Raw genomic sequence first — 230686 nt, 5'->3', positions numbered from 1 at the left:
TGCACATGAAGGCTTCGCTTAGAGCCTGAAATAGAATTGAAAGAGCCAGCCATGTGTCTACTTACCGATTAGATATGTATTATTTAACTCGGACTATAGCACTGATTTATATCTTCACCAACACAGCATCAGAATAACGTGAGGTCACTACCAATAAAGGCTGGAGCAATATTTCACAAACCTGCTCATCTTTAGGTTTATAAAACCAATTCAACCTATTAATTCATACAAATAGTTCTCATTTACTATTTCAATGTATGCGTGAACTCACAAAACCATCCTTACTCTCACTATTTATGTCGGTAATAACCCGTTTTTAGATAAACACCCTTGAATATAGCAAGTGTTATTGTATGATTTATTGGCGTGAATAATCTACAATATAGGCGGCTCTGATGTTTAACGATTTAAAAGGCAAACGCATTCTAATTACTGGCTCTACTGCTGGTATGGGTTTAGCTACCGCACGTGTCTTTGCAAAATACGGCGCAAAAATCGGCATCAATAGTCGTGCTTTCAGCCCAAAAGTCGATGACGTTCTATCTGAACTTACCGCACTGGGTGGCGATGTTGCCTTTTTTCCTGCAAACCTAATGGACACATTAGAGTGCGAAAGGTTAGTCAAAGAGTTCACTGATCATTTTGGTGGCATGGACGTGTTGATTAACAACGCCGGTGGCCTTGGTGGTCGCGCCAATCTAGAAAATATCGATGATGAGTTTTATGAGCGCGTAATGAACCTTAATGTTCGCTCTGCGCTGATGACAACCAAGTTCTCTATCCCGCACTTACGCGCCTCTGCTGCTGAGTCCGGGCAAACATCTTGTGTGATTAGCACAGGATCTATCGCCGCTCGCGAAGGCGGTGGTGTTGGTGCAGGCATCTATGCCGCGTCTAAGGCTTGGTTACACGACATTCACCGCAATTGGGTGAAAGAGTTCGCGCAAGACAATATCCGTTTCAACATTGTTTCACCGGGCACTATCGACACCGCATTTCACGATGGCAAGAGCGACGATTTGAAAGCGACCATTGCTAACAACATTCCAATGGGACGCTTTGGCCATATTGATGAAGTTGCCCCTTCATTCGCTTTCTTTGCATCGCACGCTTGCAGCGGTTACATCACAGGTCAAATCCTAGATGTTAACGGCGGACAAATAACGCCCTAGTTAGCTGGTTTATATAAGCTCACTCAGCGATTTAAGTTCGCCACACTATATAAGGTTAACAGACCCAAGTAGATGAGGGAAAACCTCACACTAAATTCGACGTATACACTGACACTAAACACCAGATTCGTCTGGCTTTTAGTGTTTTCAAAGTTTCAATTTCAGGTGGTTTAAATGTCAATATTTACATTGGTGGAAGATTCAAGCCGCCGAATTCATGTTCAAGTGGCGAGACAAATTGCTCGCAAGATCTTGTCAGGCGAGTTAGAAGAAAATCAAAAGTTACCCAGCGAAATGGAGCTGTGCGAAATCTTTGGAGTGAGCAGAACTGCCCTTCGAGAATCAACTAAGCTACTTTCGGCAAAAGGTTTAATCGAGTCGAAGCCAAAAGTGGGCACTCGTATCAAACCGAGAACACAGTGGCACTTCTTGGACCCGCAATTGCTGTACTGGATCCAAGATTTAGAAGATACTAAACCCTTCTTGTCTCAATTTTTAGGCTTAAGAAAAGCGATTGACCCGGAAGCGTGTGCGCTCGCTGCAACCAATGCAACTGTAGAGCAACGCAAAGAGCTTTCGATTCTTTTCCAGAAAATGACCATCGCAGCAAATAGCTTCGATTATGAAGAGTGGACGACCAACGATCACCTGTTTCACCAAACGATTTTCTTATCGACAGGTAATCAATTTTACATTCCATTCGCGAACATTCTGTCGACTATCTTCAAGCAGTTTATCGACCACTCCGCTGAAGGCGGTCGCTTCTGTTTAGAAGAACACAAAGCGATTTACGACGCAATAATGTCTGGCGATGCCAAGCAAGCTCGAATTGCTTCTCAAGTCCTGCTAGACGATGAGAACCAAAAGCTCTCTAGGGTTGAATTAGCCATCGCATAACCGAGATTAACCAAACTGACTTGTTTTTCAAAGACACAAGTCAGTCTTGTTTTAGCACCCATTTTTTAACCATCAACTACCGTAGTGTTTTCTTCTTTAAACGCTCTACTCCGCCACCTCAGAGAAAGCTTACGGTTATACACATAAGGTGTTGTTTGTGTCTTCACAATCGTACGTAAGGAAAAATTTCTCTCTCGCCTGGCCCCTCGCCTTAAACGGTATCTTGATGCAGTCGATGTTGATGATCGACACACTGCTTGTCTCTCCTCTTGGTGAAATCCCTTTAGCTGCAATGGGGATTGCGACGACTATCGTTGCCTTTGTTCTGGGAATTCAAATGGCGCTGGCAAACGGTACTCAGTTAGTATTAAGCCGCGCAGTGGGCTCTGGCATCGCCGCATCATTATCTAAAGCATTTTGGGCAGGGTTATTTATCAACCTTGGCGTAGCAACACTATTTTGGCTTCTACTTACTTTTTTCGAACAACCCTTGATTCAAGCTTTAACAGATGACGCTTCCCTTCACTTAGAAATCAGCCGCTATCTAGACATCTCGAAATACATCGTTATTTTTACCGCGTTAACGCAGGTGATCATTGCTTTATTTAATGCGCTAGGCAGAACTAAAGTCCCATTCAAAGGTTACTTAATTGAACTGCCTATCAATGCTGTACTCTCATATGTGCTGATTCATGGTTTTTCTAATTTTGAAGGGATTGGAGTACAAGGCGCTGCATTAGGCAGCATTATTGCAATAACGATCCGCTTGCTGTATTTGGTTTTGTGCGTGCATTTAAGCTCAGCGATTTCACTCAAATTAGACGCTCAGCGCTCTGAATTCTTTACCAACGTTCGCCGTCACTTTATCGAAATATTCCCTGTAGCAGCGAACGTGACCATGCTTTTGATTGGCGCAACGATATATCAATTGTTGTATTCGCAACTTAACATCAACGCTTACGTAGCGATTACTTTGGTGATGCCTTGGATCAGGGCTGTCTCTCAATTTATTACCGCTTGGGCTCACTCTTCCGCGATTACTATCAGCCAAGCGATTGGCTCCAAAAAGATGGATGACCTAGTCAAAAACGTCGATACCAGTATCGATATTGCAGTCGTCATTTCTTTCGTTTGTGCACTCTTATTCGCAGGATTAAGTCTGGTCATTGGTGACATTTACCCGAACTTGGATGAATCTACCTATCAAGCATTGGCCGTTATCGCCCCACTCTACATATTCTTGCCAATTGTTCGTGGCTACAACACGGTTCATGGGAATGTACTAAGAGCACTAGGAAAAACGACCGCAGTCTTCAAAATCAACTTTACTGGTCAATGGGTAATTTCAATTCCATTGTGTGCATTGATCATCTTTGGTTTAGATGGCTCTATCTTTTGGGCCTTTGCTATCCAACCATTCGAAGAAGTCGTTAAAGCTTTCCCATTCCGTCACTTAGCTCGAAAGTCTCTAAAGGAGTTTGATGCCGACAAAGCTAAAGAGTTGATGTATGACTAAGTCCGGTATCGAGTCGCCGTCCTAAAATCTTTCTACGCTTTCTGATTACAACCTTGTCTTTTGACAAGGTTGTATTGTTTCAGCTGTACCGTTCATTGGTAAGCTTCATTGTACTCTCGCTGATACCCGGCTCATCTTAAATCTCATAGAAAACAAAAAGACCACTCAACATTCGGTTCAGTGGTCTTCGAAAACATTCCTTAAGGCCTGTTTCTAACTAGCCTTATGTACTATTTGCCGTTCAACTTTAGTGCCGAGAAAGTCACACTGTTATAGTCGCCATTCTTTTTATCGACAGCGAAATCGCCAGTACCGCCACAACCAGGTCCCCATACAGGGTGAGAATCGCTCACGCTACATTGGCCGTATGCGCCCGCTTTGTAGTAAAAATCATCTTCAGCATAACCCGTTGGTGAATCAAGTTCATCGATGCCCTTACTCAGGTCGATTTCATACTTAACGGTATCGTGACGCTCGGTTTCAAACGTTAGGTACATCATGGTGCCTTTCACTTCCACTTTGTAACTAAACTCTTCACCAAGAGCAATACCCGCTTCACCCGGCTCTGCAGGGTTTTCCCACGTGTTACCCCACACTGGATAAGCGATATCGGCACGGTTAGGATCTTTTTTCTCTAGGTTACGCTCATAGTTCCAAAATACTGAACCCATTTCTTGGCCAGGAAACTTCTTATAGAAGATCTTTAGTGGTTCATTACCATGCCCGTAACCAGTTCCAGCTTTGATTAACTCATTATGTTTTTTAGCGTGAATCTGACCAACAACCACCGAGTGAGCTGGGTACTTTTCTGGGTACTTAGCGTTAATCGCTACGTGATTCACTTTTAGGGTCGCTTCTAGCGTGCCGCCAACGGCACTGTACTCGCTTGCTGATGGATGGCTAGACAATGCCCATTGGTTTCCTTTGTCCGCCGTATCGATTGAGAAATCAGCACCGCGTGGCATCTGGCGTAACTCAGAGCGTGCGTTTTTCGAGTTCTTCGTGGTAATAGCTTGGTTTTGTACTTCAAAGACGAGATTACCGTCTTTATCAAGGTGGAAGAAATCGCTGTGTGAGTAGCTCATCATTGCCACCCCTTCGATTTCGTCAACACGACCATCTTCATTGATATCTGAAGGTATAGTTATTTTCCAATTGTGCATATCGAATTTATCGGCAGGTACGGGGTAAGAAACACCGTTATTTGCGAAAGTAACCATTGGTACAGTCGCTAATAGCGCCACTGCTAATATGTTTTTCTTAAACATGACTCATCCTTTATTGTTAACAGATACCGAGTACACACTCAGTACAGAAACCACTTTTGAACACGAATTAGTACTAAATATTTTCTCTTCGACTTAAATAAGCCAACCGATAAATAGAATTTACATTTAGCCATTTTGTAACTTTTATTAAACATCTGGCTATGGTTTATATTTATGCCTCTCAACATGCTCCCTATGTTTAAGCCACGATGGTTAAAATCATCATTATTAACATATAGAAACACTTAATATTTGTATTATTTTAACACATGCAAAAAAGTGAGTTTCTAAGGTTTGTGAATATGAGAAGTACGTCATGATTGATTTAATACACAAGCCCTAAATTGAGATATTCATAACATTTAGCTATATACTTGGGCCATTAGTCAGAACTTTTTGATAGATCTCACAGAAATCTGACTCAATAATAAATACCATATTTGTCATACATTAATTTAATACCATTTAAGGTATTGGTTTGTGAGCCACGGGTACATTGGATGTATCCAGAATTAAAAAATAATAGTGAGACAAAGGTATGAATTCTGTTACAAAAATTGCTGCAGCTGTTGCATGTACTCTTTTAGCGGGCACAGCTACTGGTGCATCTCTTGATTATCGTTACGAGTATCGTGCTGCGACGGATTATACAAAAACAAATGGCGACACGGCTCACGTAGACGCTCGCCATCAACACCGAGTGAAGCTAGGTGAAAGCTTTAAACTGTCAGATAAGTGGAAGCACTCAACGGGCCTTGAAGTTAAATTCCATACTGACGATTCTTACTACGACGCAGATTCTGGCGAAGTTAAATCAGCAAACAGTAGAAGCTTCTATGACGGCAATTGGTATATTTACGGTATGGAAGTAGAAAATACAGCAACTTACAAAGTCGATAACAACTGGTATCTACAAGTTGGTATGCCGATCGCTTGGGACTGGGATGAGCCGAACTACAACGGCGGTGACTGGAAGATGAAAAAAGTCACTTACAAACCTCAATTCCGTGTTGGTTATAATGCGGATATGGGATTAACGACTGCCATTCGTTACCGTCACGAGTATGCTGATTTCCGCAACCATACACAGTTTGGTGATAAGGATTCAGAAACTGGCGAACGTTTAGAATCAGCTCAAAAATCCAAAATAACGCTAACAGGTGCATATAAAATTGAGTCTCTACCGAAGCTTGGTCTTTCTTACGAAGCAAACTATGTAAAATCTTTGGATAACGTACTTCTTTATAATAGTGATGACTGGGAATGGGATGCTGGCTTAAAAGTAAACTACAAGTTCGGTTCTTGGAAACCTTTTGCTGAGATTTGGTCTTCTGATATCAGCTCATCTTCTAAAGATCGCGAAGCAAAATACCGTGTTGGTGTTGCTTACTCATTCTAATTAGAAATAGTCAATTTATAAAATACCCCTCTCCTCTTGTAAATTTTTGGGGCATATTTTAAGCACTTTATTTAAATAATAGGATGTTCTAATTAACGTTAGTTTCATCCTAATAAATATTTAACGACTATTCATTATCTATTTCTTATGTGATTTACATATGGATTTAATATCATAAAGAGAATATTTTATGCAGATTTCTAAAGTCGCTACAGCTGTCGCTCTTTCGACAGGTTTATTATTTGGTTGTAACAGTGACGGTTTACCTATCCCGACCGATGGTTCTACTGATCCAGGTAACCAACCTTCAGCATTAACTACGGGTTACTGGCAAATCAGTGATGGTAACTCCGCTTCAATATCCGCGTCATCAAACGCTGATCTACCAAATGTTTATGTTTTCCAAGAAGATGGCAATCATAAATACTATGACGATGATGATGACTTAGGTACTTACACGATTAAAGATGCAAGTGCTTCTACTAATAATTATGATGAAGAAGCCGGTACGGTCTCTTTCACATATTATGAAACAGGCACATCAACGATCGAAATTCTAGATGGTGTTTTTTCTTTCGATGACGCTGGTGCTCTGAATATTTCAGATAACACCACTGGCATAGACTACTCTGGTTCAGACCAAACTGCGACTGACGCCGTACAAGAAGCTATCAGTAAAGCCAATGAAGCAAATGGTATCAATGGCTACGTTCAAATCTTGGACACCAACAATGGTGGTGTAAAGAATGATGTGGGTGAACTACGTTTGAAATTGTCTGACAGCAGCACAGGGGCAACAGTAGACAGTATCGCATCAGGAAAGGTAACCGTTGACTTAATCTACCAAGTAGATGAAGACACCGAGCAAGAAGCGAATGGTTCAGGTAACAACGCTTATATTAGTCTCTACGCTTCTGGTACTTCTAACACTAATTTACACGGCGAAGTTATTTTTAATGCTGGAGAAATTTTCTACCGTTCCACGGTTACCGATAGTAGCGGTAAACCTCAAATTCCTGATGAGCCTGTAGGCACTTACACTTTAGGTGAAGATCTCGCGGTTGAAATCAGTTGGGCGAGCGGTTACTACACATTCAAAGTCAATGACACTGTATACGACAATAGCGGCAACGGTTTTGAGGCTTTCGACAAAGCTGCCGTTACTATCGTGTCATTGAAGCTTGGTGATACTTCTAACACAACACACTACGAGTTAAACGCTGACAACTTTAAAGTTTATTCGAATGACACAGCTTCTGATGAGCTAGTGTTTGAAGATAACTTTAACAATTACCCGAATGGCCAAGCGCTATCAGGTAATCCGTACAACAACAATACTGCGGAAGCGACAGTTGTTGTTGATGGCGGCAATACTGAGCCAGAACCTGAACCAGATCCAGATCCAGAGCCCGGCGAAGTAACAGACAACTTCGATTCTTATACTGTAGGTACGCAGATCGATGTGGCTAACCCTGCGTACCAGACAAAAGGTGTTGATGGGGTTTTAAATACAGCAGTGATCAGTAGTGACTTTGCCAAGTCGGGTTCTAACTCTTTACGAATTGAAGATGGTGCGGACTCAACCACTGATAATAACAAAGCTATCGTTGGCCGCGACTTTGCTAATGGCGCAGCAGAAACTGGCTCTGTTTCTACATCTGTATACATCCCTAGCGATGGCTATGTAAAAGCATCATACATTTTCTTAGGTTCTAATAACGATGCATCATCTAGTGGTCGCTTCACTGAAGTTGTATTTACATCTAGTATGATTAAATTCCGCAACGAATCAGGCAGCCAAGTTGACCTTGCTTCATACTCAAAAGACACATGGGTAGATGTGACCATTTCATGGGTAGATACAGACATTACCGTCAATGTTGATGGAATAGACTACACTGGGTTAAAAGCTGAAAGTGCAGGTGGTTCCCCGACCGCTATTGCGCTATACAATGGTGACAATGGTTCAAAAGGGACATACACCTACTTCGACAACCTAGATTCAGACCTATTCTAGTTCTCACTAGAAAGTCTGTTTGACTTGATTGCTAGATAAAACAAATCCCTATCAACGTAATTTGATAGGGATTTTTTATTGTTAGCTCAAGAATAAAAAGCAGACTGGCGATTCAGTTAAGCTCTCTGACTCAGCGGAACTTTGCTTCAGCGTTGAATAAGCACCGATGCTGCTAGTAACGAATGCCCCCTTGCCTCTCTAACTTATTTAACCCTCTCAAAAGCCCTGTATCTATCATAGATAAACAAAACCCCTCAGCTCTGCACTCAACCCACAAATTATTATTCAGCATCACCGTAGCATACAATCAAGGTATTTACGGCCTGCAAGCAACTAACCCTCAAGCGTATCCCCTTGAGCACTAGATGCGTTTGATCATCGACTTGAGCCCGCCTGAGTATTTCATTAAGCATTGGCGCTAATAAAGTGATGGCTAACCGCCCTTCTATTTATGCAAGAGTTAGAGCACGATTTATGGCTGTTGCTAAGAGTCTTGCTAAACAACCCAAAAGTGACGGTTTCAAGAACAAAACGGGAGTAATCAGCCGAGCTAACGCTTATTAGTAGACCAGGCAAAACAATACGTTCATGTGTAGACGTCGCATTAGTACATACCTTGAGAACGAAGTCGAAGTTTTCTAGCTATGGCGATTCCAAAATAATATTGGCATTGTTTAGCTTTGAATGAGAGCCAATATGACCTGTTATCAGCTGAGATTAATCATGACTGAGGTTAATGGTGATCGGCGATTGGGGAAAGGATAGTGACTGAAACTGATAATGACTAAAGTTAATACTGAATGAGCTTAATGATAATGTCTTAAACTCTGTGCAACTGATAACTACCCCTCTCCTACTCAATTAAATCATACGCTTAAGCCCAACCAACAGCAGGCACAAAAAAGCCTCCAAACCCTAAGGCTGGAGGCTATTGCGATAGCTTTAATATTAAGTGTTATTCGGTTAGATTACTTTTTGTATTGATCGTGCGATACGTCTAGTTGGTAGAAAGTCGCTTGTGAGTAATCGTCTAGGTCGCCGCTGATGTTTTGGTTGTAAACACCGGCTTTGAAGTACATGTACTTGCCGCCTACGTCGTAGCCGCTGTTGCTCATATCAACCACTTGTACAACGTCGTCTTTGCCTTCACGCATTAACGTTACAGTCATCGTGTTGCCTTTAACGTCAATACGGTAGCTGAACACTTCGCCAAGTGCGATACCATCGTCACCCACTTCAGCCGTCATGTCGCCCACTAGAGGGTAGAAGTCCTCTTTAGTTGCGTCTTGGCTTTCGTGTGCGAAGTAAACCGCACCCGTTGCTTGGTTTGGCAGTTTACGGTAGTACAAACGAATTGGTTCATCGTTTTGATCGTGAATCTGACCAATGATAAAGCGGCCTACTTCGTTCGCATTACCTGTTGTTGTTGCGTGATCGATTTTCAACGTTGCTTCTAAAACGCCATCAATACCAGCAGCAGCTTCTAAGTCAGACTCAGGTGCGCTTGAGAATACCCAGTTGTTCTTGTTAACACCTTTAGTGCTAATAGACTGGTCACCACGGCGCATCATTTCGCGAAGCTCTGTACGCGCATACTTAGTATTTTTAGAGGTACGAACACCTTTCACGTAAGACTTGAAGACTAGACCACCATCGTCAGCTGTGTAGAAGATCTCTGGGTGTTGGTAACCGTTTGCAAGGTTCCACTCAGAAACATCATCAGGCTTACCGTTTTTGTCATGGTCGAATGGTTGAGATAGGTACCAATGCGTCATGTCAAAGTTTTCGCTTGGCGCGTTACCTGCAACTGGTGTCGCTGGCAGGCCTGTCGGAACTGGCAGTGCACTGCGTGTGTCACATTCAACTGAGGTCTCACAAGGGTAAACCGCTGCTACACCAAAGTTACCTGAACGAAGATCTTTGCGCGCATCTTTACGTGCTTTTTCCACTGCTTTCATTTCAGCGATAATAACTGCTTCTGCTGCTACCACGTCTGAAGTGATGATATGGCTAGCAGGACATGCGTTAATGTTACAGTTAACCGCAGCTAACCCTGTCACACTGTTCCAACCATTTTTGGTGTTACCGTGACCAACGTATCTTACGTAGCGCGCTTGCACTGCTGGCTCGAATTGGAAACGCTCTAGGCCGATCGCTTTACCTGAGCTCAGTTGGTTTTCAAGTACGGTTGTCCAGGTTTCACCATCGACACTTACTTGAATATCAAATTTAGACTGGCGCTCGTTACCTTTGCTGAAAGATGCTTGAACCGCATCAAATTCTTGAACTGAACCATAATCTAGCATTGCCCACTCACCGTCACCCGCTGAAGACCAACGTGTAGTTAGGTCTTGGTCAATGAGACGATCAGGTCCGTTACCATCATGGCTACTAGCGGCAACAGCAACTGGCGTCAGAAGCGCTTCACCAGTTTCTTTGTTATTTGGGAAATCAACAGTCGGTGTGCTCGTGCTCGCACAACCAACTGCAAGTAAAATAGAAGAAGCGAGTAAGGTTTTTAGAGTAATTTGTTTCATATCTAATCCATTATTATAATACAAAGACAGCGTTCGTAAGTGAAAGATAAATTGGCAAACACGAGCTATAAGGCGTTTTCTCTCTCAGTATTTGCGATAACACAAAAATATTACGTAATCTTATAATACAAATAAAACACTTCGTTGAATAAATGAGACTGGGAACACTTTTCGCTTTTTCCATACTTTAACTGGATCACACTTCCTATTGATAAAAGACAACATATGAAAATTTAGAATGCGAAATGGGCTATCAAGGGCGAAAAATCCGAGCGGTAATGGTGAGAATGTGCATCACTCGAGCAGAGCATTTATCGTTCAGAACATCTCATTCACCAGTGTCGCAGCAGTTAAAAAAAGACCACATTGTTAGGAATCAATATGGTCTTTAAAGCAGTCATTGTTGTTACTCAAACGTTAGCTAATTCAATAATGTTCAGCTCTAAGAGAACTAAAACTCACATCAAACACTTCACCCGCATAGTCGCTGTCTGGCTTAAATTGTGGGTAGATACCCGCTTTGAAGTAGAAAGCGATGTCGTTAGAGGCCCAATCTTGAGTTAAAGAAACGGTTTTGCCATCTTTATCTTGGTAATCCTCTCCCCAACCGATTGAGTGCGAAACCGTGTTGGTGCCATCTAAATCGTGGGTCGCAAGGTAAATACCATCTTGGTCGGCACGAATCGTATAGCGCCACTCTTCACTTGCCGAATAAGTCCCTAACTCGACACTGAACGGGTCACAATGATTACAGTCTTGATTGTTGCGCTCAAAATCGTCATTCAGTATCACTCGTACCGGCTTACCCTCACCTTCCCAAAGCAATTTGACCAATGCTTGATTGATCTTCCAGCCATGGATCTGACCGAGCACTACTTTTGGGTCTTGGCCGTTAATGTTCGGGTAATCTTCAATTCGCAAGCTTGCCGTTAACTCGTGACTGGTTGTGTTGGTTCTGGTGTCGTCCAAATACCAACTGGTATCTTCATCACTGGTGCTGCAATCTGGCTGAACACTGCTTTGATACAACTCCCTGAGCTCAGAGCGAATATAGCTAGAGTTTTGGGTAGAGGTGCCGTATCCCATATCCGCTCTAAAGTGCATTCTTCCTTCATCAGTATTGAAGTAAGAAAGATCAATATCACTGTCGTACACATCGCTGTCATTTGAAAGAAGATCTTTACTCGATTCACAACGTTCTGGTTCTAACTCAGCAGCACTGTCACCACCGCTTCCATACCAATCATTCTTACTCGGTGGAATAGTCAGCTTCCAATCATTAATGTCCCAATCGTTTGATCCATCGATTTGAGTCGTGGTGTATCTCAACGCCTGATAGTAAGCAATCGCTTCACCATTCTCAAATTGGTTATAGATACCCGCTTTGAAGTAGCTCAATAAATGCTGCCAGTAAGCGATGTCTTGATTCACTTTTACTTCATCATTCACTTTGAGCGACAGTGTGTTCTCATAAACAGAAAGATCAAATTTGGTAAAACTGTCCAATTCCGCCTCACCTAAATCGTAGCGCTTGTATGACGTGGCATAACAATCCGAAGAGTCAGCAGCGCTGCTACAATCAATGGCATTGTTTTTCATGACTGCCCAGTAGTGACCTGTGAGGCCATCTCGTTCTTGCTCCCAAACCACACGCAATAGCGGATGAGGGATATAACCCGTACCACTCTCATCAGTCCCCTTATTGTGTATCTGCAGCAACGTCACTTCATCATGGTCGGCAGGTGAACTCGCCATTGCATGCTCGATATCAGGTAAGCTTATTTCCGCATACAAGCTTCGTCTTACACCCGTTTCATTGATATCGAAGTTTTCTCCCTCACGAACCTCAGAACGCATCTTGTAGTTCGTCATTTTGAAGATAAGATTTTCCGTCTCTTCATCAGCATAAAAATAATCACTGACATAACCATCGAAGTTACCATCTTTGACTTCAGAGGTTTTATTGCCCTCCTCTCCATTAGGATCAGAGACCTGAAGATCTGAGCTGGAAAGGATGTTTTGATACTTGGTAATATCATAGGGAGCAACAACACCAGCGGGCATTCCTGGGTTATTGGTATCGGAAGGATCACTGCTGTCACTGGAGCTGCTTCCACCGCAGCCATACGTAAGCGAAGCGAGTACTACGACGAAGATTGGCTTATTCACATTTATCTCACTTATCCATAAGAATAGAGTGACAATGTATATTTGTACTATTTTATGTCAATTATATATTTATCAGAATGTGAGATGCGGCAAATGAAGTGGGATGAATGAGTATTGCGTAGAGTTAGACTCAAGAAAAACGCAGAAAGGCCACTCTAAACTCGCAAGCTATTGAGTGGCTCTCAGATCAACAACTAAACTTAGTATGTTGATTTTTAAATATAAATATTAGAAAAGTTAAACCTTAAAGCTGCTCATCAAGTCACTAACGCTGCCGTTAAGTGTTTTGATTTCTGCTGATTCAATCAACTGATCTTGGCTTAGCTTATTAAGCTCCTCAACAAAGCTTTCAATCTTATGCATGTTCTTAGCAATGCTCTGAATAAGGGCGTTCTGCTCAACAGACGAACCCGAAATATCGTTATTAAAACGACTTACCGTTTCCATCTGTTCCGTTAGCTTGGCCAACATATTTACCGCTTGAACCACTTGGGCACGCGTCATTTCACAGTTACTTTTGGTCAACTCAATCGATTTAACCAAACCATCTGATTTAGACTGCAAGCCAGACAGCGCTTCATCAATTTCAGAAGTACTGATTTGAGTTCGGTTGGCTAACGCACGGACTTCATCAGCAACCACCGCGAAACCTCGGCCATGCTCACCCGCTCTCGCCGCTTCAATTGACGCATTCAATGCCAGCAAATTAGTTTGTTCCGCAATTCCTCCAATCACAGACACGATAGACTGGATGCTCTGCGTTTCATTCGCCATTGAGCGAATATCATCAGAGGTGGTGCAGACTTGCTTCTCAAGATCACTGATATAGGTTTCCGTCACGGTGTTAATTTGTTTCGTCTCATCACTGAACACAGCGGCCTCTCTTGCTGCTTCTGCCGCCGACTGAGAACTCTTCTCGACTTCGTTTGATGCTTCAGATAAGCCGTTAATTGCAGAGACCACTTGAACCGTTTCATCAGTGTGAACTTTCAGTACATCGCTGGTTTCTTTACAACCTTCACGAATACTCAGTACCTTAGTATCGAGATCCGAGTTCTTAAATTTGACGTCCTTAACCATCTCTTGCAGACCAATGATGAACAAGTTGATGTCTTTGGCGATATGCCCTAAGTCATCATTCCCCTTTTCAACAAGCCTTTGAGTCAGGTCTCCGTTACCTTGAGATAGATCGTGGACGATTTTTCTCAGTGACACGATTGGGCGGTAGAAGCGATTCAGCAGTAAAATCATCAATATCACCGAGCCAAGCACACATGCCACGATAAGGATACGCGCACTCGACATCACGCCATTCAACTGATTGAGCGCGAGTTCAGGGTCAATACTGGAGATCATGTACCATTCTTTCTGGCTGCCAATATCCACTTTCTTGGCCATCAAAATTCTCTGGTTGCCATCAATCACACCCTCAATGAATTGGTCAGGCTGTTCAATGGCACTATTGAGTCTCATCTGAGTATCTGCAGAAGATATATTGCTTTGCGGAAGTACGTTTTCGACTGTTGAAGCGACCACCATCCCTTTCTCGTCGATAATAATGCCTTTGGCTTCGTAGATACTGTCCAGCTGTTTAAGCTGAGTTTCCAAATCATCAAATCGAATGTCTGCCATGATGACGCGATCTTGATAGGTGTAAGTCACACCAATCATAGGTACTTGAGTACTCTTGGTGAAAAACAGATCACTAAAAGATAAACCTGATTTCAATTTCGCTTGTTGATACCAAGGACGAGTCGTTGGGTTGTATTTTTCTTTGATTCCAACACCGTTTGGGAAAGACTCTGAAGGACGAGAAGTATAAGAACGACCATCATCAAAACCCACTACAATCTTGTCAATACCACCGAGCTTAGCGGCAAAATGCATCAGCGCTTCGTTTGGTACTTGGTATGGGGATTTCATGAACTCTTGTGCAACGGAATTGACCGTATCGATGGTGCGCTGGACGGTGCTTTCAATCTGATTAATTTCTATCGTTAACGAGTGATCAATCTCGTTATAAATCGTTTGGTTTACTTGATCAGTCGCCAAGTTAAGCGTGAACCAGTTCGTAAATGCCAAGGCACTGGAACTGACGATCGCCACCATTAAAATCAATTTTCCTTTAAACCCTAGAGACAATTTTGAATTCATAAAACTCATAATCCATATCAACCTATGTCTATTATTTTTATCCGAATGAAATGGTCATTTTTTAGATATTCGAAGATACGGGAAGCAAAACTTGTTCATGCCGTTCCATCGTCACAACCATCAATTTAATTAATATTGTATGCTTAATTGACCGATCATTCTGTGAGCAATCTTGATATATTAAAACTGGCTAAAATAGCCCTGTGACATAGTTATCATTTATGCGTTTTGACTTTCATCTCATTGAATAAAATCACTATAAATTTGTAAAACGTCCAATTTCATAGTGAAAAGTCATATTTCTGTCGATAATTATCATCACCAGATTTTACTGCCCCACGCTACCTAATAGTATGCAAAAATGAGTCTTAACTCACACTTCTACCAACTAACCATTCACTAAAGGCATTCAATATTAAAATTTATTTGTAATACAATAAGCCTTAAGTTATGGTGTATTTGAATCATAACTTAAGTTCTTTCTGGATGCTTTTGTTCAATTCAAAGTGATAATTGAAGCAGCCGCTTTAAGGTCATTGAACGCGTTTAACGTAGAAACTGTCGGGGGATCTCGTTATTCGTTTTTTCACTTGCTATTGACCATTTGTTTTTCCAGACGGCTCGTCCGAACATGCCCATACAGTCACCAGCTGTGTGGGTTTTTTTTACTTTCTTTTCAGACCCGATATACGAGCGGTGTTAAGCCATCGCCAACAATCAGTTAAGTGCACTGGTTTAAGCTTGCGAGGAAAAGTGAGTGAGTTGGTGCTAGAAGGCTTTGAATTTACAAATAGATATAGATATAGATATAGATATAGAAACAAAAATAGGAATTGAGGCAGTAACAAAGTTGAACAGAGTTTTGAGTAGGTGTAGCTGAGGAAGTAGAAGTAGAAGAGTTTAACGAGGGAACAAAGGGTTGGGTATAGCAGATAAAAACGAACCTCGCTGAGGTATCGCCGCCTAAAAAGACAGGCAATACCCTAGCGAGGTCGTACGTCGATTACTTCTCTAGTTTAGCGAAGTAGTCGAAGATTACTGGTACGTCGTTGTTACCCATTCCTGCGTCAACAGCAGCTTGTAGGCTAGTTGCAGTACCTTGAGCAATTAGAGACTCAGTACCTAGCTCTTCACAAAGAGCAAGGAAGTAACCAAGATCTTTGTTAGCGTTAGCAACAGAGAAACCTAGCTTCTCTTCGCCGTCTACTGCGTAGAACTTACAGAATTGCATGAATGGTGAGTTAGATGGACCTGCAGACATGATGTCAAACAGTTGTTGGCCATCAACACCAGCGCGTTGAGCAACAGCGAAAGCTTGAGACATAGTCGCAACAGTCGTCATACCCATGAAGTTGTTTACAAGCTTAGTAACGTGACCAGAACCTAGAGCACCTAGGTGGAATACGTTTTCGCCTTGCTCTTCAAGAACAGGTTTAACTTTGTTGAAAGTTTCCATGTCGCCAGCAGCCATGATGTTCAGAAGACCATCTTTAGCGTGTGCCGGAGTACGGCCTAGAGGTGCGTCGATCATGCCCGCGCCTTTTTCAGCTAGAGCTGCGCCGATTTTCTTAGTAGAAGCAGGGATAGAAGTACCGAAGTCTACCAATACTGCGCCTTCTTTGATGCCAGCTAGAACGCCGTCTTCGCCGTAAACGATTTTTTCAACAACAGCAGAAGTTGTAAGACAAAACTGAACGATGTCACTTGCAGCAGCTAGTTCTTTAGCAGAAGTGAATGCAGTCGCATTGCCGCGATCTGTAACGCGAGCAACAGCTTCAGCGCTTAGATCCATTACGTTTACGTGGTAGCCGCGCTTTTGTAGGTTTTCAACCATGTTGCCGCCCATAAGACCTAGGCCAATGAAACCGATTACAGGTTTAGTCATGTTCAAACTCCAAATATAGTATTGTATGATTATATGGTCATTATAATAACGACGTCTTTTCCGTTACGCAATAGTTTTAGGGTAATCCTTCAATGCTTAGACGCAAGTTGTGACGGGGATTCACTTTACGAGAAAATATGGTCACGCTTTGTACTTACAAGAGCGATATCCCAATCAAAAAATAACCTATTGATGAAATAATGCACTCTAAATGTCATACGATTAATGAGAATAAGCCACTCCAATAACGATTATTAACCTGCAGTCCCTTTTTTCAGACAAGATTAAGGCTGCCCACTGTCAGTAGTTGACAAATTATTGGAAGACAGTCACTGCCCTAGCCTTAGTAAGGTTTACTGAACACGGGTTTTAAACCAAGTTTTGTCGCCACTTACTAAGCCTGGCACTCTTGCTACTTAGCCTCTAACTAACCAACGCAACCTCTTCCCACCTCGTAGGCTACTGCCTGTTCTGTGCAAACAAAAAAACTCCGAGCTTTCACTCGGAGTTTTTAGTATCTAGCTTCTGTTGCTTCAGCGAATTACAGTTCGATTGAAACCGTTTCACCGTCAACATTTAGCATTAGCGTGTTACCTTCAAGCTTGTGAGACACTTCAACTTGCTCGCCTTCGTTCTTATTAGGAACAAGAAGGGTCAGGATGTTGTGCTCTTTCGATGGCTTGAATTCCACTTCAACGTGACGGTGGATTTCAAGATCTTTGAACTCGTATGGGTCAACTTCGCCAAAACCTTCAACATTCTTAACTGACGTGATGTTATCAGCAGACTCGTTGATGAAGTTTACGTCTAGGTGCGCAACTTCGCCACGGATAGTGAAAGACTTGTCTGCCACGTCGTTTGCGAAAGTTGTATGCATTAGCCAAGTCATGTCTTTCTCTTCAGAAAGCGTTGCCTTGTCTTGCATTACGAATACTTTACCTTGAACAAACCAGACCTTACGCTTGTAAGATTCAATTTCAGGAACGAAGTACTTGTAAGACGCTGTCGCATCACCTTCAACCATCTTCACATCAGATTCAGTGTCGAAATCAGAGATGTTGCCGCCCGCTTCGATACAGAAGCGATCTTGATGGTTTTCGTAGCCTGTATTCTTGTTCTCGCCATACTGACCTTTACCGCCAAATAGTGGAAGGTTCTTAGAGAACGTTTGACGACGCCATTTCGTGTGCATATCAACACCGAAACCACCGTAGTAGCCAGTGATTGACGCTAGCGTTTCACCGAATGCATGCAACGTGAATGCGTTTTGGTCACCGTGAGAGTGGCTGATTGAGCCAAACGGAGAACATTTGAATACCATGTGAATATGGTTATCACGCTCAGTCATCTTGTTGTGGAATGCAGCCCAACCCGTGATTGGGAATACTTTCAACAGTGGGTCATTCGATGGTGCTTTCTCTTCAGGTGCATCCCAAAGGAAGTTAAAGCGAAGATCATCGTAACCGAAGTCCCACCAACCGAAGTTGTAGAATTTGGTGTGTGCTTCAGTATCACGGCCTTTCAGTTGGTTGTAGTACCAAACATACTCAGGCTTCTGGTTAACACCTGCGTAATGCTTGATGTTGTAAGCCAGTTTTAGACCTGGGAAATCACCGATTGAAGACTGGTCACAGAAGCTCGCGCGCTTAGAGTGAACAGGCATGCAGTAAAGCGGGAAATCACCTGTGTTTTCGTAGAATGTTTTGTTAAACATGTCTACGCCACAGTATGCTTTCAATAGATCGAATGCTTCGCCTAGGAATGCAGTTTGCGTGTTCCAGTAGTCAGGACCTTCAGCCCAACCGCCGTCTACACCGCCCCATGGTGGGTAGTGTACTGCGTAGTATTCTAGTGCGTATGCAATGTACTCGCCTGCTTTCGGGTGATCGTGGTAAAGCGCGATACACGTTGGGATGATAGCAGAAGAGATAGAACGAACACCGTGGCTGTTCAGTGGGTTGTTCAATAGATCAACCGTCACTTTCAGGTGGTGCATGATTTCGTCTAGACGCTCAATCAAAGCATCTTGAACTTGCTGACGTTCTTCATCTGTGAAGTAGCCGTGTAGCCAGTCGTAACCCCAAGCCATAGCCGCGATAACACGGAAAGCCGCTTCATCGTTATAGCCACGAGAAGTCACGCCTTCTGGATCGTACGTAGACAGTTTTAGAGTCCAAGCTTTTGCTTTAGCAATTAGCGCTTCGTCTTCTTTCACAACACCAGCAATTGCTAGGTTACGTGTCGCGTTTAGTGCCATTTGGCAATCAACGTACATTTGACGCCAGTAAGGACGCCATAGAGAAGCTTTGCCTACCGTGTCAGCTGGGTACGCTTGAGGCTCTTCGAAAGGAGCAGTCTCAACGAACTTAACTGTCGAGTTATTGTAGAAATCATCAAACATGCAGTGAGCTTCATCAGCTTTCACTTTCGCTTTGAATTCTTCTAACTGATCTGCTTGAACAAGAAGACGTGGACGTGCTTCGCTCAAGTTGTCTAGGAATGATAGGTCGAAGTCACGTTTCTGTACTTCGATAGGGAGTAGGTCTACAAGATTACCTGCTGAAGTATCATTCTCCAGCTTCATCTTCCTGATTGCATCAAGAGATTTTTGGTCGCTCATTCTAACTCACTTATTTTTCAAGTTGGTTGAAAGGAATTAGCAACAATATACGTCTTATTGTAGGACAATTGAATATATTTCGATTCGATTGAACCATTTTGTACAGTTTTCGTGATTTAGGTCAGATATCTTCCACCTGACAGTTTTTCCGTGTCGCAGAACAAAAAATGCGACGCCCTTTCGAGTCGTCGCATTCTATTATAATCGTTTTCTATGTATTAGCTTTCAGTTACTGCTTTCGCTTGCTTGCCGCCGTCATCGACCGCTTTAACCAATAGCACACCAACACCACCAACAATCACACCACAAAGGATGAAGACTAGACGTCCCCACATTGGGTTAGTGAGTAGAGCCATTAGCATGATACCGACACCCGCTACCGCAATCAGTTTACCAAGCATTTCACGCTGTTTGTTATCCAGTACTTTCTGTTCTGCTGACTCCGCAACTAATGGAGTAGACAGGTTACCGAAGAACTTATCAACGTCTGCTTGACGCTTCTCAGTTAATGGCTTGTAGAACAGAGTTGATAGGATGAAGAAACCACCTGTCAGCGTAATGTGAGCAATCAGACCGATAGCAACCTTAACATCAGACCATTCACGGCTTGTTAGCTCTTCTAGACCGAAGATTGAAGACACCATTTCAGCGTTAACAACGAAACCCACGTAGTAAGAAACAAAACCACCAACCACTAGCGTACCCCAACCAGCCCAGTCTGGAGTCTTCTTAATAAAGAAGCCAAGGAATGCAGGAATTGTCATTGGGAAGCCGATAAGTGCGCCTACATACATCATGGTATCGAACAGGCTCAAACCTTTAAGCGAGTTGATGAACTGTGCAATAAGGATGATAGCAATACCAAACACGGCAGAAGTAATCTTAGAAACCGTTACTAGTTCTTTTTCGCTAGCCGTACCTTTACGAACGATTGGTTCATAGAAGTTCTTAACAAAGATACCTGAGTTACGGTTTAGACCAGAATCCATTGACGACATTGTCGCTGCAAACATCGCCGCAACTAGAAGGCCGACCATACCTGCTGGCATGTATTCTTGTACAAAGTATAGGTAAGCAAAGTCACCCGCTTTCTTACCTGCTTCTGGGTAAGCTGCTGCTAGGTCGACACCTTGACCTGCAATGTACCAAGAAGGCATGAACCAGATGAATACACCACAAAGCATTAGCACACACGCTAGTAGCGCCGCTTTCTTCGCGTTCTTTGAGTCTTTAGCCGCTAGGTAACGGTAAGAGTTAAGCATGTTGTTAGTAATAGAGAACTGCTTCACGAAGATGAAGAATGCCCAAATGCTGAAGATGCTTAAGTAGTTAATGTTGTTACCAGAAAGGAAAGAACCGCCTTCCGCTACAGGGAAGTTATTCACGATTTCACCAACACCGCCACCTTGAACAACAGCAACAACTGCACATGTCACGGTTACTGCCATGATGATAACCATCTGCATAAAGTCAGATGCGATTACCGCCCATGAGCCGCCCGTTACAGACATTGCCAATACAACCAAACCGGTAATCCAGATAGTTGCTGTCATGTCGAAACCGAAGATACCAGAAGCGATGATTGCTAGTGCGTTTAACCATACACCGGCAGAAACAACACTGTTTGGCATTGAAGACCAAGTGAACACTTGTTCGTTAGTCGCACCGAAACGCATACGAATTGCTTCGATTACCGTTACTACACGTAGTTGACGGAACTTTGGAGCAAAGTATGCGAAGTTCATGAAGTAACCAAATGCGTTAGCTATGAAGATAACCGCTACTGCAAAACCATCGTTATACGCTTTACCTGCCGCACCGGTGAATGTCCATGCACTAAACTGGGTCATAAAGGCGGTTGCACCAACCATCCACCACAACATGTTACCGCCCCCGCGGAAGTAGTCACTGGTGGTACTTGTAAATGTTCTAAACATCCAACCTATCGCAATCAAGAATAGGAAATAAATGCCGACAATAATCGTGTTGAGTTCCATCGTGTATCCTTTGTCCGTTGTATTTTGTTACGAGGACTATAGGAAATCTCAAACTTTATTTGTAGTACAATAATCCAAATAAGTGATGGCGATCTTATTTTGATTGATTAAGTTAATTATATATATGACATAGGATGGAATATGGCCAATCCATTAAGGCAATTACTGGTGTTTGAGGTAAAAACTCAAAAAACCAAGGACAAAGAACACCACACCTATTAAAATCAAAGACTTAAAAAAAAGTGAGACTTTGCACACTTATTAACAAATACAACCAAACACATATAAATATAAAATCCTCAAAAATAATAAAAGCCAAATCAGAGCTAAATCACTCTCATTTATCACACAATAAACCAGTGTTTTTTATCTATTGAGAGTGGATAATTTCATTAGAATTCTACTTAAATTAATCAATATAGAAGAGGCATATCCAGTTCAAACGATGGTAGATTCAAAATATACAAAAATGAAAAATCATGGATGACGCATAATTATTTGGGGGTCGAGAGTGTCTAAAAACGAATATCGAGCGTAATATTATTTTTATTATGATGGTAAAGAGAACGACCGCTAGGCGTATACAAGAAGGAACTGGCTTAAGAAGGAGTTAAGCGAGGATGAACCAAAACAGTGCCACACATGGTGCAACACGCTTTCTAAAAACAAAAAAGCATGCACTTGGCATACCTTTTTGACTGGTTCAAATGAAGTTGAAAACCGTGTTTAGCTTGCAGTGGCTAAACGGTGGTTAGCATCTTGCAAGTGAGCCGCTGACATTGTACGAGCTTTTTCACTGTCGCCAGCCATAATCGCTTCATAGATTCTACGGTGTTCATTGATACATGTGCTGCCCTCTTCAGAAGAGTGCACGATGAAGTTAACGAACATGGTCGTCAGAATATTGCCGAATGGCAGGTAGAAATCGTTACCTGTTGCATTGAAGATCAAGCTGTGGAAACGAATGTCGATGTTTGTCCAACTTTCTTGGTCAAATACTTCAGCAGCATCCACTTCTACCATCTTCTGGAAGATCTCTGAAAGCTCGATACGTTGCTCAGCAGTCGCAAATTTTGCAGCTAATGCACACGCTTCTGGTTCAATCGCACGGCGAAGGCCTAAAAACTGAGAACAGAATTGGTCTATGTCGGTTAGACCATCCATCCATTCAATCAGTTGAGGATCAAGAAAGTTCCAGTATGCGCGATCCACTACACGAGTACCGATTTTCGGGCGGGACTCTAACAGGCCTTTAGAAGTCAGTAGTTTAACTGCTTCACGAAGTGCCGTACGACTGATACCAAACTGTTCACACAGCGCCATTTCACCAGGAATAATAGAACCTTGTGGCAGTTCACCAGACAAGATTCCACGAGCGATTTCACGCGCTACTTGCACGTGCAGGCTGCGCTTCGAGCCCGAGATTGAATTAAAAGTGCTAACCATAAGTTCACTTATTTTATATGTTATGTTTATGTATTATTTAAGGATTACTATAACAGGATTTCAACCTAGCGCCAATTGAGTAAATTAGCAACGAGTCGCGCTCTATTAATTTACTCAATTAATCAACCACTTATAAAGCATCTAACTCCATACAGCTAGAAACATTATGTTACACCATTCATAAATCCGTCATCAAAATGCATCGGTTCTGTCATCCTCGATTTCTATACTCCCTTCCCAAGAAATCACTCAATTGGACTGAAATAATGAAACCGACAAAAACAAACCTCACGCTTAAGAGCGCTATTACTGCTGCGCTGATTTTTTCTGGTTCTGCATTAGCAATGGATACACGATACGAAGATCGCTCTGGCAACTTGGTTGCTGATGTTCCTCAAGATGAATCGCAATGGGTTGACCCAAACACGCTAATTTTTGCTTATACGCCAGTTGAAGATCCTGCAGTATACGCTGATGTGTGGAGCGAGTTTTTGAGCCACCTTGAAAAAACAACGGAAAAGACGGTTCGTTTCTTCCCTGTTCAAAATAACGCAGCTCAAATTGAAGCAATGCGTTCAGGTCGCCTACATATCGCAGGTTTCAACACAGGTTCTACACCACTAGCGGTTAACTGTGCAGGCTTTGCCCCATTCACAATGATGGCTGCAGAAGATGGCTCTTTCGGTTACGAAATGGAAATCATCACTTACCCTGGTTCTGGCATTGAGAAAGTGGAAGACCTAAAAGATAAGAACCTAGCGTTCACATCACAAACGTCTAACTCTGGCTTCAAAGCACCTTCTGCTATTTTGGACGCTGAATACCAGCTTCAACCTGATCGAGATTTCAAACCAGCATTCTCTGGCGCACACGACAACTCTATTTTGGGTGTGGCGCACAAAGATTACGATGCTGCAGCAGTTGCTAACTCAGTATTGAACCGCATGCTTTCACGGGATGTTGTGAAAGAAGACCAAATCAAGAGCATCTACAAATCTCAAACCTTCCCGACGACCGCTTACGGCACAGCGCACAACCTGACGCCAGAGCTGCAAGAGAAGATTCAAAAAGCGTTCTTCACTTTCGATTGGGAAGGCACAAAGCTTCAAGAAGAATTTAAACGTAACGGCGAAGCGCAGTTCGTTCCTATTACTTACAAAGAGCACTGGGAAGTGATCCGCACTATCGATACGGCAAACAAAGTCTCTTATACGTGTAGCTAAGTTCAACCGAACTAAAAAGCCAATCACACACTGATAAAACTAACTGCAGGTGTAATCGCCTGCAGTTATTCACCACTCTTTCCGGTTTACTTTCCATGCCTGTCTCAGGCGAACTCTTAGTACACCGCTCTTATAGGAATTCTATGTCTACTCTTACCCTTAAAGGGCTTACCAAGCACTACTCCAGTTCTGATAAAGCCCTTACCAACGTTAGCTTGTCGGTCAATGCCGGTGAAGTGGTTGGTTTAATTGGTCCATCTGGTGCGGGTAAATCAACGCTTATCCGTTGTATTAATCGGCTCACCGAGCCCACCAGCGGCGAAGTGATCTTTTCCAATACCAATCTAGAAACGCTGTCTAAGCGACAACTGAGACAATCACGCCGTGAAATCGGGATGATTTTCCAAGAGTACGCGCTGATTGAGCGTTTAACGGTGATGGAAAACGTACTTTCAGGGCGTTTGGGTTACGTGAACTTCTGGCAGAGCTTTACTCGTCGTTTCCCTGAATCGGATATCCAAGCCGCTTATGCGCTACTCGACCGTGTTGGGTTGTTAGAACACGCCAATAAAAGGGCCGATGCTCTGTCGGGTGGTCAGCGTCAACGTGTTGGTATTGCACGTGCACTTGCTCAGAAACCGAAATTACTGTTGATTGATGAACCAACGGCCGCACTTGATCCACGTACAGCGCGCCAAATCATGCGACTGATCAGTGAGATTTGTTCAGAGCAACAGCTCCCTGCCATCATCAATATTCACGATGTTCAATTAGCAAAGCAGTTTGTTGACCGTGTTGTCGGCTTAAATGCAGGTTGTGTCGTATTTGATGACAAACCAAACCTGCTCACTGAATATGTTTTAACGCAAATCTACGGTGAAGAAGACTGGAGTCAACAAGCAGAAGAAGAGGCCGATGACCTCATCATCACAAGTCCTCGCCTGTCTGAGGCAACAATATGACTCAACCATATCCAAATCAAGTTCAGCAGCATTTAAAGTCAGGAAAACAGAATTCCAAACAATACCCGACACAGTGGACAAAGCCGCCACTGATTTCTAGCCCATGGTTACGCTGGAGCTTAATCATCATTGTCGCGGTTTACTTGTACCTTGCGACTCAATCGGTACACGTCAACTGGACTCGAATTTACGAAGGCAGCGAACGCGGCTGGCAGTTCATTTTGGCTTTCATGAACCCAGATTTTGGTGGCCGATGGAACAACATCTCACAAGGTTTGATTGAGAGTTTAACCATGACCCTGACATCAACCGTGGCGGGTGTCCTTCTTTCAATCCCATTCGGATTAGGCGCAGCCAAAAACCTTGCCCCTACTCCCGTTTATCTATTCTGCCGTGCGTTTATTTCGATCGCTCGTAGCTTACAAGAGATCATCGTTGCGATTCTGTGTGTGGCTCTGTTTGGCTTTGGTACGTTTGCGGGTTTTGTCACGCTGACCTTCGCAACCATCGGCTTTCTCGCGAAATTGTTTGCCGATGAAATTGAAGCCATCGACCCAGCACCACTCACCGCAATGCGCGCAACTGGCGCAAGTTGGTTACAACAAGTGAACTATGCGATTCAAGCGCAGGTAATGCCACGCTTTATCGGGCTTTCGATGTACCGACTCGACATCAACTTCCGAGAGTCAGCGGTAATTGGCATTGTTGGCGCAGGGGGTATCGGTGCTACATTGAACACCGCAATGGACCGTTACGAATACAGCGCAGCGGCCGCTATTCTATTGATTATTATTGTGATTGTGATGTTGTGTGAATACCTATCGACCATTATCCGCAAGCATGTGCAGTAAGGAACGACCAATGAGCACGCTAAATGACACCTCTACAAGCGCCATCAATCGTACCCAATGGCAGCGTTACGACAGTAAACAGAGCCTTATGCTTTGGCTTGGCTGGCTTTGCTTTGTTGCGCTAACGGTTTTTGCATGGCAAGTCATGAACAAGGACACGATTTGGTACTTTGTGACTGACTCACCGAATCAACTTGCTGATATCTCTTCACGTATGTGGCCACCAAGATGGAGCTACTTAGAATCTCTTTGGAGCCCGTTGTGGGACACCATTAACATCGCGACACTTGGCACACTGTTGGGGATCGTACTCGCGTTTCCAGTAGCGTTCTTAGCTGCACGTAATACAACGCCAAGCATGACGTTTATCAGACCTATCGCGCTGTTCATCATCGCGGCAAGTCGTTCAATTAACTCGTTAATTTGGGCATTGTTATTGGTAGCAATCATCGGCCCAGGCTTGTTGGCCGGTATCATTGCGATAGCGCTACGTTCAATTGGCTTCGTGGCGAAGTTAATGTATGAAGCGATTGAAGAAGTGAATGCAACACAGATGTCTGCAATCCAATCGACCGGAGCTTCTCCGCTGCAGGTATTGAACTACGGCATTCTTCCGCAAGTGATGCCAAGTTTCATCGGCACGAGCTTGTTCCGTTGGGATATCAATATTCGTGAGTCTACGGTTTTAGGCTTGGTCGGCGCTGGCGGTATCGGCTTGAAATTGCAAGAATCGATGGCGATGCTGGCATGGCCTCAAGTGACTGTGATTTTCTGTGCGATTCTAGTGACGGTCATCTTCTCCGAATGGGTGGCAGCCAAAGCAAGAAAAGCCCTTATCTAAATAATAAAAACAACGTCAAATAGACGGTTATTTAGGGCGTGTTGACCTTTCGAGCTGATTTTTGCAGCGAGTTGCTGGGTATTTATACAAGACAGAGGCTTCGATGTGTAGCTAGCCTACATGAGAAGCCGATAACGTAGTAGAAATGACCAGCAAACGCTGCCCGAAGGGTTCGGCTAAAAGCGTTTTACTCTTTGTTGAGGGGAATTTGCTTAGAATGACTAGGCTACTTCCCCCTCGCCTCGATTAAAACGCTTTTATCTCGAACAAAATTTAACCGCGAAAAGTCAACACGCCCTAGTCAATAAGATCAAAGCCTACTCACTGAGTAGGCTTTTTGTTTGTTGAAACGTTCTATTCTGTTTCTTACACACATAAAAAAACCGAGCAACTCGCAATGAGTTACTCGGTTTGACTTATTCCCGATGTTTCAGTCGTTGTTGGTATCAACGAACGATTTTTCAATCACGACTGAATTAAATATGATGCTTCGTTCCCGCAAAGCACCACATCAACACAAGCCATCGTTAAACGGCATGTATGTTAATCATTTACAGTTGAGCAAATGATCCTTCCCACGAGTATGTCTCACCTGCGAACTCAACAGTGTGAGTTGCTTGCTGCGTGTCTTCAGCTTGGTTTGAGATACCGTAGTGGTAAGTGTTGCCAGAAGTAGTCTGAATGCGAACAACAGTCCCGACACTGTTATGGCCCACAACAGATACTGATTTAACTAGACCACGAGCGCCTACAGAGGCTTCGATAGACTCGTTAAAGTAACCATGCGTTTCTAGTACAGAAGCAAACACGTGGTTTTGACCAGACTGACGTAAGATGAACGCAGGCTCACTCTTAAGGTTGAAGTCTGGATCGTTAGCACCAGTGCGAGCAAAAATCACTTCGCTGCCCGCATTCGCGCTGGTTACTAGGCTGTAGTAGCTGCTGTCATGTAGCCAGCTTACTAGAGAACCTTCTTCGTTCACTTTGCCTGAAGCAACGTTCCATAAATGTTGGTAACCGTTGTCTTCACCTAATGGCTTAAGCGTTGTTTCCATGTTGTAATCGAAGTCAGTGCGAATGATTTGACCCGAGTGGTGAACTGGTAAGTCGTACTGGTGCTCAGCGTCAGCTTCGATGCGGTACACATCAATTACTAGCGGTTTTTCGAACTCAGGTAGTTCAGCAAGAATCACGCTGCGTTGCATGTCTACGCCAGTGTAGTACTCAGAAATTGTGCCGCTCATACCTTGTAGCGACTGGTCGTCTGCTACGAAGAAGTGCTTCTGACCAAACTTAGACTCAGCCAATGCTGTGTTGAAGTTGTTCTGCGTTTTCTGATCAACCGTTACTGTGTTGTGAGCAACCGTCTGCTTACAGTAAGACTTGTTCTCCGGGATGTAACGACCGCCAAACTTAGGCTCAACGTTTACCCAACGACCGAAGCCGTAATCGTGCAGCACTTCGTGGCCACGGTTGAATACGCTTAGGTGCAAGCCATCGTAGTGACCATGGTCTAGCGCAGAATGGTACTGGTGGTCTGAACCGTGCTGACCAAACCAGATCAACGCCATTGTGTCGTCGTCTTGCACATCACGGTGACGAAGGATGCTTACGCCGCCTTTTTCGCCTTCAGGCCCGTCTGTTACAAACAGGCTACCCCAGTTGAATGGTTTGATGTCGTCTGCTGCATCAACCGCATCAGACAGTGTTTTACCAGAAGCATGAACCCAAACATTTTTTTGGTGATCAGCCATACCAAGCAGAGTTTCAGTCTGCTCGTAACGGTGGTAACACACAGACGTCGCCATGATAACCCCTTCATCGTTGATAGAGATTGTCTTCGATGAATCGTTCAGAGCTGGCAATGTACCGTCTGGGAATGCTGTTTTGAATACAGAGTACGACGTTGTCTTGATCACTGAGTCGTTGAATTCATAGATACCAACTTCAGGCTGACGACGTTCAATCGCTTCTGCGAACAGGTAGATTGGACGTAGCGAGAAACGGTGGTAGTAAGGACCTTCCATGTAGTAGCCGTCTGGCGAAAACAGTTGGTCAAGTTGTGCTAAGAAACCGCCGCTTACTTTGTCTAGTTTCAGGCCGTAAAGCGCTTTGTCTACAGACTCTTGATCGTTGATTGCGTAACCACAGATACCTACCGCTGCCACAGCCCATAAGCCGTGGTTGTGTACGATATCGAAGTCGTGTGCGTAAGTCACAACGAACATTTCGATCATTTGCTTAAGAAGATCGTCTTCGATCAGACGCTTTTGCTCTTCAGAGATCGTGTGGTAAATACAGCTGTACGCACAAGAAGCGTAAAGCATCCACATGTTCTCGTTCAACGTTTGGTGGAACAACTTACCCGGAGGGTTAGAGTCACGGCTTACGTTGCTTTCAAGCGTTGGGTATACCGTCGCGTACGCAGTTAACATATCAACGATGTAGTCACGGTATTTTGTTTCCTCAGTGATAAGGAACAAACGGCCGGCTAGATCCATGTGGATGTAGTTTTGCTTGTGACGGTTATGTTCGTAACCGCCGCCTTCACCGTGACCTGGAACTTCAATGCCAACTTCAACCATGTAAGCGTCAGTTTGTTTAATATCGCGAGTCAGTGCGTTACCTAAAAGGCTATCCTTGCCAAGTTCTTTACGAAGCTCTGCTGCTTCATCAAAGTTAAGTAAAAGTGGTTGATAGCTCATTATTATTTCCCCTGCTCTGCTGTGCTTGCTAATTCTGGGTTTAAAATTATTTCTACTGAGTAGAAGCCTGTCCAGCTGTATACTTTGCCGTTCAGTTCTACTTTGTGTTCAGTGCTGTCAGTCGCGCCAAGTTGGTTGCTGATCATCACTGTCACGTTTGATTTCTCTGTCGTAATTTCTACTACTGAACCGATATTGGTGTGAGCCACTACTTTGATGTCTTTCACAACACCACGTGCACTTACAGATTGCTCGAATTCTTCGTTGAAGTAACCGTGCGTTTCAACAACAGAAGCAAACAGTGTTGTTTCGCCTTTGCTGCGTAGAATGAATGCAGGCTCTGAACGTAGGTTGAAGCTTGGGTCGTTAGCGCCAGTGCGAGTAAAGATCACTTCAGCATTGTCGTTAGACGTTGCACCTAGCCAAGTGTAGTACGTGTTGTTTTGTAGCCAGCTTACAAGTGCTGTGCCCTTCACTTCACCGCTTGCCACGTTCCATAGGTGTTGGTAACCGAAATCGTCACCTAGAGTGTTTAGCTCTTTGTTTGCTTGGTATTCAAAGTTAGTGCGAACAATCTGACCTTGATATTGGTGTGAGTAGTCGTACTGATGCTCACCTTCACCGCCTTTCTCAGAATCTAAACGGTAAAGATCTAATAGTAGCGGAGATTCTAATTCTTCAAGGTTTAGCATGAACACGCTGCGTTGCATGTCAAAACCTTCGTAATGATCGTTAGCAAATGCGCTCATGCCATTGATTTGCTCGTCTTCTACTTTGAAGAAGTGCGGCAAGCCGTGTACTGCATCTGCACGTTCAACGTCAAAGTTGTTCTGACATTTTTCATCAATCGTTACTGCGTTATGTGCAATTGTTTGACGAGCGTAAGATTTGTTTTCGTCTAGGTAACGGCCGCCGAATTTAGGCTCAACGTTCACCCAACGACAGAAGCCGTATTCACGCAGTACTTCTTGACCACGGTTGAAGAAAGAAATACCCAGCGTATCAAAGTTACCGTGACCCATGCCGTGTTGGCCGTAGTTCATCACTAACTGAGAAACGTCGCCTTTCTTATCCTGCATACGGATAAAGCCTTGCGCGCCGTTGTGACCTTGAGGGCCTTCGTTCAATTCAACACTTGGCCAGAAAGGCATGCCGATTTCTTGCTCAGCAGACGCCGCTTCATAAGCTTTAGATAGCTCAAGACCACATGGGTGCATCCAAACTGCGTCTTGAATCTTCGCCATACCAAGAATGTTTTGGTCAACGCCGTTTTCAGATGAGTAATGTTTGCTGTAAACGCTCACTGCAACCTGAACACCCATGTCTGTAATACCCATTGTGCGAGATGCATCGTTCAGAGCTGGGAATTCGCCGTTCGGGTAAGCCGTCGCAAGCATCGCTTGTACTGTGTTACCAATCACGCCGCCTTTGTAGTTGTAGATATCCACTTCAGGCATATGACGGTGAATCACTTCAGCGAACACACACGTTGGACGAATCGCATAACGGTGGTAGTAAGGACCTTCCATGTAGTAGCCAGACGGTGCAAACAGCTGAGAAACTTGCGCTAGGAAGCCGCCAGTGTCGTTACGGTCAATGCCGTACACCGACATTTCAAGGTACTCACGCTTGCCAAGAGCAAGACCACAAATACCGACAGCCGCTACTGCCCAAATACCGTGATTGTGAATTCGGTCGAAGTCGTGTGCGTATTTAACCGTGAACATTTCTAACATTGGTTCAAAAATACGAGACTCAATATTGTCGCGTTGTTCTTGTGTCAGGGTTGAAGCAACACAAGAGTAAGCTAAGCTTGAGAACATTAACCAGCAGTGTTCGTTCAGGATTTGGTGGAACAAACGACCTGTAGGGTTAGTGTTTTTCTGTACGTGGTAATCAAACGTTAGGTATTTGTCTGCGTACTCTTCTAGTAATTCTGTAACAAAGTCAGCGTACTTTTGCTCTTTAGTGATCAAGAACATGCGACCAGCTAGATTCATGTACGTGTAATTTTGCTTATGGCGGTTATGTTCGTAACCACCAGCCTCACCATGACCTGGGACATCAATAGGTAAACGCATGAATGCTTCTAGATCTTTCGCGTTCGCTGCAATGGTTTTGCCCATTAAGCTAGAACGGCCCACTTCAAGATGAAGTTGCTCTATTTCTGCTTCAGTCAACAATACTGGTTTAGTCGTCATATTCTTTGTCACCCTCAATAAAGAGTTTATCTGCTTAAACTTTGATTAAATTTTCAAACTCCATATAAAGTAATACAATATGAACTTTAATTATACCTATTCGTCGCTAAATGATGAGTAGAGTCACATAATTAGCCATAAGTCATTGATGTAGCTGGCTAATGGTAAATATTAACCATTTATTAAGTTGTTGATTTATTTACGCTATATAAAGTATCGCTTGATCAATATCACACAAATTTAGATATATTGTATTACAATTAGGCTCATTCCCTTATGATGGATGCAAGTTAAGTAACACTTAAAAGATTTAAACAGATTAGGAGATACACAATGAACTCTTTCTTTATCCTAGATGAAAACCCATGGGAAGAACTTGGTGGCGGCATTAAGCGTAAAATCGTTGCTTACACTGACGATCTAATGGCAGTACACCTATGTTTTGATAAGGGCGCGATTGGCCACCCTCATACTCACGAAATCCATGACCAAATCGGTTACGTAGTTCGTGGTAGCTTCGAAGCTGAGATTGAAGGCGAAAAGAAAGTCCTTAAAGAAGGCGATGCTTACTTCGCTCGTAAACACATGATGCACGGTGCAGTTGCACTAGAGCAAGACAGCATCCTTCTTGATATCTTCAACCCTGCGCGTGAAGATTTCCTAAAATAATAAACAGCGCAACCTCAGTTGCTAAGGTAAGCATATGAAATCATTAAACATCGCGGTCATTGGCGAGTGCATGGTTGAGCTACAAAAGAAACAAGACGGGCTTAAGCAAAGTTTCGGTGGCGATACACTAAATACTGCACTTTACTTGTCTCGCTTAACAAAAGAGCAAGATATCAACACGAGCTACGTAACAGCGCTAGGCACTGACCCATTCAGTACCGACATGTTAGAAAAGTGGCAAGCGGAAGGTATCGACACTAGCTTAATTGCTCAGCTTGATCACAAACAACCAGGGCTTTACTACATCGAGACCGATGAAACTGGTGAACGCAGTTTCCACTACTGGCGTAATGATGCTGCAGCAAAGTTCATGTTTGACCAGGAAGACACGCCTGCCCTACTTGATAAGTTATTCTCTTTTGATGCGGTTTACCTAAGTGGTATTACGCTTGCTATCTTGACAGAGAATGGACGCACGCAGCTATTCAACTTCTTAGACAAATTTAAAGCGCAAGGCGGCCAAGTATTCTTCGACAATAACTTCCGTCCAAAACTTTGGGAAAGTCAACAAGAAGCGATTTCTTGGTACTTGAAGATGCTTAAGTACACTGACACGGCTCTACTGACGTTCGATGACGAGCAAGAGTTGTACGGCGACGAAAGCATTGAACAGTGTATTGCACGTACGTCTGAATCTGGTGTGAAAGAGATCATCATTAAACGTGGTGCTAAAGACTGCCTAGTAGTTGAAAGCCAAAGCGCTCAGTACGTTGCTCCAAATCCAGTAGACAACATTGTTGATACAACAGCGGCTGGCGATTCGTTCAGCGCGGGCTTCCTAGCTAAGCGCTTAAGCGGTGGCAATGCACGTGATGCAGCGTTAGCAGGTCACATTGTGGCAGGGACTGTGATTCAGCATCCAGGTGCTATCATTCCTCTAGAAGCGACGCCTGATCTGTCTCTATAATTACGCACTTTAACTATTAATCAAGGGTTTGCTTAGTTGAAAGCAAGCCCACATTTAACGTGAGAAAGAATTCATGACGACATTAAATGAACAACTAGCAAACCTAAAAGTAATTCCTGTAATCGCTATCAACCGTGCTGAAGACGCTATCCCTCTAGGTAAAGCACTTGTTGAAAACGGCATGCCATGTGCAGAAATCACGCTACGTACAGAATGTGCAATCGAAGCGATTCGCATCATGCGTAAAGAATTCCCAGACATGTTAATTGGTTCAGGTACTGTACTGACTAACGAGCAAGTTGACGCATCTATCGAAGCTGGCGTTGATTTCATCGTAAGCCCAGGTTTCAACCCGCGCACTGTTCAATACTGTATCGATAAAGGCGTTGCAATCGTACCGGGTGTTAACAACCCAAGCCTAGTGGAACAAGCAATGGAAATGGGCCTTCGCACGTTGAAGTTCTTCCCTGCTGAGCCTTCTGGCGGTACTGGCATGCTTAAAGCACTAACAGCGGTTTACCCTGTTAAATTTATGCCTACTGGTGGTGTAAGCTTGAAGAATGTAGATGAATACCTATCGATCCCTTCTGTACTTGCGTGTGGCGGTACTTGGATGGTTCCAACTAACCTTATCGACGAAGGTAAGTGGGAAGAACTAGGCAAGCTTGTTCGTGACGCAGTTGATCACGTTAACGCTTAATCTGTTTTAGATTGAGTGATGAAGCCTCACCTCGGTGGGGCTTTTTGTTATCGGTCATTTATTGCGCTGACTAACCGTAAACACGCTCAATCAACGTTCTGTTTCCCCTGTACCCTATCGCCTTTCTCCCTATGGGCTCGTAAAGATCCGTGACTAAGACAGGCAAGAACGAGTAATGTAAGGCTTTCAATCTACGTCAGTATGCATCTAGCGAAGCGTTACTGGTGCCCCCTATCGCCTATCCAGTTTCTTATCCAGCCCCTTACCCAGCAATGGTCCTTTTCGATACGTCATCAAGCATCTCTCATGGCATGCACTGAAGACCACAATAGACAAAGTGAGCCGCAAAATGTGTCCCGTCGTCCAGTTTAACGCCCACTCAGTGACAAAAATTTCAAATACGCACCTCTATGATGAATAAATAGCATAGAAAGGCTTCATGGCCGCAGATAAACAGAAAATAGCGAAGTGAAAACAATGAGCTACACTTGAAATCTCAATACAAAAATTTTCAGTATAGGGTTCCAAATTAACGTGAATGTCGTCGCACAACACACCAATTTGTAGCACATTTGTTACGGTTATAATTAAAATCTTATAGATACGGCAAAGTAAGCGCTTTTGTTTATATTGTAATACATATAAACATTTAACCCTCAATTTATTTTAGATCTCAAACAAAATACACTCACATTTAAATTCAATTAAAACAACTACTTATATAACCACGTGTTAGAGACCGAAAAATCAATGCGACCTAGATCATACTAAAGACATATTGTAGTACAAATAAACCTTGGGACGCGTTAATCTAAGCCCAGTTAATTATGATATTTAAAAGGCTGAAAAGATGACTATTGATACTTTTGTTGTTCTCGCCTACTTCTTCTTTTTAATCGCGATTGGTTGGATGTTCCGTAAGTTCACCACCTCTACAAGTGATTACTTCAGAGGGGGCGGCAAAATGTTGTGGTGGATGGTTGGTGCAACTGCCTTCATGACACAGTTTTCAGCATGGACGTTTACAGGTGCCGCAGGACGCGCGTTCAATGACGGTTTCGTTATTGTAATCCTATTCTTAGCCAATGCTTTTGGCTACTTCATGAACTATATGTACTTCGCTCCAAAGTTCCGCCAACTTCGTGTGGTAACGGCGATCGAAGCTATTCGTCAGCGCTTTGGTAAAACGTCTGAACAGTTCTTCACATGGGCAGGTATGCCGGACAGCCTTATCTCTGCAGGTATCTGGCTAAACGGTCTAGCTATCTTTGTAGCAGCGGTATTCAACATCCCAATGGAAGCTACCATTGTGGTAACGGGTATGGTTCTAGTATTGATGGCAGTAACCGGCGGCTCTTGGGCGGTTGTTGCTTCTGACTTCATGCAAATGCTTGTAATCATGGCCGTGACAATCACTTGTGCGGTAGCAGCTTACTTCCACGGTGGCGGCTTAACTAACATTGTTGCTAACTTCGACGGCGACTTCATGTTAGGTAACAACCTAAACTACATGAGCATCTTCATCCTTTGGGTTGTATTCATCTTCGTGAAGCAGTTCGGTGTAATGAACAACAGCATCAACGCATACCGTTACCTATGTGCAAAAGACAGTGAAAACGCACGTAAAGCGGCAGGCCTAGCATGTATCCTTATGGTTGTTGGTCCACTAATTTGGTTCCTACCACCTTGGTACGTTAGTGCATTCATGCCTGAGTTCGCTGAGCAATACACATCAATGGGCGATAAAGCCGGTGATGCTGCTTACCTAGCATTCGTACAAAACGTAATGCCAGCAGGTATGGTTGGTCTTCTTATGTCAGCAATGTTCGCTGCAACGATGTCTTCTATGGATTCAGGTTTGAACCGTAACGCTGGTATCTTTGTAATGAACTTCTACAGCCCGATTCTTCGTAAAAATGCGACTCAGAAAGAGCTGGTTATTGTAAGTAAGATAACGACTATCATGATGGGTATTTTCATCATTGCGATTGGTCTATTCATTAACTCTCTGCGTCACTTAAGCTTGTTCGATATCGTAATGAACGTAGGTGCGTTGATTGGCTTCCCAATGCTTATCCCTGTCCTACTAGGTATGTGGATTCGTAAGACACCTGACTGGGCTGGTTGGTCTACTCTAGTGGTTGGTGGTTTCGTTTCTTACATCTTCGGTATCTCTCTGCAAGCAGAAGACATCGAGAACCTATTTGGTCTAGAAACAGCGCTTACAGGCCGTGAATGGAGCGACTTGAAAGTAGGTCTTAGCTTAGCTGCTCACGTAGTGTTCACAGGTGGTTACTTCATCATGACTTCTCGCTTCTACAAAGGCCTATCGCCAGAGCGTGAGAAAGAAGTTGACCAACTATTCACTAACTGGAACACGCCGCTTGTAGCGGAAGGTGAAGAGCAACAAAACCTAGATACTAAACAGCGTTCAATGCTTGGTAAGCTTATCAGCACAGCAGGTTTCGGTATCCTAGCAATGGCTCTGATTCCAAACGAACCAACAGGACGCTTGTTGTTCCTACTATGTGGTTCAATGGTACTAACCGTTGGTATCCTATTGGTTAACGCATCTAAAGCTCCGGCTAAGATGAACAACGAGTCAGTTGCCAAATAGCTAAATAGCTAAATAAGCAGCTAACAAGTTAAACCAAAATGAAGCCCATGTTATTCGATAACATGGGCTTTTTGTTTGTCTTCGGTTTATCAAAACGGAATATGAAACGCACCTCGAACAATGCTCACAAACCATAGAAATACCTATCTCCTGCCCTCGTTTCATCTTCTTTTCCAACCTTTCCAATGGTTTGATCTCTTTCTCTGATTGTTTCTGTTACTTTGAATGACAACACAAACACAACAGACAATTACAATGAAAAAAACATCACTATTACTTGCTTCCATTGCTCTGGCACTTTCTGGTGTCGCACACGCTGACCAGCTAGAAGACATTCAAAAATCAGGTACTCTGCGTGTGGGCACCACAGGTGACTACAAGCCTTTCTCTTACTTCGATGGTAAAAGCTACTCTGGCTACGATATCGATGTTGCACAGCACATCGCGGAACAATTAGGCGTTGAATTGAAGATTGTTCGTACCACATGGAAAGATCTACTGACCGACCTAGACGACGATAAGTACGACATCGCGATGGGCGGCATTACGCGTAAAATGCAGCGTCAGTTAAACGCGGAACAAACTCAAGGCTACATGACCTTTGGTAAGTGTTTCTTGGTTGCGAAAGGCACCGCAGAACAGTACGACAGCATTGAGAAAGTGAACCACTCTTCTGTTCGTGTGGGCGTGAACATTGGCGGCACTAACGAGATCTTTGCCGACGCGAACTTGCAGAACGCAAGCTTCACACGCTACGAGAACAACCTCGACGTACCAAAAGCAGTAGCGGAAGGCAAAGTTGATGTGATGGTGACAGAAACCCCTGAAGGTCTGTTCTATCAGGTAACTGACGAACGTCTTGAAGCGGCCCGCTGCGAAACCCCGTTCACCAACAGTCAGTTCGGCTACCTGATTCCTAAAGGTGAACAACGTTTGTTGAACACGGTGAACTTCATTATGGATGAGATGAAATTGAAAGGTGTTGAAGAAGAGTTCCTGATCCACAACTCCCTTAAGTAACTCTTTTCAATTTATACCGTAACAAAAAAGAGGCCAGCAATGCTGGCCTCTTTCGTTATGGTTCAATGGTTCGCTTTAACCGTGAGTTATCACATTCTGCTGTACCAATGCATCCAGAATGTCCGAAGGCATGGTGCTACTTAAGGTTAGCTGTGGCGCAAGGTCTTCAACCACAATCACCTGTTCCGTAGTACCTAAGCCATCCGGGTTGATCGTAAGCTCAATATCATCCCCGTCCACTTTCGCGTCTATTTGTTGTAGCAACGCGGTCATGTCTGGAGATGTATTTTTAAGCTCCGGCAACACTTCTCTCAAGTCAATGCTGTCCCCTTCCGACAAATCAAAGTCGGTAATCGTATCTTCAACACCATCTTCGATGTTAAGCCATACGAACGAGTCCATACCATCACCACCAGTCAGAATGTCTGAGCCTCCGCCGCCAATCAGGGTGTCGTTACCGTCACCGCCAACAAGCGTATCGTCACCTGCGCCACCTTCAAGTCGATCATTCCCTGAACCACCCGTTAAGTCAGTCGCATTAGCACCAGCCAGTAACTGAACATCATCGGTTTCCGAAGCCAAGTTAATATCAACTGCGTTAGACACAATGTTCAAGTTAAGGTCAATCGATGCAGAGGTTGCTGTATCGTTGTTGTCAGTCTCTTCAGAAACCGCCTCGACTTTCAGTGTGTAGTTACCTGGAGTTTGAGAAAGCCCAACCGCTTGCAAGCTTTCAATTGCATCTGCCGTTGCTACCCAAACACCACCGCCAAGATCCGTCACAGAACCCGCAGCACTGGTGATTTGAGCGCCAGCAGGTACATCACTGATATGCAGCGTTAGCTCTTCTGTAATGTCCGTTAAGGCTGCGATAATCCCAACTAAAGGAATGCCACTCGCACTCACAGACTGACTCGCAGTAATGTTTCTCACGTAGTTAGTCGCACTATCGATAGACAGGGTTGGTGCATTCGCCACTGGCGTCACCGCGATGTTGTAAACCACAGGTGCTGTCTCTATCGCAATACCTGAAGGGTTGCCGCTGTCTTTGGCAACAACTTCTAATCCAATGCTATTGGTTGGAGACAGGCTCGCATCAAGGAAAACACCATTTGGACTGGTTGGCGTATCAATCAACGCATTCAGGTCACTCAATGTCCCCACTAAGATGACTGAACCCGTGTTGTTGCCGTTAACAACAACCGTCGTCACTGCTGGAAGTGATACATTCAATGTACCGTAATCCACCGTCAGCGTGACGGTCATCAGATCATCAGAAAATGTATCTACATAATCAGGGTCACTGACATTGATACCACTCAACAGTTGACCAGCATCCTCGTCAATAACCGTAGTGACACTGTCACCATTAACGACCGGTGTATCGTTCACTCCATCGACAATCGCGGTGATCTCCGCTGTATCCGTTAGGAAGTCATTAGCGCCGTTGGTTGTACCATCATCCTCTACGGTATAGGTAAACTTAACGTTGCCGTTGTATTCATCAGCTGCCGTAAATACCCAGTATGGGCCAGTGATCGTAGCATCATCAGCACCACCTACGTTCTCGAAGCGTTGTAGTTGACCTTGGCCTTCATCGAGCGCCAGATTAGTCACGGTAATCGTGTCGTTTTCCGGATCGCTCGTCGCAGCAATTAAATCGCCCTCTTTGATGATCAACTGACCTTCTTCAAGGATGGTGCCCAAGTCGATGTCCGTTGCCACTGGCTGATCATTCACTTCCGTTACCGCAACGCTTATTTCAGCGGTATCCGTTAAGAAATCATTTACGCCGTTAGTTGTACCATCGTCTTCTACGGTATAAGTGAACTTAACGTCACCGTTAAAGTCGTTGTCCGCTACAAATAGCCAGAATGGTCCGGTAATCGCCGCGTCATCGGCGCCACCTGCATTTTCAAAGCGGGTTAGTTGGCCTTGTCCCTGAGTCAGAGTTACACCAGTTACTGTTAAGTTGTGGTTTTCTGGGTCAGAGCTTGCTGCAATTAAGTCACCTTCAACGATAACAAGCTGGCCTTCCTCGGCAATCGAACCTAAATCAACATCTGTCGCGACAGGCGCATCGTTCACTTCCGTCACCTTAATGGTGAACGTAGTTTGATTAGTTTGAGCCGTATTCGGATCACCCGCGTCAATCAAGCCGTTATTACCACCATCATCGAGCGTTGCATTGATCGTGACTAAACCACTCTGGTTGAGGTAATTCTGGTCTGGATCGGGTTTGAACGTCACTGCTCCATTGGTCAATGCGGTATTGATGTCGGCTTCTTTACCGGTAATCACCAATGAGCCACCAGGTTGCAATACAAACGTCACGTCAGGTGAGCTCGTAAACTCAAACACACCTTGCGCTCCCGGAAGTGTTTGATCGACTTGCAACGTAAGAACATACGGAGCGTCTGGATTATCAAAGTTAGCATCAACGTCGTAGATACTAAAGTTGTCGATAGCAACACTAATGTCTTCCGATGTTTCAATATTCGTTACGTTCACAAAGATCGGTTGATCGTTAATAGGATCAATCACCAGATCAACATCGAAGCTGGTTGGCGTCCCCAAATATTCGGTGTTATCAGCGTCAGTATCCACAGAGCGAACGGTAATCTGCAGCGGGCCATTAATGCCTAATACATTACCCGTATCGCTATTGTGTTCACCTGAATTGAATACGATCTTATCGAGCGACTGTGCAGGAACATCAAGTGTCCAAAGCTGCGTAACTGGATCATAACTAGCCAAGGTTGTGCCGTCTGGATAATAGATAGAGGCATCTTGAGGAACGCCCGCAACTTCTACTCGAAGTGTCTCTGGTGCATTCTCGGTATAAGTGCCGTTGCCCGTTGCAGATAGCTCTTTATCCAAAATCGTCGCATTGATTTCGATATCAATGTTTTGACCTTCGTTACCTGTCACAGAATCTGTTGGATTAGTATCAACATCATCACCCACAGGTACCACATGCAGCTTAAAGCTTGGCAGATTTGATGCTGCAGTAGGCACACCCAACAAAGATTCTTGAGTAAATACGGCAACACCAAATTCAGCCGTACCACTGAAGTCCTTAGGCGGTAAAATCGAAATCTCACTCAAGTCGAACGATAACCCTGATGCTTGAGGTAGTTGAACACTCCACTCACCACCACCATTATTCTTCACCGTGTATGCCGAACCAGCATCTGCACGCATCTGGAAGCCATCAGGTACATCTGTAAACTTAATCGACACAAACTGTTCTGAGCCATCAAGGTCAGTCAGTGCAATCGATACAGGCCCAGTGCCCGACAAAGAAATCAACTGGTCCTCAGTACCCGTAATCTCGATAACATCAGGATCGCTACCCGGGCCAGTGACAGACACGTCATCCACCACAGGAACGACTTCAAAACTGACATTGGTAGAGAAAGTATCGGTATCAGTCGCGCTGCCAGTTGGCGAAGCTGCATCATTGTATGTAGCAGTATCGGTAATCGTCCCGCTGACATTCACTTGCACCTGATTTACGTCATTATCTGTTGGGTAATTTAACGCCGGTCGGAATAGTACATTATCCAACGCGCCTGCATTAATCTCAGCTTCATTAAAGGTCACCGATGTGCCAAGCGATACCCCTGCGCTGGTATAGAAAGCCCCAACACTCGTGTCATTTAACGTCAGTGTGATAGAGGTGAATTTTTCGTCACCACCTTCAACTCCGCTTACTTGGTCATCAATGGTCGAGCTGAAATCAAGTTGGATATAGGTATCTTCGTAGCCGACTGGATCTTGCCCTGCTTGACCGTCGGTATCGACAGGGTTAAACGAATCGTCAAGCGAACCAACGACAGTAACGTCAATATCTGGGTTACCTTCAACATCAGGAGCAACTTTAATGACTACTTCTGTCACTAGAGTTTTCTCATCCCCCGACAATACGTCTTTAGTTACTATCGTCAACGGCAACCTAAAGTCGCCGGAGTAGTCGGCTGGTAAGTTAAGCAGTAGTCCAGAGAGGTCGGTCGAGACCCCTTGATCGACGGTAGTCTGGAATACATATTTGCCATTAACAAAGTCTAGGTCGCTGCTTCCCGATAAACTAATTGGTAAGGTGACTTCGTTCACCGCTCCTGGATTAATGGTCACACTGTCATCAATAATGATGGTCACTTGATCAGTTGAGTCATCTTCGCCCGAGAAAGTAATTAAACCATTCAATGCCGTACCTAGATCTAACTGGGTGTCCTCAATCGCATCAACAACACTGTCTGGTGTTATATCAATATCGGCTGCAACCTTAGTACTCCCAGCCACCACTTGAGGGAATGACAGAGTGACTTCTCCGTCCCTACGAGCGGCCGTAGATGACTCAACCTCAGCACCATCACCTCGGTCTATTACCGTGCTAAAGATATCCATCTTGATGTCATTGAACCCTCCTGCCCCGCTGTTTCCTGAAGGAAGAACAAGGCCGTTCGGTGCACTGATGCTAAATATGTCTTCATTCGTTACAACCCAGCGCCCATTGCCTTCATAAGCAGCGCCAATAACGAGCAGTTGATTGAGTACAGCATCTGATAGCTCCGAACCGTCCACGTTTGTTAATTCAATAACTAACTGGTCAACTTCTTCGATAGCGGACGAAGCATCTGTTTCTTGATATCGAATGACGAACTCATCCGTAACCGATGTATTATCGCTGTTGGTTGTGAACTTAAGCACGCCAGTGTTTGCATCAGCAACTACGGTTGCTAGTGCTCCAGTACCCAGCACATCATCGACGATAAGCTTGTTGCTAGCGTCTTTCGGCTCAACGACTGGACGTACGATAACATCAATCGAGCCCGTGATTGTCGCGATAGCGATGCCCTGACCAGGATCAGTCGCATCAACATACTCATGATCTCGCTCTTCGATCATGACAACCGTATTAAGCGTAAAGTCGGTGCTCGAGTCTTGTTCAGGTGTGATCTGAATAAAATTATTGTTCAGTGCAATTTGAGTAAACTCTTCTGCCGTCTGTCCACTCTTCGGCGTAATGGTTAAAGTGCCTGCTGAAGCATCGTAAACCCAAGTTACATCGCCATTAACCACAACACTTTCAACATCTGTCGGAATGGCACTGATCACAATAGAAGTGAAATGCTCATCATCATCAATATAATCAGTACCCTCTGGGTGCCAATCAATACTGATCGCCGTATCTTCATCGCCATTAGTGACTGTGCTGTACGTCGCTGAGGTATCGATTCTAGGTTCGACTAACACTCGCACTTCTTGGTCAAACGTAAGCGTATGACCGTCATTCTCAGTCACGATCACTTTACCCTGAATGTGAATGTTCTCTGTTGAAGAATCGACAGGTCTGATGCGGATTCCTGAGGTTTTACCTGCGTCAGTGATGTTCGCTTCGTAGATAGGTTTAGACAGATCAGGGCTACCACCCGGACCGGTTTCGTAACCGACAAAGTTAAGGTCAATAATGGTACCGTCACCGTCTTCCAGAATAACGCCATCAGGAATACCCGAGAGGATAACGGTTATGGATTCTGAACCATCGTCAGGTAATGGGGTTTGATCTACTGCTGCAGGATCAGGTCTTCTCTCTCCCGACAACACGGTGAAATCAAGCTCGGCATAGTTGTCTCCATTCTGGCTCTCTTGGATCGTGGTTTGAACACCAGATGTTGTGCCATCGGTGATTGCTGTCCAAGCCGTACCGTTTGTACCGCCATAAGGAATATCTGCAACACCTTTAACCTCAACGTTAACCGTTTTAGTTCCTAGGATTTCTTCATCAACTTGCGCCCCTGTAGATAGGTTCGCGGTATCTTTAACCACACCGGTTACGTCAAAGGTAAAATCAACATTGCTGTGTTTAGTCGGAGTAACTTCAATTTTCGCTAAGTCAGCATAAGCAATCTCTTGGTAAACGATGCCATTGATAGTCACGGTGTTGATGGTTACATTGCTATCAGTACTACTAAGCACCGCGCCTTCAGTAATATTGTTAATACGAACGAAGAGTTCTTCAGATCCATCAGTATCAACGGATCCCGTCATGGTGATAACTTCGTCTAACGTGAATGCGTCCTTATTATCAAGAGGACCTAGATAATCAGGATCATCAATGTTGTCTTCGTTGATCCTAATGCGGCTCACACTGAGTTTTCCAGGGTCGGCGTCAGCAGTGACATCAATAATGATGTTTTGCTCTACAGAACGAGCTTGAGTTTTATCATTTGCTCCGCCATTGGCGGTATCTTCATAAGGGTTCAGTGTTTCCTTTGTAACCGCTATTGCTTTGAATTCAATCTGACCAGAGAAGTTATCGATCGGGTTAACTACGGTGCTGTTAATGTCTTCTGCCGCTATTTCATATACACCATCCGTCGTCAGCGTAAGCACATTGCCGTTCTTATCAAGCAGCTCGAACTTCCCATCACCTTGAACAGCCTCAAGTTCATAGGTAATCGTCTCAGTATTACTGTTATCTTGCGACTCTGCGTTCAGCTGCAAAGTAACGTTGTCTTCATCTTCGTTCACTTGATAATGATAAGTGCTGTTGGAATCATCCCAAGTCGCTATATCAGCCACCGCTTCAATCTCGATTCTGAAGTTTGAGTTGATGGTGTGATCCGTATTGCCATTTTTCTCAATTTCTAGCTCATAACGAACGCGCCCACCAGTTTCATCCGAACTAGCGTGTTGGTCCGGAACAAAGAACAAGTTGTCTATCGTCGCAATAGTTTGTCTTGGCTCATTCGGATTTGGAGCAAAGCTTTGTTCGAGTTGAGGAGGACCAAATATAATGCTCCCATTTGACTCAGGCACTAATTCAATGTAGTCAGCACCATCAAAGTAATAAAAAGTACCTTGATGACTATCACCTCCGTTCGGGCTTTTAATCGTCAACTGGCCAATAGATTCAGCGTTATCTTGGTCATACAGACTAACTTGCAGCGCAACTTGAGCTGGCGCATTAGGCAAACTATTTTGGTTATCTTGAATATTCTCAAGAGCCGGCTCATCGCCTGTTGCATAAGGTATGGTTGAGTCTCTACCCGCATCCTCGAAGGTCGTCACTTTCAGAGCGATTCTTGTAGAGTCCCTATCAGTAATCGTTATATCTAACGGTGTTTCAGAGGTATCTAAATCGCCATCCGTCGCAATCACATTAATCGAAAAATCGATGGTGTCTAGGCCGTCATGATCGAGATATCCGTTAGCTCTAAATTCAACCTCGCCATTTGAGTTGATACGCAAACGCCCTAGCTCACGGGTGTCCACGCCACCACTACCATCGTCGGTTTGTTCGTACACTCGTACTTGTTGACTACCGCTATTTAAATCGAAACTGCTGCTGTACGGCCCGCTGTTTCCTGTACGGAAAACAATATCTGCACCATTACTGGTAATGCCCTCAATTCGACTCAGTACCGCGCCATCCGCGCCGACATCCGTCGCATTAGCAAACATGTCAACTTTGGAATTACCATAGCCCTGGCCTTCAATTCGTGTGATCGATTGAGTTGTCACCAATGGAACATCATCAGTCACCGTGATTTTCAAATCGATCGCGTTTGATTGGTCTTGATCAAAATCTTCTGCAACAACAGAAAAGTTAAGGTCAATTGCGTTTTCATTCGCGCCATCAGGGTGCTTAAGTGGTTTAAACAATTCAAACTGATAGCTGTTATCCGAGGTATCGAAAATAATCTCAAACACAGCTTCATTACTCGTTGCTGTTTGAGCAACGTAAGTAAATGTTGTGCCGCTTTGTGAAACAGCAAGCCACTCTAAACTTTCTCCGTTGGAGGTTAAGCCAGTCAGAACCAAATCTTCATCAACCAGTTCATACTTCACAACACCATCCGCGCCTTCATCGACAGTGAACAGGCCATTAATAATGGTGTCTTCAGATTGATCGGAACCAATACCAGTAAGATCGTCTTCATCGACAACCGTTTCACCCGTCGGCGCACTCATTACTGGCGCATCGTCTAGCACCTCGATTGGCAATACATATTGGTTAGAATCATCGCCGTCACCATCAACCGCAACGACATCAAATGGAATCGTTAAGGTATTGGAATTCGGGCTTGTTGGATGGTTTAGAGGACCTAGCAACGTAAACGTATAAGAGCCGTCATTCGCTAGCGCGAGCGTGAAGATAGGAGTTCCACTTGTCGTCGTACCTTGATAGGTCGTTGTGTTGGCGGCACCTGTGACTTCTGTAATAGAAATCGCTTCAGTTCCAGAGGTCAATGTCGCTTCAAGCGCAGAGATATTACGCAGTTCGTAAACCTCTACTTGGTCTGCACCTTCTGTGGTAACAAATGCACCTGTTGCTTGAGAAATCGCAGAGCCGAGATCATCTTCATCAACCACAAATGTGCTGGTCGCTGTCGTATCGGTAATGACAGGCACATCATCGGTGATAGTAACGGTCAAAGGTTTCATCACAGAGTCGGTATTGTCTTGGTCGACCGCGATCACTGGCAGAGTGAATACTTGATCGTTGTTGCCTTGCACAGGCAGATGATCGAGCTCTTCCAACAAAGTGAAGGTGTATTCGCCTAGCACTACACTATTAAAAGTGATGGTAAAGATATCCGTTTGAACACCCCCACTCTCAACGAAACCAATATAGGTTCCGCTGTTGGCTGGATCTTCTTTAAGCTGAACCACTAGGCCATCCGATTTCAAATCACCAGACGTGTTGAACTGAGTGGTATCAATACGGAAATAGCTCACATCATCACTTCCCGCTGTGAAAGCAATGGTTTCAGTTTGGCTCACAGGTAAGCTCGGAGATGAACCATCCACGAGATTCGCTTCTTCCAATGCAACCGTTGGTACAGTATCAATTACCGGTGGAGCACCATCTGAAATCGTCAATGTCACGGTCGAAGTAACAATATCACCGTCTTTATCTTCTGATGTCACGGTAATCGTCTTAACGATATCACCACCAGAATGATTCAGGTTTCGATTAGGCTCAAAGCGCACATCACCTTCAAGCGTGATAAACAACGAACCTTCCGTAAATACAAACTCTTGCTCACCAGTGTTGGTTTGCACCAGAGACTCTTCAGGCTGACTACCATAAGTAAATTTGGTTATGGTGGCGCCATCAGCACTTTGCGCAGGCATCACATCAAATGTCGTTGTGGTAGGTGTGCCCGTGCTTGGTTCAGTGATGCTAAGCGCACCAGACTTCATTAACTGGACATCATCGGTGATGGTTACTGAAAGCGGTTTAGACGCTGAAATATCGCCATCGGTGTCTTGCGCGTAAACAGAAAGATCAAAACTCAGATCGTTGCTTCCTAAGCCATCAACGTGATCCAAACGCTCAAGCAGCGTAAAGGTATACTGGCTAGGATTAGTATCATCAAAATCTAGGGTGAATATGATTTTCTCACCACCCGAACCATCCGTCGTAAACGCAATGTAGTCGCCAGAACCCGCAGGCTCCTCACGTAAACTCAATTCAAGGCCATCAGACTTCAACACGCCGTTGGTATTGAACAGCCCAGCTTCAACGACTATTTTTCCAATGTCATCACTGCTCGCTAGCGAGGTGATAGTCTGAGTCACACTGACAGGCGTTCCGCTAGGTGTCGAACCATCCGCAAGTAAGCTTTCCGACAAGCTGACACTTGGCACAACGTTGATTGTTGGTCCATCGCCATCAACAATCGTAAGCGTGACTGTTGATGAAAAGGTATCTTTATCAAAGTCAGAAGACGTAAACACAATCGACTTAACAATGTCGCCCGCAGAATGATCTAGATTTCGGTTTGGTTCGAACCTTACATCACCGCTTAGCGTGACAAACAGTGAGCCTTCAGTGAAGGTAAACTCTTGCTCGCCATTGTTAGTTTGATCCAAGGTGATCGCTGAACCGCCACCAAAAGTAAACTGAGTAATGGTCGCCCCATCAGCACTTGGTGTAGGCATTACATCAACAGTAGCAGTGGTTGGTGTGCCAGTATTTGGCTCTGTGATGCTTAACGTGCCATCTTGCATCTGTTGAATGTCATCTTGTATCGTTACCATGACATCGCGTTTAACCGAATCATCACCATCGGTATCAACGGCGTAAACAGGCAGGTTGAAGTTGAGGCTGTTATTAAGATCACCATCAAGGTGATCTAACGCCTCAATCAAAGTGAAGGTGAACTGCCCTTTATTAACGCTATCAAAATCAATGGTGAATACATTAGTTACGTTACCGGCCCCGTCATCAGTAAACCCGATGTAGTCGCCAGGTGAAGCAGGATCTTCTTTTAACTGAACAACAAGACCATTTGATTTGAGTAGGTCGCCAGGATTGAACTCGTTGGTTGCAATTCTAAAGTGGCTTAAATCATCACTACCCACGGTATAAGTGATCGTTTGTGTCGAGCTAACCGCTGAACCACTCGGCATAGAGCCATCAGCAAGACCAACTTCCGATAGGTTAATATCTGGCACTACATCGATAACCGGATCAATTCCGTCTTTGATCGTCAACGTGACATCCGCGGTATCGGTATCGTTATCAAAATCACTGGTCGTCACGACTATCGTTCTCACGATATCGCCAGATGAATGGTCTAGATTTCTACTTGGTTCAAAGCGCACCTCACCTTCAATCGTGATGTACAGTAAGCCATCGGTTACGGTAAAAACTTGTTCTGTAGACACAGTTGGGTCTAACGTAACAGCCGTGCCACCATCGTAGATAAACTGAGTCACTTTCGCGCCATCAGCACTCTGTGTCGGCATAACGTCGATTGTTGGCGTGGTTGGCGTACCTGCTGCTATATCAGCAAGTGAAGGCTCAGTGATACTTAACGCCCCATCTTGAACGCCTTGTACATCATCGGTGATCACCACGGTCATTGGCGACATTGCAGAATCATCACCATCGGTATCAACCGCTAAAACAGGGACATCGAAACTTAGAGTATTGTTTTGTAATCCATCTGTATGGTCTAACGCTTCAAGCAGTGTGAACGTATATTGCCCTAGATTGGTTGTCGAGAAACTGATCGTGAAGACGTTGGTTTCGACGTTAGAACCGTCCTTGACGAAGCCAATGTAATTACCAGAATTCGCTGGCTGCTCTTTAATCTCAACCTCTAATCCATTCGACTTCAAAGCCCCCGAAGTATTGAACTGAGCAGGGTCAATTCTGAAATAACTAACATCGTCACTACCCTCTGAATAGGTAATAACTTGAGTCATCGCCACTGGATTGCCGGTTGGCGAAGAACCATCAGCGAGATCCACTTCTGAGAGCGTAATTCCAGGGACCAAATCGATCGTTGGAAGATCACCATCGGTAATCTTCAATGTCACGGTAGATGAGACGATATCACCATCAAGGTCAGTAGATGTAACAACAATCGTCTTAGTAATATCACCACTCGTGTGATCTTGATTTCGCACAGGCTCGAATCGTATCTCACCTTCTGTGGTAATAAATACAGAACCTTCAGTGAACACAAACTCTTGCTCGCCATTCACATTGAGATCAAGGCTTTCTGCACTGTTTCCATCAAACACAAATGAAGTGATTTTTGCTCCATCTGCGCTCTGATTTGGCATCACGTCCAGAGTATTCGATGTTTCGACGACTCCAGCAGGCTCACGACTGGTTATTGTGCCGCCTTGCATCAACTGCACATCATCACCAATAGTCACGCCAAGCTGAGAGACTAACGAATCGTCGCCGTCACTATCCACCGCATACACAGGCAGATCAAAACTCAGGTCGTTGTTGCCACGTGCATCTTGATGATCCAAGGCTTCGATTAAGGTAAAGGTGTATTCACCTAAGGTTGTCCCAGAAAAACTCAACGTAAATACTGTGGTTACCGCATTCGACGAGCTGGTTGTAAATCCGATGTAGTTGCCCGACCCTTGCGGATCTTCACGTAATTCAACAGCTAAACCATTCGATGTGAGTGCATCATTGGTATTGAACTCTGTTGGTTCAAGGCGGAAGCGGACCACATCATCACTTTGATTAGTGAAGGTGATGGTTTCGGTTTGACTTACCGCACTGCCACTTGGGGCTGAACCATCCGTCAGGTTCGTTTCAGATAAGCTAACCGTTGGAATAACATCAATGGTTGGAATATCACCATCGGTGATCGTTAACGTAACGGTTGACGTGACTGAGTCTTTGTCGAAATCGCTTGAGGTCACCACTATCGACTTAACAATATCGCCGGCCGTATGGTCAAGATCTCGATTAGGCTCAAAGCGAACTTCACCTTCGAGGGTAATGTACAGTTTGCCTTCTGCGAAGATAAACTGCTGTTCGCCTGCAATATTTTGATCGAGGGTGTTTACGACGCCATCATAAGTGAACTGAGTGATGGTCGCGCCGTCAGCACTTTGGTTTGGCATGACATCAAAAGTAGCCGTGGTCGGTGTACCTGCCGCTAAATCAGCGACGGTCGGCTCGGTAATATTGAGCGCACCACCTTGCATGATTTGAACATCATCATCAATCGTTACATTAAGCTGCGATACCAGTGAATCATCACCATCACTGTCTACCGCATAAACAGGCAGATCAAAGCTCAGATCATTGTTCGCTAGGCCAGCAACATGGTCTAGCGCTTCAAGTAGAGTGAAAGTGTATTCACCTAACGTGGCTGAAGAGAAGCTAATGGTAAACACGGGGACTTCAGCGCTCGAACCGTTGGTAATAAAGCCTATGTAAGTGCCCGGATTAGCAGAATCTTCTTTTATCTCGACCGCAAACCCATTCGATTTCAGTACACCACCGACATTAAACTCAGTTGGTTCAATGCGGAAACTCGTCACATCATCACTTTGGTTAGTGAAAGTAATCGTCTCGGTTTGACTTACTGCGCTACCGCTCGGGCTAGAGCCATCGCTAAGGTTAGTTTCAGATAGAGTAACGCTTGGCACGGCATCGATGGTTGGGATATCACCATCGGTAATCGTCAGCGTAACCGTTGCTGTCACGGGATCGTTATCGAAGTCACTTGAAGTCACCACAATCGACTTCACGATGTCTTCGCTCGTTGTGTGGTCTAAATTACGATTTGGCTCAAAACGCACTTCACCTTCAAGAGTGATAAACAACTCACCTTCTGTGAAGCTAAATTGCTGATCACCATTGTCAGTTTGATCCAATGTTCGAGTTTGACCATCATACGTAAATTGAGTGATCGTCGCGCCATCGGCACTTTGTTCTGGCATCACATCGATGGTATTGGTCGTTACAGTACCACCAGCCAAATCAGCAACATTCGGTTCAACGATATCTAATGTGCCGTTTTGCATGATTTGGACATCATCACCGATAGTCACATTGAGTTGAGACACCAGTGAATCATCACCATCTTTATCAACAGCGTAAACCGGCAGGTCAAAGCTTAGGTTGTTATTTCCTAGCCCATCAACGTGATCTAACGCTTCCAACAGTGTGAAGGTGTATTGACCGATATTGGTATCCGAAAAACTAATCGTGAACACGTTCGTTTCAACATTAGGCGCCGTCGTCACAAAGCCGATGTAGCCACCCGGCGTACTTGGGTCGACTTTCAACTCAACCGTCAGTCCATTCGATTTTAGAAGGCCGCCAATATTGAACTCAGTAGGTTCAATACGGAAACTCGTCACATCATCACTTTGGTTGGTGAAGGTAATCGTCTCAGTTTGACTGACCGCACTGCCGCTTGGAGTAGAGCCATCACTCAGGTTGGATTCAGATAGCGTAACACTTGGTACATTATCAATCGTTGGAATATCGCCATCGGTAATGGTCAGCGTCACTGTTGAGGTAAGAACGTCATCATCGCCATCGCTTGATGTCACAACGATATTTTTAACAATATCGCCTGCTGAGTGGTCTAAATCGCGGTTCGGCTCAAAGCGCACTTCCCCTTGAGTCGTAATAAACAGTGAGCCTTCGGTGAAGGTAAACTCTTGCTCGGTCGCATCATTCGGATCTAGAGAGTAAGCGGTGCCGTCATAGGTAAATTGAGTCACACTCGCGCCATCAGCACTTGCGGATGTTAATACATCGAAAACGGATGTCGTTGGCGTACCTGCAGCCAAGTCGGCGACAGTTGGCTCTTCAATATTCAGCGCCCCGCTCGCCATCACTTGTACATCGTCGGTAATGGTGACTGATAGCGGTGACATTAACGAATCGTCACCGTCGGTATCAACCGCGTAAACTGGTAGCTCAAACGTGAAGTCATTATTGCCACGACCATCCTCGTGGTCGATATTCTCCAACAGCGTAAAGGTATATTGCCCCAGAGTCGTAGCGCTAAAGCTTAATGTGAAAATCTGTGTTTCTACATTAGAGGCACTAGTTGTAAAACCAACATAGTTACCTGAGCCTGCAGGATCTTCTTTCAGATCAATTGGCAGACCATCGGATTTCAATGAATCATCACTGTTGAACTCACTTGGCTCTAGGCGGAACTTCTCTACATCGTCGCTTTGATTCGTGAATGAGATGGTTTCTGTTTGACTCACGGCCCCCATGATTGGTGACGAGCCATCCGCTAAATCTGCTTCAGCAAGCGCGATGCTTGGCACCGATTCAATCGTTGGGATATCACCATCAATAATCGTCAGTGTGACAGTGGCTGTTTCAACATCCACATCGCCATCGCTTGACGTGAAGACGAGAGATTTAACGATATCGCCACTCTCGTGGTCTAAATCACGGTTCGGTTCAAAGCGCACATTACCTTCGATGGTGACGAACACATCACCCTCAGTGAACGTAAATTTCTGCTCGCCTGTGATTGTTGGATCTAGAGTTTGAGCGGTACCACCGTCATAAGTGAACTGGGTAATCACAGCTCCATCGGCACTTTGCGCCGTCATTACATCAATCGTATTGGTCGTCACCGTACCGTCAGCTAAATTCGGCTCGGTAATATCCAGCGTACCGTTCGCCATGATTTGGACGTCATCACCAATGGTCACCGACAACGGCGACATTAATGAATCATCACCATCTGAGTCCACCGCATAAACTGGCAAATCGAAGGTCAGTTCGTTGTTATCTAAGCCATCGGCATGGTCTAACGCCTCAAGCAACGTGAAGGTGTATTCACCCAACGTGGTACCTGAGAAGCTTAAGCTGAAGACAGGAACGTCCGTTCCACCGTCATCAATAAAGCCGGTATAGATGCCTGAGTCTGCTGGGTCTTCTTTAAGCTCAACCGCAATGTTGTTCGACGTTAACGCACCACCCACATTGAACTCAGTTGGTTCGATTCGGAACTTCTCAACATCATCACTTTGGTTGGTAAACGAGATAGTCTCGGTTTGACTCACCGCACTGCCGCTTGGTGTCGAGCCATCGGCAAGCTGTGTTTCTGATAGCGTCACGCTTGGTACGGATTCGATGGTTGGAATATCACCATCAGTAATGGTCAGAACAACCGTCGCGGTCTCGACGTCCACATCGCCATCGCTGGATGTCACCACAATCGATTTCACAATGTCTTCGCTAACCGTGTGGTCTAGATTGCGGTTTGGTTCGAAGCGTACTTCACCTTCAAGTGTGATAAACAAAGAGCCTTCAGCAAACACAAACTCTTGCTCACCGGTATCAGCTTGGTCAAGCGTCAGTGGAGTCCCACCATCGTAAGTGAACTCAGTAATGGTAGCACCGTCAGCACTCTGCTCTGGCATCACATCAATGGTAGTTGTGGTCACCACCCCTGCGGCCAGATCGGCGACGGTCGGCTCTTCGATATTCAGGATGCCATTGCTCATGCCTTGAACATCATCACCGATGGTTACATTTAACTGAGAAACCAAAGAATCATCGCCATCGCTATCAACGGCGTAAACAGGCAGGTCAAAGCTCAGATCATTATTTGCAAGGCCATCAACATGGTCTAACGCTTCAAGTAAGGTGAAGGTGTATTGACCTAAGTTGGTATCCGAGAAGCTAATAGTGAAGACGTTGGTTTCAACATCCGATGCGTCTTTAACAAAACCGATGTAATCACCAGCACTGTTAGGATCTTCTTTTAGCTGAACCGCCAAGTTGTTTGACGTTAACGTACCTAGAGTATTGAACTCTGTTGGCTCGATACGGAACGACTCAACATCGTCACTCTCATGAGTAAACTGAATGACTTTGGTGTCGCTGACCGCAGAGTTAGATGGATCAGAGCCATCGGCTAGGTTCGTTTCAGATAGTGAGATTGGAGGAATGACATCAATGGTCGGAACATCACCATCGGTAATGGTCAGCATTACTGTTGAGGTAAGAATGTCATCATCGCCATCGCTTGACGTCACCACGATGCTCTTAACGATATCGCCAGCCGAGTGGTCTAAATCGCGGTTTGGCTCAAAGCGGACTTCCCCTTGAGTCGTGATAAACAGTGAGCCTTCGGTGAAGGTAAACTCTTGCTCGGTCGCATCATTCGGGTCTAGAGAGTAAGCGGTGCCGTCATAGGTAAATTGAGTCACACTCGCGCCATCGGCACTTGCGGATGTTAATACATCGAAAACGGATGTCGCTGGCGTACCTGCAGACAAGTCGGCAACAGTAGGCTCTTCGATACTAAGCGAACCACTCACCATCACTTGAACATCATCAGTAATCGTTACCGATAGCGGTGACATTAACGAGTCATCACCGTCGGTATCAACCGCGTAAACTGGTAGTTCGAACGTGAAGTCGTTATTGCCACGACCATCCTCGTGGTCGATATTCTCCAACAGCGTAAAAGTATATTGCCCCAGAGTCGCAGCGCTAAAGCTTAATGTGAAAATCTGTGTTTCTACATTAGAGGCACTAGTTGTAAAACCAACATAGTTACCTGAGCCTGCAGGATCTTCTTTCAGATCAATTGGCAGACCATCGGATTTCAATGAGTCATCACTATTAAACTCACTAGGCTCTAAACGGAATTTCTCAACATCATCGCTTTGATTCGTGAATGAGATGGTTTCCGTTTGGCTAACCGCACTACCACTTGGCAATGAGCCATCAGCGAGATCCGCTTCTTTAAGTGATACGCTCGGCACCGCATCAATAGTCGGATTGTCACCATCAGTAATGGTCAGCGTAATGGTTGAAGTCACCGGGTCGTTATCAAAATCGCTTGAAGTCACGACAATCGACTTCACGATATCTTCACTAACTGAGTGGTCTAGATCGCGATTAGGTTCAAAGCGCACTTCCCCTTCAAGGGTGATATAAAGCTCACCTTCAGTGAAGCTGAACAGCTGTTCACCAGTGTCATTCGGATCAAGTGTTCGTAGTTGACCGTCATAAGTGAACTGAGTGATCGTCGCGCCATCCGCACTCTGATTTGGCATCACATCAATAGTGTTGCTTGTGATCGTACCATCAGCCAGATTTGGCTCAGTGATATCTAACGTACCGTCTTGCATGATTTGAACATCATCACCGATGGTCACATTCAGTTGCGAAACCAATGAATCATCGCCGTCTGTGTCAACCGCATAAACAGGTAGATCGAAGCTCAGATCGTTATTATCTAAACCATCCGCATGGTCTAACGCTTCAAGTAAGGTAAAGGTGTATTCACCCAAAGTACTTGTAGAGAAAGCAATCGTAAACACTGGGATTTCAGCGCCCGAACCGTTGGTAATAAAGCCAATGTAAGTACCCGGATTAGCCGAATCTTCTTTTATCTCAACCGCAAATCCATTCGATTTCAGTGCACCGCCCACATTGAACTCGGTTGGCTCAATACGGAAACTCGCAACATCATCACTTTGATTGGTGAAGGTAATCGTCTCTGTTTGGCTTACTGCACTGCCGCTTGGTGAAGAACCATCTGCAAGATTCGTTTCAGAGAAAGTGACACTTGGCACCGCATCAATGGTTGGGATATCACCGTCAGTAATGGTAAGAGTGACCGTTGACGTCACCACATCGTTATCTAAATCGCTTGAGGTCACCACTATCGACTTGACGATATCTTCGCTAACCGTGTGGTCTAGATTGCGATTTGGTTCGAAGCGTACTTCACCTTCAAGAGTGATGAACAACTCACCCTCTGTGAAGCTAAATTGCTGCTCACCTGTGTCCGTTTGATCCAGTGTTCGAACTTGACCGTCATACGTAAACTGAGTGATCGTCGCACCATCGGCACTTTGTTCTGGCATCACATCGATGGTATTGGTTGTCACTGTGCCGTCTGCAAGATTTGGTTCAGTGATATCTAACGTACCACCTTGCATGATTTGAACATCATCACCAATGGTCACGTTAAGTTGAGACACCAACGAGTCATCGCCATCGCTATCGACCGCGTAAACCGGTAAGTCGAAACTCAAATTATTATTTGCGAGGCCATCTACATGGTCTAGTGCTTCAAGTAAGGTGAAGGTGTATTGACCTAAATTGGTATCCGAGAAACTAATCGTGAACACATTGGTTTCAACATTCGAACCATCAGTAACATAACCGATGTAGCCGCCCGGTGTGGTTGGGTCAGCTTTCAGCTCGACAGCTAATCCGTTTGATGTGAGAGTGCCGCCAAAATTGAACTCAGTCGGTTCAATACGGAAGCTGGTCACATCATCACTTTGAGTGGTGTAAGTAATAGTTTGAGTTGAGCTAACCGCGCTACCGCTTGGTGCAGAGCCATCACTCAGATTGGTTTCCGACAAGTTCACAGTTGGCACATTATCAATGGTCGGAATATCACCATCGGTAATGGTCAGCGTGACGGTTGAGGTAAGCACATCGTTATCGGAGTCACTAGATGTCACCACGATTGATTTCACAATGTCTTCGTTCAGCGTGTGGTCGAGATTGCGGTTGGGCTCAAAGCGCACTTCGCCTTGAAGCGTGATGAATAGTTCGCCTTCAGTAAAACTGAATTGCTGTTCACCATTGTCATTCTGATCAAGGGTTCGTAGTTGACCGTCATAAGTAAACTGAGTGATCGTCGCGCCATCAGCACTCTGATTTGGCATCACATCAATGGTGTTAGTTGTTACCGTACCATCTGCAAGATTGGGCTCGACGATATCTAACGTACTATCTTGCATGATTTGAACATCATCACCGATAGTGACGTTTAACGGAGACACCAATGAATCATCGCCATCACTATCTACCGCGTAAACAGGTAAATCAAAACTGAGGTCGTTGTTGCCACGGGCATCTTGGTGGTCCAACGCTTCGATGAGTGTGAACGTGTATTCACCTAATGATCCAGAATTAAAGCTTAATGTGAATACTGGAGTTTCTACGTTCGTCGCACTGGTCGTAAAACCAATGTAGTCACCCGACCCTGCCGGGTCTTCACGTAACTCAACAGCTAAACCGTTCGATTTAAGATCATCGTTAGTATTGAACTCCGTTGACTCAATACGGAAACGAACCACATCATCACTTTGATTGGTAAAAGTAATAGTTTGAGTCGAGCTTACCGCGCTGCCACTTGGAGCAGAGCCATCGCTCAGGTTAATTTCAGAAAGCGTAACACTTGGAATAACATCAATCGTCGGGTTATCACCATCAGTGATCGTCAGCGTAATGGTTGAAGTCACCGGATCGTTATCGAAGTCGCTTGAAGTCACCACAATCGACTTCACGATATCTTCACTCACTGAGTGGTCTAGATCGCGATTAGGCTCAAAGCGCACTTCACCTTCAAGGGTGATAAACAGTTCGCCTTCTGTGAAGCTGAACTGCTGTTCTCCTGAAATACTTTGATCCAGTGTGTTTACGACACCGTCATAAGTGAACCGAGTGATCGTCGCGCCATCAGCACTTTGATTTGGCATTACATCAATGGTGTTGGTTGTGATTGTACCGTCAGCAAGATTTGGCTCGGTGATATCTAACGTACCGTCTTGCATGATTTGAACATCATCACCGATAGTCACATTAAGCTGAGACACCAATGAATCGTCGCCGTCCGTATCAACCGCATAAATAGGCAGATCAAAGCTCAGATCGTTCTTATCTAAACCATCTACATGGTCTAACGCTTCACGCAGAGTAAAGGTGTATTCACCCAATGTGCTCGTAGAGAAAGCAATCGTGAATACAGGAACTTCAGCGTTCAAGCCATCAGTAATAAAGCCTATGTAAGTACCTGGATTAGCCGAATCTTCTTTAATCTCTACCGTAAACCCATTGGACGTCAGAGCACCACCGACATTGAACTCGGCTGGTTCAATACGGAAACTCGCCACATCATCACTGCCTGCAGTAAAGGTAACCGTCTCGGTAGCGCTGACCGCACTTCCGCTTGGAGAAGATCCATCAGCAAGGTTGGTTTCTGAGAGAGTAACAGGCGGGATCAAATCAATGATTGGATCTTGGCCGTCAGTGATACTTAGCTCAAGCGATGAAGTGTCAGTGTCTCCATCACCATCTTCAGCTAAAAACGAGAACTGTTTGACGAGAGTTTCACTGCTTGAGTGGTCGATATCATGAGCGACTTCAAAACTAAAATCGCCATTTAGTGAGATGGTTACAACACCCTCAGTAAAACTGAATGTTTGAACAGCATCTGGCAGCAAGCTCTGATCTAGTGAGTAATCAACACCATCATAGTTAAACGATTGAATTATCGAGCCATCAGCGCCTTCGAAGTTGAACAGATTATACGAAACAATGGTATCGCCCGCTAAAGTCGGTTCCGTGACTGACTCAACTTTATCAACTAGCTCAACAACATCATCTGTGACATTAACGAGAATCTCTGCGGCTTCTGGTGTACTCGAACCGCCAGATAGTGCAGAACGATCTCCATCCGCATCAACGGCATAAATTGGAAATGCAAAAGTTAGCAGCGCATCTTCAGCGCCTTGATGAGAAAGTTCTTCATAAAGATTAAACTCATAGTTCCCCAATGACGGGCTATCGACTTTAACGTCAAAGACCGTAATTCTCGAACCATTGACCTCAACATAACCTTCGTAAGTTCTTACACCGTTGGTTTCATCAACCAACTCGAGTAGCACCGCCTCGCCATTTGAAACTAAGCTGCCACCGGTATTAAATTCTGCCGGTTCAAGTTCATAATGGTCGATGATGTCACTTTCAAAAATATCCGCGGTAATACTGCCGCTGCCAGACACTGCCGCCGTGCCCTCTTGTGAGCCGCCAATGATGCCTGCTTCATCGACACTAATACTGTCAACATTGGTAATGACTGGGCTATTGCCATCAGAGATAACAATGTTGATGTTATTGGTTACAACATCTTGGTCGAAATCGGTAATGGTTATAGGTAAATCGAACGTCAGTGAATCGGTATCCACTTGTTCTATTGGATTAAACTGCTCGAATTTATAGGTGCCGTCGGTATCAAGGGAGATAGAGAGAACAACCTCACCTCGACCTTGGATGGACAGAGTAATCGTTGTTCCATCATCAGAAAGTCTCGCAAGCGTGTTTTGATTATCACTGAGCAACCCATCAAACTGGTCCAGTGCACTTGCATCAAATACGGCTGATTGAAGGTTATCACTACCAATATTTGAGAACGTCCCTTCGATTGCCGCGCTGCTAGTTTCAACGTTAGTGATATTGACACTTTCAACAGACGGATCTATCCCGTCAAACACTGAAACTTGTGCGTTAACGGGTGTTGCTAGCGGGTTCCCAGCGGTGTCTTCACCTTGAATATCAAAAGTGATGTTAATTTGATCGCCTGTATAGGAAACCTGACCGCCACCAACAGACGTTACGTGATCAATTGGTTGAGAAATCGTTGTGGTCAATGAAAGCTCAGCGTTGTTTCCAACACTAACAACATCGATGTCGATGCGTAATACTTCATCGGTGTCTTGAACACCAATGATAGAGTTCGTCGCCGCGTCATAGGTGAAGATAACGGGTTGACCACTTGAAGTAATATCACTGTTTAGCTCTGTGAGTAGCGAAGCGAGAGACAGTGCTTCTGGAACAAAAGAATCAGGGGAGAGCGCTAAACTACCAGCAATAATCGTTTCGGTAGTTGTAATAGATTGGGGGTAGGTATTGCCAGAAATTGAGCCTTCGGTGAGCACTTCACTGATTGATTGACCGCCCGATGAACGGGTTATTGTTCTGAACTCTTCTCGGTCTTCATCAACCGTTTGTTCTGCTAGACCTGCGGTCTCAAAAAATGTCGACGGATGAGTTTCGGTGTAGTTGTAATCAATAGTGACAAAGCCGGAGTTTGCAGAACCTTGTCCAGTACCAGCGGCCGTTGCTTCTAAGATTTGGGTCGGATCGGCACCACCTAAAATGGCTTCTTGAATTGCAGCAAGGTCGTCTTCGGTGAAGGTTTCTGCGTCCGCTTGCTGTAAGTCAAAATTAACCTCACCGGCTATTGGGGCGTCTACCCATGCAGCGTTGTCATCAACACAACCGACGCAATTCTCTGCAACCGGAATCGAATCATTCTGAACGCCTAATACAAGCTCTGACTTGTTGGCCGTAATCACGATCTCATTTTCACGGATGGTATCGCCAACTGAAACTTTTCTTGCGCTGCCGTCTGGCTTAACTACGACGACATCTCCACTCGTTGCTTCAACTACCGCAACCTGGCGCGAAACTTCAATATCCATACATCCCCCGTTGTCACAAAGCACTATTTTTAAGCGCTGTGAAAATTATTTGTAATAGCAATTTCAGGTTTTAATTGAACGCATACTTAGCTCTCATCAATGGCAATCCATTGTTATGCCCAATCGGCTTGAAAAGAGAGAAGTATTTCACCTGTTTTTTTATAGTTTACTTACCCTTAAGCCTAGTCTTCCCCATAAAAAATGCCATGTCTGTGCGAAGAGACATCTTTTCGCAAATCCAAGTATTCTTTCAAGGCTTAAAAACCCTAGTCAAAAGTTAGTAGGATGCTGATTAATATGCAAATGAGCGCGCAATATAAATACACATCTTCGTTTTATAAATATATACAGTAACAAAGTTGATAAATCATTAGCGAATACAGGGCATTAATAGCGGTAAGCTCTGCATCCTTAGTAAAGCAGAGGCAAGTCCCATCTTTGAGACACCTCTCAGAATCAATGTGATGATTTTTCGCTCACAAATCATGAGATAGACCGTAGAATACGAGCCTTTTAGCCTATTAGTTCACAGCCAAGAAAAGACTACTTACTGAGATGCGAGAATAGAATTTTTGTTGCTCGACAAAACAAAAAAACCCACTAAGTTGAACCTTAGTGGGCTTTAAAATCAGTATATAGCGTTATGCTGTTAGCAATGACACACAACTATTTAGCAAGGCGATTTGCAGTCCAGACGTAAAGCAGCTCGAGAGCAATCGTCGCACCAGCCAATGCCGTAATTTCGCTTTGGTCATAGGCAGGAGACACTTCTACAACGTCCATACCAACCATGTTGATACCCTGTAAGCCACGGATGATTTTGAGCACTTTATCTGAGTTCAAACCACCACATACTGGTGTGCCGGTACCCGGAGCAAAAGCAGGATCCAGACAATCGATATCAAACGTTAGGTAAACTGGCTTATCACCAACAATGCCTTTCACTTGAGCAATGATCTCGTCCACGCTCATGTCGTTCGCTTGCATCGCGTTAATAACGTTAAAGCCGTGTCCTTCCTGCTTGTACTCTGTACGAATACCAATTTGCACTGAATGTTCAGGCGAAATTAAACCTTCATTTGGCGCATGGTAGAACATGGTACCGTGATCGTAACGACTGCCCTGACTGTAAGTGTCAGTGTGCGCGTCGAAGTGAATCAGAGCCATCTCACCGTACTTCTTGCCATATGCTCTTAACAAAGGCAGTGTAATGAAGTGATCGCCACCTAAACCTAACAGAGTTTTACCACTGTTTAGAATCGCATCAGCAGCTGCTTCTAAACGTTGAGTTAGGTCTTCTGCATCACCGCAATCAAACACAAGGTCGCCAGCATCAATTACCGAGGTATGTTCAAATACATTGAAATCCCACGGGAATTTTTTGCCTTCCCACGCCAAGTTCACAGAAGCACGACGAATCGCATCAGGGCCCATACGAGCACCCGGACGACCGGACGTCGCCATATCTAGCGGCGCACCCAACACAACCACATCAGCATCGTTGTCGATTGGGTTCTGTGCCAAAGGACGACGCATAAACGTCATCGCATTGGAATACAGCGAGTAATCTGGTTTGGTAAATAGATCGTTCATTAAAAATCCTCAAGATAGGTGTAACCCATCAAGCCTTGCTCTAACTCTTCAAGTACGCTTTGCTGTTCTTGAGCTGGTACTTTCGCCGTGACCAATTCTTTGTAGTTCTGACGAATTAGGTCCATATCGATATGAACATAACGCATCATGTCTTCTACTGTGTCGCCTTCGTTGATGTAGTCGATATTCGCTTGACCACTTTCATCAACATTCACCACAACACTGTGCGTATCACCAAATAGGTTGTGCATATCGCCCAAGATCTCTTGGTATGCGCCTACTAAGAAAAAGCCCATCAGGTATGGTTCATCTGGGTTCCATGCAGGAACTGGCAGTGTTGTTTCAATACCTTGGCCATCAACATACTGGTCAATCGTACCGTCAGAATCACAGGTGATGTCCAATACAACAGCGCGTCGCTCGTCCGCATTATCCAAACCACTTAGAGGTAATACAGGGAATACCTGATCGATACCCCAAGCATCTGGCAACGATTGGAACAACGAGAAGTTAACAAAGAACTTGTCGGCTAAACGCTCGCTCAACTCATCCAAAATAGGACGGTGGTAACGGTTCTTAGTGCTCATACGAGAGCTAAGTTCGTAGTTAATACGCAAAGACATCTGCTCTGCCCAAGCACGGTGCTGAAGATTCAGCATGCCTGTTGCAAATTGGTTGTGTGCTTCTGCGATATCACTTTGCGTGTCGTTGTAGATCTCAATCAGCGCGCGGTCATCATTACCTGCATCTAATTCTAAGAAGTTCTTCCACATGTTGTTTAGCAACAGTGGTGCATCAGCTTCAGGCGCCGCCATGTCTTCCGGTGAATAGCTTTCTGTACCGATCACGTTAGTAACAAGCACAGCGTGATGCGCAGTCAACGAACGACCAGATTCAGAAATGATCACAGGTTGTGGCTGATTGTAGAGCTTACAGATATCCCCTACTGTCATCACAATATTGCGAGCGTACTCAAGCAAGCCGTAATTCATTGAGTTTGAAGACTGGCTACGTGTGCCGTCGTAATCCACAGCCAAACCACCACCAACATCTAAGTACTTCAATTGAGCACCGATATCGCGCAGTTCACAGTAGAAACGAGCCGCTTCGCTCACACCATTTCTTACATCACGAATATTGGCCATTTGTGAACCAAGATGGAAATGCACTAACTCTAGAACATCAAGCTGATCTTCTGCTTTCAAGCGTTCAATAACGGTAAGCACTTGTGATGCAGACAAACCGAACTTCGACTTCTCACCACCACTTGCTTGCCATTTACCTGCGCCTTGAGAAGCAAGACGAATACGCAAACCTAAACGAGGTTTCACGCCAAGCGCTTTCGCTTCAGAAAGAACAAGGTCAAGCTCTGATAGCTTCTCTAAAACGATGAATACTTTGTGGCCTAGCTTTTCGCCAATCAGCGCAAGACGGATGTATTCTCTGTCTTTGTAACCGTTACACACGATCACCGAGCTCGCTTTTTGAGCCAGTGCCAATACCGCTAATAGTTCAGGCTTGCTGCCCGCCTCTAAACCAAGCTGCTTCTGCTCTAATTGAGCTTGGCTCGCTAAGATCTCGTCAACCACTTCTTTCTGTTGGTTAACTTTAATCGGGTAAACAAGTAGGTAACGGTTATCGTACTGATATTCGTCGATCGCTTGGTTGAATGCGTTACAGATATTGTGCACACGTTGATGCACGATTTGAGGAAAACGCACAAGAGCAGGCAAACCAATATTTCGCTGCTCTAACTGTTTTACGATCTGACTAAGAGGAACTTGATGATCGGTTTCGCTCGGTGAAACATACACCTCACCGTTATCATCAATTCCATAAAAACCTTGGCTCCAGTGCTTTACATTATACTCAGCACGGATGCGTTCCAAATTAACCGAATTTTCCAATTCTAGAGACCTCACACTATAGGGCCATCGACAGAAGATACCTCATTGGAATAGCGAGGTATAACCCAACAAAAAACGTTCGAAAACGATTTGTTGGCTGCATTAACCGATATTATTAAGAGTGAGTCCAACCATTGATATTTGTGGTTACGATTACGTTTTTTTATCGTCGAACCGACTTAAAGTGACAGGTAAGGTATTACAAGGTTTTAGACCAAAAAACAGGCTGAAGCGCATGAGATTTAAAGCACTTTCTAACAAAAAATCAGGTGAATAAAATACCAAAGACACATAAAATTCTTGGCTAATCAGGTCAAGTTAAGTCAGGGTTTTGACAAATATGACCACTTCCCAATCTGAACTCTCGCTATCACAAACACTACTTGTATCCCACGATTCGAGGCCTATAAACACTTCGTTCTTCCTACTAAAACTCGCTCACTTCAATGTTGTAACCGCTCAATTTTTGAACTTTTCTCGCGCATATCTTGTATTCGGTTCGATCTTCTTGTAATTTCAGCTGACCAACCAATCGGTCAGCTTTCGAATTTAGGGGATACTATGAGCCATAATCTAGACCTTGAACCAACCACGTCGAACATCAACGACATGGATAAAATATTCAACCGACAAAAAGATCACTACCGCAGTAATGTTAATCCAACGCTTGAGCAGAGAAGAAAAAACCTCTCGGAATTAAAAGCGTTGCTAATACGCTACCAAGAGCAATTGATTGACGCAGTGTCTGAAGATTATGGTCATCGCGCAAAACACGACAGCTTGATTGCTGATATCACCCCTTCTCTTCACCAAATTAATTACAGTGATAAGAACCTTAAGAAGTGGTTGAAGCCATCACGCCGCAAAGCCGGTTTGATGCTGACGCCAGCAAAGATCACGGTTCATTATCAGCCTGTGGGCGTTGTAGGCATTATCGTTCCTTGGAACTTTCCTATAATGCTCTCTTTAGGTCCTCTCATCACTGCGTTAGCGGCGGGCAACACTGCAATGCTCAAGATGTCCGAGTTTACTCCTGCGACCAACCGAGTTTTAAAAGCCATGCTGGCCGAAGGCTTTAGTGAAGATCAAGTCGCGATTATCGAAGGTGAAGCGGATGTTTCCGCTAAATTTAGCCAGCTCCCGTTTGACCATATTCTATTTACTGGGTCGACCTCTGTGGGTAAGCACGTCATGAGAGCAGCAGCCGACAACTTAACGCCAGTAACTTTGGAGTTAGGCGGCAAGTCTCCAACGATTATTGCTCCCGACTTTGATGTGGCTCACGCCGTTGAACGCATCCTGTTTGCAAAAAGCTTAAACGCTGGCCAAATTTGTGTGGCGCCCGATTACATCTTATTGCCACGAGAAAAAATCGATGCGTTCATCACAGCTTATAAGCAATACTTCAAAAAGCTGTATAAAGCAGGCATTGAGAGTAAAGACTTAACTTCAGTGATCGATATGCGTCAATACAATCGTTTGAAGGGGGTGATTGCAGATGCTCAATCTAAAGGCGCAGTTGTTCACACCGTCACCGAACAAGCGCAAGACGATGTAAACCACAGAATGACGCCGCACCTTCTCACCGAAGTGAACGACGACATGGTCGCAATGCAAGAAGAGTTGTTTGGCCCCGTACTGCCTATCGTTCCTTATGATTCTATTGAAGAAGCGATCAGCTACATCACAACAAGAGAACGTCCGCTTGCTTTGTACCTGATGAGTCATGATAAGCAGACTCAAGATCTAATCTTATCGAGCACGCACTCTGGCGGCGTGTGTATTAATGATTCTTTGGTGCATGTGGCTGCAGAAGACGCGCCGTTCGGTGGCATAGGCCCTTCAGGCATGGGACACTACCATGGCATTGAAGGCTTTAAGACCTTTAGTCATGCTAAAACCGTTCTAAGTAGAGGTAAAATTAACTTCACCAAGTTAATGCACCCTCCTTACAACAATCCAGTTAAAAAGATTCTGTTCAAAGTACTCAATAGATGATCACTAAAAGACAAAAAATCCTAGATGCTGCACTCTTGCTCTTCTCTCAACAGGGGCTAGAGGGCACATCTACCGGACAAATAGCGAAAACAGCCGGCGTGGCAAAAGCGACGTTGTTTCACCACTTCGAGAACAAATCTCTATTGATTGATGAACTGTTTCGCGAGCTGAAATTGGAGCTATTCTCTACCCTTCAACAACACACTGATATTGCTGAGCAGGATCTCTATCAAGCCTTTAAGTTCATGTGGATCACTGGGATTGAATGGGCACTAGAAAATCCGGTTGCGATGAAGTTCTTCACCAATGTTCATTTCGACCCAACGACCCAAACTCGAGAAGTAATCGTCTCGCAGATGTTCGCGTCGCTAGACGAGATCATTTTGAAAGGACAAGAGGACGGTGAATTGATGGCATTAGACATTAACCTTGTAAGGCACTTCATCCACAGTCACTTTCTGATTTGTGCAAACTGGCTTATTGAGCAAAACGAATCTCCACCAGAGCAAACATCGAAGTACATCAATGATAGCTTTGATATGTGTTGGCGAGCCGTTGGTGGACAAACCAAGTAGCTTTAGCTCTAAGCTCCAAAATATAAGTTCTAGACTCAACTTATTTCCAATAATGATCACTAAAGCGCCACACAGGCGCTTTAATCATTTGAACACAATTTAATCACCTCAGTATATTGACTTTAAGCACCCTCTTTCAGTACCATCCCACCATCATTTCAAAAGAGAATAACGCCATAATGAAGTACTAACATCCTGACATCCGATTTATTTTTATAAAAATCATTTGGACACTCGGGGTTAGTGGGCGTTACTTCGTCATCTATTTTCGCGACAAATCAAGCTCTTAAAGATCCGTTTTTTGACAAGCTACATCTTTAAGATCAGTACCTTAAAGACAGAAATCAGATCAGCACTCTATTTCCTATCTTTGATTGGTACGCTACCTAAGTAACGTCTTTGGCGATCTATACATAGAATTCTGTGTAGGGTTCTATATAGAAAAAGCGCCTCACCCCTTTTACTCGTTTACACGTAAAGGGAGGTATTTTTATGCCTACTATATTAGCCAACAATCTCTCATTCCAACTCGATACTGGTGAGTGGTTATTCAAAGACATCACCTTTAATTTGAGCACTCGCCTCACCGGCCTAGTCGGAAGAAATGGGGCTGGAAAGTCACTACTTCTTTCGTTACTGATCGGGCAAAAACAGCCCACAACAGGCAGTATTTCGCGCCAAGGTTCGATCGGCTTTTACTCTCAGTTGCCATCAACGCTACTGGATTCCGCCACCACCATCGCTGACTTCTTAGGGCTCACCGAAAAGTTAGATGCATTAAAAGCGATAGAGCAAGGTAGCTGCGAAATTCAGCACTTCAATATCGTTGGTGACGATTGGGATTTACAAGAAAGCACTCAACAGCTTTTAGCTACATTGAAAATAACCAGTGAGTTAACGACACCGTGCAACACATTAAGTGGTGGCCAACTTGCCCTCTTGCAACTCCATCGCTTATTTACCTCGAACCACGACATTTTAATTCTCGATGAACCTTCCAACCATTTGGATAGCGACGGACGTAATTGGTTATTAGAACAGTGCCAGTTGTTTGAAGGCAAAATACTAATCGTCAGTCACGACCGAGGCTTATTGAGGAACATGGAGGGGATCTACCACCTCAATAGTTTGGGGTTACGTTTCTACAAAGGAAACTACGATGGTTACTTCAAACAAATGTCGAGCCAAAGTGAAGCATTGGATAAGCAGATTGCGCATCACCAATCTGAAAAGAAACGACTGGAACGCCAAGCTCAAGTCAATAAAGAAAAAGCGCAGCAACGTGAGTCTCAAGGTAATCGACTCAGAAAGTCGGGCAGTCAGCCCAAGATCTTAATGGATGCGATGAAAGACAAAGCCGGACGAACACAAGCAGCATCAGCCACTAGCCAAAATAACTTAAAGGAGCAAAATCAAGATAAGCTTCAATCTCTTAAAGAACAAAAAGAGCAACTGAAACCGCAGGCCTTGTATCTACAACAGAGCAATAGTAAGAAAAAGAACGCGCTATTAACTGTTGAAGATTGCCGACTTGAATATGGGTCTGGTAATCCTATCCACTTTTCTCTGTCACAAGGTGAACAATGTTATCTCAGCGGTGCAAACGGCTGTGGTAAATCGATACTGTTGAAAGCGATTCACAACGAGCACTCGAACTACACAGGCACCATCAAACGCTTAGGATCTACGGTGTACCTTGATCAACACTTTGGTTTGTTAGATACCCAGAACACCATGTTCGATAGCCTCATGACGCATAGTGATGGGCTAACAGAGAGTGATGCTCGGACATTGTTGGCAGGCATCGGCTTTAGGCGTAATTCCGTGTACCGCAAAGTCGCTCACCTAAGCGGTGGAGAGAAAATGAAACTGGCGATGTTGATCGTCAGCCATAAACAGGATTCGCCATTACTGCTGCTCGATGAACCAGACAATCACCTAGACATCGACTCAAAGCAAATATTGGCGTCGGCTTTGCGTGACTATCAGGGCGCGTTCATCCTAGTCAGTCATGATGCTGATTTTGTTGAGGAGGTCGGTGTAAACCAAAATCACATACAGCTTTAAGCTCTGTAAATTCGTTCACTGAGCTTAGTTAGGCGAGCATCGTTCCGGAGCTCGCCTTTCTCGATTGAGACAAGTACACTACGCGCCTCGAACATCTATTCATAAGGCTAAGGTTTGCATACTCTAGAACAACTAAAATCAGGGCAACTAAAAGGTATTAAGCGTTTAAAGCTGTCAGAAGGTCTCACCGAGTTTCCATTAGAGATCTTAGAGCTCGCCGATTCACTAGAGATTCTCGATCTTTCGGGGAATCAGCTATCAGACTTACCTGAAGAATTATCACAGCTTACTCACCTGCGTATTATCTTTGCGTCGAATAACCTGTTCACGCACCTTCCTGATGTTCTTGGTTCGCTTCCTAAGCTTGAAATGGTTGGGTTTAAGACCAACCAAATCAAAACCGTTAGCGAGCAATCTCTGCCGACTCAACTACGTTGGTTAATCCTGACCGACAATGAGATTGAGATTCTGCCTAGCTCACTAGGTGAAAGACCACGACTACAGAAACTGGCCTTGGCGGGTAACAAGATTCGCGTGTTACCAGAAAGCATGCAAAACCTATCAAGCCTTGAGCTAGTTCGCCTGTCTGCAAACCAGTTGACTGAATTCCCTGAGTTCCTTATTAAGCTACCAAAACTGGCTTGGCTAGCATTTGCGGGTAACCCGTTTTGCAAACACCCTAGCAGCTTAGATAGCGTGCCTGCGGTAAGCTCGCAATGCTACTCACTGAATCAAGTACTTGGTCAAGGTGCGTCTGGCGTAATTTCACATGCTAACTGGTTGAACAGCGATTTTGATTTCCCACAGGAAGTCGCTGTAAAAGTATTTAAAGGTGAGGTAACAAGCGACGGTTACCCACACGATGAACTCGAAGCGTGTCTGCAGGCTGGTCATCATAGCAACCTAGTGAAGTCTATCGCTCAAGTGGATGAACAAGACTATCTCGCATTGGTGATGGAACTTATCCCAAGCAGCTATTACAACCTAGGCTTACCTCCTACTCTTGAAAGCTGTACTCGCGATACCTTCAATGAAGGCTTTGAGCTTTCAATTGCTCAGATTAATAGCATTGCCGAACAGATGATTGATGTGTTTGAACACCTTCATGCCAATAAAGTCTGTCATGGTGATCTATACGCTCACAACACTTTAGTGAACGAACAAGATCAGATGATCTTTGGCGACTTTGGAGCGGCAACTATCTACGGCTACCTAACTGAAGCACAGCAACAAGGCATTCGTCGTATCGAAGCTCGCGCATTAAAGTACTTTATTGAAGACCTACTGACGATTTGTGCAAAGCAAGATCAAGACAGCGAGCTTTATAGTCAACTAGCGAACTTCAAAGCTTAATGGCTTAATAGCTTAATAGCTTAATAGCGCGTTGATTAGAAGTACTCGGTCGAATTGAAAACAACAAAGCCAACATCACTGTTGGCTTTGTTGTTCTTGGAATATCACTAATTTTAATGGACAAGCAAGGTTGGCTAAAAGGGATTAACGCTCAGCCTGCACCAATTTCAGATACGAGTGCAGCTCACCATTTTTATATTCCACTGCAGAGTGAATATTAAGATCAGCACGAGCCACAACAGCAAACTGGTAGCGGTTCTCACCCTTCAGAATCTCGACGTGTAACAAACCATCTTTTAGTTGCCACTGCCCTGTTGTTTCAAATCGGTCGAACAAACGATATTCAATCAAAGAACCGTCAGCATTGAAGTGCACTTCAGTGATGTAACCGCCGGGACAGCTCTTCACCCAAACTCGATTCTCGATATCACTGACAATGAAGTCACGCTTGGTATCACGCCACGCTAGAAAGCCTTCGCTATCATAAAGAGCAATGTTGAGATCAGTTCTAGAAATTAACGGCTGCTCAGTTTGCTCACGACAATAAAGTTGGAGCAAAATTTTCTGAACTGTTTCATTCTGTAATTCATTCATTGTGACTTCTCTTTCTCATTGCTCTGCGTTAGACGCGGTATTGATCAACCAATTCTATTTAAAGCGGGCTACACAAGCTCGTAAGAAACCACATACAGCTGAGAGATACCTGGATAGATATCTTGAATCACGTCTTTCAGTACTTGCAGCGTCATGTTCTCTTGCTGAGCATGGAACTCACCTAAGTCATCAAATAGGATTGGTTCAACGCTGATGATCTTAAGATTACAGAACACACGGTCTTGCTCTAGCGTCGATACCTCCACAACACTACCTGGCTGGTAGTCGCGCTCAGATTCATCGCGAATAGTAATCGTCTTCTTGCCAGAAAGGATGTCCGTTTCAAAACGTTCGAAGAACGTCATAGTAGTCGGTGCGGTCATTTATTTCGGTCGCTTAACATTTAAAGGTTAGGTAGATGTTTATATACCAGAATGCGTGTTCAAGCGAATAAAAATTAGGTGCGGGATGCGAGATGCGAGATGCGAGATGCGAGATGCGAGAGAGTATGGCAAAGCCAAATTACAGGCAATAAAAAAGGAGAACCGAAGTTCTCCTTTTCTTAAACCTTTAAGCTAACTCTAAATTATAGAGATGCTTTCGCTTTTTCAACTAGAACAGCAAATGCTGCTTTGTCGAATACTGCGATGTCAGCAAGAATCTTACGGTCGATCTCGATAGATGCTTTCTTTAGGCCATTGATGAAACGGCTGTAAGATAGACCATTTTGACGAGATGCCGCGTTGATACGTGCAATCCAAAGTTGACGGAATTGACGTTTCTTGTTGCGACGGTCACGGTAAGCGTATTGACCAGCTTTGGTAACTGCTTGGAAAGCTACGCGGTAAACACGTGAACGTGCTCCGTAGTAACCTTTAGCTTGTTTTAGAACTTTCTTATGACGTGCACGAGCTTGTACACCACGTTTTACGCGAGGCATTATGCTTCTCCTAAACTAAACGAATTTATAAACTAAAAAGAATTAAGCGTATGGCATCATACGTAGAACTTGAGCAACTTCACATTTAGGAAGGATCGAGTTCGGACGTAGCTGACGCTTGTTCTTAGTAGTACGCTTAGTCAGGATGTGACGTTTACCAGCGTGCTTAAACTTAATACCACCAGCAGTTTTCTGGAAACGCTTAGCAGCACCTTTGTTGGTTTTCATCTTAGGCATGATGAATAACTCCGCATTGTTGAGTTGTTAATAACATAGTAATTAGGGCGAATAAAACCCCGCAACCTGAGGCTGCAGGGTTCAATTACTTGCAAAGCCGTTAATTACTTCTTTTTAGGGGCCAACACCATGATCATCTGGCGACCTTCAATTCTCGTTGGGAAAGATTCGACTACTGCAAATTCTTCAGTATCCGCTTTCAAACGATTAAGAACGTCAACACCGATTTCTTGGTGAGCCATTTCGCGGCCACGGAAGCGAATTGTTACCTTCACTTTGTTGCCGTCTTCTAGGAAACCAGTCAGGTTGCGTAGTTTTACCTGATAGTCTCCAATATCAGTTCCAGGTCGGAATTTAATTTCCTTGATCTGAACCTGCTTTTGCTTCTTCTTCTGCTCTTTCGCAGCTTTGCTCTTCTCGAAGAGGAACTTACCGTAGTCCATCACACGACAAACTGGCGGCTCGGCGTTAGGGCTGATCTCTACAAGATCCATACCAGCTTCATTTGCAGCTTCCATCGCTTCAGCGATTGATACTACACCAACAGCTTCGCCGTCTGCGCCAGTTAGACGCACTTCACGAACGCCACGAATGTCACCGTTTAAACGGTGCTGGTTTTGTTTGGCCGGTTGTTGGCCACGTCTTCCGCCTTTAATAGCTATTCCTCCAGATTGAGCTTACGGCTTGAAACCTCGGCTTGGATGTATGAAATAAAGTCATCCACTTTAAATTTGCCAAGGTCCTTACCTTTACGTGTACGTACTGCAATTTCGCCGGCTTCCATTTCTTGGTCACCACACACAAGCATGAACGGTACACGTTTCAAAGTATGTTCGCGGATTTTAAAGCCAATCTTCTCATTTCTCAAGTCTGCTTTGACTCTAAATCCACTTTTTTGCAGTTTTTTCGTAATTTCTTGTACATATTCAGACTGTTTGTCTGTAATGCCCATTACAACTGCTTGTTCTGGCGCCAACCACGTTGGGAAGAAGCCAGCGTATTCTTCAATAAGAATACCAATGAAGCGTTCTAGTGAACCTAAAATCGCGCGGTGGATCATAACTGGCGTGTGACGCTCGTTATCTTCACCTACGTAAGTAGCACCTAAACGTTCTGGTAATGCAAAATCGAGCTGCACTGTACCACATTGCCAAGCGCGGTCCAAACAATCATGCAAAGTAAATTCAATCTTAGGTCCGTAGAACGCACCCTCGCCTTCTTGAATCTCGTATGCAATGTCCATTGCCTCTAGCGCTTGCTTAAGGTCAGCCTCTGCACGGTCCCACATTTCGTCTGAACCTACACGCTGTTCTGGACGAGTAGATAGCTTAACAACGATGCTTTCGAAGCCGAAAGTTGTGTAAGTATCGTAAACCATTTCAATACAAGCTTTAACTTCTTGTTGAACTTGGTCTTCAGTACAGAATACGTGAGCATCATCTTGAGTGAAGCCACGAACACGCATAATGCCGTGAAGTGCGCCAGACGGCTCGTTACGGTGACATGAGCCGAACTCAGCCATACGTAGCGGTAGATCACGGTAAGATTTCAAACCTTGGTTGAAGATTTGAACGTGACCAGGACAGTTCATTGGCTTGATAGCGTATTCACGGTTCTCTGAAGAAGTAGTGAACATCGCTTCAGCGTACTTATCCCAGTGACCAGAGCGTTCCCAAAGAACACGGTCCATCATTAATGGGCCTTTAACTTCTTGGTAATCGTACTCAGTCAGTTTTTGACGAATAAATACTTCTAGCTCACGGAAGATAGTCCAACCGTTGTGGTGCCAGAACACCATGCCTGGTGCTTCTTGCTGCATGTGGAATAGGTCAAGCGCTTTACCGATTTTACGGTGGTCACGTTTAGCCGCTTCTTCTAGGCGCACAAGGTGAGCTTTAAGTGCCTTCTTGTCGTGGAATGCAGTGCCGTAGATACGTTGAAGCATCTTGTTGTCACTGTTACCACGCCAGTATGCACCCGCTACGTTAAGTAGAGTGAAGTGCTGGCAGAAGCTCATGTTAGGCACGTGTGGACCACGACACATATCGATGTATTCTTCGTGATGGTACAGGCCTGGACGATCGTCTTTAGAAACGTTCTCGTCCAAGATTTCAATCTTGTAAGTCTCGCCGCGAGCTTCGAATGCGTCGCGCGCTTCCTGCCAGCTAACTTTCTTCTTAACAACCTGGTATTTGGTCTTCGCTAGCTCTTTCATGCGCTTTTCGATCTTTTCTAGATCGTCTTGCGTTAGAGAGTGCTCAAGATCGATATCGTAGTAGAAACCGTTATCGATAGTAGGACCGATCGCCATTTTCGCTTCTGGAAAAAGCTGCTTAACCGCGTGGCCTAAAAGGTGAGCACAAGAGTGACGAACGATCTCAAGGCCATCAACTTCATCTTTAGCTGTGATGATTTCTAGGCTTGCATCGTTTTCGATAAGATCACAAGCATCAACACGCTCGCCGTCTACACGACCAGCAATGGTAGCTTTCGCAAGACCAGGACCGATTGATAGGGCAACATCTAGAGTTGATACAGGGTTGTCAAATTGACGCTGACTACCGTCAGGAAGAGTAATAATTGGCATTATTTGTCCTTTACAGTGGTGTTGCACACCAAGCAACACATGAAAATGTTTAATATATGTCTTTCAATCAACGAGTACGCTGATTGGGGATATATGCATAATAAATATACCCACATAGAAGCAAATACAGATGCCCTATTTGTAGGTATCCGAGCATTGTAACGAAATAATATAAAATGACAATGATGCGCTGTGGGTATGGCGCCGAAGCCGCCCCTCTCCCCTGCAGTCAAATTCAGGCAATTCGCACGCCTATCGTGTTATAGACGCAATAAGTCTTCTTGCATAGGATTGATGAAGCGAAACAAAAGAGGTAAATGTAGGGTATTGATATTCTGAGCCTCAACCATTCTTTTTACTCTGAACAAAAATATAGACTCATAAGAGTAATTTTTGGGAGTATTTTCGTCAGTGGTTTGGCAAATGACTTATTGGCAGGGAACACTATTTGGGGCTGTAATACATCTAACCTAGAGATTAAATTTAGCCCCGATGCATTAAATCGCTTCTTCGCACAATTTTGCTGACTTTGATTTAGACAGACTAGTTTCTTTTTTTATCATAGCTGCACATTTTTCACCGATCATAATAGACGGTGCATTAGTATTTCCCGACACAATAATAGGCATGATAGATGCATCCGCTACTCTTAAGCTTTTTAGCCCATGAACTTTTAGCTCATTATCAACGACTGCCATTGCATCATTGCCCATCTTACAAGTACCAACGGGGTGATAGATGGATTGACTGTATTTTGTCGCAGCTTCCAACAATTGTTCATCCGTTTGATACTTTGAACCTGGTACAAACTCTTCAGAAATAACCGAAGATAAAGGACTCGCATCGGTGATTTCTCTCGCTACCTTTATCGCGTTTATTGCAACAGCTTTATCTTTAGGGTGCGAGAGATAGTTAGGTTGGATACTAGGGTGCACGGAGTAGTCTTTGCTGGTGATCTTCACACGACCTCGACTTTCAGGACGCAATTGACAAACCGAAGTAGTAAAGGCCGAAAATGGGTGCACTCCTTCTCCAGGTTTGTCCGCACTGAGTGGCTGCATATGAAACTGTATGTCAGGCCTTGTTAAGTCAGAGGAAGACTGAGTGAAAATACATACCTGACTAGCAGCCAACGTTAAAGGACCTTTGCGAAACAGAGCATATTTAACTCCCACTGTCAGTTTATGCAAAGGTGTTCTCAACTCATCGTTCAGTGTTGTACAACTAGTTTTGTAGACCAGACGAATTTGTAAATGGTCTTGAAGGTTTTCTCCAACTCCAGGTAAATGATGAACGCAATCAACACCTACTGCTTCTAACTCCGCTCTGTTGCCAACTCCAGACAACTGTAATATTTGCGGTGAGCCAATTGCACCAGCACTGACAATAATCTCTTTAGCTGCCGAAACATACATTGCTTTTCCATTGCAAAAAAATTCAACACCTTTTGCTGTCTTATCGACAATATCAAGCTTGGAGGTATGTGCATGAGTCAATATTGTTAAATTATGGCGCTTTCGAGCCGACGTTAAAAAAGCTTTTGCACTGCTGCACCTCAACCCATTAAATGCTGTCTGCTGAAAATAGCCTACTCCTTCTTGGTTCTCACCATTAAAATCATCATTCCAAGGAATACCTACCTCTTGAGCTGCCTCCACAAATCGTTCGGCAATATCCCGTTTCAGTCTAAGATCTGACACTTTCAACGGCCCATCCACGCCATGGTACTTATCTTTTCCTCGGCTTTGACATTCAGACATTTTAAAATAGGGAAGCACGTCGTCATAACTCCACCCCTCATTACCAAGTGACGCCCAGTCGTTATAATCTTCTTTTTGCCCACGTATATATAGCAACCCGTTCAAGGAGCTGCTCCCACCAAGTACTTTGCCTCTAGGCCATTGTAATTGTCGATTATCAATACCTTCATCACGATCGGTTAGATAACACCAATCAGTTGACGGGTTGTGCATGGTTTTAAAATAACCAACCGGGATATGAATCCAAGGATTCCAATCTCGACCACCAGCCTCAAGTAATAACACTGAAACATCTGGATCCTCACTTAAACGACTAGCAATTGCGCACCCAGCCGACCCCGCCCCTACAACAACATAATCAAAGACACCCACATCCTTATGTAACCTTCCCATAACAAAATCTCCTTTGTATTTTCATAAATCGAGACACAGCGTCCCAAAAAACATAAACCAATAACAATAATTAGTAAATATCGAGAGAATATGAATTGTTTTTTGTTGACTTATCGCACACTAATAACAACCCAACTTGGACATTTAACATTTTTTAAACAAGTGTAATTGGGCTATTTACATGAATCAGGATGGGTACATGAGAACTTCAAAAGACAAACCATATAGCCGACGCGACTTTTTTAATGTTGCAAAGCGTGCCGGGCTTACATCAGCTTTATTCGCTGCAGGGACATTAGGGACAGGGGCTACCTTAAGTAGCCTGGCAAATGCGTCGGAAAGCGTATCTCGAACTCGAGAAAAGAAAAAACCAATCGTAGTCTTAAAGTTTGGAGCCTCTGGCTTTAATGAACAAAACTTAGATATCCAAAAGTCGGGACAATTATTTTTCGCTAGAGATCTTGAAGAAAGAACAAATGGTGAAATACAAGTTGAATTCTTTGGCTCCAATCAACTATGTGGGCAATTGGATTGTATAAGAAAAACTCAGCAAGGAATCGTTGACATATATTCCGCATCTACACAAAACTCCGCTGCTGGTGCGCCATACATGAATGTTCTTGATTTTGCATACATGTTCCCTACGCGAGCTTCGCAATTTCATTTTTTTTATGACAAACGAAGCGAATCATTGTTTCGTGAACCATTACGTAAACGCCACAACATTCAATTCCTATTCACGCACTGTGACTTACGTGGACTCATGTTAGGCAACAAATGGAAAGACAAACCCTTGGTTACGTCGCTAGCCGATATTCAAGGCACCAAAAACCGAGTAACAGGAACCCAGTTAGGGCGTATCGCCATGGAGCAACTCAATCTCAACCCTGTACCAGTTGCCTGGGCTGAAACAATTGATGGGCTCCGACAAGGACTACTTGATGGTGCGGAAACTTGGATGAGCGCAGCGGCATATTCAGGAATGACATCAGTAATATCTCAAGCGATCGATTTACGCATGTTCTCTGGAAACGAGAGTACAGCTATGAATTACGACGTTTTTGAAAAGTTAAGCGATAAACATAAAGAAGCGGTCATGGAATCTGCATATTGTGCACAAATTTTTACTCACGGAATGAATGAAGGTGGGTTGTACGAAATTATTGGTGCACAAACTCACCCTAACGAGAATACGCAATTCCGACAAAATAATATCCGCTTTGCTGCACTTTCAGATGAAGAGAGATTTAAGGCTGAACAAATATGCTCACCGGAATATAACCCAGAACCATGGCAAAAATGGCGTAATCGTTTAAATGCTTGGGCAGGCGATATTGATATCTATAAAGAAATTCACGGGATTGCTAGAGAACTCCCTAAAGACGCAGCGGTAGTCAACGTCAAACCACAACGTTGGTGGTTAGGTTAATACTCTGACAACCCATTAAATAAAACTAAGGCATGACATCATGAATGAAATCATCAGCACTGCCGTCCACCCGGCAACCTCAGTCAAAAAGTGTTTGTATTGGCTAGATAACAACATAGAAAAATATCTCATTGTGAGCAGCTACTCTATAATGACTGTCATTATCTTCGTTGAAATAATCAGACGTTTTTTCTTTAGTATTCAGGCTCCGTGGAGCACTAGTATCCCTGTACTACTATTTTTATGGCTTACCTGGGTCGGCGCAGCTGTCAATGTCAAAAACCGTACTCACTTATCGCTCACCGAAATTAGATTACGCCTCCCTTATCAAGCGCAATTTGTATGCCTCATATTAGATGCCGTTCTCTGGCTAGTTTTTGCGGGCGTCGTTCTTTATTTTGCAACGGATCAGGTAAGGATCGCTTACGACAATTTTGCAATTGTTCAAGGAACTGACGATGTCATGCAGTGGTGGTTTTATATGGCAACACCAGTAGGCTGGACATTAATAATCTATCGAGTGATACAGAACTTCTTCCAAGATTGTAAACGGTACATAAATAATGAGCCATTGATAATCCAGACATCATTAGCGGAGAAAGAAGCATGAGTGAAGGTGATTTGATTAGCATTATTAGTGTCATCGTTTTGGTTCTATTTCTAGCAGGCATCCCTATATTTTTAATCATTGGGCTATGGGTTGTTGGGGTTAGTATCGTCATTGACTTTACCCTCGCTAACATCGGTGTAACGCTATTTGAGGGGTTAAACTTTTTCGGCTTACTAGCATTACCTCTTTTCATTCTAACCGGCGATCTAATTAATGCTGCAGGCATTGCAAAACGACTCTCTGATTTTGCGTACTCTATTTTGGGTTCCATTCGTGGTGGTATGGGTATGGCTGCGATTGGAGCTTGTGGGATGTTCGCAGCCATTTCCGGGTCTAATGCTGGGACAACAGCCACAATTGGCTCAATAATGGCTCCAGAAATGAAAAAGAATGGTTACGACGAAAGATTTTCTGCAGCCACAGCAGCATCAGGAGGAACTGTTGGAATTATTATTCCGCCGAGCGTGATATTCATTGTGTATGGCTTCATGATGAACCTTTCCATAACGGATCTGTTTATTGCAGGAATGCTGCCAGGTAGCCTCATGGTATTAGCGATGATGTTCGCATGCCATCTAGTTGCTCGAAAACAAGGATGGGGAACAGTTATTCCTTTTGTCGCAAAGACCAGTTTCAAATATGCAAGACGCGCTTACCTCGGCTTCATTACTATTGGTGTAGTCGTCTACGGCATTTACTCTGGAGCATTCTCACCAACAGAGGCCGCTGCATTCACCGTTGGGTTCACAATTATCGCAGGCTGTATTCTGACCAAAGAGTTACATTTCAAAAACATTCCTTCTGTGATGCTCAAATCAGGGCAGATTACAGGAATGCTAGCACCATTAATCGCGATTTCTGTCGTCATGCAACAATTACTTTCCATGATGGGAGTCGGTGAAATAATTGGTAACGCACTTAATGGATTCGGAAGCTATTACGCAGTCTTATTTATGTGTATGGGGATTATACTTTTAGCCGGGATGCTCTTAGAAAGCTTACCGGTTACCATTATTTTAGCTCCAATTCTCGCACCTATTGCCACAGGCATTGGCGTCGATCCGATTCATTTTTCAGTTATCTTCTTAGTCGGAGCTGCAATTGGTTTTGTCACACCACCGTTCGGCTTAAATTTATATGTCGCAAGTAGCGTAACCGGGATCCCTTATGGTAAGTTAGTTCGGTTTGTCATTCCTTACTTCACAGCGCTATTTATCTCGTGGGTTTTGATTGCTTTATTACCGAGCATTTCATTATTCTTGGTTCAATTTGGCGGCTAAAGTAGATTAACCGAATTTGCAAGCAATGACCCATTGCTTGCAAATTTATCAGAAAAAACAAAGGAGAAGCAGCATGAGCAATAACGAATCGTCAAGTAATTCAGCACTGTCACGTGCATTTAAGATTACTGAGTTCATCGCTAGTGAGACACGCCCCGTTACAGCGGTTGATATTGCTTTGTTCCTAAACCTTCCTAAGGCCAGCGTACACCGGATACTCAGTCAACTTGAAGAGGAGGATATTATTGCGAGAGATCTCCAAGGTCGCTTCTTGTCTATCGGTTCTCGATTTAAAAAAATGTCTCTAGACGTCCTGTCACATTTTGATGGGCGCGCACCTCGCCAGATGGTTTTAAAAGAATTAACAGACGAAATACAGGAAACCTGTAACTTATCCGTATTAGATGGATATGAATTGTTGTATTTTGAGCGTGTTGAGGCTAATTGGCCTATGATGGTCAACTTAAAATTAGGCTCGAGGTTACCTCTGCACTGTACTGCTAGTGGCAAGCTATTTTTGGCCTTAATGCCAAGAAATAAACGAAAGCAGATACTTTCGACCCTAACACTAGAACCACAAACAAAACATTCGATTACCAACGTCGACGACCTAAACAGAGAGCTCGACGAGATTGGGATTCGTGGTATTAGCATCGACAATGAAGAGCTCATTGAAGGTATGGTTGCCATTGCAGTCCCAGTTTGTGATCAAGACGGAAATATGATTGCAGGCATGGCAATACACGCACCTACATTGAGGTTGAGTGTTAGTGACTTACTCACTAAAGCCGGTAGGTTGAAGCTTGCAGCAAAAAAACTAGAAAGCCTAATGACATTTCAATCCCAGATTACCGATGAGGCGGTAGAGTAACGTGACACGAATAGATGTATCCCAATAGGCCTAAATACCGAGTTCACAAACGAGCACAAGTTAAAATAACAAAGTAACAGGTAGTATTACTTCAATGACTCTTCATTAATCTACAGTGCCTTTGAGCACCGTGGTCTTCATCTCTCTACTTTTAAAACTCACCTTTCGAACTAAGCTATATAGAAGCAACGGAATGCAGATGAGGTACATATGGAGAAACGGGCTACTTGTATATCGCTCATACGACCTTTACCGCTAGTAATAGCCGCCATGTTTTCTGCGCCAAACGCATGGGCCAACAAAGATTACGGCCCCTTAATCAGTTATACCCAAGCACCACTGCAGTCGGTTCGCCTCACCCCGTCGCTCCGTTCAGGCTTCCCTCTTGAAGAGAATAAGGTTGAAGTATTTACAGCCTTAACTGCTGCGAGTATCTGGGCTAACTCCCACGACTATCACTTAGACTATTATCAAAACCAACTTCAAACAGGCCTGCGATGGCAATTGACTACAGCGTGGCAAGTAGAGCTCAATTACCGCTGGTTATACGCCGCCAATAATCATCTCGACAAAATCACCATTAACTTTCACGACCTATTTAGCATCGACCAAGCAGGTCGAGATTAGAAAGAGAGACACCAATTCGACATCTATGCACCAGACCATGGCGTCAATAATCGAGACTTCTCCGGCGACACATTGACTAGCGCTTTCACGCTCTACACCCAATATCAGATCATAGATATAGAAAACCATGGCTTATCTTTTGGCGTCTCCCTTTATCATAACAAAGTCAGCCACGGTGCATTTAAGGGAAACAGCACCGAACAAAGCGCTCAACTCAATTATGCATACCAACTCGACATCAATACCTTCTATACAAGCTTAGGATTAGCGAATCAGTCCAGTAGAGAAGTGGAGAATAGCTTTTCACATAAAAAAACGACATGGTCATGGATGGGAGGATATCAACTCACGCTATTTGAAAATCATGAGTTACACCTAGAGTATCGTTGGTATGAAGGCGCAGAAGACGGTGAAACTGAGTTTTCAGAAGCCGCGAATGAAATGATGTTTGGCTATCGCTATCTCATGCAACGCTCGGCAATTGAGATATCCATAATCGAGAACATTTTCAATATGGACAACTCCACCGATGTTGCTTTTCAATTGGCCTATCGGCACCAGTGGTAAACCCATTTCAGGACGGGGCAGATAGTAGAATCAAAAAAGCCGAATGGTTAAGTTCGGCTTGAAAAGTTGTATTGTCTCTATTAATTAATAGACAGAGCGACTGCTAACAGAGAGGGAACTACGCACTCATGATTCTTGATACAGCGTTGCGAATGTCTGAGTCGGCCGCATTAGCAGGTAAGCTGAATGAGATGTATTGGTCGCCGCGGAAGCTCATTGAGCGGTCGATTTCTGCTAGGCAGTGAACCATTGAACCTTCAACGATGAATGACAGCTCGATCTCTTTATTATTCATGAAGCCGCCGCTGCGAAACTCAATCTCTTGGTAACAGCCCGAACGAGAAGCAAAGCTGTTGCCTTTTAAGAAGCCCTTCTCTACGTCTGCTTTCACCATTGCCATACCTGATGCTTCCACGCCTCGGATGATTTTAGCCACTGTTGGCAATGGGTGTACGGAGATAAAGTCACGGTCTTTAGGGTCAATCGCGAAGCCTATATCTAGGTTGGTTTCAACCCACACATGGCATTGGTTCATTTGTGCGTTCAACGCGGTGACTGGCGTTTCATCATTTAACTTAAGACGGAATGGAACCAGTTTGGTTTCGTCCGGTTGGATAACGAAAGGCTCTACGGCTTGAATACGACCCAGTGAAAAGGTTTCGTAGCTGGTGCTATCTTCCGTTTCTACTTTTACTTCTGTGTTGAGAACCAAGTTGATCAGGTCGATTTGTTGCTCAACGTCACCACCAACAATGTGAACATTGCCAGACAACTCTCCACCTTGGAAAACTTCAATATTATCTAAGACAGTATCAACCTTTGCTGCACCGATGCCCAACGAGGCCTTTAATTTCTTAAACATATTATTTCCCTTTCTAATTATCTGATTTACGAATAGTTATTGCGTGACAATTTGCGACACTTGCCTCACAGAATCAAGCAATTTGCCCCATCTATGTTGAATAAGGTCACATTGCCCGAGGAAATGTTGAAATCGTGAAAAATTCCGTTACTCTATTTGTATAGTCAAATAAGGTTTCATTATGTCGAAAGCACCGCTCTACCTTCAGATAAAACAGTTCATAGATGACAAGATCAGCAGTGGTCATTGGCCGGTGGGTTACCAAATCACCACAGAACTCGAACTTACCGAGCAGTTCAATGTGAGTCGAATGACGGTCAATAAAGCCATTCGAGATCTTGTGTCTGAAGGCAAGCTCATCAGGAAACCAAGACTGGGGACTTTTGTTTGTGAACCCGACGAAAAAGCGCAATCTCCGCTGCTTGATATCAACAACATCGCGCAAGAGATCAAAGACCGCGGCCAAACGTATACTAGTCAAGTTATCAAGCACGATAGCATCAAGGCTGATGAAAGCACGGCTACACGGTTAGGTGTGATGATTAACGCAGAGGTGTTCTATAGTGAAATCATACACTTTGCTGACAACACGCCGATACAATTGGAAGCGCGCTGGGTGAATTCTCAAGCCGCTCCAAAATACCTAGAGCAAGACTTTTCAACTTCCACACCTAATGAATACCTTTCAAAAAGCTGCCCGTTAAGTGCTATCGAGCACACAGTTGAAGCCATTATTCCAGACTCTCAAATCAGAACGTCACTAAAGCTATCTGAATCAGAGCCTTGCCTTCTTTTGAATAGAAGAACATGGAGCAAAGAACGCCTCATCAGCTTTGCATTGCTCTACCATCCTGGCTCTAAGTACAAATTAAGCTCCAAGATACTTCTAGATTAAAGAACATCATCCTGATCGCCGATCACATTTTTGCAACATCAACTTGATTCGGGTCAGCGTTTAGCCTATTTATTTGTATATACATTTAATGTTTAGCAAAGATCTAGGTGATTATGAATTTGATCCTCAAAAACGCACGAGTGGTCTCGATGAGCTCGGGAGCTGACGGTTATCAACCTTCTTCCCCGCAAGATATCGTTATCGAGAACGGTAAGATCGTATTCCTGTCACACTCAAGCGATGAGTCACTTCATTGTGAAACGGCGAGTGCTAGCCGCTCTGTTGATCACATCATCTACGACTGCAAAAACAAGCTCGTCACACCAGGACTGATTGATTGCCACACTCATCTGGTGTTTGCAGGTAATCGTGCCAATGAATTTGAACAACGGTTAAATGGTGTCTCCTACACCGACATCGCAAAACAAGGCGGTGGTATTTTAGCGACGGTAACGGCGACACGAGCCGCACAAGAAGCCGAACTGGTTGAGATGGCGCTGCCTAGATTAGACGGCCTGCTAAGAAGTGGTGTCACCAGCGTTGAAGTAAAGTCTGGCTATGGTTTAACACTTGATGACGAGCTTAAGATGTTACGTGCTGCTAAAGCCTTAGAAAACCACCGTCGTATTAAAATCACCACCACACTCCTTGCAGCACATGCTGTACCACCAGAATATAAAGAACAGCCAGATCGTTACGTTGATCTGGTATGCCAAGAGATCATCCCTAAAGCCGCAGAGCAAGGACTAGCTGACACGGTCGACGTATTCTGCGAATCGATCGGCTTCAACCTAGAACAAACCGATCGTGTATTTGCGGCTGCTAAAGAACATGGGCTAGCGATCAAAGGCCACACAGAGCAGCTTTCTAACATGGGCGGCAGTGCGCTCGCAGCTAAATACGGTGCACTCTCTGTCGACCATGTTGAATACCTTGATGAAACAGGAGTAAAAGCACTGGCTAAATCAGGAACAGTCGCCACATTATTACCAGGTGCTTTCTACTTTTTGAAAGAGACACAGCAGCCGCCCATTGCCCTACTTCGTGAGCACAACATCCCAATGGCAATCGCGACCGACTTAAACCCCGGCACTTCTCCTTTTGCTGATTTAACACTGATGATGAACATGAGCTGCACCCTATTTGGCACAACCCCAGAAGAAGCATTACGTGGGGTAACTTGCCATGCAGCCGCTGCCATTGGCGAGTCGCAAAACAGAGGCAAAATTGAAGTAGGTTACTCTGCTGATTTGGCTATCTGGAATATCGAGCACCCTGCCGACTTAAGCTATCAAGTTGGTGTTCCTCACCTGCATAAGCGCATTGTTAATGGCGAGGTCTGTCATGACTCAATCTAAATCCAGCTGCACTAATACAGTATCCACCACTCACAACTTTGTGTGGACGGGGCGTAATGACCTTGAAGATGGCGAGCTCGGTACTCGTGTTCATCACATTACCACGCAAGTACAAAGTAATGTTTTAAATGAAGGGCTTACTGACAACGCTGTTGCCTTGGTTGGCTTTGCCAGCGATGCCGGTGTTGCAAGAAATAAAGGACGTGTTGGCGCAAAACAAGCACCTAATTTGATTCGCCAAGCGTTAGCTAATATGGCTTGGCACTGTGATACACGCTTTGCTGATCTTGGCGATATCGAATGTAACGATGATCAATTAGAAGTGAGCCAGAAGCAGTGCGCTACTGTGATTGCCAATGCGCTATCAACCAACAAAGTGATTACCCTTGGCGGCGGTCACGAAGTCGCTTGGGCTTCTTTCCAAGGCCTAGCTGAGCATCTTCACAGAACTCAATCAGATCACAAACCTAAGATAGGTATCGTTAACTTTGATGCTCACTTTGATCTTCGTGAATTTGAAAGCGACATCGCTGACGTCAAACCAAGCTCAGGCACACCCTTTAATCAGATTAGCGAATACTGCCACACACATCAGTGGCCATTTCATTACGCGTGTCTCGGTGTAAGTGCCGCCAGCAATACCAAAGCACTTTTCAACAAAGCCGACCGACTTGGTGTGTGGTATGAACACGACCGCAACATGACCCAAGTGAACCAAGTCGCTCAACTGGTTAAGTTACAAAAATTCATCGCTGAGTGTGATTACCTCTATCTCACTATCGACCTTGACGTATTTCCAGCAGCGACAGCGCCGGGCGTCAGTGCACCAGCGGCAAGAGGCGTGAGCTATGAAGCACTCGCTCCTTTTCTAGAACAGATTTTCAAACACAGTGAAAAACTCATTATCGCGGACATTGCGGAATACAACCCAGACTACGACATCGATAGCCAAACTGCTCGATTGGCGGCACGTTTGTGTTGGGATATAGCCAGTGCAATGGCCAGCGACTAATCCAGCTATACCGATAACTACAACTACAACTACAACTACAACGATATAACGTGAAACAGAAGGAATTCCAAAATGACGGAACACCACAACAGTGACCCTCGTCTCGACACGACTCGCGAAATTCGCGCACCTCATGGCACCACTTTGCGCGCTAAATCTTGGTTAACAGAAGCACCACTGCGTATGCTGATGAACAACCTAGACCCTGATGTGGCAGAACACCCACATGCACTGGTTGTGTATGGCGGTATTGGTCGTGCAGCACGTGATTGGAAATGTTACGACAAGATTGTTGAAGTATTAGAGCGTTTAGAGGACGACCAAACGTTACTTGTTCAATCCGGTAAACCTGTGGGCGTGTTCCCGACTCATAAAAACGCACCTCGCGTACTGATCGCTAACTCGAACCTTGTTCCACACTGGGCGAACTGGGAACACTTCAACGAGCTCGATAAAGAAGGCTTGATGATGTACGGCCAAATGACCGCGGGCAGCTGGATCTACATTGGTTCACAAGGCATCGTTCAAGGTACTTACGAAACCTTTGTCGCTATCGCGAAGAAGCACTTCCAAGGTGAAGTAAACGGCAAGTGGGTTCTAACGGGCGGTCTTGGTGGAATGGGCGGCGCTCAACCTCTTGCTGCAACGATGGCTGGCTTCTCAATGATCGCAGTGGAGTGTGATGAATCACGAATCGACTACCGCTTGCGTACTGGCTATGTAGACAAAAAAGCCACCAGCTTAGATGAAGCGATGGCAATGATTAAAGAGTCAGACACGCCAATCTCTGTTGGCTTATTAGGTAACGCCGCAGACGTCTTCCCAGAGTTAGTTGAACGCAATATCACACCTGATGTGGTGACTGACCAAACCTCTGCCCACGATCCTCTTAACGGCTACTTGCCGCAAGGTTGGACGATGGAGAAAGCCGCACAAGAGCGCTCCATTGATGAAGCAAAAGTGGTGAAAGCCGCTAAGCAATCTATGGCGATTCAAGTACAAGCGATGTTAGACCTGCAATACCGCGGCGCAGCGACCGTGGATTACGGTAATAACATTCGCCAAATGGCACTGGAAGAAAGCGTAGAAAACGCGTTTGATTTCCCAGGTTTCGTTCCGGCTTATATTCGACCTTTATTCTGCGAAGGTATTGGTCCTTTCCGTTGGGCGGCACTATCTGGTGACCCAGAAGACATCTACAAAACAGACCAAAAAGTAAAAGAACTGATTCCAGACAACCCACATCTACATAACTGGCTAGATATGGCGCGTGAACGCATTCAGTTCCAAGGCCTGCCAGCGCGTATTTGTTGGGTTGGCTTGAAAGATCGTGAACGCTTAGGCCAAGCATTCAATGAAATGGTGAAAAATGGCGAACTGAAAGCACCAGTTGTTATCGGTCGTGACCACCTAGATTCAGGTTCAGTAGCAAGCCCGAACCGCGAAACAGAAGGCATGATGGATGGATCAGATGCCGTATCAGATTGGCCTCTATTGAATGCCCTTCTGAACACAGCGGGCGGCGCAACTTGGGTTTCTTTGCACCACGGTGGTGGCGTTGGTATGGGCTTCTCGCAACACTCAGGAATGGTGATTTGTTGTGACGGCAGTGAAGATGCATCACAGCGTATTGCTCGTGTACTTCACAACGACCCAGCAACAGGCGTTATGCGTCATGCTGATGCGGGTTACGATATTGCCAAGCAGTGTGCTAAAGAGCAGAAGCTTGATTTGCCTATGCTAAACGAAGAACTTCGTCGCCTTTAATGTCTGGAGAAAACATGTTGAATTTATTACTTAAACCAGGACTTCTTGGCCTACCTGAACTGCGTAAGATTAGCCGTAGCCCTGTAAACTTATCACTTGACCCTGCAGCGATTCCTGATATTGAAGCGAGCATGCACGTTGTCGAGCAAGTGATTGCTGAAGATCGCACCGTGTATGGCATCAATACAGGTTTTGGCTTATTAGCGAATACCAAAATAGCCCCTGAAGATTTAGAAGTACTACAGAAAAGTATCGTGCTTTCTCACGCAGCAGGCATCGGTAAATTCATGTCTGATGAGACTGTACGTTTGATGATGGTACTTAAGATTAACAGCTTGTCTCGTGGTTACTCGGGTATCCGACTCAAGGTCATCAATGCTCTTATCGATCTAGTGAACGCACAAGTTTACCCGTGTGTACCACAAAAAGGATCGGTGGGTGCTTCTGGAGACCTCGCTCCCCTCGCCCACATGAGTACGGTACTGCTTGGTGAAGGCCAAGCACGTCACAACGGCAAAATCATCACGGGCTTAGAAGCAATGCAGATCGCAGGCTTGGAGCCAATCACACTTGCTCCGAAAGAAGGCTTAGCTCTGTTGAACGGCACACAAGCATCGACAGCCTTTGCATTAGAAGGTCTGTTCGCAGCTGAAGACTTGTTTGCGTCTGCAACCGTGTGTGGCGCGATGTCTGTTGAAGCCGCGCTGGGTAGTCGTCGTCCGTTTGACCCTCGAATTCATCGCGTTCGTGGTCATCGTGGTCAAATGGATGCCGCGCTTGCTTATCGCCATATGCTTGATCAAAAGAGTGAGATTGGTGAATCACACACTTGCTGTGAAAAGGTTCAAGACCCTTACTCGTTGCGCTGTCAGCCTCAAGTGATGGGTGCCTGTTTACAGCAAATTCGTAATTCAGCAGAAACGTTAAACGTTGAAGCGAACTCGGTATCGGATAACCCACTGGTATTTGCTGAAGACGGCGACATTATTTCAGGTGGTAACTTCCACGCAGAACCTGTGGCAATGGCAGCGGATAACCTAGCACTTGCGATTGCAGAAATTGGTAGCCTTTCTGAACGAAGAATGGCACTGCTGATTGATAGCGCACTAAGCAAACTTCCACCTTTCTTAGTCGATAACGGCGGCGTTAACTCAGGCTTTATGATTGCTCAAGTAACGTCTGCTGCTCTGGCAAGCGAGAATAAAACACTGGCACACCCAGCTTCAGTAGACAGCCTTCCAACATCGGCAAACCAAGAAGATCATGTATCTATGGCAACCTTTGCGGGTCGTCGACTGCGTGACATGGCAGAAAACACCCGTGGCATCTTGGCTGTTGAATACTTAGCAGCAGCACAAGGCTTGGATTTTAGAGCACCAAATCTCTCTTCTCCTCGAGTAGAAGAAGCAAAACAGATACTGCGCGAGAAAGTCAGCTTCTACGACAAAGACCGTTACTTCTCACCTGATATCGAGCAAGCAAATCTACTGCTCAAATTATCAGTGCATAACCATCTAATGCCAGAAGGCCTACTGTGTAGCTTCTAAGGTTTGGCGAAATAGCACGTCATATAAACAGGGGCTATTGATTAGCCCTTGTTGCATTGAATCCAAGCCCCTATTCCCCTCAAAATCGTCACATACCATCCAACGTATTTATCTAATTGACTGATATATAAGCAAAGTTAACTGGATAGACCATTAGATCGAAGTTAGTTAGCTATAATCCACCCCAGATTTGATGACTAATAGCGATACTATGTTTCTGACACCTTACTTTTCTACTAAAGACAATCAATTTCAATTCACTCGTGAACAAGCTAGCCACTTTGCTAAAAAAGTAGCTGCTGACTTCAACCCAATTCACGATGAAGACAACAAGCGCTTCTGCGTGCCTGGCGATCTTTTGTTTGCAGTTCTTCTGCAGAAAGAAGGCATCAGCCAAAAAATGCGTTTTGATTTTTCAGGTATGGTTGGTAACGGTATTGCGTTAAGCGTTGACAACAAGTGTGAAAAAGAGAGCTCACTTATCGATGCAAATGGTAAAGAGTACCTACACATGTCTTGTGAAGGTGAGAAGAGCCATGATCAAGCATTCATCGAGCACGTAGTAACAAACTACGTTAAGTTCTCTGGCATGAACTTCCCACACATCATGGTTCCTCTTATGGAAGAACAACAAATGATGATCAACTGCCAACGTCCTCTAGTGATTTACGAGAGCATGGAAGTTGAATTTACTCGCCTAGACCTGTCTCACCCAGAAGTTGAATTCTCTGGCGCGACTTTTGATGTTGAAGGAAAACGTGGCATCGTGACCCTGAACTTCGATTTCAAAGAAGACGGCGAAGTAGTAGGTAAAGGCGTGAAGCGTATGGTAGCAAGTGGCCTTAAGCCATACGACCAAGCTTCTGTAGACGACCTAGTAAACCGCTTCAACGAACGCAAAGAGATGTTTCTAGCTCAGTTCACAGCAGCTGCTTAATCAGCTCTAGAACAAGATCAATAAAGCCCAGCTTGATAATCTCAAGCTGGGCTTTTTTATTTCGATTACTAAGCCAGCACTCAAATCATCACTAAATCCAGCGTCTAACCTTTTGTTTGTAATCAACATATTCTGCGCCGAATAATTGTTCTAGTGCTCGCTCTTCGGGTTTGATTTGGAAGTAATTCATGTAGATTACGAAGCCAAAGCTAAGTAGTACACTGAAGATATTCTGGAAGAAGTAGCCAAAGCAAAATAGCAGGATGAACAACCCTAAGTACATTGGGTTTCGCGTGTAGCCAAAAATTCCACTGTCCACGACGGCTGAAGCGGTTTCTACTTTGATCGGGTTAACGGTGGTTTTCTGTTTTCGAAATTCCAATATGCCGGATATTCCGATCACACCACTCAATGTGACTCCGATTCCTAACACAATCATTCCATAAGGCAATGCCAGTGTCCCTTGGCTCAACTGTTGAGCGCAGAAGTATGATGCTACGAATACAATAATGAACAGTGCAACTGGTGGTACTTTTAATTCTAGAAATTTCATACTTTTCCTTATTAACATTCCTTTGTTAGTTTAGAAAAAAGCCCAGCAATTGCTGGGCTAAATGTATTAGAGAATTTTTGCTAGCGCCTGTAATGGGTGAGCAAGCTTCTCACCTTCAAAACGCTTCACTTGGCTGCGGCAAGAATAGCCCGTCACCAAGCAACGATCTTTTGGTAAGTCCTGCATTTGAGGCTTCCAGCTTAAACCATATATGTCTTTCGACATTTGTAGCTTATCGACTTCGTGGCCGAAAGTTCCCGCCATACCACAACAGCCGACAGGAACGCTGGTTAACGCCGCCCCAAAGTGTTTGAAGATAGTACCCCACTCTTTTTCAGCGTTCGGCATTTTGGTTTTCTCAGCACAGTGAGCAAACAAGTACCACATATCTTCACTTGCTGAGCGTGCTTCGAACTCACCTAGCGATGGCATTAACCATTCATGCACAGTAAGTACATCAAAGTCGCCGCGCTTGTCACCTAAGATCTCGACGTATTCATCGCGGTAACAAAGCACAAGAGCAGGATCAACACCGACCAAAGGAATTCCGATATCCGCCACCATCGACAAGAAATCCGAAGTCGATTTCGCCTCACGTGCAAAACGATTTAAGAAGCCCTTGATGTGCAACGCTTTACCATTCGGTTTGAACGGCAGCAGTACCGGAGTTTTGCCAAGTTTTTGAGCCAGAGTGACGAAGTCTTCAATCACCTCGGCATCATAGAAGCTGGTAAACGGGTCTTGAACGATCAGCACATGCTGTTTCTTCTGTTCAGAAGACAAGCCTTCTAAATACTGTAAATCGAAGAGTTGCAGCTCTTTACTCGCTAGACGATTTTTGAGCGTAGGCACCGACATCAATGGTGCATCAACATAACCGACCGTTTTAGCTGTTGCCGTTTGGATCCACTTTTGACCCAATGCAGCGTTGACTACTTTTGGCGCTTTCGCCATCAGCGGCAGCATGGTTTCAATGTTGGCAACTAGATAATCTTTTGCAGGGCGCTGGTAACGCGAGTAGTAGATGTTCAAGAATCGAGAACGGAAACTTGGTACATCGACTTTGATCGGACATTGACTCGCACACGCTTTACACGCCAAACAACCGTTCATCGCCTCATGAACTTCATGCGAGAAATCGTACTCATGGCGTTTGTTCATCGTATTGCGAACACGCTCAATCATAGTCTTAACGGGTGTGTTGTCTTTCAACGCTTCTTGCTCAAGGTCGAGAATATCAACGCCTTGTTCAGTCAGTTGACGCAACCACTCTCTTACCAAGCCTGCGCGGCCTTTGGGTGAGTGACGTCGGTCAGCCGTAACTTTCATTGAAGGACACATTGGCGAGCTAGTATCGTAGTTGAAACACAAGCCGTTACCGTTACATTCCATTGCTTGCTTGAAGCTGTCACGAACTTGTACGTCGATCTGACGGTCGTAGAAACCACGCTTGGTATCGGTGACTTTCACCAATTCAGCGTCACTTTCTAAAGGCGTACAGATCTTGCCTGGGTTCATCTTGTTGTGCGGGTCGAATGCTGCTTTAATACGTCTTAATTCGGTAAACAGCTCTTCACCAAAGAAGTCTGGGCCATACTCAGAACGGAAACCTTTACCGTGCTCGCCCCACATTAAACCGCCGTATTTCGCCACCAGCTTAACCACTTCATCAGAGACTTCATGCATCAATGCTTCTTGCATCGGGTCACACAGATCCAATGCTGGACGAACGTGTAATACGCCCGCGTCAACGTGACCAAACATGCCGTAATTCAACTCTTTTGAATCGAGTAACACTCTAAATTCAGAGATGAAATCCGCGAGGTTTTCTGGTGGTACACAAGTATCTTCAGCAAAAGCGACTGGCTTAGCTCGGCCTTTCGCCGCACCTAACAGACCCACTGCTTTCTTACGCATGTTGTAGATTCGGCCAATGCTCGCCAAATCGCTACAAACTTGAAAACCAATCACGCCGGCTTCTTCGCTTTCAACCATGGTTTCAAGGCGTGCAGTCAGCGCTTGAACTTGCTGTTCAACTTCCGCTTCATCTTGGCCTGCAAACTCAACCATGTTGATGCCAAGCATCTCTTTGTTCGGAACATCAGTCAGCAAATCGCTCACGGTGTGCCAAACGATGTCTTGCTTCGCTAGGTTCAATACTCTTGAATCTACCGTTTCAACAGACAGTGCTTTCGCTTCCACCATGAACGGCGCATTACGCAGCGCAGAATCAAACGTGTTGTATTTCACGTTAACCAGTGTGCGCGCTTTTGGAATCTTGGTTAGGTTTAACTTTGCTTCCGTGATGAATGCTAAAGAACCTTCAGCGCCACATAGAACGCGAGTTAGGTCAAAGCTGTCATCTTGTTCGTTGATTGCATTCTTTAGGTCATAGCCTGTTAAGAAGCGATTCAGCGGAGGAAATTTATCTAAGATTTGAGCGCGTTTGTCTCGACAAACCGCCTCTGTCACCGCAAGTGCATGGTGAGCGAATTCACCCTCTACAGGTAAGCCGTGTGATAAATCAGACTCTAGACATGAACCATCTGCGAACACCGCTTGCAGCGACAATACATGGTCAGACGTTTTGCCGTACTTCAATGACCCTTGGCCCGAAGCATCGGTATTGATCATGCCACCCAAGGTTGCTCGGTTACTGGTAGAAAGGTCTGGAGAGAAAAAGTAACCATAAGGGCGAACAGCGTCGTTCAATTGATCTTTAACGACACCAGACTGAACTCTTACCCAGCCCTCTTTCTCGTTAATCTCAAGAACCTTATTCATGTATCGCGACAGGTCAACCACGACACCTTTTGTTAAAGATTGTCCGTTGGTTCCGGTACCGCCGCCACGAGGGGAAAAAGTCACGCGTTCGTAAGCGGATTTAGAAACCACTTTACCGATAAGCACAACGTCTTGCGTTGTTTTAGGAAGGATGACCGCCTGCGGCAATTGCTGATAGACACTATTATCAGTCGCCACAGCCAAACGGCTAGAATATTGAGATTCAATGTCGCCAGTAAAGCCCGCTGTTTTTAGTTCATCTAAAAAGCGTACGACAACTGGATCGACATCAGCATTGAGTTGAAGTCTTGGTAACATTTGCTTCCTGCCCCTACTTCGCTGATCCTATCAGCATTGGGTTATCTGAGATTTATAATAATTTTCTTTGAATTTCGTCACTTTACTACTATTAAGATCATATAAAAAGGTGATCAAATCAGAATCTCAGTGCAAGAATGGAGAAATAGTCACTTTCGTCTTAATTCAGTAACAATATACTGAATAACATTTTGTTTAAGACATCTCCACGAGCACATCACAATGAAAAAAAACAAAACAGTCACAACTGAAGATATCCTTCTTAAACTATGCCAATCAGTCTCAAGCGTACTGACTTCAGCGACGGCTTCTCAGGTGTCCTATTCAGCCATGGTTCAAAAGATCAACAAGACAAGCCTAAAGCCAGATTTTGGTTGCTTCGTTCTGTTTGACGGCGGCTTTTCTGGTCTCGTTGTTATTAATTTTACGTCCAAAGCAGCGCTAGAGATCTACACCAATTACATGCGCAATATGGGCATGCCTGAAAACGAGCTTGCTGTGCTTCATACTTCAGACGAAGTGGGTGATGTATTGGGTGAGTTGATGAACCAATTAGTTGGCGATTTCACCAATAAAATCCGCAAAGAGCTGCAAACCAACATCACACAAAACCAACCGAAAATGCTGGCTCTGAACAAGCAAGTTAACCTTTCTGTTGATACCAATCTCGACCGTCCACAAGCTCGTCGTGTGACCTTCTCTACCGCTAATAACAACATCTTCTACCTTGAGCTTGCGATGGATAAGACTGAGTTCATTCAATTAGAAGAATTTGAAATCGCAGAAGACGAATGTCCAGATAGCATTCTTGAGGCGACTCAGAAAAAAATGCAAGAAGCGAACAAGCCAGCTCAAAGCTCTGGCAATGATTCTGCGGCAGATCTACTCGATGAACTGGGTATCTAGTTTACGAATGCTCTAGACATATTGAAAAAACGTGTCACTAACGCCATCAATACGCTTGATGGCGTTTTTGTTTTTACCGCCAACTGGGCTCATGCAGTTCAATGTTCACCGCCTTCCTTGTTCATCAAACCAGTTTTGCCTTTCTGTTACCCGCGAAAACATGTAAAATGTTGGACTTTTAAAAATTTGCGGTACTGATTAAATTGTCGATGGATAAGAAAAAAGCCCTAAAGAAAATTGCCAAGTGTCTTGAGCTTGGAAATTCTGCGAACGTCAATGAAGCTGCCAATGCGATAAAAATGGCGCATAACTTGATGCTGAAATATGGTCTCGAAAAAGACGATATTGAATTTATCAAGATGGGGAAAACTCAGTCCAGTCACCTGTTACCTGCAAATATCAGTTCTACACTGCTGCGTGTTATTCGCGGTATCAACACCAAATTTGGCGTAGAAGCCGTATTGCTGAATCATAAAGGCCTCAAGCGTGTTGAGTTCATTGGTGAAGCCGACCGCGCGATCTTCGCAGCGTTCGCTTTCGATATCATTTATCGTGAACTGAATGAACACACCGGCCAATTCAGAAATAGCTTTGCTGGCTCTGGCACAGGGTCCTTAGAAGTGACACGCCGCGTGAACTCGTTTGTTTCAGGCTGGGTTGAAGGTGCGCTTGAAAAGCTACCAACCATTACTCCCGACGACGAATCAAACAACAAGATCAATAACTACATTGATAAAGAATTCAAAAATATCGACCGTGAAACGTTCAAGCAGCAACTGAGAGAAGCGATGAAAAACCTCACCGCCGATTATGAAGTTGGTTTGAAGAAAGGTCGTAAATTGTCTGTTAATCGACCAGTTGGCGGTACCCAGGCAGCTAAAAAGATAACTAAATCATAGAGCCGATGCACATTGGCTTAGGGTATTGATAGTGATTACTTTAGTCGTATCACTCGCCGAAGAAGATACGACTTAATTGACAACCACATATCGTATTAGACTTAACTATGAGGTCCCATTGTTTATCGTGTCCAATTTTCCCCCCTTATCATTTCTTAGAGCTCTATTTCTAGCCCTCATCTTTTCCACGATACCGTTGTCCACCACACATTTCGTGCACGCAGCAAGCAGTGATGAATTTTCACTAGAATCACAACCTCAAGATCCAGTTTCTCAATACCAATTGGCTCAAGCTTATGAATCGGGTGTCGACGTTCCTGTTAGCACCAGTGATGCATTGTATTGGTACACGCAGTCAGCAGAAAACGGCAACCCAAACGCGCAATTTAGACTGGGTGAATGGTACTTGGCAGGTACAGGTGTTGAACAAAGTAACAAGCTTGCTTTGGAATGGTTTATTAAAGCGGCGTTGCAAGGTAACCAGCGCGCACCTATCGAGGTAGCAAAACTCTACGAATCCTCGCTAGAACAAGACCTCCTTCAACCATTAGATAAAGCGCAGCTATGGTATGAAGCAGCCTTAAAAGATAATCCACAAGCAGAAGAGGGCTACAACCGCATTTTGGAAGCACAATTCAACCAGCAACGTGCAAAACAGATCTCTTCAATAGAACAGCTCGATGACAGCATCGACTCTGAAATAGACACCAGTCAGGGGGTATCTAAGCACGTTCAATCTAACCAAGCATCACGCTCTAACCTCTCCAGTTCTAACCTAACTAGCTCTGACTATATGATTGGTGCTGCGTTGGCCGTGTTGATTTCAATCATCAGCATTATTGCGACGCTCGTTATCTCAAGAAAAAGACAAGCTCTAAAGTCGGGTGATTCGCGACAGCAACAACAATCACTTGAAGCGCAGCTTAGCTCGAAGGACCTTACGATTAAGCAGCAAAAACGCCAGCTGCACACTATGTTCCACGAATTGAAGAAGCAGAAAAACAGCAAAGGTCTGAGTAATTTGCAGGTGGCCTGCGCGCTATTTGGCTACACACCTAGCTCAATCCCCGACCAGAAAAGCATCAAGATCCGATACAAACAGCTATCAAAGATCTACCATCCAGATGGTCACGGATGTGACGAAGAAATGAAACGTTTGAACAATGCGCTAAAAACCATTTTACAAAATGTTACAAAACCGTAAACAAACACACATCTTCATTTTCCTAGATCTCAAAGATATCGATTTTATTGGTGTTGCAATCGATCCCCCTCTCAAAAACGGGTAACAAACTATTAACTAATGGGTCTTACTTGTGTCATAATTTGCGCCGAAAATACACCTGACTTAAACAGGTGAGGAGAGAATATGTTCACAATAGAAGGCGTTTGTGATTGGTGCAAAAAGCCAAGCCTAGTTAAAAAGCACGACTACCTAGATGGTAAGTGTCATCATGCATGTAACGAGTGCAATGATATTGCAACCATTGATGTTCGCCAGTTCAATATTGGTGAAATGGAAATGAGAGCAAAACTCTCCCAAGCGACATTGAGATAAACAACACCGTGAAATATAAGAAAGCGCCTAAGGCGCTTTTTTTGTGCCTGTGGTTTTAGATCTTCTTTCTTCTTTCTTCTTTGTTCTCTCTTCTATACCGGTATATACAGTACTTTTCTGCAAAAACCAGTGTATACACCTGTATAAAGCTCACATTTATTCAACTTATGATACAAAACAGCAGATTCATTCAAATTTAATTTATCGAATACTTTCAATGATTTAATCATTTACCATCCATAACCTCAGACGAAATCGTCCAATAATCCCGCAAAAAACGCTTGATCTTATAAGCAACTAAAACTACTGTATACACATACAGCATGTATATAAGGACAGCAAAATGATTCAAGCACACGTTAAAGCACAACACTCTAGCCCGCTAGTTCACTGCGCATTTACATCAGTTTCTCGTAAAAGCAAAAATTCAAACGAGGAAGCGTTGTTTGCAAGAATGGCGTTGCTGTCCAATCAACATCAGTGGTTACTGTTTACGGCTCAAACACCAAGACCATCGGCTAAGCAGCTTAAGCAACATAATGTTTGCTGCGACCGCGTTATTCATATGAAAGCCTCTCATCAAATGACTGAGGTAGAGACTGTCGAGAAAGCAATCCGCTCTAAGAATGCGAGCGCGATTGTTGCAAGTGCATCGATTGATCAGTTCAGCCAACAGTACCTAAGAACATTAGGGTTACGCTTTCAATGTGAAGTCTTCTTTATGGATGCAAATTCAGAGCGTATTCACTAAGCCACCTTGCTTAATAACATGTTGGCTTAATAACATTTTGGCTCAAAAACATGGTCCACAAACATAGCTTAATCTTTTAGCTAACAAACTTAATTTAACTTAAGAAACAATTCGCCAAAACACAGTCCAAACATACTGCCTTCCCCTGCCCTACAATTCGCCCATTTTTTGGCGGATTGTTAGGCGGGGGTTTTTATTTAAACAACAGATTTAGCAATCGTTTGCTTTTTCTCTGGAAGCAAATAGTAGATTGGGTATAATGCCCGTCTAATCATGTGCACACCGCACTTCTCTGTATGACGTTTGATAAAAGATAGGAATGTCTAAATGAGCCTTGCTGATCAAGTTCTTGCCGTAAATGATGACCTACCAATCCGTACTGATAAACCTGTCCACAGTGGCAAGGTTCGTTCGGTCTACTGGTTAACTGAAGAAGATAGCCAACGACTAATTAAAGAGAAAGGCTATGATGTAGCACCAGATGCGCCTTTAGCAATCATGGTGATCAGTGACCGTATCTCTGCATTTGATTGTATCTGGCGTGGTGAAGGGAATCTTAAAGGTGTTCCAGGTAAGGGAGCGGCTCTGAATGCTATCTCTAACCACTGGTTCAAATTGTTTAAAGACAACGGACTTGCTGACAGTCATATTCTTGATATCCCTCACCCGTTCGTATGGATTGTACAAAAAGCTCGCCCAGTCATGATCGAAGCGATTTGTCGTCAATACATCACTGGTTCAATGTGGCGTGCATACGCAAACGGCGAACGTGAATTCTGTGGTATCGAGATGCCTGAAGGCCTTGAGAAAGACAAGAAGTTGCCTGAGCTACTGATCACGCCTTCAACAAAAGGGATTCTGAAAGGTATTCCTGGCGTTCCAGAAGCTGACGATGTGAACATCACACGCAACAACATCGAAGATAACTTCGCAGCATTCAACTTTACTCATGCAAGCGACATCGCGCATTACGAAAAACTTCTTAAAGAAGGCTTCAACGTAATCAGCCAAGCGCTAGCAAAAGTAGACCAAACCTTTGTTGATACCAAATTTGAGTTTGGCTACGTCAACGATGCTCAAGGCAAAGAAAAGCTTATCTACATGGACGAAGTCGGTACTCCAGATTCATCTCGCATTTGGGATACTCAGGAATATAACAACGGCAACATCGTTGAGAATTCAAAAGAAGGCTTCCGTCAGTTCTTGCTTAACTACTTCCCTGATGCCGACATTCTTTTGAATAAAGAGCGTATGCCAGAACGTGAAGCATTGGCTCGTGACAATGAACTTCCACTGGATTCACTAATGTCTCTGTCTCGCACTTACCTTGATATCGCAGCGAAAATCACAGGTGCGGAGATCGTACTGAGCGAAAATCCGAAGCAAGAGATCATCGATGTACTGCGCGCTGACTATGGTCTAATCGACTAGTCGCTTAATCTCAAAATAAAAAGCTCGAAAGCTGATAAGCTCGTAGACTCAAGTTTTAGATACTAAAAGGGCCTCAATATTTGAGGCCCTTTTTACGTGTACGTTTTTACTATTCCTCGAGAGAGATTATAGGCGAGCTGAAGTTACAGCTTAATCGTGAACTCTTCTCCAGAATTACCCGCAATCACTAAATGACTGCGCGATTCAATATACTCGATCTGCTCTTCTTCAAGTGAATATGGCATCACCACTTTGAGCTCATTGATCCCTTCCAGCTTAGCGAGCTTGAGTAAGGTAACAATGTTGGACTCATCACTTTTACGCGTCGACATTGATTTCAATGCCATCTGCCATAAACGATCCTCTGGGGTGCCCAACTCTTTAATGCTATCTCGCCAGACGGTACTGAACACTGGCGCAATTGTGGTGAGTGCTTCCAGAAAAGTCCATTTTTTACTGCATGAGGCGCCAAGAAATGTTGTGTAATCGAACTCTACACGCGTCTCTTCCTGTTTATCCATGATGTCCCCCGACACTTTGGCAACACAATATACTCAATATCTATCAACTCTTTCTTTATAGCAATAGGATATAGAAGAATAGTCTTTTATGACCTTTTGATTGGTTAAAAAGGCATATAAAAATCAAACTTGTAACAAAATAAGCACTGAAAAATCATATATGCATCTATTTGATTAATATTTTAGAGATAAAACTTATCCATCTATTTGATATCAATTATTCGACTCGCTTTTTTGTACTGAATACGCCAACCAGACCATGTCGGTAGCTCCCAACGTTTTGGCGATAACTTTCGGCTACCCGACTGATAATGGACGTAAATCAGCTTTCTTGCGGGCAAGTATTCAACATCGAGTTGCAAGTCGGCAAGGCTCAATGCAAACGGGTATTTTTCCGAAAATTCTGAGTAGAGCCAAGTTGGAATGCCATCGAACGGTATGTCTGCATGATCGAACATTTCCAATTCGCTGACATCAGTAACACCTAGTACTTCAAGCTGCTCTATAAACCATAGCTCAAAGTTAATGTTCTCAATTTCTGGTGTGTATTTAGTTTGTTCATCGAGACCAAGTTTCACATACAACTGCCAGTGTTTGATTTCTTGAGTGCGAGCCTTTGCAAAACCGGGAAGCTGCTCTCCATTTAACACAAGGTCGACGATAGGTTTTAACGATAGTTGCCCTTCAGCGGCGACGAGTTTGGTTGTAATCGTGCGGCCTGCGTACACCAATGCCATCTCGGTAAAAACACCATCATCATTCACAACGGTTTCGCCTTGCTCCCACTCTCCTAGTTCAGCATCAATGAGAAGCTCAAGAGGAATGGGTGTCGTGACCGTCGCTAAGGTCAGTGTTTGCTTAACGCCTCTTCCCGGCAAGCTGTGAGTATCCAACACCAACATCGCTTGTGCATTATCAGGGAAACGGTTCTGACGACCGAGCACCACTTCTAAAACACCATTGGCAAAGGCTTCTTTCCTTTTCAGTCGGCGCACAAACACCAGTTCAGGATGCAGATTCACAATGGTCTTGAGCAATTCAATGCGTTGGAAACGTGACGCGACTTCTAGCTGAGGAAGTTCAAATACCTCCCGCATTTGCTTCGCCAATCCTTGAGCTTCATTCAGAGCCTGTTGGTCGATGTCTAAATGCGGATATTCTCGACCGCGCACAATCTGAATCAACAGGCTTAAATCACACCCTTCCTTCTCTTGTTGCGCGAGCGCTTCAAGATGTTCTGCATTGTTTGGTAACTGATACAAGCGAGCAGGAACGGACAGCGCCGCAGTGAGATCAACCATCGCCTCTTTTAATGCTTTGGTTTTGATTCGAGTAACGATATCGGCATACAAAGCATCAATCGGCAACGGATACAGCTTTTTACCATGCTCGGTAACTTGATGGTCGGCGTTAATCGCTTCCATCGTCAGCAAGGTTTGAGTTGCACTGTTGAGTGATTTCTCTGGAATAGGGTCAAGGAAGGACAAGCTCTCAAGCGGAGATCCACAACATGCTGCGGCCAACATAGGTTCAGTCAGCTCTTCACGCTGCAATTCAGGCGGTGTGACTAACTCTAACGCCGCATGTTCACCATATAGACGCACGCAAACGCCATCCATTACCCTACCCGCGCGGCCAGCTCGCTGTTTGGCACTCGCTCGTGATATGGATTTAAGCATCAGTGTGGCTCTGCCATTACGCTGAACGGTGCGTCTCTCTAATCCTGAATCTATCACCACGCCAATGTCAGGAATGGTTAATGAGGTTTCTGCAACGTTGGTCGCAAGGATGACCTTTCTCAAACCATTACCTTCAGTATGGATATTCCGACCCGATAACGCTGAATCTCGCTCTTTATCACTGACCGACGCATGCAATTTAACAACTTGGATATCTGGATTTTTCGCTAAGGCTTGTTCGCATTGCACGATCTCTTTTTTACCCGGTAGAAAAACCAACATATCGCCAGAAGAAGCGATCAACTGATGATTAACTTCTTCCACGATGCGCTGCCCTAGATGTCGACTATCAGGCAGTGTTCTGGATTCATTCGCTCTGTGTTCAATCTCAACTTGATAAGTTCGCCCCTCGCAGCTAATTCGATTCGCATCCAAGTAATCAGCAAGACGCTCCCCTTCAATGGTTGCTGAAGTGATCACCAAGCGATGGCTCTCTTTTTGTTTCAGAATCGCCACCAGCAGATCAATGTCCCAGCGCCTCTCGTGAAACTCATCCACCACAATCACATCAAAACTGGCTAATCCGTCTTCTGATAACCAACGCAGCGCGATACCGGGAGTCACAAAAACAACGTTAGTTTGCTCGTTATACTCTGACTCAAGCTTAATCGCATAGCCAACCTTGCTACCAAGCTTCTCACCCGATTGCTGTGCGAGGTATTTAGCCAATGACGTACACGCGATACGTCTTGGTTCCACCACCAGCACTCGTCCATGCTGAGAAGCCCAAAGTGGCAGGCGCGTTGATTTACCTGATCCGGTTTCCGCCTCTACGACAAGGTGAGAATTAGCGATTTGTTCGTGGAATACGTTTTGATAAGCATCGATGGGAAGTAATGACATAAAATGGCGAGTAGCGAAAAAGTGTGAGCAAAGTATAACGAATTATCGTGTTGAAATTCGATAAGTGTGGGACAGAGGTAAGAATATCATTTTGTTTGCTCAGATCGCGGAGAAACTATTTACAATTGAATAACTAAACCGTTATCATTTTTTAGTTACCCTTTCTCCCATATTAGGCATCCAATGAACAACGATAAACGCCCTCTATATATCCCTTATGCTGGTCCTGCTCTACTAAGTACACCTCTTCTAAACAAAGGCAGCGCATTCTCTGCTGAAGAGCGCAGTTCTTTCAACCTTGAAGGTTTGTTACCGGAAACAACCGAAACAATCCAAGAGCAAGTAGGACGTGCATACAAACAATATTGTAACTTCGAAAGTGATATGGATAAGCATATCTACCTTCGTAACATCCAAGACACTAATGAAACGCTTTTTTATCGTTTAGTTCAAAACCACATCTCTGAAATGATGCCTATCATTTATACGCCAACAGTTGGCGCAGCATGTGAGAACTTCTCAAATATTTACCGTCGTGGCCGTGGTCTGTTTATCTCATACCCGAACCGCGATCGTATCGATGACCTACTGAATAATGCGACAAACCACAACGTTAAAGTTATCGTGGTTACGGATGGTGAGCGTATTCTTGGTTTGGGAGACCAAGGCATCGGTGGTATGGGTATTCCAATTGGTAAGCTAGCACTTTATACAGCTTGTGGCGGTATCAGCCCAGCTTACATGCTACCAATCGTGCTCGATGTGGGTACTAACAACCCTCAACGTCTTGCTGACCCAATGTACATGGGCTGGCGTCATCCTCGTATTACGGGTGCTGACTACGATGCATTCGTTGAAGAGTTCATCCAAGCGGTTCAACGCCGTTGGCCTGATGCATTAGTTCAGTTCGAAGATTTCGCACAAAAGAACGCAATGCCACTGCTTGAGCGCTACAAAGATCGCATCTGTTGTTTCAACGATGATATCCAAGGCACAGCAGCCGTAACGGTTGGTTCTCTACTTGCAGCATGTAAAGCAGCAAACAGCAAACTTTCAGATCAACGCATCACCTTCTTAGGTGCGGGTTCTGCAGGTTGTGGTATTGCTGAAGCTATCATTGCCCAAATGGTGTCTGAAGGTATCAGCGATGCACAAGCTCGCTCTCAAGTTTACATGGTTGACCGTTGGGGTCTGCTACAAGAAGGCATGCAAAACCTGCTTGATTTCCAACAGCGCCTAGTTCAAACCAACGAAAACACCAAAGACTGGGAAAGCGATGGCACTGGTTTCTCTCTACTAGACGTAGTTCGCCACGCGAAACCAACCGTATTGGTTGGTGTGTCTGGTGCTCCAGGTCTATTCAGCAAAGAAGTCATCAAAGAGATGAACCTACACAGTGAACGCCCTATCGTGTTCCCACTGTCGAACCCAACAAGCCGTGTTGAAGCGACGCCAAACGACATTATTCGTTGGACTGATGGCCAAGCACTTGTTGCGACAGGTAGCCCATTTGAGCCAGTCGTTCACAACGGCACAACTTACCCAATCGCTCAGTGTAACAACAGCTACATCTTCCCAGGTATTGGCCTTGGTGTATTGGCTGTGAATGCTTCACGCATCACTGACGAAATGCTAATGGAATCAAGCCGTGCACTTGCTACGTGTTCTCCACTAGCAATCAATGGCACAGGTGCTCTACTTCCACCATTGGAAGAGATCCACACGGTATCTAAGAAAATTGCTCTTGCGGTAGGTAAAAAGGCGATTGAACAGGGCGTTGCTCTAGAGATCACTGAAGAAGCACTGCAACAAGCGATTGACCAGCACTTCTGGCAGCCAGTTTACCGTCGCTACAAGCGCACGGCATTCTAATAAAGCGTACTGCGCTTGGAATAAAGAGCGTTAACGACTCTTATATGAGCCTCTGCAATTGCAGGGGCTTTTTTCTTTAAACTGTCTTGTCTTTTTAACTGATTTTTCTCATTTTTATTTGGTATTATCGAGCACTCAAAAATTAATGCTCAGTGAAAGGACCATACCGAGAGTGAAATTTGATTCTCACATTATCCGTAGCTACATAAAAAAAGCTTACAAAAAACTGCAAGGTTTTCTGTTTGGCGCTTTCCTCGTGTTCTTAGTAGGCAGCGCTGCGGTTATTGCGATCGATTATTGGGTTTCATGGCAAGCGGAAGATCGCATCATCTACGATATAGATGAAGTGCCCGAGCTTGAGGTCGCCGTTGTGCTTGGCACGAGCAAATATTTGGGTCGAACACTCAACGACTATTATAAGCACCGAATCGAAGCCGCGATTGAGCTGTTCGACCGTGAAAAAGTCGACCAGTTTCTGTTAAGTGGTGATAACGCTCATCGCTCTTACAATGAGCCGTGGACGATGAAACGCGACTTGCTGAAAGCGGGTGTACCCGATGAACGCATTAACCTCGATTATGCAGGCTTTAGAACCTTAGACTCGATTGTTCGCGCCAAAAAGATATTCGATACCGATAACTTTCTGATCATCACTCAAAAATTCCACTGTGAAAGAGCGTTATTCATCGCCAATTCTTACGATATTCACGCGCAGTGTTTAGCGGTTTCAGGCCCTACTCATCATTCAGGCACCTCTATCCGTTTGCGTGAAGTTTTTGCGCGTACCAAAGCCTTCTTAGATTTGTATATTATGGGGACAACGCCAAAGTTCCTTGGACCTAAAGAGCCCATTCAATCGAGTCCAAAACCGGAATCATTTCCGATTCCAAACCCTATCACCGACCCCTCTGTAAACCCTGTTGTAGATCCTACAACAAACCCTATTGCAGACCCAGCAGAGACAGATGTGTAGAAAACTACACATTTTGAATTTGTTGCCTCACATTTCCCCACTGTTACACAAAAACACACCAACACTCCTTTATTAACTTGAGTAACATTCTTCCAACAAAGTCTGACCCTACATCAAGCTATATACCTCGACAATAATAAGCATGACTCAATGAAGTCGTGCACCAATAAAACGAGGATAAACAAAAGGAGCGTCTTATGACGGCACTTGTTACTACACTGAAACACTGGTTGTTCACCCGCAACAGCATGATATTAATTGGTAATTTCACGCTATTCGCACTCTTGCTCAACACCCTTCCTTTCGAATCACAAGTCAATACTGGTTTGAGTATTCTCGTGTTCGTTGCGGTTCTATGGTTAACCGAAGCTATTCATGTCAGCATCACCGCTCTGCTCGTTCCACTCTTGGCTGTCTTGTTTGGTGTGTTCAATACGCCCGCTGCATTAGCGAACTTCTCGAACCCAATCATCTTCCTATTCATGGGTGGTTTTGCCCTTGCTGCTGCGCTCAACAAGCAAGAGCTCGATAAGGCGATTGCCGACAAAGTTCTGCTGATTGCAAAAGGCAGAATGTCGGTGGCGGTGTTCATGCTATTCGGTGTGAGTGCAGGCTTGTCGATGTGGATTTCGAACACAGCAACGACTGCAATGATGCTTCCCCTTGTTCTTGGCATCATGAACAAAGTTGACCAAAGTGAAGACCGCAACACGTACGTGTTCGTACTGCTGGGTATCGCTTACTGTGCATCGATTGGTGGTATCGCAACCTTAGTGGGTAGCCCACCGAACGCAATCGCCGCTGCAGAAGTTGGCTTGAGCTTTACTGAGTGGATGGCGCTAGGTCTTCCAATCTCAATGATCTTACTGCCAATCGCGATGATTATTCTTTACGTGATGACTAAGCCAAAGCTTGACCACAAATTCGAGCTAGACCACGCTCCCGTTGAGTGGACAAACAGCAAGAAAATCACACTGTCTATCTTCCTTTTAACCGTAACGCTTTGGATATTCGGTAAACCAATCAACGCAATGATTGGCGGATTCTCTAAATTTGATAGCTTAGTAGCGATTGGTGCGATTGTACTGCTTGGTGCTTCTAGAGCGGTGGAATGGAAAGACGTTGAGAAAACAACGGACTGGGGTGTACTTATCCTGTTCGGCGGCGGTATCTGTTTAAGTAACATTCTGAAAGCGACAGGAACCAGCGTATTCCTAGCACACTCACTAAGCGGATTTTTAGAAACAGCTGGCGTACTGCTTACGATTCTAGCCGTGGTAGCGTTCGTGGTATTCCTAACGGAATTTGCGAGTAACACAGCGAGTGCGGCATTGCTTGTCCCTGTATTCGCGACGATTGCTGAAGCGCTGGGTATGTCTCCGGTTATCTTGTCTGCACTGATTGCGGTTTCAGCATCTTGTGCCTTCATGCTACCAGTAGCGACACCACCTAACGCAATCGTGTTTGGCTCGGGTCACATCAAGCAGAAAGAGATGATGCGAATCGGTATGGTGTTGAACCTAGTTTGTATCCTAGTTCTGACTCTGTTCGCTTGGATCTTCTGGTAAGCACTAACGTCCTATAAGCGCATGCTTACAGGAATGCTCCCCTAAACTGGTTGAACTTCCCCCGGTTCAACCAAGACAAAAATGCCCGTTCAGCGTAAGCAAGCACTGAACGGACATATAAAAACAAGAAACGCTTTCCCTTTTGGTGGCCCCGCGCCACCTTTTTTGTTTTGGCTTTTGGGAGAAGAACCATAAAAACGCCACACGTCACATATGCACGTGTGGCTTATAAAATCATCAAAACAATTTTCAGATTAGTGACTCAAGATCACCTGATTTCGACCTGAATGCTTTGCTTGATATAAAGCTTCATCAGCGCGAGCAATAGTCTCTGTCACTCGCTCTTGTTTCATCTCGGCAACACCGATACTGCATGTCAGCGGATCGCCATGAACCCAAAGGTGCTGGCTGACTAAAAGTCGGATTTTCTCGGCCTTTCTTTGTGCTTCGCCAAGATCAGTCTCAGGGCAAAAAACAATGAACTCTTCACCACCCCATCTCACCAACTTGTCGGTAGCGCTGATCGAACTGCCCACCACCATGCTGAACTCACGTAGAATATGGTCACCCATTTGGTGTCCGTACTTGTCATTTACACTCTTGAAGTAGTCGATATCGAGATACAACATACCCAGCTTGCCATGTCCTTGCTTCACATGTTGTGACTGCATTTTCAACCAATCACGAATCGCGTGGCGGTTTAGTATTCCGGTTAACTCATCACGATGGGCCATCTCTGAAAATTCAAAATTCTGTTCTCTCAGTGCGCGATTGACGTTCTTTAAGTGGTGATGTCTTTTCTCTGCGATCACCATGCGTTTTCTTGAACGGTTTAACTCAGACAATAAGAATACGGTGCCCGTACCAACCCAAACAAACAGTAGAATCAAGAACAGACTTTCTGCGGATATATAAGAGCCTTCAAATTCAATACTACGGATGACTATTCTGTGGTGACCGAGTTTCGCTCCAGACGCAGTAGCAAACTCAACCATATTCACATTCGAATACTCAGGCGCTGAATGCTCTAGCGCAATCTCGTTATCCGCTAACCACCATGTCATTACTTGCAGGTTTTTGATCGGAATCTCAATCACACCACCATCGATTCCTGGAGAAAACTCCATCCCATTGTACTTGTGCGTGTACTCGTCATCAGGAACTGAATAAGCAGGGTTGTAGTTACGTAGATAGGTTCTCAAACGGCCACTAGAGTCAGCCTCCGCATGGTAATCAATGTTCACTCTAAAGGTGTGGTACTGAGAAAGGTCAAGGCCCGAGGTGATGTCAGGGTTGATACGAATCGACAGCCCACAGTAAGGCCACGGATACTCAGATTCTTTAAGTTCACAATCGAGAGTGTACTGTCCATTTTCATAGGATAACTGGGACGTACTGACTCCCCTATCAACTTGATCACTGGTCGCGATAAATTCATATTTATCAGGGGTAATTGCCGTTATCACACGATTTCCGCTCACACGGTAATACTGCACAATGGCAAGCGTTGCGATAACTAAAAAGATAACAATCTTATGGATCCACTTCACGTCTAAGCTTCCTGCTTAATATCCCTATAGTTGGGATTTCACGATAAAAAACAAGTTAGATAAATTAGTGATCTTAATACCAATAAATCACTAAAAAACGTTATATCACGCCCGAACAAAATGTCATACTATATTTTAATGCATGTATTTGCTGTTGATTATTCACGGCGAGAATCAAGTAATATTGCGTATAAAAACAGGCTCTATTTGTTATACTCATCGCATAATCATCGTTAACCGTACTGCCTGCTCACAGCGCAATCGAGTCGACGAAATAATAATCAAAATACAACGAGTAATGTCATGTCTTTATTAGCAAAAGGAACACTCAAGAAGATGAGTGCTTCCCTTGATGGTGCGGTTACTTACCGTTTACCTGTAGGTGAAGAGTTTGTAGAGCTAAACCCTCTGATTGGTAAAACCATCAACCTTACCCATACCGGCAATATTTTTTGTTGTTCGTGTGGTAAGAAAACCAAGAAAAGCTACTCTCAAGGCCACTGCTTTGTGTGCATGAAAAAGCTAGCAAGCTGCGACATGTGCATCATGAAACCAGAGACTTGTCACTACGATGAAGGCACATGTCGTGAGCCTCAATGGGGTGAAGAGAACTGCATGGTTGATCACTTCGTTTACCTATCAAACACATCAAGCCTAAAGGTGGGTATCACTCGTCATACTCAAATCCCTACCCGTTGGATTGACCAAGGCGCGACTCAAGGTTTGCCTATCTTGAAGGTAAAAACACGTCAGATCTCTGGCCTGATCGAAGTTGAGTTAGCGAAGCACATTGCTGACAAAACCAACTGGCGCACGCTGCTAAAAGGCGATGGCGACGATATGGAGTTGGTAGAAAAAGCCAAAGAACTATTGCCATTGGTTGAAGATAAGATCCAAGAGATCAGAGCGAAGTTTGGTGACGATGCAATCGAGATTCTGAGCGAAAACATCACTTCACTGAGCTACCCGGTTGAGCAGCACCCAGTGAAGATTGTATCGCACAACTTTGATAAGAATCCTGAAGTATCTGGTGTGCTGCAAGGTATTAAAGGCCAATACCTAATCTTAGATACGGGCGTGATTAACATCCGTAAATTTGGTTCTTACGAAGTGGAAGTGTCTGCATAACTTGTAGAACTTAAACGTTTCTTATAGTTAGAAGCGCTTAGTGAATAGCCAAAAAATAAAATGCCCTCAAGTGATGACTTGAGGGCATTTTTCGTTGTCGATCCTATTCGCTTTCGATGACGATTTTTGGCGTTAGAGCGCAACCACATCTCCGTCTACACAATTCTTGCCGTTGGCTTTCGCGCGATAGAGAGATTGATCGGTTAAATTCACGAGTGCATCAATCGTGACACCGTCTTCACAGGCTTGGCTATCACTGATTCCGATACTGACACTCGAATTAAATCGTAACTGTTCATCAATCTTAAATTCGGTTTGATTAAACTGCTCTCGGATCTGATCAGACACTTGACGCGAAATCTGAGGCGACGCATTAGGGATAAATACAATGAACTCTTCACCGCCCCATCGACCTGCGACACCGCCCACAGCCTCAACATTACGCTTAGTAATATCAGCCAATGCGCAAATTACCTCGTCACCCACCATGTGCCCGTAGGTATCATTGATCGATTTGAAGTCATCGATATCAAGCAGCATACACACTAAGTGAGTCTCAGAGACAAGGTGCTCTCTCAGCCACTCATAAATCGCCCTACGGTTAAGCAAATCCGTCATTTCATCGTAATTCGCTTGGTGTACCAACTGCTTTTCCAGCATCACCTTTTGAGTCACATCTTCGAGCACAACCTGAACGGCTGGCTGACCTTTCCAAGTAATCGCATTGTCGTAAATATTGAAGAACCGATGAACGCCGTCAAAGCCAATGTTTTCAACCACGGTACTAGTACCTGACAACTCCCCTGATACGATCGCGTGATAGTGCTTGCTGATGCCATCGGCATTCTGTTTTGGTACCAGTTCAAGGATAGAGTCCAGCTCTAATACTTGCTCGATGGAAGCCGCGCCTTGCATGTTGACCCAAGATTGATTAACCATCAGCGGCTTGAAATCTCGGTGAACCAAGATGCCCTGCCCAGATTGCATGATCATGTCGTGATACATCTTATCTTGCTCACGCACCGCATTTTGCAGCTGAATCGCAGGGGAAAGATCGATCACCGTGACTTGCAATGCAGGTCTTCCCTGCCACTCCGTCACATGGTCGATAGAAAACACAGTGAACTCTCTGCCATTACGATCAATATTGGTATAGGTGTGAACCTGAGGGTCGCGTTGACCACTGACCGTTTCAAGGTAATTTTGATAAGCTAAAACATGGTAATCTTCTGAGATTAAATCTAGAAAGCTATCGATATTAGAAAGTAGTTCTTCGGGCGATTGGTATCCATAGATGCGAGCATAGTTAGCGTCAACACTCACTACATTCATATCTTGAATAGTTATTACACCGTACGTGGATTCGAAATTTATTGAAGACATTGCCAACTCCGCACTCTAGCTACACTTCATAAACTGGAGCATAACAACACATCCTGCCAACGCTTCCACACAATCTATCACGCGCTAGGGACATTAATATGCCATATAGTATATCGCACTGTTGCGGCCTTCTCTACAACTCAATTGCTAACACGAGTTAGTAAAAGTAGACAAGCATCTCAATCCCATTATTCGCGTCAAAAAACAGAAATAGATAACCTATACCAATGTAACCATTATCTTTTTCTACTTTTGGCCTTGAACTGATGAAAGAATCCGCTCCCAACCACTTCAAATCCTGTTCGCTATTCTTTTAAACCTGCGCACTATTCTTTAAACCTACGAACTATTCATTCCAATCAGAGAAATATGAGACTAAGAAGTCGATAGCTAACCGTGCTCTCTGTGGAAGAAAACGACGGTTCTGATAAACAATCCAACTGCTTGTGCCCGCTCCCCAATACTCTTCTAACACAGGGACGAGTTTTCCATTGCTAAGACTGCCATTGAAACTGCTTTTAGGAAGATAAACGATGCCAAGCCCCTCTTCACATGCTTTCAGTACTGCGCTCGAATTGTTACTGCGCCAGCGTCCATGTACTCGTACTGCATTTAACGATTTTCCCTCTTTCTCAAATAACCACTGATCACTGTTAGCGATAATACAGCTATGCATTTTCAACTGCTCTGGATGAGTAGGCGAACCAAATTGCTCTATATAGTCTTTACTGGCTGCAGCCGCCATTGGACGATCGACCAACTTTCTTGCCACCAGCCCTGAATCGTCTAATCGACCATAACGAATGGCAAAGTCGATACCATCTTCGATGAAGTTCACCATCTTAGTATTGAAGTTCATTTCTATGGTGAGTTCAGGATGATCTTTGGCAAATTCCATTAGCGCTGTCGCAACATGATTTTCTGCAAATGCACCCGCAGCACTAACACGTAATGTACCGCTAAGCTGAGTTTGTTGAGACGTGACTTGTTCATTCGCTTGTTGCAGCCCAATGACCAAGTCTTTGCACTGCTGATAATAGGTATGACCCGATTCGGTCAGGCTCACCATCCGTGTTGAACGCGCAAGCAACGCCACTCCCACTCTCTCTTCCAACCTTGAAACCTGCCGACTCACATGGCTGGTACTGCAACCTAACTGTTTGGCGGCCGCTGAAAAGCCGTGGCACTCAGCAACTGCAACAAATTCGTTAATCCCTTCAAAGCTATCCATACTTAATCTACTCGTATTTTATCTTTGCTATATAGCAACAATGTTTTGCCTGTTTAGCATATTATCACCTAATTGGTTTAGAACTAGTATTAGAAACAACAAGACGGCGATAGCTAAGTAACAACGCGATACCAAGCTCTAAGCGCTAGCGCCTAACGAACAGCATCAGTGCTTAACGAAAAGCGTCAGCACCTAAATAAAAAAACAGCAGCTCAAAGGGACGAACCATGAAAAAAATACTAATTCCAGTGACTAACCACGCAACACTAGGCGATACAGATCAAGCGAATGGTACTTATGCGCCTGAACTGACTCATGCTCTCAAAGAGATCATTGCTGCGGGTTTTGAGTACGACATCGCTTCTATCAAGGGTGGTAAAGGCCCATTGTACGGAACCGATATTGAAGGGGATTCAGTAAACGCTGAGATCTTGGCTGATGATGACTTCCAAAACCGCATCAACAATACGATTCCTGTAAACCAAATTAATGCAGAAAGCTACGATGCTATCTTCTACCCAGGTGGTTTCGGTTTGCTTTCAGACCTAGCAACCAACGAGCAATTCGCTGCTATTGCGGCTAAGCATTACGAAGATGGTGGTGTGATTGCGGCAGTATGTCATGGCCCAGCAGCCCTGCTACCTATCGTACTGAGCAATGGCGAAACACTTCTGAGCTCTAAATCGGTGACGGGCTTTACACGTGAAGAAGAGATCGACTTTGGTACCATCAACGACATTCCATTCCTACTGGAAGAGTCGCTTGCTCGTGGCGCAGCGCGTTTCAACAAGGTTCAACCGTGGCAAGAACTTGTGATTGTTGATGAGCGAGTCATTACAGGCCAGAACCCGACTAGCGCACACGCAGTGGGTGTAGCCATTGTTGAGCAGCTTTCTTAATCGAATCGCTGTCTTGACTAGGTCACTGGCGCTAACTAAATAAGCACGGTGAAACGAAAAAGAGCATACTTCCTACTCAATATTCTTGAGAGAAGTATGCTCTTTTCTAATTCTGTAGCGATTATAGTGCTAGTGACTTCTTGCTAATTACTTCTGCTAATGGCTTCGCAAGATCCCTTCAAGCACATTGAACAGCAAGTCGATTTCTTCAATCGAGTTATAATGCATACAACCAATACGCACTACCCCCTGCTCTTCAATACCCAACTGCTTCACCAAACCTAATGCGTAGAAGTGTCCGTTCCACACACAGATATTATGCTCGCCCAGCTTCTTCGCGATGAACTCTGGGGAGTGGTTATCAAAGGTGATGGCGAATGTTGGCGTTCTTAGGTTCGAATCAAACTCTGTCTTACCGTAGAGTTTTACCCCTTCAAGATCGCCCAAACGTTTTAGGAAGTACTCGCTCAGCTGGCTTTCATGCTTGTTATAAAGCGCGTAGCTTTGCTCTAAGCGAGAACGTAATGAGTCGGTTGGCTCACCAAATTGTGCCAAGTAATCCACCGCAGCAATCACACCCGCGAGGCCTTCAAAGCTCTGTGTTCCTGTTTCAAAACGACCAGGCCCGATGTTAGTGGCAGGCTCAACCTTATATGGCTTTAACGTATGTAGCCATTGAGGCGCCACGTAAGCAATACCAACATGCGGGCCAAAGAACTTATAAGCCGAACACGCTAAGAAATCACAGTTCAGTTGTTGAACATCGATCAAGTGATGAGGAGCGTAGTGAACCGCGTCAACATAAACCTGAGCGCCGTGTTGGTGTGCAAGCTCGATGACTTTCTCCACATCAACAATTGAACCCGTGGTGTTTGAAGCAAACGTCACGGCAACCAGCTTGGTTTTTTCGCTCAGTAACGACTCAAAGCGTGCCATGTCTAGGCTGCAATCCGACTCGTCAACACGAACTTGACGAACAATCGCGCCCTTGTCGTCTGCTGCTTGTTGCCAGCTCGATACATTCGAGTAGTGGTCTAGCGCAGTAACAATCACCTCATCGCCAGCTTGCCAATCGCGGCTAATCGCTCGGCTAAGCTGAAATGTCAGCGAGGTCATGTTGGCACCAAACACAACATTGCCAGAAGATTCAGCATTCAGTAACGCTTGCACTGACTCTCGCGCTTGCTGCATCAAGCCTGTCGTCTTCTGGCTAGAAAAATAGTGACCGCCCAAATTGGAATTAAAGTGGCCAAGGTATTCTGTCATCGACGCAAGAACATTCTCAGGAACCTGAGAACCACCCGGCCCATCAAAAAAGGTGACTGGCTTACCGTCGTGGTATTGGCCTAACGCACTGAACTGCTGGCGTACATCGTTAAGAGTGAAGGACATTGCGCGCATCCTTAGCCGTTAGAACAAACACATCCATGTAGCCCATCTCATCGTGGTCTATGGTGCGAATTGGCTGTGCGTTGTGCCATAGCTTACTGTCTGCAAGCATTGCAACTTCGCCGTCTTCAAGCACTTTTCTAAAGAATGGTGCTTCATGAGAATCTTGGTACAGCATGATTTCGCCGCCAACAATATTGTGACGATTCACGCCAATTAACGCGATGTGGTCGAAGCCATCTTGGTGCACGCCTTCAGGCGCAACCTGTGTCTCTTCAAAAATGGCAGCGATACGAATTTGGTGGATTTCAATTTCTTGTCCGTCTTCAAGCCCGTTGGTTTCAATAAACAGTTCACACATCTCTTGCATGCCTTCGCTGCTTAGAATGGGTGCTTCAATTGGCTCGAATTGACGAACAACATCACCTTGAAAGTGATTGATGTCTTCAGACTGAACGAAGTTATGTTTGTCTAGCTCAACGACTTGTCCATTACTGAATTCAACCACAGAGTACCTTCTCAATCGGTACTGTCCGTCTGCGTGCTCTGTGCTAGGTAGCTTAGAGAAAGAAGGTGACAGCTCCTTAACCGCGTGGTTACTGAGATGGGTAATATGTAGGGTGTTTTCGTGAGCGTGTAACATCATCGACTCCTTAATGATTGTTAATTTATTTTCGACATTTAACGTTTTGTTTACATAAAAGGATACTTGAAGATCTTGCCAAATCAACAATAAACAATCATTTATCCCGTAAGAATTAATAATTCAGACTGTAAACCCAAGTTCAAAATAAAAAGCAGTGTATAACACCAGAATAAAAGATGACCAACTCTTAAAACTAGCACACTTCACTAGCTAGTTATAAACACCTATAAAATAAAATTTAACGATATTATTAACTAGCACGCTGTGTTTATTATTTTGTCAGCACATACCCACTAATACGCCAGCCGCGGCATCTAGGCTCATCCCCCTACTTCGGCATACTTTATTTGTATGTTTTTGCACATCGAAATACGACCAACCTATCAGCGTTCAAGCTATTGATTATTTACACAACAAACTGGAATTGGTTAATTTATGAGTACGCCAGAATCCACACGCCTTTGCTTGCGCGTCTGGAACAGGTCGAGTTCGGGGGGAACTCGGCCGCCCCAAATGGTTTGATTTATTTAAGGGAGCAAGTTGATATCTAGAAAGTGTTTGAAGTGGGATGTTACGAAGGAAATTTACTTAGTGTTTTTTGACTGCCAGAACATAGGTAACTGCTCACAAATATTAGAGGCCCTTCGCTAACACGTTTATGCCCAAAAGTTGCTTAGACATTTTACTCATTCGCATCTTGTTCATGAGCTTTTGCGCTACTAAAAGTTATCCACTCTTCTAATGCTGTTCGTTGTGAATCCTCGTTCTGTACCATGGGGTAAATTCGACCAACTAATCAATTACACCCAACTATCTCTAAACATTTTTGTACTTTCGAGCAAACTTTGCATTTGACTCACAAATAAAAACCCACCCTATGCATTCACACTTAGTGCAATCATATTTTCTTATGTTAATCAGATAAATAGTGATAATCTAGCCACAAAACCAGAATCTAATGTACTGGGAAATATCTAGTAAATTGCCGTACTTCCTAAATTATCTCGTGGAATAATAATGCAAACAAATGAATTATACGCACTAGCCAAGTGGTTCGAAAAACAAATTGAAATTAAGCCTGTCCTTAGTTACTACACTAAACTCCATACCAGTTTGAAAAACGCCACAGCAAACCCGACTCAGGCAAATTTAGATAACGCAGACAAAATTAAGCATGCTGTTTTTGATGAACTTTCTGAACGCTTGTCGTTAGTTGATGAGTCAACTCTAACTGATAACCAGCGTCAAGTTTTACGGGACCTTGATTTACAAAGTATACTTTTAGCACAATCGAAAGACTACCTTCATAACCTGTTGGTTTTACCACAAGACTACTCTTACATCCTGTCTACACTAAACACTGTTATCGAACGTTTAAGCCGTACAGTTACGTCTTTCAAGCAAATTCGAACTAACATGGAACTGACGTTAAGGGCTCTGTATTTAGAACCAATTTTCATTCCAGAAAATAAGTGCTTAACAAGACTTCACTTCCAGAATGACGCTTGCATTGATAACGTGGTCAACTTTAAAGATTGGGGTAAGTCATGGTTTACAATCGCTAGAGGGTTCTCAATGGCGGTGAATCAAGCTCCCGAAGACTTTGAGATAATTAGCGCTGACAAAGGCTCTGTGATTGTAGATTTGATGCTGAATATTGAAGTGGTCAAATTGATTACCGAAACCTTAACTGCAATGGCGGAACTAGCGACTCAACTAATTGCTTTCAAGATGTCAATATCAGCAGCTAAAGAGCTAAAAAGTAAAATTGATAAAGATACATATGAAAAAATGATCGCACAAGTAACAGAGAAAGCGGAAAAAGACGAAGAAACACTTATCGAATCGGTTGTAGATAGATTGGTCGAGAAAGGTTTAGTTCTCAACAAAACTAGTAGCAATGAGCTAACAAGTGCTATCAAAGAGCTTGCTAAGTACAACCAAAAAGGTGGCAACATTGACTGTATTTCGTCACCGGAAAACAAGGCTATTTCTGAATCTTTGAACGCTCAGTACAAACAGCTCCAAGATAAGTCAGAAGTTAAGTTTATCGAAGACAAACAAGATAAGAATTAGTTTGACGTTTAAGCGTAATTATAACAAGGCGCTGTATTTTAGCCCTTACTTAAGCGTAAAACTCGATAAGACTTTGAATAACTTAGCCTATCAAAGATCAGCAGGACATTTATAGTTAGATGAACAATCAAAAAGTTGACCCACAAAAGGTCACTAAACCGATTCAATTACTAGCAGCGTGGCTAGTGGGTTTAATCATGGTTAATGGAGGCTTCTTAGGAACAGCTGTTGCTTTAGGTAGTTCAGCTTGGGAGAGTTCAGTATTAATCATTGCCGCCGTTCTTAACGTACCACTTTTTCTAGGAGCTATCTTTCTATTGCAAACTCGCTTTAGGCCGGAATTGCAAGAGGATTCTTTTTATTCGCGTTACCTAGACAAAAAATCTAATCAAATTGTTACAGTCAAAAACGACGACCACCATGAGCTTAATACACTAAAAGCCGAATTCAAGAAACTAGAAGGCTTAATTCAGCACAGTCATTCTGAAGAACAAAATAGTTTCGGAAATTGGTCTATTGCACTTAACAAACTCCTTCCTGATTACTTTGAAATCAGAAAATCTCTCAGAAGTGAAGGCATTCGATTAAAGTCGATTTTTGGTGATACACTAGATTCAGAATTACCAAAGAACAAAGTTGTTGCATTGAGTCACGCCCTTGACCATCAGTCTGTTATCACGTTACTAAAATTGATGAGTCAATTTGATATCGATGGTTATGCGTACTTCGACCCAATTCCAGAGATAGATCCCGAAGATGTCTACATCGGCTCTTATGGTTATGACCAAGGCGAAGACTTAAGGGATGCGATACCTATCACGGATGAGCTTAGACAATTACTCGCTGATTCATGCAGTAAAGCCGATCTTAATGAGTATGAGCTGCTAACCCAAAAGTTGGATAAGTAAGCATAGAAGTTCAACCCGCATATAAAAAAGCCGAACCCTCTCGATACAGGTTCGGCTTTCTTCTCCTTGATATGACAAAAGGAGGGCTGACTAATTTGTACTAAACAGGGTGGAGCTTCGCGCCAGTGAGCCTGTAATTTAAATTGTGTATCTGCTTATATTTGTTGTGGTCTCACCACTTGGCCTGTAGGCAACTCCATAATGTCATTTGGCACTCTAACTCTCGAAAATGTAGTTCTTAGTCATTTCGCGACATTTCAAAGATAAGGCCAATAAATATCCAATTGTGATTTTAAGAACCAGCAACAAATCTCGCACACACTAAAACACGCCGGCTTCTTCAGGTAGATTTCGAATCAACGGGCAATAAGCATAGCTAGCCAAATGCAAGCCGACTTAATGCGAAGGCTTTCACTGTTCTTCTAGCCACGAAAACGTTTGTCTCCATTAAGTTCTAACGTATAACGATTAATTACACTTCAGCCCTTGTTTAACCTTTTATTGCCTCCATATTTTCCATACAATCCTAAGCGATTATAAATAAAAACAATTTCAATTTCGGAGTCCTCATGAGCGACGTAAAGCACTGTAATTTATTGATTCTTGGTTCTGGCCCTGCTGGCTATACAGCTGCAGTTTACGCTGCTCGTGCAAACCTAAACCCTGTACTTGTTACCGGTATGCAGCAAGGTGGTCAGCTTACAACCACAACAGAAGTGGAAAACTGGCCGGGTGATGCTGAAGGTTTAACGGGTCCAGCACTGATGGATCGCATGAAAGAGCACGCAGAGCGCTTTGAAACAGAGATCCTGTTCGACCACATTAACGAAGTCGACCTATCTAACCGCCCTTTCCGTCTTAAAGGCGATTCAGGCGAGTACACGTGCGATGCATTGATCATCTCTACGGGTGCATCGGCTAAGTACTTAGGTTTAGATTCTGAAGAAGCATTTAAAGGCCGTGGCGTTTCTGCTTGTGCAACGTGTGATGGTTTCTTCTACCGCAACCAGAAAGTGGCGGTAGTTGGTGGTGGTAACACGGCTGTTGAAGAAGCACTTTACCTGTCTAACATCGCATCTGAAGTTCACCTAGTTCACCGCCGTGACACGTTCCGCGCTGAAAAGATCCTAGTGAAACGTTTAATGGACAAAGTAGAGAACGGCAACATTGTTCTTCACACTGATCGCACGCTAGACGAAGTTCTGGGCGACGACATGGGCGTAACGGGCGTTCGTATTAAAGATACTCAGTCTGATAAGACAGAAGATATCGAAGTAATGGGCGCATTCATTGCTATCGGTCACCAACCAAACACTGAAATCTTCAAAGGCCAAGTCGACATGAAAGATGATTACATCATTGTTCAGTCTGGTCTTGAAGGTAACGCGACACAAACCAGCATCCCAGGCGTGTTCGCTGCAGGTGATGTAATGGACCACAACTACCGCCAAGCAATCACTTCTGCTGGTACAGGTTGTATGGCTGCACTGGATGCTGAACGCTTCCTAGATGGCCTTAACGATAAGTAAATCTGAGATTGCAGATTTGATTATCGGTGCTCTCGCCTCAGTAGATGCAGGGCGTCATCACATTTTGTTGTAAATCCCTAGAGCCCAGTGGTATATCCACTGGGCTTTCTTTTGTATACTAGCCGCCCTCAACAAATAATAATTATCATTAAGCCTTCATAATGGATAAGAAAAAACAACGCAGCTTGAACAAGTGGCTTAAGCAACAGAGTAAGTTAGCGAAACGCTGGCTTATGATTGCGATTAGCCTTGGCGTACTTTCAAGCGTGTTTTTAATTGCTCAAGCAGCTCTTCTCGCCTCTATTCTTCACCAGCTGATCATCGAAAATGTCGATAAGTCTGAACTGGTTGGTCATTTCGCAGGCTTGGCATTATCGGTCGTTGGCCGTGCTGGCTGTACATGGGGACGTGAGATCGCAGGTTATCGCTGTGGTGAACAGATCCGTGTCTACATCAGGCAACTGATCCTTGATAAGTTACGTGAGTTGGGCCCTGCTTATATCAAAGGCAAACCTGCGGGTACGTGGGCAACCCTGTTGCTAGAACAAGTCGAAGACATGCAAGACTTCTTCTCTCGTTACTTACCTCAGATGTCTTTGTCGGTAATGATTCCATTCATTATTTTGGTTGTGGTGTTCCCAGTAAACTGGGCAGCAGGACTGATCTTCTTGATTACTGCTCCACTGGTACCAATGTTCATGGCACTTGTGGGTATGAAAGCAGCCGATGCAAACCGTAAAAACTTCAAAGCACTGCAACGTCTTTCTGGTCACTTTTACGACCGTTTGCAGTCAATGACAACCATCCGTCTATTTGATCGCACCAACGCTGAAACAGAGGTATTGAAAGGTGCATCTGAAGTGTTCAGAACGCGTACCATGGATGTGTTGAAAATCGCTTTCTTGTCTTCTGCTGTACTTGAGTTTTTCACGTCGATCTCTATCGCGATGACGGCGGTTTACTTTGGTTTCACCTACATCGGTGAGCTGAACTTTGGTCACTACGGTGCAGGCATTACGCTATTCGCTGGTTTGTTTATCCTTATCTTAGCGCCAGAGTTTTACCAACCTCTACGTGACTTAGGTACTTTCTACCACGCGAAGCAACAAGCGGTTGGCGCAGCCGAAAGTATTGTCGAGTTCCTAGAAACAGACATCACTAAGGTTAAATCAGGCGACACTCAGCTCGACCCGGCTCAAGGCATCAATATTGAAGCTCAAGATCTCAAAGTGTTAAGCCCTGAAGGTGTTCAATTGGTTGGTCCTATTTCGTTCGCACTTAACACTCGACAGTCGACTGCGTTAGTTGGCCCAAGTGGTGCGGGTAAAACGAGTTTGATCAACGCTATTCTTGGTTTCATGCCTTATGAAGGAAGCTTGAAAATCAATGGCATTGAACTGCGTGACCTAGACTTAGCCTCTTGGCGTAAAACCATTAGCTGGGTTGGTCAAAACCCGTTGCTACTGCATGGCACAATTCGTGACAACGTCACCCTTGGTAAGCACGATATCACTGACCAAGTTGTCGCGAATGCACTTGAGCAGTCTTTTGCTAACGAATTCGTAAATGAGCACGGCTTGGATTATATGATCTCTGATCGCTCTGGCGGTCTGTCTGTGGGTCAGTCTCAGCGTTTAGCTCTGGCTCGCGCAATGATTCAAGACGGTCAGTTCTGGTTGCTCGATGAACCCACTGCCAGCTTAGATACTCGTAGCGAACAGTTGGTAATGAAAGGCATCAATAGCAATATCGAAAGCCGCACTGCCCTACTTGTGACGCATCAACTTGCCCCGCTTCAATCGGTCGATAACATTCTGGTTATGCGCGATGGTGGTCTGGTTGAACAAGGTCATTACTCTCAGCTTTCGACTGCGGGTGGTTTATTTGAAGAGATGCTTAACGCGAACTTAGCTCAACAAGATAATAAGGGTAATTTAGATGCGTGATTTACTGCCTTACCTGAAACTCTATAAAAAGCATTGGTTTGGCCTATCGCTAGGCATGCTATTGGCTTTTGCTACTCTGTCGGCTTCTATCGGCTTGTTAACGCTATCAGGCTGGTTCATTTCAGCTTCTGCGGTTGCAGGCCTTACGATTGCACGTGAAACCTTCAACTACATGCTACCAGGTGGTGGTGTACGTGGTTTAGCAATGAGCCGTACTGCGGGTCGTTGGGGTGAACGTGTTGTGAGCCACAATGCGACATTCAAACTGTTAACTGATCTGCGTATCTTCTTCTTCAAGAAGCTGGCTCCGCTGATCCCAGGTCGTATTTCAAACCTTCGTGATGCTGATCTTCTGAACCGCTTGGTTGCTGATGTCGACGCCATGGATCACGTGTACTTGCGCTTAGTAAGCCCTGTGACGGTGGGTGTGTTCGGGATTTTCTTCCTGACTCTGTTCTTAATGTGGTTCGATAGCTCACTAGGTTTAATCTTAGGTTCTATCCTTCTGATCATGCTGTTGGTTTGGCCAATCTTGTTCTACAAATTGGGTAAACGTAACGGTGGTGAGCTGACACAGAACAAAGCGGATCTTCGTGTGACAACGCTAGATTGGATTGAAGGCTACAGCGAGCTAACTCTGTTCGGTGCTGAAGAGCGTTACCGTAATGCGATTCTAGAAACGCAACGAAAGCTGATGGCGAATCAGTTTGTGAATGCTAACCTAACCGGTATGGCTTCAGCTGCGCTAATGCTGTTCAACGGTTTAACGTTGGTTCTTATGCTTTGGCTTGCGGCTGACGGTGTGGGTGGTAATGCACCAGACCCGTTCATCGCGCTAATGGCATTCGCAACCATGGCAAGTTTTGAACTGCTGATGCCTATCGCAGGCGCGTTCCAGCATTTAGGTCAAACTCTGTCTTCTGCTCGTCGCTTGAATGAAGTTATTCTGTCAGAGCCTGAAGTTCAGTTTGCTGAAGAGAAACTCGACATCAACAAGCCGCTTGATATTACGTTCTCAAACGTGACGTTCAACTACCCTGACTCTGAGCGCAGTGTTCTGAACGCTGTCGACCTAACGATCCCTGCCACGCACAAGGTTGCGATTGTTGGTCAAACGGGTTCTGGTAAATCGACTCTGATCCAGCTTCTGACTCGCTACTGGGATCCTAAAAAGGGCTACATCTCAATCGCGGGTATTGAACTGACGCAGTGGAATGAATCGCAGCTTCGTGAATCAATCAGTGTAGTAAGCCAACGTGTCGACATTCTAAATGGTACTTTGCGTGACAACTTGTTGATTGCAAGACCAGAAGCGACCGATGATCACTTAGCGAACATCCTAAAAGACGTTGGTCTAGAAAAGCTGCTTGAGAATAACGCACTTGATAGCTGGTTAGGTGACGGTGGTCGTCAACTGTCTGGTGGTGAGAAGCGCCGTATTGGTATCGCACGCGCGATTCTTCATGATGCTCCTATCCTGCTTCTAGATGAGCCAACAGAAGGCTTAGATAAGCAAACAGAACACAGCATCATGACGCTGTTCGAGAAGCATTTTGAAGGCAAGACGGTTATCTTCATTACTCACCGTTTGATTGGTCTGGAATCGATGGATTCGATCGTTCTGATTGAACAAGGCGAGATTGTTGAAAACGGCTCTCATGAGAAACTGTTAAACGAAGCAGGACGTTATTTCCAACTTCGTCAGGCAATCTAGCTTCCCCTTAAGCTATAAAGAAAACTATTCAAGGCCCGAGTTTATGCTCGGGCTTTTTTGTGTCTGTGATTCTAGTCTCGAGCAACCATTCCCCCCTAAACGGTTGTTCATGCGCTGATTAGTTTTGCCCTTTCCTACAAAAACTTACCATTTACAAAGCAACGAGTTGCACACAATTCAAGTCGTAGCACATTACTATGATCATCTTTCTAGGATAATACGTATCAATCAACCTCATGGAATAACCTCCCCCTAAAATAATGGAGAACAGTGTATGTCTTTACGATTAATCGCAACAACGATAGCGCTTGTAGGTGCTAGCTTTACCGCTCAAGCGAGCTCGGAATGTGAAGTATCGATTGATGCTAGTGATCAAATGAAATTTTCAACTGACACATTAAGCGTTCCAGCGAGCTGTAAAGAAGTGAAGCTGACGCTAAACCATACTGGTTCTATGCCAGCCCAATCAATGGGTCACAACGTCGTTATAACAGACACTGCGTCGCTACAAGCAGTAGGCATCGATGGTATGTCGGCAGGTATCGACAATAACTACGTAAAACCTGACGACAGCCGCGTTTACGCCTTCACTCGTGTTATCGGTGGTGGCGAGTCAACCTCAATCACTTTCAGCACAGAGAAAATGACAGCCGGTGGCGACTACTCTTTCCTATGTTCATTCCCGGGCCACTGGGCAATCATGAAGGGCAAGTTTGAGTTTAAATAACTCGTTAGTCTAGATTGTACAGATACATCAAAGCCCCAACCTAAGTCAGGGCTTTGTTATATTGGCTTCGATTACAGCTTGAAGCGGCTGATTTCGCTTTCTAGCTCGTGAGACAGTTCAGAAAGCTGCGCAGCTTGCTCTGCAGCTTGGTGTGCTTCGTCTGCTAGCTCGTTAGATACGTCACGGATTCCTTCAGTGTTACGAGTAATCTCAGACGTTACTGACGCTTGCTCTTCTGCAGCAGAAGCAATCTGTGTTGCCATGTCACTGATGCGTTCAACAGCAGCATGGATTTGCGTTAGGCTTGCAGCCGCTGAGTTCGCGTCATCAACACTGGTTTCAGCAAGAGTACGGCTATCGTTCATGATGTTAACCGCTTTGCCTGTTGTACCTTGCAGCAACTCAATCGTTTGTTGAATTTCTTGCGTTGAACCGTGTGTACGTTGGCTCAGAACTCGAACTTCATCCGCTACTACTGCGAAACCACGACCTTGCTCACCGGCACGTGCTGCTTCAATAGCGGCGTTAAGTGCAAGTAGGTTTGTTTGTTCTGCAATACCTTGAATGTTAGACAAGATAGCGTTGATGCTGTTGCCGTGCTCTTCAAGTTCTAGAATCACGTTGGTTGCGATTTGAACTTCTTGAGCCAGGTTTTGGATAGAGCTTTGAGTCTGTGTCACTTGACCAGTACCGTGCTCACACGCGCCAACCGCTTCAGATGAGTTCTGTGCAGTATGGTCTGCGTTACCTGCGATCTCTTGTGTTGCTGCAGCCATTTCGTTAACGGCTGTTGCTACCATGTTGATCTCGTCTTGTTGCATTTGGATACGAGCACTACGTTCTTCAGCTTGAGAAGCCGTTTGACGCGCTTGGTTGCCCAGCGCAGCAGATACTTCGCTTAGCTTGATCACCATGGTGTGCATGTTGCCCACAAAACGGTTGAAGTTTGCTGCAAGCTGACCAATTTCGTCGTCGCTCTTAGGCTCAAGGCGTTGAGTAAGATCGCCCTCACCTGAAGCAATTTCTTCAAGTGCTGCTGAAACGCGGTTTAGGTCGCGGAATAGGAAGCTTACTAACCAAGACACGAGTACGATTACGATGAGCGTAATAACGACAGCAGTGATGATCAGCTGAGTAAGTAGCGTTGAGTGGTTCGCTTCTTCTGTTGCTTTGTCCATCTGAACCGCGAAGATCCAGTTAGTGTTAGGCACCTTCGTGAAGTAAAGCAGCTTGTCTGCGCCGCGCTCTTTGATGATCTCGATGCTACCCGTACGCACTGCGTTTTCGATGATAGGCATAGAGATATCGTTTGAAAGCTGGCTTACCGGCTTCAAGCTTAGTGCTGAATCTGGGTGTGCTAGGAATGTGCCGTCAGAGGCATCAATTAGCATTGCGTAAGCGTTGTCACCAACATCAAGGCTGATTACATCGTTAACCAACTGGTCGATCAGTACGTCTGCACCAACAACACCAACAAGTTGGCCGTTGTGGCGAACAGGTTCTGCGATCGTTACTAGAAGTGCTTTGGTGATTGCATCTTGGTAAGCCGTAGTAATGATTTGCTTACCTGCAGCGTTTGCTTCTTGGTACCAAGGACGTTGACGAGGATCGTAATCTGCACGATTACGTTCAGGATGTGAACGGTACATTCCACCTTCTGGAGTACCTAAAAAGATATCGTCAAAGCCACCCGCTACACGAGCTTGTCTAAGGAAAGGAACAACATCATCCTCTCGTGAAAAGTCATTAAATGCTGATGCGATATCAGTACGGATATCAATCCAGTTTTTAATACCTTCAGATGCTGCTTCAGATACGCTTTCAGCTCGTAGGTATACGCCATTACGAGTCTGTTCAAATAATTGGTTTGCTGATAACCAAGTCAACGCTGTAGCCATAACGACAACAGCAGATAGGCTAGCACCTATCAACTTCTGCTTTAGTGTTAGTTTCATGTCAAAGTTTCACGAGTGGTGGGAAATCCCGCGCATACTACCCAATATCAGTATTAAATTCGAGCAATTTTATAATTTAATATCGGAATATAATTTTAAGCAAACCATAAGCTTACCTAATGTCAATTCCTTGGCTTGTCGCCAAATTTAAGGCGTCATTATCTCTACGGTTATTAGTATTTTTATCGCACTTCACATGTTAAAAAGAGACAAGAAAACACGGTAAAGAAGAAACAAAAAAGGCAGAAGAGTTTCCTCTTCTGCCTTCATATTATTTACCACTCTACTGCGTATAAATTGCAGTAGATTTCAGCTTAAAAGCCTAGCGCTTTTCTGTACGCATACCCATTAGCAAGCTCACACACATCAGTAATAGAATGATGGTAAATGGTAATGCCGTCGAGATTGCACCCGCTTGTAGAGCTTGTACTGCTTCAGTACCACCAACCCACAATAGAGCCACAGCAATCGCACCTTCAAGGAACGCCCAGAACACACGTTGAGGCACAGGCGTATCAACTTTACCACCCGCGGTGATGCTGTCGATTACTAGAGAGCCTGAGTCAGACGATGTAATGAAGAATACTAGAACCAATACAACCGCAATGATTGAAAGCAGAGTCCCGAACGGCAGTGCATCAAACATTTGGAACATTGCTAGTGATACATCTGTTAGGCCGTCTTGACCAAGAATACCAACGTTATTCACGATTTGGTCAATCGCCATGCCACCGAATACTGACATCCAAATGATAGTCACTGTAGTCGGTACAATCAGTACTGCTGTGATGAACTCACGAACGGTACGACCTTTAGAAACACGTGCGATAAACATACCTACGAATGGAGACCATGAGATCCACCAAGCCCAGTAGAATACAGTCCAACCGTGCATCCACGTTTCATCTTCACGACCGTGAGGGTTACTCAACGGAATGATGTTTTCAATGTATGCCATCAATGTCGTTGGGATAGAACCTAAAGTCACCGCGTAGCCGATTAGAGCCACTAAGATAAGCAGTAGGAAAGCCACCAACATGTTGATGTTACTGATAACTTTAACGCCACCATCAATACCACGAAGTACTGATACTACCGCCAATAAAGTCACCGCTGTAATCACAATAACTTGCAGACCTAAGCCCGCTTCAATGCCGAATACATGCTGAATACCACTTGCCGCTTGTTGTGCACCAAGACCTAACGATGTCGCCAGACCAAATAGCGTTGCAAGTACAGCAAGAATATCAACAATGTGACCTGCCCAGCCCCAAGCTCTATCACCTAAAATTGGGTAAAAGATAGAACGGATAGAAAGAGGCAATCCCTTGTTGTAAGAGAAAAACGCAAGTGACAGTGCTACTACGCCATAAATCGCCCAAGGGTGTAGACCCCAGTGATACATGGTTGCGCCCAATGCCAGTTTTGCAGCTTCTGGTGTGTTTGGTTCAACACCTAACGGAGTTTCAAACCAACCCGTGAAGTAAGCCGCTGGCTCTGCCACACTCCAGAACATCAAGCCGATACCCATACCTGCGGCAAACAGCATCGATAGCCAAGAGAAGAATGAGTAATCTGCCGTCGCATCAACACCACCAAGGCGGATTTTGCCGTACGGAGAAACAATCAAACCTAAGCAGAAAATTACGAAAATATTACCCGACCAGATGAAAAGCCAATCAAACGAATTGATAATCTGGCCTTTAACGCCATCTAGCGCAGCCTTTGCTGAAGCGGTATCTGTAATAAGAACACCGATCAGGAACAAAGCGATAAGTCCCGCACTAATACCAAATACTGGGTTATGAACATCAAAACCCCATTTTTGGACGTTATCTTGACCGACAGTGTAATCCGTACTGTCGATACTGTATTTATCTATACCTTTAGTCATTATCCCTCTCTACGGAATTCTATTAGGGTCTATTGACCTCGTATTCCTTACTTACCTGCGACTTAATTACAAACTCGAACCTACGATCCAAGTAGTACAAGCTGTTGTCACAATAATTCAAATACTTGGATGTCTGAAGTTTAGCAGGTTAACTTGTTGTTTTCAGTAAACTAGAATCAGCTCGATGGAATTTCAAACAATATTCACGTAATTACTCAAGTTTATGACGAAAAAAAGGTCGACCCTGTCGACCTTTTTATCAAAAATACTTTTAACTCAAAGCATTTTGGTGCTTAACCAATTGATTTTCAGTTCGTAAACCGAGTAATAAGCTTAGGCACATAAGCAATAATATGAAGGCAAATGGTAGCGCCATCGATACCGTTCCAGCTTGCAGTGCTTGAATAGATTCCGTACCACCAACCCATAGTAGAACCGCTGCAATCGCGCCGCCCATCAACGCCCAAAATACACGTTGTGGAACCGGTGCATCCACTTTACCGCCAGAGGTAATGCTATCGATAACCAATGAGCCTGAATCAGAAGAGGTGATAAAGAACACCATAATCAAACCAATCGATACCACTGAAAGCACAGAGCTCATTGGCAGAGCATCGTAAGTATGGAAAAGAGAAAGTGTAATATCTTGCAGACCATTCACACCAATCTCGCCCACCTTGTTCGCCACTTGATCAATCGCGATGCCACCGAAAATAGCCATCCAGATGATGATTACTGTCGTTGGGATGAACAATACAGCAACGATAAATTCACGAATCGTTCGACCTTTAGAGATACGAGCGATGAACATGCCTACGAATGGTGACCAAGACATCCACCATGCCCAGTAGAATACCGTCCAACCTTGCATCCACGTTTCGTCATCACGACCGTGAGGATTGCTTAAGGGAATGAAGTTTTCAATGTAGCCCATTAGCGCGGTTGGGATTGCTTTAATACCCGCCATGCCACCAGCGATGGTAACGAAGATAAGTAAGCCCAAAGCAACCAGCATGTTCACATTACTCAGAAGCTTTACACCACCGTTGATGCCACGAACCACGGACATTGTCGCTAAGAAAGTAACCACAGCGATAACAATCAGCTGCATGCCAATACCGCCATCGGTACCAAATACATGGTTAATACCACTTGTTGCTTGTTGAGCACCTAAGCCCAATGAAGTTGCAAGGCCAAATAGCGTTGCAAGCACAGCGACGATATCAACAATATGACCAAACCAACCCCAAGTTCTATCACCCAAGATAGGGTAGAAAATAGAGCGGATTGATAGAGGTAAACCTTTATTGAAGGTGAAGAAGGCAAGCGCTAGAGCAACAACCGCGTAAATCGCCCAACCGTGCAGACCCCAGTTGTAGATGGTTGCACCAAGAGCCAACTTCGCCGCTTCAGGAGAGTAAGCTTCAACACCTAGTGGTGTTTCATACCAGCCAGTGAAGTAAGCTACTGGCTCAGCAACACCCCAGAACATTAAGCCAATACCCATTCCTGCGGCGAATAACATCGACATCCAAGATAGGTTTGAGTGCTCTGCTTTGGCATCATTGCCACCAATACGTATCTTGCCATACGGGGAGACAATGAGGGCAAAACAGAAAATTACGAAGATGTTTGCTGCCCACATGAAGAAACCATCGAAGTTACCAATGACTTTCCATTTGATTCCATCAAGCGCCGCTTTTGCGGTTTCAGGGTCTGCGACTAGAAGTGCCAACAGGAAGATAATGATCGCCCCTGCACTGATTCCAAATACTGGGTTATGAACATCAAAACCCCATTTCTGAACGTTATCTTGTCCTACTGTATAATCGGTATTTTCAATACTATACCTATCTTTTACAGGCTCCATGCTTCCTCTCTAATTTGCAGCGCACAGTTTGCAACATTGCATTCGGCGCTTAAATTTCGAAAAGAGGAATATCAACCTGTCGCAAAAATACTAAAAAAACCTCCATAAAGGAGGCGTAAATTACACATTTAGTAATTAAATTACACATTTAACGTTATTTAGCGTAAGATCAGTCCACAAGCCCGGAGCTGACCGCATATTTAGCAAGCTCTGCCGTAGAGTGAATATCGAGCTTATGCTTAATATTTTGCCTATGGGTTTCTACCGTTCGATAGCTGATATTCAGCGCCTTTGCGACCTCTTTACTGCTCTCCCCTTTTGCGACTAATTTCAGCACAGCCTCTTCACGTCTGCTCAATGGATTCTTGACAGATGGCGTGGGAGTAATCGGCTGAGTAAACAAATTCTGCGTGACTTTTTCACAGAAATAGGTCGATCCTTGATTGACCGTTTTGATTGCCTGTACCATTTTTTCAGCCGAAATCTCTTTCAACATGTAACCGACAGCACCCGACTGCATCACCTTCATGATGTATTCACGGTTGTTATGCATGGTCAGCATCAGGACCTTGGCTTCTGGGTCTTCTTCTTTAATCAGATGGGTGGCATCAATGCCATTCATGATAGGCATGCTGATATCCATCAACACCACATCAGGGCGCAGAGACTTAACGACCTCTACCGCTTCTAGTCCATTGCTGGCGGTACCTATCACGCTAATATCTGGCTCGAGTTCCAATCTCGCCATAAAGCCATCCAGTACCACTTGGTGATCATCAGCAATCACAACTCGAATAACTTCACTCATTCATTAATCCCTCTAGTGTCAGTAACACTGTAATTTCCGTTCCGAGGCCAATCTCACTCATCAATTCAAAGTCACCACCGATGAACTCCACTCGCTCTCTCATGTTACGCAGCCCGATCCCTCGTTTTTCCATCGCTTTATAGGTGTTGAAACCGACACCGTTATCTTGAATCAGTAGTTGCAACACATTACCAATTTGCTGAGCGATAACCGTTACTTTGGTCGCTTGTGCATGTTTTTCTATATTATTCAGCGACTCTTGCACGACTCGATATAGGGTCGTCGCCGCCTCTGATTTTAACTTACCAGGTTGAGTAGCAAACATGGTCTCGACTTCTATGCCCGAGTGCGCCTGAAAATCTAACAGCAATGAAGACAATGCCGCTTCTAAGCCTATGTCATCCAATGAACTTGGACGAAGTTGATGCGAGATGTGCCTCACTTCTTCGATCGCTCGCATCAGTGAATGCTGCGACTTATTCAAATGTGCTTTAAGGTCTTCATTTTGTAGCTTATTACCGAGCAGTTCCAAATGGCAACGACTCGACACTAATAATTGGTTAATACCATCATGCAACTCACGCGCTAGATGCTTCTTCTCGTCTTCTTGGAACATCACCGTCTTATGCGCCAGCTCCTTTAAGTTGTTATCAGCAATCCGATGTTCATGCATGTTAATAGCCAAGGTCAGCACGATGATGACCGCGACCGTTACGCTCAAAATCACCACAATCGAAAAGAACGTGGTTTCAATATTCTTATTTATCGCAGCCTGCATCGAAGCCACTTCTTGGTGTACGTCTTCAATATACAAGCCGGTGCCAATCATCCAGTCCCAACGCTCTAACCAAGCGGCGTAGCTCAGCTTAGACACCACCTCACCCGTCGACGGTTTTTGCCACAAATACCGGTGAAACCCGCCTCCGGTTTGCGCTTCTCTTAACAGAGCCTCTATCAGAAAATCGCCATCTTCATCTTGCAGTTGGAGTAGGTTTTGGCCTATCAATTCTGGCTGAATTGGATGAACCAAGTTGGTCCCGAGGCGATCGTATGCGAAGAAGTACCCATCAGAGCCATATCTAAGTTTAGACAATATGGTTCGAACTTTTTTTTTGGCTTGGGCTTCTTGGATATTTGGATCGTTATAGACGTGTTCTATGGCGTCGAACGCGAGATCAACCGTGTCTTTGAGGGCGTTTTCACGCGACTTGATTAGGCTGTCTCTAAAGATCTCGACTTCTTTAGCGCCTAACGTCTTAGTCTGGTGCAGCGAGATCCAACTAATACTCGCCGTTACCAGCAGCAACGGGAGCAACGTCAGCAAAATCAGCTTGGCTTTTAGAGGCATTCCTTTCCCTCACAAAAAACGGCTTACTGAACATCAATAAGCCGTTTTACTTTAGCAATTTATAGATAGCCGTTGAAACATATCATTCACATTCTTGGCTTCACTCACATTCCATAGAAAGATGGGAAAGCGAGAAGTGATCCAAGTACGAGGATTTGAATCAGAATGAACGGCATCACACCTCGGTAGATGTCCTTAGTCGTCACGCCTTTAGGTGCTACGCCTTTTAAATAGAACAAACTAAAACCAAATGGCGGCGTTAAGAAGGAAGTTTGTAGGTTCATCGCAATAAGGATAGCGAACCATGTCATGTTGATGCCCATCAGTTCAGCAACTGGCGCAATGATCGGCACGATGATGAAACAGATCTCTACGAAGTCGATGAAGAAACCAAGAATCAAAATCACCAGCATGGTAATTATCAGGAAGCCCCATTTTTCACCTGGCAGTTGTAGCATCCACTCTTCAACCAGATAGTCGCCACCAGTGTAGGTAAACGCCATTGAGAATGCCGTTGCACCCAACAAGATAGCAAATACCATCGCCGTTACTTTCACCGTCTCTTTCGACGCCTCGTACACCATCGACCAACTAAATTGACCGTAAAGCAGTGCAAGTATCATCGCACCCGCGCCACCTAATGCGGCTGACTCTGTTGGCGTAGCAACACCTGCGAAGATAGAGCCCAGTACAACAATGATTAACGCTAGAGGCGGAAGAATCGCTTTCAGTGCATTAAACACTTCCTGCTTACGGCTGATGGAGTCATCACGTTCAATAGGTTGAGCCGCTTCAGGGTGTAGCTTTGCGTATATCAAGATATAAACGATGTACGCGCCGACCAGCATCACGCCCGGCCAAATCGCCGCTTGGAACAAGTCGCCTACAGGAACACCTAGAACATCACCCAATAGAATCAATACGATGGAGGGTGGAATGATCTGCCCTAGCGTACCAGACGCACAAATAGTGCCGCAGGCTAAGCCTTTGTCGTAATTGTACTTGAGCATTACAGGTAGGGAGATAAGTCCCATAGCAACAACAGAAGCACCAACCACGCCAGTAGAAGCCGCAAGTAGTGAACCTACTAATACGGTTGAAATCGCGATACCACCACGAACGCCGCCAAACAGTCGCCCCATAGACTCAAGCAACTGCTCAGCAAGCTTGGTCTTTTGTAGAACGAGCCCCATAAAAACAAACAATGGAACGGCCATCAGAACCGTGTTTTCCATAATGGATTGAATTCGATATGGCATGAAGGCAAACATTTCAATGCCCTCAGCCCAAACACCAAAGATTAACGCGATACCACCAAAGGTAAACGCCACTGGGAAGCCAAGTAAAAGCGCAAACAAGGCTACGAAAAACATTACTATTCCAATCATGTTCAGCCTCTACTTGTTTTTTGTATGAATATTGTTTGCATGGATAAGATGCGGATTAAAAATCTTATTCAGTGAATGCAGGATCAAACCTACGCCACTGAGTGCCATCAAAAAGAATGACAGCGGGATCATAGCTTTGATGATCCAGCGATACGGCAGGCCACCCGGGTCACCTGAGGTTTCACCCAGTTCATAACTCTCTTTGGCAACATCGATACCAAACCAAGCCACCAGCAGGCAAAACGGAAGTAGAAAGATAATCGTGCCAAGCAGGTCAATAATCGCTTGTGCTTTAAAGCTCAGTTGCTCATAGAACACGTCAACTCGAACATGGCCACCAGCCTTGATGGCATAAGGAACACCGAGTAGGAAAACGGCGGAGAAAAGGTGCCATTCCATCTCTTGGAAGGCGATAGAGACATCGTTGAAGGCATATCTCATGACAACGTCATACACGACGTTGGCGATAAGTAAAATAAACAACATACTGGAAAGCCATCCCAGTGCGTCACCGATACGATTAAACAGGCGTTCAATATAAATTAGACTTCGCATTCCCGACTCCATGGAATTTGAAAAGACATCGCGCAGCTGAGGTAACGAGCTGTAGGACGTAGAAAAGGTTCTTGAGCGTAATACAGGATTTATCCTGCTTAGTTATTATGTTTTAAATGAACCCTCGGCTTATTCACTCTTAAATACTCAATAAGAAAAGCTTCGGGTTCATTTAGATTCAGTTCAACAACTGTCGATTATTTCGCTTGGCTATTTAGATAAGCTCTATGTGAAATATCCGTCCATGAACGTACTTGCTCTAGGTAGCTTGCTTGTGAAGCTTGAATCTCTTTTGCTAGCTCATCTTTCTCAGCATGTGCAGCCAGTAGGCGATCGTTCGCTTCTTTCAGAGCAGACATAACCTCTGGTGGGAAATCTTTCACTTGTACATCTGGGTATTCTGTCTTCATTGAAACCCAGTTCTTACCACTTTCGTGCGTTGCTTGTGTGTACATGTCGTAAGCCGCAGTACGCATTGCAACACGTAAGATTTCTTGTAGGTCTTCAGGCAGCTTGTTCCATGTACGCTTGTTCACTAGGAATTGAAGCTCTGAACCCGGCTCGTGCCAACCTGTGTAGTAGTAAGGCGCGATTTTGTGGAAGCCCATTCGTAAATCCAGCGATGGACCTACCCACTCTAGTGCATCAATCGTGCGACGCTCTAGAGACGTGTAAAGTTCACCTGGGGCAATGTTCGTCGGTTTAGCACCTAGCTCAGCAAGAATCTCGCCTGCAAAGCCCGGGATTCGCATTTTCAGACCTTGTAGATCTTCAACGCTGTTGATCTCTTTTTGAAACCAACCCCCCATCTGGATATCCGTGTTACCACCAGGGAAAGACATCAAGTTATGTGGAGAGTAAACCTGCTCCATTAACTCCATACCACCACCGTGATAGAACCACGCGTATTGTTCTGCTGGCGTCATACCGAAAGGCATAGAAGTGAAGTAAAGAGTGTTTGGAACTTTACCTTTCCAGTAGTAAGAGCCTGAGTGACCCATGTCGTATTGACCAGACTTAACCATGTCAAAAACGCCAAGAGGTGCTTTGTGTTTGTTTGCTGAATCGATTCTGATTTGCAGTCGACCATTCGACATCTTCTCAGCCATCGCCGCCATGTTTTTGGTTGCATCACCGAAAACTGGGAAGTTTGGTCCCCAAGTTTCCGCAAGTTTTAAACGGTAAACCTTATCAGCGGCTGTAGCACCAGTAGCGACCAAAGCTAAACAAGCCGCAGCAGTTACTGCAACGTTTTTAAAAACTCGTGTGAGGGAGTTAGAAATGAGACTCATGTTCACGTCCTTTGTTGGGTTAACACTCTTTCTATGAGCATTTTTTATGATTCAACATAAGAGTGCACCGTGATGAGGCAACAAGATATCAGGGAGAGCACGCACGACGGGCGCACACAAACTGCGCATTAGACCAAAGGATTACGTAGAACTACGTAGGAGATGATTGAATAGTGTCGATTTCAAAGGAGTTTGGATATTCACCAAGGCACTGCGTATTGATAAATACCTAAGTATTAATAATTAAATACTCTTAACAATTGATTGCCATTTCGTGATGAAGCTCTATTCATTGCTGTATTTTAGGGAAAAAATCAAGGCTTTGCTCTCTTGATCTACCTAGCTAACGCCCTAATTTAGTGCTTGCTGATTCGAAGCTCTGACACGAGACAACACTAATCAGTTAAGCCGTATATCGAATTGGAATTGAGATTATAGAGCCTAGGTTTAGGCTTGGATTTGGGCTCGGACTTGGCATAATGTGCCAGATACAAAAAAGCCTCGAAAATCGAGGCTTAAAAACTTAACGAAGCGAATGTAATCCCACAGGATTAGATAGCTTTGTAGATAACCTTGTTACCTGCTAGCTGCTCTTTCGCTACTAGGTTTTCTTCAAGAAGTTTTTTCAATGCGCCTGTTGCCCATGAAGCTGCTTTCGCGTCTTCTTGACCAGCTTCTAGGCCGATACCTTTAGGGTTAATGCCTTCAGCATTGCTAACAACGATGTCTAGAACTTGTTGTTGCTTAGGAGTCAGTGCTACTGCAACTTCTTTAGTTGCTGCTACTGCTTTCTCTACCGCTGGTTTTGCTGCTACAGTTTTTTCTGCTACAACTTTCTCTGCGACAGGCTTCGCTTTTTTCGGCGTTGCCACTGCTTTAACTACAGCCGCTTTAGTGCGTTTCTGCAGTTTAGCCTGCACCTTACGCTTATGAGCAAGTCTCATTGAATATTTCTCCAGTTCACTGCTCTTTTCGCAGTGGTGAAAATTTGAAGCGCGATTTATACCAAAAAACAGGAGCTATTTGTAGAGTGAAGCGTCGAAAGTCGACGAAAAATACCGATATTGTCTACTAGCGTCTATTATTTAAACATCGACTTATCAATTCAGGGTCATATACACTGGTTATCCATCCAGACAAAAATATGAAAACTTGGTGTTACCTATGGACACTCGTCACCTTAGTAATTTCTCTTTGCCTTCATTCACTCGCTCGTACCGTATCCTCGCCATTATTTTAGGCTTCATTTGCTTGATCGTTTCGCTCTACAGTGACAATCCAAAGTTACTGATCGTGGGTGCTTTTTGCAGTATTGCGCTTCTGGGAACTGGCTACTATTTGATGCTGCGCAGCCGAGTGATGTTCACACTTACCCCGACTCATTTTCAGCAGCACTTTTACAAAGGGGGTTGGGTTTTAAAATGGAGTAACATCCAAAAAATTGGTCTTTGCACTTATGAACAAGATGGTTGGCATCAACCTCTGCCCTGGGTCGGAATTAAAGTAAAAGATTACTCGCCCTACCTCGATTCGATTTGCCCTAAAATAACTTGTGAATTATTGCTCAGCCAACGAGCACTTTTGTACTTAGGAGCCAAACAAGCAGGCAAAGAGTCCAACTTTGAGGATATGGTTCTCGACTCATCGCATTACCATGCGCGTTGTACTGAAAGTGGCTGTGTCGAACTAAGCCAATACAAAGAGTCGCAGAATACCGACAACGTAAATTTCAACGATAACCAATCACAGGACAACCTTGATTCACCGAATGAGACAAACAGTCCAAACGCGGTGATTAAAAACTATTCTGGATTGCAGGCGATGCTTGCCAACAGAATGAAATATCAAAGGGGCTTCCACGGTTATGACATTTTCATATCAACCCATGATTTGAATATGAGTGGAGAAGAGTTTGTTGGGCTGGCTCGACGCTACTTGGCTGCCGCTGAACGTCTTTCTGATTAAGGTTTACTAGTAAGTTCACACACAATAAAAAAGCTTAGCTTTCAGGACAAAAGCTAAGCTTCATTTTCAATCAATCGACACAAATAATCGGTTGGAAAATCAAAGATTTAATTAGTACAGAGGCATTTCATCTGCGACGAACGGGTTTGATGCACGCTCGCGACCGAATGTCGATTCAGGACCATGGCCCGGAACGAATGTTACGTCACTGCCTAGTGGCCAAAGCTTAGTCTTGATTGAAGCGATAAGCGTATTGAAGTCACCTTGTGGGAAGTCAGTACGGCCAATTGCGCCGTTAAACAACACATCACCCACAAACGCTAAACGAGCTTGCTCACTGAACAGTACAACGTGACCTGGCGTGTGGCCCGGCGTGTGAATCACATCAATCACTTGATTACCAAAAGTGACTTTGTCGCCCTCTTCTAACCAAGTGTTTGGTTCAAAAGCTTTACACAGTGGGAAACCAAACATCTGACTTTGATTCTCTAGACCTTGTAGCCAGAAGTTGTCTGCCTTATGCGGGCCCACAATTTCAACCTTCAAGATCTCAGCAAGTGGTACCGTACCGCCAACATGATCTAAGTGACCGTGCGTCAGTACCAAGTTCACAACCTTAACACCGAGTTCTTCAATGATAGCCGCGAGTTGTTGAACATCACCGCCCGGATCGACAACGATGCCTTCCATGGTTTCATCACACCACACAATCGAGCAGTTCTGAGAAAAAGAGGTAACAGGTACAACTTGATACTTAAGAGACATATACAAACCTTAAAGAGCGAATCTGGTGAACAACTCGAATATCGCTATGTTATTGGCAACAAACCCAACAATAACAAACTAAACAGCAACAAACTGAGCAGCAATAAACCGAATTATTAGAACAAACTGAAATTTGGGCAAACTATGACATTGGATGTCTACTTTGACAAGTGCCTACCGTATCACTCAATAACTCAGCTTAGCTCTACCAGCTGCGAACTGGACCAGTATCAATGTGGATGAAGTTACTACGAGCGTAATAACCAACACCACCTGCTTGCAGACTTTTAGCTACGTCTCTCAGTTCCTTTAAATCAACACCATCGATACGAAAATCGATCGCTTTACCAAGCATGTGATAGCTCTTTTTAGCGACACCACTCGACTTAGAGCGCAACGCTTCGTTGGTTGCTGGAGAGCGGTAGCCAGAGATGATTTGAACTTCTTTTTGAATACCCAGTACATTTTGAATCTGAGTGATCTGATCAAACAGGTTCTTATCCATTGGATGAATCTCATTGCGGCGGAAGTCACGGCACAGTTTGCTAAGGCGTGCCATCTCGTCACCAACATAGTTAGTGCCATCGAAATAACAAGTCTCTAATCGTTCACCAGTGTGAAGATTGTTCATGCTAATCGTTCTTGGTTGATCCGGGTATGAAGCGAAAGCGATAGAAGGAGTAAGAGAGGCGACTACAGCAGTACCACCAGCGTAAGTCAGAAACTGACGGCGTGAAAATAAACTTTGAGACATACAGCAAAAAAACCAATTAGATCGAACGAAAAATGCACGATACATAATGGAATTTGCTGCGTCAACGTACAAAAACCGTGCAAAACGTTAGTATTTGTAACCTTTGCACGGTTAGTTATTGATACTCATTATAATTTTATCAATAGAAGCTTGGTTGTCATTTTTCAGTCAAGATCACCTTTCTTGACCATATTTCAATCAACCGCCCTCTTTATCATATTGGTAGATATCACCGCGGTATTGTATGCCTCCTTCTTCAAACAACACGGTTTGATAAATGATATGCACTGGAATTCGCTTCTTGAGACGAACCTTAGTATTGGGCGCAAGTTCATCATCCTGATTCGGCACTTTCTTTACCTTAGTCGCAAATAACAACTCCGCGAGTTCCTCGGCATGCTCAACACGAATACAACCAGAGCTATAGGCGCGGAAGTCATCGTTAAACAAGCTTTTACTTGGGGTGTCATGGAGATAGATGGCTCGCTTGTTGGGCGTATTGAACTTATACAAACCCAATGCGTTACTAGAGCCTGCTTGCTGGCGCATTCGATAAGGAAAAGAGTTAAAGTTAATCGTTTGCCAATCTATCTCGGTAGTATCGACAGTTTCCATCGAACGCCAACCATCGATCACTTGAAAATTGTGTGTTTCAAGATAACTCTCGTCGGCTTTTACTTTAGGCAAGATGTCTTTGACCATGATTTTCCATGGCACATTCCAAGTCGGGTTTAGGATAACCGAATCAAGCTTTATCTCTAAGAGTGGTGTTTTTCTCGATTTTCTCCCAACCACAACTTTAGATTCAAAAACCTCTTCCCCATCTTCCCAATACTTCATATCAAAACTAGGTACATTCACCACAATCAGTGAGTCTCTATTTCTTGGCCATAAGCGGGCACGCTCGGCGTTCAATGCTAGGGAAGTAAGTCGATCATCAAAGCCCATATTGATCCATTTGATCGTGTCTGGCCCGATGATCCCATCATCCGTAAGACCGTGCATGCGTTGGAAAGATTTAATCGCCTTTTGCAGATCTCGATCGAACTTGGGAAAATCGACCGCGATCATCGAGGTATCAACACCAACCAAAGCAATGCGCTCAACAAGAACCGTCTTGTCTGAAAGCTCGTCACCCAAGCGCTTCAAACCTTTCTGTCTATATCGTTCAATATTGAGTTCAGAGGCGGTTTCTAACACCGAATAGGTTGCTTTGAATTGGTCAAAATCCCCAACAGGCGGCGCGTAAGACAACACCATCTCCAATAAGTAATCATTGGCAACGCTGCTTTTTAAGCTCATCAGAATATGCGGAGAAGGCGCAGGTAATTTGGAATGCAACTTGCCCGAGAAGTACCAATCTTTACCGGCAAGCTGCGCATTTTCAACGTAGCTCAGGTAGTAGATAAAAGTATCGGTGAGTAATATGTCCAACTCTTGCCATTGAGCATGGGATTGATAGTGACGAATTTGCTTGAGTTGTCGATCGAAGAGTGGTGCCATTTGAGCTTGTTCGAGAAGCGACAATTGAAATTCAAACGCCTTAACAAGTTCAGGTGAATCCCAAAGAATAGGCAGAGACGAGTCTTGATAAATACTCTGGGTAAGCTCTGGATAAATCAGCATAAAAGAGAGCTCCGAATCAGCCGGAATAAATCGGCTCTCGTCAGAACTCGTATAGCTCCATGCGTGCACAGAAACTAGAACTAATAATCCACAGAAGTATTTTGCGAACATGCTTAACTCCATCACCAACCATCTCATAAGTATGGCAAAGAAATCGGAGTAAGCATGTTATTTTTAAGAGGCTTTATAAATCAGATTGAACTCCAATGGTTATCCCACTGGACCGATGATTGTTGAGTTGATTTCTCATAAGGCTTGCTCTGGCTTACCACACTTCCCGCCCCAGAGCTTAATCGAAACTCACCATCAAGCAGCACAGCGCCAGAAGCGTCAGATAATGCAGACAGTTCTACTAATTCTTTGGTTTCTTTAGACCAAATACCGTAGCAGTTGCCTCTTGGCGAAGTCGCAATAATCCAATCGTCTGACGCCGCAATACTGGCGATATAGTGATTGAACCTTGCCCATTGCTCAGGCTCTGCGTTCAGTGATTCAAACTGGCCGCCTTTAGTATGCATCGCCAATAGCGAAGGATACTCATCTGGTTCACCACGATATTGCTGGCCACAAAGTACCGTTTCAGCACCATCATGGGCTAAATGTCGAATGCTCAGCTTCTTATCCAACAATTCAACCTGATCAAGTAACACACCTTCAGGAGAAACATAACTCAAGCTCGGCAGCATCGAATCGAGGTTTTTCGGTGTTCTACCATCAGTATGAACGCCACCAACGCCGATCGCGAGATTACCATCCGGCATGATGATCACTTCATGTGGGCCGATACCGAAACCAGTGAACTCTTCGACCTTACGATAGCCTTGCGCGACATCGTAAACGCCAATCACGCCTTGACTGGTGTCGGTTTTCCCTTCAGTGGCATACAATAGTGTGCCGTCTAATGAGTAAACGCCATGACCATAGAAGTGGCGGTTGTTACCTTTCACCACCATTTTGATCTGCTGACCGTTTTTATAGTCAAACACCATAAAATAGTCACCAGGACGACGGGCAAAAACCACCGCATGTGATGAGGTTGGGCAGATTGCGACGCCATGGCCACGCTCAGGGATAGGTAGCTGGCTCAGTGGCATGCCATACTCATCAGCCACAACCGCGGAATACTGGCCTCGACCATTAAGCGCACAACCAATCAACTGAGGTTTATTCGATGCGCTTTCACCTGAACGGCTAGCACATCCGAACGGCAGCACAGGCACAGCAGCACACCCAAGTGCTGCTTTCAGTAAGGTTCTTCGTGTAGTATCAGTCACCATCGGTAGCATTAAATCCTATTACCACGCCAAGCTCTATCGCCACTTCTTCATGAATCAGGTACTTCAAACGTTCTAGTTTGTTGTATTGAGTCAGCACCTCGCGGTAGCCCTCTTTGCTCTGCAATAACTCAAACAAGCTTGAGTCTGTAGGCCAAGTATCTAGCGTCAATGTGAACTGGTCAGCAACGCGATCAGCTAGGTCGTTTAAGCCCTTCTCTCTCAACAAGCCGTCTAGGCCATTGCCACCGGCAAGGTACAAATTCTGAAGTGCTGCTACATTGGCTTTTAGTTGAGTCATCGAGGTTTGTGCACGCCATGATTCTGAGAAGTAAGGACGCGGATGACCAATTTTCGCCATCGGGCGACTCAGCTTTTTCATGCTGTAATCAAGTTGGTTGGTCAATAAAGCGATGTATTCAGACTCCCAACGAGTCTCGTCTAGCGCTAACCAAGGGTTAACCTGCCATGCCTCAGCAATAGAGGCCGATTTCATTGCCAAGTTTTGTGCGATCGCTTGTGAAGATAGACAACCAGACGCTTTGTCTTGCAGTAATGGAGATTGCTCGTCGTACAGAGACCACTCCAACGCACCTAGCCCTTGAACCGTCACACTCTGCTGCGCGATTTCGTCTTGAGTCCAAGCTTTGTTCTGTTGAGTTAACTGACGCATCTTAAGACCCGTCGTGTTCTTTTTGTCTGGCCAGAATTGAACATTCCAGCTCTCTTCAAGCGCTGCTGTTGGACCTCTTTCTTGGCCTTGTAGTGCCATCCAGCTGTTCATTGTGATCTGCCATTGATCTTTCAAAGCGTCTAACTCAACGTTATCCGTTTCACAGTAACCTTGCATCAGAGCTTCTAATTCGCTCGATTGCTTCGCGAATAGCACCGCTGAATCAAACTCTTGTTGATAGACACTGCGACTGATGTGGTCGGTCGTGTCTGCTTGATAAGACACACCGTTAACCTCAGATGAAGCGGCTTGCTCACCCGATGATTGGCAGCCTGCCATAATTAATGCCGACAAAGGCATTAACAAAAATTTATGTGTCATGCTGTTACCTTACTTCCTAGTTTTTCTTTTAATTATATGAGTTCAATAAATATGAAACGACCGCTGGCCTCGTATCCCTACAAGTTCAGCGGTAGTCAGTCTTTTGTTAGCGGTTTTCTTAAGTAACTAAGCCGTTGGCTTAACTGAATTCAAGACAGCCTATAATGATTCCAAAAACGCTAGTAGTGCTTCGCGTTCACTGCTACTCAAAGCTAATACTTTTTGTTTTGCCATTTCTGCTTCACCACCATGCCAAAGTACCGCTTCCATAACGTTTCTTGCGCGACCGTCATGAAGTAAGAACGTATGACCGTTCACTTCTTTGGTATAACCTAATCCCCAAAGTGGTGTGGTACGCCACTCTTGACCATTGGCAAGATACTCAGGGCGATTGTCCGCTAAGCCTTCACCCATGTCGTGTAGCAACATGTCGGTATATGGGCTAATTAACTGATTAGATAATGCAGGCAAGCCTTCACGCTCTGCCGTGCGAATTTCAGCTTGGTGACAGCTTTGACAACCAATCTCTTTGAACAGATTTTTACCTTGAACAACCGCTGGGTTATCGACATTACGACGAACAGGTACCGCGAGATGCTGCGAATAGAACTCAACAAAATCTAAGATGTTGTCACTGACTTCTGGCTCGCCACCATTTGGAAAATCATCACAGGTTGATTGCGCTGATGTGCAGTTTTCATTCGGAAATAAGCTGCTTGTCAGGCCTAAGTCACCGTTAAATGCCGCCGCGTTTTGCTGCATTAAGTTTGGCTGCCCGGCTTTCCAACCGAAACGACCTAGCGCCATTTCATTGGTTTGAACATCAAGAACATAGTTGGCTTTACCCGACAGGCCCTGTTTGTCTGCCAATTGCTGCTCTGCAAATCCTAGAATCGTTTCTTGTGGGATACTTTCAAGCAGACCAAGACCAATCATTGGCGGCGCCACTCGAGCTGAAAACTCGGTCTTAGGATGCATCTCGCCGAAAGCAAGTTCAGTAATATTTAAAGTGGGTTTACGCAGAGTAACGACGGTGCCGTCTTTGAATTCAACAGGAACATCCGTGTAGCTAATGTTCACTTTGCCCTCTGGTTTTACACCTTGAAGCGCAAAATCTTGTAGCTGACCGCCGTACGTCGGCTCTGGAATTCCACCATCTCGAATGAAGGCTTGTCGCTGCTCAGGCGTTTCAGCCGGAATGCTTAAACGAACCAACATGGATACTGCGTTCTCATCTCCTTCTTCTGGCGCGTGACCACGACCATCTTTGATGTGGCAGTTTTGACAGCCGTTAGTATTAAATAGTGGTCCTAACCCATCACGAGCATCGGTTGATGACGGTGCAGGAACCCAAGGGTTTCTAAAGAAGCTATTACCTACGCTGAAATCCAAGCGCTTACTCATTGGTAGATTGGCTGCGGGAAGGGAAAAAGCGTTCGCTCCTTCTTTCTTCACGGTCGTTTTGCCGCCAGAGTAGGTTTCATGAGCGTGTAATGGAGATACGAAAAACAGTGCGGTTAATAGTGAGGCTGAGAGATACGACTTCATACATTGCCTTGCTGTGTTTTTGATTTTAGTTTTTATGTGGGTGTGGCTTTCTTGAGGATCAAACAATTAAGGGCTCAATCAGAGCCCTTACATTTGTGTCGGCTCGGGTTCTTAGAACTCGTGATCCGCTGTGTCTGGGTTTAGGCTATCAATGCCAATCACACCCGCAGCACGCTCAATAGCCGCTGTTTGAGACACTAGCGCAACAATTGTTTTGTTTACTAGTGCATTACCCGCAGCGTTGTCAGCAGCGATTAGCTGATCGAAGTGCTGGTTGTTTTTCTCTGCAGACGTTACTAATTCGCCTACTTGTGCACGTGCTAGGTCAAACTGCTTTTGAATCTCTTTCGCAGCTTGCTCATCTTTTTGCTCTACTAGGTCGAACAAGCTTGGGCCGGAAAGCAGAGTACCGTCTTCACGCTTGTATAGACCCGTGTAAACGTTGTAGATGCCTTGCTCGTTGTAGTAGTGAGAGTTGTGCGTGTTATCAGAGAAACAATCGTGCTCGTCTTCAGTAGAGTTTGCTTCTAGTGCAACCTTCATACGCTCACCCGCTAGCTCACCTAGAGACAGTGACCCCATGCCAAACAGCATTTTACGAAGACCATTCTCGCTAGATTCTGAAAGAAGCTCTTGACGGTAGTTGCCTTTCTCGCCTTCAGCCCACTGCTTTTCCATCCATTCTAGGTCTTGGATAAGTAGCTCAGCAGATGCTTTTAGGTATGCGCCACGACGGTCACAGTTGCCGTTAGTACACTCAGCGCCAACAACGAAATCAGTGTAAGCACGCTCACCTGCACCGCTGTTTGTACCGTTTAAATCTTGGCCCCAAAGTAGGAATTCAATTGCGTGGTAGCCAGACGCTACGTTCGCTTCAGAACCACCGATCTCGTTCAAGTCTGCGATTAGCTCAGGGGTGATGTTGGTTGCATCAACGGTAGTCTGACCAATTTGGAAAGTCTTGTTAGCCACGATGTTTGCGCTAGCGCCTTCGTTACCAAGTTCATATTGGTAATCAGTCGAAACATAATCAATCAGGCCTTCATCAAGTGGCCATGCGTTCAGTTGGCCTTCCCAATCATCAACAACAGCGTTGCCGAAGCGGAAAACTTCTGACTGTTGGTATGGTACGCGAGACTCAAGCCAAGCTTGTTTTACTTGTTCGAAGTTGCCAGCAGAAGGAGAAGCTAAGAAGGTATCAATAGAAGAGTTCAACGCTTTTGCTGTAATTACTGAATCTGCAAACACTGCATGCGCAATATCTGCGTAATGTTCTACAACTTGATCTTGAGTTACTGCTGCGAAAGAAGAAGCAGAGGCAAAAATGAGTGACGAAGTTACGGCTTTTGTCACTAAAGATTTAATGGTCATGAAGCATCCTTGTTGAGCTTTAAATTATTATCCGTAGTAATAGTGCAAACCATTATCATTTGCACTACGGATTGAAATAATACAAACTTACAATTTTATTGCAAGATAAATACAAAAAAACCTCACATATGTGAGGTCTTTAAACATTTTTATGTTAAGCGTAACAAAGAGGCTAATCAGATATCCAGATTATGCTTACCGTGTGAGACTTTTGCCTTCAGGTAGCTTTCATTACCCGATTTGATATGAGCAGAGGTATTCACCACTTCTTCAATCTCAATACCAAAAGATTTTAGCTCATTGATCTTCTTAGGGTTGTTGGTGACTAAGCGGATTTTTGTAGTACCTAAGGCGCGTAGCATTTCAGCAGCTTCAGTAAAATCGCGTAGGTCATCGCCAAAACCTAGGTGGTTGTTGGCTTCATAGGTGTTCATGCCTTCGCTTTGCAGACGGTACGCATCGATTTTGTTGTACAAGCCAATACCACGACCTTCTTGGCGTAAGTAAAGAATCACCCCACCCGTCTCACCCATAATTCTAATGGTTTCGTCTAACTGCTCGCCACAGTCACAGCGAGAAGAATGGAAAACATCACCAGTCAGGCACTCAGAGTGCATACGAACAAGAGGTATGTCTTGTGTCTTGTCTGCTGATTTAAATATCACAGCAACATGCTCTTTATCTGTTTTCAATCCATGAAAAGACAGAAGTTCAGCATCTATACTGCTTGTTACCCCTACTTTGAAATCTATTCTGGCACGCACTTCCGCCATAGCTATACTCACTTGAAAATTCGATGTATTTAACAACACTACATTATATGTCTAGGCAATATTTTGTAGCTAACTATCTAATGATAGACACTATGAGGCTGTTAACAATTTTTTTCAAGGTCGACCTCGTACAAATTGTTATAATATAACAATTATTTTTCACATAAGAAAAAACCCCACATTGGGATGACCAACATGGGGTTATAAATTAATCAGTTGCGGCTAAGACTACGATTTTTTACAGAACGATCAACTTACTTGAGTTTGCTTCCAGATGACAAGCTGAACCCAAGCGTTCTCTAATTCGGTTAACTCTTCTTGAGTAAGCGTAGAAATGCTCGACTTTGCACTGTATTTTTCTGCCCATTTATCAGATCGGACATGAGTATGGAACTCTTTCTTTAAATTTGAGATTACGTTATCCACAGATACATCCTTATATAGCAGTGCTTAGCCTTTATAATCGGTCAATGTTACAAAATACAGGTCAATTGGTAAACAGTAATACACAATTTTTATGAGCTCTTCCTAACACTTTTTACTGATAAATATATAAATAAGAGAAATAATAGGCTCGGTAGCAACCAAAGTAATAGATTTGAAACCTTCATCGCCGGCTTATACAGTACAAATTCACCATATCTTTCCGTCATATATCGAGTAATCTCATTATTACTCTTCCCTGCTTTCACCATATTGAACACAACAAAGCGTAAGTCTTTTGCTATTGGTGAGTTGGATTCAATCAGATTTTGGTTTTGACATTGTGGGCAGCGTAACGTTTTCGCCAAGCTAATAGCACGTTGCTGTTGTTCTGGGTTTTCAAACTCAAACAGTTCAACTTGAATACTCGTCTCTTTATTACTGGCAGTAAACAGATCTTCAGCCATGGTTGAAAGGCTAATCACTAAAAGAGCTGACAGCATAAACAAGGTTTGTACTAGAGACTTCATCATCCATTCACACCATCAAAATACATCGCAAGCTCATCTTTCCATACCATTTCATTAATCACGCCCAATAGCTTTTTAATGATCTGGCCATTGGCATCAACCAAATACGTTTCAGGTGTGCCGATTACGCCCAACTCTAATGCTAACTTGCCTTGAGGGTCACTGATCACGGTTGAGTACGGGTTGCCATCGTTCGATAACACGTTAATCGCAGCCCCAGAGTTATCTCGATAATTAAGCCCAACGATGGGAATGCCTTTATCGTGAAGTTGAAGCAAAAATGAATGTTCGGTTTTACATATCCCGCACCAAGATGCCCATACATTAACCAGTTGATAAGGGTGCTGCGTGACATCAGTAAGCGTAATTTTCTGCTGACCATTGACGCCTTCACTATTCACTAACGCAGTCGATGTAAATTCTGGAAATGCCCTTTGTTGTTCAGACACCATGGTCGACTGCTGCTTATTATCAAGCGCAAAGACAAATACCAGCACCACAATCAATGCTAAGGCAATTAGAGTAATTAGCTTGTTACGAACGCTGGTATGCATACTGTGACGCCTTAACGGTTTTCTTTTTACGATGAGTCAATGAGAGCAAAGCGCCGATAATGGAGAACAGCCCACCAAACCAGATCCAGCGCGCATACGCCTTATACTGAACACGAAATGCGTAAGCGGTGGAATCGACTTTCTCGCCCATGGTGATATAAACATCGCCATGCCAGAACCACTTCATTGCAGGCTCACTCATGTTCATAACACGAACTTGGTAGTGTCTTCTTTCTGGCGCGATGGAAAAGCTTTGCTCGCTAGCATCTAATTCGAGTATCGCTTTTTCTGCAGTAAAGTTGGAGGCGACATAGAGCTCGGTATCACGATGAGAGAGCGTCCAGCCCATAAACTCAACCTCTTCACCTGGGCTCAATTTGTAACTTCGCTCAAATGAATGGTAACTGTTCATCGCGGCACCTATCGCTAATACTGCGACACCCACATGCGCCAACGTCATCACCCATACTTTGCGTTGAAACTTAGAGTTGCGCGTTACCGCTAAGCCGTAAACATGAGTCAGGGCTACCCAAAACGCAAGTGACCATGTCATTAGCACCATCACTTGGATCGCTTCAACTTGCAAAACATAAGTTACAAAGCCAAGACAGAGAGACAATAAGGCAATAATTCCAATCACACCTTTCGACGCTTGAGGTTTGATACTGAGCAATGGCGCTAACCCTATCACTCCCATCGCAAGCAGAGCCAATGGCGCAATAAGAAGATTAAAGTAAGGTGCGCCCACAGAGATATTTCCAAGGCCAAGTAATTCAAAAACCATTGGGTAGAAGGTACCAAACACCACCACCGCCGTACCCAGTACAAATATAAGTACCGCCACTAAACTCAAAAAACTTTTACTCGCAAAGCTAGTGATTGGATTCGACTCGAAAGATTCACCACGAACAATAAGAAGAGAAAACGAACTCACTAACACCAAAACCAGTATCAGCAACAGCGCGATACCTTTGGTTGGGTCAACAGCAAAAGCATGAACGGAAGTGAGGACGCCAGATCGAACAATAAAAGTACCGAGGATACTTAAACAAAACGTAATGAAAGCAAGGCTAAGTGACCACTTCAGCAACTGTTGCTTGCCTTTAGCAACACCCAAACTGTGCAATAGAGCGGTTGATGTTAGCCAAGGTAATAGGCTGGCATTTTCTACCGGGTCCCAGAACCACCAACCACCCCACCCTAACTCGTAGTATGCCCACCAAGAACCAAGAATGATCCCTGCGGTTAAAAAGATCCAAGCGACCAAACAACAACTGCGACAATGAGCGACCCAATCGAACTCAATCGGATCCACCAGCAAAGCGGCCACAGCAAATGCCAAGACCACAGAGAAACCAACATAACCCAAATACAACAGAGGCGGATGGAATATCAAACCAACGTCTTGCAGCATTGGGTTAAGGTCACGCCCTTCAAGTGGCAAGGTCGAATTCAGTTCAAATGGGTTCGAAGCAAATAAGGTAAACCATGCAAATATCGCGAGTAACACATTCATCACCCACAATACGCGGCTCTGATACTCAGAAGAATATTGCTTTTGTAGGGCAATCACACCCGACCAACAGCTAATGGTTAAGACCCAAAATAGCAATGAGCCTTCATGTCCAGCCCACACAGCGGCCATTTTGAAGAAGGTGGGTAATTGAGTATTGGAGTGTTCTGCAACATAGAGGATGGAAAAGTCGTCACCTACAAAGGCATAGCCAAGTAAAACGATAGCGCCAATGGAAAACAAAGCGCTAGAGAGGGAGAAACTGCGAATTAAAGCCACATTTTGTGCTTGTTTAGTTAGCATTTGATACATCGAATACACAGCGATAATGCTGCTGAGAACAGCGACCAAAATTAAACTAAACAGCCCCAAAGAACCGACCATATCACCTCAATCAGGCTCTACCTAAGCAGAACCAAGTTAAACCATTATTGGCATTGATTGCTCAACTAGCTGATGTAACTCAACTAGCTATTGCTACTCAGCGAAAAGAAATTTAGTGAGCAGATGTTTAGTATCCAACATCCACTCACTTATAACCTTGAGCGAAATTAAGCTAACGTTAATTGTCCTGCATAAAGGACAAACGTTCTTAGCATTAATACGCCCATCAGACTCAATGAAGTAACAGAGAAAATATACACAGTACTATGGCGAACCGATGCTGGTGTCACGGCGTTAAGCAACAAGGGTAAAACCATACCCACACCAATTACGCCATACCAGAACCAACTTGCCCAGAAACCACCGCCAATCGCGTTCCATACTGCCTGCTCACTTTGACCACCAGCAAATATCAACCCAGTGAAGAAAGTAACAAGGACAAACAGTTCAAACATAACAACAGGACGTTCGAAGCCGTGGATCCAAGAAATACTCGCACTATGCGGAGACTCCTTAAAGACCAACACACCAAATAAAATACATGCCGCCGCTCCCGAGGATAAACTCGAGAATAAGAACAATATCGGCAACACTGGGTTATTCAGCATTGGGAAGGTATTTAGCGCAGAGAGTAAGAAGCCAGTGTAAGCCGCAAGTAATAGCGCAAGCACAGCTAAGAATATTTCCAAAGCATTCTCAAACACTTCTAATTTGCCAATCCAGTTACTGACGAAATCGAGTCGTCCTTTTAACCATGTTTGGTCATTTAAAAATACGACGATTTGATCTCTAAATATAATGCCGATCCAAAGAAATAAGATCACCATATACACTTGGAATAAGATCACACCCATCGACATCACAGACGTCGGATTATAGAAGATCATGATCTTCCAAAAAGATAACGGTTTTGTCAGGTGGAAAACCAAGATCAGTAGGCCTGAAATGATCCCAAATGGCGCAAGAAAAGCGGTCGCCTTTAACACACCATTATGAGCAGGATCGCCTTCAATGACCTTACGTTTTAGGTAAATGGAGATCATTACGGCACCCGCCGACATCCCCGCGAGAAATAGATAGATAGCTATAATCCAGTCCCATACCACGGTACCTGATTGAAACGCTGTATCCCATGCACTCATAATCAGATCTCCCCTTTTTGGTGTGGCACTTTATAGAGTTTTGGCTGAGTACCGAGATAAGCCTTATCTCTGTAAACCACCTCAGATTTAAGCACCTGATTTATCTCACTCTTAGGGTCATTTAGATCGCCAAATACTAACGCATTGGTCGGGCAAGATTCGACACAAGCCGGTAACTTCCCTTGTGCAAGATTGGTATCACGGCAGAAGTTACATTTATCTGCGGATTTGTTCTCTGGATGGAAAAAGCGCACTTGATACGGACAAGCTAATAAGCAATAACCACAACCAACACACTTCTCTTGATGAACATCGACAATGCCGGTTTTTTCATCTTTGTAGGCCGCCCCTGTTGGGCAAACCATCACGCAGGGCGCGTTATCACAATGTTGGCAAGAGTTACGAGTAAAACGGTAATCAACATTGGGATATTCGCCTTGGGGTTCGCTCTTAATAATCTCTAAGCGCGATACGCCTTCAGGCACTTTGTTCACTTCACGACAAGCTTCTGTACAAGCTGTGCAACCAATACACGCGGTTTCGTCATGAATCATTCCATAACGTTTAGCCCCATCCTCTTGAACATTGGCCAACGTTTTACGACTTGTCACCGCTGCGGTTCCCGCAACACCTGTAGTAAAAATAACGGCACCCGCGCCAGCTAAAAAGTTTCTTCTTGAGCAGCTCATAGATTACTCCCCTTCTTTCTTCTGGTTGAAGTCTGAATGGCAATCCACACACAGCTTGATGGTTTGCTTCTTATCTAAGCCCAACACCTTTGCTTCTGTCGCATGAACATCATGGCAGTTTGAACACGTTAAGTTTTGCGCATGAACGTCGTGGGTCCAGCTCGCTTCGCGCAGATCATCAGGCTTGTGACAATCGATACACTGGCTATTGGCATCTAAAATTAAGCTAGGATCTAGGTAAACCTTGTCGGTACCTGGTTGTGATTGAGCCTCACGATACTTCACCACTTTAGGCGCGCCTTCGCGGTGGTCGGGGCTAATAGAACTATGACAGTCGGTACAATTTACTTCACGGCCAAGCAAAGCGTGTGCACTTTCACCATGTGAACCCAATACCGTTTCTTTTGAATCTTTATGGCACTGAACACACTTGTAGTCTTTGTCACGGATTAATTCGACTTCATGTCTTGTTGATTCCCCTACTGGCGTAACAGCAGGCTCAGCAACAGCATGAATGGAATAACCATAGAGGCAGAATGCTAGAAGGGATTTAAGCATTATGACTATGGCCAATTTAATATTGCCCATTTTATCCTTTCCTTATACCGGCATTATTTAACTCTCAACTAAATAATATTCCGGTTAAACAAAAGTACCCTTAAACGATATTATTACCGTTTAAATGATATCAATTCTTATTTTGGATAAGCCACAACGCTTTCTATAGTTAGAATATACCTCTAATTGGGTAATACGAAATTTCGATAGGTTAATCTGTGAACGCAATCACCCTACTTATATCATGGTCAATTTAGGTAATTGATTGTTATATATGATAATAATTCTCAGTTAAATTCTAATTAAACTAACCACCAATACCACTTTAGGGTTATATAAACTTCAACGTGACTAAGGTCACTGCCATTAATTGATCTGGGACAATCTATATCCAACACGTAACAAAATGTGTTTGTTTATGAATTAATATAAACAGGAATTCTCCAGTTCTTAATTTGAATAGCAAACTCACAACGCTTGGTATAAAAATCAGTATATTGGAGATATCACTGTGAAAAAGCATTGGATACGTAATTCGGTCACAGCACTATTAATGGTTAGCGCGTCATTAGCAAGCGCGACCAGTTTTGCTGCGTCTGAACAAAAAGAAATTGGCGATCCTCGTAACGATCAGTTCGAGCAAAACCACCCAGATCAATATCATTCATGGAGACAAACTTCAGAAAGCGAAACCATTGAAGACGCACTAAAAGAAGATCCCAACATGGTTATCATGTGGGCTGGCTACGGGTTCGCAAAAGACTACAACAAAGCCCGCGGCCACTTTTATGCGGTTGATGATGTAAGACAAACCCTGCGTACTGGCGGACCAACCGACGAAAATTCAGGCCCAATGCCAATGGCGTGCTGGAGCTGTAAAAGCCCAGACGTAGCACGCGTTATTGAAGAGCGTGGTGAAGACGGCTACTTTGAAGGTAAATGGGCTCGTCTTGGCAGCGAGATAGTCAATCCAATTGGTTGTGCCGACTGTCACGATACTCAAAGTGAAGGCTTTAAAAATGGCGAACCTGCACTAAAGATCACTCGTCCTTATGTTGAACGTGCGTTCGATGCGATTGGGAAGAACTTCGAAGAGCAAGGTCGCTTTGATCAGCAAGCCTCTGTGTGTGCTCAGTGTCACGTGGAATACTACTTCACGGGTCCAACAAAAGGTGTGAAATTCCCTTGGGATAAAGGGACGCGTGTTGAACAGATGGAAGAGTACTACGATCAGATTGGTTTTAAAGATTGGACACATAAAGTCTCTAAAGCACCAATGCTAAAGGCTCAGCACCCAGGTTACGAAACTTGGCGTGAAGGTATTCACGGTAAGAACAACGTCGCTTGTGTTGACTGCCACATGCCTAAAGTGACGAAAGAAGACGGTACCGTTTACACCGACCATAAAGTAGGTAACCCGTTTGACCGCTTCGAAGACACTTGTGCTAACTGCCATACTCAATCTAAAGAGACCATGCGTAACATCGTTTCAAGCCGCAAAGCTCAAGTACTAAACATGAAGCTGACCGCTGAGAAACAAATCGTAGCCGCTCACTTTGAAGCAGGCGCAGCATGGGAAGCAGGCGCAACAGAACAAGAGATGGCACCTATCTTACAAGATATTCGTCATGCGCAATGGCGTTGGGACTACGCTATCGCATCTCATGGTGTTCACATGCACGCGCCTGAAGTAGCCCTAGAGGTTCTTGGAACGGCGGTTGACCGCGCAGCAGACGCGCGAACTAAGATTGTTCGTCTACTGGCGAAGAAAGGCATTACCGATCCAATCGAGATTCCAGATATCTCAACCAAAGAAGCCGCTCAGAAAGCGCTAGGAATGGACATGGATAAGATGAATGCTGAGAAGCAACACTTCTTAGACACCGTGGTTCCTAAGTGGGAAGAGCAAGCTGAAAAGCGTGAAGCTAACTACGAATACTAGTTCCTTCAAATAGACCAATAAGATAAAACCAGTCACACTGTAAAGGTGTGGCTGGTTTTTTAGATTTGGGCGCACTCAACCGTCCCAATTTCACATTACCTTTTAGCTAATTCAAGGAACAAAGAATGAAGCACTTACTTTCGCTTTCGGCATTATGCATCGCATTAACAAGTTCAGGACTTCACGCCTCAGAACGAGCAGAAACAGGGTGGGAAATGATTGAGGAAGGTGCGCTGGTCGTTGATGTCAGGACACCAGGAGAGTTCAAGCAAGGTCATCTGGACAATGCGATTAACTACCCTCTTTCTGAAGTCGCTACGCACTTTGCCAGCATAGACAAAGCTCAACCTATCGTTTTGTATTGCCGCAGTGGTAACCGCTCAGGACAAGCTTACCAGTATTTGAAAGCTCAAGGGTTTACACAGATCCACAACGCTGGCGGTTTAATTGAGATGCAAGAAAGCAAATAATCTCGAAATTACAGATAGTGCCCGTTTAACGGATCATTTGCTTAGCTTGGTTGATCGAATGGATGATAGAGACACGATCAATGCCTTTCTGGTTAGAATCGAGAATTTGAGTCCAAGCATCGATCGCTTGTTGGTAGCGCATACTGATGAAGTGATCGGTCGCTATCAACATCAATGCCGTACGATCGTTGGGATCAAGCTCCATGGATTGATTTAAGAGCACTTTCACATCATCACTCATCGCCTGTGAACTTAGGTAATACAAGGCGCTCGCTTTAGCTGCATAAAGCCCTGAAGGCGCCTGTGGGTCTAAACGAATCGCATAGTCGTAACAGGTAAATGCAGCATCAAACTCCCCTTTCTGCATATAAACACCACCAAGCTTAAACCAAAGGTCTGATTGATTAGGGTCTTGCTCCAGGCTCTGCTGAAGTTCATTTTGGAAATCTGTTGCTGTATAGCTGCTGTCGTCACTTGAAGTAAGTTGAGGGGCTTCTTGTTTCATCTGAGACCAAACCAGAATGCTGGCTAATATCGCCACACATGAAATAAGGAGGTTGCCTTTAAGATGACTGGTTTTTCTGTTTGATGCGATCACGATTGCCACTAGAAATAGGCTCATTAGCAGCAAAGCAATCAGTAACCAGATATCCATTCCATTCTCCTTTCATTGACGCTTTACTGTACCTTTTTCTCACTAAAACAATATTGATCGAGGTTTAGCTATTGGCTTTTAAACAAGTCACAGCCAAATTCTAGGTAATAAAAAACCGAGCACAATGGCTCGGCTTTTTGTCTCAACTTCTATTTATAGAAGTGAAAGATTACTCAGTGTCTTGCTCGCTATCAGAAGCGTCTGATGCTTGCTCTTCACTTGATTCAGAAACGACTGCTGCTTCAGCGTTTGCTACTTCAGCTTCGCCTTCAACAACCTCAGCTTCTTCTACTTCGTCGATACGTTGTAGACCTACAACGTTCTCGTCGTCAGAAGTACGAATCAGTGTTACACCTTGAGTGTTACGACCAACTTGGCTCACTTCCGCAACGCGAGTACGTACTAGCGTACCTGCGTCGGTGATCATCATCATTTCGTCGCCTTCTTCAACTTGAACAGCGCCAACAACTGGGCCATTACGTTCAGAGACTTTGATAGAAACCACACCTTGCGTTGCACGGCCTTTCGTTGGGTATTCAGCTAGTTCAGTACGCTTACCGTAACCGTTTTGAGTCACAGTTAGGATATCGCCTTCGTTAGAAGGAACAATCAACGATACTACTTGATCGTCTTCTGGAAGCTTCATACCACGAACACCAGAGGCAGTACGGCCCATTGCACGTACTTTGTCCTCGTTAAAGCGAACAACTTTGCCCGATTTAGAGAACAGCATGATGTCGCTATCACCGTTAGTGATGTCAACGCCAATCAGTGAATCATCGTCACGTAGGTTAACTGCAATTAGGCCGTTAGCACGTACGTTTGCGAACTGATCCAGTGATGTCTTCTTAACAGTACCGTCACCCGTTGCCATGAAGATGAATTTCTCGTTAGAGAACTCAGAAACAGGCAGGATAGCCGTGATACGCTCACCTTCTTCTAGAGGAAGAATGTTAACGATAGGCTTACCACGAGCAGTACGACTTGCTAATGGCAGTTGGTAAACTTTCAGACGGTATGTCTTACCACGAGTAGAGAAACATAGGATGTTATCGTGAGTATTAGCAACAAGCAGACGCTCAATGTAATCCTCATCTTTCATCTTAGTTGCACTCTTACCTTTACCACCACGACGCTGAGCTTCGTAGTCGCTTAGGATTTGGTACTTAACGTAACCTGCGTTAGAAAGCGTTACTACAACGTCTTCTTGAGCAATCAGCTCTTCCATGTCGATGTCATGAACTGCCGCTGTGATTTCTGTACGACGCTCGTCGCCATAGATTTCACGTACTGCTTCAAGTTCTTCACGGATAACTTCCATCAAACGCTCAGTGCTTGCAAGAATGTGCATTAGCTCAGCGATTTCTTCTAGAAGGGCTTTGTACTCGTCTAGAATCTTCTCGTGCTCAAGGCCTGTTAGGCGGTGAAGACGAAGTTCTAGAATTGCTTGTGCTTGTGTTTCCGTTAGGAAGTATTGACCATCGCGGATGCCGTATTGGTCTTCTAACCAATCAGGACGAGCTGCGTCAGTACCTGCACGCTCAAGCATTGAAGCAACGTTACCAAGATCCCAACCACGAGACACTAAACCAACTTTAGCTTCTGCTGGTGTTGGCGCGCTCTTGATCAGTTCAATGATTTCATCAATGTTAGCAAGTGCTAGAGACAATGCTTCAAGGATGTGTGCACGGTCGCGTGCTTTCTTCAATTCGAAGATAGTACGACGAGTCACAACTTCGCGACGGTGGTCTACGAAGCACTTAAGCATGTCTTTGATGTTGAACAACTGTGGTTGACCGTTATTCAACGCAACCATGTTGATACCGAAAGTCGTTTGCAGTTGAGTTTGAGCGTATAGGTTGTTAAGAACCACTTCGCCTACTGCATCACGCTTACATTCAATAACAATACGCATACCGTCTTTATCAGACTCGTCACGCAGTGCACTGATGCCTTCTACTTTCTTATCTTTAACCAGTTCAGCAATCTTCTCGATCAAACGAGCTTTGTTTACTTGGTAAGGGATCTCAGTAACGATAATGGTTTCTTTACCATTCTTCTCTACTTCGATATCCGCTTTTGAACGCATGTAAACCTTACCGCGGCCAGTCTTGTAAGCATCTACGATGCCTTTACGACCACTGATAAGTGCTGCTGTTGGGAAGTCAGGACCAGGGATATAGTCCATTAGCTCATCAATAGTGATATCTTCATTATTGATAAATGCTAAACAGCCATCAACAACTTCACCAAGGTTATGTGGTGGGATGTTGGTAGCCATACCTACTGCGATACCAGAAGCACCGTTTACCAATAGGTTAGGAATTTTTGTAGGAAGTACTGCTGGAATTTGTTCTGTACCATCGTAGTTCGGTACGTAATCCACAGTTTCCTTATCAAGGTCAGCCAGGAGCTCGTGAGCAATTTTCGCCATACGAACTTCGGTATAACGCATTGCAGCCGCGGAGTCGCCATCGATAGAACCAAAGTTACCTTGGCCATCAACTAGCATGTAACGCAGTGAGAACGGTTGCGCCATACGAACAATAGTATCGTATACAGCACTATCACCATGTGGGTGGTATTTACCGATTACATCACCTACTACACGAGCAGACTTTTTATATGGTTTGTTCCAATCATTACCTAGTACATTCATCGCGAACAAAACGCGGCGGTGTACAGGTTTTAGGCCATCACGCACATCTGGAAGGGCACGACCAACGATGACGGACATCGCGTAGTCTAGGTATGAACCTCTAAGCTCATCTTCAATATTTACGGGCGTGATCTCTTTCGCTAGATCGCTCATAGAGCCATTTTCCCTCTATAGTCAGATCGTATTTTTGAATACGTATAAGACCGAAAAATATAACACAAATTTACCTACGGAGGCATCACTTTCCCTCTCCTTTTACCATCTTGTGACCCTTGTAGCCAATCAATTGATGAGAAATTGCACCTCCGCATCATATCTTGCTGAAACATGGTCACTTTACATCCAATAAACTAGCAAAATTGTAGATCTTCTGGTCAGCGCGAAAAGGCAAGTTATAATGCCTGCAATTTCATGGATGCATTATTTAACTTGGAAATGCCGATTATGACTAAATCACAGAACGTAGACCCAGCAGAAATCAAGAAATTCGAAGACATGGCGTCACGCTGGTGGGATCTAGAAGGCGAATTTAAGCCACTACATCAAATCAACCCACTGCGACTAAATTACGTATTAGAGAAGACTGAAGGCCTATTTGGTAAGAAAGTCCTCGATGTTGGCTGCGGCGGCGGTATTCTTGCAGAAAGCATGGCGGTTGAAGGTGCGATAGTGACAGGCCTAGACATGGGTAAAGAACCGCTAGAAGTCGCGCGCCTTCACGCATTAGAAACGGGCACCAAGCTCGATTACATCCAGAGCACTATCGAAGACCACGCAGAACAGAACCCACAGACGTACGATGTGGTAACGTGCATGGAAATGCTTGAACACGTTCCTGACCCACAATCTGTTATCACTGCCTGTTCGAAATTGGTGAAACCGGGCGGCCACGTGTTCTTTTCTACATTAAACCGTAATTTCAAATCTTACTTGTTTGCGATTGTTGGTGCAGAGAAGCTATTGAGGATCGTTCCAGAAGGCACTCATGAACACGAGAAGTTCATTCGCCCTGCTGAACTTATCAAGATGGTCGATAACACTCCGCTGCAAGAACTAGGGATTACAGGGCTGCACTACAATCCTCTTACGGACACTTATCGTTTAGGCACAAATGTAGACGTAAACTACATCGTCCACACGCAAAACTTTGGCTAAAAAATATCGGTAGCCCTACCGTAAAACCTTTTGTAAAAAAGACGAATGAAAAGAGTTGCAATTACCATAACTTTGCGACTTTTTTCAGTCTAAATTTCGTGCGCTAGCTTCCATTTTGACCACCTCGATTTAAATTTAATCGCCTAAAATCAATCGCCCATTTTGGCCAAAGATCAAGGAATTTTTTTTTATGGGCGTGCAAAAATAAAGCATCATTAAAAGGCGACTTTTATACAATCAAGTCACATATAACCTCATCAGTTAGTGGTCACTTACAGTTTTTTTTCAATCCACCACTTATCCACAAGCAACCCCATTTCTTTACCTTGAAAAATATCAGTTGTAGCACTATCTTGTAACCCAACAAACAAATGACCCCTATATGTTGTGTTTGAACTACAATGTATGGGTAGACCAAGATCACAAAGCCGAAACGTAATTTACAAAAATTACACAGAAATACACAAAAACACGGCCTTGTTCAGTTTTGTTAGGGAAATTAAGCAGAATGAACCAACAACTTACTGTTACCAAGCGTAACGGGCGCAAAGAAACGATCGATCTAGAGAAGATCCATCGCGTGATTACATGGGCAGCTGAAGGCTTGCACAATGTTTCTGTATCACAAGTAGAATTGAAAGCTCACATTCAGTTTTACGATGGCATCACCACTACTGACATTCATGAAACTATCATCAAGTCAGCAGCGGATTTAATCTCTGAAGAGACTCCTGATTACCAATATCTAGCAGCACGTCTGTCTGTATTCCACCTACGTAAAAAAGCGTACGGCGAATACGAGCCGCCTGCACTGTATGACCACGTTGCAAAACTGGTTGATATGGGTAAATACGATAGCCACCTTATGGAAGATTACACGAAAGCTGAATTCGAAGAGCTTGACGAGTACATCGACCACAAACGTGACTTAGACTTCTCTTACGCAGCGGTTAAGCAGCTCGAAGGTAAATACTTCGTGCAAAACCGTGTAACGAAAGAAATCTACGAGAGTGCTCAGTTCCTTTACATTTTAGTTGCTGCGTGTCTATTCGCTAAATACCCGAAATCGACTCGTCTTGACTACATCAAACGTTTTTACGACGCATCGTCTACGTTTAAGATTTCTCTACCTACACCGATCATGTCTGGTGTACGTACGCCTACTCGTCAATTCAGTTCTTGTGTACTGATCGAGTGTGGTGACAGCCTTGATTCAATCAACGCGACAGCAAGCTCAATTGTTCGTTACGTATCTCAACGTGCTGGTATTGGTATCAACGCAGGTCGTATCCGTGCGCTTGGTTCTGAAATCCGTAATGGTGAAGCGTTCCACACAGGCTGTATCCCTTTCTACAAATACTTCCAAACAGCAGTAAAATGTTGTTCTCAAGGTGGTGTTCGTGGCGGTGCAGCAACGGTATTCTACCCACTATGGCACGGTGAAGTTCAGTCTCTATTAGTACTGAAAAACAACCGCGGCGTTGAAGAGAACCGAGTTCGTCACATGGATTACGGCGTACAGCTGAACAAGCTTATGTACTCTCGCCTAGTTCAGGGTGGCAACATCAGCCTGTTCTCACCTTCAGACGTACCTGGCCTTTACGATGCGTTCTTCGAAAACCAAGACCGTTTTGAAGAGCTATACGTTAAGTACGAAAACGATCCTTCAGTGAAGCGTGAAACGGTTAAAGCCGTTGAGCTTTTCTCTCTGCTAATGCAAGAGCGTGCTTCTACTGGTCGTATCTACATTCAGAACGTTGACCACTGTAATACACACAGCCCGTTTGATTCTGAAGTAGCACCTGTTCGTCAATCGAACCTATGTCTAGAAATCGCGCTTCCTACTAAGCCACTTTCTAACGTAGAAGATGACGAAGGCGAAATTGCACTATGTACGCTTTCAGCATTCAACCTTGGCGCAATCAATGAACTGGACGACCTAGCAGAGCTTTCTGAGCTGGTTGTTCGTGCTCTAGATGCACTGCTTGATTACCAAGACTACCCGCTTCCAGCTGCATACAAGTCGACAATGAACCGTCGTACTTTAGGTGTAGGTGTAATCAACTACGCATACTACCTAGCGAAGAATGGTGTTAAGTACTCTGATGGCAGCGCGAATGGCCTGACTCACCGTACTTTTGAAGCAATTCAATACCACTTGCTAAAAGCATCTGTTGAACTAGCGAAAGAGCAAGGCCGTTGCCCATCTTTCCACGAGACCAACTACGCGAAAGGCCTACTGCCAATCGATACTTACAAAAAAGATATCGACTTAGTATGTGAAGAGCCACTGCACTACGATTGGGATTCTCTACGTGAAGAGATCATGGAGCACGGTCTGCGTAACTCTACGCTAACAGCGCTTATGCCTTCTGAGACATCGTCTCAAATCTCGAACGCGACTAACGGTATCGAGCCACCACGTGGTTACGTATCAGTGAAAGCATCGAAAGACGGCATCCTTAAGCAAGTGGTTCCAGATTTCCTAAATCTTAAAGAGAACTACGAGCTACTTTGGAACATTGGTTCTAACGACGGTTACCTACACCTAGTGGGTATCATGCAAAAATTCGTTGACCAAGCTATCTCTGCAAACACTAACTATGACCCAAGTGTTTACGACAGCGGTAAAGTACCAATGAAGAAGCTGCTTCAAGACCTACTAACAGCGTACAAGTACGGTGTTAAGACGCTTTACTACCATAACACTCGTGATGGTGCTAAAGACGACCAAGGCGATGCAGTTCAAGTGCCGGAAGAAGATTGTGAAGGCGGCGGTTGTAAGATCTAAACCGCAATAAACATTAAGACCCCAGAGAAGAGTTATCTTCTCTGGGTTTAAAGCATTAACAGGGTCCGTTTTATTACGGGTCTTTAAAGGATTTGAGGCATTTATGGCTTACAGTACTTTTTCTCAGCAAAAAAATGACCAACTAAAAGAACCAATGTTCTTGGGTCAGTCGGTAAACGTTGCACGTTACGACCAACAAAAATTCGAAATCTTCGAAAAGCTTATCGAGAAGCAGCTTTCTTTCTTCTGGCGTCCAGAAGAAGTAGACGTGTCTAGCGACCGTATCGACTACAACAAGCTTCCTGAGCATGAAAAGCACATCTTCATCTCTAACTTGAAGTACCAAACGCTTCTAGATTCAATCCAAGGCCGCAGCCCTAACGTTGCCCTACTTCCATTGGTATCTCTACCAGAAGTTGAAACTTGGATTGAAACTTGGTCTTTCTCTGAAACGATTCACTCTCGTTCTTACACGCACATCATCCGTAACATCGTGAATGATCCAGGCGTAGTATTCGACGACATCGTTGAAAATGAAGAGATTCTGAAGCGTGCTAAAGACATCGCTTTCTACTACGACGACCTAATCAAGCTAACGGCTGACTACCACCGCTACGGTGAAGGCAACCACAGCATCAACGGCGAAGACGTCAAGATTTCACTTCACGACCTGAAGAAGAAACTTTACCTATGTCTAATGTCTGTAAACGCACTAGAAGCGATTCGTTTCTACGTAAGTTTCGCATGTTCATTTGCATTCGCTGAGCGTGAGCTAATGGAAGGTAACGCGAAGATCATCAAGCTAATCGCTCGTGATGAAGCCCTTCACCTTACTGGTACACAGCACATGATCAACTTGCTACGCAATGGTCAAGATGATTTTGAATTCATGCAGATCGCTGAAGAGTGTAAGCAAGAGTGTTTCGACCTATTCAAAGAAGCGGCTGAGCAAGAGAAAGAGTGGGCAGAATACCTATTCAAAGATGGCTCTATGATTGGTCTGAACAAAGACATTCTTTGCCAATACGTTGAGTACATTACCAACATCCGTATGCAGGCTGTTGGCCTAGGTACGGCTTACCCAGCAGCAACGTCGAACCCAATTCCATGGATCAACGCTTGGTTGTCTTCAGATAACGTTCAAGTTGCTCCACAAGAAGCAGAAATCAGTTCTTACCTAGTTGGCCAAATCGACAACGAAGTAAAAGCTGACGACTTTGAAGGATTTGAGCTGTAATGCCAACAATCAAAATCAACAAACTGACTTCAATTGAATCTAACCCTTCAAACACTCTGTTGGAAACAATGGAACAAGCTGGGTTAGAGCCAGAATACAACTGCCGAGATGGTCACTGTGGCGCTTGCCGCTGCACGTTGGATTCTGGTGAGGTCGAGTACGTTGGTTTTGCTATGGCTTACACGCAAGGTAATGAGATATTGCCTTGTATCTGTAAAGCAAAGACTGAGCTATCGCTGAGTAACGTTATTCATAGAAACAAGCAAAAACGCGCATAAGCCAGCTGGCTTTAGGTCACTTTGTTCGAATATCGTCAATAAGAATCAAAAAAGGGTCCGCTTCCTTTAGGAATGCGGACCCTTTTCTATTTATGTCTTTAGGTATCTAAAGCGACTCGTCTATCACTCAACCAAATCTTCCTGTTGGCTTGTGTCATACAAAGCCAAACGTTTATTGCTGAGTCAGGTTAAGAGTCACAGAGCCAATATAACAAGCGCTTCGGCACTCTCCACAGCCGTTACACTTATCTTTGTCCACTGTAGGCAACTCTCCTACTTCGATGTGTATTGCACCAGCTGAACACGCCGTTTGGCATGCTGAACAGTCCATTTGCATGTAATTATTGCAGCTATCCGCAAAGCTCGGCTTGAGGTCGATATAAGGCGTGACCGTTGGATGAAGTGCGCCGGTCGGACACACTTCAGTGCATTTGTTACACATAGAACAACTGTTGTAATCCAAATTCAGCAGCGCACTGCCCTCTAGCATCTCAATAACGCTATTTGGACACGATTGTTCACACAATCCACAACCGTCGCAAAGACGCTCAAACAGCACCTCATCGACCGCTCTTGGCGGTCTTGCATGCAAGCGCTGTGATATCTCTTCATAATTCGCGGCTGCTTTAACCGGTTTAGAAAGTCGAGTTAAGAAACCGCGTCTATTTGAATTTATTTGTTCAGACATTAGTCGATATATAACTTTTTAGTAGCAACGTTTAAATTATATTCAGATATTAAGTACTTAAACCAATCTATTACATCAACCGATAGCTTTTTATAAAAAGATAACTCTGATGCTTTATTTAGTTTTTCTAAATAAACAGAAGACCAAGTTAATAAGTGACCCTCAAGTAATTCACCGGCTGAATTAATATTATTATTTTCTAACAAATACGCATGAGCGAATAACATTAAACCAAATTGATCTTCCGGCTCTCTTAACCCAGTGTCTAATTCAATCTGATTCAATTCTAAAAACTGGCGATACTCAACCGTAGAAGCACCAAACACAACGCGGTCTTTATCTAGGTACACAGAACCCCAAGGCGGAGCTGGCATGTCTCCAACGCCTTCAAACAGGCGGCTGAACTCTGCTGCGAGCGCATCTTCGTCTTCGCTTCTTAATGCCTGCAAGCATTCTTCAGAGAGTACTTCGCTCTCAACCAAAGCTTCGACAATGGTGATTAACTGTTCTTTACTTGTCGCTTGATAAAATAGCGAACCCAACAATTTATGCGTATCGATAATCATTATTATTTATACCGTTATAGGTTTAAAGATAATTATATTAATTAACTCATTTCATTCTTTGATCTATTTTATACATTCAATTCATAAACTTTAAATTCCACACTTATTTGATGCCAATCAATCAATAATTCGAAATAAATACATAAAGAACAAACTACCTATAAAGTGCTAGCTATCAATAGCAAAAGGCATCTTAGAATGACGAATAAGAAAGAATCTGGGGTAATGAATCTTACTCGAAGAGGCTTCATGAAAGCTTCCTCTGCAGTAGGTAGTGCAGCTGCACTTGCGGGCGGTATTGCATTACCTTTCAAATCCAAACCAGTAGCGGCTGCAGTTGCTGAAAATGTGGATGAGAAAATCGTATGGAGTGCATGTACAGTAAACTGTGGCTCTCGCTGCCCACTGCGTATGCATGTACAAAACGGTGAAATCAAATACGTAGAAACAGACAACACAGGCACTGACGAATACGGTCATCACCAAGTTCGTGCGTGTCTACGTGGTCGCTCGATGCGCCGCCGTGTTTATAACCCAGATCGCCTAAAGTACCCAATGAAACGTGTGGGTAAACGTGGTGAAGGTAAGTTTAAGCGTATTAGCTGGGAAGAGGCTTATGATGAAGTCGCTGGCACCATGCAACGCCTTATCAAAGACTACGGTAACGACACTATCTACCTAAACTACGGTACAGGTACGCTGGGCGGCACGGTTACTAAATCTTGGCCACCAGCTCAAACGCTGATTGCTCGTCTAATGAACCTAAGTGGTGGTTACTTAAACCATTACGGTGACTACTCAACAGCGCAAATCACGAAAGGCTTGAGCTACACCTACGGCGGTTGGGCAAACAACAACTCTTTCTCTGATTTAGAGAACACTAAACTTAATATTCAGTTTGGTAACAACCCTGCTGAGACGCGTATGTCTGGTGGCGGCCAGATCCACCACTACGTTGAAAGCAAAAACAAATCAAACGCAAGAACGATCATCATCGACCCTCGCTACACCGATACTGCCGGTGGCCGTGAAGATCAATGGATCCCAATTCGTCCTTCTACAGATGCGGCATTGGTAGCGGGTCTTGCACACGTGATGATCACTGAAGACCTTGTCGACCAACCGTTCCTAGACAAATACTGTGTCGGTTACGATGAGAAGACCCTTCCTGCATCAGCGCCTAAAAACAGCGACTACAAATCTTACATCCTAGGTTTAGGTGAAGATGGCGTAGAGAAGACACCAGAATGGGCTTCTAAGATCACGGGGATTCCAGTTGACACCATCGTTAAGCTTGGCCGTGAAATGGGCACAGCGAAACCATGTGCGATTCACCAAGGTTGGGGCTTACAACGCACTGCGAACGGTGAACTAGCGTGTCGTGCAATCGCGATGCTGTCACTGCTCACTGGTTCTGTGGGCGTATCAGGCGGTTCAACAGGCGCTCGTGAAAGCGACATCAACATTCCATTTGTGCGCTTCCCTACTGTGCCAAACCCAGTTGAAACGTCTATTTCAATGTTCATGTGGACAGACGCGATTTACCGTCACCATGAAATGACCGACATCACTGATGGTGTTCGCGGTGCAGAGCGCCTTAAGAACCCAATCAAGATGATCTGGAACTACGCAGGTAACTGCATCATTAACCAACACTCAGACATCAACAAGACTCACGCGATTCTTCAAGATGAAAGTGCGTGTGAAATGATTGTCGTGGTTGATAACCATATGACGTCTTCAGCGAAGTACGCCGATATCATCCTGCCAGACTTAACAACGTCTGAGCAAGACGACTGGTGTATGGACGGTAAAGCGGCGAACATGCCTTACTTCATCTACGCGCAGAAAGCGATTGAGCCTCAGTTTGAAGCAAAATCTATCTACGAGATGTGTACTCAGCTTGCGAAACGAATGGGCGTAGAAAAAGAGTTCACCGAAGGCCGTACTCAAGAGCAATGGATTGAGCACCTTTACGCAGAAACTCGTAAGAACGATCCAACACTGCCAACCTTCGAAGAGATGAAAGAGCTGGGTATCTACAAACGTAGCTACGACCACCACTACATCGCTTATGAAGATTTCCGTAAAGATCCTGAAGCGAACCCACTGACCACACCAAGTGGCAAGATCGAGATCTACTCAGAGCAACTGGCTGATATCGCGAAGACTTGGAAGCTGAAAGAAGACGAAGTGATTCACCCACTTCCGATTTACGCGGACTCTTTCGAAGGTCATAACGACCCACTAGCAGAGAAGTACCCACTTCAGCTAACCGGTTTCCACTACAAGGCTCGTACTCACTCGACTTACGGCAACGTTGCAGAAATCAAAGCAGCAGCACCGCAAGAGTTGTGGATCAACCCAATCGATGCAAAAGAACGTGGTATTGAAAGCGGCGACATGGTGAGTATTTTCAACGACCGTGGCGAAGTACATATTCCAGCGAAAGTGACACCTAGGATTCTTCCTCGAGTTGTCGCACTAGGCGAAGGTGCATGGTACGCACCAGATGGTCAGAAGATCGACCATGCAGGCTCTATCAACGTGCTGACGACTCAGCGCCCGAGCCCACTTGCTAAGGGTAACCCTCAGCATACAAACCTAGTTCAAATCAAAGCGCTAAAGAAAGCATAAGGTAGGTTGGAATGAAACAATACGGCTTTTACATTGATTCAAGTAAATGCACGGGTTGTAAAACCTGTCAGCTTGCTTGTAAAGATTATAACGATCTAGACATCAAAACGAACTACCGTCGCGTATACGAATATGCCGGTGGTGACTTCACTCAAGATGGTGATACCTGGGTTCAGAAAGATGTCTTTTCTTACTACCTATCTATCGCTTGTAACCACTGTACTAACCCAGCGTGTGTGAAAGTGTGTCCTTCGGGCGCAATGCACAAACGTGATGAAGACGGTTTGGTTGTGGTTGATGAGAGCGTATGTATTGGTTGTCAGCACTGTAGCAATGCGTGTCCTTACGGCGCACCACAATACAATGCTAAGAAAGGTCATATGACGAAATGCGATGGTTGTTACCAACGTGTTTCTGAAGGCAAACAGCCTATCTGTGTTGAGTCTTGCCCACTTCGTGCATTGGAGTTTGGTGAAATCAATACACTTCGCGAGAAGTACGGCTCTGGTGCGGATGTGGCTCCACTGCCATCTTCAACAGAAACGCTACCAAACATCGTGATTAAGCTGAACAAAAACGCGAAGCCGACTGGCGATACCAGCGGTCACCTAGCAAACCCGAAGGAGGTGTAAGATGATTTTTCATGAGTGGTCTTTAATCTTCTTTACGGTGCTGGCGCAAACTGCGGTTGGTGGTTACTTACTGATTGGCGCACGTGCACTGGTACTTGGTCATGACGAAGAGAAACTGAACAGCTACAAGGTTCCAATGTTTATCCTATGGGTACTGATGGGTCTTGGCTTCATGTTCTCGACAACGCACCTTGGCTCTCCACTGCGCGCGTTTAACGCTTTTAATCAGCTAGGTTCGGCTTGGTTGTCTAACGAAGTGTTCTTCGGTGCGGCATTCTTCGCTGTCGGTGGCCTGCAATGGTTACTGTCGGTAGTCAAGAAAGGTGGCGTTGCTATCCAGAAAGCACTGATGGTTGGCGCGATGGTACTGGGTGTTATCTTCATGTACGCGATGATCAACGTATACATGATCAACACAGTACCGACGTGGGACAACATCTACACACCACTGAGCTTCATCATGACGATGGTTGTGGGTGGCTTGCTGTTATCTCAGTTCGTGATTGTATTCGCAAACGACAGCCGCTTTACGGTTGACCGTAACATCACCATGTTGGCTGTTATCGCTGTTGCTATCAGCTTGCTTGTGACAGTAGGAAAACTGAACCTAATCGGAGACATCCAAACTTCAGCGGCAAAAGCGTCTGAGTTAGTCGATGGTTTAGGTAGCTATGTGATTCTTCAAGTGGCACTGCTAATGGCAAGCTTGTTGATTTGGATTCTACCTATGCTGAACAAAGCAAAAGTGAACCCAGTTAACCTTGGCTTAGCACTAGTATTGTTCTTGGCTTCAGAGTTAATCGGCCGTGGTTTGTTCTACAGCCTACATATGACAAGCGGTTTGTAATCGAGTTCTTACAGACATGAGTTGCGTGTAAACATCGCTGCTTGTTTGGTTATCTAGAAGGCTAGATAAACAAAAGGCCCAACACCTATTTAGATGTTGGGCCTTTTTATTTCGTTTTTTCTAGCGTTTTTAATACAGACTTAGCGAGTTCGCTTACATCGTTAGCTTACATAGCTACTTAATGATAGCCGCTGGAATAAACATGTCTTTTAATCGCTTAACCGAAGAATAAGTACCAAACATCGGTTTGTTATCTAAATGCCTTCTCAGCATATCGGCGGCAACGGTCTTAATCACGTTGCGTTGGTCTTCACGCGAGTACTGACGATAAAACTCAAGTACCTGCCCCCACTCGCCTGCTTCAGTCGACAATGCAACGCTGAATGTGTTGCCTTCCAGCTTACCAGTCACCAAAGCCAATTCAGTTCCGCACTTATCTCTTGTTGCTCCAGCCAGCGCAAAGGTCGCGGCTAATGGATCGCTCTTTTCAAGTTCGCTCTCTTTTGACTCAGCCATCACCCATGAGTGTCCGAAGCAATCTTCTATCTGCTCATTCAATTGCAGCCACGCTGACAGTGAACCTTTGGTCGACACTTCAGACACAGATAACGTCTTCTTTTTTTCCGCCATGATGTGTCCAATATGGTCAATCATCGGCTCATCAACACTAACGACATTACTCTCGAGCAGCTTGTAAACCATCTGCAGAAGCTTAACGCGAGTTTCTAAGTCTGCCTTAGGACCAAACAGTTTGACCTCAATGAACGGCAGATAAGAGCGATAACCAAGTTCATAACCTTCTGGCAGCTTTAGTTGATCCAAAACATCAGAGATACCGGACTCAGACAAACCAAACGTAAACAGTCGACTGCATTCAGAGGCAACCACTTGAGGGTAGGTACACGACAAGTCAGGAAGAATCTCAAACGTCACCATGCGCTTGAATTCACTTGGTACACCCGGCGTGAAATAGAAAGTCGCATCGTTAATTTTCAGTTTGAAGCCACAAGCCGTCCCCACAGGGTTATCGACAATCTCTGAACTCGCAGGTAACAAAGCTTGTTTAAGGTTGCTGTCTGGCATTGGCATGCCACGTCCAGAGAACATCTCTTCCATACGAGCAAGCCATTCAGGGAACATGACGAGTTTCTGCTCGGAAGCAGCTGCAGCGGCGGCAGCACTCATATCATCGGTTGTCGGGCCTAAACCACCATTAACGATAACCACATCATAGTTAAAGCTCAGCATCAACAGTTCTTCAACAAGAGCATTCATTTGATCACCCACAGTTGAGCGCTTAGCAAGCGCAAAACCATGCTGATAAAACTCAGCAGACATCCAAGCTGCGTTTGTATCTACAATGTCTCCATGAAGAACTTCTTCACCTGTGCTTAACATTGCGATTTTCGTCATATTTCTATCCCTTGTTGTCATAAAAAGACACTGCATTATTTACAAACTGGTCTATGGTTGAATTTGGAGCAATTCGCCTTTTCACTAATATTAATAATGTTAAACCTAAGGTTTTCTTAGGAAAAGTTATAAATTATTAGTTCCCTAAATCAGGCATTTAATAGATAATTGTGATCCTGATCAATTCCAAACTTTCTCATGGAGACCCTTGTGGCCAAATCACCGTTACTAGCAAAGGTTACTGCCGCATTTTCAATGCTAATGTCAGTTAACTCGGTTGCAAGCCAATACGACTTCGACCAGCCAATCAACCTTTCTTACTCGGATGAATGTGCTCAAGATTACTGTTTTAATGACAACTTGTACACCTACAAGCCTAGTACCAATTACGCACTGAGCGAATCGAGTGATGAGTACGACTTCTCAATCCAACAACCAAAACACATGTTGGTGAGTCAGGAGAAAGATTGGGATTACCTAATGGGTCAAACCTACACCATTCTTGGCTTGAGTGTCGCGACAGTGGGTCTAATGACTCTGCTCCCTGAAAGTATTACTAAGTGGGATGATGACCAACGTGATATCAGCTCATTAGGTAAAAAGTGGAAAGATAACGTTTCTGCTGGTCCAACATGGGACCGTGACGAACACTTCCTAAACTACGTAATGCACCCATATTTCGGTGGTGTTTACTACACCGCAGCTCGACACGCAGGTTACGACGAGTTTGAGTCATTCTTATACTCTTGGACTATGTCGACGTTCTTCTGGGAATACGGCGTAGAAGCGTTTGCAGAAGTACCTTCATGGCAAGATCTCTTCATCACACCTTTCTTCGGTGCGGTTGTCGGTGAAATGATGCTAGAAGCAGAGCAGGATATCATTGCTTCAGGTGGCGAAGTGATGGGCTCTCAAACCATGGGTGATGTGTCGCTATTCTTCCTTAACCCTGTTGGACACATTCACTACTGGGTAAGTGACGCATGGGGCGGTGATGCAGAAGTTAACCTGAATACTAACCCTTGGTGGGATAACCAAGACGCTGCACGTTTTGCTTACGATGCTGGCGCACCATACGACTCTCAGTTTGTTGGTATGAACTTCAAAGTAACGTTCTAATTCGTCTCTAGTACTACTCAATATAAGTTATTGAGTATAAGTTGCTGAATCATCAATCACAGTGACAACTCTTCTAAAAAGCGGCTCTCTAGCCGCTTTTTTTGTGCCCTACTCTTCATTCTCTTTTTTTGCATCGAAGCTTAGTTTCAAAAATTGACCTAGGTCAAACATTGTTCGATGTAACCTTCTACACTGAAATTAAAGAACTTTATCGCGTGATATCAAACATTTAATTAGCAAAGAATAATTGAAACCTTGGGGGCTGATATGAACAGTACATTTATCGTAAACTTTATCGGAAAAGCATCACCAGCAACAATCAAACAGCTTGCTGCGGTTACTCACGAAAACGACGGCAAATGGCTCATCAGTAAAGTGAACTTTATTGAAGACCAAGTCGCAGGCGTACTAAAGGTTCAACTTCCAGCCATCAACGAATCGATTGTAAAAGAAGCGTTCAGCGCCAATCCAGATCTCATCGTGCAGTTTGTCGATTCCGATCATACACACAATGTTCAAGACACGGTCCATCACTTGAGACTCGACTCTAACGACCGAGCAGGTATCGTCAACGAAGTGACTCATGTATTGGATAGACAAGGAATCAGTATTCTCGATATGGATTGTCACCGCGTCTTTATCGCTGGTGGCGGCGGTGTTAGCTCAAGTCTATTCACATCAAAAATCGCCGTTAAGCTGCCAATCGAAGTACAGATCGACGACGTAGTTAATGAACTCGAAACGCTCAGTGAAGATACTCGTGTGATGATTGAAAGCTAAATAAACAAAATTAAAGAACAAAATTAAAGAACAAAAAAGAGCAGCTCATTAGCTGCTCTTTGTATTGCTCTGAACTTGTGATTCAGTTACTTAACTGACCATTGTGATAATGAGCGTTTGAAGTCTTCATAGCCGAATTCATTTAGCTTCTGAACTTCACCACTGCTACGTTCACAGTAGATTGAAGGCATTTTAAGGCCATTGAACCAGTTCAATTTCACCATTGTGTAACCCGCGCTGTCTAACAGATGCAGCTTTTGACCAATCTTAAGTGGCTCATCAAAGCTCGCTTCGCAGAACTGATCGCCCGCAAGACATGAACACGAACCAATCACGTAGTCATGGCTGCCTGTTTCTGATGCTTCCAATACTGATGCGGGCTCATTGTAGATAAGCGTGTCAAGGCGGTGCGCCTCAGTCGCTGAATCCACAATCGCTGTTTTCTTCACGTTCTCAACAATATCGACCACTGTCACAACTAGGTCGGTTGTTTTAGTGATGATCGCTTCACCCGGCTCAAGATACATCTGCACACCGTGCTTTTCAGAGAAGGCTTTCAGCGCAAGACCGAGTTTTTCGATGTCATAGCCAGGCCATGTGAAGAACACACCTCCGCCCATGCTCACCCAGTCCAACTTATCTAAGTGCTCACCAAACTGTTCTGAGATTGAATCAAGCAGGCCGATAAACGCATCGACGTCTTTGTTCTCACAGTTCATGTGGAACATCACACCATTAATCTCATCGAAAATTTCTGGTTTGATGTGGTCAGCTTGCACGCCCAAACGCGAGAATTGACGTGCTGGATTCGCCAAGTCTTGCCCTGCGTAGCTCACGCCCGGATTTAAACGTAAACCCAGTGAAGCTTTACCTTCAACAATATGACGGTAAGCAGCAAGTTGGCTTTGAGAGTTGAAGATCATCTTGTCGCAGATGTCAGCAACCTCTCTCACGTCATCTTCACTGTAGCCCACACTGTAAGCATGAGTTTCACCGCCAAAAGTTTCGTGACCTAATTTCACTTCATAAGGGCCAGAACTAGTAGTACCGTCTAGGTACGGTTTGATGATGTCAAACACGCCCCAAGTCGAGAAGCACTTAAGCGCAAGTACCAATTTCACACCTGAAATCTCTTTCAGTTGCTTGGCTTTTTCTAAGTTCGCAATCAACTTGTCTTCGTTGATCATGAAATATGGGGTTTTTAGTTCTTCTTTCTTAAACGTCATTTTTGTAAACACTCAAGCAGCATCTATAGATGGAAAGGTAAATTAACAATTTTGGTGTGATTTATTTTGATTTTGTCCTGTCCGAGCGCAGTGAGTTACAAAATCAAAATAAATGATACCAAAGCTTCAAGGCTATCATCATCGAAAAGGGAACAATCCATGTCCCCTTTAATTAGCAATCAAAACAAGAAATCAGTTCTTATTTTTTCAGCTCATGAATCACTGGAAGACCTTGGCCTGCTTCAAGCTCTTGAACATGCCAATCTAGACCAATTTCCGGCATAGTTGCTAGGAACGGATCTGGATTTAACTGTTCCATGTTGAACACGCCTTTATCAGCCCATTCGCCACGGAAGAACTGAAGTGCAGCGGTAATCGCTGGAACACCAGTTGTGTAAGAGATCGCTTGGTGCTCTACGTCTTCGTAAGCCACTTCGTGGTCTGCGTTATTGTAGATGAATACGCTACGCTCTTTACCATCTTTCTTACCTTGAACCCAAGTACCGATACACGTTAAACCAGTGTAACCCGGAGCTAGAGATGTTGGATCCGGTAGTAGTGCTTTAAGAACATGCAGAGGCTGAACCACAGTACCATCGTGCAGTGTTAGCGGATCTGGGCTAAGAAGACCGATATCACGCATGCAGTTGAAGTAGTTCAAGTATGCATCACCAAAGCCCATCCAAAATTCGATACGCTTAGCTGGGATGAACTCTTTCATTGAACGAACTTCATCGTGCGCCATTGAGTAAACTTTGTGAGAACCACAGTTCGGGAATTCAAACTCAAGCATACGAGAGTGACAAGGTACTTGTTTCCACTCTTCATTTTCCCAGTAGAAAGAATCGCCTTGGATCTCAAGCATGTTGGTTTCTGGGTCAAAGTTTGTCGCAAACTTCTTGCCGTGGTCACCAGCATTCACATCCATTACATCAATTGAGTCAATCTCATCGAACAAGTGCTTAACCGCGTATGCAGCAAAGATTGATACCACACCTGGATCGAAACCAGCACCAAGAATACCTGTGATGCCTGCTTCAGCGAACTTCTCACGGTAGCCCCACTGCCAATCGTAAGCTTGTGGTACTTGTTGGCCTTCAGAACATAGGTCAACCGCTACCGATGTATCTAAATAAGAAACTTTAGATTGGTAACATGCTTCCATGATTGCCATGTTTACCCAAGGAGGACCAGCGTTGATCACTAGATCCGGCTGAACTTCTTTAATCAAAGCAACAAGCGCATCAACATCATCAGCGTCTACTGAACGTGCTTCTAGTTTCTTAGTTGAATCTTTAAGGTTGTTTTTGCCCTTGATAGATTCGATGATTTTTTCACACTTCGCGATTGTGCGAGAAGCGATTGTGATATCACCCAGTACTTCGTTATTTTGTGCTGCTTTGTGTGCAACAACCCAACCAACGCCGCCTGCACCAATTTGTAGAATAGCCATAGTATTAATTACCCTTGTTGTTCTGCTAGCTCAGTGGCTAGAGTTTGAATTTTGTTAATTAGAGATTTGAAATCTGATGTCTTTAGGCACGGATTCAAGATAGTGAATTTAAGCGCACTCTTACCATCCACGACCGTTTCACCGAGTACTGCAACACCACGAGTCAGCGCTTCCAGTCTTAGCATTTGATTCAATTTGTCTAAATCTAGCTCGCCGTTTGCTGACGGCTTAGATCGGAACAGCACTGTTGATAGTGACGGCTCTGCGAGTAGCTCTAAGTCAGCTTGGTTTTGAATCAGGTCTGCCACTTCTAGCGTTTGCTCAAGAAGATGGTCGTACATATCACCCAACTGCTTTGGTCCAACGCTTTGCATCGTCATGAAGACTTTCAATGCATCGAAACGCTTGGTGGTCGCAATAGACTTATCGACTAGATTTGGCAGTTCATCGTGTTCGCGGTTTAGGTAATCTGCGTGATGTAGAAGGTACTTAAAGTTCGCTTTGTCTTTCAACAATACCGCGCCGCAGCTGATTGTTTGATAGAACAATTTGTGGAAATCGACACTCACAGAGTCCGCTTTTTCGATGCCTTGTAAGCGAGCCTTGTGGCTACTCAAGATAAGCGCGCCACCGTAAGCACTGTCGACATGGAACCAAAGGCCTTGTTGGCTTGCGAGGTCTGCAATCGCATCAAGGTCGTCGATAGCACCGTGATCGGTTGTACCCGCCGTACCGACAACAGCAAAAGGAATCAACCCTTGTGCTTTAAGCGCTTTCACTTCTGCGTCTAGCAAGTCAGGCTTGATAGTGCCGTTTGCATTGGTATCAACACAGCACACTGCCGCTTCGCCTAGCCCTAGTAGAGAGGCTGACTTTTGAACCGTGAAGTGAGATTTCTTTGAACATAAGATACGCAGTTTGCTCGCGTATTCTGGTAAGCCAAGCTTTTGGATAGAATGACCATTGTGCTTATCCGCAACCCAGTCTCTCGCAAGCAATAAACCCATTAGGTTACTTTGCGTGCCTCCGCTAGTGAAAACACCGTCAGCTTGTGCGCCAAGTTGGTATTTTTCGCACATCCAATCCACCACACGCTGCTCAACATAAGTCGCAGCCGATGCTTGGTCCCATGAATCCATTGATTGATTCAACGCCGCGATAATCGATTCAGCTGCTACCGAAGCCATAAGAGGCGGAGTGTGAAGGTGTGCAATGCAATCTGGGTGTTGCACGAAGATGGAGTTTGCAGCGACAAGGTCTGCAGTACTATCTACAACATCAACCAAAGCGTGTTGATTGTTATCAAGGTCGACAGCATTGATAGCTGCTTCTAGCACTTTTGGATCTAAACCCGAATAAGGGGTTTCAACCTGTTCAAAAACCGCTTTCATCGCTTGAGTGGTTTGGTTCATCACGTTAGCAAATTCGTCGCTACCGCCTAAACCTGTATGGATGAAATGCTTGTTCCATTCTTGGTTTGCTTGTTCGCTTGAAGTTGGGTCTTGTTGTAAGCCACCACCAGCTGCGATGATCGCTTCTTCCATTACGCGGAGTGCAAAGTCAATCTGCTCAAAAGAGATAATCATTGGCGGAAGGAAACGAATTACCGAGCCATCACGACCACCCTTTTCAACCATCAAGCCACGCTCTAACGCTGCTCGTTGAATCGCTAGGGTTAGTTCGCCGTCTGATTGTGGTTCGCCAAACTTGTTAAGCTCACCATTTGGTTGTTTGATCTCAGCACCGAGCATCAGGCCTTTACCACGAACTTCAGCAATACAGCTAACGCGTGATTGAATCTTCTCAAGCCCGTGACGTAAATATTGGCCTGCGATGTTCGCGTGCTCAACTAAGCCATCTCGTTCGATGATCTCCAACGCCTTAGCGCCAGAGACCATTGCTAATTGGTTACCACGGAATGTACCGGTGTGCTCACCCGCTTTCCATGTATCAATGCTCTTATCGAACACAAGCAGCGACATAGGCAGTCCGCCACCAATCGCTTTAGATAAACATAAGATATCTGGATTAACACCAGACTCTTCAAACGCAAATCGATGGCCAGTTTTGCCCACACCACACTGAATCTCATCAAAAATCAGTAGGATGCCGTGCTCATCACAGATGCGACGTAGGCCTTGTAACCAAGATGCTGGAGCAGGAATCACACCGCCCTCACCTTGCACAGGCTCAACGATCATCGCCGCCGGTTTCATGATGCCAGACTCGTCATCATTCAACATACGTTCGATGTAACGAATGCTCGCGTTAGCACCCGCTTCACCACCAATACCAAACGGGCAGCGTAGGTTGTATGGGAAAGGCATGAAGTGCACATCAGACATCAAGCCGCTACGACGCTCTTTAGTGCCGAGGTTACCCATCATACCCATGGTGCCGTTCGTCATACCATGGTAAGCACCACGGAAAGCAAACATGGTGTTGCGACCTGTGGTTTGCTTGGCGAGCTTGATCGCCGCTTCCACAGCGTCAGCGCCAGATGGGCCACAGAATTGAAGAACCGAGTTATTTGAAAAGTCTTGAGGAAGAAAAGCTTTAACTCGCTTGATAAACGTCTCTTTTGCTTGAGTCGTGATATCAAGTGTTTGGTATGGCAAACCAGAATCGAGTTGGTCTTTAAGTGCTTGGTTAATCTCAGGGTGGTTGTAACCCAGAGAAAGTGTACCTGCACCGGCTAAGCAATCGAGAAAGAGTTGGCCACGAGTATCTTCAACTAAAGCGCCACATGCTCGTTTAATAGCAATAGGCAGGCGTCTTGGGTAAGAGCGAACATCCGACTCATGCTGTTCTTGCTCTAGCAAAATAGCGTCAGGTGTTAGGTCGTACGTTCCCTCTAAGATAGGAACCATAGTTGAAAATGAATTTGCGATAGTATTGATATCGACTTCAAAGGCGGTAGTCATAAAAGTCCCCTTGAATGTGTTCATACTCACCTCCATCAGACGCAATTACCCACCAACTCTCGTTAAATTTGGAGAGAGTTCATAGTGAAGTACACGTATTGTCTAGAAATGAGATATAGCTGTACGCTCGCATAAGTCAAATGACGAATACGAAATTAAGCCGTCTTAAGACAGCGATAAATTGTTAGCGTGAGCTCAAGGTTCAGTAATGCTACTGTTTTGAAGAATTGGACATTTTTGCAGGATCGGGCAGCTATGAGGAGCTGGTCCCTTTGGAAATGCAGAGCTGATTAGCAATGTTGTAATTAGTGTGTTCAATGTTGGGTTTCCCATTAACATGACGAACTGCGCCATAAGTATCCCGTCTATCAGCTAAAGGACTAGCCAATACCTACCCTACGTAATGTCCCAATCAGCAAGAATGGTCACTACGCGTATCCCCCAGAAGCAATCGTTGCTCTTCTTGAACATTTTCATTCCGAGATTGCGCGGGAAAGTAACATAAAGTGAAATGAACGATCAATAGTTTTTAGTAATAGCTTGATAAATAGCAGCGGTGGCTAAGCAATTGCTGTAAATATCGTCACACTATCGTTTGGAAAAGAGATCCCCGGTTCATTCGTTCCTCATACCCGAGGATGACGACGTGGGGTTATAAACGTTGCTAGAGAAGCTTTTAGGTCATGGCGTCACTCCCTAGAGCGAGGTATGAATTCATAGAGAACCCCTTACAACATGTCATTGTATTGCTTTATTCAAGAAACTATCTGATGCAATAGATTAAACTGAAGTTAATCAGCAAGCGGCAAGAGATCCCCGGTTCATTCGTTCCTCACACCCGAGGATGACGACGTGGGTGTACAGGCGGTGTTAGTGATGGCTTTGAGGCTGTGGCGCCTTTCCGTCATTCCTTAGCCTGAAGAATGAGTTCATTGGGAGTCCCTTACAACATGTCGATGTATTGTTTTATTCAGAAACTATCTGATGCAATAGATTAAACTGAAGTTAATCAGCAAGCGGCAAGAGCTCCCCGGTTCGCTCGTTCCTCACGCCCGAGGATGACGACGTGGATTTATAAACGTTACTAGAGAGACTTTGAGGTCATACCGTCTTTCCGTCATTCCCTAGCACGAGGAACGAGTTCATAGGGAATCTCGCTTTTAAAAACTAACTTGATTGCAAAATTTGAAACAGAGATAGAAATGAATGTTGAGTGCGGATTCGAACAAGAAGAGTTCTTAAACGTAAAAGCTAAACGTCAGAAACCAAAAAGCCCGAACATTTCTGTTCGGGCTTCTTAATTTGGAGCGATACATCGGGTTCGAACCGATGACCTCAACCTTGGCAAGGTTGCGCTCTACCAACTGAGCTAGTATCGCATTTGCTTTATCGAGATAAAGACTTTAATAGATGGTGCCCCGGGCCGGACTTGAACCGGCACAGCGCGAACGCCGAGGGATTTTAAATCCCTTGTGTCTACCAATTCCACCACCAGGGCACGCAATTCTTTATTGCGATGCCGATTACTGAAAAGTAAAACACCATCTTAACGCTGACGCCAATCAACATTACAAAATTTGGAGCGATACATCGGGTTCGAACCGATGACCTCAACCTTGGCAAGGTTGCGCTCTACCAACTGAGCTAGTATCGCATTTTCATTCAAATTCTTTCTAGAAGAAAGAGAGAATGGAGGCGCCTCCCGGAGTCGAACCGAGGTCCACGGATTTGCAATCCGCTGCATAGCCACTCTGCCAAGGCGCCTTAGTAACTCCAATCGAATCGCTCATTGCCATCCTCTTGGGTACGGGATGCATTCTACGGATTCAGACGATTGAGTCAATATTATTTTTGTATTTTTAATTCGTTTGAATAGATTTCATACGAAACAGGCCAAATAGCTGACTTTATGTTCAAAACACACTGTGAGCGGGTTATTCAAAGGAGATCTATATCACATTAGATATCCACTATTGATAACTTAACCTTAGGTTAAAGATCAAAAAAGCGAGCCTCAGCTCGCTTCTTCATCAATGATGTTTTTCGTCTAACAAATCGTCTTTGGCAGCCATCAAGTATTGTGCCATTGACCAGTAAGTAAGAACGGTGGCGACATACAGTGCAATGTAACCTACCCACACCATCCAATCGTCATAGCGCCAGATAAGTACCCAAAGGGCGAACATCTGAGAAACCGTTTTTACTTTACCAACCCAAGATACCGCAACACTTGCGCGTTTACCGATTTCAGCCATCCATTCACGAAGCGCTGAAATGATGATCTCACGAGCAATCATGGTCACGGCTGGAATAGTTATCCAAATAGAGTGGTAATGCTCTGTAATCAGGATAAGAGCCGTAGCGACCAACACTTTGTCAGCCACAGGGTCAATGAAGGCACCGAAGCGAGACGTTTGCCCTAACTTACGAGCTAGCATGCCATCTAGCCAATCAGTGAAACCGGCTACCCAAAACACCATCGCAGCAGCGAAAGGAGCCCATTGATAAGGTAGATAGAAAACGACAACGAATACTGGGATCAAAAATAGTCTCAGTAAGGACAAAATGTTAGGTATATTCAAACGCATATTATTGGGCTCTTATTAATTGCGCTTTAATGGTGCGGGATTTTTACTATTGTTTCAATGCTTGATAAATGTTTTCTGCCAAAGAATGACTAATGCCCGGCACTTTGGCTATTTCTTCGACAGTTGCACGCTTAAGTTCTTGTAAGCCACCCATATATTTCAGCAAAACTTGACGACGTTTAGGTCCTACCCCTTCAATTCCTTCCAAAGCACTGGTTCTGCGCGTTTTACCACGTTTCGCCCTGTGCCCTGCAATCGCATGATTATGGCTCTCATCACGAATGTGCTGGATAAGATGCAGCGCTGGTGCATCGCTAGGTAAATTAAACTCTTCACCTTCAAGGGTTACCAAAGTTTCTAAACCCGGTTTACGCGTCACGCCTTTCGCAATACCCATCATTCTTGGTCTAAACGGCCAATCACCCCAATATTGAGAAATGATCTCATGAGCGCGGTTTAGCTGACCTTTACCACCATCGATAAAGATGATGTCTGGGATCTTGTCGACATCGAGTTGCTTCGAATAACGTCTCTCAAGCGCCTGAGCCATCGCTGCATAATCATCGCCACCTGTAATGCCGGTGATGTTGTAACGACGGTACTCTGGTTTAACCGGGCCTTCTTGATTGAACACCACACACGACGCAATCGTGCTTTCACCCATGGTATGACTGATATCAAAACATTCCATGCGCTTGATAGCATCCATCGACAGCACTTGTTGGAGCTCTTTGAAGCGCTGATTAATCGTCATCTTGTGATTAATCTTGGTGGTAATAGCCGTCAATGCATTGGTATTAGACAATTTAAGGTAACGACCTCGAGTACCTGAAGGGTTGGTATTGAAGTGAATCTTACGACCCGCTACTTCACACAAGGCTTCTTGAATCGGTGTGACATCTTCCATCAAATCGGCATTGAGAATCAAACGGGTTGGGATGGTTCTCGCTTCACTATGCGCAAGATAGTATTGGCTTAAAAAGCTCGAAAAGACCTCTTCTCGCACCGTATTGTTGGGAATTTTAGGGAAATGGCTTCTACTGCCTAAAACCTTGCCTTGGCGAATCATCAAGATATGAATACACGCTACGCCATTCTCTTGAGCAAATCCCAACACGTCCATATCTTCCATTGAATCGTCAGATACGTATTGTTGTTCTTGCACACGTCGAATCGCTTGGATTTGATCACGGAAAGCGGCAGCTTGTTCAAAACGAAGCTCACGGCTTGCCTTGTCCATTTTGTCGATGAGCGTCTCAAGGACTAATTTGTCTTTCCCTTGCAGGAACAGACGAACGTAGTCGATAAGTTCACTGTACTCTTCATCAGAGATGATTGAGCTAACACATGGCGCAGCACAACGACCAATCTGATACATCAAACACGGGCGCGTTCTATTGGCATAAACCGTATCTTCACACTGGCGGGCAGGGAAAATCTTTTGGATTAGGTGTAGCGTCTCACGCACAGCGCCGGAATCAGGGTAAGGACCAAAGTATTCGCCCTTTTTCTTCTTAGCACCACGGTGCATCGACAAACGAGGATGCTTGTGACCGCTAATAAAAATATAAGGGTACGACTTATCATCACGCAAAAGTACGTTGTATTTAGGCAAGTACTGCTTGATGTAGTTGTGCTCAAGAATGAGCGCTTCTGTTTCCGTGTGCGTTACAGTGACATCGATCTTGTCAATATTACTAACTAGAGCGCGTGTTTTTTCACTGTCGACTTTTTTACGGAAATAACTGGAAAGGCGTTTTTTGAGGTTCTTAGCTTTACCGACGTAAATAACGGCAGCCTCGGCGTTATACATTCGATAAACGCCGGGCTGCTCTGTTACTGTCTTGAGGAATGAGACTGAGTCAAACAAGTTGGTCACTATACGATCTCAGTGTTAAAGGGTCTCAGTGTCTAACATTCCATGTCTAATCGCTAAATGCGTCAGCTCTACATCGCCACTGATATCCAGCTTACTGAACAAGCGGTAGCGGTAACTGTTGACTGTTTTAGGACTTAGATTGAGTTGTTCTGAAATATCCGTCACTTTCTGACCTTTGGTAATCATCATCATGATTTGAAGTTCACGTTCAGATAAGTCTGCGAATGGATTTTCAGACGCAGGCGAGAATTGGCTCAAAGCCATCTGCTGCGCAATTTCTGGTGAAATGTATCGTTGGCCACTATTAACCACTCGAATTGCATTTACCATTTCATCCGGACCTGCCCCTTTAGTAAGGTAACCAGCAGCTCCAGCTTGCATCACTTTAGTTGGAAACGGATTTTCCGTATGAACAGTTAAAACGATGATTTTAACATCAGGGTTGAAACGCAAGATCTTCTTGGTTGCTTCTAAGCCACCAATACCAGGCATATTCATATCCATCAAAATAACGTCAGTATTGTTAGTACGACACCATTTTGCAGCATCTTCACCGCTTTCAGCTTCCCCTGCTACGTTCATTCCACGGACGTCTTCAATAATACGTCGTATCCCTGTGCGAACCAGCTCGTGATCATCTACAAGGAAAACATTTATCAAACTTGTATCTCCACACTATTAATTGGCTCTGCAACCACTGTGTCATTTCACCTGTTTGAAACAATTGAACAAAGGAACAGTGGATCGCAGCATTGAGTACATCTTAACTTAATTACTAAAAAAAAGCTCTGTTGAATATGTGCTGAAACACGAACTTTAGCAAGTACTTATTAACAAATAAGCTAACTAAAACAACAAGCTTTTTCTAAAAATCAACCAGTTAAAACAACACCCAATAAAATTACATAAGATAAAGATATTTTCAATACCATTGAATAACCATTCGCGACAATTTCACTTATTTGCTTATAGAGTCCCGTTATTTGCCTCTACTAACTAGAATTTAGTTAGTATTTTTACTGCCTTTTGTGCGCAGAGGGTCGCTAGATGGTAGTATTCGATTCCCCATTTCAATAGGTTACTACATTGGATATTCAGCAAGGCTTTGTACTCACAAGACAAGCAAGAGATTTTTCAGGGCGCACACAAATCGACTTGTGGTTAAGCACCCCTCAAGGCCCTACTCTGCTGACGATTCAAAATGAAAAACCGGTATTTTTTGTCGCTCAATCTGACGTTGAGGCATGTCAGGCAATCGCAGCGAAAGAGTCGATCGATTGCCAATTTAAGCCTCTAGAATTAGCCACATTCGAGCAAACACCTCTCGCCGCGTGTTACACCTCACTGTCGAGAAGCAGCTTTGGTTTAGCGCAAGCCTTTCACAACGAAGAAATCCAAACCTTTGAAAGCGATATTCGACTCGCCGATCGATTCTTGATGGAACGTTTTATCAAGGGAAGTATTGAGTTCACCGGATCTGCTGTGCAAAAAAATCAGCATCGTCGAGTCTCAAACGCAAAATGCCGAGCAGGTGATTACTTACCCAGTCTATCTGTGGTCTCGCTTGATATTGAGTGTTCGGAAAAAGGCGTGCTTTATTCAATTGGCCTAGACAGCCCGATGGACAGCCAAGTAATCATGGTCGGTGAAGCACAACAAGCTGAAACCAATATCCAATGGGTTGCCAACGAGAAAGCGCTACTTGAAGCCATGATAGCTTGGTTCTCTGAATTTGATCCTGACATCATCATTGGCTGGAATGTTATCGACTTCGATTTTAGGCTGCTGCACAAACGTTCAGAATGGAACGAAGTGAAGCTCAACATCGGCAGAGACAACCAACCGAGCTTTTTCCGCAGTTCTGCTCAAAATCAGCAAGGTTTTATCACGATTCCGGGACGCGTTGTCTTGGATGGTATTGATATGCTCAAGACAGCGACCTACCACTTCCGTTCTTGGTCTCTTGAGTCGGTATCGCAAGAGCTGCTTGGGGAAGGCAAAGACATCCATAACGTTCATGACCGTATGGATGAGATAAACCGAATGTTTAAGTTCGATAAACCCTCACTCGCTAAGTACAACCTTCAAGACTGCGTACTGGTAAACAGCATCTTCGAGCACACTCACCTACTCGACTTCGCGATTGAGCGCTCTCGATTAACCGGTGTTGAGCTGGATCGCGTTGGTGGCTCTGTTGCGGCCTTTACTAACTTATATCTGCCTCAAATCCACAGAGCGGGTTATGTCGCACCGAACTTAGAGCCAGAGAATTGGATTGCGAGCCCCGGCGGTTATGTGATGGATTCAATTCCCAATCTGTACGACTCGGTTTTGGTACTCGATTTTAAGAGCCTGTATCCATCGATCATTCGCTCGTTTCTGATTGACCCTATGGGACTAATTGAAGGGTTGAAGCTTGAACTAGGCCCAGCAGAAAACCAAGCCGTTGATGGCTTTCGAGGTGGGCAATTCCACCGCTCTAAACACTTCTTGCCCGAGATGATCGAAAACCTTTGGGCTGCACGTGATGTGGCGAAGAAGAACAACGAGAAAGCGTTCTCTCAGGCGATTAAGATCATCATGAACTCATTCTATGGTGTGTTAGGTTCGTCTGGTTGTCGTTTCTTCGATACCCGGTTAGCGTCTTCAATTACCATGCGTGGACATGAGATCATGAAGCAAACCAAGGTTCTGATCGAAGACAAAGGCTATCAAGTGATTTACGGCGATACCGATTCAACCTTCGTGTCTCTGAACGGCAGTTATGATCAGCAAAAAGCAGACGAGATCGGGAACACACTGGTCGCTTACATCAACGATTGGTGGACGAATCACTTAAAAGAGACCCACAACCTAACCTCAATACTCGAATTGGAATACGAGACTCACTATCGCAAGTTTCTAATGCCGACCATTAGAGGTTCAGAAACCGGTTCGAAGAAACGTTATGCCGGATTAATCACTCAAGGCGATAAAGAAAAGATCATATTTAAAGGGCTTGAGAGTGCACGCACCGATTGGACACCTCTCGCACAGCAATTCCAACAAACCTTGTATGAGATGGTGTTTCACGATCAAGATCCAACCGACTACGTCAGACAGTTTGTTGATGAAACCTCTGCTGGCAAACATGATGATTTATTGGTGTATCAAAAGCGCTTACGCCGCAAATTACATGAATACCAAAAGAACATTCCGCCGCAGGTTCGCGCAGCTCGTATGGCCGATGAGATCAATGCTCAGTTAGGGCGCCCTCTTCAATACCAAAATAAAGGACGCATTGAGTATTTGATTACTCTGAGTGGCCCTGAGCCCAAGGAGTATTTAAAGAGTGGTATCGATTATCAGCACTATATCGACAAGCAGATTAAACCGGTCGCAGAGGCAATACTGCCCTTCATCGGTTTAGACTTTGAAAGAGTTACTGGGCAGCAGTTGGGTTTGTTCTAGCACTATATTCAATATGCTCTTAAAACGAAAAAAGCAGAGATATGTTCTTCAGCACACTCTGCTTTTTAGTATCAATGGATCGGTTATAAATCTCTATCCGATTCTGAACTCGGTTTTCTGATACTGCTTAATCAACCACTCACCAAAGCCATCAAGAATACCGATCACCGAACGTTTAGGGATTGGTCGACCAGAAAGTAAAATGCCCAACCTTTGGATTTCGACTTCTCGATCTGGGTGATACTTCAAGAACTGTTGGCCACATTCAACAGGATCATCGTACCAATATTTATCGCGGTACATCACCAGTGAGTAACTCGCCCGTAGAAGCTTCTTGGCAATAATCACCTGCGCAGCGACTTGTTGTTCTGGCGTTGTCGCTCGTGCGATCTTGTTGCGATACACCGCCAACCAGTTTTCCGCATCCATATTCCAGTGCTTAGCGATTTCCCAACTTGTTTCAAAATCACCATAGCAGTCTGATAAGTCTTCACCATGCACACACACGGCTAAATGCTTGAGCATAAAACCCCAAGTGAAGATATTGTCGAAATCGACTATCTCACTCACTAAGGTAGTTTTTATCGCCACTTGAGTTACCTGCGGGAAGCTCTTTTGGAAACGCCATTTGATGGTGTTCAACAAAGTGGTTCGTTGGTCAGGAAACGGTCGATGGGTCACCACAACCACATCTAGATTGGAGCGACCAACGACGGCTTGCTTACGAGCCACACTGCCATAAATATAAATACTGTGCAGATTAGATCCTAACCCACCTTTTAAAAAGGTAATCAGATCGTTAACCACAGGTTGAAATTCAGGTTGAAAAGGCTGTGTTGGGTCAATAACGGGTAGCTGCATAGGTCGTTTCGGTAAATAAAATAATGATTTAACTATAACTCTATGATCGCCTAGGTGACTTTATGATTCAAGCTATTCCTATTTATAGCATCTCCGAGATATAATCAGCGGATAGACCCACTAAGGACAAACACAAAATGCCTAGAGCAAGTGAAATTAAAAAAGGTTTTGCTATCACAGTAGAAAGCAAAACAGTGATCGTTAAAGATATCGAAGTAACAACACCAGGCGGCCGTGGCGGCCAAAAGATTTACCGCTTCCGTGGTAACGATGTAGCAACTGGCGTTAAAACTGAAGTTCGCCACAAGGCTGACGAAATTGTTGAAACTATTGACGTAACTAAGCGTGCAGTAATGTTCTCTTACGTTGATGGCAACGAGTACATCTTCATGGACAACGAAGATTACACACAATTCATCTTCAACGGTGAGACTATCGAAGACGAACTACTGTTCATCAACGAAGAAACTCAAGGCATGTACGCGATCCTTATCGACGGCAACGCTGCAACGCTTGAGCTACCAACATCTGTTGAACTAGTTATCGAAGAGACTGATCCTTCAATCAAAGGTGCATCAGCGTCTGCTCGTACTAAACCTGCTCGTCTTTCTACAGGTCTTACTATTCAAGTACCTGAATACATCGCGACTGGCGACAAAGTAGTAGTAAACACTGCTGAACGTAAATACATGAACCGCGCAAGCTAAGATACTTATTATGACCGAAGCTAACGACCTAATGTCTTATGACGACGCAATTGACACTGCATACGACATCTTCCTAGAGATGGCACCTGACAACCTAGAGCCTGCAGACGTGATTCTTTTCACTGCTCAGTTTGAAGATCGTGGCGCAGCAGAGCTTGTTGAAACTGGCGATGATTGGGTTGAACATGTTGGCTTTGAAGTCGACAAAGAGATCTACGCTGAAGTGCGCATTGGTCTTGTGAATGAAGCTGATGACGTTCTAGACGACGTATTTGCTCGCATGTTAATCAGCCGTGATCCAGAACATAAGTTCTGTCACATGCTGTGGAAACGCGACTAATACCGCTGTTGACGCTCATCTACATGAGTAAACAAGTATTCATGTAAGCGAGTTAAAAGTTAGCCGAGCCCATTGCTCGGCTATTTTTATCACGCTATTTTCCATCGTGATTCATCACTTTCATCATCAACGTTAGATTCACTGATTATGACCAAAGCAAAAACAGACACACAATCAAAAGGCTATGCCTGCATTGGCCTAGTTAACCCAAAGACGCCAGAAAACGTAGGCTCAGTGATGCGAGCAGCTGGCTGCTACGGCGCCAACTCTGTGTTTTACACTGGCACACGCTACGACCATGCGCGAAAATTCCATACCGATACCAAAGAAAAGCACTTAGCCCTGCCTTTGATTGGTGTTGAAGAGCTGAAAGATATTATTCCAGTAGGCTGCGTGCCGGTTGCTGTTGATCTGATTGAAGGTGCTAAGCCTCTACCTGATTACAAGCACCCACCACGTGCGTTTTACATTTTTGGCCCAGAAGATGGCACGCTAAAGAAAGAAATCACAGATTTCTGTCGTGAGACGATTTACGTTCCGACCAACGGCTGTATGAATCTAGCGGCATCAGTGAATGTTGTGCTTTACGACCGACTGGCGAAAGGCGATAACTTTTCGAATCATAAGTAAAAGAAACGAGATACGAGATACGAGATACGAGATACGAGATACGAGCAGATTATAGATGCGCCTACACGAGATAAGAGATGCGAAAAGCTCGCTTACTGTCACTTATGGCAGCATGTTTTCGATACTCGGTTACTCGCATCCCGCATCTGCTATTTCTCCAGACGTAAAAAAACCTGCTCAATGAGCAGGTTTTTTAGTATTCAGTGCTTTCAGCTAATGAAGCTTTACGCGTAAGAAATTACGTAATTACTGACGTGTTCTTGGCTTAGCTGGTTTAGCCGGACGACCGTTGTTCAGTTTAGGCTTACTTTTGTTAGCCTGAGGTTTGCCTTTGTTTGCAGCTGGAGCGCTACGACCTGAATCAGGTGTTGTAGTACCGCGAGTTGCAGGCTTCTTACGCTTAGTTTGGTTGCTACGGCCTTTTGGTGCGTTTGCACGCTCTTCGTGACGTTTAACAGCACGACGAATTTTTTGGCTACGAGAACGCTCACGCTTACGAGAAGTGTTTGAAGGATCAAGATCCAACAGTGTCTCTTTCTCAGGCTTAAGCTCAACAAGCTCACGCAGGTAGTTAACTTCTTGAAGATCTAGCTCTTTCCAACCGCCACGAGGCAGTTTCTTATCAAGGTAGATATCACCGTAACGTACACGTTTCAGGCGGCTTACTGTTGTTTCTTGTGATTCCCAAAGACGACGAACTTCACGGTTACGACCTTCGTTAATCGCTACGTAGAAAGTATGGTTCATACCTTCACCACCAGCGTAAACAACATCTTCAAAACGAGCCATGCCGTCTTCTAGTTGTACACCACGAGTAACGTTTTTAACTTTTTGCTCAGTCACTTCACCGAATACACGTACTAGGTACTCACGCTCAACCTGACGGCTTGGGTGCATTAGACGGTTTGCAAGCTCACCATCAGTAGTGAAAAGCAAAAGGCCTGATGTGTTTGCATCAAGACGACCAACTGAAATCCAACGAGAACCACGGATCTTAGGTAGACGATCGAAAACAGTACGGCGGCCTTCAGGGTCGTGACGAGTACAAAGCTCACCTTCAGGTTTGTAGTAAGCAAGTACACGACAAACCACTTCTTCAGAAGCCTTGCCTGAAACAGTATGGCCATCGATACGGATCACTGAGTTCTCGTCTTCAAGACGCTCGCCCAGTTTCGCAACTTGACCGTTAACACTTACACGACCAGATTTGATTAAACCTTCTAGTTCACGACGAGAACCGTGACCAGCTCGCGCTAAAACCTTCTGTAATTTTTCGCTCATTTACTCTTTTCTACCTAATTGTCGTCTTCACAGACGTCGAATGAATTTTTCGCGACCAAATCGCGGTCGCGTATTATCGCAAATAACCTGCCAAAAAGCACTTGTTATTTACTGTGGCAGGTTTGCTGTATCGTTACAGACTGTTAATCAGTAAAGCGATTATTCAAACGGCGCAGGATCGCCAGCACCACGACGTAGAACCACGGCATCATCGTCACTGAAGTCAATAACCGTCGTCGGTTGCTCACCTAAGTAACCGCCATTCAAAATGACATCAACCGCATGTTCTAGGCTGTCACGAATTTCTTCTGGATCCGACTCCGTAGTCTCGTTACCCGGCAGAATCAGAGACGTCGACATTAATGGTTCACCCATCGCTTCCAAAAGGTCGAGTGCAATCTTGTTGTCTGGGACACGAATACCAATCGTTTTACGCTTGGCGTTCATCAAACGCTTTGGCACTTCTTTGGTTGCTTTAAAGATAAACGTGTAAGCACCTGGTGTATGTGCTTTCAGTAGACGGAAAGCCACGTTATCGACGCGTGCATACAGTGATAATTCAGAAAGATCACGACATAACAAGGTGAAATTGTGCTTGTCATCGATGCGACGAATTTTACAGATACGTTCAAGTGCTTGTTTGTTTTCAAGCTGACAGCCCAGCGCATAACCGGAATCTGTTGGATAAACCACAACGCCGCCATTGCGAATAATCGCAACCGCTTGAGTAATTAAGCGTGCTTGTGGGTTATCTGGGTGTACATAAAAAAACTGGCTCATTGTTGATCCTCGTTATCGAATCTCTCGACTCTATCATCAGAAGGAGCTGGCTCACCTAAAGACTATTCAGATGGTGAAACCGTTTGAAACTCCCAATCTTTCCATACTTCTTCGACCCCAGAAGGTAGCCAGAGATTGCGTCCAAGTTCCATCCACGGAGATGGGTAATGGAAATCACTGCCTTGGGAGGCTAATAGTTTGTATTGTATAGCATAATCCGCGAGTGTGCGTCTTTCTTGTTGCGCTTGCTGAGGTTGAGCTACTTCCATCGCATCCCCTTTCGCTTCAACAAATGCCGCTAGCAGGCGCTTAACCCACTTGGCTGTAAGTCCATATCGCCCAGGGTGAGCGAGTACGGCTTGTCCACCAGCAGCATGAATAGCCGTGACAGCATCACTCATTGAACACCAAGTTGGCGGCACATAACCTGGGTTATTACGAGTAAGAAACTTTTTAAACACCTGCTGCATAGTTTTCGCATAGCCATTGTCGACTAGCCACTTAGCAAAGTGAGCGCGAGTGATTGGTGCATCACCCGCAATCAATTTAACTTCTTCTAACACCCCTTCACGAGTCGCTTTCTCAAGACGGTGAGCGATCATCTCAGCACGCCCAATACGGTGTTGCTTCTGTTGTTCAATGAGCGCTTTGAGTTCTGGTGACTCAGGATCAACGTTTAACCCAACAATATGGATATCTTTGTTTTGCCAAACAGTCGAAATCTCAATGCCGTTTATCAACTGAATAGGAAGGTTGTTATCCGCAATGTAGCTGCGTGCTTCAGCAAGCCCATCAGTCGTGTCATGATCTGTAATCGCTAGCGCTTCGATGTTAAAGCCAAGCGCTCGGTCAATTAGCTCAGGTGGAGTAAGTCGGCCATCTGAGGCTGTTGTATGACTATGTAGATCAATTCTCATATATTCTTTTTCATTGTTTTCAATTTTTATCGTTATATTTGTGTCAACACACTTGACCCGCAAGCAGAAAACTAGTTAACTAGTACACAAATACGAAGTATCACATTTGATAGGTTCACCATGTTACAAGAATTTAACCAAAACCATAAAGATAAAGTTTTAGAACTTTCTTCAGTAGAAGCAAGTTCAGAGCTTAATTGGTGGCGCACTTGGACAAGTTCTTGGTGGGCTAACGTGTACTTCTAATTAAACAGTTTGTTTATAAAAAAGTTATCACTAAGCCCGCTTTAATAGCGGGCTTTTTAATTTGTCGAACATCTCACATTCAACTGACTAACAAATCATCGAATTGACCATATTCTAGATTGGGTGAAAGGTATCTTTATGCGACTATGTACGGCAGGAAATTTAAAGAATCATAAAGGAGGTCTTGTGAACAAGGCCATTGAAATCAAAAAGCTGGGAACCATTGAGGTCATCAATTCCTCAGTTCCTTACTCGCAAGATCCAACCAGCGTTTTTCATACTTTGTGTGAAAACAAAACTGATAGTCTTTTGTTGGAATCTGCCGAGATTGAATCTAAACAGAACCTGACAAGCCTACTCCTTATCGACTCTGCTGTTCGCATCGTATGTCGCGGACATGAAGTAACCTTTCAAGCATTGACTGAAAACGGTCAAGCGCTTATCGAACATCTCACTCAAAACGTGAAAGCAGAAATTAAATCTGACCTTACTGATAACGTTTTGACGCTGACTTTTATCGAACCAAGCAACGAATTAGACGAAGACTCACGTTTAAGAGAAGCCTCTTCATTCGATGCACTGCGTTTGGTTCAGCACAGCTTTGAGCAAGACGCGGATAACAAACACGCATTATTCATGGCGGGCTTATTCGCTTACGACATCGTGGCAAACTTTGAGCCACTAGGTGATGCTGAAGCAACCAACAATTGTCCTGACTTTGTATTCTACGTAGCTGAAACACTATTGCGTTTCGATCACCAAGAGAACGAAGGCTTACTTCACGCGAGCTTATTTGCTCAAGATGACAACATCAAAGTGCAATTAACTGACCGTCTAGCCGACATTCAAACTCAGTGTCAGTCCCTGAAAGCCATCACTGAAGTAACGCCGTTAGACAACGTTGAAGCTGTACCTAGCGTTTCAGATGAAGACTTCTGCCAAACGGTTCGTGATTTAAAAGAGTACGTAGTTAAAGGCGATGTATTCCAAGTGGTACCTTCACGCCGCTTCACTCTACCTTGCCCTGCCCCACTGGCGGCTTATAAAGAACTCAAACAAAGCAACCCAAGCCCTTACATGTTCTACATGCAAGACGAGCTGTTTACTCTGTTCGGTGCATCTCCAGAAAGCGCGCTGAAATACGAGACAGAAACCAACCAAATCGAGATCTACCCGATTGCTGGTACTCGTCGTCGTGGTAAGCGCCCTGACGGTCAAATCGATTTCGACCTAGACAGCCGTATCGAGCTTGAACTGCGTACCGACAAGAAAGAAAACGCCGAGCACATGATGCTAGTTGACCTAGCGCGTAACGATGTGGCACGTATTGCCGAAGCTGGCACTCGCCACGTAGCAGACTTACTGAAAGTAGACCGCTACAGCCATGTAATGCACTTGGTTTCTCGTGTTGTTGGTCAGCTCCGTGAAGACTTAGATGCTCTGCACGCTTACCAAGCTTGTATGAACATGGGCACGCTAACGGGCGCACCAAAAATCCGCGCAATGCAGCTTATTCGAGACGTAGAAAAAACGCGTCGTGGTAGCTACGGTGGTGCAGTCGGTTATCTAACTGGTGAAGGGACTCTAGATACTTGTATCGTAATTCGCTCTGCTTACGTTGAAGATGGCGTGGCACAAGTACAAGCAGGCGCTGGGGTCGTATTTGACTCAGACCCACAAGCAGAAGCCGATGAAACTCGCGGCAAGGCACAAGCGGTTATCTCAGCGATTCAAGCTGCACACACTAAAAGCGCTGCAGTAAATCAGAACACATCAAACAAGAAGGAGTCGTAATCATGGCTGATATTGTATTCATCGATAACTTCGACTCATTCACTTACAACCTTGTAGACCAGTTTCGTTCATTAGGTCACAGCGTAAAGATTTACCGTAACAACATTCCGGCAAAGGTTGTTGAAGCTGCGATCAACGAACTAGACAACCCTGTTGCACTGCTTTCACCAGGCCCTGGCGCTCCAGCAGATGCGGGCTGTATGCCAGAGCTGATTCAGCTTCTAAAAGGTAAAGTGCCAATGATTGGTATTTGCTTAGGCCACCAAGCGATTGTTGAAGCCTATGGCGGCACCGTTGCAGGCGCTGGCGAAATCATTCATGGTAAGGTGTCGATGATGGAACACCAAAACCATGCGACTTACCAAGGCTTACCTTCGCCATTGGCTATCGCTCGCTACCACTCTTTAGTGGCAACGCATGTATCTGATAGCCTAACGGTGACCGCTGAAGTAGATGATTTGGTGATGTCTGTGGTTCAAGAACAAGACAAGGTGTGTGGATTCCAATTCCACCCTGAATCAATTATGACGACCTACGGTGCAACGCTTCTAGCAAACGCTATCGAATGGGCTCTTGAGAAAAAGACGATATAGGAAACGATCATGGAACAGATTAATAAACTTTACGAACAGCAGTCTCTTACTCAAGAAGAAAGCCAACAGTTATTTGATGTGATCATCAAGGGTGAACTAGACCCAATCTTGATGGCTTCTGCGCTAACTGCACTGAAAATCAAAGGCGAAACGCCCGATGAAATTGCAGGCGCAGCAAAAGCACTACTTGCGAATGCAAACCCGTTCCCGCGCCCTGATTACGATTTCGCAGACATCGTAGGTACAGGTGGCGACGGTCACAACACCATCAATATCTCGACGACTTCTGCATTTGTTGCCGCAGCGTGTGGCTTAAAAGTCGCGAAGCACGGTAACCGCAGCGTATCGAGCAAATCAGGCTCTTCTGACCTACTGGATTCGTTCGGTATCAACCTAGCGATGACAGCTGAAGACACACGTACGGCTGTTGATGAACTTGGCGTAGCATTCCTATTTGCTCCGCAATATCACGTTGGTGTACGTCACGCGATGCCGGTTCGTCAAACAATGAAAACGCGCACTATCTTCAATATTCTTGGCCCACTGATTAACCCTGCTCGCCCTAACATCGAGCTAATGGGTGTTTACAGCAAAGAGCTGGTACGCCCTATCGCAGAAACCATGCTGCAAATGGGCATGAAGCGCGCGGCGGTTGTTCACGGTAGCGGCCTTGATGAAGTAGCGATTCACGGCGAAACCATGGTTGCTGAAATCAAAGATGGCACAATTCACGAATACACAGTGACACCAGCAGACTTTGGTTTGAACACTCACCCTCTTGAAGCAATCAAGGGCGGCGAGCCAGAAGAGAACAAAGCCATCACAACCGATATCCTGACGGGTAAAGGCACTGATGGTCAAGTTGGCGCAGTGGCAGTCAACGTTGCTCTACTGATGCGTCTGTTTGGTCACGAAGACCTAAAAGCCAACGCACAGCAAGCAATTGACGCGATGAACTCTGGCAAAGCATACGAGCTTGTACAAAAGCTTGCTGCACACGCCTAACGAACGACGAATCGAGACAAAGAACATGACACAGACTACCGATAAACTGTCGACCCACGTTTCAGTCAAAGAAGCTGAAATGGCGGAAGTATTAGCAAAAATCGTTCGTGATAAATACCAATGGGTTGAAGCACGTAAGCAGACTCAACCATTAGACGAGTTTAAAGCGTCACTAACTGCAACAGACCGCAGCTTTTATGACGCTCTGAGCGGAGAACAAACGGTTTTCATCACTGAATGTAAAAAGGCCTCTCCGTCAAAAGGTTTAATCCGTGACGAGTTTGACCTCGACTACATTGCTTCTGTTTACAACAACCACGCAAACGCGATTTCTGTGCTGACAGACGAGAAGTACTTCCAAGGTGACTTTGAGTTTTTACCTAAAGTTCGCAGCATTGCTAAGCAGCCTATCCTGTGTAAAGACTTCATGGTTGATACCTACCAAGTGTATCTAGCTCGTCATTACTCAGCTGATGCTATCTTGTTAATGCTATCGGTATTAGATGACGAAGAGTACAAAGCGCTGGCGGAAGTCGCTCACTCACTCAACATGGGTGTATTGACCGAAGTCAGCAACGAAGAAGAGCTTCACCGTGCAGTCGCTCTAAACGCTAAGGTGATCGGCATTAACAACCGTAATCTTCGTGACCTTTCGACTGATTTGAACCGTACTAAAGAGTTGGCGCCGCTGATTCGCGAACTGGCTCCAAACGCAGTTGTGATTTCAGAGTCTGGCATCTACACACATCAACAAGTTCGTGACCTTTCAACGTTTGCAGATGGCTTCCTAATCGGTAGCTCTCTAATGGCAGAGAAGAACCTCGAGCTTGCGGTACGCAAAGTAACACTGGGTGAAAACAAGGTGTGTGGTTTAACTCACTCTGACGATGCAGCAAAGGCTTATCAAGCTGGTGCGGTATTCGGTGGTCTGATATTCGTTGAAGCATCTAAGCGTCATGTGGATATCGAAGCGGCTCGTTTGACTATGAGCGGCGCACCTTTGAACTACGTGGGTGTGTTCCAAAACCACAGCGTTACTGACGTTGCGAAAACGGTTTCTGAGCTAGGCCTGTTCGCTGTGCAATTGCACGGTGATGAGTCTCAAGCGTTTATCGATGAGCTAAAACAGTCACTACCTGAAAGCGTTGAGATTTGGAAAGCTTACGGTGTTTCTCCCGATGCTGAGAGCTCGCTACCAGAATTACTGGAAAGCAACGTGACTCGTCACCTGCTAGATACTAAAGTGGGTTCTCAAACTGGTGGCACAGGCCAAGTGTTCGATTGGAACCTAATCAACAACCAAAGCACAATCATGTTGGCGGGTGGCCTAAACCCAGAAAATGCTAACCAAGCCGCTAAGTTGGGTTGCTTAGGATTAGACCTAAACTCTGGCGTTGAATCCGCTCCAGGAAAAAAAGACGCAGACAAACTGCAACGTGCTTTTGCAGCGATTCGCAATTACTAGTCCAAACTCGGCGCTAGAAATTAGAAAGCAGAAACTAAAAACATATTTGTGAGCTTTGCCTTTTGCGAAGCTCAAACAAGATTAAATGACTTGGTGTGAATACACATCAGTAGAATTGAAGGAATAACACAATGGCTAAACTCGATGCCTACTTTGGTGAATACGGTGGTCAATACGTACCGCAGATCCTAGTGCCAGCACTAGACCAACTTGAACAAGCATTTATCGATGCACAAGCCGATCCTGAGTTCCGCAGCGAATTCATGACGCTTCTTCAAGAGTACGCTGGTCGTCCAACGGCACTAACGTTGACTCGTAACCTAACTAAAGGCACAAAAACCAAACTGTACCTTAAGCGTGAAGATCTACTTCACGGTGGCGCCCACAAGACAAACCAAGTACTTGGTCAAGCATTGCTAGCAAAACGTATGGGTAAGCAGGAAATCATCGCTGAAACTGGGGCAGGCCAACACGGTGTGGCAACGGCTCTAGCGTGTGCTCTACTAGGTCTTAAGTGTCGTGTATACATGGGTGCGAAAGACGTTGAACGTCAAAGCCCGAACGTGTTCCGTATGAAGCTAATGGGCGCAGAGGTTATCCCTGTTCATTCTGGCTCTTCAACGCTAAAAGATGCATGTAACGAAGCGCTACGTGACTGGTCGGCAACTTATGAAGACGCGCACTACCTATTGGGTACTGCAGCGGGCCCTCACCCATTCCCAACGATTGTTCGTGATTTCCAACGCATGATTGGTGAAGAAACGAAGAACCAAATTCTAGCTCGTGAAGGTCGCCTTCCTGATGCAGTTATCGCGTGTGTCGGCGGTGGTTCAAACGCTATCGGTATGTTCGCGGATTTCATTGAAGAAGAGTCTGTACGCCTAATCGGTGTAGAGCCTGCTGGTAAAGGTATTGATACCGACCAACACGGCGCGCCGCTTAAACACGGTAAAACTGGTATCTTCTTCGGTATGAAAGCACCACTGATGCAAGATGAGAATGGTCAAGTAGAAGAGTCTTACTCTGTATCTGCGGGTCTAGACTTCCCATCAGTTGGCCCTCAACACGCGCACCTAAATGCTATTGGCCGTGCTGAATACGACAACGTAACCGATGACGAAGCACTAGAAGCTTTCCAAGCTATCGCACGTAACGAAGGTATTATCGCAGCGCTAGAGTCATCTCATGCTTTGGCTCATGCAATCAAAATGGCTCACGATGATCCAGAGAAAGAACAGCTATTAGTCGTTAACTTATCTGGCCGTGGTGACAAAGACATTTTCTCTGTACACGACATTCTTAAAGAGAAAGGAGCATTATAATGGATCGCTATCAATCACTCTTCACTCGCTTAGCTGAAAAGAATCAGGGCGCATTCGTACCATTCGTAACAGTTGGCGATCCTAACCCTGAGCAATCGCTTAAGATCATGGAAACTTTGGTTGAAGCGGGTGCAGATGCACTTGAGCTTGGTATTCCATTCTCCGATCCGCTTGCAGATGGCCCGACAATCCAAGGCGCAAATATTCGCGCGTTAGATTCAAAAGTAACGCCAGATGTGTGTTTTGATCTTATTGGTCAAATTCGTGCTAAATACCCAGATCTGCCAATCGGCCTACTGATGTACGCAAACTTGGTGTACGCACGTGGTATCGAGAACTTCTACGAGCGTTGTGCGAATGCAGGTATCGATTCAGTATTGATTGCTGATGTACCAACCAACGAGAGTGGCGAGTTTGTTGCTGCAGCTAAGAAGTTTGGTATTCACCCAATCTTTATTGCTCCACCAACAGCAAGTGATGAGACGCTTCAATCGGTTTCTGAGCTAGGTGGTGGTTACACTTACCTACTTTCTCGTGCTGGCGTAACGGGTGCAGAAACCAAAGCAAACATGCCTGTGACAGCCCTACTTGACCGTTTGAACAAGTTTGATGCGCCACCAGCACTGCTTGGTTTCGGTATCTCTGCTCCTGAGCAAGTAAAAGAAGCCATCGAAGCTGGCGCTGCTGGTGCTATCTCTGGCTCTGCGGTTGTGAAAATCATTGAAAACAACGTTGAACAACCAGAAGCAATGCTTAAAGCACTTGCTGAGTTTGTTACGCCAATGAAAGCGGCAACGCAAAAATAATAAATAGGCTCCCACTAGTGCGATAATTAGCGCTGTGGGAGTTTTTCTCCGAGAACACGTCCAAACCCTCTCAATTGTTAAATTTCTGATAAAAACAACACCTCATACAAACCTGTAGCACACCTATAATACCCCACCAAAACATCACCACCATTTATAAAAATAATGACAAATCAAAAAAGCAAACGTTTGCTTTAGTGTGAAAAATCATCAAATGACATTTGATTACTGCTTTTTGGTGTTCTTTCATCTCTGCTCATATTGATAAATGTAAAAGATACGTGTAAAACTTCTCGCGAAATATTAATCCAATGGTACATCGTACATTGGTGAGTAGTTCTGGGATTTTTATATTTAGTAGCACAGAGGTTATGGAAGTGTTAAAAGAAAAGAGTTTACTAAGCAACATCGGCGTTCAAGTCGTTATTGCAATGATCATCGGTACCCTAGTCGGTGCGATGATGGGTGACAGCGCAACTATGTTCGCTCCACTGGGTGCTATCTTCATCAATTTGATCAAGATGCTGGTTATCCCTCTAGTCGCGGTTGCCCTAATTTCAGGTGCTGCTGGTCTAGGCAACAGCTCATCAGCAGGTAAAGTGGGCGTGACCACTCTAGGTTACTTTGCACTAACGTCTGCACTTGCTGTAGCACTAGCGCTAGTAATGGGTGAAATATTCGAACCAGGTCGTGGTATCGATGTTTCTGGCGTTGAAGGCATGTTCTCTTCTGAATACGCTGCGAAAGGTGAACTTCCAACGTTCTGGGCAACCATCACAGGCATGATCCCGACCAACGTTTTCCAATCACTGAATGAAGCAAACATTCTGCAAATTCTAGTTTTCTGCTTATTCTTCGGTATTGCGATTTCTAAACAAGCGAAAGAGAAACGTGACCCTATCATCAATGGCGTAAACGCGATTGTTGACGCTATGGTTTGGATGATCAACAAGGTTATGATCATTGCACCACTTGGCGTATTCGGCCTAATGGCAGAAGCTGTGGGTACATTCGGCTTTGGCGCACTTATGGTTGTGTTCAAACTGTTCGTTGTCTACATCGCTGCGATTCTGATCTTCGGCTTTGTTGCTTACCCGCTAATGATTCAAATCTTCACTAAGACTTCTGCTAAGAAGTTCCTAGTGGCAATGAAGAAGCCTCAAGCGGTTGCACTATCAACAGCCTCTTCAATGGCGACACTGCCAGTAACAATGGAAACGGTAGAGAAAGAACTTGGCGTTCGTAACTCTACGGCTTCATTCGTTCTGCCACTTGGTGCGACGATCAACATGTCTGGTAACGCAATTTACTACGGCCTAGTTGCTATCTTCTTCGCACAGCTGTTCAACATCGACCTGTCTATGGGCGCTTACATTGCTATCATCGTAACGTCGACTCTAGGCGCAGTTGGTCAAGCAGGTGTTCCAGGTCCTTCTTTCCTAGTGGTTGCGGTTCTTCTAGCAGCTGGTATCCCTATTGAAGGTCTACCTCTGTTGTTCGCTCTAGACCGTATCTTCGACATGATCCGTACTGCTCTAAACATCACTGGTGATGCAGCATGTGCAGTCATCGTTGATTCTCTAATCGAAGACGAAGCGAAAGAAGCTGAGCTACAAAAACAGCAAGCGTAATATTAAGCTTCAGTTTGATTGATAAATAAAACCGCCTTCATGAGGCGGTTTTTTTATTAGGTAATGATCGATATTGATTCCATAAATCTTACCCTTGTCAGGCTAATTGATGAGTCCAAACGCACGAGGCAGAGCCAAACTAATTTCAGGAATAAAAGTAATGGCCAACAGTGTGACGATCAATACGGCACAAAACGGCATGATACTTCTTATAACGTTTTCAATCTTAGAGCCACTGACACTACAACCCACAAATAGCGCCGTACCAACGGGTGGCGTTGCAATGCCAATACATAAGTTGAAGATAATCATCATCGCGAAGTGAATTGGATGCATGCCTAAATGCTCAGCAATCGGCATAAAGATAGGGGTAAAGATCAATACGGCTGGCGTAAGGTCCATAAACATACCCACAATCAGTAGAATCAGGTTCATCAGAATAAAGATGATAATTGGATTGTCTGAAATAGAGAGCATCCAATCACTGATCATGGTTGGTAGACCGGTAAACGCCATTGCCCATGACATAATGGTAGAAGCACCAATCAAGAACAGCATAATGCCAGTAACCTGAACCGTTTCTCTACAAATTATCGGAAAGTGTGCCCATTTGAGGGTTCGGTAACAGAGTGACAGTATAAAAGAGTATAGAACCGCTATACATGCCCCTTCTGTTGCAGTGAATATACCACCAATAATACCGCCAATAACAACAACAATAAGCCCTAAGCTTGGTGTTGCTTGCCAAACAATATTCAGCACATCTTTCGTTGTGAAGCCGTCATTCGCACTTGTTTTGTAGCCCTTCTTTTTAGCGATGAAATAGGCGACGACCATACAACTTAAGCCCATTAGAATACCTGGGACATACCCTGCGATAAACAACGCCGCAACGGATGTTCCACCCGATACCACTGAAAATACGATCAGTGAATTACTCGGCGGTATTAATAAGCCTGCCGGGCAAGATGCAACGTTTACTGCTGTTGCTAAGTTTTTATCATAACCATCTTTTTCTAATTCTGGGCCTAAGGTTTTACCAACCGCAGCTGCTGCTGCAACGGCTGATCCTGAAACGGCGCCAAACATCATATTGGCGAAGATGTTCACGTGAAAAAGTGAGCCCGGGATCCAACCAACCAAGAGCTTTGCAAGGTTGATGAGTCGACTCGCGATGCCACCTACATTCATTATATTCCCCGCGAGGATAAAGAAAGGGATGGCTAATAAACTGAAACTATCAATACCGGTAATGATTTTTTGACCCGCAGTAATACTGGCGACTTCAAACGGTAAGATGAAATACATGATGGTTAAAGATGACATGGCAATTGCAATCGCAATCGGCATGCTTATCGCGATCATGAATAAGAATAGGCCTAGCAGCCAAACACCAATGGACAAATCCATAATATAGAGTCCTTTTAAAACTTATTTTTTGTTGGGTTCACAAAAAAGATCAAACGTATTCATGACCAAATAAATGAGGATAATAACGGCTGAAATCGGCAATATTGAATACACCGTCGACATCGGTAATTGCAGTGCTGGAGAGAGTTGTTGTGTGGTTCTTCCCATTAGGGCGATGCCACCTTGAAGCATTGCTAGAAATACAAATGCGCCAGAAATGATATTGATGAGTACATGTAATGCGATATGCGCTTTACCCTTAAGATAACCATCCAATAACGTTATAGCTAAATGCCCTTTGATACCGAATAAGTAGCTTGCTCCTAATAATCCAAGCCATACCATCGCATAACGAGCAAGTTCATCAGTCCAGTTACTTGGGTCATTCAAAACATAGCGACTAAAAACCTGCCAAGTGACAGTAACGACAAGTAACATTAATGCAAAAGAAGAGACAAAAAGAATCAACCTATCAAGTAGGTTTCTGAAAGTTGCTAACATGGTGTGATACCTCAAAAAATTTTGCCTTAGCAAAGCCAAGGCAAAATTATATTTTCACTAAGACTGATTACAGAACTTCAATTTTTTCAATGAATGAAGCTAATTTAGGGTCTTTTTTGGCTTCATCAATCATAGGTTTAACAGCGGCACGGAACGGGGCTTTATCAACATCAACAAACGTTACGCCTGCTTTCATTCCTTTCTCTTTGTTCATTTCATCTGTTGCGTCCCAGATTTTGATCTGCTCTTCAAGAGACTCAGCTGCAGCTTCTTTTAAGATTTTTTGCTCTTCTGCCGTTAATGAACCCCATTTGTATTCTGAAATGATGATCACGTCAGGTGTCATCATGTGCTGGTCCATAGAGTAAAATTTGGCAACTTCGCTGTGTTTCATTTCAACTAAGCTAGAAATATTATTTTCAGCACCGTCAATTACACCTTGTTGCAATGCCGTGTATACCTCATTGAAAGGTACAGGCGTTGCTTTGCCACCAAGTAGGTTGACCATTTCCATCATGGTCGGGGAGCCAGGAACTCGAACTTTCATGCCAGCTAGATCAGCTGGTGAGTTGATGGCTTTCTTAGCGTAGAAGCTACGTGTGCCTGAATCATAGAATGTAAGACCGATGAAGCCTTTACCTTCACTTGAAAGCAACATCTCTTGTGCAGCTTCACTTCGCATGAAGGTTCTCATATGTGGAACGTCACGGAATAAGAAAGGCAGTGCATTAACCTTAAAAGTTGGTTCAAAAGATTCGGCTAACCCACCATTGATTTTGGCCATATCAATCGCGCCAGTAACAACTTGCTCCGCTTGGTCACGTTCAGAGCCTAATTGACCGTTTGGAAAGATCTTAATCGTAAGTTCACCATTCGATTTTTCTTTAACTTTATCAGCCATGATCACCATGCCTTGGTGAGCTGCGCTTTCTAATGACATTGCATGCCCTAACGTCAAAGTTTTTGCTTGAGCGCCAAATGCCATCAGAATTGAAGCCGCTGCAATCGTCAGTAGGTGTTTTTTCATGTTCTTCTCCAGAATCCATTTTGTAAGAGGTACAGTTTTATATGCAACGCTATAGCTAAGTTTGAAATCTAACGTTCAATTGCACATCGCTCATAGCAGTAACGTTTCATTACAATATTCTTACCTTCATATATTTTGTATTACAATACTATGTGTATATTTTGTGAGCTAAGGTTCATCTATTTGCCAGAGAGCTGAATTGATTGTGATACCAATCATATTTGGCACCAATTAGACCATTAAGCAGTCTAACTTCGGATTTTTGGGGAATTCCGAGCGCTTTCAACTGCTTTTAGAACAGTCTATTAGCAAAAATCACGCGCAAATTTGTGTTATTTTAAGATCTTAAAATCCGTAATTAAGCACGGACAAAGAAGGTCTCATCGATTGAAAAAGCGAATCGTGAACGGCGATTTCTGAGGTGGTCGAGGTAAGGTTTTAGGCTGAGCGTATGGAACAAGAGTGGATAAGCAGGGATAAAGACAACGGTGGGAATCTTACTAAGACGAATTATTTGTAACAAAAATCCGAGAGCTTCACAGCCCTCGGATTTTTGTTTTTGGTGTTCTAGTTTTTAGGCGTTAAACGAATTACAAATCAGCGCCATAAATATCAAACGTGAAGTACTTAGCGGCGATCTTGTCGTAAGTACCGTTCGCTCTGATCTCTTCAATCGCGGCATTGAATTGTTTCGCCAGTTTTGAATCCTGCTTTCTTAGTGCTAACGCCGTACCTTCGCCAATGTAGGCTTTGTCGGTTACTGCTTTACCTTTGAACTCAAAGCCCTCGCCTTCTTTCTTATCTAAGAAAGCTAATGACAGTTGATCCGAGTTGCCGAAGGTTAGATCTAGACGGCCGTTTTGCAGATCCAGATAAACTTCATCTTGGCCGGTATAACGCTTAATGTTTGCCACATCGCCAAACTTGTCGGTTACGTAGCGATCGTGAATCGTACCTTGCTGAACACCGATGGTTTTACCTGCTAAGCCTGCCTGATCGACGTTGAACTCGGCGCTTTTAGCAGCAACAAACACGGCTGGAGTTTGGTAGTACTTATCAGTAAACAAGATCTTACGCTTACGCTCTTCGGTAATACGCATTGAAGCCATAATCACATCTGACTTTCTTGCCAACAAACTTGGAATTAGCGAGTCCCAGCTTTGTGAAACCCAAGTACAATCGAGTTTGGCTTGCTCACACAAGGCGTCAGCTATCTCAATATCAAACCCGACAGGCACACCATCACTGTTTTTGTAGTTAAATGGCGGATACGTAAAGTCCGACGCCAAACGGATTTCTTTCGCCTGTACCGTTGTACCAAGTAAAGCGGCCGCACAAGCGAGTCCTAGTATTATCTTTTTCATCATTGCCATCCTAGATATGATCTTTATCGAGTTGAGATTGAGTTTCTATATATTGATCTTGTTGATGCTGTCGTTTTGCTGATCTTGTTGAGTCTGTTGTAGCTCGGTTTGGTAGCGTGTTAGTGACGTTATCACTTCTAACATGCTCTCTTGGCTACCAATACTGATTCGTACACAGTTACGCAAAGCAGGTTCGTGGTTTTGATTCCTTGTCACAATGCCGTCCTTCGCCAATACACTGAACACTTGATGCCCAGCTTTTTGACGCAGCAAAATAAAGTTCGTCGATGAATGGTAAACAGACTCGATGAAATCAAACTGCGTTAACTCACAAGCAAACCAGTTACGCAGCTCAACCAGATTCTGCGTCGCATCTTGCATCACTGAGACTCGTTCATCAGACAACGCGTCTAATACAATTTGAGATGAGCAATCTGGCATCGGATAAGGTGGAATCAGCTTCGCGACATACTGCATCACATTTTGACTCGCTAAGATAAAACCACAACGAACTGCAGCCAGTCCAAATGCCTTAGACAAAGTGCGAATCACAACCAAGTGCGGATAACGCTCAATAAGGCTAACGGCTGACGTTTGTGGTTCAAATTCGATATACGCTTCATCGACGACCACTAGAGATTTTCCAGTCGTGCCTTCCAGTACCTGAATCAAATCCGATTTAGGAATCACATTGCCCGTTGGATTGTTTGGTGAGCAAAGAAACACGATATTCGCCAGTTTTGCCTTATTCACAATATCAGCGACGTTCAGGCTAAAGTCTTCCTGCAATGGAGAGTCCAAGGTATTAATCGCCAATGCATCAGCGCAAAACTCATACATCGCATACGTTGGAGAGCAGATAAGTATGTTGTCGCACGCCGGTTTACAGAATGTTCTGATCAGCAAATCAATCGCTTCATCTGCACCACGAACAGCCACAGTCGCGGCATCGGTACTACAGTAATCTTGATAAGCCTTAGCAATATCTTGTGGTAAGAAGTCTGGGTATCGGTTGTGACTTGCTTCTCCTTGAAACAGCGAGCTTTCCAATTCATTGGCGTTTAGCCAGACACGTCCATCACCACCAATTCTTCTTGCCGATTGATAAGGTATTAATTTTTTTACAGCCTGAGGCACTAAGCTATCAATAAAAGATGTCAAGAAGCTATCCCTTTCACAAAATCACAATGTCTTCATCATTGCCTTCATATTCAAAAAATGTGACTTATACACATATTGAATCACAAATGATGATTAAGTATTTACATTCAAACAGAACACTATTGATAAATGAATCGAAATAATCACATAATAGCCATGATAAAAAGTCATAGGTAAAGATATGAATCGCACACTTCCTTCAACCAAAACCTTGCTCGCGTTTTTGTCTACGGCAAGGCACCTCAACTTTACACGCGCGGCACATGAGCTCAATGTTACGCAAGGTGCAGTGAGTCGTCAGGTATTGTCGTTTGAAGAAAGCCTTGGCTGTGATCTCTTCTATCGCCATGCTCGCGGATTGTCTTTAACGCCGAAAGGAGAAGAACTGGTTCCCCTGATACAAGGAACGATTCATCAGCTGCAATCGGCTCTAAATCAAGTGGCTAGCTCTCCGTCTAAGATCAAACTCAACGCACCGAGCTGTATTACCTCTTGGCTACTACCTAAGTTGATGTCTTTTCAGCAAGCCTATCCTGAAATTGATGTCGAACTGACGTCGACCATCAAGCACGTCTTCGAACCAAGCTTTGATCCGTTTGACGCCGTAATTACCTATGGCAAGAAGCCGAGCCAACAATCGATCGTCAGCCAGTTATTGTTCAACGAGCAACTCGCACCCGTCTGCCAAGCGCAAAGCATCAAACCCAATCACCTTACCAGTGGTTCCTCTTCTCTAATCAAACCGCACCAACTCGCTCACTACACGTGGTTACACGCCAACAATGAACAAAGTGATTGGCGACTTTGGTTAGAGCACATAGGCAGCCACGACCTTTCAAGCAAGAACAACCAACAATTCGCGACACTCGATCAAGCTATGAACGCCGCCATTCAAGGGTTTGGCATTGCCATAGGCGACATCACACTGGCCAAGCAAGATATTGATTTAGGTAGATTGGTAAAAGTGAGTGAAGGCAGTGTTTTCTCTGGAAATGGTTACTTCTTGCTGCAACCCAAGAATCGACAAAATACATCCTTATCTACGCTTGTTGATTGGCTCGTCGATTAGCGGCAATCATTGTTGGTAGGCCTCTTTATAAGCGGCAGGAGAGCGTCATAATGAGAATTTTTCCGTTCTCAAAATGAAACTATTTGATGTCTGTTTCGTATTGATTGTCAGAGAATAGAACGTACCTTCCTTTAACTATTTGAAAAGAAGTTCAATTCTATTTAGCCGGGAATTTATTCTGTTCCGTTGGAGAAAATGGCATTCGAGTTGCTTTGTCATAGATAACCCAACCAATATACAGCAGGTTGCACCAGTTTCACTGCAGCTTGTCACGGAGGATAGGCTATGACCTTACAAAGACATACGTATTACGGCTTGATTCACCATGGAATTAAAACCCTATTAATGGACAGAATTGGCCACTTCACAGAGCGTGAATATCACGAGTATCTCGACTTAACGACCGGTAAATCGACATGTTTTGCCATGAGTGAGCAAGAGCTCGAAAACACCTTAGACAGCTTAAAGAGCGAAGGTTACCTTGAAGATATCAAAAAGCTGATACCTCGCTATCAAACCTCGTCAATGCGATAACCTGCTTCAACTCTTTAAACACGATGAGTGGTTAGATTGAATTAATTGGCACCCAATTGTCTCGAGCTATTTAGCATCGAGACAGTTTTCGTTAGACTGTCAGCAACTCAACTAACTGGATAGTCAGTGTCTCATGAAACAAATTCTTGATTTCATTCCTCTCATTATTTTCTTTGCGCTTTATAAGATGTACGACATCTATACCGCGACCGGCGCTTTGATCGTTGCCTCTGCAGTTCAAATTATTTTGACTTATTTCATCTACAAGAAAGTCGAAAAAATGCAGGTCATCACCTTTCTAATGGTTGCCGTATTTGGTGGCATGACCATCTTCTTGCACGACGACAACTTCATTAAATGGAAAGTCACCATCGTTTACGCACTGTTTGCGATTGGCCTGACGGTCAGTCACATCATGGGCAAATCAGCGATTAAAGGTATGTTAGGCAAAGAGATCACACTGCCTGATTCGGTATGGGGCAAGATCAACTGGGCATGGACGCTGTTCTTTACCCTATGTGCCGTTCTCAACGTTTACGTTGCTTTCAGCCTACCGTTGGATGTTTGGGTCAACTTCAAAGTGTTTGGTCTACTCATCGCGACCTTGCTCTTCACCTTGCTCACTGGTGTTTATATCTATAAGCATCTACCAAAAGACCAGCAGAAAGAGTTAACGGATAAAAATACCGACGAGAAATAGCCCTTAGGGATGAGTCCTCATACCCTATTTGATACAATTATTATCAATATGCGATTGGCCAATGATACTCGTGATCATTGGCCGCTGATTATTTGTGTTCGGTGAAGACGTTAAAAATTAGACCACCACGAGTCTCGTAAACACATCTATTTTTATATAAAACAATCAATACCATTAAGAGTACGACAATGACTATTCAATCAACTTTGAACCCGATTGGTTCTTTACTTCTTCGCACATTAGCGATGCCTTCTGATACAAATGCAGCAGGCCAGATTTTCGGTGGTTGGATAATGTCACAGCTTGACCTTGCTGGCGGCATACTGGCAAAAGAGATATCTAACGGCAAGATAGTCACGGTTTCAGTATCGAGTATCGAGTTCAAACAGCCGGTTTCAGTGGGTGATGTTGTGTGTGTTTATGGTGACTGCACTAAGATTGGTCGCAGCTCGATGAATATCGACCTAGAAGTCTGGGTTAAGCCTGTACTTGATCACGGTATCGGCGACCGCTACAAGGTTTGTGGCGCGACATTCAACTACGTTGCAGTTGATGAAAGTGGTAAGCCTCGCCCAATCAACAAATAACACCTTTTATTAAGCGTGTGGCACCGATGGTCTTTAGTTTTTATAAATGAAATTACTAAAGACCATACAACTCTCTCGCACCAATTCACAATTTCTTATCATTAGCCCTTCCAATACCAATTAGTTCGCGTAAATTAGCAAGATAGCGAATTTAAACGCCCTCAATTTAGTGAAGTAAAATAAGGATATCTCAATATGTGGTACGTGATTTTTTCTCAAGACGTCGAAAATTCATTAGAAAAACGCCTAAGTGTTCGCCCACAACATCTAGAACGCCTACAAACACTTCACGATGAAGGCCGACTGTTAACAGCAGGTCCAATGCCAGCGATTGATTCAGATAACCCTGGCGAAGCAGGCTTTACAGGTTCAACTGTGATTGCTGAATTTAACTCTTTGGAAGATGCACAAGCATGGGCAGACGCTGACCCGTACATTGATGCTGGCGTTTACCAAAATGTGATTGTAAAACCATTCAAGAAAGTATTTTAACGTGAAAAAATGGATTATTGGCTCACTGGCTTTAGCTCTGCTTGCAGGCTGTGCTTCAAGTGAGCAAGACGAACAAAGACAGCTAGAGATGATGGCGCAGCACCGAGCTGGCGTTTTATCTGCAGGCCTGCCGATTGAGTATGGCCCACTGTCGGTCATGCGCGTGCTAGCAAAAAACACGGTTATCGAAATCATGATGATCTACAACCAAGATGCAAAAGGTGCTAAGCCTTTAAACCAAGTTGTAGACATGAGTGTGAATAGCTACTGCACCAACTCTGAAGTGAGAGCAAACCTTGATATGGGCTTGGCTTACAACATCAAGATTCGCAACACTCGCGGACAACTGATGGTTGAGAAGTTGATCAGCAAAGAGACGTGTCAGAACAGCAACTAGATTCGACCGAACAAGTATAAAACCAGAAGGCCTCGCATTTGCGAGGCCTTTGTTGTGGTTCATCGTAGATTAGCGGAGCAATCAAAATCCTAGACTGAATTATGCCTCGGTTGATTCCCACTCTTTACGCAGTGCTTTAGTTGCCGAAACTAAGTTAGTCAGCGCCGCTTCCGTCTCTGCCCAATTACGCGTCTTCAGCCCGCAATCAGGGTTTGCCCACAAACGTTCTGCTGGAATTTTCTCTGCCGCTTTCTTAAGTAAATCAACAATCCACTCTTCTGAAGGGATGTTTGGTGAGTGAATGTCATAAACGCCAGGTCCAATCGCATTCGGGTAGTTGAACTCTTCAAATGCTTTCAGCAGTTCCATGTTCGAGCGAGAAGTCTCAATGGTAATCACATCGGCATCTAGCGCGGCTACTGAATCAATGATCTCGTTGAACTCGCTGTAACACATGTGGGTATGAATCTGAGTTTCTGGTTTAGCACTTGCCGCTGAGATCTTAAAGGCATCGACCGCCCACTCTAGGTATTCTGCGTGGTCGCGCTTTTTCAATGGCAGACCTTCACGAATCGCTGGTTCATCGATTTGGATAATGTTGATGCCCGCGTCTTGCAAATCAGACACTTCATCTCGCAGCGCAAATGCCAATTGATTAGTGATCTCTTTGCGTGAAATGTCTTCACGTGGGAATGTCCAACATAAGATAGTGACTGGGCCTGTCAGCATCCCTTTCATCTGCTTCGAGGTCAGAGATTGGGCATAGGTCGACCATTCTACGGTCATCGGCTTCTCACGCTCTATATCCGCGACCACAATCGCCGGCTTCACGCAGCGTGAGCCATAGCTTTGTACCCAACCAAACTTAGTGGTTTGAAAGCCTGCTAGGTTTTCTGCAAAGTACTCCACCATGTCGTTACGTTCAGCTTCGCCATGAACAAGCACATCCAAATCCAGTGCTTCTTGACGTTTAACGGCATCCGCAATATGGCCTTTCAATGCAGTGTTATATTCCGCTTCACTCAGTTTGCCAGTGCGGTAAGCGCTACGTTGAACACGGATCTCGCCTGTCTGTGGGAATGAACCAATGGTTGTGGTTGGTAACAGCGGTAAGCCTAACACCTCAGACTGGTGCGCGGCACGTTCTGCGTATGGAGCAGTGCGCTCTGCTAGCGCTTTAGTTATCGTGTTAATACGAGCTTGAACTTGCGGCTTATTCACATGAGTTGCACTCTTGCGTGCAACAATCGGGTGGCTATACGTCTCACACGCTAAAATGGCATTTGGGTCGCCGTCTAACGCCGCACCCAATAAGCTCACCTCAGTGACTTTCTGTTTTGCAAAGGCAAACCAACTCTTCACTTCTTCGCTAAACGTCTCTTCTAACTCAAGGTCGACTGGGCTATGCAGCAATGAACATGAACTTGCGACCCATAGTTTATCGCCTAGCTTTTCTTTCACTGGTTGCAGCAACTCAAGCTGCGCGGCTAAGTCTGCTCGCCAAACATTGCGTCCGTTGATTGCTCCTGCAGAAAGCACCCAATCTTCAGGTAGCTTGTTCACCACTTGATCGAGTTGCTGGGGTGCGGCAGCCAAATCGATGTGTAAGCCGTTGACGGGCAGTTCCATGATTTTATCTAACGTGTCAGTCACAGAATCAAAGTACGTGGTAAGGAGTAGCTTCACATCACCTTGAATCACCTGATAAGCCAATTTGAATGAATCTGCCCACTTAGTCTCAAGTTCCAGAGAAAGGATAGGTTCATCGATTTGTACCCACTCAACGCCCAACTTGGCCAGTTTTGCCAGAATCGCTTGGTAAGCGGTAAGCAAGCGTGGAAGCAAAGTTAAACGGTCAAAGCCCTCTTCTACTTCCTTGCCGAGATATAAATAAGATAATGGGCCTAGAAGAACTGGCTTCACCTTATGCCCCGCTTTAATCGCTTCACTCACTTCGTCAAACAGTTGTGGCCAACTCACTTCAAAGGTGTCGTCTTTACTGAACTCAGGAACAATGTAGTGATAGTTAGTGTTGAACCACTTCGTCATATCTGATGCTGCTGCACCATCTTTAGCGCTTTCAGAGCCGTGCTTAGCGCCACAACAAGTTGGCTGCCTTTGAGATTGTATTTGAGTTTGAGATTGACCGCGACCAACGCGGAACAAGGTATCTAAATCTGGGAAGGCTTTTTCACCTTCTGATCCACCAGCGTGACGCTCAGGTACATGACCTAGAAGTAACGTCGTTGTTAGAACATGGTCGTACCATGCGAAGTCACCCGCAGTTGCAAAGCTTAGATTCGCCTTAGCTTGTACATTCCAGTTACGATTTCTTAGTTCGCTACCGAGTTGCTTTAAATCTGATTGGTTAATCTCACCGCGCCAGTATTTTTCTAAAGTGAATTTGAGTTCGCGTTTTTCGCCGATACGTGGGTAGCCTAAAATATGCGTTGTCGTAGTCATGAACCTGTTCCTTATTCAATAATTTTTAGTGTTCGATCAAACTGCCTAGCTTATGGTTTAAGATCTTTACAAGGCGTCTAGATGGCTAAACTATCTCCCTAATCTGAACGATGAACAACGTCCAAATATTCATCTGGTTTATTAAAAATATTCATCTTGAACAGACCGAAGATGAACAAACCAAATCCATCTGGACATCTAGACGTTTACAAATGATAAAAAAACCCGTAGGGTGATTATTAAGAAATATTGAATTGGCTTAGGGAATATGAGGAATACTCATGATAGAGCTTAAACACCTTCGAACATTAACCACCTTAAGAGACAGCGGCTCGCTAACAGCGACGGCAACTTCTCTTCACTTGACTCAGTCGGCGCTTTCTCACCAACTGAAAGACCTTGAGGCGCGTATCGGTGGTCAGCTTTTCCTACGTAAAACTAGACCAGTTAAGTTCACCTCTGAAGGTGAGATTTTGCTTAGGCTTGCCGATGAGATACAGCCAAGAATAGCTAAAGCGGAGAACGAACTCGCGAGCCTGAAAGAGGATGTGAATGGTCGTTTGCACATGGCGATTGAATGTCACTCATGCTTCCAATGGTTAATGCCTGCTTTGAAGGAATATCAAGTGGCTTGGCCAAGCGTAACGCTAGATTTCTCGTCAGGCTTTGGGTTTGAGCCGCTACCCGCGCTAATGGCAGGCGAGCTAGATTTGGTGATCACCTCTGATATACAGCCTCGCTCTGAGGTTCACTACGAACCACTCTTTGATTTTGAGATGCGTTTGATCACCGCAATAAACTCACCTTTGGCAGAAAAGGCGAGCATTGAACCGCAAGATCTTAGCGATCTCACCATGCTCTCCTATCCTGTTCAAAAACAACGTTTAGACGTAGTGAAGCACTTTTTGCAACCAGCAGGTGTAGAACCTAAGAAGTGGAAACAAGCAGACAACACCTTAATGTTGGTGCAAATGGTATCGGCAGGATTAGGTGTCGCGGCATTACCAAATTGGGCGATCAGTGAGTTCTCAAGACAAGGTTTGATAGCCAGCAAACCGTTAGGTAAAGGGCTTTCAAGAAGACTGTTTGCCGCAGTAAGAAACTCAGAAAAAGACAAACGTTACCTACAGGCTTTCTTTAGCACAGCAAGACAGCAGAGTAAGAGTCACTTAGATGGTATTGAGGTCGTTTAAGAGGTTCATTATTGAGCTAGCTTAAGCCTGTATTAAATCGGAAAGGCAAACGCCAGAAACAAAAAAAGTCACAGATAATCTGTGACTTTTTAGTTTCAGTATCGATGATTTTCGATATCTGTTGATTCGCGAAAATAGACTATCTTGGATAAGACTTAAACTGGTTAGTCAATGGGTCGTATTGATAGCCAAGCATATCGAGCTTGCCCACGACACTTTCTATATCCATTTCATACATACTGATCAGCTCTTCAAAGCTATCGCACTCTAGGCGAAGTTTCTCATTCACGATTCCCAGCAAGATAATGCTATCGAAACCTTTGACGTTGCTTAAATCCATCTCGTACTCCTTACGAACACACCGACTAAAATTAAGTTTAGAACGCTTACCAAGGCCATGCTAAAAAACTGATCACACTTCTTAAAGAGAATGCGTGATTAATGAGCGCACGTAATTAATGAAAGTGCGCGATTAAAGTGCCCACACTGGCGTTAAACCCACAGCCGCAGCCAATAACATCAGTAACGAAACCGTCAGTTGAAGTTTTTCCGGGGTTTTAACGAACAGTAGATGCCAACACCACACCACGATAGCTGAGATTAGCAAAGCAAAGCTGAACAGTAGCGTTGAAATCACTGGTTCTAGTTGAGCTTCAGACAAAGAATAGACACTCACGACTGTTGCCAAAACCACCAACATACCCGTCAAAACACCAACAACAGGCAGAACACGGTGAAATGCCTGTAAGCGTGTTCTTGCAATCGTCAGCAGTAAATGGCCAAACGCTGAGCCTAACAGTGCCACTAGCAATACAGTAGTGATGATACCAACGGTAGTTGCTTGTTCCGTCGCTTGGATAGCAACGTAAGACAATGCCAAACCACAAGCTAAGTACATCACCCAAATAGGGCCAGAATCGCGTGTCTTCTTAGTTTGAACTTGAGAATAGAAATAAAAGATCGCAAACACGACCAGAAAGGCTTCAATTTTTACTGAGGCAACGGCAAGCCACAGCACGCCAATCGCAGGTAACATCTTGTGGATACGACCACGCTGCCCCGGACAAATATCCCCTTTCACCAAGATGAGGGTTAAGATCAGTTGGGCTCCTAAAAGCATCGGAGCAAATTGTACTAATAACGTTTCGACCATTGTGGATCTACTTCTTCAGACTTATTTTCGCGAATAATATCAAAAACTGCTGCGAACACTAATCAAAATCACAAATTAGCGACGTTATTTAAGGCTTCAACTATGCTGTTGTATGGTTCTTTTGTCGCCATTTACCGTAAAAAGACGAAAGACACCAGAACTAACAGGGGCATGTTCTACTGGCTAGTCTAGGCTCATGCCGCTATAATTCCCGCCTCAAAAATCAGAGGTTGAAATATGTACAGCGATATCACTCCTATTCACGAACACAAAAAATACTGGGCCGAGTGCTACGGAACTGCACCCTTTTTGCCTACCAGTAGAAAGGAGATGGATGCTCTTGGATGGGATAGCTGTGACATTATTATTGTAACTGGTGACGCTTATGTCGATCACCCGAGCTTTGGTATGGCTATCATCGGCCGTCTGCTTGAAGCTCAAGGTTTCCGCGTGGGCATTATTGCTCAACCAAAGTGGGACAATAAAGATGCCTTCATGAAGCTAGGTAAACCTAACCTATTCTTCGGCATCACAGCGGGTAACATGGACTCCATGATCAACCGCTACACCTCTGATCGCAAATTACGTCACGATGATGCTTATACTCCGAACAATGAAGGTGGCAAGCGTCCTGATCGTGCAACTCTGGTTTATTCTCAACGTTGTCGTGAAGCTTACAAAGGCACGCCAATCGTGCTTGGTGGTATTGAAGCGAGCTTACGTCGTGTAGCTCACTACGACTACTGGTCAGATAAAGTTCGCCGCTCTGTATTGTTTGATGCAAAAGCTGACATTCTTCTTTTTGGTAACGCTGAGCGTGCACTGGTTGAAGTAGCACACCGCATTGCCGATGGTGAAGACATGTCTACGCTGACCAATATCCGCGGTACTGCTATCAATCTTCCTGCGGCCCCTGAAGGCTTCAAGATCATTGACTCTTCTCGTATCGAAAAGCCGAACAAAGCGTATGTTCCGGTTAACCCGTACGAAGTTGAAACTCAGTGTGATACCAAGAAAGACGAAAAAGAAGAAGTAAAAGCGCAACCTATTACTATTCGCCCTTCTCGTCACGATGCAAAAACTACAGCGGTTCGTATCCCAGGTTACGAAAAGCTAAACAATGACCGTATTCTTTACGCTCACGCTAGTCGTATTCTGCACCTTGAGACAAACCCGTACTCAGGTCGTGCTCTGATTCAACGTCACGGTGATCGCGAGCTTTGGATTAACCAAGCGCCTATTCCATTGACCACAGAAGAGATGGACTACGTGTTTGGCCTTGCGTACAAGCGTGTTCCGCACCCGATGTACGGCAAAGCGAAAATCCCAGCATACGACATGATCAAAACCTCGGTTAACATCATGCGTGGTTGTTTTGGTGGTTGTTCTTTCTGTTCAATCACAGAGCACGAAGGTCGCATCATTCAGAACCGTTCGAAAGAATCTATCTTGGATGAGATCGAAGACATTAAAGATAAAGTACCGGGCTTCACAGGTACTATTTCTGACTTGGGCGGCCCAACGGCGAACATGTACCGTTTAGGTTGTTCAGATCCAAAAGCTGAAATTAACTGTCGTCGTCCATCATGTGTGTTCCCGAAAATCTGTGAAAAGCTAAACACAGACCATCAACACACTATCGACCTGTACCGCTCTGCGAGAAAAGTACCGGGTGTTAAGAAGATCATGATCGCTTCTGGTGTACGTTACGACTTAGCGATTGAATCTCCAGAATACGTTCGTGAGCTTGTGACTCACCACGTTGGTGGTTACTTGAAGATTGCTCCAGAGCATACTGAAAAAGGCCCACTGGATCTGATGATGAAGCCGGGCATGGGCACTTACGATCGTTTCAAAGAGATGTTCGAGAAGTACAGCGCTGAAGCCGGTAAGAAACAGTACTTAATTCCTTACTTTATATCTGCTCACCCGGGCACAGAAGATGAAGACATGCTTAACCTTGCAATGTGGCTGAAAAAGCACAACTACGAGTGTGACCAAGTACAGAACTTCTACCCATCGCCAATGTGTAATGCAACGTCGATGTACTACTCAGAGACTAACCCTCTGAAGCGCGTGAAATATAAGAAGCGTGAAGATGTGCCAGTGCCTAAAGGTGATCGTCAACGTCGTCTGCATAAAGCACTGCTTCGTTACCACGATCCTGAAAACTGGAAGATCATCCGTGAAGCGCTGATCAGCATGGGTAAACAGCACTTGATCGGTGATAAAGCAAACTGCCTAGTACCAGCAGAAGACTTTGATGCACAAACACCAGCACAACGTCGTAAGTCTGGTCGTCACGGTTCACAGCGCTTTGCTACTAAGCACAGCAAGTCTCAGCCAGGTCTTGGTGGCGAAAGCCCACGTAACCACTCTGGTAAGAAACCGGGTGGCAAGAAGCCGACTGGTAACGGCAACGGTAGCCAAGGCAATGCTAACCAAGGTGGCGGTAATGGCAATGGTCGTAAACCAGCGACTGGCTTTATTAAGAAAGGCCCTGGAGGTCAGCAATCGCAAGGTAATGGCGGCGGAAATGGCAAACCAAACAGTAACAAAACGGGCAATGGTCAAGGTGGCAAACCTGCGGGTAACGGCAAGAACCGCCAGCGCGCAGCACAACGCTAATATCGCGAACCAGTTTACTTCGCTATCGTAAAAACACAAAGCGCAGCTATTTAGCTGCGCTTTTTTGTGTCTGCTACTAGGGAGCTTAACGTGTGAACACCCAATACTGACTAAGCAAATAGTTACTGACCATGCCCACCAAGATGCCAACCGCCATTGCGATAAACACTGCCCCAGTAAATGCAGGGAGTAACTCCGTCATCAACTTAAAGCACAGCAAATTAGGTATCGCCGATATCGATGCTGACAGCATGAACTTTTGCCACTGAATCAGCTTTTCGGACCAACTCCCCTGCCCTTTGAGCTCAAAGGTCAACACTCGATTTCCAAACCAAGTTGTCGTTGCAGCTACGATGAAAGAACCAATTCGAGCACTCATCAAAGGCAGTCCAATAACGTAATGCAGCAATGCAAACACGGCACAATCGACAACAAAGCCACCCGCCCCCACCATAGCGAATTTAATCATCTTATGGTGAGGTTGTAGTTTTTTGTTTAGCGCGTCGAACTTGTGGCTAAACAGTCTCGATGACGAGTTAAAATTGAACATCGCCATCACTTCGAATATGGCTCAACGATAGATTTGGTTTGATATTTTGGCTATGACAACTAAATAGAGCGCGCTTGATCTTCACCGTCGGTTCTAAAATACAGGTTAACGCGTTGTCTTTAATCTTGGTTTCTACTTCCGCTCTTTTACCAATCAGATAGAACTTGTCGATACCATCTAACTGTTCAACATCGAGTAACTTTTTCGCTTGTCCATGACTGTAAAACTGCCCGGAGAACGGTCGTTTACCGACATAAAAGCTCGGCGCTTCATCCGTAATCTGTTCGAAGATAATACGGTCACTTTTCTCATTCGCTTTGCCTAAGTTGAGGTAGACCATTGCAATCATTAGCAACACAGGTAGCACTAAAGCCACACTCGAGAACCACTTCTTATCTTTTTCTACTACAAGCATTGCCACCAACAAGCCAAGGGCAGGAATGCCTGGCAACACATAGGCAGGAAGAATATTACCCGCCATGGTAAAAAGAATCAGAGGAGAGACCAACCAACACACGAGGAATGAAAACAATCCACTATGTTCAGCGTTAACTTCTGCGATTTTCTTACGACGGGCGAAAGTCAAAATAGGCAACACAATCGACCACGGCGCAGCCGCTTGAATCCAGAAAATCCAAATCATGCCTCTTGCTTGGTCATGGGCAGAACCGTATAAATCGCCCTCCCAACCACTCACAACAAAACGCTTAAAGTGCTCGCCAACAATAAAGTAATCAATGAAACCCGGTGTTGCCATTTCAGCCATGATGTACCAAGGTAGAGCAATCGCTAACATCACACCTAAACCAGACAACAATGGGAAACGTTGCCAAAGCGCTTTGAAAGCACCAAAGAAGCAGTGTTGTAATACCAACCAAGGGAAAACTGCGATACCCATGATGACAATCGCTACCGGCCCTTTTGCCAGCAAGCCTAATGCTAAACCAATGAAACCAACATAACCCCAAGACCGATTAGTCTTCGCACTCCCTTCACCCTTCCCCGCTTCTCCTCCTAGCCAACATAGGTAGAAACCCAGCATGGCAATAGTCATCGCTAAGGTTAACGCGATGTCTGTCATCACAGCACCTGCCGCAATAGAGAAAATACCACATGTCGCCAACACTACCGCGGCAACCAACGCACTTTGCCCTGTTCGTTTCGCCATGTAAGCGGTCAACAAAATCGTTGCTACACCCGCTAACCAATGTGGTGCGCGAACGGCAAACTCACTCAGGCCGAACAACTCAATACCAGCAGCGCTCATCCATGTAAACAACGGTGGCTTACCCCAGAAAGGAATACCGTAATCAAACTGAGGCGTTAACCAATTCCCAGTTTCCACCATCAGACGTGCCATTTCGCCATAGCGCGCTTCTGTGGTATCCATTAATGGATAGGTTGCCAAAGATAAAAGCCTTAAAACCAATGCAAAAGCCAACAAGTACCATAGGTGCGTTCGGTTCAGGCTCATGCTGACTCCTCTAATTTAAAATGTGTTTTTAATGCCGGTGTATCGACCACCGATTGGATCAGATACAAAGGACGATTCTTGGTTTCAATGAAAATACGACCTATGTACTCTCCCATTAAACCAATACACAACAGTTGGATACCGCCAAGGGCAAGCTGTACGACCATCATTGACGGATAGCCCGTGATAGGCTCACCAAACATCATGGTTTTGAACACGATGAAGACGCCATACACAAAAGCGGTAAGCGCCACTAATCCACCAACGGCCGTCGCAATACGCAGTGGGCGGATAGAAAATGATGTGATGCCATCCATCGCCAATCCGATGAGTTTCAGGTAGTTCCATTTCGTCTCGCCACAGAAGCGAGCATCGCGCTTAAACTGAATCGTTGCTTGCCTAAAACCCGGCCATGAGAAAATACCTTTCATGTAGCGATTACGTTCAGGCAGTTGGTTGATATGGTCGACAACCTCTCGGCTTAACAGTCGGAAATCACCGACATTTTCTGGAACATCGATCTTCGCTGCCACGTTCATGACTTTGTAAAAGCTTGCTGCTGAAAACTTCTTAAACCACGTTTCACCATCACGCTGGCTGCGCTGCATATTCACAACGTCATAGCCTTCGCGCCACTTGGCAACCATTTGTGGGATCAGCTCCGGCGGATCTTGCAGGTCTGCGTCTAACAAGATCACCGCTTGTCCTCGGCAATGCTCAAGACCAGCACTCATGGCTGACTCTTTACCAAAGTTACGGCTTAAACCAATCACAGAAATTGAGCTATTGATTGAAGTGAATGAACTCACCAAGTCCAAGCTGTTGTCTTTGCTGCCATCGTCGACATAAACAATCTCACTCGTGATCGGTAAGCTATCAAGCACCTTGGTAAGGCGAGAGTGGAACTCTTCCAATACCTCTTGTTCATCGTAAAAAGGCACAATGATAGACAAAGAGACCGCAGGATTGATCTGCGATGTAGATATCTTAGGGCGGCTAATATGAAGTTCAGACATAATACGTTCTTCTATTTTTTAATCTGAAGCCAATCTACCCTCCCATAAGTGAAAGTTATGTTATTGACATATTTTTCACGCTCACTCAGGATAATGTTACTGTCTATTTCTGTATGAGAATCAAAATGAAACGAGTTCTATTAGTCGAAGATAACCGTGAAATTGCAGGTGTCTTGTTTGATTATTTTGAGTGTATTGGCATGGAACTCGATTACGCAGACAACGGTGAACTTGGCCTACAACTCGCGTTGGAAAACTCATTTGATATCATCATATTGGATCTAATGTTACCGAGAATGGACGGCCTAACGGTTTGTAATAAACTGCGAGACCAAGGTAACGCGACACCTATTTTGATGCTGACCGCCTTAGATAGCCGAGAAGATATGCTGAAAGGCTTTGAACACGGTGCCGATGATTACCTCACCAAGCCATTTGATTTGGATATTCTAGAAGCAAGAATGAACGCGTTAGTCCGTCGTTACCGCGGAAAAGTCGCCTCTTCAAAACTTCAGTTCGATGAACTCACCATCGACCAAAAAACCCGTAAAGCTTACCGCCAAGATAAACTACTAGCGCTCAACCCAACCACTTACACCATACTTGAGATGCTGTGCCAAAGCGCACCTGAAGTAGTCACTCGTGAAGCTATTTCCTACAAGTTATGGGAAGAAAACGAACCCAACAATGATGTGTTGCGCAGTCACATTTATCAGTTACGTAATCAACTCGACAAGCCTTTCGACACTCAGATGTTAATTACGGTGCCTAAAGTTGGCTTCCGATTGGAGCCATCGAATTGATTTCAAATGTTCTTACAAGCACAAAAACCCTAACGGGCCGCTTAGCGGTTTTCTTTGGGTTAATGGCCGTAATTGTGTCGGCATTTGTCTATGTGGTATTTATCACAGCCCTGTACTTGTCGGAAGACCGCGTGGGTGAAAGACGCATCCTAATTGACCGCAACTATGCAGTCGGGTTATTCCAGTCAGGTGAAAGTGGAGAGCTTCGTATTGATGACCTGACTATCGCTTACAACGATCTTTCCTATCTACCGAAAAAGTATTTAAAGTATATTGAAGGCAAAGAAAATTTCATTGGTGAGGTCGGTGAAGATCCAGAATCTCGTATGGTCTATGTAGGCGAGTATACTCATGAAGGTAGAACTCACCCTATTGTTCTGCTTTCTGAAATAGACCGTGTCGAGCTTAGTGTCTTTGAGCTCGTTTATGCCACCACATTTGTATTAGCCCTTCTCTCTATTCTAATATTCAGCTTCGGAGCTCTGCTCTATCGGTTGTCTAAACGGCTGATTGAGCCCTTCAACTCCCTGTCTGAACAGCTTGAATCCAATAAGCTCAATCTAAACGAAGAATTTGGAGTGAATGACGATGCGGCGGTGGAGTTTCGTCAGTTGACGGATCAACTCAATCAATACAGAAGAGAAATCAATTCTCTAGTAAAACGCGAGCAAGCTTTCGCACGCTACTCAAGTCATGAACTAAGAACTCCGTTGACTGTTGCTCGTGGTGCCAACAAACTGTTACTGAGAAGCGAAACAACCGAATTTCAATCTCGTCAGGTTGAACGTATTGATGAAGCCATTGTTCAAATGTCTGAAATGGTCGATGCACTGCTTGGTCTCGTTCGCTATGAAAGAAACAGTGACGATGCACCGCTACGTTTATTCAGCCAGCAAGAGCTAGAGACTATCGTTTCTAAAAATTCGTTGCAGGCTGACGAGAAGGAAGTCGCGATAACCTTACAAGTTCAATCAGAACCCACAATTCAGGCCACCAGCGCGATAATGAATATGTTGGTCGGTAACTTGTTAAGAAACGCGATTGCAGCCACTAATAGCGGTACAGTAACTATTACCCTTTCTCAAGACAGTCTTATTATTGAAGACCAAGGCGAAGGCCTGCAGGAGCAATACAACCCGAATGGACACGGGCTAGGTTTGTTGATTGTCGATGACTTGTGTCAGCGTTTTCATTGGGACTTTGAATTGTTTAATCGCAGCTGTGGTGGATGCACAGCCAAGATCACCTTTCAAGCCGATTCATCCGCGTCAATATCGAACGAAAACTTGATTTAGTTGGTTTACAGCCGCCTCTGGCTACTAGATACTCGTCCGTCCTATTTGATTTAAAAATGCTGGCTCTTTAGTCAGCATTTTGTTTAAGTGCGATGAAACTAAATAATAGCCCTGTAACTCAGCATCAATTTAACGACCACACCTTTTTCTTAAAGCGTGACGATCAACTTCACTCACACTTTTGCGGTAACAAAGCCCGCAAGTTCATGAAGCTGCTGGAAGACGAGCACCCAAGCACTACCACCCTAATAAGCTATGGTTCCGCTCAAGCCAACTCATTGTTCTCGCTAGCCGCACTTGCAAAAATCAAAGGTTGGACGCTTGAGTTTTACGTTGATCACCTACCTCGATGGCTACAAGAACGCCCACTCGGCAACTACCGTGGCGCTATCGATCTCGGGGCTGAGGTTATTTCAGTCAAAGAAACAGGCTCTGAGCTTCATCCACAAGAGTATATTGAGCAAGTAAGACAACCTGACTCACAATGCATTGTGTTACCAGAAGGTGGACGCTCTCAGCTTTCTGAATATGGCGTAAAACAACTGGCGATGGAAATACTGAGCTGGACTCGCTTTGAAAACCAATACGATTTTGTTGTGGCACTGCCAGCAGGCACAGGCAGCACGGCTCTGTATCTACATAAGCATTTAAAACTACACAACATCCCGGTATTAACCTGTGCATGTGTTGGCGGCAGTGATTACCTAACGCAACAGTTCAACGAGCTTGGCGAAACCGATCACCCGCAGATATTACCGCTTAAAGCCAAACACCACTTTGGTAAGTTGTACCAGCAGGACTATCAAACTTGGTTGGATCTACAAGAACAAACTGATATTGAATTCGACCTGCTCTACGACCCATTAATGTGGCAATGCTTAGAGCAATGGCAAGAAGAGAACCCAACCAAAACCGTCATCTATATCCATCAAGGTGGCATCTTAGGTAATGAGTCGATGTTGCCGCGCTATCAACGTAAGTACCCAGAACTTCGAAGTAGCCACACCGCTGATAACGCTACTTGGTAGTAATCCGTTCTTTTCTACTCTAATGCCCCGCGTTTCTGCGAACTGAGAATTTCTCAGCGCATCATGAACAGCCATCGCACTCCCTTTCGATGGCTGTTTATCAGTAATAGCCACCTGCTATCCCTGCCAGACATTTCAAGTTAGAGACAGAAATCTGGCGAGAATCATCGCGTTATCTATACTTTCGATTGGAACGTCAATTGTCATCGAAAGGAATTACGCATGCAAAAACTCACTACGCTCGGCCTGTTTTCAGTTTTACTGCCCTTCTCTGCGATATCAGGAGAAAACGTCACTTACCAAGTCGATGGGATGGATTACGAAGGTTATTGGAGTGAAGCCAGTGACCAAGCGCCTTTGGTACTGCTAATACACGATTGGGATGGCTTAACCGATTACGAAAAGAAACGTTCTGAGATGCTCAACGAACTCGGTTACAACGTGTTCGCCATCGACCTATTTGGTAAAGGCATTCGCCCTACGGAAGTGAAAGATAAAAAGCAACATACAGGCGAGCTGTATAAAGACAGAGAAAAAATGCGTACGTTGCTCAACGCTGGTGCCATGGAAGCGAAAAGACTTGGCGGCAACTTAGATAACAACGTAATGATGGGATACTGTTTCGGCGGAGCCGCTGTATTGGAAGCCGCTCGTGCGGGCATTCCTTCGAAGGCTTATGTCACCTTCCATGGCGGTTTATCAACACCAAAAGGTCAAGACTACTCGCAGACTAAAGCTCCCGTAGTCGTGTTCCACGGCACGGCTGATGCCATGATTTCAATGCACGACTTTGGAAGCCTCGCCGCTCAACTTGAATCAACCAAAGTTCCGCATGAGATGATCACTTATAGTGGTGCGCCACACGCCTTCACAGTATTCGGATCGAATAACTATCAACATGAAGCTGACCAAAAATCATGGCAACGCTTTACTCAGTTGTTAAGTTCGGTATCTCGTTAACTTTCAATCTAGGTAACAGCCCAACGGCAGCCTGTTACCTAATTCGTACTAATTATTAGCGAGTATTTCTTTAAATTTGGTGTTCGCCACTCAAAAAGAAAGCGCTTTCTTGTAGTGTGTCTCTATTATCAATCAGGCACTCTGAATCAGATATGCTTTTTTAACTGTGAGAAATTATGAAATATTTAGCAATTCTACCAGCGGTATTCGCACTAAGCGCCTGTTCAACAGTGACAGAGTCACCGGTTAGCTACCACAAAACTTCTCCGGGGCTAGAGTCACTACAGAACAACGAAAACTGCTGTGAAAACCTGAGTACAATTCAATATCAAAGCGTTACGAACCCAGAAGAAACATCTGTTTCGATCACCACAGCAAGCCCTAAGATCGAGTTCAAATCGGGCCGATCCTTTGCTGGAGGGCTAAAGCTTCCTGCAACACTAGATGCTATTCGTTTTTCAGTGACTTCAAATGCTAGTTATTCAGCATTCGTTCCGTCACTTTTAGTCTTAGACAAAAATTACCAGCCGCTAGATGTCATTGGCAATGAAAGTATTAAGTACCAACCACTTAGCCTGCTTGATGGTGCACAATATGGCGCGCAAATCGAACTGCAAGAACGTTACTTAAACGGCGAGGCTCCTGCTTACTTGGTCGTATTCACAACCAGCGAAGCACTCGCGGAAACAACTCCTGTCGAAAGACCAAGTGATATGGCGATACGTTCTGGTGATATCCAGGCAAACATCGCTCATAACACGGACTACGCCATCCCTCATTCTGCAATCGGGAAAGTCTCCTTTGATTTTAAATTCACAGCGGTAACCACCGTTGTTGAAGAACAAAACCGTCAAAAGCGAGTTCAACAAATTATTCCAGAATCAACCGTAGCCCAATCAGATTTATTAACGGAAAATACACTGAATAAGAAAGAGGTTTATCAAACTCTTATAGAAAACTCGGTTTCATCTGGAGATTTTAGTGCAGCACTGACTTACGTTGAAGAATCTGAGCGATTAGGAATCGAAGGGATGCGAAACTCCTTTGTTGACGCGATGAAGCAATATCAAAAAGCACAATAACTCAACCTCAAAGTAGTCGTTTATTTTCTCTCACTTTACCTCTTTTTTGAGCAACGAGAGTTAAATAAACGACTGTTATCCCTTAGCCCTATTCAGGCATAAACGAAAATACTAATTGCTCCAATTCTAAGCCTAATTTGATGAATTCAATATCCAAAGAATAAAAGCCTTTATCAAGCTTAACGGAGAGCCCCTCAACTGAAACTGTCTCGCCATTAGTACCATTCACTGATAGAGACATCGCGTACACGTTATTGAGACTTAAACTACACGCAGATTGAGCCAAAGTGCCACTATCGTAGTTAACAATACCTGCACATCGATACACACCAGCCTGTTTAACTTCCAAAACAATGCTACGGTTTTCTCTGATATTAAGTGGTAATACTATTGCATGTTGCTCTGCCGTCAGAGAGCAAAAGTCTCCATCAGTTTTACTCTGTTGTTTATTAAGATTTTGGGTCGCCTCAAAGCTCTTAACTGGATCAAAAGCGACTAATGGGCGACCCATTGCTGGAGAGTCCATAATAAAACGACAAATATTCATCGCGCTTCGTTGCAACTCCCCTAAGCTCAACGTTCCGTTTTCAAGCGCCTGTAACGTATCGTCATTCGACACGTTATTTTCCGCACCATCATGCTCAACAACCATATAAAGATCATTTTGAGAGCGAAGCATAAAGGATGTGTAACTTCGACTTTCAGAGCCACCTTTGATTGGGTCATTCATTTTTGCCCACCAATCCGTCATCACTATCCCTTTATAACCCCACTCCCCACGAAGAATCGTAGTATTGAGGTCGTAATTGGATGCAGCCCAGTGACCATTAATAGGGTTGTAGGAGGTCATAACACTCGAAGCTCCTCCTTGTTTTACCGCTATTTCAAAAGGCTTCAGATGAATCTCACGAAGTGCTCTTTGAGATATAACACTATCAACATCAAACCGTGACGTTTCTTGATCATTCGCCACCAAATGCTTGATTGTGCCAGATACTCCTGCAGCTTTAAGACCAAGAGTTTGAGATGCAGCTATTACCCCTGAGAGAAATGGATCTTCTGAGAAATACTCAAAATTTCGACCATTCAAAGGGTGGCGGTGGATGTTAATCCCAGGACCAAGCAACGTATCAATATGATTGGCTTGCATCTCTTTCCCCACTAAATGAAATAGTTTCTCATTCAGTTCTGGGTTCCATGTACAGCCTAATAATGTACCAATTGGGACTTGAGATGCTTTATGTCCGCTGTCCATTCGGATACCAGACGGACCATCAGCAGCTGCAACGACAGGGATACCTAAATCAAATAAGCTCGGCGAAACACCCCCAAAAGCAGCAGCAGTACCTGGCGTCACCTTAGGGCTGCACATACCTTCCCCACGAACAATTGTCGCTAACTGCTTTACGGTCATTTGCGAGATAAATTCGTCAATGTTCGCTCGCCCCTGCTTAACATCCAGTAAACGAATGCCCGTATCTTCACCAAGAGGAATAGAGCTTGGAAGCTCACTCAGAATACGTTTACTCAAATCAATAGTTCGCAGCGGCACAGATTCGTAATCGCAACTGTAAACACCATTTTCCTCGTTGCCTTTTGGGATCAACCTACTAAATCCGGTGACAGGAGCAAGTGCTTCCGTTAATTGCTCAACAACTAACAGCTCTTCTATTTTAACGCTCTCACTAACAAGCTTTGCCTGGCGAACACTTCCTCCTAGATAAAAGTGATATTCTCCAGCTTCAAGTACGTAACTATTTGGGTGTCCCGTTTTACCGGAGTCATCAAATGATGCGAAGGAAGATAGAGGACATGAAATAGTCAAACACACCGTATCTTGCGGGTCCAAGGTCGGTGTTTTCACAAAACCGATCAGTGCTCGTGAAGGCTTACCAAGGTGACCTTGAGGCGATTCAACATACAGTTGAACCACATCCTTACCACTGTATTTCTCGCCTATGTTTTTAACTTCAATATCGAAGACCAACTCTTGTTCAGAGCCGGAACCAAGAGTCGTCAATGCATTTAATTTATTGGAAAAGCGGGTGTAGGACAGCCCAAAACCAAACTCAAATTGAACAGCTTTAGGATTGAAAGTTTCAAAATACCGATACCCGACATAGATATCCTCTTGGTACAGATTACGCTCTTTATTTCCGAAGCTAGCGCTGGAAGGATAATCAGATAAAGAGTGCGCAATAGTGTCGGTCAAACGTCCACTCGGGCTAACATCACCTGATAAAACATCAGCTAAAGCATGCCCACCTTCCATACCTGCGGCCCAACTATACAGAACAGCCTTAATCGCAGCAGAACCTTTAAGTGAACTTGTCCATGACATATCGATTATGTTGGTCACGTTCAGTATCACAATGACATCATCAAAATATTCTGTCACTTTCTCCAACATTTGTATTTCTAGCGCGGTTAAATTGTAACTGCCTTGCTGCTGTGCATTATCTTGATCTTCACCCGCCGTTCGACCGATAAAAATAACGGCTTTGTTAGATTTGGCAACGGCATCCATCACAACTGAATTTGAAAGAGGCATTTCATCTTGAAACCAAGGTTCTGCTGCCCAACCACCTCCTCCGTCATTGAACGGGTTGTCCTTGACCCAACGTTTGTATACCTCCACCAAACTGAGATTAAGATTGATGTTTGGATTCTCATACAAGCCCTGTAATGCATTAACGGAATAAGGGACATTCACAGCTCCACCAGATCCAGTGCCACTTCGGTAGGTATCAATCTGACAGCGACCAAAAAGAGACACCGTATCACTAGCCTGCAATGGCAATATTGAATCACTATTTTTTAGTAGCACAATGCCCTCAGTAGCCGCTTGTCGACTTATGGGTGCAAGCTGCTTCTGTGCTTCGAGAATTTCCACAGTATTCATTTAAAGTCCTACTATTTTTTTACTTAGAGCAAAAATTTGACCTCTCGCTCTAAAAGTTAATATTGTCTTTGTTCAAAAAATAGTAATCTTAACCACGGCGTTTAACTACCAAATAAGCGACAGAAATAGGTAAAATAGCGACATGAAAACCAAGTTTAGACTCCAAAGTCATCAGAGATATCCTCAGATAAAATTTGCCTATGTCGATGGTCATCACGATTTCGACTTTGACGTACATAGCCATGACTTTTCTGAACTTTTCTTAGTTGTGAGTGGTAGTGGAAAGCATACGGTAGCTAGCCACACTTACCCTTTAAGTACAGGAGATGTATTTGTTATTAATGGGGATATTGAACATGGATTTTGTGAAGTAAATAAACTGAAGATTGTAAACTTGATGTTTGATACGGCATTGCCTTTTTTTGAGGTCCCTTCAATGCGTCAAATGCCAGGTTATCAAGCGCTTTTCAAGGTAGAACCAATTGCTCGACAAGCATCTGAATATCAAGCAAAGCTTACGTTATCACTTTCTCAGTTGAAACGAATCAATGGACTTCTACAACAAATCAAATCGGAATACGACAACGCAGAACAGGGGTTTGAAATCATATTGACGAGCACAATGCAGCAACTTGCGATAGAACTTGCTCGGCGATATCAAGAACAGACCCATAGCTTACCAAAAACAACCCTGGCATTGAGCCGTGCTCTCGCACATATTGACCGTCATTACAAAGAAGTAGGATTAGATACAGAAACCATTGCGCAAGCGGCCTATATCAGCAAGCGGCAACTAGAAAGGTTATTCAGGCAGTTTTTAAATACATCCCCAAACCAATACGTCAAAGACCTTCAAATTCGACACTCGGCATCCTTATTATTAAACGACAACAAAAGCATCCAACACATTGCTGAGTCTTGCGGCTTTTCTGACAGCAACTATTTCTCCAAATGTTTTAAGGCCCAAAATGGATGCAGCCCTCGCGAATTTAGAAAGCAACATTCTTCCCATAACTCATAACCCTTTCCCCCTTAAACCTTAAACCTTAAGCCTTAAGCCTTAAAAGATTAGATATGTCACACATAAAAAAACCGCTCCTTTCGAAGCGGTCGATGAGTATCTTTGGCAAGAACACATTTGAAACGAAACTCAAATATGGAAGACTCATAGCAATAAAAATGAAACTCTTTGTGCTGCTAGGAAAGAGCTCAACTATTGCAATAAATAGGATATCGAGAACCTTGCCCGCCCTAAAGGCAAGGCCGTCATACCACTCCCCCGGTATGCTCGATATCACTTAAGACCCGAAGGTAAAAAATTCTACCACCACATGTCAGCTTGAATACCTACAACAAAGTCGCCCTCTTTACCCGTACCATCTTGCATTTCACCATCAAGGTAAGATGCCATGAAGCGAATTTCTGGAGATGGACCGAAGCCAGAGTGCACAACTAGAGTCGGTGCTACTGTTAGCTTGTAATCATAAGAATTCTTTGACTCACCATTACGGTCTTCGTAGTTGTACATGTAACCAGCTTCGGTAGCGATAAAGAAGTTTTCTGAAATTGGGAACGTTGGTCGCACCATTGCTGATACCCAGCCGTCTGTGTCACCATTGTCAAAATCGTTGTACTGGGTTTGAAGAGAGTGGAAAATATTCACACCATTTTCAAAAAAGTACCCACCCCATGCTAAAGCACGTAGCGATACATCGTTTTCATCAACAGCCTTCAAACAAGACGTACCACAGCCCGTGCCTGTCGTTAACCAACTTTGATAGTCGCTACCAGGCTTGTACGTGTTGTAAGTCGTAAGAGTACCGCCTAAAAGGTTACCTGAACCTAAGCCTTTACCAGCCTGCGCGATGTATTTTGTAAAACCTTTATCTGACAACCCAAAGACAGACTCAGTGTGAACAATTGCCGTCATTTCATAGCCATTCTCAGCGAATGCTTCTGGGCCATTACCAAAACCTAAATCGACCATATTGTCTGGCATATACTTAGCCATAGCGTGAAGCTCAACACTGCCAAAGTTCACGCCAGCATGAAGTGCATGCATGATGTTGTTGCTGTCACCCCAGAAACTTGTATCGCCAGAGTCATCGCTTGCAATATAAGCAAAGTCCCACTTATTACCACCTAGCTCAACACCTTCAATACCAACACCAGTACCTGACATATCCGTGTAGAAAAAGTCGGTCATAAAGATGTAATTATCTTTACCATAAAAGCGCTTACCACCCCATACAACACCGGTTTCAGATACACCTTCAAACTCGACAAAAGTTTCTGCCATACCAATTTCGCTGTTGGTTGCATCGGCATTGGCACCAAGTTGGTTGGTTGCATATTCCGCATTGTTGGCTGCTGCTCGTGTTTTGATTCGAATTTTCTGACCACCGTCATTCTCAAAATTTTTCTGCAGTGCAACTTCAAAGTGGCTATCCGACTCAACACCCAATCGACCTAAACGCTCTTTAGATGCTGGGAACTTTGCTCGTTTAAAATCATCATTTTCACTGAATAGAACACCAGCACGGAAATAACCGTGAAATTCAAATCCATCCGATTTTTCGGCATGTACAGCAGGTGCAGTAGACAAGCCAGCTGTAGCGACTAAACAAGCAAGGGTAAGCTTAGAAAGTTTCATAATAACTCCATGTTCCAAATTATACTTTCACAAAGAAAGCGCTTTCTTTATTTTTCTTAAAAAAACCAATCGAACAGATTTAAAGAAGATCAAATCTAAGCCCACATTCACTATGCACTCTTAACCTTATTGGCTTTAACCGCTCAGTTGGTATGGAAAGAGTATAAATCGATCTCGTGAATATAAACCGTGATCAACCCCACCAAAGAAAGCGCTTTCTTATGCGTAAGTCACAAAAATAGAGATGTTAAGTATTTTGTTTGAACAATCATGGAACCAAGTAAAATATCACTGTTCACATATTAAGGACGAATTGCTCCGTTCAAACACTCAGAACCTGTTTCGAATGACACCGTCGGTTGTCTTCCTCAAATAATCGTCGAATCGAGTAGGAGGAGGCCTCACGGCCTCCGTCCTCTCACACCACCGTACAAGCG

Annotated in this window: 164 protein-coding genes, 4 tRNA genes, 4 pseudogenes and 1 other annotated feature (1 of these 173 cut by a window edge); of the genes and pseudogenes, 85 read left to right on the top strand and 87 right to left on the bottom strand. The window is 44.5% G+C overall.

Features of this window, described 5'->3' with window-relative positions; all coding sequences use genetic code 11:
* Window positions 1-53, bottom strand: the start of a protein-coding gene (locus tag AB6E52_RS01935; RefSeq protein ID WP_102320527.1) for a FadR/GntR family transcriptional regulator. It extends 667 nt beyond the left edge of the window; the window shows 53 of its 720 coding nt (coding positions 1-53); it begins with the start codon at window positions 51-53; its stop codon lies beyond the left edge, outside the window.
* Between the two features lie 342 nt (window positions 54-395).
* Between AB6E52_RS01935 and AB6E52_RS01930 the strand changes: the two genes are divergently transcribed.
* The 3 genes from AB6E52_RS01930 to AB6E52_RS01920 all read left to right on the top strand — a co-directional run bounded on the left by AB6E52_RS01930 (window position 396) and on the right by AB6E52_RS01920 (window position 3585).
* Window positions 396-1172: an SDR family NAD(P)-dependent oxidoreductase gene (locus tag AB6E52_RS01930; protein ID WP_017072470.1), complete on the top strand. Its 777-nt coding sequence runs from the start codon at window positions 396-398 to the stop codon at window positions 1170-1172.
* Between the two features lie 174 nt (window positions 1173-1346).
* Window positions 1347-2069: a FadR/GntR family transcriptional regulator gene (locus AB6E52_RS01925; protein ID WP_017063624.1), complete on the top strand. Its 723-nt coding sequence runs from the start codon at window positions 1347-1349 to the stop codon at window positions 2067-2069.
* A gap of 148 nt (window positions 2070-2217) precedes the next feature.
* On the top strand, window positions 2218-3585 hold the full coding sequence (locus tag AB6E52_RS01920) for an MATE family efflux transporter (RefSeq protein WP_081322222.1): 1368 nt from the start codon (window positions 2218-2220) through the stop codon (window positions 3583-3585).
* Window positions 3586-3815: 230 nt separating this feature from the next.
* Here the strand turns inward: AB6E52_RS01920 and AB6E52_RS01915 are convergent, their stop codons facing one another.
* On the bottom strand, window positions 3816-4853 hold the full coding sequence (locus tag AB6E52_RS01915) for a polysaccharide lyase family 7 protein (RefSeq protein WP_017061470.1): 1038 nt from the start codon (window positions 4851-4853) through the stop codon (window positions 3816-3818).
* 538 nt (window positions 4854-5391) lie between these two features.
* Between AB6E52_RS01915 and AB6E52_RS01910 the strand changes: the two genes are divergently transcribed.
* Both AB6E52_RS01910 and AB6E52_RS01905 read left to right on the top strand, forming a co-directional pair.
* Window positions 5392-6252, top strand: a complete 861-nt coding sequence (locus tag AB6E52_RS01910; protein ID WP_017072468.1) for an oligogalacturonate-specific porin KdgM family protein — start codon at window positions 5392-5394, stop codon at window positions 6250-6252.
* 190 nt (window positions 6253-6442) lie between these two features.
* Window positions 6443-8269, top strand: coding sequence for a hypothetical protein (locus AB6E52_RS01905; RefSeq protein WP_102320526.1), 1827 nt, complete (start codon window positions 6443-6445; stop codon window positions 8267-8269).
* Window positions 8270-9237: 968 nt separating this feature from the next.
* Here the strand turns inward: AB6E52_RS01905 and AB6E52_RS01900 are convergent.
* From AB6E52_RS01900 to AB6E52_RS01870, 7 genes are all read right to left on the bottom strand, one after another.
* Window positions 9238-10806, bottom strand: a complete 1569-nt coding sequence (locus tag AB6E52_RS01900; RefSeq protein ID WP_017069952.1) for a polysaccharide lyase family 7 protein — start codon at window positions 10804-10806, stop codon at window positions 9238-9240.
* Window positions 10807-11232: 426 nt separating this feature from the next.
* Window positions 11233-12975, bottom strand: coding sequence for a polysaccharide lyase family 7 protein (locus AB6E52_RS01895; protein WP_102320525.1), 1743 nt, complete (start codon window positions 12973-12975; stop codon window positions 11233-11235).
* 237 nt (window positions 12976-13212) lie between these two features.
* Window positions 13213-15084 (bottom strand): methyl-accepting chemotaxis protein, encoded by a 1872-nt coding sequence (locus AB6E52_RS01890; protein ID WP_102320524.1) that lies wholly within the window; start codon window positions 15082-15084, stop codon window positions 13213-13215.
* A 1048-nt stretch (window positions 15085-16132) separates the two neighbouring features.
* The gene (locus AB6E52_RS01885) at window positions 16133-17014 is read right to left on the bottom strand and encodes an NAD(P)-dependent oxidoreductase (RefSeq protein WP_004733521.1); all 882 of its coding nucleotides are present in this window, start codon (window positions 17012-17014) and stop codon (window positions 16133-16135) included.
* Window positions 17015-17555: 541 nt separating this feature from the next.
* Complete coding sequence (locus AB6E52_RS01880) at window positions 17556-19634, bottom strand: DUF4962 domain-containing protein (RefSeq protein ID WP_102320523.1); 2079 nt, start codon at window positions 19632-19634, stop codon at window positions 17556-17558.
* Between the two features lie 218 nt (window positions 19635-19852).
* Window positions 19853-21631 (bottom strand): sodium:solute symporter family transporter, encoded by a 1779-nt coding sequence (locus AB6E52_RS01875; RefSeq protein WP_102320522.1) that lies wholly within the window; start codon window positions 21629-21631, stop codon window positions 19853-19855.
* 726 nt (window positions 21632-22357) lie between these two features.
* The gene (locus AB6E52_RS01870; protein WP_017069949.1) at window positions 22358-23077 is read right to left on the bottom strand and encodes a FadR/GntR family transcriptional regulator; all 720 of its coding nucleotides are present in this window, start codon (window positions 23075-23077) and stop codon (window positions 22358-22360) included.
* Between the two features lie 266 nt (window positions 23078-23343).
* Here AB6E52_RS01870 and phnD point away from each other — a divergent pair, with 266 nt between their 5' ends.
* From phnD to phnE (AB6E52_RS01850), 4 genes are all read left to right on the top strand, one after another.
* On the top strand, window positions 23344-24300 hold the full coding sequence (gene phnD / locus AB6E52_RS01865; RefSeq protein WP_102320521.1) for a phosphate/phosphite/phosphonate ABC transporter substrate-binding protein: 957 nt from the start codon (window positions 23344-23346) through the stop codon (window positions 24298-24300).
* A 143-nt stretch (window positions 24301-24443) separates the two neighbouring features.
* Window positions 24444-25262 carry a phosphonate ABC transporter ATP-binding protein gene (phnC, locus tag AB6E52_RS01860; RefSeq protein ID WP_102320520.1) on the top strand — a complete coding sequence of 273 codons (819 nt, stop codon included), beginning with the start codon at window positions 24444-24446 and terminating at the stop codon, window positions 25260-25262.
* Window positions 25259-26113: a phosphonate ABC transporter, permease protein PhnE gene (gene phnE / locus AB6E52_RS01855; RefSeq protein WP_240698126.1), complete on the top strand. Its 855-nt coding sequence runs from the start codon at window positions 25259-25261 to the stop codon at window positions 26111-26113. The genes phnC and phnE (AB6E52_RS01855) overlap by 4 nt, the downstream gene beginning before the upstream one ends.
* A 10-nt stretch (window positions 26114-26123) precedes the next feature.
* On the top strand, window positions 26124-26954 hold the full coding sequence (phnE, locus tag AB6E52_RS01850) for a phosphonate ABC transporter, permease protein PhnE (protein ID WP_102320519.1): 831 nt from the start codon (window positions 26124-26126) through the stop codon (window positions 26952-26954).
* A gap of 551 nt (window positions 26955-27505) precedes the next feature.
* Here the strand turns inward: phnE (AB6E52_RS01850) and AB6E52_RS01845 are convergent.
* Window positions 27506-29659: a heparinase II/III family protein gene (locus tag AB6E52_RS01845; protein ID WP_102320518.1), complete on the bottom strand. Its 2154-nt coding sequence runs from the start codon at window positions 29657-29659 to the stop codon at window positions 27506-27508.
* 2 nt (window positions 29660-29661) lie between these two features.
* Window positions 29662-31860 (bottom strand): heparinase II/III family protein, encoded by a 2199-nt coding sequence (locus AB6E52_RS01840; protein ID WP_017063613.1) that lies wholly within the window; start codon window positions 31858-31860, stop codon window positions 29662-29664.
* 333 nt (window positions 31861-32193) lie between these two features.
* Here AB6E52_RS01840 and AB6E52_RS01835 point away from each other — a divergent pair, with 333 nt between their 5' ends.
* The 5 genes from AB6E52_RS01835 to AB6E52_RS01815 all read left to right on the top strand — a co-directional run bounded on the left by AB6E52_RS01835 (window position 32194) and on the right by AB6E52_RS01815 (window position 37833).
* A complete protein-coding gene (locus AB6E52_RS01835; RefSeq protein WP_009846518.1) occupies window positions 32194-32529 on the top strand; it encodes a cupin domain-containing protein in 336 nt (111 codons plus the stop codon).
* A 34-nt stretch (window positions 32530-32563) separates the two neighbouring features.
* A complete protein-coding gene (locus AB6E52_RS01830) occupies window positions 32564-33496 on the top strand; it encodes a sugar kinase (RefSeq protein ID WP_017061485.1) in 933 nt (310 codons plus the stop codon).
* Between the two features lie 73 nt (window positions 33497-33569).
* A complete protein-coding gene (locus tag AB6E52_RS01825; protein ID WP_017061486.1) occupies window positions 33570-34196 on the top strand; it encodes a bifunctional 4-hydroxy-2-oxoglutarate aldolase/2-dehydro-3-deoxy-phosphogluconate aldolase in 627 nt (208 codons plus the stop codon).
* An 850-nt stretch (window positions 34197-35046) separates the two neighbouring features.
* Window positions 35047-36813: a sodium:solute symporter family protein gene (locus AB6E52_RS01820; RefSeq protein WP_017061487.1), complete on the top strand. Its 1767-nt coding sequence runs from the start codon at window positions 35047-35049 to the stop codon at window positions 36811-36813.
* 255 nt (window positions 36814-37068) lie between these two features.
* A complete protein-coding gene (locus AB6E52_RS01815) occupies window positions 37069-37833 on the top strand; it encodes a transporter substrate-binding domain-containing protein (protein ID WP_017072457.1) in 765 nt (254 codons plus the stop codon).
* 75 nt (window positions 37834-37908) lie between these two features.
* On the opposite strand, the gene AB6E52_RS01810 is transcribed toward AB6E52_RS01815, so the two are convergent.
* The 3 genes from AB6E52_RS01810 to speA all read right to left on the bottom strand — a co-directional run bounded on the left by AB6E52_RS01810 (window position 37909) and on the right by speA (window position 63899).
* Window positions 37909-60399, bottom strand: a complete 22491-nt coding sequence (locus tag AB6E52_RS01810; RefSeq protein ID WP_102320517.1) for a retention module-containing protein — start codon at window positions 60397-60399, stop codon at window positions 37909-37911.
* 666 nt (window positions 60400-61065) lie between these two features.
* Entirely contained in the window at window positions 61066-61992 is a 927-nt protein-coding gene (gene speB / locus AB6E52_RS01805; protein WP_102320516.1) for an agmatinase, read from the bottom strand.
* On the bottom strand, window positions 61992-63899 hold the full coding sequence (speA, locus tag AB6E52_RS01800; protein ID WP_102320535.1) for a biosynthetic arginine decarboxylase: 1908 nt from the start codon (window positions 63897-63899) through the stop codon (window positions 61992-61994). Before speA ends, speB begins: the two co-directional genes overlap by 1 nt.
* 561 nt (window positions 63900-64460) lie before the next feature.
* On the opposite strand from speA, the gene AB6E52_RS01795 reads away from it, so the two are divergent.
* The 4 genes from AB6E52_RS01795 (at window position 64461) to AB6E52_RS01780 (ending at window position 69892) form a co-directional block, all read left to right on the top strand.
* Window positions 64461-65897, top strand: a complete 1437-nt coding sequence (locus tag AB6E52_RS01795; RefSeq protein ID WP_102320515.1) for a coniferyl aldehyde dehydrogenase — start codon at window positions 64461-64463, stop codon at window positions 65895-65897.
* The gene (locus tag AB6E52_RS01790; protein ID WP_017088387.1) at window positions 65894-66472 is read left to right on the top strand and encodes a TetR/AcrR family transcriptional regulator; all 579 of its coding nucleotides are present in this window, start codon (window positions 65894-65896) and stop codon (window positions 66470-66472) included. The genes AB6E52_RS01795 and AB6E52_RS01790 overlap by 4 nt, the downstream gene beginning before the upstream one ends.
* Before the next feature lie 492 nt (window positions 66473-66964).
* The gene (locus AB6E52_RS01785; protein ID WP_102320514.1) at window positions 66965-68539 is read left to right on the top strand and encodes an ATP-binding cassette domain-containing protein; all 1575 of its coding nucleotides are present in this window, start codon (window positions 66965-66967) and stop codon (window positions 68537-68539) included.
* Between the two features lie 114 nt (window positions 68540-68653).
* A complete protein-coding gene (locus AB6E52_RS01780; RefSeq protein WP_102320513.1) occupies window positions 68654-69892 on the top strand; it encodes a leucine-rich repeat-containing protein kinase family protein in 1239 nt (412 codons plus the stop codon).
* 144 nt (window positions 69893-70036) lie between these two features.
* Here AB6E52_RS01780 and AB6E52_RS01775 read toward each other — a convergent pair whose 3' ends face one another.
* The 7 genes from AB6E52_RS01775 to AB6E52_RS01745 all read right to left on the bottom strand — a co-directional run bounded on the left by AB6E52_RS01775 (window position 70037) and on the right by AB6E52_RS01745 (window position 76403).
* Window positions 70037-70486 carry a hypothetical protein gene (locus AB6E52_RS01775; protein ID WP_102320512.1) on the bottom strand — a complete coding sequence of 150 codons (450 nt, stop codon included), beginning with the start codon at window positions 70484-70486 and terminating at the stop codon, window positions 70037-70039.
* A 68-nt stretch (window positions 70487-70554) separates the two neighbouring features.
* Window positions 70555-70869: a N(4)-acetylcytidine aminohydrolase gene (gene yqfB, locus AB6E52_RS01770; RefSeq protein ID WP_017063603.1), complete on the bottom strand. Its 315-nt coding sequence runs from the start codon at window positions 70867-70869 to the stop codon at window positions 70555-70557.
* 203 nt (window positions 70870-71072) lie between these two features.
* Window positions 71073-71426 (bottom strand): 50S ribosomal protein L20, encoded by a 354-nt coding sequence (gene rplT / locus AB6E52_RS01765; RefSeq protein ID WP_004733517.1) that lies wholly within the window; start codon window positions 71424-71426, stop codon window positions 71073-71075.
* A gap of 42 nt (window positions 71427-71468) precedes the next feature.
* A complete protein-coding gene (gene rpmI, locus AB6E52_RS01760; RefSeq protein WP_004738430.1) occupies window positions 71469-71663 on the bottom strand; it encodes a 50S ribosomal protein L35 in 195 nt (64 codons plus the stop codon).
* A gap of 104 nt (window positions 71664-71767) precedes the next feature.
* A complete protein-coding gene (gene infC, locus AB6E52_RS01755; protein ID WP_076654893.1) occupies window positions 71768-72319 on the bottom strand; it encodes a translation initiation factor IF-3 in 552 nt (183 codons plus the stop codon).
* A gap of 2 nt (window positions 72320-72321) precedes the next feature.
* Window positions 72322-74250, bottom strand: coding sequence for a threonine--tRNA ligase (gene thrS / locus AB6E52_RS01750; RefSeq protein ID WP_017059786.1), 1929 nt, complete (start codon window positions 74248-74250; stop codon window positions 72322-72324).
* A 497-nt stretch (window positions 74251-74747) separates the two neighbouring features.
* Window positions 74748-76403 (bottom strand): GMC family oxidoreductase, encoded by a 1656-nt coding sequence (locus tag AB6E52_RS01745; protein WP_102320511.1) that lies wholly within the window; start codon window positions 76401-76403, stop codon window positions 74748-74750.
* Between the two features lie 199 nt (window positions 76404-76602).
* Here AB6E52_RS01745 and AB6E52_RS01740 point away from each other — a divergent pair, with 199 nt between their 5' ends.
* The 5 genes and pseudogenes from AB6E52_RS01740 (at window position 76603) to AB6E52_RS01720 (ending at window position 81787) form a co-directional block, all read left to right on the top strand.
* A complete protein-coding gene (locus AB6E52_RS01740; protein ID WP_198594319.1) occupies window positions 76603-77832 on the top strand; it encodes a TRAP transporter substrate-binding protein in 1230 nt (409 codons plus the stop codon).
* Between the two features lie 40 nt (window positions 77833-77872).
* Window positions 77873-78442: a TRAP transporter small permease gene (locus AB6E52_RS01735; RefSeq protein ID WP_017059783.1), complete on the top strand. Its 570-nt coding sequence runs from the start codon at window positions 77873-77875 to the stop codon at window positions 78440-78442.
* The gene (locus tag AB6E52_RS01730; protein WP_102320510.1) at window positions 78439-79722 is read left to right on the top strand and encodes a TRAP transporter large permease; all 1284 of its coding nucleotides are present in this window, start codon (window positions 78439-78441) and stop codon (window positions 79720-79722) included. Before AB6E52_RS01735 ends, AB6E52_RS01730 begins: the two co-directional genes overlap by 4 nt.
* 73 nt (window positions 79723-79795) lie before the next feature.
* The gene (locus tag AB6E52_RS01725) at window positions 79796-80593 is read left to right on the top strand and encodes an IclR family transcriptional regulator (protein ID WP_017059781.1); all 798 of its coding nucleotides are present in this window, start codon (window positions 79796-79798) and stop codon (window positions 80591-80593) included.
* A gap of 270 nt (window positions 80594-80863) precedes the next feature.
* Window positions 80864-81787: pseudogene (locus AB6E52_RS01720) on the top strand (DUF3187 family protein).
* Window positions 81788-81905: 118 nt separating this feature from the next.
* Here AB6E52_RS01720 and AB6E52_RS01715 read toward each other — a convergent pair.
* Complete coding sequence (locus AB6E52_RS01715; RefSeq protein ID WP_017059779.1) at window positions 81906-82649, bottom strand: sporulation protein; 744 nt, start codon at window positions 82647-82649, stop codon at window positions 81906-81908.
* A 181-nt stretch (window positions 82650-82830) separates the two neighbouring features.
* Here AB6E52_RS01715 and hutC point away from each other — a divergent pair, with 181 nt between their 5' ends.
* The 6 genes from hutC to AB6E52_RS01685 all read left to right on the top strand — a co-directional run bounded on the left by hutC (window position 82831) and on the right by AB6E52_RS01685 (window position 90165).
* A complete protein-coding gene (gene hutC, locus AB6E52_RS01710) occupies window positions 82831-83544 on the top strand; it encodes a histidine utilization repressor (RefSeq protein ID WP_102320509.1) in 714 nt (237 codons plus the stop codon).
* 113 nt (window positions 83545-83657) lie between these two features.
* A complete protein-coding gene (hutI, locus tag AB6E52_RS01705) occupies window positions 83658-84902 on the top strand; it encodes an imidazolonepropionase (RefSeq protein WP_102320508.1) in 1245 nt (414 codons plus the stop codon).
* Entirely contained in the window at window positions 84889-85914 is a 1026-nt protein-coding gene (hutG, locus tag AB6E52_RS01700) for a formimidoylglutamase (RefSeq protein WP_102320507.1), read from the top strand. The genes hutI and hutG overlap by 14 nt, the downstream gene beginning before the upstream one ends.
* A gap of 72 nt (window positions 85915-85986) precedes the next feature.
* Window positions 85987-87681: a urocanate hydratase gene (hutU, locus tag AB6E52_RS01695; protein ID WP_102320506.1), complete on the top strand. Its 1695-nt coding sequence runs from the start codon at window positions 85987-85989 to the stop codon at window positions 87679-87681.
* A gap of 14 nt (window positions 87682-87695) precedes the next feature.
* A complete protein-coding gene (gene hutH, locus AB6E52_RS01690) occupies window positions 87696-89228 on the top strand; it encodes a histidine ammonia-lyase (RefSeq protein ID WP_102320505.1) in 1533 nt (510 codons plus the stop codon).
* A 211-nt stretch (window positions 89229-89439) separates the two neighbouring features.
* Window positions 89440-90165: a DUF3581 domain-containing protein gene (locus AB6E52_RS01685; RefSeq protein ID WP_017070238.1), complete on the top strand. Its 726-nt coding sequence runs from the start codon at window positions 89440-89442 to the stop codon at window positions 90163-90165.
* A 91-nt stretch (window positions 90166-90256) separates the two neighbouring features.
* On the opposite strand, the gene AB6E52_RS01680 is transcribed toward AB6E52_RS01685, so the two are convergent.
* A complete protein-coding gene (locus AB6E52_RS01680; RefSeq protein ID WP_017066183.1) occupies window positions 90257-90718 on the bottom strand; it encodes an isoprenylcysteine carboxylmethyltransferase family protein in 462 nt (153 codons plus the stop codon).
* A gap of 66 nt (window positions 90719-90784) precedes the next feature.
* The gene (locus AB6E52_RS01675; RefSeq protein WP_102320504.1) at window positions 90785-93820 is read right to left on the bottom strand and encodes an FAD-binding and (Fe-S)-binding domain-containing protein; all 3036 of its coding nucleotides are present in this window, start codon (window positions 93818-93820) and stop codon (window positions 90785-90787) included.
* Between the two features lie 222 nt (window positions 93821-94042).
* On the opposite strand from AB6E52_RS01675, the gene AB6E52_RS01670 reads away from it, so the two are divergent.
* From AB6E52_RS01670 to AB6E52_RS01640, 7 genes and pseudogenes are all read left to right on the top strand, one after another.
* Window positions 94043-94726: a DUF3334 family protein gene (locus AB6E52_RS01670; RefSeq protein WP_017059770.1), complete on the top strand. Its 684-nt coding sequence runs from the start codon at window positions 94043-94045 to the stop codon at window positions 94724-94726.
* Between the two features lie 209 nt (window positions 94727-94935).
* Window positions 94936-95625: a DUF2786 domain-containing protein gene (locus AB6E52_RS01665; protein ID WP_017059769.1), complete on the top strand. Its 690-nt coding sequence runs from the start codon at window positions 94936-94938 to the stop codon at window positions 95623-95625.
* 118 nt (window positions 95626-95743) lie between these two features.
* A pseudogene (locus tag AB6E52_RS01660) lies at window positions 95744-96311 on the top strand (tetratricopeptide repeat protein); the annotation flags it as partial.
* Window positions 96312-96391: 80 nt separating this feature from the next.
* Window positions 96392-96829: pseudogene (locus AB6E52_RS01655) on the top strand (hypothetical protein); the annotation flags it as partial.
* Window positions 96830-96994: 165 nt separating this feature from the next.
* A complete protein-coding gene (locus tag AB6E52_RS01650) occupies window positions 96995-97183 on the top strand; it encodes a hypothetical protein (protein ID WP_017059767.1) in 189 nt (62 codons plus the stop codon).
* Window positions 97184-97526: 343 nt separating this feature from the next.
* Window positions 97527-97934: a SulA-like leucine-rich domain-containing protein gene (locus AB6E52_RS01645; RefSeq protein WP_017055178.1), complete on the top strand. Its 408-nt coding sequence runs from the start codon at window positions 97527-97529 to the stop codon at window positions 97932-97934.
* A 327-nt stretch (window positions 97935-98261) separates the two neighbouring features.
* Window positions 98262-99365 carry a phosphoribosylaminoimidazolesuccinocarboxamide synthase gene (locus AB6E52_RS01640; RefSeq protein ID WP_102320502.1) on the top strand — a complete coding sequence of 368 codons (1104 nt, stop codon included), beginning with the start codon at window positions 98262-98264 and terminating at the stop codon, window positions 99363-99365.
* Between the two features lie 143 nt (window positions 99366-99508).
* On the opposite strand, the gene AB6E52_RS01635 is transcribed toward AB6E52_RS01640, so the two are convergent.
* Both AB6E52_RS01635 and AB6E52_RS01630 read right to left on the bottom strand, forming a co-directional pair.
* Entirely contained in the window at window positions 99509-99886 is a 378-nt protein-coding gene (locus tag AB6E52_RS01635; RefSeq protein ID WP_017059766.1) for a hypothetical protein, read from the bottom strand.
* A gap of 203 nt (window positions 99887-100089) precedes the next feature.
* On the bottom strand, window positions 100090-102468 hold the full coding sequence (locus AB6E52_RS01630) for a helicase-related protein (RefSeq protein ID WP_102320501.1): 2379 nt from the start codon (window positions 102466-102468) through the stop codon (window positions 100090-100092).
* Between the two features lie 183 nt (window positions 102469-102651).
* On the opposite strand from AB6E52_RS01630, the gene AB6E52_RS01625 reads away from it, so the two are divergent.
* From AB6E52_RS01625 to AB6E52_RS01615, 3 genes are all read left to right on the top strand, one after another.
* Entirely contained in the window at window positions 102652-104340 is a 1689-nt protein-coding gene (locus tag AB6E52_RS01625) for an NAD-dependent malic enzyme (protein WP_017059764.1), read from the top strand.
* Between the two features lie 172 nt (window positions 104341-104512).
* Entirely contained in the window at window positions 104513-105313 is an 801-nt protein-coding gene (locus AB6E52_RS01620) for a vancomycin high temperature exclusion protein (protein WP_102320500.1), read from the top strand.
* Window positions 105314-105510: 197 nt separating this feature from the next.
* Window positions 105511-106881 (top strand): DASS family sodium-coupled anion symporter, encoded by a 1371-nt coding sequence (locus AB6E52_RS01615; RefSeq protein WP_102320499.1) that lies wholly within the window; start codon window positions 105511-105513, stop codon window positions 106879-106881.
* A 254-nt stretch (window positions 106882-107135) separates the two neighbouring features.
* Here AB6E52_RS01615 and AB6E52_RS01610 read toward each other — a convergent pair whose 3' ends face one another.
* The gene (locus tag AB6E52_RS01610) at window positions 107136-108431 is read right to left on the bottom strand and encodes a GGDEF domain-containing protein (protein WP_102320498.1); all 1296 of its coding nucleotides are present in this window, start codon (window positions 108429-108431) and stop codon (window positions 107136-107138) included.
* 303 nt (window positions 108432-108734) lie between these two features.
* Here AB6E52_RS01610 and AB6E52_RS01605 point away from each other — a divergent pair, with 303 nt between their 5' ends.
* On the top strand, window positions 108735-109559 hold the full coding sequence (locus tag AB6E52_RS01605; RefSeq protein ID WP_029235797.1) for a DUF2797 domain-containing protein: 825 nt from the start codon (window positions 108735-108737) through the stop codon (window positions 109557-109559).
* A gap of 132 nt (window positions 109560-109691) precedes the next feature.
* Here the strand turns inward: AB6E52_RS01605 and AB6E52_RS01600 are convergent, their stop codons facing one another.
* Both AB6E52_RS01600 and AB6E52_RS01595 read right to left on the bottom strand, forming a co-directional pair.
* A complete protein-coding gene (locus AB6E52_RS01600; RefSeq protein ID WP_102320497.1) occupies window positions 109692-110942 on the bottom strand; it encodes a sensor domain-containing diguanylate cyclase in 1251 nt (416 codons plus the stop codon).
* Between the two features lie 346 nt (window positions 110943-111288).
* On the bottom strand, window positions 111289-112173 hold the full coding sequence (locus AB6E52_RS01595; RefSeq protein WP_102320496.1) for a LysR family transcriptional regulator: 885 nt from the start codon (window positions 112171-112173) through the stop codon (window positions 111289-111291).
* 227 nt (window positions 112174-112400) lie between these two features.
* On the opposite strand from AB6E52_RS01595, the gene AB6E52_RS01590 reads away from it, so the two are divergent.
* Window positions 112401-113072 carry a type 1 glutamine amidotransferase domain-containing protein gene (locus AB6E52_RS01590; protein ID WP_102320495.1) on the top strand — a complete coding sequence of 224 codons (672 nt, stop codon included), beginning with the start codon at window positions 112401-112403 and terminating at the stop codon, window positions 113070-113072.
* 156 nt (window positions 113073-113228) lie between these two features.
* Here the strand turns inward: AB6E52_RS01590 and AB6E52_RS01585 are convergent, their stop codons facing one another.
* Both AB6E52_RS01585 and AB6E52_RS01580 read right to left on the bottom strand, forming a co-directional pair.
* Entirely contained in the window at window positions 113229-114464 is a 1236-nt protein-coding gene (locus AB6E52_RS01585; protein ID WP_102320494.1) for a cysteine desulfurase-like protein, read from the bottom strand.
* Complete coding sequence (locus AB6E52_RS01580; RefSeq protein WP_102320493.1) at window positions 114448-115104, bottom strand: 2OG-Fe dioxygenase family protein; 657 nt, start codon at window positions 115102-115104, stop codon at window positions 114448-114450. Before AB6E52_RS01580 ends, AB6E52_RS01585 begins: the two co-directional genes overlap by 17 nt.
* A 1020-nt stretch (window positions 115105-116124) precedes the next feature.
* Between AB6E52_RS01580 and AB6E52_RS01575 the strand changes: the two genes are divergently transcribed.
* From AB6E52_RS01575 to azu, 6 genes are all read left to right on the top strand, one after another.
* The gene (locus tag AB6E52_RS01575) at window positions 116125-117183 is read left to right on the top strand and encodes a hypothetical protein (RefSeq protein ID WP_102320492.1); all 1059 of its coding nucleotides are present in this window, start codon (window positions 116125-116127) and stop codon (window positions 117181-117183) included.
* Window positions 117184-117302: 119 nt separating this feature from the next.
* Window positions 117303-118091 (top strand): hypothetical protein, encoded by a 789-nt coding sequence (locus AB6E52_RS01570; RefSeq protein ID WP_102320491.1) that lies wholly within the window; start codon window positions 117303-117305, stop codon window positions 118089-118091.
* Between the two features lie 569 nt (window positions 118092-118660).
* Window positions 118661-119620, top strand: a complete 960-nt coding sequence (trxB, locus tag AB6E52_RS01565) for a thioredoxin-disulfide reductase (RefSeq protein WP_004733400.1) — start codon at window positions 118661-118663, stop codon at window positions 119618-119620.
* Window positions 119621-119781: 161 nt separating this feature from the next.
* A complete protein-coding gene (gene cydD / locus AB6E52_RS01560; RefSeq protein WP_102320490.1) occupies window positions 119782-121566 on the top strand; it encodes a heme ABC transporter permease/ATP-binding protein CydD in 1785 nt (594 codons plus the stop codon).
* A complete protein-coding gene (gene cydC / locus AB6E52_RS01555; protein ID WP_004733398.1) occupies window positions 121559-123280 on the top strand; it encodes a heme ABC transporter ATP-binding protein/permease CydC in 1722 nt (573 codons plus the stop codon). Before cydD ends, cydC begins: the two co-directional genes overlap by 8 nt.
* Window positions 123281-123554: 274 nt before the next feature.
* On the top strand, window positions 123555-124007 hold the full coding sequence (gene azu / locus AB6E52_RS01550) for an azurin (protein ID WP_017063577.1): 453 nt from the start codon (window positions 123555-123557) through the stop codon (window positions 124005-124007).
* Window positions 124008-124078: 71 nt separating this feature from the next.
* Here the strand turns inward: azu and AB6E52_RS01545 are convergent, their stop codons facing one another.
* The 9 genes from AB6E52_RS01545 to AB6E52_RS01505 form a co-directional block, all read right to left on the bottom strand.
* Window positions 124079-125962: a methyl-accepting chemotaxis protein gene (locus AB6E52_RS01545; protein WP_017070254.1), complete on the bottom strand. Its 1884-nt coding sequence runs from the start codon at window positions 125960-125962 to the stop codon at window positions 124079-124081.
* A gap of 322 nt (window positions 125963-126284) precedes the next feature.
* On the bottom strand, window positions 126285-127856 hold the full coding sequence (locus tag AB6E52_RS01540) for a BCCT family transporter (protein ID WP_017060963.1): 1572 nt from the start codon (window positions 127854-127856) through the stop codon (window positions 126285-126287).
* Between the two features lie 271 nt (window positions 127857-128127).
* Window positions 128128-129726 carry a BCCT family transporter gene (locus AB6E52_RS01535; RefSeq protein ID WP_017066829.1) on the bottom strand — a complete coding sequence of 533 codons (1599 nt, stop codon included), beginning with the start codon at window positions 129724-129726 and terminating at the stop codon, window positions 128128-128130.
* A gap of 169 nt (window positions 129727-129895) precedes the next feature.
* A complete protein-coding gene (locus tag AB6E52_RS01530) occupies window positions 129896-130534 on the bottom strand; it encodes a response regulator transcription factor (RefSeq protein WP_017060961.1) in 639 nt (212 codons plus the stop codon).
* Window positions 130527-131882 carry a cache domain-containing protein gene (locus AB6E52_RS01525; protein WP_102320489.1) on the bottom strand — a complete coding sequence of 452 codons (1356 nt, stop codon included), beginning with the start codon at window positions 131880-131882 and terminating at the stop codon, window positions 130527-130529. The genes AB6E52_RS01530 and AB6E52_RS01525 overlap by 8 nt, the downstream gene beginning before the upstream one ends.
* A 104-nt stretch (window positions 131883-131986) precedes the next feature.
* On the bottom strand, window positions 131987-133270 hold the full coding sequence (locus tag AB6E52_RS01520; protein ID WP_029235146.1) for a TRAP transporter large permease subunit: 1284 nt from the start codon (window positions 133268-133270) through the stop codon (window positions 131987-131989).
* A gap of 9 nt (window positions 133271-133279) precedes the next feature.
* Entirely contained in the window at window positions 133280-133825 is a 546-nt protein-coding gene (locus tag AB6E52_RS01515) for a TRAP transporter small permease subunit (protein WP_102320488.1), read from the bottom strand.
* Window positions 133826-134022: 197 nt separating this feature from the next.
* Window positions 134023-135117 (bottom strand): TRAP transporter substrate-binding protein, encoded by a 1095-nt coding sequence (locus tag AB6E52_RS01510; protein ID WP_017060957.1) that lies wholly within the window; start codon window positions 135115-135117, stop codon window positions 134023-134025.
* Between the two features lie 551 nt (window positions 135118-135668).
* The gene (locus AB6E52_RS01505) at window positions 135669-136061 is read right to left on the bottom strand and encodes a hypothetical protein (protein ID WP_017060956.1); all 393 of its coding nucleotides are present in this window, start codon (window positions 136059-136061) and stop codon (window positions 135669-135671) included.
* A gap of 220 nt (window positions 136062-136281) precedes the next feature.
* Here AB6E52_RS01505 and AB6E52_RS01500 point away from each other — a divergent pair, with 220 nt between their 5' ends.
* A complete protein-coding gene (locus AB6E52_RS01500) occupies window positions 136282-137082 on the top strand; it encodes a DUF2982 domain-containing protein (RefSeq protein WP_017060955.1) in 801 nt (266 codons plus the stop codon).
* A gap of 111 nt (window positions 137083-137193) precedes the next feature.
* Here AB6E52_RS01500 and AB6E52_RS01495 read toward each other — a convergent pair whose 3' ends face one another.
* The 15 genes from AB6E52_RS01495 to nrfB all read right to left on the bottom strand — a co-directional run bounded on the left by AB6E52_RS01495 (window position 137194) and on the right by nrfB (window position 152070).
* The gene (locus AB6E52_RS01495; RefSeq protein ID WP_017060954.1) at window positions 137194-137847 is read right to left on the bottom strand and encodes an MBL fold metallo-hydrolase; all 654 of its coding nucleotides are present in this window, start codon (window positions 137845-137847) and stop codon (window positions 137194-137196) included.
* 205 nt (window positions 137848-138052) lie between these two features.
* Window positions 138053-138601, bottom strand: a complete 549-nt coding sequence (locus tag AB6E52_RS01490) for a YcbK family protein (protein ID WP_017060953.1) — start codon at window positions 138599-138601, stop codon at window positions 138053-138055.
* A gap of 198 nt (window positions 138602-138799) precedes the next feature.
* Window positions 138800-140338: a murein L,D-transpeptidase gene (locus AB6E52_RS01485; RefSeq protein WP_102320487.1), complete on the bottom strand. Its 1539-nt coding sequence runs from the start codon at window positions 140336-140338 to the stop codon at window positions 138800-138802.
* 80 nt (window positions 140339-140418) lie between these two features.
* Window positions 140419-141504, bottom strand: a complete 1086-nt coding sequence (locus AB6E52_RS01480; RefSeq protein ID WP_102320486.1) for a DUF1513 domain-containing protein — start codon at window positions 141502-141504, stop codon at window positions 140419-140421.
* Entirely contained in the window at window positions 141494-142555 is a 1062-nt protein-coding gene (locus AB6E52_RS01475) for an imelysin family protein (RefSeq protein WP_065585177.1), read from the bottom strand. Before AB6E52_RS01475 ends, AB6E52_RS01480 begins: the two co-directional genes overlap by 11 nt.
* A 159-nt stretch (window positions 142556-142714) precedes the next feature.
* The gene (locus AB6E52_RS01470) at window positions 142715-144103 is read right to left on the bottom strand and encodes a di-heme oxidoredictase family protein (RefSeq protein ID WP_102320485.1); all 1389 of its coding nucleotides are present in this window, start codon (window positions 144101-144103) and stop codon (window positions 142715-142717) included.
* A 111-nt stretch (window positions 144104-144214) separates the two neighbouring features.
* The gene (locus tag AB6E52_RS01465; RefSeq protein ID WP_017063566.1) at window positions 144215-145474 is read right to left on the bottom strand and encodes an imelysin family protein; all 1260 of its coding nucleotides are present in this window, start codon (window positions 145472-145474) and stop codon (window positions 144215-144217) included.
* A 176-nt stretch (window positions 145475-145650) separates the two neighbouring features.
* A complete protein-coding gene (gene ribA / locus AB6E52_RS01460; protein ID WP_009848836.1) occupies window positions 145651-146247 on the bottom strand; it encodes a GTP cyclohydrolase II in 597 nt (198 codons plus the stop codon).
* A gap of 249 nt (window positions 146248-146496) precedes the next feature.
* The gene (locus tag AB6E52_RS01455) at window positions 146497-146673 is read right to left on the bottom strand and encodes a hypothetical protein (RefSeq protein WP_017063565.1); all 177 of its coding nucleotides are present in this window, start codon (window positions 146671-146673) and stop codon (window positions 146497-146499) included.
* Window positions 146674-146762: 89 nt separating this feature from the next.
* Window positions 146763-147203, bottom strand: coding sequence for a heme lyase NrfEFG subunit NrfF (gene nrfF / locus AB6E52_RS01450; protein ID WP_102320484.1), 441 nt, complete (start codon window positions 147201-147203; stop codon window positions 146763-146765).
* Entirely contained in the window at window positions 147200-147754 is a 555-nt protein-coding gene (locus AB6E52_RS01445) for a DsbE family thiol:disulfide interchange protein (RefSeq protein ID WP_102320483.1), read from the bottom strand. The genes nrfF and AB6E52_RS01445 overlap by 4 nt, the downstream gene beginning before the upstream one ends.
* Window positions 147735-149651 carry a heme lyase CcmF/NrfE family subunit gene (locus tag AB6E52_RS01440; protein ID WP_017066838.1) on the bottom strand — a complete coding sequence of 639 codons (1917 nt, stop codon included), beginning with the start codon at window positions 149649-149651 and terminating at the stop codon, window positions 147735-147737. The genes AB6E52_RS01445 and AB6E52_RS01440 overlap by 20 nt, the downstream gene beginning before the upstream one ends.
* 167 nt (window positions 149652-149818) lie before the next feature.
* Window positions 149819-150793 (bottom strand): cytochrome c nitrite reductase subunit NrfD, encoded by a 975-nt coding sequence (nrfD, locus tag AB6E52_RS01435; RefSeq protein ID WP_102320482.1) that lies wholly within the window; start codon window positions 150791-150793, stop codon window positions 149819-149821.
* 2 nt (window positions 150794-150795) lie between these two features.
* Window positions 150796-151482, bottom strand: coding sequence for a cytochrome c nitrite reductase Fe-S protein (gene nrfC, locus AB6E52_RS01430; protein ID WP_048613593.1), 687 nt, complete (start codon window positions 151480-151482; stop codon window positions 150796-150798).
* 3 nt (window positions 151483-151485) lie between these two features.
* Window positions 151486-152070, bottom strand: a complete 585-nt coding sequence (nrfB, locus tag AB6E52_RS01425; RefSeq protein WP_019822323.1) for a cytochrome c nitrite reductase pentaheme subunit — start codon at window positions 152068-152070, stop codon at window positions 151486-151488.
* Window positions 152071-152551: 481 nt separating this feature from the next.
* On the opposite strand from nrfB, the gene nrfA reads away from it, so the two are divergent.
* Together nrfA and AB6E52_RS01415 are read left to right on the top strand one after the other, a co-directional pair.
* The gene (gene nrfA / locus AB6E52_RS01420) at window positions 152552-153982 is read left to right on the top strand and encodes an ammonia-forming nitrite reductase cytochrome c552 subunit (RefSeq protein WP_198594318.1); all 1431 of its coding nucleotides are present in this window, start codon (window positions 152552-152554) and stop codon (window positions 153980-153982) included.
* Window positions 153983-154107: 125 nt separating this feature from the next.
* Window positions 154108-154452, top strand: coding sequence for a rhodanese-like domain-containing protein (locus tag AB6E52_RS01415; protein WP_017063559.1), 345 nt, complete (start codon window positions 154108-154110; stop codon window positions 154450-154452).
* 25 nt (window positions 154453-154477) lie between these two features.
* On the opposite strand, the gene AB6E52_RS01410 is transcribed toward AB6E52_RS01415, so the two are convergent.
* Complete coding sequence (locus AB6E52_RS01410; RefSeq protein WP_017066842.1) at window positions 154478-155107, bottom strand: tetratricopeptide repeat protein; 630 nt, start codon at window positions 155105-155107, stop codon at window positions 154478-154480.
* Between the two features lie 169 nt (window positions 155108-155276).
* A complete protein-coding gene (gene gyrA / locus AB6E52_RS01405) occupies window positions 155277-157919 on the bottom strand; it encodes a DNA topoisomerase (ATP-hydrolyzing) subunit A (RefSeq protein WP_017072500.1) in 2643 nt (880 codons plus the stop codon).
* Window positions 157920-158177: 258 nt separating this feature from the next.
* On the opposite strand from gyrA, the gene ubiG reads away from it, so the two are divergent.
* The 4 genes from ubiG to yfaE all read left to right on the top strand — a co-directional run bounded on the left by ubiG (window position 158178) and on the right by yfaE (window position 163227).
* The gene (gene ubiG / locus AB6E52_RS01400; protein WP_017060991.1) at window positions 158178-158921 is read left to right on the top strand and encodes a bifunctional 2-polyprenyl-6-hydroxyphenol methylase/3-demethylubiquinol 3-O-methyltransferase UbiG; all 744 of its coding nucleotides are present in this window, start codon (window positions 158178-158180) and stop codon (window positions 158919-158921) included.
* A gap of 508 nt (window positions 158922-159429) precedes the next feature.
* Window positions 159430-161712: a class 1a ribonucleoside-diphosphate reductase subunit alpha gene (gene nrdA / locus AB6E52_RS01395; protein WP_017060992.1), complete on the top strand. Its 2283-nt coding sequence runs from the start codon at window positions 159430-159432 to the stop codon at window positions 161710-161712.
* Window positions 161713-161815: 103 nt separating this feature from the next.
* Window positions 161816-162949 (top strand): class Ia ribonucleoside-diphosphate reductase subunit beta, encoded by a 1134-nt coding sequence (nrdB, locus tag AB6E52_RS01390; protein WP_017063554.1) that lies wholly within the window; start codon window positions 161816-161818, stop codon window positions 162947-162949.
* Window positions 162949-163227, top strand: coding sequence for a class I ribonucleotide reductase maintenance protein YfaE (yfaE, locus tag AB6E52_RS01385; protein ID WP_010438115.1), 279 nt, complete (start codon window positions 162949-162951; stop codon window positions 163225-163227). Before nrdB ends, yfaE begins: the two co-directional genes overlap by 1 nt.
* A gap of 172 nt (window positions 163228-163399) precedes the next feature.
* Here the strand turns inward: yfaE and napF are convergent, their stop codons facing one another.
* Both napF and AB6E52_RS01375 read right to left on the bottom strand, forming a co-directional pair.
* Window positions 163400-163915 carry a ferredoxin-type protein NapF gene (napF, locus tag AB6E52_RS01380; protein WP_017060994.1) on the bottom strand — a complete coding sequence of 172 codons (516 nt, stop codon included), beginning with the start codon at window positions 163913-163915 and terminating at the stop codon, window positions 163400-163402.
* On the bottom strand, window positions 163915-164481 hold the full coding sequence (locus tag AB6E52_RS01375) for a molecular chaperone (protein WP_017060995.1): 567 nt from the start codon (window positions 164479-164481) through the stop codon (window positions 163915-163917). The genes napF and AB6E52_RS01375 overlap by 1 nt, the downstream gene beginning before the upstream one ends.
* Before the next feature lie 198 nt (window positions 164482-164679).
* Between AB6E52_RS01375 and AB6E52_RS01370 the strand changes: the two genes are divergently transcribed.
* The 3 genes from AB6E52_RS01370 to AB6E52_RS01360 are packed head-to-tail and all read left to right on the top strand — an operon-like array spanning window position 164680 to window position 168597.
* A complete protein-coding gene (locus tag AB6E52_RS01370) occupies window positions 164680-167118 on the top strand; it encodes a DmsA/YnfE/YnfF family dimethyl sulfoxide reductase (RefSeq protein WP_017060996.1) in 2439 nt (812 codons plus the stop codon).
* Between the two features lie 11 nt (window positions 167119-167129).
* The gene (locus AB6E52_RS01365; protein ID WP_102320480.1) at window positions 167130-167750 is read left to right on the top strand and encodes a DMSO/selenate family reductase complex B subunit; all 621 of its coding nucleotides are present in this window, start codon (window positions 167130-167132) and stop codon (window positions 167748-167750) included.
* A 1-nt stretch (window position 167751) separates the two neighbouring features.
* Window positions 167752-168597, top strand: coding sequence for a DmsC/YnfH family molybdoenzyme membrane anchor subunit (locus AB6E52_RS01360; RefSeq protein WP_017060997.1), 846 nt, complete (start codon window positions 167752-167754; stop codon window positions 168595-168597).
* Window positions 168598-168771: 174 nt separating this feature from the next.
* Here the strand turns inward: AB6E52_RS01360 and AB6E52_RS01355 are convergent, their stop codons facing one another.
* A complete protein-coding gene (locus tag AB6E52_RS01355; RefSeq protein ID WP_102320479.1) occupies window positions 168772-170010 on the bottom strand; it encodes a CinA family nicotinamide mononucleotide deamidase-related protein in 1239 nt (412 codons plus the stop codon).
* Between the two features lie 210 nt (window positions 170011-170220).
* Between AB6E52_RS01355 and AB6E52_RS01350 the strand changes: the two genes are divergently transcribed.
* Together AB6E52_RS01350 and AB6E52_RS01345 are read left to right on the top strand one after the other, a co-directional pair.
* The gene (locus AB6E52_RS01350; protein ID WP_017069173.1) at window positions 170221-171129 is read left to right on the top strand and encodes a DUF3943 domain-containing protein; all 909 of its coding nucleotides are present in this window, start codon (window positions 170221-170223) and stop codon (window positions 171127-171129) included.
* Between the two features lie 267 nt (window positions 171130-171396).
* Complete coding sequence (locus AB6E52_RS01345; RefSeq protein WP_017061000.1) at window positions 171397-171909, top strand: glycine cleavage system protein R; 513 nt, start codon at window positions 171397-171399, stop codon at window positions 171907-171909.
* Between the two features lie 86 nt (window positions 171910-171995).
* Here the strand turns inward: AB6E52_RS01345 and nspC are convergent, their stop codons facing one another.
* From nspC to uvrY, 10 genes are all read right to left on the bottom strand, one after another.
* Complete coding sequence (gene nspC / locus AB6E52_RS01340) at window positions 171996-173135, bottom strand: carboxynorspermidine decarboxylase (RefSeq protein WP_017063550.1); 1140 nt, start codon at window positions 173133-173135, stop codon at window positions 171996-171998.
* A 199-nt stretch (window positions 173136-173334) separates the two neighbouring features.
* A complete protein-coding gene (locus tag AB6E52_RS01335) occupies window positions 173335-174588 on the bottom strand; it encodes a carboxynorspermidine synthase (protein WP_017061002.1) in 1254 nt (417 codons plus the stop codon).
* Between the two features lie 8 nt (window positions 174589-174596).
* A complete protein-coding gene (locus AB6E52_RS01330) occupies window positions 174597-177536 on the bottom strand; it encodes a pyridoxal phosphate-dependent class III aminotransferase (protein ID WP_198594317.1) in 2940 nt (979 codons plus the stop codon).
* Window positions 177537-178815: 1279 nt separating this feature from the next.
* Window positions 178816-178891 (bottom strand) — tRNA-Gly (locus AB6E52_RS01325).
* A gap of 32 nt (window positions 178892-178923) precedes the next feature.
* Window positions 178924-179010, bottom strand: a tRNA-Leu gene (locus AB6E52_RS01320).
* 80 nt (window positions 179011-179090) lie between these two features.
* Window positions 179091-179166, bottom strand: a tRNA-Gly gene (locus AB6E52_RS01315).
* A 36-nt stretch (window positions 179167-179202) separates the two neighbouring features.
* Window positions 179203-179276, bottom strand: a tRNA-Cys gene (locus tag AB6E52_RS01310).
* A 266-nt stretch (window positions 179277-179542) separates the two neighbouring features.
* A complete protein-coding gene (pgsA, locus tag AB6E52_RS01305) occupies window positions 179543-180100 on the bottom strand; it encodes a CDP-diacylglycerol--glycerol-3-phosphate 3-phosphatidyltransferase (protein ID WP_017061490.1) in 558 nt (185 codons plus the stop codon).
* Between the two features lie 46 nt (window positions 180101-180146).
* On the bottom strand, window positions 180147-181979 hold the full coding sequence (gene uvrC / locus AB6E52_RS01300; RefSeq protein ID WP_102320478.1) for an excinuclease ABC subunit UvrC: 1833 nt from the start codon (window positions 181977-181979) through the stop codon (window positions 180147-180149).
* A gap of 15 nt (window positions 181980-181994) precedes the next feature.
* The gene (gene uvrY, locus AB6E52_RS01295; RefSeq protein ID WP_004729778.1) at window positions 181995-182639 is read right to left on the bottom strand and encodes a UvrY/SirA/GacA family response regulator transcription factor; all 645 of its coding nucleotides are present in this window, start codon (window positions 182637-182639) and stop codon (window positions 181995-181997) included.
* Window positions 182640-183065: 426 nt separating this feature from the next.
* On the opposite strand from uvrY, the gene AB6E52_RS01290 reads away from it, so the two are divergent.
* Window positions 183066-185429, top strand: coding sequence for a DNA polymerase II (locus AB6E52_RS01290; protein WP_102320477.1), 2364 nt, complete (start codon window positions 183066-183068; stop codon window positions 185427-185429).
* A 93-nt stretch (window positions 185430-185522) separates the two neighbouring features.
* Here AB6E52_RS01290 and AB6E52_RS01285 read toward each other — a convergent pair whose 3' ends face one another.
* Entirely contained in the window at window positions 185523-186290 is a 768-nt protein-coding gene (locus tag AB6E52_RS01285) for a nucleotidyltransferase (RefSeq protein WP_050620851.1), read from the bottom strand.
* Window positions 186291-186427: 137 nt separating this feature from the next.
* Here AB6E52_RS01285 and yeiP point away from each other — a divergent pair, with 137 nt between their 5' ends.
* From yeiP to AB6E52_RS01270, 3 genes are all read left to right on the top strand, one after another.
* Window positions 186428-186997, top strand: a complete 570-nt coding sequence (yeiP, locus tag AB6E52_RS01280) for an elongation factor P-like protein YeiP (RefSeq protein WP_017055115.1) — start codon at window positions 186428-186430, stop codon at window positions 186995-186997.
* 10 nt (window positions 186998-187007) lie between these two features.
* Window positions 187008-187337: an HI1450 family dsDNA-mimic protein gene (locus AB6E52_RS01275; RefSeq protein ID WP_004741258.1), complete on the top strand. Its 330-nt coding sequence runs from the start codon at window positions 187008-187010 to the stop codon at window positions 187335-187337.
* 147 nt (window positions 187338-187484) lie between these two features.
* The gene (locus tag AB6E52_RS01270; RefSeq protein ID WP_017061495.1) at window positions 187485-187967 is read left to right on the top strand and encodes an RNA methyltransferase; all 483 of its coding nucleotides are present in this window, start codon (window positions 187485-187487) and stop codon (window positions 187965-187967) included.
* A gap of 246 nt (window positions 187968-188213) precedes the next feature.
* Here the strand turns inward: AB6E52_RS01270 and rluB are convergent, their stop codons facing one another.
* The 3 genes from rluB to rnm all read right to left on the bottom strand — a co-directional run bounded on the left by rluB (window position 188214) and on the right by rnm (window position 190945).
* Entirely contained in the window at window positions 188214-189248 is a 1035-nt protein-coding gene (rluB, locus tag AB6E52_RS01265; RefSeq protein ID WP_017055112.1) for a 23S rRNA pseudouridine(2605) synthase RluB, read from the bottom strand.
* A 159-nt stretch (window positions 189249-189407) separates the two neighbouring features.
* A complete protein-coding gene (locus tag AB6E52_RS01260) occupies window positions 189408-190028 on the bottom strand; it encodes an L-threonylcarbamoyladenylate synthase (RefSeq protein WP_009848751.1) in 621 nt (206 codons plus the stop codon).
* Window positions 190029-190090: 62 nt separating this feature from the next.
* Window positions 190091-190945 carry an RNase RNM gene (gene rnm / locus AB6E52_RS01255; RefSeq protein WP_017061496.1) on the bottom strand — a complete coding sequence of 285 codons (855 nt, stop codon included), beginning with the start codon at window positions 190943-190945 and terminating at the stop codon, window positions 190091-190093.
* A gap of 120 nt (window positions 190946-191065) precedes the next feature.
* Here rnm and AB6E52_RS01250 point away from each other — a divergent pair, with 120 nt between their 5' ends.
* From AB6E52_RS01250 to AB6E52_RS01215, 8 genes are all read left to right on the top strand, one after another.
* Window positions 191066-191191: a trp operon leader peptide gene (locus tag AB6E52_RS01250; protein WP_009848753.1), complete on the top strand. Its 126-nt coding sequence runs from the start codon at window positions 191066-191068 to the stop codon at window positions 191189-191191.
* Window positions 191138-191252: a sequence feature (Trp leader region), on the top strand. Its footprint overlaps the gene before it by 54 nt.
* 125 nt (window positions 191253-191377) lie before the next feature.
* Entirely contained in the window at window positions 191378-192985 is a 1608-nt protein-coding gene (locus AB6E52_RS01245) for an anthranilate synthase component 1 (RefSeq protein ID WP_102320476.1), read from the top strand.
* A gap of 2 nt (window positions 192986-192987) precedes the next feature.
* Window positions 192988-193578 carry an aminodeoxychorismate/anthranilate synthase component II gene (locus tag AB6E52_RS01240; protein ID WP_010438041.1) on the top strand — a complete coding sequence of 197 codons (591 nt, stop codon included), beginning with the start codon at window positions 192988-192990 and terminating at the stop codon, window positions 193576-193578.
* A 9-nt stretch (window positions 193579-193587) separates the two neighbouring features.
* A complete protein-coding gene (gene trpD / locus AB6E52_RS01235; RefSeq protein ID WP_017063543.1) occupies window positions 193588-194583 on the top strand; it encodes an anthranilate phosphoribosyltransferase in 996 nt (331 codons plus the stop codon).
* Between the two features lie 25 nt (window positions 194584-194608).
* Window positions 194609-196048 carry a bifunctional indole-3-glycerol-phosphate synthase TrpC/phosphoribosylanthranilate isomerase TrpF gene (gene trpCF, locus AB6E52_RS01230; protein WP_102320475.1) on the top strand — a complete coding sequence of 480 codons (1440 nt, stop codon included), beginning with the start codon at window positions 194609-194611 and terminating at the stop codon, window positions 196046-196048.
* Between the two features lie 131 nt (window positions 196049-196179).
* Window positions 196180-197370 carry a tryptophan synthase subunit beta gene (gene trpB / locus AB6E52_RS01225; RefSeq protein WP_060982409.1) on the top strand — a complete coding sequence of 397 codons (1191 nt, stop codon included), beginning with the start codon at window positions 196180-196182 and terminating at the stop codon, window positions 197368-197370.
* Window positions 197370-198176 carry a tryptophan synthase subunit alpha gene (gene trpA / locus AB6E52_RS01220; protein WP_017069986.1) on the top strand — a complete coding sequence of 269 codons (807 nt, stop codon included), beginning with the start codon at window positions 197370-197372 and terminating at the stop codon, window positions 198174-198176. The genes trpB and trpA overlap by 1 nt, the downstream gene beginning before the upstream one ends.
* Before the next feature lie 311 nt (window positions 198177-198487).
* Window positions 198488-199807, top strand: coding sequence for a dicarboxylate/amino acid:cation symporter (locus AB6E52_RS01215; RefSeq protein ID WP_346393668.1), 1320 nt, complete (start codon window positions 198488-198490; stop codon window positions 199805-199807).
* Window positions 199808-199909: 102 nt separating this feature from the next.
* On the opposite strand, the gene AB6E52_RS01210 is transcribed toward AB6E52_RS01215, so the two are convergent.
* The 5 genes and pseudogenes from AB6E52_RS01210 to hisC form a co-directional block, all read right to left on the bottom strand.
* Entirely contained in the window at window positions 199910-201217 is a 1308-nt protein-coding gene (locus AB6E52_RS01210; protein WP_010438025.1) for a TRAP transporter large permease, read from the bottom strand.
* 21 nt (window positions 201218-201238) lie between these two features.
* Window positions 201239-201718, bottom strand: a complete 480-nt coding sequence (locus tag AB6E52_RS01205; protein WP_004736522.1) for a TRAP transporter small permease — start codon at window positions 201716-201718, stop codon at window positions 201239-201241.
* A 67-nt stretch (window positions 201719-201785) separates the two neighbouring features.
* Entirely contained in the window at window positions 201786-202745 is a 960-nt protein-coding gene (locus AB6E52_RS01200; protein ID WP_102320474.1) for a TRAP transporter substrate-binding protein, read from the bottom strand.
* A 590-nt stretch (window positions 202746-203335) separates the two neighbouring features.
* Complete coding sequence (locus AB6E52_RS01195) at window positions 203336-204109, bottom strand: ABC transporter substrate-binding protein (RefSeq protein WP_017094467.1); 774 nt, start codon at window positions 204107-204109, stop codon at window positions 203336-203338.
* Window positions 204110-204119: 10 nt separating this feature from the next.
* Window positions 204120-205270 (bottom strand): annotated as a pseudogene (gene hisC / locus AB6E52_RS01190) (histidinol-phosphate transaminase).
* A gap of 181 nt (window positions 205271-205451) precedes the next feature.
* Here hisC and AB6E52_RS01185 point away from each other — a divergent pair.
* The 6 genes from AB6E52_RS01185 (at window position 205452) to AB6E52_RS01160 (ending at window position 209049) form a co-directional block, all read left to right on the top strand.
* Window positions 205452-206339: a LysR substrate-binding domain-containing protein gene (locus tag AB6E52_RS01185; protein ID WP_102320472.1), complete on the top strand. Its 888-nt coding sequence runs from the start codon at window positions 205452-205454 to the stop codon at window positions 206337-206339.
* Between the two features lie 285 nt (window positions 206340-206624).
* Entirely contained in the window at window positions 206625-206873 is a 249-nt protein-coding gene (locus AB6E52_RS01180; protein WP_017069991.1) for a hypothetical protein, read from the top strand.
* A 133-nt stretch (window positions 206874-207006) separates the two neighbouring features.
* Complete coding sequence (locus AB6E52_RS01175; RefSeq protein ID WP_017061509.1) at window positions 207007-207573, top strand: septation protein A; 567 nt, start codon at window positions 207007-207009, stop codon at window positions 207571-207573.
* Between the two features lie 188 nt (window positions 207574-207761).
* Entirely contained in the window at window positions 207762-208160 is a 399-nt protein-coding gene (yciA, locus tag AB6E52_RS01170) for an acyl-CoA thioester hydrolase YciA (RefSeq protein WP_017061510.1), read from the top strand.
* A 195-nt stretch (window positions 208161-208355) separates the two neighbouring features.
* Complete coding sequence (locus AB6E52_RS01165) at window positions 208356-208652, top strand: YciI family protein (protein WP_004741234.1); 297 nt, start codon at window positions 208356-208358, stop codon at window positions 208650-208652.
* Between the two features lies 1 nt (window position 208653).
* On the top strand, window positions 208654-209049 hold the full coding sequence (locus tag AB6E52_RS01160) for a GspS/AspS pilotin family protein (RefSeq protein WP_102320471.1): 396 nt from the start codon (window positions 208654-208656) through the stop codon (window positions 209047-209049).
* Window positions 209050-209148: 99 nt separating this feature from the next.
* Here AB6E52_RS01160 and metE read toward each other — a convergent pair whose 3' ends face one another.
* Window positions 209149-211512, bottom strand: coding sequence for a 5-methyltetrahydropteroyltriglutamate--homocysteine S-methyltransferase (gene metE / locus AB6E52_RS01155; RefSeq protein ID WP_102320470.1), 2364 nt, complete (start codon window positions 211510-211512; stop codon window positions 209149-209151).
* A gap of 281 nt (window positions 211513-211793) precedes the next feature.
* Between metE and AB6E52_RS01150 the strand changes: the two genes are divergently transcribed.
* Entirely contained in the window at window positions 211794-212705 is a 912-nt protein-coding gene (locus AB6E52_RS01150) for a LysR substrate-binding domain-containing protein (RefSeq protein ID WP_017063530.1), read from the top strand.
* Window positions 212706-212844: 139 nt separating this feature from the next.
* Here AB6E52_RS01150 and AB6E52_RS01145 read toward each other — a convergent pair whose 3' ends face one another.
* Both AB6E52_RS01145 and AB6E52_RS01140 read right to left on the bottom strand, forming a co-directional pair.
* Window positions 212845-213045: a DUF4250 domain-containing protein gene (locus tag AB6E52_RS01145; RefSeq protein ID WP_004736508.1), complete on the bottom strand. Its 201-nt coding sequence runs from the start codon at window positions 213043-213045 to the stop codon at window positions 212845-212847.
* A gap of 132 nt (window positions 213046-213177) precedes the next feature.
* Window positions 213178-213858, bottom strand: coding sequence for a hypothetical protein (locus tag AB6E52_RS01140; protein WP_017062029.1), 681 nt, complete (start codon window positions 213856-213858; stop codon window positions 213178-213180).
* Window positions 213859-214095: 237 nt separating this feature from the next.
* On the opposite strand from AB6E52_RS01140, the gene AB6E52_RS01135 reads away from it, so the two are divergent.
* A complete protein-coding gene (locus AB6E52_RS01135; RefSeq protein ID WP_102320469.1) occupies window positions 214096-216486 on the top strand; it encodes a YgiQ family radical SAM protein in 2391 nt (796 codons plus the stop codon).
* A gap of 85 nt (window positions 216487-216571) precedes the next feature.
* Here AB6E52_RS01135 and AB6E52_RS01130 read toward each other — a convergent pair whose 3' ends face one another.
* From AB6E52_RS01130 to AB6E52_RS01120, 3 genes are read right to left on the bottom strand one after another with little or no spacing between them, the layout of a single operon-like run.
* Window positions 216572-217036 (bottom strand): GtrA family protein, encoded by a 465-nt coding sequence (locus tag AB6E52_RS01130; RefSeq protein ID WP_017070766.1) that lies wholly within the window; start codon window positions 217034-217036, stop codon window positions 216572-216574.
* Window positions 217023-218510 carry a glycosyltransferase family 39 protein gene (locus tag AB6E52_RS01125; RefSeq protein WP_102320468.1) on the bottom strand — a complete coding sequence of 496 codons (1488 nt, stop codon included), beginning with the start codon at window positions 218508-218510 and terminating at the stop codon, window positions 217023-217025. The genes AB6E52_RS01130 and AB6E52_RS01125 overlap by 14 nt, the downstream gene beginning before the upstream one ends.
* A complete protein-coding gene (locus AB6E52_RS01120) occupies window positions 218507-219526 on the bottom strand; it encodes a glycosyltransferase family 2 protein (protein ID WP_102320467.1) in 1020 nt (339 codons plus the stop codon). The genes AB6E52_RS01125 and AB6E52_RS01120 overlap by 4 nt, the downstream gene beginning before the upstream one ends.
* A 125-nt stretch (window positions 219527-219651) precedes the next feature.
* Between AB6E52_RS01120 and AB6E52_RS01115 the strand changes: the two genes are divergently transcribed.
* From AB6E52_RS01115 to AB6E52_RS01095, 5 genes are all read left to right on the top strand, one after another.
* Entirely contained in the window at window positions 219652-220329 is a 678-nt protein-coding gene (locus AB6E52_RS01115; protein WP_017062034.1) for a response regulator transcription factor, read from the top strand.
* The gene (locus AB6E52_RS01110) at window positions 220326-221624 is read left to right on the top strand and encodes a HAMP domain-containing sensor histidine kinase (protein ID WP_017063525.1); all 1299 of its coding nucleotides are present in this window, start codon (window positions 220326-220328) and stop codon (window positions 221622-221624) included. The genes AB6E52_RS01115 and AB6E52_RS01110 overlap by 4 nt, the downstream gene beginning before the upstream one ends.
* Window positions 221625-221716: 92 nt before the next feature.
* Window positions 221717-222652, top strand: a complete 936-nt coding sequence (locus AB6E52_RS01105) for a pyridoxal-phosphate dependent enzyme (RefSeq protein ID WP_102320466.1) — start codon at window positions 221717-221719, stop codon at window positions 222650-222652.
* Window positions 222653-222874: 222 nt separating this feature from the next.
* Window positions 222875-223612, top strand: a complete 738-nt coding sequence (locus AB6E52_RS01100; RefSeq protein WP_102320465.1) for a dienelactone hydrolase family protein — start codon at window positions 222875-222877, stop codon at window positions 223610-223612.
* Window positions 223613-223788: 176 nt separating this feature from the next.
* Window positions 223789-224694 carry a MalM family protein gene (locus AB6E52_RS01095; RefSeq protein WP_102320464.1) on the top strand — a complete coding sequence of 302 codons (906 nt, stop codon included), beginning with the start codon at window positions 223789-223791 and terminating at the stop codon, window positions 224692-224694.
* An 88-nt stretch (window positions 224695-224782) separates the two neighbouring features.
* Here the strand turns inward: AB6E52_RS01095 and AB6E52_RS01090 are convergent, their stop codons facing one another.
* A complete protein-coding gene (locus tag AB6E52_RS01090; RefSeq protein WP_017071400.1) occupies window positions 224783-227596 on the bottom strand; it encodes a glycoside hydrolase family 3 C-terminal domain-containing protein in 2814 nt (937 codons plus the stop codon).
* A gap of 142 nt (window positions 227597-227738) precedes the next feature.
* Between AB6E52_RS01090 and AB6E52_RS01085 the strand changes: the two genes are divergently transcribed.
* Window positions 227739-228617, top strand: a complete 879-nt coding sequence (locus AB6E52_RS01085) for a helix-turn-helix domain-containing protein (protein WP_048664698.1) — start codon at window positions 227739-227741, stop codon at window positions 228615-228617.
* Between the two features lie 300 nt (window positions 228618-228917).
* Here AB6E52_RS01085 and AB6E52_RS01080 read toward each other — a convergent pair whose 3' ends face one another.
* On the bottom strand, window positions 228918-230249 hold the full coding sequence (locus tag AB6E52_RS01080) for a carbohydrate porin (protein ID WP_019821079.1): 1332 nt from the start codon (window positions 230247-230249) through the stop codon (window positions 228918-228920).
* Window positions 230250-230686 lie beyond the last annotated feature (437 nt).

Source organism: Vibrio sp. 10N.247.311.13 (assembly GCF_041467595.1).
Classification (GTDB): domain Bacteria; phylum Pseudomonadota; class Gammaproteobacteria; order Enterobacterales; family Vibrionaceae; genus Vibrio; species Vibrio crassostreae_C.
The sequence above is the reverse complement of the archived record's forward strand: the minus strand, read 5'-3'. Positions and strand labels throughout refer to the sequence as shown.

Coding starts and splice junctions, on each gene's coding strand:
- AB6E52_RS01930 (WP_017072470.1), top strand. CDS start 396: ATGTTTAACGATTTAAAAGGCAAACGCATTCTAATTACTGGCTCTACT.
- AB6E52_RS01925 (WP_017063624.1), top strand. CDS start 1,347: ATGTCAATATTTACATTGGTGGAAGATTCAAGCCGCCGAATTCATGTT.
- AB6E52_RS01915 (WP_017061470.1), bottom strand. CDS start 4,853: ATGTTTAAGAAAAACATATTAGCAGTGGCGCTATTAGCGACTGTACCA.
- AB6E52_RS01910 (WP_017072468.1), top strand. CDS start 5,392: ATGAATTCTGTTACAAAAATTGCTGCAGCTGTTGCATGTACTCTTTTA.
- AB6E52_RS01905 (WP_102320526.1), top strand. CDS start 6,443: ATGCAGATTTCTAAAGTCGCTACAGCTGTCGCTCTTTCGACAGGTTTA.
- AB6E52_RS01900 (WP_017069952.1), bottom strand. CDS start 10,806: ATGAAACAAATTACTCTAAAAACCTTACTCGCTTCTTCTATTTTACTT.
- AB6E52_RS01890 (WP_102320524.1), bottom strand. CDS start 15,084: ATGGTGGCGATCGTCAGTTCCAGTGCCTTGGCATTTACGAACTGGTTC.
- AB6E52_RS01885 (WP_004733521.1), bottom strand. CDS start 17,014: ATGACTAAACCTGTAATCGGTTTCATTGGCCTAGGTCTTATGGGCGGC.
- AB6E52_RS01880 (WP_102320523.1), bottom strand. CDS start 19,634: ATGAGCGACCAAAAATCTCTTGATGCAATCAGGAAGATGAAGCTGGAG.
- AB6E52_RS01875 (WP_102320522.1), bottom strand. CDS start 21,631: ATGGAACTCAACACGATTATTGTCGGCATTTATTTCCTATTCTTGATT.
- AB6E52_RS01870 (WP_017069949.1), bottom strand. CDS start 23,077: ATGGTTAGCACTTTTAATTCAATCTCGGGCTCGAAGCGCAGCCTGCAC.
- phnD (WP_102320521.1), top strand. CDS start 23,344: ATGAAACCGACAAAAACAAACCTCACGCTTAAGAGCGCTATTACTGCT.
- phnC (WP_102320520.1), top strand. CDS start 24,444: ATGTCTACTCTTACCCTTAAAGGGCTTACCAAGCACTACTCCAGTTCT.
- phnE (WP_240698126.1), top strand. CDS start 25,259: ATGACTCAACCATATCCAAATCAAGTTCAGCAGCATTTAAAGTCAGGA.
- phnE (WP_102320519.1), top strand. CDS start 26,124: ATGAGCACGCTAAATGACACCTCTACAAGCGCCATCAATCGTACCCAA.
- AB6E52_RS01845 (WP_102320518.1), bottom strand. CDS start 29,659: ATGAGCTATCAACCACTTTTACTTAACTTTGATGAAGCAGCAGAGCTT.
- AB6E52_RS01840 (WP_017063613.1), bottom strand. CDS start 31,860: ATGACGACTAAACCAGTATTGTTGACTGAAGCAGAAATAGAGCAACTT.
- AB6E52_RS01835 (WP_009846518.1), top strand. CDS start 32,194: ATGAACTCTTTCTTTATCCTAGATGAAAACCCATGGGAAGAACTTGGT.
- AB6E52_RS01830 (WP_017061485.1), top strand. CDS start 32,564: ATGAAATCATTAAACATCGCGGTCATTGGCGAGTGCATGGTTGAGCTA.
- AB6E52_RS01825 (WP_017061486.1), top strand. CDS start 33,570: ATGACGACATTAAATGAACAACTAGCAAACCTAAAAGTAATTCCTGTA.
- AB6E52_RS01820 (WP_017061487.1), top strand. CDS start 35,047: ATGACTATTGATACTTTTGTTGTTCTCGCCTACTTCTTCTTTTTAATC.
- AB6E52_RS01815 (WP_017072457.1), top strand. CDS start 37,069: ATGAAAAAAACATCACTATTACTTGCTTCCATTGCTCTGGCACTTTCT.
- AB6E52_RS01810 (WP_102320517.1), bottom strand. CDS start 60,399: ATGGATATTGAAGTTTCGCGCCAGGTTGCGGTAGTTGAAGCAACGAGT.
- speB (WP_102320516.1), bottom strand. CDS start 61,992: ATGAACGATCTATTTACCAAACCAGATTACTCGCTGTATTCCAATGCG.
- AB6E52_RS01795 (WP_102320515.1), top strand. CDS start 64,461: ATGAGCCATAATCTAGACCTTGAACCAACCACGTCGAACATCAACGAC.
- AB6E52_RS01790 (WP_017088387.1), top strand. CDS start 65,894: ATGATCACTAAAAGACAAAAAATCCTAGATGCTGCACTCTTGCTCTTC.
- AB6E52_RS01785 (WP_102320514.1), top strand. CDS start 66,965: ATGCCTACTATATTAGCCAACAATCTCTCATTCCAACTCGATACTGGT.
- AB6E52_RS01775 (WP_102320512.1), bottom strand. CDS start 70,486: ATGAATGAATTACAGAATGAAACAGTTCAGAAAATTTTGCTCCAACTT.
- yqfB (WP_017063603.1), bottom strand. CDS start 70,869: ATGACCGCACCGACTACTATGACGTTCTTCGAACGTTTTGAAACGGAC.
- rplT (WP_004733517.1), bottom strand. CDS start 71,426: ATGCCTCGCGTAAAACGTGGTGTACAAGCTCGTGCACGTCATAAGAAA.
- rpmI (WP_004738430.1), bottom strand. CDS start 71,663: ATGCCTAAGATGAAAACCAACAAAGGTGCTGCTAAGCGTTTCCAGAAA.
- thrS (WP_017059786.1), bottom strand. CDS start 74,250: ATGCCAATTATTACTCTTCCTGACGGTAGTCAGCGTCAATTTGACAAC.
- AB6E52_RS01745 (WP_102320511.1), bottom strand. CDS start 76,403: ATGGGAAGGTTACATAAGGATGTGGGTGTCTTTGATTATGTTGTTGTA.
- AB6E52_RS01740 (WP_198594319.1), top strand. CDS start 76,603: ATGAGAACTTCAAAAGACAAACCATATAGCCGACGCGACTTTTTTAAT.
- AB6E52_RS01735 (WP_017059783.1), top strand. CDS start 77,873: ATGAATGAAATCATCAGCACTGCCGTCCACCCGGCAACCTCAGTCAAA.
- AB6E52_RS01730 (WP_102320510.1), top strand. CDS start 78,439: ATGAGTGAAGGTGATTTGATTAGCATTATTAGTGTCATCGTTTTGGTT.
- AB6E52_RS01725 (WP_017059781.1), top strand. CDS start 79,796: ATGAGCAATAACGAATCGTCAAGTAATTCAGCACTGTCACGTGCATTT.
- AB6E52_RS01715 (WP_017059779.1), bottom strand. CDS start 82,649: ATGTTTAAGAAATTAAAGGCCTCGTTGGGCATCGGTGCAGCAAAGGTT.
- hutC (WP_102320509.1), top strand. CDS start 82,831: ATGTCGAAAGCACCGCTCTACCTTCAGATAAAACAGTTCATAGATGAC.
- hutI (WP_102320508.1), top strand. CDS start 83,658: ATGAATTTGATCCTCAAAAACGCACGAGTGGTCTCGATGAGCTCGGGA.
- hutG (WP_102320507.1), top strand. CDS start 84,889: ATGACTCAATCTAAATCCAGCTGCACTAATACAGTATCCACCACTCAC.
- hutU (WP_102320506.1), top strand. CDS start 85,987: ATGACGGAACACCACAACAGTGACCCTCGTCTCGACACGACTCGCGAA.
- hutH (WP_102320505.1), top strand. CDS start 87,696: ATGTTGAATTTATTACTTAAACCAGGACTTCTTGGCCTACCTGAACTG.
- AB6E52_RS01685 (WP_017070238.1), top strand. CDS start 89,440: ATGTTTCTGACACCTTACTTTTCTACTAAAGACAATCAATTTCAATTC.
- AB6E52_RS01680 (WP_017066183.1), bottom strand. CDS start 90,718: ATGAAATTTCTAGAATTAAAAGTACCACCAGTTGCACTGTTCATTATT.
- AB6E52_RS01675 (WP_102320504.1), bottom strand. CDS start 93,820: ATGTTACCAAGACTTCAACTCAATGCTGATGTCGATCCAGTTGTCGTA.
- AB6E52_RS01670 (WP_017059770.1), top strand. CDS start 94,043: ATGAAAAAAAACAAAACAGTCACAACTGAAGATATCCTTCTTAAACTA.
- AB6E52_RS01665 (WP_017059769.1), top strand. CDS start 94,936: ATGGATAAGAAAAAAGCCCTAAAGAAAATTGCCAAGTGTCTTGAGCTT.
- AB6E52_RS01650 (WP_017059767.1), top strand. CDS start 96,995: ATGTTCACAATAGAAGGCGTTTGTGATTGGTGCAAAAAGCCAAGCCTA.
- AB6E52_RS01645 (WP_017055178.1), top strand. CDS start 97,527: ATGATTCAAGCACACGTTAAAGCACAACACTCTAGCCCGCTAGTTCAC.
- AB6E52_RS01640 (WP_102320502.1), top strand. CDS start 98,262: ATGAGCCTTGCTGATCAAGTTCTTGCCGTAAATGATGACCTACCAATC.
- AB6E52_RS01635 (WP_017059766.1), bottom strand. CDS start 99,886: ATGGATAAACAGGAAGAGACGCGTGTAGAGTTCGATTACACAACATTT.
- AB6E52_RS01630 (WP_102320501.1), bottom strand. CDS start 102,468: ATGTCATTACTTCCCATCGATGCTTATCAAAACGTATTCCACGAACAA.
- AB6E52_RS01625 (WP_017059764.1), top strand. CDS start 102,652: ATGAACAACGATAAACGCCCTCTATATATCCCTTATGCTGGTCCTGCT.
- AB6E52_RS01615 (WP_102320499.1), top strand. CDS start 105,511: ATGACGGCACTTGTTACTACACTGAAACACTGGTTGTTCACCCGCAAC.
- AB6E52_RS01605 (WP_029235797.1), top strand. CDS start 108,735: ATGTCTTTATTAGCAAAAGGAACACTCAAGAAGATGAGTGCTTCCCTT.
- AB6E52_RS01600 (WP_102320497.1), bottom strand. CDS start 110,942: ATGTCTTCAATAAATTTCGAATCCACGTACGGTGTAATAACTATTCAA.
- AB6E52_RS01595 (WP_102320496.1), bottom strand. CDS start 112,173: ATGGATAGCTTTGAAGGGATTAACGAATTTGTTGCAGTTGCTGAGTGC.
- AB6E52_RS01590 (WP_102320495.1), top strand. CDS start 112,401: ATGAAAAAAATACTAATTCCAGTGACTAACCACGCAACACTAGGCGAT.
- AB6E52_RS01585 (WP_102320494.1), bottom strand. CDS start 114,464: ATGTCCTTCACTCTTAACGATGTACGCCAGCAGTTCAGTGCGTTAGGC.
- AB6E52_RS01580 (WP_102320493.1), bottom strand. CDS start 115,104: ATGTTACACGCTCACGAAAACACCCTACATATTACCCATCTCAGTAAC.
- AB6E52_RS01575 (WP_102320492.1), top strand. CDS start 116,125: ATGCAAACAAATGAATTATACGCACTAGCCAAGTGGTTCGAAAAACAA.
- AB6E52_RS01570 (WP_102320491.1), top strand. CDS start 117,303: ATGAACAATCAAAAAGTTGACCCACAAAAGGTCACTAAACCGATTCAA.
- trxB (WP_004733400.1), top strand. CDS start 118,661: ATGAGCGACGTAAAGCACTGTAATTTATTGATTCTTGGTTCTGGCCCT.
- cydD (WP_102320490.1), top strand. CDS start 119,782: ATGGATAAGAAAAAACAACGCAGCTTGAACAAGTGGCTTAAGCAACAG.
- cydC (WP_004733398.1), top strand. CDS start 121,559: ATGCGTGATTTACTGCCTTACCTGAAACTCTATAAAAAGCATTGGTTT.
- azu (WP_017063577.1), top strand. CDS start 123,555: ATGTCTTTACGATTAATCGCAACAACGATAGCGCTTGTAGGTGCTAGC.
- AB6E52_RS01545 (WP_017070254.1), bottom strand. CDS start 125,962: ATGAAACTAACACTAAAGCAGAAGTTGATAGGTGCTAGCCTATCTGCT.
- AB6E52_RS01540 (WP_017060963.1), bottom strand. CDS start 127,856: ATGACTAAAGGTATAGATAAATACAGTATCGACAGTACGGATTACACT.
- AB6E52_RS01535 (WP_017066829.1), bottom strand. CDS start 129,726: ATGGAGCCTGTAAAAGATAGGTATAGTATTGAAAATACCGATTATACA.
- AB6E52_RS01530 (WP_017060961.1), bottom strand. CDS start 130,534: ATGAGTGAAGTTATTCGAGTTGTGATTGCTGATGATCACCAAGTGGTA.
- AB6E52_RS01525 (WP_102320489.1), bottom strand. CDS start 131,882: ATGCCTCTAAAAGCCAAGCTGATTTTGCTGACGTTGCTCCCGTTGCTG.
- AB6E52_RS01520 (WP_029235146.1), bottom strand. CDS start 133,270: ATGATTGGAATAGTAATGTTTTTCGTAGCCTTGTTTGCGCTTTTACTT.
- AB6E52_RS01515 (WP_102320488.1), bottom strand. CDS start 133,825: ATGCGAAGTCTAATTTATATTGAACGCCTGTTTAATCGTATCGGTGAC.
- AB6E52_RS01510 (WP_017060957.1), bottom strand. CDS start 135,117: ATGAGTCTCATTTCTAACTCCCTCACACGAGTTTTTAAAAACGTTGCA.
- AB6E52_RS01505 (WP_017060956.1), bottom strand. CDS start 136,061: ATGAGACTTGCTCATAAGCGTAAGGTGCAGGCTAAACTGCAGAAACGC.
- AB6E52_RS01500 (WP_017060955.1), top strand. CDS start 136,282: ATGGACACTCGTCACCTTAGTAATTTCTCTTTGCCTTCATTCACTCGC.
- AB6E52_RS01495 (WP_017060954.1), bottom strand. CDS start 137,847: ATGTCTCTTAAGTATCAAGTTGTACCTGTTACCTCTTTTTCTCAGAAC.
- AB6E52_RS01490 (WP_017060953.1), bottom strand. CDS start 138,601: ATGTCTCAAAGTTTATTTTCACGCCGTCAGTTTCTGACTTACGCTGGT.
- AB6E52_RS01485 (WP_102320487.1), bottom strand. CDS start 140,338: ATGTTCGCAAAATACTTCTGTGGATTATTAGTTCTAGTTTCTGTGCAC.
- AB6E52_RS01480 (WP_102320486.1), bottom strand. CDS start 141,504: ATGGTGACTGATACTACACGAAGAACCTTACTGAAAGCAGCACTTGGG.
- AB6E52_RS01475 (WP_065585177.1), bottom strand. CDS start 142,555: ATGACACATAAATTTTTGTTAATGCCTTTGTCGGCATTAATTATGGCA.
- AB6E52_RS01470 (WP_102320485.1), bottom strand. CDS start 144,103: ATGAAGTCGTATCTCTCAGCCTCACTATTAACCGCACTGTTTTTCGTA.
- AB6E52_RS01465 (WP_017063566.1), bottom strand. CDS start 145,474: ATGACCATTAAATCTTTAGTGACAAAAGCCGTAACTTCGTCACTCATT.
- ribA (WP_009848836.1), bottom strand. CDS start 146,247: ATGGCGGAAGTGCGTGCCAGAATAGATTTCAAAGTAGGGGTAACAAGC.
- nrfF (WP_102320484.1), bottom strand. CDS start 147,203: ATGATGAAGTCTCTAGTACAAACCTTGTTTATGCTGTCAGCTCTTTTA.
- AB6E52_RS01445 (WP_102320483.1), bottom strand. CDS start 147,754: ATGCATACCAGCGTTCGTAACAAGCTAATTACTCTAATTGCCTTAGCA.
- AB6E52_RS01440 (WP_017066838.1), bottom strand. CDS start 149,651: ATGGTCGGTTCTTTGGGGCTGTTTAGTTTAATTTTGGTCGCTGTTCTC.
- nrfD (WP_102320482.1), bottom strand. CDS start 150,793: ATGAGTGCATGGGATACAGCGTTTCAATCAGGTACCGTGGTATGGGAC.
- nrfC (WP_048613593.1), bottom strand. CDS start 151,482: ATGAGCTGCTCAAGAAGAAACTTTTTAGCTGGCGCGGGTGCCGTTATT.
- nrfB (WP_019822323.1), bottom strand. CDS start 152,070: ATGGGCAATATTAAATTGGCCATAGTCATAATGCTTAAATCCCTTCTA.
- AB6E52_RS01415 (WP_017063559.1), top strand. CDS start 154,108: ATGAAGCACTTACTTTCGCTTTCGGCATTATGCATCGCATTAACAAGT.
- AB6E52_RS01410 (WP_017066842.1), bottom strand. CDS start 155,107: ATGGATATCTGGTTACTGATTGCTTTGCTGCTAATGAGCCTATTTCTA.
- gyrA (WP_017072500.1), bottom strand. CDS start 157,919: ATGAGCGATCTAGCGAAAGAGATCACGCCCGTAAATATTGAAGATGAG.
- ubiG (WP_017060991.1), top strand. CDS start 158,178: ATGGATGCATTATTTAACTTGGAAATGCCGATTATGACTAAATCACAG.
- nrdA (WP_017060992.1), top strand. CDS start 159,430: ATGAACCAACAACTTACTGTTACCAAGCGTAACGGGCGCAAAGAAACG.
- nrdB (WP_017063554.1), top strand. CDS start 161,816: ATGGCTTACAGTACTTTTTCTCAGCAAAAAAATGACCAACTAAAAGAA.
- yfaE (WP_010438115.1), top strand. CDS start 162,949: ATGCCAACAATCAAAATCAACAAACTGACTTCAATTGAATCTAACCCT.
- napF (WP_017060994.1), bottom strand. CDS start 163,915: ATGTCTGAACAAATAAATTCAAATAGACGCGGTTTCTTAACTCGACTT.
- AB6E52_RS01375 (WP_017060995.1), bottom strand. CDS start 164,481: ATGATTATCGATACGCATAAATTGTTGGGTTCGCTATTTTATCAAGCG.
- AB6E52_RS01370 (WP_017060996.1), top strand. CDS start 164,680: ATGACGAATAAGAAAGAATCTGGGGTAATGAATCTTACTCGAAGAGGC.
- AB6E52_RS01365 (WP_102320480.1), top strand. CDS start 167,130: ATGAAACAATACGGCTTTTACATTGATTCAAGTAAATGCACGGGTTGT.
- AB6E52_RS01360 (WP_017060997.1), top strand. CDS start 167,752: ATGATTTTTCATGAGTGGTCTTTAATCTTCTTTACGGTGCTGGCGCAA.
- AB6E52_RS01355 (WP_102320479.1), bottom strand. CDS start 170,010: ATGACGAAAATCGCAATGTTAAGCACAGGTGAAGAAGTTCTTCATGGA.
- AB6E52_RS01345 (WP_017061000.1), top strand. CDS start 171,397: ATGAACAGTACATTTATCGTAAACTTTATCGGAAAAGCATCACCAGCA.
- nspC (WP_017063550.1), bottom strand. CDS start 173,135: ATGACGTTTAAGAAAGAAGAACTAAAAACCCCATATTTCATGATCAAC.
- AB6E52_RS01335 (WP_017061002.1), bottom strand. CDS start 174,588: ATGGCTATTCTACAAATTGGTGCAGGCGGCGTTGGTTGGGTTGTTGCA.
- AB6E52_RS01330 (WP_198594317.1), bottom strand. CDS start 177,536: ATGAACACATTCAAGGGGACTTTTATGACTACCGCCTTTGAAGTCGAT.
- pgsA (WP_017061490.1), bottom strand. CDS start 180,100: ATGCGTTTGAATATACCTAACATTTTGTCCTTACTGAGACTATTTTTG.
- AB6E52_RS01285 (WP_050620851.1), bottom strand. CDS start 186,290: ATGCAGCTACCCGTTATTGACCCAACACAGCCTTTTCAACCTGAATTT.
- yeiP (WP_017055115.1), top strand. CDS start 186,428: ATGCCTAGAGCAAGTGAAATTAAAAAAGGTTTTGCTATCACAGTAGAA.
- AB6E52_RS01275 (WP_004741258.1), top strand. CDS start 187,008: ATGACCGAAGCTAACGACCTAATGTCTTATGACGACGCAATTGACACT.
- AB6E52_RS01270 (WP_017061495.1), top strand. CDS start 187,485: ATGACCAAAGCAAAAACAGACACACAATCAAAAGGCTATGCCTGCATT.
- rluB (WP_017055112.1), bottom strand. CDS start 189,248: ATGAGCGAAAAATTACAGAAGGTTTTAGCGCGAGCTGGTCACGGTTCT.
- AB6E52_RS01260 (WP_009848751.1), bottom strand. CDS start 190,028: ATGAGCCAGTTTTTTTATGTACACCCAGATAACCCACAAGCACGCTTA.
- rnm (WP_017061496.1), bottom strand. CDS start 190,945: ATGAGAATTGATCTACATAGTCATACAACAGCCTCAGATGGCCGACTT.
- AB6E52_RS01250 (WP_009848753.1), top strand. CDS start 191,066: ATGTTACAAGAATTTAACCAAAACCATAAAGATAAAGTTTTAGAACTT.
- AB6E52_RS01240 (WP_010438041.1), top strand. CDS start 192,988: ATGGCTGATATTGTATTCATCGATAACTTCGACTCATTCACTTACAAC.
- trpD (WP_017063543.1), top strand. CDS start 193,588: ATGGAACAGATTAATAAACTTTACGAACAGCAGTCTCTTACTCAAGAA.
- trpCF (WP_102320475.1), top strand. CDS start 194,609: ATGACACAGACTACCGATAAACTGTCGACCCACGTTTCAGTCAAAGAA.
- trpB (WP_060982409.1), top strand. CDS start 196,180: ATGGCTAAACTCGATGCCTACTTTGGTGAATACGGTGGTCAATACGTA.
- trpA (WP_017069986.1), top strand. CDS start 197,370: ATGGATCGCTATCAATCACTCTTCACTCGCTTAGCTGAAAAGAATCAG.
- AB6E52_RS01215 (WP_346393668.1), top strand. CDS start 198,488: ATGGTACATCGTACATTGGTGAGTAGTTCTGGGATTTTTATATTTAGT.
- AB6E52_RS01210 (WP_010438025.1), bottom strand. CDS start 201,217: ATGGATTTGTCCATTGGTGTTTGGCTGCTAGGCCTATTCTTATTCATG.
- AB6E52_RS01205 (WP_004736522.1), bottom strand. CDS start 201,718: ATGTTAGCAACTTTCAGAAACCTACTTGATAGGTTGATTCTTTTTGTC.
- AB6E52_RS01200 (WP_102320474.1), bottom strand. CDS start 202,745: ATGAAAAAACACCTACTGACGATTGCAGCGGCTTCAATTCTGATGGCA.
- AB6E52_RS01195 (WP_017094467.1), bottom strand. CDS start 204,109: ATGAAAAAGATAATACTAGGACTCGCTTGTGCGGCCGCTTTACTTGGT.
- AB6E52_RS01185 (WP_102320472.1), top strand. CDS start 205,452: ATGAATCGCACACTTCCTTCAACCAAAACCTTGCTCGCGTTTTTGTCT.
- AB6E52_RS01180 (WP_017069991.1), top strand. CDS start 206,625: ATGACCTTACAAAGACATACGTATTACGGCTTGATTCACCATGGAATT.
- AB6E52_RS01175 (WP_017061509.1), top strand. CDS start 207,007: ATGAAACAAATTCTTGATTTCATTCCTCTCATTATTTTCTTTGCGCTT.
- yciA (WP_017061510.1), top strand. CDS start 207,762: ATGACTATTCAATCAACTTTGAACCCGATTGGTTCTTTACTTCTTCGC.
- AB6E52_RS01165 (WP_004741234.1), top strand. CDS start 208,356: ATGTGGTACGTGATTTTTTCTCAAGACGTCGAAAATTCATTAGAAAAA.
- metE (WP_102320470.1), bottom strand. CDS start 211,512: ATGACTACGACAACGCATATTTTAGGCTACCCACGTATCGGCGAAAAA.
- AB6E52_RS01150 (WP_017063530.1), top strand. CDS start 211,794: ATGATAGAGCTTAAACACCTTCGAACATTAACCACCTTAAGAGACAGC.
- AB6E52_RS01145 (WP_004736508.1), bottom strand. CDS start 213,045: ATGGATTTAAGCAACGTCAAAGGTTTCGATAGCATTATCTTGCTGGGA.
- AB6E52_RS01140 (WP_017062029.1), bottom strand. CDS start 213,858: ATGGTCGAAACGTTATTAGTACAATTTGCTCCGATGCTTTTAGGAGCC.
- AB6E52_RS01135 (WP_102320469.1), top strand. CDS start 214,096: ATGTACAGCGATATCACTCCTATTCACGAACACAAAAAATACTGGGCC.
- AB6E52_RS01130 (WP_017070766.1), bottom strand. CDS start 217,036: ATGTTCAATTTTAACTCGTCATCGAGACTGTTTAGCCACAAGTTCGAC.
- AB6E52_RS01125 (WP_102320468.1), bottom strand. CDS start 218,510: ATGAGCCTGAACCGAACGCACCTATGGTACTTGTTGGCTTTTGCATTG.
- AB6E52_RS01120 (WP_102320467.1), bottom strand. CDS start 219,526: ATGTCTGAACTTCATATTAGCCGCCCTAAGATATCTACATCGCAGATC.
- AB6E52_RS01115 (WP_017062034.1), top strand. CDS start 219,652: ATGAAACGAGTTCTATTAGTCGAAGATAACCGTGAAATTGCAGGTGTC.
- AB6E52_RS01105 (WP_102320466.1), top strand. CDS start 221,717: ATGAAACTAAATAATAGCCCTGTAACTCAGCATCAATTTAACGACCAC.
- AB6E52_RS01100 (WP_102320465.1), top strand. CDS start 222,875: ATGCAAAAACTCACTACGCTCGGCCTGTTTTCAGTTTTACTGCCCTTC.
- AB6E52_RS01095 (WP_102320464.1), top strand. CDS start 223,789: ATGAAATATTTAGCAATTCTACCAGCGGTATTCGCACTAAGCGCCTGT.
- AB6E52_RS01090 (WP_017071400.1), bottom strand. CDS start 227,596: ATGAATACTGTGGAAATTCTCGAAGCACAGAAGCAGCTTGCACCCATA.
- AB6E52_RS01085 (WP_048664698.1), top strand. CDS start 227,739: ATGAAAACCAAGTTTAGACTCCAAAGTCATCAGAGATATCCTCAGATA.
- AB6E52_RS01080 (WP_019821079.1), bottom strand. CDS start 230,249: ATGAAACTTTCTAAGCTTACCCTTGCTTGTTTAGTCGCTACAGCTGGC.